This is a genomic window from Paenibacillus sp. Y5S-9 (assembly GCF_036894235.1).
Lineage (GTDB): Bacteria > Bacillota > Bacilli > Paenibacillales > Paenibacillaceae > Paenibacillus.
In genome coordinates, this window is the sequence record NZ_CP145887.1 from 5651802 (window position 1) to 5882487 (window position 230686).

The following is a 230686-nucleotide window of genomic DNA, read 5'->3' on the forward strand; positions in this document are numbered from 1 at the left end:
GGTCAAGGCCCTGATAAGAGTGCCCATTTACCCGAAGCAAGCCTTCTCCGCCTGTCTCAAATACAAGCCCATAAGGTGCTTGCTGCCATGTAGTAGGGATATCCAGACGTTTTCTGAAAAAATAAGTCGTTCCCTGTTTGCTCGGAAAACGATCAAAATCTTGCCCTTCGGGGTACTCACCCTGATCCTCATACTGTCCTGGCACGTTATAATAAGCGCGGGTAATGTCCCAGCTGCGCAGCTGTAATTGCTCCAGCCACTGATGTTCGGACAACTCGCGAATAAATCGTCTGATACGTTCCAAAATCTTACGCCTCCCTTACGGTCAGTTCGGCTATTTGCGTATCGTTTACGCTGCTGCCGATATGAATATGGAATTGTCCCGGTTCAACAACAGGCTTCAAGTCACGACCAATATACTGTAACTGCTCGGCTCCGATTTGGAATTCCACGGTCTGTGTCTCTCCAGGCTCCAGGTTCACTTTTGCAAACCCCTTCAGTTCCTTGGCTGGACGAGTCAGTGAGCTGACCACGTCAGAGATGTACATCTGTACAACTTCTGCACCTGCATATGGGCCGGTGTTGGTCACATCCACCGATACCGTAACTGAATCACCAGCTGCCATGGACACATCACTCAACTGAGGTTCACTGTACTCAAATGTGGTATAGCTTAGTCCGTATCCAAATGCATATCGTGGCTCCAGATCCTCTTCGAGGTAACGCTTGCCGCGGGAACGTTTGCCGTTATAATAGATCGGTAATTGGCCGACATGCTTCGGAATGGAGATCGTCAATTTGCCTGACGGATTCACATCACCGAATAAAATATCTGCAATGGCATGACCGCCCTCTTGACCCGGATACCACGCCTCCAGAATCGCATCGGCATGTTCATCTACCCAAGGTTCAGTGATGGGACGACCATTAATGTAAACAACGACAAGTTTCTTGCCGAGCTTGTGAATCTCCTGAATGAGTTCCAACTGTACTCCGGCAAGACCCAACGTCATCCGGTCGATCCCTTCGCCACACTCCATATCATTCCAGGAGTTATCCGACACATTGGAAGCGCCCGTTTTCAGATCAATCGTTCCTTCTCCAAAGTCACGTGCACTGGAGCCGCCAACCACCATAATGACCGTATCCGCTTGACTGGCAACTTCAAGGGCACGCTCGAATCCTTCTTTCGAATCACCCTTGATCCGGCAGCCTGGTGCATAAAGAACCTGATCTGCACTGCTGTCACCAGTCAAAGGACCAACAGAACTCTTCTCCGTTTGCCCATCCACATGATTAGCCAGCTTACTGCGAATCCCATCCAGTACCGTCGCCACTTTCGACTTCGGTTGCGGAGATGTGTAATCACCCAGTTGATTGTAGGCCTGATCCGCATTGGGACCAATGACGGCAATCCGACCCACATTTGCTATCGATAGAGGTAACATGTCAGCCTCATTTTTGAGAAGTACAACGCCTTCCGCAGCCAACTGTCGTGCCAGCTGAACATGCGCTTCACTGCCAATGACTTCTGCTGCACGATCGGCATCCACGTAAGGCTGTTCGAATAAGCCCAGTCTGAACTTCAACGCCAGCACGCGAGAGACAGCCTGATCCAGAACCTGCACATCAAGCTTGCCTTCTTCCACCGCCTGCACCAGATATTGCCCAAACATCTCACCGGACATCTCCATATCGATGCCTGCCTCAATCGCCTGTACGGAAGCTTCCATTCCATCTGCCGCGACATCATGCCCACTTGCCAGCATGTTGATCGCACCACAATCCGTAATGACCAGACCGTCAAAACCCCAATCCTTACGCAAAACATCTTCCAGCAATTCCGTATTCACGGTGCAAGGCGTGCCATCAATTTCGTTATATGCCGGCATGATCGACGCCGCGCCAGCTTCCACCGCTTTGCGGAATGGATACAGATCCACTTCCAGCAGTTCACGCCAGCCCATATGTACAGGCCCTGCATTACGTCCACCTTCGGAGCTGCCGTAACCAACAAAATGTTTCAGCGTTGCGGCTACTGTATCTCCACGGTCCAGACTTTCACCCTGAAGCCCTTCCACGGAAGCAACTGCCAGTTCTCCAATGAGATATGGATCTTCACCGAAACATTCCTCGGTACGTCCCCAGCGCGGATCACGCACAACATCCAATACCGGAGAATAGGTGACCGCACCACCTTGGGCACGTGTCTCCCTTGCTACTGCCTGGCACATCTCCCGATACAGATCCACATTCCAGGTGCTCCCCAGTAAAAGGGGGACAGGATAGACCGTTCCGTCAATGGCCATATGACCATGCGAGCACTCTTCCCCAATCAGGATGGGAATCCCCAGTCTGGAATGCTCTACCGCATAACGTTGAATCAGATTAACCGCCTCAGCGCCTTCTCTGGCGGATAGTCCATTTTCCAGCGTAACGCCAGTCCACGGATCTGCCCGAAGCGCACCGTAAAGGGAGCCGATGCCCCCATTTTCCACTTGCTGCTTAAAGGATTCATTTAACGTGATGTTCCCCTGATCATTCGTATAGGTCTGCCAGCCAAATGGCTGAGTAAGTTGGCCAACCTTTTCTTCCGTAGTCATCAGGCTAAGCAGGTGTTGTACCCGTTCCTCTACGGATTTGCTGTGGTCCTTGTAAGTCATCAATCTGCATCTCTCCAATCCTATAACGTGATCCGGTTATTCTTTGACCGCGCCCACTGTCAGACCCTGTACGAAATAACGCTGGAAGAACGGATAAGCGAATATAATCGGCAACGTAGCAAGCACAACCATCGCCATTCGGGACGTATCCTGCGGAATGGACTGCATGGCTGCCAGACTCATCGAACTGTTAGCAGAGTTCTGCTGGATAAACTGGATGCTCGACTCAATCCGCATCAGCATGGATTGCAGCGGTACCAGATTGGGATTGTCGATGTATAATAGCGCATTGAACCAATCATTCCAGTAACCGAGTGTACTGAACAACCCGATGGTTGCAAGTCCCGGCAAGGAGAGTGGAATCACGATTTTCATAAAGGTATAAAACTCACCGGCGCCATCAATTTTGGCCGATTCAATGACTGCATCCGGCACACTAGTGGAGTAGAATGTACGCAGGATCATAATATAGAAGGCATTCATCGCCAGCGGCAGAATCAGTGCCCATAACGTATCTTTCAATCCAAGCAGCTGGGATACGACCATATAGGTTGGAATCATCCCGCCGTTGAACAACATGGTCAGAATCGCAAAGATGGAGAAAAATCTCCGATATCTGAAGCTCTTACGGGAAATCGCATACGCATACAGCGACATCAAAATCAGACTGATAATGGTGCCGAGTACCGTTACCAGAATGGTAACCCCGTACGCGCGCAACAGCGTGTCCCCACTCTGCCAGACAAACTGATATGCCGCTAGACTCCATTCTGCCGGAATCAGACGATATCCATCACGGGCCAGTGCTTTCTCGTCCGTAAACGAGATGATGACTACAAATATAAAAGGAAATACACAGATCAGAGCAAATAGACCGGCGATGATGTTCATGATTACGTTCCAACCGCTGGATACGTGGTGGAAGTCGCGTTTTTTAACAATCCCTGCTTGAGCCATGGTGGTTCACTCCTTTCCCTGTCCTAGAATAGGCTGCTGTCTTTATCTACTTTGCGCACAACATAGTTAGAGATCATAACGAGTACAAAACCTACGACGGATTGATACAATCCCGCAGCTGTACTCATGCCAATCTCACCACTTGTTTTCAATCCACGATATACGTACGTATCGATAACATTGGTAACGGAATAGAGCGTACCCGAATCCCTAGGCACCTGATAGAACAGTCCAAAGTCGGCATAGAAAATGCGGCCTACGGCCAGCAAGGTCATTATCGTAATGATGGGCGACAGCAACGGGATCGTAATGTTACGAATTTGCTGCCATTTGCTTGCCCCATCGATCATGGCTGCTTCATAGAGCGATTTATCAATCCCCAGAATGGAGGCCAGATAGACAACGCTGCTATAACCAATTGTTTTCCATAACGCTACGAATACCAGAATATACGGCCAATATTTCGCCTCGGAGTACCACTGAATTGGTTCCATCCCGAACCAGCCGATAATCTGATTCAGCATCCCGCGATCCATACTCAAGAAACTGAAAGCGAAGTAACCAACGATAACCCAGGATAGAAAATACGGCAGAAACATGCCGGTTTGATACAGTTTGGCGAGTCGTTTATTCACTAGTTCCGAGAGCAGGATTGCCAATGCCACAGCAAATACCAGTCCCAAGAAGATAATGGCGATGTTATAAAAGAGGGTGTTGCGTGTAATGAGCCATGCGTCACTTGTGCTGAACAAGAATTTGAAATTGTCCCAGCCAACCCATTCACTTTTCATCAGACTTGCCCAGAACCCTTCACGGCTGAATCGATATTCTTTGAAAGCAGCCACTGTGCCCACAAGTGGCAAGTAGGAGAAGAAGAAGAACCAGATGGCGCCTGGCAGCACCATGAGCAGCATGACTCGATTTCTAATCAGGTTTTTCAAAAATGTAGTCATTGTGGAGATCCTCCTTCAGGCTTGAATGAAAAAGGACCGGACGCGATAATCAGCCGCCCGATCCTTACGATGTATCGTTACTTGTTTTCCGCTCTCCAGGCATCCAGTTGGCTTTGGGCTTCAGCCATTACTTTCTCCAGTCCGGCTTGATTGAACTTCTCAATCACTTGATCCAGATTGGCTGCCGGGTCCAGTGTACCTGTCATCAGTGCTGCCCAATATTGCTCTTTCACGTTCTGTACCGCTGTCAGTTCGGCAGATACATTGCTTGCATCAAAGTTAAAGCTGAGGATCGGGGAATTGACACCTTCAGCGTTAAACTTCTTGAACTCATCCCATTTGTTATCCGGGTCATTGCTGTTCAGATAGAGCAGCATGTTGTTCCCAAGGGAGTATGAAGGCATATCGTAGTTTTTCGATTCAGGCAGATTTTCCATATGTGTGTCATCCACTTTTTTGTAGTGTGTGCCCTCGATACCGGAATCCACCATATTACGCAGCACAGGATCTGTATTCAGCAGGTTCAGGAACTCCATCGCTTTCTCCGGATATTCCGAGTTGGCAGAGATCGCCATAATGGAGCCTTGTACAGATGTATTCGTTATAATTGCTTCACTTGCAGGTGTTGAAACAACTTGATAACCGTAACTTGCAGACCATTGATTGTCCGCGAGCGGTTGAGTCTGTGCACGATCCAGGAACCAGTTGCCCGATGTTGTCAGGTCGTTCGTGGAACCTGTTGTTGCCGCTTCTGCCGATACATAACCGGCTTTGTAGTACTTGTGCATCGTGGTTAGTGCTTCTTTCATTTCAGGTGTTTCCAGTATGTTCACGAGTTTATAGTCTGTTGTATCCAGCTTGATTGCCATTGGCAGATTCTGAATGACATAGTCATATGGCACGTAAGGAACATAGTTTTTATCCATGGCAAATGGTGTTACACTCGCCTCGTTTTCCTTAATTGTTTTGAGCAGAGGCTCCAGACTGTCTAACGTACGAACGCCAGAGATGTCCAACTTGTATTTATCAACCAGCATTTGGTTAAAGCGCCATACCTCTTGTTGTGGCAACTCTTTGTTGGCTGGAATTCCGTAATTGTGTCCATCTACCTTGGAACCGCTGAGGAATGCAGGATCAATGGTCTTGGTAAGATCCTGACCGTATTCAGCAAGCAGGTCATCCAGTTCGAGGAATGCACCTTTTCTGGCATTTTGTACATAATCGAATCCACCAGAAGAAGTGAACAGAATGTCCATTGGCTCACCGGATGCTACGTTAACCTGCATCTTCTGCGGGTAGTCACCCCAGTCAACCATCTTCATTGTTACCGTGGCATTAATTTTCTCTTTGGTATACTTGCTCACTTCTTCCATCACTTTGTTGACGTCTTTCTGAGGGGTACCGATGGTATACCAGATCAACTCTACCGCGTCATCTCCAGCTCCCCCAGATTCCGAAGCATCTTTGCTTCCTCCACAGGCACTAAGAACAAGTGTAACGGCCATTAACAATGCAAGAACGAGTGAGAAGCGTTTTCTTTGTTTACTCATTTCTTTGATCCTCCCTTTTCGTGTTCCCTTAGGCTCTACTTACTAACTGCTTTAACCTTATCGAATGAAAGCATTTACAAAAAGAAGATAAACTTAAGTTTTCGAGGTACAAATTAAAGAGAAATCATCCTTGGACAACTATTTTGTACCTGTTTAAATAAATCGCTTACATGAAAGAGACATGCCGGGTAACGTATGCCATGATTTTCATCCATGCCATTCCTGTTCCCGATATGTCTCTTGGCTCTCTGTCCGCATAGTTGGATCTACCCGTCACCGAATTAACCAAACACCTTGAAATCAGTCGGTGAAATCCCCACATATTTGCGGAACTGTTTATAGAAATACCCCGTCTCCCAATACCCCACATTTCGGGCGATCTCATGTACCTTCAGATTGGAATTGCGTAGTTGCTCCTTCGCACGTTCAATCCGGTATTTGTTGATATATTCGGCAAACGTCTCCCCGGTCTCCTTATGAAACAATTGTCCCAAATACACCGGATGCAGATGATAGTGGGCACCCAGCAGCTTCAAGGAAAGCTCTTCTGCGTAGTGTTTGTCGATATGCTGAAGCACTTGGTTCACAATCGGATTCTTCAGATCCTGCAATAGGGATTGGATCGTCTGCGACCCAACCTGCTGAAGCGCCCGCACGAGTTCATCAAAAGTACCACTGTCCAGTACAAGTTGAAGCCCTTGTTGGTATATGGCAGACTCATCCGAGTGTTTGATGCTCTCCAGTTCCATTTTGAAGCGAATCACAACTTCCAGTGCGGTATTCTGTAACTCCCCAGGCGTAAGCCCATCGCGATGCTGTTCAAAATCCATGCGAATCCGGTCGGCAAGTTGTTCTGTATTGCGGGACAGAATGAGTTTGGCGTATTCCCTCCAATCAATGAAAAAGGTCGCTGTTGAACTTCCGCACCTTTCCAGTATGCCATGGTCGATGACTTTAAGGTCGGGATAAATCATCACATACTGGAGTGCTTTTTTGGCCTCGGCATAACTGGTCGGCGCATGGTACAGCCCTTTCATCATTCTGCCTGCTCCAATGCGCACCGCCGGATGGGTTACGGTTATCTCATCAGATAATGCCTGCAGGCCATCCATCAAATTCTGTTCCTCGTCACTCGTACCCTGAATATTGGCAATAATGACGATGTCTCCATCGATATCATGAAATACGTTCAGATGGCGTCTGTCTCTCAGCATCTCTTCTACACGTTCAAACATGCCGGGTACTTGCCCTTTGTCACGTAGAATGGCCACAGCAACGTCCGGTGCATCCAACGAAAGGTTCATAAACTGGGCACGTTCTTCAAATTCAGTAGCTGCAATCTGTCCCGTAAGCCATCGATGAAGAATGTTATCTTTCAGAATCTGAATCCCATAAGCATCATCGGCTTGAGGTGACACCGTATGATCAAGCTTGGACGCGGTGTTGCTCAGCGTGGATTCCAGTTCCTCCACATTAATCGGTTTGAGCAGATAGTTTTCAATCCCCAACTGCATGCCTTCCTTCAGATATTCGAACTCATTGAAACCACTCAGTATAATGACCTTAATCTCAGGTTGTACACGCCTTGCTTCCCGAATCAGGTCAAGACCATTCATGAGTGGCATGGATATATCCGTAATCAGAATGTCCACAGGCTGAGAAGATAGCGCTTGTAACGCTGCTTGCCCATTACCTGCATGACTCACAATTTCCATACCAAATGAAGACCAATCCACAATATCGTATAAGCCTTCAATGATGAATGGCTCATCGTCCACAATAAACACCTTGTACATGTTAAACACCTGTCCCTTCTCTATGTGGATAACGCACCCTGATCCGTGTTCCTTCTCCAAGGGTGCTCTCTATGGTGATACCGAACTCTGGTCCATACAGGAAGCGCAATCGACTATGGACACTGCGCAGCCCGAACATCTGACCAGACTCTTCAGGACGTTCCAGTTCTTCAAGGATTTCCGTCAGGCGTGCTGGATCAATGCCTTTGCCATTATCTCTGACTTCCACTTGCACCACATCATCTGTTTCTTCCACAACAATCGATAATCGGTTATCCGAACGTTCTGTCTGAATGCCATGTACGACATAATTCTCAATGATGGGTTGCAGCGAAAGTTTCACCACAGGGTGTTGATAATAAGCAGCATCGATCTGGATCGTATATATGAAAATATCCTTGTAGCGGATTCGGAATAACTCCAGATACAAGCGACAAGCTTCCATCTCATCCTTCAGCGTATAATTTTTCTTCTGCTGTACCAGGCTCTTGAACAATACGGATAAACTATAGATCATCTCGCCAACATCTCTCGCCCCCTGGGATATCGCCCTCATCCGAATCACTTCAAGCGTATTGTAGAGAAAATGAGGGTTGATGCGCGCCTGTAATGCGACCAACTCGGTCTCCTTCTGTTTGATCTCGGCTTTGTAGACTCGTTCAATATACAGATTCAGCTCATCCAGCATGTCGTTGAAGCTATGGGAGATCTGCCCCAGTTCATCATCTCGCGGATCGTCGATGCGAGCCGTCAAGTTGCCGTATTTCACTTTCTGCGTAAAGCGGATAATTCGACGAGTTCGTTTGGCAAAGTTAATAATGAAAAACGCCGGAACCAGCACAGCAAATAAAATACACACAATACTGATCGAGATGATGGTATTGCGAATGCCCGCATAGGTTTCAGCCATCTCTTCTACCGGAACGGTGCCAATGACCACATAACCCTGATCCGCGGAGACAAACTTGTTCACATACATGTTCTGCTCCTTTTTCATCGAATCCATATCCGTCTGATCAAACAGGGAATCGGCCACATTCACGTAGGGATACTTCTTCCCGTAATAATGATTGTTGGAGTCAAATAACACTGTCCCTTTCGCCGATAACACCACGATTTCTCCCTTGAGATTACTCTCGTAGTTATCCAGCGCGTTACCGATTCCCTCCGAGTCAAAGAAGACAAGAAACTGGCCCAGATTTCGAAGAGTCTGTGTATTGTTAATCGGTACGCGAATGGAGTAGAGTGCAGGGTCCCATTGATTAATCTCTTTGCGAATCCAGTAATTGGGTGCACTGATATTGGGCGTTTCCATCGCCATCACGTCCGGAATATAGGAATGAGCCACATTGGCGTCCAGCTTGCGGAACTGCTTGTGTTGATTAAAGGTAGACAGATCCTGCTGCTCAGCGCTATACAACATGAGTTGGTTAATCTGCGAATTACGATCCATAATGTTCTGAAAATGTTTTAACACATCGGCAGAATAGTCATCCTGATTGGCGTAATATCCATTGGTCATGTGCTGAACATATTCAGCGTACGAATGATTCATCAGATAAGTAATGTTGGCGGACAGTGCCTCATTCTGATGCATATCCCTCACCATATTCTGTACCGATTCATACTGCTGATGAATGTATCGATCCACATGTTCCATCGCCGCTTTCTGGATCGCCAGTTCCCGGCGAATCGTGGAGTCGGACACTGACAGGAAGATGATATAAGACAATGTAATGATCGTGACAATGGATATCATCGAGAAGATCAGTAGCATTTTCATAAACATATTATTTTTGAAGAAATTATTGTAAACGCTAACAATTTTCAAGTCGCATGTTCCCTCCGATGCTGTATTCCTGACTATATAAGTAGAACTAAAGATTATTAACACTGACACTACGATGACAGAATAACCTTCCAATCGCTGTTATCCCCAGATTTCTTTGATTCTCTTCTCCCAAGGGAAAATCCGGTGATAGCGTATGCTTCCGATGCAGCTTTCTTTCAGAAAGCTTTTAGGCGAACGCTTCGCTTTTCCAGTTTTTTCTGTCCTCTCCTTTTTCGTGTAAATGATTAGTTTAACTATATAGAATTATATCATCAGGCTTCTGACATTAACTTGTCACCTGGAACTTTTCTTTAGTTTGTACTAGCGATTCTTTAATTTCACCCTATTTAAAAACGCTTTCATCCACTATCGTTAACCATAAGTTTAGCTTTGTGTAAAAGAATACCTTACATTCATTCCACTTGAAGGAGGAACAGCATGACACGCAAACTCAAAGCAAAAGGCATCATCCCCAAGGTAACCGCCATGGTCCTTACTACGGCTCTGCTTGGACAAGTTGTTGCATCATCCGTTTATGCCGGAGACACGCTCCCTTACACCGGTGAAAGTGCCAAAGGGGTGAATCAGCCCTATCAACACGGGTACACCTCGGCCCAGATTCTGAACTGGACACCGGAAAGTGATATCCATGGTGACCTGCTTCGTGCCCATGTTCCCTTGCAGCCCCGTAATGAAGCTTTCGCTGCCACACAGGCATATCCTGAGCTCAGCCCGGACACCCAACTGTTCACAATGAGTGGTGATTACGGCAATGCATTCTTCGATAGCACACCTTATACCAATGAATTCAGCCAGTACCTCTTTAATTATTGGCAATATACAGACTACTACAGCTATTGGCACGGCATGGCCTCTGCGGGAGTACCTGAGGAGCTGTATGACCCGAGTAAAGAATGGACGGAGAAATACTTCGAGTTTGGCATTTTGAACATTCCGAATCCGGCCTACACCAATGCAGCCCACAAAAATGGCGTTAAGTCCATTGCTAACATCTTTTTCTCGGACAATGACCGTGGGCCACAAACCTATAAACAAATGCTGATCCAAGATGAAAACGGTAATTTCCCTGTGGCCGAGAAACTGGCCGAGATGGCAGAATACTACAACTACGATGGATATTTCTTCAATCAGGAAGAGGTTGCCCGGGGTGTAGCCCCTGAAGATATCGCTTCCTACAAAAAATTCATGAAATATCTAAGAGATAAAGGCCTGTACGTTCAGTGGTATGATTCCACCATCAATACAACAGGCAAGATTCAATACCAGAACCAATTCAATGGGCTCAATAGCCCGTTTGTGCAGGACTCCGTTCTCGGCAGAGTCTCGGATTCCATCTTCCTGAACTATGTATGGAACCACAAGATGCTCCGCGATTCCCGTGATCATGCCCTTAGCTTGGGACTGGATCCACTGGAAACCGTATTTGCTGGTGTTGAAGGTGGTCATGACAAATTCGGCCGCTGGAAGCAGTCCTACGACCTGCGTCATAACCTGGATGAGAACGGTCAGCCTATGAATAGTATCGCAACATTGGGTGCCGATTTCACCCACAACGCCCTGGATGAAGAAATGGGCGATGGCAGCACTAATCACCGAGCTGAGGATGAGTACCAGTGGATGACCTTTGTACGTGATCGTGCGTGGTGGTCTGGTCCAAATCAAGACCCGACAGATGCACGTCGTAATGCGTCTGCCAATCTGTCCGATGTGTATGCTTCCGGCGCAAACTGGGATGGAATCGCTGCGTATCTTACCGAGAGATCCGTCATCAATGGCTCTAATTTTGCAACAAGTTTCAATACGGGCCACGGTCTGAAATATTATGAAGACGGTGCTGTCTCGAACGATAAAGAATGGTCAAATATCAACATTCAGGATATCCCTGTCACCTGGCAATGGTGGATGGATAGCGAGGGCGACAAGCTAAGTGTTGATTTTGACTACGGTCCCTCTCATGAGAAAGGCGCAAGATACAACTATGACTCCATCGGCGCGTTTAATGGCGGCAGCTCTCTCGTGGTGAACGGTACATTGAACACGGATAACTTCCTGCGCCTGTACAAAACCGACCTGTCCGTCAACGGACAATCCAAACTGGAGCTGACGTATAACAAACCGTCGACTAGTGACGCTTCCTCCCTGCATATTGGGTTGATCTTCGAAGATGATCCATCCAACGTGGTCAATGTGGAAGTGCCTCAGTCAGGCCAGCATACTACAGGTTGGAAGACAACTTCGCTGGATTTGAGTGCATATCAAGGCAAAACCATTGTCGCTATGGGATTATCCTTCGACCCGAATGGCAAGGAGATTGAGAATTACCAGATGAATATTGGTGAGATCCGTATGTTCGACGGTTCAGCGGCTGTACCGGATGCACCCACCGGATTCCATATTGCCAAAGCACTGACCAATACCGATGAACTGGTTGTTGCATGGGACATGAAAGACTATTCTGAGGTCAAACAATACAATTTATATGAAAATGGTGCCTATGTAGGCGGCGTGTATGATTCCACTTTTTATATCAAATCGCTAAAACAGCCTTCTGGTGAACTGTCTATACGTGCGGTTAATGCAGACGGTACCGAAAGTGAAGCAACCGTCCTGCCTTACGATCTGAATGCAGCCGTTCAGAATATTGATGTGAAATTCAAAAAGAATGGCGATGCTATTGTAAGCTGGAAAAACCCGAAAAAGGCAAAAGAATCAGGCAAAGACAAAGGTAAGAATACGGATAAGGACAAGGATAAAAATAAAGACAAAGGAAAAGGCAACGAGTCTATTCAGCTCACACTAGAAACAGAATATACAAAAGAACCCTTCACCAAGTCGCTTCAGGTCAAAAAAGGAAAACAATCTGCCGTCCTGACCGGACTTCCGATCAACGGTGAGCATTACGTGCTGAACATCGCTATTGGCGGGCAGAATCCGGTTACCCATACCGGACAGCTCGCAGATCTTCAGATTACACCATACGCCAAGGAAAAGGTCACAGTAAAAGATGGAAAATATACACTTGCCCTGCCCGATCTGGAAGACTGGTACAAGATCTATGTATATGAAAATGGGGTGCCACGCGAGTTCGGAGTCACTTACGTTTCGCAGAAATTCCCGTATATCATTCGGGGAAGAACAAAGCTGAGTGAACTGACCTTCACACCAGCGTCCAGCAGCAGCTCTTTGAAACTGGTCATTGAGGATTATGCGGGTAATCAGGCCACTACGATTTTGAGGTAATACTACAAAGTATTTTTGTGTGCGCCAGCATAACCGTAATGAAAACATACAGCCCTTCACTTCCAAAAGGAAGTTGAAGGGCTGTCTTGTTGATCTAACAATAAATACTCTACCAAACCGTTATTAAACAGCATTTTCCGTTAGCATAGTCCTTCGGATAAAATTGAGGATAGATGCTTGCGCAACTTCTTTTTGTCTATTTTATCCACAGCTGTTCTAGGCAAAATATCCACAATGAACAGTTGAGTCGGCCATTTGTACGAAGCAAGGTGTGGCTCACAGAACGCCCACATCCGAGTCAGATCCATACTTTCACCATCCTGTAACACTATGAAAGCGACGAGTTCCTCTCCTTCTTCAGGAAGAGAATGTCCGATTACGGCCGCCTCGCTTACCGCCTCATGAGTCACAATAACATGCTCCACTTCGGCACAGAACACATTGGAACCGCCCACAATAACCATATCCTTCAAGCGATCAAACACATAAAGGTAACCTTCGGCATCCAGACAACCGACATCTCCAGTTCGGATCCAGCCATCGGGCATGGTCTCGGCAGAAGCCTCCGACTGGCGCCAATACCCCAGCATGGTCTGTGCACCTCGAACAACAATTTCTCCAGCCTCGCCCGTAACTGTCTCACTTCCATCCGTATTTAATATCCGAACTTCGAAGGCCTGCTCACCGTGGGCAACCAGGTCGGCGGGACGACCTACAGATCGAAGGCGATGAGGATCGCCCATATGCTGAGCAGGAAAAAGGCGGCTTATGGACATTCCACATTCCGCTTGTGAGTAGTTGTTCACAATGGTAACTTCAGGAAATTGTGATACGACCTCCTGTAGTGTATCCGGGGAAATATTGGACCCTCCGCAGCCAATAAGTGATAGGCTCTTCAAGTTTCTACCTCCTATGGATGCCTCACGGGTAAAATCACGAAGTAGTTGGCCTACTGTACTGAGTTGCGTAATCTGATCACGTTCAACAGCTTCCATAATGCGGTGTACATCCGCTGGGTATTTGTCTAGAAATACAAGACAGCCTCCGGCAGCCATGGTCGCCCACAGCTGGAACTGACCCACCAGATGGGATAAGTTGAGAACTAACACACGACGCTTGAGATCATGACCGAAGCCTGCAGAAGGCGTAAGTTGATTCCAAGCAGCCATTCCACGATGCGAATGCATGACCCCTTTTGGCCGACCAGTTGTCCCCCCCGTATAAATCAGGACTGCCGTATCGTCTACACTTCGTTTGAAATGGTCTTTTGGAGAGAACGTGGATTCCTGCTGTAAAAGAGCAGCAAGCGAACTGGCATTTGGCCCTTCTTCATCTGTCGTAAACAGTTTTGGACAATACCCAAGAAGCTTTACCGTGGCAATAGCTGCGTCAGCATGTTGGTCATCATGAATAACCATATGTGGTTCTGCATCCTGAAATATCGCAGCGAGTTCAGGCACTGTTAGCAAAGGAGACGGCACGAGCGGTATAGCGCCGATCCCAACTGCTGCATAAAACGCAACAACGAGCTGGGGATCTGGATCACCTAAAAGGGCAAAGCGATCGCCTGCCCGGAGACCTTCAACATACAGGGCATGACTCAGTCTCTCAACCAGACCGTAAAGCTCCCCGTAACTCATCGTTTGCCCATGTCGCATTAACGCAGGTTCCTCAGGGTACAGAGTTGCTGCAATCGGCAATCGTTCGGATAGAAGCAAGCAATTACCCCCAACATTTAAATTTCCATTTTTTCCGTTAAGAAAACTATGGAATAAAAAGAGAGTAGCATATATCTGGAATAATAAGTAATCATTATCCCCTATTAAAACCATAAATTCTCCTGATATTACAGTTCAACCAACAGATGATCCTTGCCGTTAACCTACTTGCTAGCGTAATTAGGTAGCCCTAATTACGCTGCTTTTTAAACTGAAATACAACATTTCTGGTTATCATTACGTTTATTTAGGTAACGAGTACCCAGGAGGAGATTATCATAAAGTTAAAGAAAATGCATTTTATTCTCAGTGTTGTAGCGTTATTTTTACTATCAGCTTGCGCGCGTGGTGTTACTGGCTCTAGTCAGCAGAATGAACTAGGTGAACCTTATCGTGTGGCGTTGGAGGAGTTAATTTCAACAGATACGGCTCTTAATGAAAACATGGAGTATATCTCATTGGATTTCGATAAAGGAATTCCATTAAAGGATTCTGATAAGAAAAGCATTGGGGATTACCTTCACAGCAAATATAACGTAAAAATTTATAACCTAACCTATGAAGAATTGATTGAAGAAGGACTTTCTGAACAGTTTGAAAACACGCTTAAAGGGATTTTACTGAAAATTGAAAAGCAGGAGAAGCAATCAGATAATAACATTGCCATAGAGGTCAGTAAGTATCGTACCAATGAAGGGTCGCTCTCTGCAAAAATAACATTAACCTATGAGGAAGGTAAATGGAAAGTTGCTACTCATACTCCTACAAGGGAAAGTTAAAGGAGATAATTTCTTTTACCAACGAGAGTGCTAGGAAAAGTTTATTATGACAATTATGGAAGTAGCCCTTTAGGGCTTTTTTGTCCGTATTTTCTAGGGTATATGCCTTCCCTAAAGGTATACCAAAAGGATCGTTAGCATTTTGGCAACGATCCCTATTGTCATCCGTTAATTGTAAACCACAGTTGATTACGTTGATTCTTTGAGCATTAAGCTAACGTTTCCCGTTATTTTAATGAACCTCAATTATGCATAAGAATAATTAATCGAGACCACTCCTCGTTAACTACGGAACGAAGGATTACCCCAAGTACCCAAAGAAGAACTTCGGCTCCTGCTCCTAGTTTGTATCCTCCCATAGTTGAACGGAAAAGAAGTATCTTTATATACTAAAAGTGAGGCCTTTACATCTAAAGTAATCTTCAACTTGTTTAATTCTTTTCCAATATACTTAACAAAAAAGTTCATAACGTCTTTTTACCATTCAAATAATCTACTCATGATGTTTGTAATTATATATGTATGAGTGATTTAGTAGGACGTCCAATTTTATAAAAAATAATCCCAACCTTTATTTCTCCTGGCACACTATATTATTGTCAGGAATTACAGATGCAAATATGGAGGAAAAAATGGATTCAATCAGTAAAAACGGAAAAGAAGCCGCGGAAGCGATTCGGAGCTATGTCAAACCGATTTTCGGTTTTGCGTTAAACCGGGTCAAGCAGCGGGCCGAGGCGGAAGATCTGGCTCAGGAGATTATGCTGCAGTTGTTGAAATCCTTCTCTGGGGTGCGGGACATTAGAAGCCTGGACGCTTACGTCTGGACGGTTGCTCGATACACTTGGGTGAATTGGTTGAAAAAACGTGCGCACGCTCCCCAAGCGATCGAAATCAACGGCATGTCTGAACTGTCTGCCGCCCCTTCCCGGGAACCGCTTGACCGTCTGCTGGCAACCGAAGCTTCACGCGAGCTGCGCCGAGAAGTCGCGTTTCTGTCCGACATCCATCGCCGGATCGTGGTCATGCATTACTATGACGGGCTTAAAATCGGTGATATCGCGATTGCTCTGAACATTCCTGTAGGCACGGTGAAATGGCATTTGAGCGAGGCTAAAAAGGAGTTACGGAAAGGAATGAAACGTATGCGTACAACAGGAACTTTAAGTGTCAATCCGGTCAGCATGGGGGAAATGGGCCATTCGGGTTCGGCCGGCAGTTTGGGCGAAACCAACGATTTTCTTGGACGCGCCTTGGCGCAAAATATCGTTTACGCGGCTTATCACAAGGCGCGTACCGTACATCAAATCGCGGAGGAGCTGGGAATGCCGCCGGCTTTGTTGGAAGGCGAAGTCCGGCATCTGGCCGATTACAATTTTCTCATCCAAACCTCTCCCGGCAAATATCAAAGCAATACCATCATCTGGGACCTCTTCGAGTTGGCCGTAGCCGGTCATCAATTTTGGCAAGATTGTGCTGCCGAAGTGGCCGATGTTCATTTTGACGCGTTAATGGAAGTTTGCCGTCAAGTCGAGGATAGCGGAGTGTACGTTCCGGACAGCGACTATAACTTCCTGCTTTGGACCTTGCTGCCCAAAAACATCGAGGAGCAATCTTGGCGGAGCATGCCAGCGGGCGAAAACTTCGATGCGGTCGCACCAATACGAAAGGACGGAGGTCAATATATTGCCTATGCGGCGTTAAATCGGAGCCACTATGCCGATCCGGGTTTTGATATGAGTAGTTACGTCACCTTCGGTCCGTCGCTCCGCTATGTCGAAAACTCTCCTTTATACTTGTGGCAATTCAATACGTACTGGAGCGACCGCCAGATGGATTGGCGTTCCCTGGAATATCGGAATGTCGAGATTTGTCATGCGTTCCAACAAGGGGAACTGCCCGACAACGAAGAGAACGCCGAGCAATATTCGTTCCTGCTGGAGAAGGGGTACATCCGCAAGACGGAGGAGGGGTACAAGTTCAATGCGGTTTGGATCGACTCTCCGCAAACGTTGGATCGGTTGAACAAAGCAATGCCGGATTTGTCCGCTCTGTATGCGCCTGCTGTCGGCAAGCTCTACGATAAAATGCTCAACCTGTTCCTGCAAAATCAGCCGAAGCATTTGGAGCCGCAGCTTGCTTATATGGTGAGAGGTAACACCGGCGGAGGCCGGCTTGTCGCTTATATTTTGAAGCATTTGATCGATAACGGGAAGTTGAAACCGCCGTTGCCGCACCAGCAGAAGACGATTTCAACCTGGATGGGGCCGGTCAAGTAAGTCGGTTCGGAAATGTATACGAAGAATAGCCGTTCCCGGGTGGTGGCCATTTTCACACAAAACTTTGTCTGTCCTGTCCAACGAAGTAATTAGGACATCGCTATTTCACCACGGCCCCCTCCTGAACGTAGAAAATGATTAAAAACTCCCCATGACGCGTGTGCGCCATGGGGAGTTTTTAATCGCAATCGTATCTGCAAGATCTCCCCTTTACCTTACGATTTTTATCTTTCTTGTCCGCAACCAACCGTGAGAGGCCAGATGCTCCACATACTCAGCAGATCTATTCAGCAAAACTGCCCGTTAGTTGAGTAAAAGCAGCCAATCACAATGATCAGCTGCTTTCTTGTTGTTATTGAGCTAACGTTTCCCGTTAGCTTAATACATCAGGCGCAAAGTTTCATTTATTATTGAACAATTTCATTTACTAATTCATCATTCCAATGATTATCGGTATACCCACGGCTGTTGTTCCATTCTGCTAACATTTTTCTTTGTCTCAATTCTAAATCTCTGTAAGGGGCTGCAACAAACTCGATGTCGTGGAACAGATCATTATAAATAGGTAATTCGCTATTTAATTCCTTGAATTTTTTAAATGCACCTATATCCTTATCATTTGCAGCCCAAATCACTTTTTTAATCAAAGACAATACGATTGTACCTGTGCACATGGGACAAGGCTCACAGGTAGTATATAAGGTAAGTTCGTTCTTAGGAATAAATTTCTTGCTCTCAGGGTGAAGTATCACATTTCCAGCTTTTCTTATAGCGTCCACTTCGGCGTGAGCTGTAGAATCACAGCTTGAAAAAACTCTGTTCCTACCTCGGCTTACAACTGAACCATCTGCATCAACAATAATTGCACCGATAGGAAAGTACCCTCATCTCTTGCCTTTTCTGCTTCTTCAAAAGCTAACAGAAGGTTTTGGTAATGCTTGTCCATCTTATACACATCCCATCTCAGTAATTCCCAATAATAATATATTCCAAAAATATACTGCTACTCCTTCTCCCATAATGCTAATTTTTTCTTGTATGGCTAAGCTAATCTGCCCGCTAGCTTAATGAGGAGCTCATCATCCTAACATAATTTTCGTGTTCTCTACCGTCCCCAAAGGTATACCAATAAGGATCGTTAGCATTTGTGCAACGATCCCTATTGTCAGTCCGTTGGTTGAAATAAGCAACTGATCACTTTGATACCCTGCCTACTATAAGTCCTAGGGATATTAAATTGCATCTGTTTACAAACAGTATTCCAATCATAGAAAGGAGACCTGAGATGATTCGCCTGTTAGCCATGATTTTATACATCAAAAGGAATTAGTTATGTAATTCACAGCATCTTACCCTAATTAGAGCGTCTCAACCAATTTCTGAATCTTTGAGTGGGAAATTAAATATACAGGACCCATTATTTCTATATTGCCGTCCTTTACACGTATAGCGCTCTCCTGTTCTGCCGCATAAACATCATTCTCTTCAGACAAAGGGGACAGGTAGCCTTGAACAAACGTGGCGTAATCGCGTTGAGAATGAGATTCGTAGGCAAAATGATCAAAGCCAATACCATTATAAATAGTACTTGTTTCAACTTCATCAGTGTTATTCAAGCTTAACCATTTTGCAGCCATGTTTAACGCACCGGCGCTGGCAACCATGATAACGGCATTGCTATTCTTAATAACGTGCGATAATTCATATTCCACCAAAAAATCATTCTGCAAAACAGGATATCCACCACATAAAAAAATGACAGAAGCGTTCTGAATGAATCGCTGAGCATCTTCTTTCTGCATACGGTAATCGATGAAATGATATTTATCAAAAATAATGTTAGCCTGATTCAACCATGTCCATTCAGAAATATCATCAAAGTTAACTTGCTCATCTGTATGACCAGACGGATTAGCACTAATCATAACAAGCGATTTTCTGTCTTGTATATCCTCCTGCAAACAATGGACCAGCTTCTCAGGAAAAAAATGATTAAACCAACTGAAATAGTAGTGAGTTTTCAAACTTAATTACCTCCATATGTATTATTTACATTCATCCATTCTTAACGAAAACATATTATACTTGCTAGAAAGATGAACGGTTGTTCAGCCACGTTAACCTGCTCGTTGGCTTAACAAATCGCATCAGTTAAAGATGCTTACTTTACTTTTACTAATGCATATATGTTCGTGTCTCTTAATTCGCTTCCATCAACAGACAGGTCTTCATTCCTGATAACACCTTCCAGATCAAACCTCAACCTTTCGGGAATCATCTTGCTTTTTGTGTTTTTGGTGTCACAACGTATTTCTATTCGATTTGCATTCAAATGATTAAAAGCAAAATCAGTGATGCCTTGTACAGCTTCAGTCATATAACCTTTGCCACTATACCTAGTATCAATCCAATACCCAATTTCAAACTTTCGAACTTCCCAATCAATGTTATGTAAGCTAGAAGAGGCTACTAATTGCCCGGTATCCTTCAAAAATACAAGTAGCCTTAGGTTTTCTCTACTTAGGAATTTAATATGCGCTTCTCTTATCCTCAGTTCTGAATTATACTCCTTATGTTTTTCCTGAGCCCATTTCATCCAAGGCTTCAACTCTTCAATGGAAGCATTTACAGCTTCACATACTACCTTTCCATCACCTGGTTTAGGCATTCTAATCAGTAGACGCTCTGTAAAAAATTCACCCGGAAAATCAATCATGATAGGATTCATAGACAACCTCTTTTTATATGTATTATACAAAATAACCCAATTTATTGATAGTACATTTACCATAACTCTAACCACGTTAAAAAAAGCCCGGTTCTTCCCCCCGGGCAACATACATTTTTGTATGGGTTACTTACTTATAAATTCTACCATCTTCTGATGTATTTCCTTCTCGGAACATTGAAAGATACCATTAAAATCCTGGGGGTTACGGATCAATTTGTTTAACTGGTCTATTCCATATTGTTGAACAACAAACTCTACAAATAGGAACGAAAACTGAAAACCCTTCATCGTTTCGAAATCCCAGGTATCATTATCTAATTGTTCGAACGTTGGGATCTCTAAATTGTGAATAGACTCTTCTGTTGAACCTTCAATAAAGTCCTGAGTCATCCCCTTGGCTTCATATCCACCAATTCCTTGCCTTATCCATTTCGGAGCCTTCGGATTAATTTCACTTATTAGCCACATGGCGAACAAGTGAACCGTACCTTTAAGAATCGATTGATAGGTATGCTCCGGTCCTGGATTTAATGGAGATACAATTTTGAGAATACTCCCTTCATAGGTACCCATGAACCAATTCGGAGCATCTGCTTCTCCGACCGCTTGGTGAAACGATGGCATATCAGGATATACTTCAATCGTCACTTTTCGCGATGGATGATAATTGTACTTTAGCGAAATTCGTTCAATATGATCACTTAGTTCATTGAACAAATCATGGTGTACTTTATTGGGCTGATTGTTCAATCCCTCGTTTTCACCCTTATTAACAATTGAAATCAGATCTTGAATAGACATGATCGTAACGCCTCCCCATTCTTTCAGTTCCTTTTTAAGTTTTTCCAAAGCTCTGTAGAGTCTGTTCTTTACTGCACTTTCACGCATCCCTACGATCTTAGAAATTTCAAGCAGTGTGCAGTCCACAAAAAAGCGTAATGCAATGATTTCCTGGTCGGTTTCATTTAACTTTTTCAGCGCAACTCCGATATCAATTCGAAAATCAACATACTTCGTAAATTCAAGGGAGATCGACTGTGATTCATATCCCGCAAAATCAAACGGAGTTTCTTTTTTTCGCGATAACCTGCGATATTCGTTTTTCACTGTATTCTGAGCAATCTTGAATATCCACGTAAATAAATTTGATTTCCCTTGGAATCGGTGAAGATTCTCGACTGCTTTTAAAAACACCTGTTGAGTCAAATCATCTGCAACCATCGGATTCAATTTCAGGGAAAAGTACTTGCAAATCCTTTGACGATACAGCTCATAAGTGTTTTCAAAGTTAGTGATGCTTTCCTGTTTATCCGGATAAACAGGTTTTGTGTCATGAGCTCCTGACATGGTAAGAACCTCCTCTTGATTTACAATGAATTAGACACCAGAGAGAGTCAGAAGGCCACATAAATATAAAATAAATATGTATTCAACCTTTCAGGTTTGTTACTTACAGGACTAATCACCCTTTTTGAAATCTCATTTCATATCATCTCTATGATTTCATATCTTTACAAATTTATAACGATAAGCAAAGATTGGAATAGTTCTGGAGGGAATCACATCATGTAAATCGACTTTCCAAAATGAAGGAGAGATAATAATGAAATACACCAATGTTTTATTATCAAGCGTAATTGTCTTAGGAAGCATGGGCACGTTATCAACTGCATCATCTTCATTTCATACTTCTAATAAAATAGCACACATTGCTGCTGACTCAACATCTGTGAATTCTTCGACATACCAGAGTATATCTAAGTTTGAAAAAACAATAAGCTCAAACAAAATTGTCTGGAGAGGTGACAACATCACGATAACCGCGAACACCTTAAAGCTAGATGGTGCTGCCGATTTTGAACAAAACATCATTGACACCATTGTAGTTACTCATGGTAAAGAAAAGCACACCCTACAAACAGGAGATTTTGAGGTTAAATTATTGGATATCACTAGTGTTGTTAAATCTCCATCAAATGAATGGATTGCTATCCAAGTCGAAAAAAGTGCTGGCAGCAACCTCATTCTCATGAACCTTAAAACAGGAAAGTACACGATTATAAACGAACGTCTTGAAAAAGCAGGTAAACAAAATGTAGAAACCATTTCATCATATAATTGGTCACCAAAAGAAGACATCATTGCATTTTCTTATGGAAATACGGAGAAAAGCACGTTAGCAATATACGACACTAAGAAAGACAGTATTGTTTATCTCCCTCGGGCAACCAACTATATAAGCACCGGTTTAATTTTATGGCATAAGAACGGAGAAAATATGGATTACATTAGTGAGTATCCTTCAGATCAATGGATTCTTTTCAGATACGATACAGGAAGCAAAAAAGTTAAGCCTGTAAAAAGAATCACAAAAAAGGAATTTCTGCAGTGGTTTAAATTAGATAAATATCCTACGAAATAATAAAAAAAATGGATTAAACGTAAAATACGTTTCTTCAGTTCAACTTATATAACAAAAAGGCGAGTCTCCATTAATCGGAGGACTCGTCTTTTAGCCTTGTTATAAATATTTAAGAAGTTCCTTTTTGCTTACTCGCCTGCATCTGCTGGGCAAATCTCATCATCTCTTCGAACTCTTCCTCAGATACGGCATCCCCATCGGTGCTTATGTCTTGTACAATCGGAATTTCGGGCTTAGCTTTGGTTCCTTTGCCGTATGTACGGGTACGGGTTCCAGCTGCACCAGCAGCCTGTTTGCCTTTGACCTTGGCCTGATCACGAATATATTGCACAGCTTTCTCATATGAGTTTACCTGTTTAAGCAGCATGTTGGAGGCGATCGCCTCAACGAAGTTACGGTTAATCCGCTGCTCGCCACCGGATACAAGCAATGCCATCAAATAATGAATCAATACATTGATAACTTCACCAGGCAACTTGTAACTCAGATCAATTTTCTCAAATATATCAATGAGATTGTCCGGTACTGCACCCGGGAAGAACGTCTGCAGCAGGCGGGTATATGGCTCATTACGCAACATCATATTGTATTGATGAATATCACACTTCGTCATAAATTGTGGAGGCACTTCGACGTAGTATTCCATCTGTACTCCATGTTCAACAGGTGGTTCACCGGAGTCTTCTTTCCGCTCTGGCTCCTCCATATGCTGTCTCAGTGCTACGACCTTCGCGGCCTGTACGGTCTGTTGCTCATGACGCTTCTTCGTCTGTCTGAACTGCATACTTGCTTTATGCTGAAGATCATCCAGAATTAGCTGGCCCTGTGGACTGAAGATATCATCTTCATCCAGCAGACGGCATACATCCTGCACACTAAGGTTAAACTTGTTTACTACATAATTTACAATGCCCAGTTGTTCATGATCGAACCGCAACTGTTCTACATGACGACGATTGACCGACTCCCGCGGGAAACGCAAAATAATGTCGGCATAGTTCAAACTATTTTCTTCCGCTGCATCATTCGTGCCTGTCCGCTGGGCTGTAGTTGATACTTCCGACAAAGCCTGCTCCAACTCGTAATCAATTACATGGGTATTCAATTCAAATATATCGTAAAAGGGAACAGAAATATTCTCTTTATTGGCTGCCGGATAAGGTGCGTCCCCATTTTCCACTGCCGAGAAACCGGAACGCAGGGAAAGGACTGCGAATTTACCAATCTTGTCACGAAGCAGCAGTGTCAAATGCTGTGTCCGGAAAAACTCTGCCGGAGAGAGCGGCGGTTGCAGCTCATATTCGTAGATGTAATCATCATTTTCCGGTATATATAACCGTGAAGTCTGAAGTAGCCCCACTGCCTCAAGCTTGGATGTCTGCTCTAACATATATTTGCGCCCCTTCTCACTTGGCTCCAAGCCAAGCGTCATGAACAGCCTCCGTTGCTGTTCAAGCGGCGAATAACCGACCTGTTCACCGGGAAGATGCTGAAACAACAGCCGATACAAGCCAACCGCAAAAGCACCTACCATGGGCTGATATGCTCCTGTAAGCATACGGTCATCCAGGGCGCTAAGTCCAAACTCCCTGTATACGCAGTAGCGATGATGTTCAGTATAATGGTGCAGATTCTTCATGCGCATAGCCTGATCTCCTTCTCCCCAAAAGTATGTTTATCTATTCTATCATAAATGTCTGATCCTCAAATGCTCAAAAACAGGTAAAAAGATGGCCTGTTCTCGCTCCGTTTCGTCCTAGGTCGACATCATTCACGTTTTCGCCGAATTCAGCAATTTCTAAAATAAAAATGTCGAGAGCCGCTAGAATACTATAAAAGCTGTAGCCGCAGAATACAAGGGAATATCTGAAGAGAATGTTCTCCAGATGTATATGAAGTACAAGTGTACAATAATCCTTCTAATATAAATGATCAGCAAAAAAGCCTTCCCTTTGTACTCGTAAGCGTTTACGACAAAGACAAGACTTTCACGCGATTACAGTGGCATGTGTTACCTCTTTCCAACAATCTAAAACATTCTGTACCCACCCAAACGCAACTTCTGGATCGTCCAGCCACTGATTACCGCACCAGCCAGTCCAGCGATGCCCGTCATATAGTCTACAAGCTGGAAAGAACCCAGATGTGACATCAGAGATGACGAATGATCCCATAGAGAGTACACGACGACAGGCAAAATCACAATGATGAACAGATAGGAAGGAAACCAGGTGGTCTTCATCAGCATGTTCAGAATGAAACCGATACCAAACATCATAACGAAAAATAATACCATCAATACCAACACAGGTATAAATTGCATCGGACGACATTCACCTCTTCTTTCACACATTCAGGTTTCACTTCTGGATAGTAGTTAGTGTACCGCAAAAAATGTGGCGAAGCAACGAACTTTCTGGACAAATTTCCCTATATTTATACTCTGTTCATTTGCCCTTCTGCTTCATGTTGGGATACAATGTAAACGATAAAGCACTCACCCGTCCCTTATAGTACGTGTTCAAAAAGACTGGTTTTCAGTACCGAGAAGATGGAATGAAGCTAGAAATGGAGCAGCGGAGCGTAGGAAAGCTACGTGAGCAACTACAATGTTTCCTAAGGAAACATACTTCGTAAGCCTCCCACTTATTTCGGCTGGATGCTGATGATGCCACCAGGCATCATTCGTAATCAAAAGCGGACTTTTTGAACAACCACTTATAGGGATTTGGAAATATACCTTGCAGGAGGAACACAACCAATGAACGAAGCCGCATCAACACTGGAGGGCTGGTATGCCCTGCATGATTTTCGCTCGATTAACTGGGCCGCCTGGAAAGCAGCAGATGATGAAGAACGCGCTGTAGCACTGGACGAGCTTCAGGAATTCTGGAAAGAATGGAAAGAAGTCGAGGATTCATCCAAAGGAAGTACCGTTGTATATACGGTTGTAGGTCAAAAAGCAGACCTCGTCATGATGCACCTGCGTGAAACGCTGGAAGATCTGAAGGCTGTTGAGAACGCGTTTAACAAAACGATGTTTGCTCAATACACAACGAAGTCGTATTCCTACGTCAGTGTAGTGGAACTGAGCAACTATCTTGGCAAAGAAGGCGAAGACCCGATGCAGAATCCGGAGATTATCGCCCGTCTGAAACCTGTTCTGCCACAACGACAATACATCTGCTTCTATCCGATGAACAAAAAACGTGAGCTGAACGACAACTGGTACATGCTGTCCATGGACGAGCGTCGTACCATGATGCGCAGTCACGGCATGATTGGTCGTAGCTATGCGGGTAAAGTAAAACAGATCATTACGGGCTCTGTCGGTTTCGACGATTGGGAATGGGGCGTTACACTGTTTGCGGATGATGCACTTCAGTTCAAAAAACTTGTCTATGAGATGCGTTTCGATGAAGTTAGCGCACGGTATGGCGAATTCGGTTCGTTCTACGTGGGAAGTCTGTTGAACGAAGGAACACTGGAAGACATGCTTAAGCTGTAAAAATAACACCAAGCACAATAAAGCACCGCGACATCTCCTGTAAAGGATACTGTCTGCGGTGCTTTATTATCTATCAATATTCTACTACCTCAAGCTTGATTTAGATCTATATTGTTTGAACTATTTATTTACACAAAAACGGAAAGGACAGAAAAAACCTGAAAAAGCGAAGCGTTCGCCTAAAAGCTTTCTGGGAGAAAGCTGCATCGGAAGCATACGCTATCACCGGATTTTCCCTTTAACAAAAGGGAATCAAAAAAATCTGGGGATAACAGCGATTGGAAGGTTATGTCTCTAATCCTCGTCCTCATCATCTACCGCTTTCAGCGATTCGAGGAACTCAGCTGTGGCCCGGTCACGGTCACGACCCTTCTCTTTAAGCCGCTCAATCGCAGGCATAATGAGAATATCCACTTCTTTCTGCACAATGTAGGCCAGATCATATTGATCCTGTTCCTCCAGATAACCACCGACCTGCATCAGGGCGTTGTATCGATCCAGCTCTTCACGTGTTAATAGTCCCCGGACCTGAACACTGCAATGTCTCATCCAAAAAACCGCCCTTTCTTCAGGACTAACGGAATACCACCAATGATGAACAGATAACGCAGATCAACCAGCTTCTTCAACTGAGCCGCTTTCCAGCCCTTGTATTTCTTGCCGCCCACAACGGCAATAGCTTCACCTTTACCCAGTGATGCAACCGTGCCTTTGCTCGTAAATACAAAAGGTTGTGGCTGTTTCTTGCGAATGGATGCCACGACGTTCTTGGCGCAGTTCACACCCTGCTGCATCGCAATCTGAGCTGTTGGCGGATAAGGCCGTCCTTCAGCATTGAACACAAGTGAATTATCACCAATGACATAGACATGCTCATGCCCCGGAGCACGCAAGTAGTCATCTACTTTCACACGTCCTCGCATCACTTCAAGACCTGCCTGTTCAAGCAGTGAGTTACCGCGAATACCGCCGGTCCATACGACTGTAGCCGCATCGAGCTTTTCACCCTCACCCACAATAACCCCGTCCGGGAGACATTGCTTGATTGGAACACCAATTTTGAAAGTAACGCCCTTCTTCTTGAGCACATTCATCGCATGTTCTACCAATTCCGGGTCAAATCCAGGCAAGGCCGAAGGCGCTGCCTCTACATTATAGATGTGCACATGTTTTGGGTTCACGTCGAACTCTTTGCACAGCTGTGGAATACGATCTGCAAGTTCAGCTACAAATTCAACACCGCTGAAACCCGCTCCACCTACGACAAACCGAATACGATTTCGTTTGTTATCGTTTTTGTACATCGCAAATTGATATTCGATGTGTTCTCGAATCAGTCTGACCGAGTTAATGCTGCGGATTGTCATGGCGTGATCAAGCATACCCGGAATACCAAAGGTCTCAGGCTCACCGCCTAGTCCAATAATCAGATAATCATAGGATAACGTGCCGTCCTCCAGAATAATCTTCCGATCCTGCAGACGAATCTCCTTCACGGAAGACTTGACCAGATCAATCTTGAACTCATCAATCAGCTTGGAAATGGGCACTCTTGCATGCTCAATGGTATCCGTGCCGGCTGCCGGCATATGTAGATGTGTAGTAATATAATGATAATCATGCCGATTCACCAGTGTGACGTCGGCCTCGTTATAGTTCAATTCCTTCTGCAGCCGCTGGGCTGTCAGAATCCCGCCATAGCCCGCGCCGAGGATGACGATTTTGGGAATACTGCTCATGTCTATACCCCTTCCGGTTTCACTTGCATCAGCCCGATCTTGGGTGAGATGCAAAATGCACATACTTACAAATATTGATGAGGTCTTGCCCATTATGACGACAAATGTTAACTTCGCGAATTTATTTAAACGTTTGCATCAATTTCATGACTCACTAAAAATGGATTTTATGAAACTAGATATCGACATATCGAACTGTTTTGATCTATATCTAGACTTGATTGAAGCAACTAAAGGGTTTATGAAATTGATACGTTTGCACGCAAGTTATCGTTTCAAGTTGTGAAATTAACCACAAGATTCTATAAAACACGGGATTTGTCTTCATATTACATATTGACTCTAAATTAGACAAAAAAACACATAGTACAGGTCAAGGATATCTGTATTTCTAGTAAAGATCAAGGTTTTTTTTGTTATTTTTCATAACCTTTCATTTCCAATTTCATCCTATTCTCATCTGATCTTCATCAATTATTCTCAGTTTCGTGACGCCGCTAACTTTGCAACCCTGAATACACCGTTTATAATAGGAAAGACAGTTCAGCACCAATGCCGGTTACCATCCGTAGCCTGTACATTCTTTCTGTTAACTACCTATTAAAATATGAAAGGTGTTGTTGATTCTTGACTGCACAAAATTCCAGTCATGATATGACTGATTTACTTATTATCGGTGGAGGCCCTGCGGGTCTGTTCGCCGCGTTTTACGGTGGGATGCGTCAGGCATCCGTTACACTGGTTGAAAGTATGCCACAGCTTGGCGGACAGCTTGCCGCTCTTTACCCGGAGAAATACATCTATGATGTAGCCGGATTCCCGAAAGTAACGGCTCAGGAACTGGTGAATAACCTGGTTGAGCAAATGAGTCATTTTAACCCGAACATCCGCCTTGAAGAAAAGGTTGTATCGGTGGAGAAAAAGGATGAACAACATTTCGTCGTGAAGACGGATGAGAATGAATATCATGCCAAAGCCGTCATTATTACAGCTGGTGTAGGTGCATTCGAACCACGTCGCCTGGAGCTTGAAGGTGCTGCCAAGTTCGAGAAGAGCAACCTGCACTACTTCATCAGTGATCTGAATGCCTTCGCTGGCAAAAAAGTACTGATCAGTGGCGGCGGTGACTCCGCGGTAGACTGGGCACTCATGCTGGAGCCTATCGCTGAGCAAGTAACTCTGATCCATCGCCGGGACAAGTTCCGTGCGCATGAGCACAGTGTTGAAAACCTGATGAATTCCAAGGTGAATGTTGTTACACCGACCGAAATCACGGAACTTCATGGGGATGATACGATTACCAAGATAACCCTTTCCCATGTGAAAACCAAAGAAACTCAGGAAATCGAAGTAGATGACGTGATCGTTAACTTCGGATTTGTCTCTTCTCTCGGACCGATTGCCGAGTGGGGTATCGAAATTGACAGCAACTCCATCGTTGTTGATTCCCGCATGGAAACATCTATTCCAGGAATCTTCGCTGCCGGAGATATCACAACCTACCCAGGTAAACTGAAGCTGATCGCTGTCGGATTCGGCGAAGCTCCAACAGCCGTTAACAATGCGAAGGTATACTTCGATCCAGATGCCAAGTTGTCCCCAGGACACAGTAGTAACATGAAACGCTAGTTTTGCGGAAATAACATATATTGATACAAAAAAGGGTATCTTACTCCTGAGTGAATCCATATCAGGAGGGATACCCTTGTCTTATATATGCCCGCTGTGTAACGGTCTGGTTGTACCGGAGCAGGCTTGCCCCCACTGCCTTCAGGGACTGTTAGAATGCGGCAAATTGGATGATTACACCGGACCATACAGCCCCTACGTATTCCAACCTTCCTCTGACACGGCAGACGAAGTCGAAAACGTTTGCAATCATGTGATGTACTGTCACCATTGTCAGACGAGCACGCCATGGCCTGTCTCACTATGGGACTTGTCCGGAAACCTGTAACATTGCCTGCAATGAGGATCTCTAGTGAAGAATGGCAGATACGTCGGTACCCAGTTTGCGCTTATGGATTTCTGCCAACAGCAGTGCGATGAAATCTCGTTCGAGATTCAACTCAATCGCTTTATGGTAGGAATCCAACAACATCTCATCGGATAACATAGCCATTTCCCGCCACAACCTTTCCTTTTTTTTCCTCAAAACTATCATATCAGAGATTCATATAGAGAACAAGCGTTCTTGTTATCCACAACGTTATGTGGAAATCCTGTGCATAGTTTGTTGATAAATGGAAAAAATACAGAGTAATCAACGTGTATAGTGTGGACAATATTTATGCACAGGAAGTTTGTACTACTGTCAGAACGTTTATCAGCGTATTTTTTTTGGAATAAATTCATAGTTTCAAGACTTGTTGCGAGTAAATTACCCAGTAATGTAAAATTTCAAACGGTTTTCATACCGTTTTCTTCTATATATTATCGGTTTTTCTTGAATTTTCTTGAGTTTTCCCATTCATTTTCTATTGAGTTCTGGTATTCACTTCCAAAATCCAGATCTTGCCTGAATAATCCAGTCCGTAATCAAATCCAAGCTGACCTACACCAGGGAACTGACTTTCCATAATGTACGTACATGTCAGTGTAAGGGAGCGCATCTCCCGGCGTTTGTGCCGACCGGATATATGTGGCAGGGATAAACCAAGAGCTCGCCTTCCTGATAACATGGTGCCACCCTTGCTCAGATTCGTCACACAGAGTCCGGGACGAGCGAGTCGTCCTACTAAAGAACGGAATACCCAGCCTCGTTCGGTTTTGACAACTTTGACTCTGTAATCAACAGGTCTCCCTTGAATTGTTGCCAGATGAATACCTTGCTGGATCAAGTACTTGCGTCTAGCTTTTACACGCACCAGAGAGCGATACATCTGGCTGAAACTGGCGAAAGAACGGGTCGTTTTCATATGGGTGTATCGATAAGCCCCACCGCTGGCCGATACCCGGATAACACCGTAACCTCCGCCTCCTACAATAGGTTTGACGTACACCATTCCATAACGACTGAGCATTTGCAGCAGATTACCCGAGTTGAATGCCTTGGTCTGTGGGATATGGACAGCCGCTACCGGGTATTTCATCAGAGCCGCTGTCTTCCGCCATTTGCTTGCAAGTTGTCTCGACATGGGTTGATCTCCTTCCTTGAAACAATAGTCCTTCCTTATACATACTCAACAGAAGCCTTGCTTTCTTGGATGTCTGTCCACGGCAAAGGCCCCTTTTCCATGTAACCTGTCCCAGGGGTGATGGCGGAAACGGGAACAAGCGCCCGGTTTGCTTTTCAAACAAGTCAATCTGTCGTATGCTACTAAGGAATGGCTTGGAAGGGCTTAAATATGAGGATCTAAGGAGCGTTCAGAACAAATGGAAGCATTTTTCAAATCACTTTATGGCGTAGCCTATTTTGCAATGTCGATCGTTCTGGTAGCTGTTACGGTACTTCTTTTTGTCACAGGTATTCGACTGTTTATGCAAAAGCGTAATCGCGGCTTTGCCGTGAGTTGTCTTATATTTGCCTGTTTCATCGTCTTTATCATTGTTGTTATGTTAACTACGCCCTTCTCTGCCACACCACCGGGTTCACCGGAAGCCATGGCTGCCCTTCTTCACTTCGGGTAGTTGAACCTCTGTAGAAGGAGATGCTTATGACACGTACTAATGAAACCTTAGGAATTATTGATATCGGCTCGAACTCCATTCGTCTAGTTATATATGAACTGGATCAGGACGCAGCCTATCGCATCATTCATGAAGACAAATATGCCGCTCGTCTGAGCAGCGTTGTTGAGTCTGATGGAACCATCCTTCGCCATTCTCTGGATAAAGCGATTACCATCTTGCGTCAATTCAAAGCGACCTGTGAGGCATATCAGACCAAACTGATTCGCGCAGCAGCTACCGCAGCCATTCGTAATGCAAGCAATGTCCTGGAAATTATCGAATGGCTGGAGACAGAGACAGGGCTTACCATTGAATGTGTATCCGGAGATCGGGAGGCCTATTATGGGTTCCTTGGTGTCACTCAATCCATTGAATTGGCAGACGGTTACGTCGTTGATATTGGAGGCGGCAGCACAGAGATCACAGTCTTTCGGGATCGGAAGAGGTTACATAGTATCTCCCTCCCCATTGGTGCAGTGAATTCACATGCCCGTTATGGGGGTGAAGATCAGTGGAGCGAGGCGAATGCAAATGCATTGTGCAACGAAATCATTGAGGCTCTCCGTGGACAGGATTGGATTCGTGAGCATCCCGGCCTGCCACTCATCGGACTTGGCGGCACAATGCGTACACTTGCCAAAGTGGAACAGAAGCGTACCCAGTATTCTTTGCCTGTCACCCATCATTATGAGATCAGTGAGGAAGCGATGGAGAACATCGCTCGCTCCTTGCCTCATCTCACCTCGGCACAGCGCAAAAAGGTACCTGGGCTCGCCAAAGATCGCGCAGACATCATTGTGCCCGGTGTGCTGATCCTGCGAACCGTCTTCCAGTTAATACAGGGAGATCGTTATGTGGTTAGTGGTGCGGGTCTACGAGACGGGTTGTTGCGTGATTACATGGCTGGAGGTCAGCCGGTCGTTCCGGACGCGCTGAAGGACAGTATCCGCAACTTTATCCATTTTGGTCCGCCTATTCCAGAGAAACGTCTGCAACGGATTCATCAGGATACGGTTACCCTGTATACGGCATTACAAGGTACCCCTCCTGATCAAGCAGATGCCCGAATCCTGTATGCGTCCTCCATGCTGCATATGGCAGGTAAACAGATTAACTATTTCCGTTATACACAGCACTCGGCCTATTGGATCATGAATTCAAGCATCTATGGACTTTCTCATCGGGAGACCATTCTAAGTGCCAGTGCAGCTGATTATCATCCAAAAAAAAGAACGCCCCAGCTGCTGAATAAGCACCGGGACATTCTGAAAAACTCGGATGAGCGGCATGCTCATCGTATAGGCTCTCTGCTACGCGTAGCCGAAGCCATTAATCGATCCGAGAGCATCGCTGCGATCGAAGCAACAAAAGAAAACGACTCACTGCAGGTGCAATTCACCTGTACAGCTGAGCCGTTACTGGAACTTGATGGCCTGGAAGAGGCCGTCAAGGATCTGAAGGAAGCCTGGGGAGTTACGTTAACGCACTCCATTCAGCAGGCTTCCAAGGGATAATACCCATGGCCTCCGTCTGACTTCTCAGCGGGGGCTTTTCATTTTCTACAAATACATAATTGCCACCAGGCATAAGTTGTCTCGCTTTGACATTATCCATAAGGGACAGATTAAGGATATCAACCAGCATCTTCTTCAGCTCTGGATCAAATACGGGACACATCAGTTCAATTCTTCGATTCAGGTTACGTGTCATCCAGTCTGCACTGGAGATGAATACATCCGGGTTGCCGCTATTTTCAAAATAAAACAACCGTGAATGCTCCAGAAAACGATCTACAATGCTAATGACCCGAATATTCTCACTTAGCCCCTCTACCCCCGGACGCAGACAACATACACCACGCACAATCAGATCGATCTGCACGCCGGCTTGAGAAGCCTCGTACAATTCATCAATCATTTCCTGATGGGATAAGGAGTTGATCTTGGCAATGATTCTGGAAGGTTTACCTTTCAGCGCATGCTCTGTTTCTCTACGAATCAGTGCAAACAACTCATCCTTCATACCATCCGGAGCTACGCGGAACGCCTGCAATGCCTTCGGGCCGGAGTATCCGGTAATCTCATTGAACAATTCGGATGCATCCTCCCCAATAATCGGATTAGAGGTGAACAGTCCCACGTCCGTATACACTTTGGCTGTGCTCTCATTATAGTTACCGGTTCCTACATGGACATAACGTCTCAGCCCCTGCTGTTCCCTGCGTACGACAAGAATGATTTTGGCATGGGTCTTCAGTCCAACCAGTCCATAAACCACGTGACAACCGGCCTTCTCCAGCTTACGAGCCCAAGCAATGTTGCGCTCTTCATCAAAACGTGCTTTCAGTTCCACCACCACCGTGACCTGCTTACCACTCTCAGCGGCAAGAGCAAGTGCCGGAATAAGGCGTGAATCGCCATTGACCCGATATAAAGTCATCTTGATCGCCAGAACTCTTGGATCTTCCGAAGCCTCCAATATAAAATCAGTGACTGGTTCAAACGATTCGTATGGATGATGCACCAGTACATCGCGTTTGCGCAGCAGCTCAAAATGACTTTCTCTTGGCAGAAACTCAAGTGGGTAGACTGGCTTCACCGGACTGTATTTCAGATGTGAAAAACTTTCCAGACTGTCCACGAATCCAGCCAGAAAACTCAGATCGAGTGGTCCATCAATTTCGTATACCGGGTCCTGAATATCAAATTCATCCTGCAATTCCAATAAGGCATCCGGACGAAAATCCTTGCAGACTTCCAGTCGTACAGGAGCCCCGCGGCGTCTGCGTCGCAATTCTTTTTCAATAGCCTCAAGCAGATCTTCCGCTTCTTCTTCATTAATGAACAGATCCGCATTGCGGGTCACTCGGAATTCCTGTGCAGCAAGCGAGATATATCCACTGAAGAGCGTATGAATATGATGTTTGATAAGATCTTCAATCAGTATGAATGTTTTCTTTTTGCTATTCGCCCGAATGGGAGCCTGAACTACCCGCGGCAGATTGGAAGGTACCTGAACAATAGCCATAAATGGCTCGCCCTCTTGCTCCCCTTCCTTCTGAAGCATCACGGACAGGTAGACAGACTTGTTGTGTACCAGCGGGAACGGACGACTCTGGTCAATCGCCATTGGTGTGAGTACCGGAAAAATAATCTCATGAAAGTATTGGTCCATTGCACGCTGCTGTGTCACATTGAGATCGGTATATTCCTGAATGTTCACGCCTTTTTTGGCGAGTAGACGAATGAGTTCACGATACGTTTTATACTGTTCGGCGACCATGGTCCCGGTTCGTTTGATCAATCTGCGGTACAATCCCGAAGGCGTGTATCCTGTAAAATCTTTTTGCGTGAATCCGGCCTTGATCTTCTCTTTTGTCTCCGCCACCCTTACACTGACGAACTCGTCCAGATTACTAGCGACAATGCCGAGAAATCTCATGCGTTCCAGCAGAGGCGTTGTTGGATCCTGGGCCTCCTGAAGTACGCGCCGATTAAATTCAACCCAACTCAAATCACGATTAACGTAGTTGCCTGTTTTGACGTCTCTATGCATGTATGGCCTCCGAATGTGTTGCATATCTATTCTTGGTTAGAAGTTCTCATATAATTGTACTATTCGTAATCAACATCAAGCGTCAGCGCAGTGTAAACGCTACGTAAAATTTATGTAAATGATACCTCATGGGCGCAACTTTTTCCATCCCTTTACAAAGGTCAATAGACAGAGTAAAGTGAAGTACAGTGTGATTTGGTCCGGTTGCTTGTTCTCATTCCAAATATATTTGATTAAAGGAGTATATAATGAAATCCAACAAACCTAGAACGTTACAAAAAAATATAGAATTTTTCACGGCTGCACTATCCCAATGTATGGTAAGCGCATGGCAGGAAGACCCGGCTGGCGTCTACTGTGAAGTGGGTTGCGGCGTTGTGGAGCGGATCAGTGAAGACAGCGTGCGCATCCGAAACAATGACGGAACAAAGAGTCATTATGCACGAGATATTACGATGTTCCAGACTGAAAAATAATTTTGCATAAATACGTAAAAAAGACTAGCTTTCCGAAACAAGGTGTTGTATACTCTTGCCACAAGGAAAGGAGGTGCGTCAACATTTCTAATGTCATGTTGAACGTGTCCCTTACCCGATCCACTAGCTCAAATTAAAAGAGTCTGGTGGAGGCGCGGGATACGGATCAATGTTTCAAAAAGCGCCACGGGTAGAAAAGCCGTCTTCGGACGGCTTTTTGTTTTCTCTTTTTCTGTAGAGAGGTTGATAAAACACCCAAAATATTGGAAATGGACCCTTTAGTAGAGCAAACCAGGATGGCTATAATTAGGATGCAACTCAACTTAAATCCGAGGAGGCATCTTGTAATGTTCAAAAATGTAAGGGGTTTCAAGACATCCATCATGTTGGCTTTTGTTTTGTTATTCACCTCCATCATGTTGCCCGCAGGTCAGCATGCCAGCGCAGCACCAAGTTTCGCCAAAGGAGCTGACATCAGTTGGGTTCCCGGAATGGAAGCCCAAGGTTACAAATGGAAAGATAAAAACGGGGTACAGCGTGACATCATTGATATTTTGAAAAACGACTATCAAATCAATTCCGTTCGCATTCGGGTCTTTGTTAATCCTTCGAATGATTATGGGAACGGTTACATGAATAAGGATCGTGCGGCTACACTCGCACAACGTGCCAAGAATGCTGGCATGAGTGTAATGCTTACCCTGCACTACAGCGATTCCTGGGCAGACCCTGGTCAGCAAACCAAACCTGCTGCCTGGAAAAACTATACGTTCCAACAGCTCATGGATGCGGTATGGAACCACACTCGTGATGTGATGACGGCGATGCAAAGCAAAGGCGTTACCCCAGACTGGGTACAGATCGGTAATGAAACAAGCAACGGCATGTTATGGGAAGATGGTAAAGCATCCACCAACATGAAAAATTATGCGTGGCTGGTGAATACAGGCCATAACGCAGTGAAATCCCTGAGCAGCGGCACCAAAACCATTGTGCATCTGGCAGGTGGAGATGATAACGCCCTCTATGTATGGAATATTGGTGGTCTGATTAATAACGGAGCTAACTTTGACATGATTGCCATGTCCCTCTATCCTTCAGCTTCCGGCTGGAACACCGCTGTTACAAATACGGTAAACAACGCCAAGGATATGATCAACCGTTATGGTAAAGAGATCATCATCTCCGAAATTGGCATGGACAATAACCAGGCTGCAGCTGGAAAAAGTTTTGTTGCTGCGATGAAAAACCAAATTCGTAATCTGCCAAATGGCAAAGGTAAAGGTGTATTCTACTGGGAGCCTCAGGCTACACCAGGATACAACGGCGGTTACGGCAAAGGCGCATGGCAATCCAATATGATGCCAACGGCTGTCATGGAAGGATTTATTGACTAGGTACGATGGGTAGAAGTGCGGGCTTTGGGGGCAGCGTGGTGGGCGTTCCGGTGGCGGATCGTTCTTATGATCGCTGTTGTATCCTAATTTCTCGAACAACTTTTCATAAGTTGAAATTAGGATACAAAGGCGAACGCTTCGCTTCTTCAGAATCGATTCCGCCCCCTCCACTACGTTGCTGCTCCTTGAGACACTTCTAAAACCGTGTGTAGTCAAATGGATTAGGGTAATGAAGAGCGGAAGGCGCTATTCCTGTGGGATTAGCGCCTTTTGTGTGTTTGCGGGCAGCGTGGTGGGCGTTCCGGGGTCGGATCGTTCTTATGATCGCTGTTATCCCCAGATTTTATGAATTCCCCTGTTAAGGGGAAAATCCGGGGATAGCCTATGCTTCCGATGTAGCTTTCTTGCAGAAAGCTTTCAGGCGAACGCTCCGCTTCTTCAGAATCGATTCCGCCCCCTCCACTATGTTGCTGCTCCTTGAGACACTTCTAAAACCGTGGGTAGTCAAATGGATTAGGGTAATGAAGGGCATAAGGCGCTATTCCTGGTGGGAGTAGCGCCTTTTGTGTGTTTGCGGACAGCGTGGTGGGCGTTCCGGGGTCGGATCGTTCTTATGATCGCTGTTATCCCCAGATTTTATGAATTCCCCTGATAAGGGGAAAATCCGGGGATAGCCTATGCTTCCGATGTAGCTTTCTTGCAGAAAGCTTTCAGGCGAACGCTCCGCTTCTTCAGAATCGATTCCGCCTCTTCCACTACGTTGCTGCTTATGAGGCACTTCTAAAATCGTGTCGCGATCAATCGAGGAGGGGTACACCACTCGGGCTGGAGACTGATGTTCTTTTGGCTTACATATGAATATAATAAGTTTATTGAGATAACACATAGGATCAACTTTTTATAGGAGAGGAGGCATAAGGATGAGTTTTTTAAAAGGGCTAGGTCAGTTAGCTGGGGAAGTTACCGGGAAAGTGTTGGGTGGTAGCGTAAGGGTTGTTGGTGAAATTGCAGGAAGCCCCTTTATCAAAGAAATCGGAAACGGCGTAGAGAAAGCTACGATTAATACAGGCAAAACCGTTGGACAACTGGCTAGTGGCACATATGATCTCGCCAGTGGTGCAATTCGAAAAGATGATACCGCCATAGACGCGGGGCTTGCTGATATTGGAGGTGCTGTAACCAATACTGCAAAAGGTGTAGCGATATCAGCCAAGTATGTATATAACAGCGGTAAAGATGTTGTTGTGGGCATGCAAGAGGAAGATAAGGACAGAGTCAAGCTTGGTGCCAAGAATCTTTTAGCTGCTGCTGCGGTAACAACACTCGCTGTCGGTGTCATTGATGCAGTTGATGGGGCTGAAGGTGTTGATACGTAGGATTTGGTTTAGATCACCAATAACACAACAACTGAAAAAATACAGCTTATTAGGGCAACTAAAATATGGAGACAACTAAATGAGATTTTTTCAAGTAAAATCCGCTGTTTCTTCTGAATAAAATATGAGTAGATGAACACCGTAACCACAACGGGCAGATATAAATGAAGATCCGGACCATCCGTGCTCGGTAATAGTTTATTAATATATCCACCTATCGTCTCGTTGACCATCATGAACCCATATATACTACCGATTATTGCTGAAACTGCAAACTGAAATAGTATCTGAACTACAGCATTCTTTACAAAGAATGGTTCACGTTTGCGGTAACGGTTATTAACCATCATATATCTGTTGCCTCCTCGTTTTTTGGTTACTATTTTTGATTACTACTCCTGTATTTTACCATAATGTTGATCAGCTGCCTTTTTAGTTTTGCTGAGCTATCTTATCTTTTCTTCATAAATGTAAAATGCCCTGTCCACCTCATAGGCGGGCAGGGCATTTTTAACGATTCAAATACCTCTGTTCAGTTTACCTTAGCAAGTCTCGTAGCGCGCATCGATGAAATAGCGTATACGATGAGCGCTGTCCAGATGAGCGCGAAGCCAACGAGCAGAACTGGCGAGACCGTTTCCTTGAACACAAACACACTCAGGATCAGCATGATTGTCGGCCCAATATACTGTACGAAGCCTAGTGTGGACAACGACATTCGAGCAGCCGCCCGTGCAAAGAAGAGCAGCGGCAACGCCGTCACCACACCAGATAGAAGCAGTTCGAAGAACATGGGCGCAGGCAGCGTCCATGCCGTGGCTTTTCCAACGAAAGCCAAGTAGATCCAGTAGCCGAGTGCGACTGGCAGAACTACAGCTGTCTCCGAAAATAACCCCACTGAAGCGTCTTGTTTGATCTTCTTCTTTGCCAGACCGTACAAGCCAAATGACACGGCCAGTGAGATCGCAACCCATGGGAAACGTCCGTAGTCGATGGCAATGATAAGCACCGCGACACCAGCGATGGCAATCGCGAGCCATTGTCCACGGTTTGGCTTTTCATGAAGGAAGACAACCGCCAGCAACACATTCAGTAACGGGTTCAAATAATAGCCCAGACTTGTCTCAACGACATGACCGTTGTTAACCGCCCAGATGAAGATAAGCCAATTAATAGCAATTAGCAGCCCACTCGCGGTAAGGGACAGCAGGGTCGAACGACTGGTCAAAATGCGCTTCATGTCACTCCAACGACGTTGGACGGCAACGAAAATCCCCATAAAGACAAATGACCAGACAACCCGGTGCGATAAAATCTCGCCTGCCGGTACATTTTCAAACAACTTCCAATACAGCGGGAGAACTCCCCACATGATATACGCAATGATCGCGTTGATTAATCCACTATTCATAACTGTATCCCCTCTTATTACTCTAATATCTCAACGGATTATACGCCTCGATCCTCGTTTAAGTAAAGGGGGTAATAGGTCATACAGGAATCCATTCCTAGTTCAAACGACTTTTCTTTGAGCAAAATTCCCCGCTTAGCGCAACCAAATTATGCTTTGCGCTTTTTCTTTCTTACTCTCATAAAAAGGATAAAAATCACCGCAAATACAACTACACCTACGATATACAAATCAATATCTTGCTCAAACATAAACCACATTTTGTGTTCTAAGTTTACTTGTTGTTTTGGTGGAAACCCTTCTCCGAATAGTTCAGTTGCTTGATTAAGATTATTCATTTCGATGGTCAAACTGCACGGACTACTGCTTAATTCGCCATCCACTTCGCTAAAGTATATTAAGTATTGTTGCCTTCCTTAAAATCAAACCCCCAAGTGAAGTTAGTTGCAATAATTAATTGAGAGTCAACTTCAGTATTCCAACTCCTCTCAACTTCCACTAAAATATATCTAATTTTCTCTTTGGTCCCCGTAAATCCCTCTTGCTTCAAGTCGACCTTAACTTGCTTTACTTCACCATAAACAGCTCCATCATATATTTCTAACTGTTCTTGGGGGCTTCCCGATTCAACACATGACAAAGCGTTAACATCTTGTGCATTTGAGATAAAGAACACGCTAGATATAAAAAAAATTAACGTGATTATACGAAGCTTCAGTTTTTCCACCTTCTTCTCATAATGTTAATTGGTACATCTTTATTGACCTGTTTAACAGGAAAAATGTTGCATTTTCCCTGGCCGTTAGGTGAATGAACAAAGAAGCAACCAATCGGACACAATTGTTTGCTCCATTTGTCTTTATTAAGTTATTATTCAAGACTAATCTAGAAGAAATAAAACTAAGATATTTTTCTTACAGCAAACCATAACTCAACAAAATTCAGTCCATCTTTAACTCCAGTAATTTCAAATTCCATTCCGTCGACCTGTTCATATCCTGTAGTAGGAAGCCATTCAGAAAAGAATCGTCTATGTATGGTAGCGTCACATTTGATCCTATTTTGGTTACTTTCACTTTCCTCCAACATGAAACACACCAATTACGGTTTCACCATCCTTGTCATACAGTGGAATATCCCATCCGTCTGGTGATCTGCTGTTCTGTATCGCAATAGCTTCTTCAGGTGTTTTTGGTTGCTCGCCATCCATGTCTTTTTTCAGCAGATATCCTTCTGTACCATCCACACCAGTAGCCAATATTAAATCAGGTTCTGTTTCTGGAGAAGTCGCATATATGTTAGAACCATATGTCTGTCCATTCTTATTTTTCGGATAAAGAGAAGTGATGTGAATTTGATTCAGCGCATTTTTAACGTTTGTATATTGGGACAACCCTGAACCACTCGATTCATTCATCATAAAAACCACAAAGATCAATAGTATAACTCCATTAGAATACATCTTCACAACTGTTCACTCCCTCATACTTTTGAACTAGCAGAAATTCCAATGAAGAGAAGATGGTTTTCATATAATCACATTTCCTTACCATCTTTAGAATAATATAACATAGATTCAAAGGAGTAGTTGGAAGTTGAACTATAATCATCTAATCTGTCTAACGTTATTGCAGATCATCCCTCTTCGATAACATAAAAAAAACGGACACCGATCTGTGGAGATCAGCGTCCGTTTGTATATTACATATTATTATTTGAAAGTGTTACTTCACTTCGCCAACAACGGTAAAGCGCTCGTTTTTGTGTTGTGGATTCTCGATCTCATCAACCAAAGCAATCGCATAGTCTGCATAGCTGATGTAACTGTTACCTTCACTGTTCACGAGAATAACGTCGTTGCCTGCTTGATATTTGCCAGTGCGTACGCCTTCTGGATTAAAGAATCCAGCCGGGCTCAAGAATGTCCATTGAATACCCGAAGATGCTTGCAGATCCAGCAAGTTTTGGCCTTGGTTCGTTGCAGTTGCTTTGTAAGCATCAGGGAATCCTGGGGATTCAAAGACACGCAATGTTTTGGACTCGTCTGTGAACAGGCTTCCTGCTCCACCCACCACGATCAGACGAGTGTTTGGTGTATCCTTCAGGATGTTGATCAACGCTTGTCCTACTTCCACATGCAGGTTTTCTTTACCAGCTGGAGCACCAAATGCATTTACAACCACATCGAATGCTTTAAGATCTTCAGCTGTAAGATCGAATACATCTTTCTCCAGCGTATTCAGGCTTTTATCTTCCAATTTGGATGCATTACGAACGATTGCCGTTACTTTATGACCTCTGTCTGCTGCTTCTTTCAAAATTACACTTCCTGCTTTGCCTGTTGCACCAATGATTGCAATGTTCATCATGATCTCTCCTTTAAATTATCGATATTGTTTATGTTTAAACTTTATATTGTAACTATAGTTGTTACAACTAAGTTTGTCAACCATGCACAATCAGTACACGCAAAAAAGCCCCTGATATCATGCCCGTGCAAAACGGATACAATTCAGAGGCTATCTATTAAAGGGATTGCAAACTGCTTATTTCAAAACAGAATTGGGAAACCGCTGTACAACTCAGTTTCTTAACAATCCTTATCAGGCACACCCGCATCTTCCTTCGTACGGAAAGAAGATCCACAACCACAAGTGGCTACTGCGTTCGGATTATGGATGGTGAACCCACCCGTCATACCAGACTCTTCAAAATCAATTTCAAGTCCATTCAGATATTTCAGGTTTTCCTTCTCGACTACAACCTTCATGTTCTGAATATCCATATACAGGTCCTCATCGGACTCTTTATCGTCAAAGCCCATGGCGTACGAAAATCCGGTGCAACCGCCCGGTGCCACGCCAAGACGCAGGAACATACCAGGTGTCTCTTGCTGTGCAAGCATCTCTTTCAATCTGTCAGCAGCCGTTTCGCTGATGTTAATCATGCCAGGTCACTCTCCTTTTTCATATAAAATCATGTTCAAAAAGGGCGCTTTTCAGTACCAAGAAGATGGGATGAAGATAGAAATGGAGTAGCGGAGCGTAGGCAAAACTACGTGAGCAACTACAATGTTTCCAAAGGAAACACACATCGTAAGCCTCCCGCTTATTTCGGCTGAATCCCATATTCGACGCTAGGCATCCTTCGTAATCAAAAGCGGACTTTTTGAACTACCTTTCATTAACTCTTCTTTAAATTATACTCCACCCCGTCAAGGGTCTCAAGTCATGTTTGCCTCTTTCCGCGTTCCCCCTCTACTCCTTTTTCTTCCCAGTGTATTGAACCCCCGCGATACGAGGTTTATAATGAATAGGTGGTCGCACTGAAATGTCGATATTTTGTCATGACTTATTCAGACGATGGTCATAATTGGAGTTGTAATTTTTTTCACATTTCGAGACTGCAACGCAGTCCCCAATGCATATATGAGTCAACAGACTCCATTTTTTGAAAAAATTTAGCTTTTATATGCAGCACACGCTGCACCGGGTAAATAAGAGTTAGTCCTTATAAGAAGGCGGCAGTTGACCGCATCTTTGCTATGTAGTTCTGTATGCAGATCCTACACACAACTCAAATCCGGTTAAGAACAGGAGGAAACAGTATGTCTACATTGGTAACACCGTTCACAGACAAAAGAATGGCTGAAATCGTTGAGAAAGTGCAGAACGGCGTAAGGCTGAGCGTAGAAGACGGCGTATATCTGTATGAAACAGATGATCTGCTGACTTTGGGCCAGCTGGCCAATGAGGCCAACTTGCGGAAGAATGGCAAGAAAGTTTATTTCATCGAAAACATGAGTCTTTATTTTACAAACGTATGCGAAGCCCGCTGCGCTTTTTGTAATTTCCGTAAAGACCAGGGTGAAGAAGGCTCTTATACATTATCCGGTCAGGAAATGATCGATTATGTGGAACAGCATATTCATCCGGGCGTACGTGAGTTCCATATTGTAGGCGGACATAATAACCATGTTCCTTTTCAATATTATGTCGATTCCCTGCGTGCTTTAAACGAGAAATATCCGGATGTTACACTGAAAGCTTACACAGCAGCCGAGATTGATTTCTTCACCCGGATTAGCGGACTCAGTATCAGAGAAGTTCTGCAAGAGCTGCAAAAAGCAGGTCTGAAAACATTGACTGGTGGCGGCGCTGAGATTCTCTCGGATGAATATCGTAAAAAAATGCGTGTAGACAAAGCCAACGTGGATCGTTATCTTGAGGTGCACCGTACAGCTCATGATCTCGGCATGCGTACCCATACAACGATGCTGTATGGATCGATCGAATCCTATGAGGACCGCGTTAACCACATGGTGCAGATCCGTGAATTGCAAGACGAGACTAACGGATTCATGGTCTTTATCCCACTTTCCATGCAGCCAAAAAGTAAAAACGCGAGTATTATGCGTCGTAACTCGGCTTATGAGGATCTCAAAACAATTGCGATCAGCCGTCTGATGCTGGATAACATCGATCATATCAAAGCATACTTCATTAACATCGGTCCACAGCTAGCTCAAGTCGCTCTTGGATTCGGTGCTTCGGATGCACATGGCACGATCGTTCGCGAACGGATTAGTCATGCGGCAGGTGCACTCACACCTGAAGGCCTTACACGTAAAGAGCTCATATGGCTCATTAAAGGTGCAGGACGTATTCCGGTAGAACGTGATACGTTCTACAATGAAATTCAAGTGTACGAATAGGACATAATTCCATCCACAACTAATATTGCACCAGCACCACTCCAGAACGCAGCTTTCATTATAGGGAGACGTTTGAATTCGAGTGGTGCAAACTGCTGAATAATATCTTCAATTTTCAACGTCTACTTTTTAATTATTCAAATCCTAACAAAAGGAGCAGCTATGTCATTGCATAGCTGCTCCACAGTTTACAGCCCCATTTCAGTGGGACTGATGCAGAAAGGAAGCCGAGTCATGAAAAATTTCGTCATTCTTGGAGGCGGCTATGGCGGCCTCACCATCATCAAGGAACTTCTGGAGGGTAAAATTCCATCCGATACACAAATTATTTTGGTGGACCGCAGCCCCTTTCAGGGATTAAAGACAGAATATTACGCACTCGCAGCAGGAACCGTATCTGATTATGACCTGCGTATCCAATTTCCAGTGAGCGATAAAGTCACTTACCGTTATGGAGAAGTTACTTCGATTGACCTGGAACAGCGTCAGATTGAATTTGAAGGCCAAGACCCGCTCGTGTACGACAAGCTTGTCATTGGACTTGGTTGTACAGACCGTTTCCACAATACACCAGGCGCCGAAGACTACAGCTGTACCATTCAAAGCTTTAGTAAAACACGCGAGACCTACCTGCGTCTTAATGAAGTCAAAGCCTATGGCAATGTGCATATCGTAGGCGGCGGATTAAGTGGTGTCGAGATGGCAGCCGAACTTCGTGAGAGCAGACCCGATCTAAACATCAGCATTCTGGATCGTGGTGAACGTGTATTATCAGCCTTCCCGCAACGTCTGTCCGTGTATGTGCATGAATGGTTTAACGAACATCAGGTAGAGACACGCGGGCATATCGCCATTTCACGTGTTGAACCTAATGCCATTTATAACCGGGATGAACAGATTCTAACGGATGCTGTCGTGTGGACTGCAGGCATTCAGCCCGTAAAAGTGGTACAGGATCTGGACGTGACCAAAGACCCTCAAGGTCGTGTCGTCCTGAATGAATACTACCAAATCCCGGAATATACCGATGTGTATGTCGTTGGTGACTGTGCCAGTGTCCCTTATGCACCTAGCGGTCAAGCTGCGGAAGTACAGGGTGAGCAGATCGCCCATATTCAGCATGCCCTCTGGAAAGGCGAAAAGCCCAATCCACATCCACTAAAGCTTCGTGGCACACTCGGTGCACTCGGCAAGAAGTCTGGGTTTGGGCTGATGGGCAAAACGTCCATGATGGGACGTGTACCTCGTATTTTGAAAAGTGGTGTGCTCTGGATGTCCAAGCGCCATCTCGGTTAGTCGAGATCGAGCTCGTCCCAGACATCGGCTTCGGCAATTTTGGCCAGAATGGCATTATATAGATCTTCCACTTTGTCCGTGATGACAACTTCGCCATTCACCAGTGCAAATGGAGTCATAGAACATTGGCCGCAGTTGGTTAGGCAGCCGTATTCAATCACGTCATAGTCTGGATTTTCTTCCAGTTGATCCATGACTTCATCTGTGCCAAAATGCATATTATTGGCACAAAATTCAATAATCGGTCTCATTTAAGTTCACCTGCTTTGTTTGACCATTTTAATTTGTGGCCATTTGTAATATAATATAGGAAGGAAAGGAGTTGAACAATATGAGCGAAAACGCACAAAGCACCATGTATGATGAGGTATCTGATGTGCTTGATAAACTTCGTCCGTTCCTGCAGCGCGATGGCGGTGACGTGGAACTGGTCGACGTGGAGGACGGCATCATTAAGCTGAAACTGGTCGGTGCCTGCGGCAGTTGCCCAAGCTCCACCATTACCTTAAAAGCCGGGATTGAACGTGCCCTTCTCGAAGAAGTTGAGGGTGTACAAGAAGTCGTACAAGTATTCTAATCAATCCTTCACGAAATAAACCTCAAGAGCCTTTCGCTTCGCATGAAGCGGAGGGCTCTTTTTTTGTGTGCATATGCAGAGAGTCCATTCCATCTGTCCCTTTGACCCGTTTCCACGTACAATCCTTCAATTCACCTTTTAAGTATCCTCGCGCTGTATGGTTGGACGAATCGGATCAAGTCCTCCAGATACATCCATAATGTTACCTGTTATAAAATCGGAATGATCAAGGCACAGATACGTAATCACTCGTGCAATATCTTCACCGCTGCCTGGTCGCCCTCTTGGCGTTTCCTCGTCGGTGATGCCTGCCATTTCATCAATCGTTTTCTCTTTGTTCGCACCACGAATGTCACCTGGACATACCATGTTAACCGTAATTCCATACGGGGCTTCTTCAACCGCGAGTGTCTTTGTAAAAGATACCAGCCCCACCTTGGCAGCCGCATATACGGCGCGATGAGGCCAGGATCTCGCTTCTCCAGCGTGACTGAAGCCAAAATGGATAATGCGTCCCCATTGCTTGCGTCTCATCTCTGGCAATACACGCTGATCCAGCAACATCGGTCCCAACAGATTTCCCTGCACAAGCATCTGGACCTCAGCTTCAGAATAATCCGCAAATAATCGTCGTTCACGGACAAATGGACCCGCATTATTCACCAAAATATCAATGCTGCCCAGGTTGTCTTCCACCTGTTCAACCAATGAAGAGATATCTTCCACCTTGGATATATCAGCCTGGATGGCAATACACCGCACACCCTTGGCTATAATCTGAGCCCTTAAAGCCTCAGCTTCTGTTCTGCTGTGTACATAGTTGAGGGCAATATGACACCCCTGATCTGCCAGACTGAGGGCCGTCATTTTACCAAGACCTTTGGCACTTCCCGTTATGAGGGCAATCTTTCCCTTCACGTTCATCCCCCTCTTCAAAGAGCAGTCACTATCCAGTATAAAAGATTTATCGTCCTCCTACAACTCGCTTATCCACAAGGGATTATCCACCTTTAATTCCAAATATATCTTGATCGAAATCAGACACCTATGGTACTGTCGAGGATATAACCTGAAAGGACCTCTACATGAATATGATGAATAAAAGATGGATATCATTTCTTACACTTTTAGTGTTGAGTTTATTCACAGTCTCTAGTGCCTTACAGGTATCAGCCGCAAGTGAGAATGAGCAAGCACTTGATGAGTACGATTGGATTACTGGACCAGCATCTGTCTCTCTGGACGGTAAGGCCACCCTGGAAGTCCCTGAAAGCCATTCCTATCTGGATAAGGCCAACACTCAACGCTCGATACTTAACAGCGGGGGCAAACCTAACGGGAACGAAATCGGAAGTCTAACCAGTAATAGCGAATTCGGCTCGTGGTATGTTGTGTTTGAATACGTGAAGACGGGTCATATCCATGATGACGATCAAAATCTGAGTGCCGAAGAACTGTTAAGCAGTTATATCCGAGGCACAGAAGAAGATAACAGAGAACTTGATCCTGAATATAGAACGTACATAACGGGGTGGGAAATCGAACCGGCATATGACAGTACCAAACATCAGTTGGTCTACTCCCTCGGTTTCAAGAATGCTGATCAGCAATCCATGGTCAATTACAATGTAAAAATCCTGACACGTGAAGGGTACATCACAGCCATTCTGGTCACAGATACGACCACCTTTCAACAGAGCCGCCAAGCATTCGAGGAAACCGTCCTTAATCAACTTAACATCAATGCAGGATATACCTATGAGGAGTACAATGCTTCGACTGACAAAACATCCACCATAGGGCTCAACAGTCTTCTGATGGGCGGGATCGGGTACACTGCTTCCCAGAAATTCAGTGCTCTTCTTTTGCTTAAAAAAGGATGGGCTTTGATCCTCGTTGTCGTCCTTGGGCTGATCGGTTGGATCAGATACAGAATCAAAAGCTCACACGGAGAAGAAGAAACACTCTCTCCCTCCGAGAGGACGTACCTGCAAGAAGCGGATGAACAGCAATATGCTGATCAGAATGAATTATCTTACTACCGCCAATCTGGACATCCATCTGACGTGGATAAACCGGAAAAACTTTGACCTATGTTGATCCCCGCGTCAGCACAGATTAGGAAACATAAAATAAGCCGTATATCTCTTCTCAAGAGATATACGGCTTATTTCTTTATTTCTTACAAACTTCTCATCATATCATACATATCGTGAATTATTCAGTTGCAGGTTCAACTGCACCTTTATAACGCTCTTTGATGAATGTTTTCACTTCTTCGGAGTGCAAGGCAGCAGCCAGTTTCTGAATGGCATCTGAATCCTTATTGTCCTCACGGGAAACGAGGATGTTTGCGTACGGGTTACCTTGCAGATCTTCGATCAGCAAAGCATCATTTGCCGGATTCAGGTTTGCTTCAAGCGCATAGTTGGCGTTGATGAATACCAGATCTGCTTCATCCAATTGACGAGGCATCATAGCTGCATCCAGCTCGATGATATCCAGGTTCTTCGGATTGGCTGTGATGTCTTGAATCGTAGATGTAATATTTGTGTTGTCTTTCAGCGTAATAATACCTTCCTTCGCGAGCAGCAACAGTGCACGTCCACCATTGGATGGGTCATTCGGAATCGCTACTTTTGCGCCGTCTGCCAATTCATCCAAAGACTTAATCTTCTTGGAGTAGCCGCCAAAAGGTTCAACATGAACAGGTGTTACAGAAAAGAGGTTGAATCCACGTTCTTTATTCTCTGTGTCCAAATAAGGCTGATGCTGGAAAAAGTTTGCATCCAATTTTTTGTCAGCAAGTTGCTGGTTAGGTTGTACATAGTCATTAAACGTAACGACTTGCAAACGAATTCCTTGTGCTTCCAGTTCAGGCTTGATGCTTTCCAGAATCTCTGCGTGTGGTGTAGGTGAAGCTCCGACTTTCAATTCTACTGTACGTGGTGCACCTGCTGAATTGTCTGCACCGCTATCGGCGTCCTTGTTGTTTCCGCAAGCTGCGAGAACCGCAATCAACATAAGACTAAGTAGAGCAAAAGACCATTTTTTCATGTGTAAAACCCCTTCTCTAATCATTTTTTTCATGTGGCATCCGCGTGATTGCATGACCATCATGTTATCTATGTGTTATTTCCTGGTGAAAAATGTAACCAAGCGATCTCCAGCCATCTGGAGAATTTGCACTAGAATAATCATCGACACTACGGATATAATCATGATTTCATTTTGATAACGGAAGTATCCATAGTTAATTGCCAGTGTTCCCAGACCTCCACCACCAACCATGCCAGCCATCGCCGTATAGGAGACAAGCGTAACGATGGTAATCGTTATACCAGCAAGCAGACCAGGCAATGCCTCAGGCAACAACACCCGTCTTACAATCTGTCCGGTTGATGCACCCATCGCCTGCGCCGCCTCAATGACACCCCGATCGACTTCACGCAGCGTGTTCTCAACCAAACGAGCGAAATAAGGAGCTGCTGAAATAACCAAAGGAGGTATTACGCCGAGCACCCCCGTAGCTGTACCGACGAGTATACGAGTAAATGGAATAAGAGCAACAATTAATATGATAAATGGTACCGAGCGCAAAATATTAACAATCAGGGATAGTATAGTGTACACTGTCCGTGACTTAATCGAAGCAGATCGGGCTGTCATAAACAGCAGAACTCCGAGCGGTAAACCAAAGATAACGGTGAACAGGCCTGATACACCCAGAATTTGCAGTGTCTCTATGGAAGCTTTACCAACCTCTTCCCAACGTACGGTTGAAAAATCCATCTAACGAAGCACCTCCACATCGAGTCCCTCTGCGGTTAATTCTGATATCGTCCGATCAATCGCATTTGAATCACCCTCGAACCGAACGGTCAGCTGTCCATAAGGAACCTGTTTGATCGTAGAGATTGTCCCTTGCAGGATAGCAAAATCCACACCTGTCTTACGTACCGTCCTGGACAAAATCGCTTCATACGTTTTGTTACCCAGAAAAGATATCTTCACAAGTTTGGAAGCAGCACCTGCCTGCAATTCAACGCCTGCATTTGCCAGAGCGGTCTCTTCCAGAGCAAGTCCAGCTTCATGGTCACGCATCATGAAGTCCCGCGTAATCGCATGTTGGGGCTTCAGGAACACTTCTGTTACAGGTCCCTGTTCCACAATGCCGCCTTGATGAATGACAGCCACCTTGTCACAGATGTTCTGAATGACATGCATCTCATGTGTAATCAGTACAATCGTAAGGTTGTATTTTTCATTAATGTCGAGCAGTAACTTCAGGATTGAATTTGTCGTCTGCGGATCAAGTGCCGAAGTAGCCTCATCACAGAGAAGTACATTCGGATCACTTGCAAGTGCTCTCGCAATCCCTACACGTTGTTTCTGTCCACCTGATAATTGAGCCGGATATTTGCTGCTATGGTGCTCCAGACCAACCAGTGCGAGCATTTCCTTCACTTTGCGATCAATGGCTTCCTTGGGGGTATTCACAAGCTTTAGTGGAAAAGCTACATTGTCATATACCGTTGCCGAAGATAACAGATTAAAGTGTTGAAAAATCATCCCGATCTTGCGTCTCTGTTGCTGCAATTCGGTTTTGCTCAGTTCAGTCAGGTTGATTCCGTCGACCCATACCTCACCCTCCGTAGGCCGTTCCAGCAAATTAATACAGCGAATCAGAGTGCTTTTACCAGCTCCGGAATGGCCAATCACACCGTAGATTTCACCCTTTTGGATGCTCAAGTTCAGCTCGGATAACGCTGTTGTAGATTTTTTCCCTTTGCCGTACGTTTTCGTTAAACCTTTTAATTCAATCAATCGCACTTGCCCCTTTCCAACCACCTACATGTATCTTTACCCGATCTAAAGGAAAACTCCCCTTAAAGTACAAAAAAAGAGCCCTTTGCAGATACAAAGAGGGCTCTTCACGTGAAAGAATATACCTTCTCATCTGCCAAAATCGTGTCTTGCACCATTTTGTAGGAATTAGCACCTAACATCTATAACGAATGACACATGTATCATGTCGTTACAAATCGGTTGCCGGGCTTCATCGGGCCTGTCCCTCCGCCGCTCTCGATAAGAAATATGTTGTTGTAGGATTTTATAAGTTCATGTAGTTTATGCTTTATAATGTGAACGTAACTTCCGAAATATCAGTTATATCCATGTAACATTCGATTGAAACTCAGTATATTCCAAGTATTCCGATTTGTCAAAGGGAATTATTTCTTTTCCATATTTTGTTGATATAACTATAAGAGGCTGTTAACGTTTCACAGACCATATCGACGCCCTGACGCATTTCCTGCACATGCTGATTCAGATCCTCCAATTTCACTTTACCTTGCATGGTCTGGTGTAACTGCCACAGGTCATCGTGCATTTCTGAGTTCATGTAGTGAATTTCCATATTACGTCGTTTGCGCAGCTTGCTCATCGGCTCACGATAAGAGTCCTTGATCTGTATTAATTGCAACGCAAGATCATGATGTTCCCTCGCATAGTCGAACTGCCTTAACACAGTAAAATAAGAAAAATGCGCTTTGGTATTTGAAGTATTCAACTGGAATATTTCATTTAATACCGTGCCCACTTTATCCAGGATGGCAAAGCAGCGGATAAAGCCATCTTTGTAGAAATACACATACCGTGCATACTCGGCTTTTTCAGTCGGCGTCATATCATCCGTTGAACCTGCAACGACCTTTTTACGAAAATGAGCAGCAGCGAAACTGCTCTGCTCCAGTTCATCCAGTGAGGAGATGAGTCCCTGAGTCCACACATACAGTTTCCGATAGTCATGCGTGGGATCATGGTCCACATGCATTTGTCGTTGAAATAGCTCAAGCGTATGCGCCATTGCGTCCATCGCTGCCTTCAATTTACCCTCGTTTATACGCGGTTTTTCCCCCAACAACGTTCGCAGCATATCTAACCTCCTCTTTTCCAAATCAACAAGAATTCATCACCGTAAACGTAACACAACATCCATTCCGTGTAATTGCTGCTTGCCATAGGTTGCCCTGATCCCCCTGACATCAAACAAAGTCCACCTGTCCAATGATGTACATCACTGGATGGTGGACTTTCATATTTAGCCCAATTACCTTTGAATAAAGAATGGATATATCTCTTAGAACCGATTAACCGGTCGATACAGCTTGTACACCAGGAAACTCATATAGGTTAAAACCCCGAACAATATGGCGATATCCAGCATATGAGCAAGAGCTACGAACATGTATACTTCCGGACGGTTCATTGTCACCATCATGAAAATACCAATGACTACTTGCATCAGAATAAGAACAACGGATACCACACCCAGAGTACGCATTTCCTTGTTGTCCGGATGATTACGGTAAGCGAAGTGACCCAGGATCGCAATAACAATCACTAGCGACGCAGCAGCTGCACGGTGAGCAAAAGCAACCGCTACCCCACCCGAAAGCTCAGGAATAATCTGCCCGTTACAGAGCGGAAATCCGGAACATCCGCCGGCAGAATCCGTGTGACTCACAAATGCACCCGTGTATACCACGAGATATGTGTAAATGGTGGAAAACCAGACCAGATTCCTGAATTTTCTGCTAACCCGAGGGTATTTATTCAGGCGCTCCAATCCGCCATCTTTTGCCTCCTGCCTTATGCCCAGCGCCATCATTAGGGAACTGGCAAAAGCAATCAGTGCAAAACCAAAATGCAGTGCCATAACTGCTGAAGATTGGGAAAAGACAACGGCAAAAGCCCCCATGATTCCCTGTACGATAACAAATACCAAGGTTAAGAAAGAAAACAATTGCAGATCACGGCGTGACTTGCCAAACCGCAGAAAAGCAACAAACGAGGCAATGGACAACAATCCAGCCAGTGCGCTTACAGCGCGATGGGAATATTCAATGAGTGAAGCCACAGTATGTGCGGGAACAAGTTTTCCGTTACATAAAGGCCATTCCGTTCCGCAGCCAAGGCCAGATTCCGTTTTGGTTACGATGCCTCCACCAAAAGTGGCCAGAAACATGACAAGACAGGTTAATACGGTTAACCATTTAAACAAAGTTAAGTGTTTCAATTTTTTCTCACCCGCTGTTGGTTTAAGATGGCGAAGAATATTCTCCGCTTGTTTCGGTACTTTGACACTTATTTCACAACTAAATTCATTATACCGGATAAAATGTTCATTGACGTCGCGCTTTGTGACAAAATGTTAACGTCTGGTGAAATAATGACCCGCAGGTCATTGGGGCTATGTACAGAAACGTTTCTTACACAGAACGTGTCCAACACACAAACGCCATTTCCCTATTTCAAGAGAAATGGCGTTCTTTTAAGTATACCCTTTTAGAACATGAACCTGTCATACTTTTATATAAGCTCAATTAAACATTTACACCATAACGGAGAGGACAGAAATAGCCTGAAGAAGCGAAGTTAAAAGCTTTCTGAAGGAAAGCTGCATCGAAAGCATATGCTTCTTTACCCCCGGATTTCCCCTTTATAAAAGGGATTAAAAAAAATCTGGGGATAACAGCGATCGGAAGGTTATTCTGGCATCGTAGTGTCTGTGTAAATATTCATTCGTTGAACTTATATAACATTATTTATGGATCGTGTTGTACACCTCAACTGCGCGATCCAGGAACTGCTCAATCTCTTCTCTCGACTTGCGCAGCTTGTTCACATACCGTACGAGTTCGCGGCCATCTGTATACGCCACAAAACTCGGAATACCAAGAATATTCTGCTCTTCACTAACCGTTCCAACCTGATCCACGTCAACCTCAATCAAAGTCAGTTCACGTGCATATTTCTCTTCAACCTCAGGCATAAACGGATCGATGTATTTGCAGTCTCCACACCAGTCTGCCTTGAATACGGCAATCGTCAAACGTGGGGATTGGATGGCTACATCAAAAGCCGGTTTGGAAGTAATCTGTTCCATTCGGTTCATCTCCCTTTCTGTACCTTGTCTTACCCTAAGTGAAGCAAATTGGCGAGTGGAAGTCAAATAATCAGCGCATACTTAGAATAAACCACATGGTCTGTGAATTTAAACCCAGAACATCATGAAAGGATGTCACATCATGACTTCCACCAGAACCGATTCTTCCAGCGAACAACATCACGGGTCCCTCATGCAGATGGTCCGTTCCATTCCAGGTGCTGCCCGGGAAATCTGGCGTGGCAAACAGGCTGCATGGCAAGCTTCTGCACAGCTTCGTCACCCTTTGCGTGACATCGAGTGGGATACAGATACGGCAGCTGCCTTACAGTCAGAGGTGGAGCGTTTGTTACCTGCCAGCGGAAAGCCTTTTGCACGCACGGACCAGATTCAAAGCGCACTCGTCTGTGAAGAAGATTGCATCATTCTGGAAGAGATTAAGACACTGACTCAGGAGAATAATCGGAGTAATATCACCCGCACGGCAGCCTACTTGGAATGTTATGAGCAATATCCCGAACTGCATTGGGCACTGCTGGCCCATATGGTCTCTCGCAACGGCGGATATCACATGACAGATCTTCAGAGTGACTTAATGCATAATCTACAAAATCAAAGCGATCGCGAGCATATGTACCGACTGCTGGAGCGGTGCAATGCACTCATTTTCCAGGATGCCTATCCCCAGCTTCTGCTGTATATGAACAGTCGCCGCATCGGACGAAGCTGTTTCCATCTCTTGTCGCACTTTCACGTCTCGGCGTTTATGACGCCGTTTTGGGAACGCTTTTGGCTGGAACGGTGCAGTTCACTGCTTAGTGTGGCATTAATTATTAATGAGCAGAACTATATCGAGAGCCGGGTCGTGCAGCATCCTTATTTTCAAAAAGAAGTCCTCTCCAAACCCGCATTCCATCTGCATAATTTGGCGGGTCTGAATCATATCGTCTTCCCTCTTGGACGGAGAGCAGGACTCGCAGGACGCGTCATTGAACATTTTGGCAAGCTGGATGAGCGAATCATGTTTGGCAAAGGGCTATATGCCCTGTTGTTTGGCGTGGAGCAAGTACACACACAAGTGTTGGAGTTCGCACGTTTGGTTCCCCATCGTGGCTCGCGTGCCGAATATTGGCCTGGTCTGTTTACCAATCGTGAAGACGAGGCGGGTGATCATACATTATACGCTCAGGCGTTACTGGATGAGGAATGGCTTCCAGAAGGGCAACGATTATATAGTCCAGAACTGCTCTCCGTATGGGGGGACACGCCTTATGAACCGATCACCAGACAGGACTGGCTTCAGACTCGGGATTGTCTCGGTTATCTGACGGCACCGCGTCGGCCATGGCTGTTTGAGATGAGTCACGAACACCGGTATGGCATGCTGAAAACAGCACTGGCTCATGATGCCAAAGCCATCACACACTAATGCTAAAAATCATATAGAGCAGACAAAGACGGATGATATGATACCCCGATGTATCGCTAATCCTCGCTTGCTGGGCTAATGTCGAGTTCAGTCGCTCAGCTCGCCTTAGCTAAATCAGGACCACCCGTCCAACGGGTGGTTTGCTCTTGGGGTATAACCCCCTGTTGCCAAACTGCGCCTAAAGACGCTAGCCTGACAGCAGGGCTGTTCAGGCTCAGTGTTGTTTGTCACTTTCACTCACCAGTTAAACTGGTTTTACTTCTTTTTGCTCCGATTACTGCTGAATGGATCTTCGTATTCTTTTACACTCAGCTTATCTAACGCTTGATCATGTGCTTCTTGTTCACGAATATATTTTCTTACCGTTGCTTCATTTAGACCCACTGTACTCACATAGTACCCTTCTGCCCAAAACTTTCGATTGCCGTATTTATACTTGAGCTGGGCATGCTTCTCGAATATCATTAGCGAACTTTTCCCCTTTAGATATCCCATGAACGTTGAGACAGCTATTTTCGGTGGAATCGCTACCAACATATGAACATGATCGGGCATCATATGACCTTCTATAATTTCTACTCCCTTGTACTTACATAGACGTCTAAAAATTTCGATTAAGTCTTTTCTCACTTGATTATAGATTTCTTTCCGTCTATACTTCGGGGTGAATACAATGTGGTATTTGCACATCCACTTTGTGTGAGCTAGGCTATAGCTCTTGTTTGCCATCTAAGACCATTCCTTTCTCTGAGCCTGAACATCTCAATTTTATCGGAATGGTCTTAGTGGTCAAACCCTCGATTCCTCCACCCGCATAGCGGGTGGTTTTTTGTTTCGCACGTTACACGCACTCAACTGGCTAAAGCCATAACAAAAAGCCCTGTCCGCTTAACAGCAGACAGAGCTTGTATCCTATTTTCACAAAATATTAATGCTTGAATGATGCTCCTTGCATTTTTAACCTCTTTGCCCAGCTCCACGTTGAAGACGCATAAGTGGACGAAGAATTTTTTGCAGAATACGGGGGTAACTGCCCAGCTCGTCCTTGCGCAGTACACGCAGCACAACCATGAGAACCAGATACACCACCACAACAAGCACCCCAACCACAAGGCAGGTAAACAAGAAAGATACACGCGCTGGCAGGAAAAGCCCAAAGATCGTATTGCCAATCCAGTTCGTTGCAAATCCTACACCTGCTGCAAGCAAGACCGTAATGATAAACCCTTTCCAACGATCTCCCATAATGGAGAAATCAACGATTTTGCGAAGGACCCGCAGATTCAGGTATGTGATCACCAAGAAGCAGAGAGCTGTTGCAATAATGATGCCGTATATACCGAAGATAGGCGCCAGAATCAAACTTGCGACCAACTTGATCACAACACCTGCTGCCACACTCACCATCGTAATCCGCGGTTTACCTACCCCAAGCAAAATGGAGTTGGTGGTCATCATCGTAATCTGAAAAATGGTACCGAATGTCAACAAAGCAATGATCGGCGTTCCATCCAGATTGGTAAACAGCAATCCGTTGACGGAATACGCTGCCGCACAAAGTGCAATGACAATCGGCATACCTGTCAGAATCGAAATGCGCAACGCAAGTGTAACCTGATTCTTCAGATGGGCTTCATCCTTGCGGGCAAATGCTGCCGAAATGACAGGCACCAACGACTGACTTAAAGCGATAGCCAAAATTGGCGGAATACCTGCAATACTTTGGGCCTTGGCACCGAGAATCGCAAGTACACCTGTCGCCTCTTCAAGCCCGATCTGGCCACTAAGCAGTGGAACCACAAGGGATGAATCGATAAAGTTAATGGCTGGAACCGCAAGTGAAGACAGCACAATTGGAATAGAGAGCTTAAAGATATCACTGTAGATGCCTCGCATCGGCAATTGCTCTGCACGCTCGTAATTCAATTGAGCCGCACGATCGCTACGACGCAGCTTCAAGGTGAAGTACAGCATGACACCGAAAGCACCAACACTTCCTAATACCCCACCAAATGAAGCACCTGCAGCAATCGTTTGATCATCATAATTCCATTGCAGCATGACATAAGCCACGATAATGGCTGTACCTACACGAGCAAACTGTTCCACAATCTGTGAAATACCGCCTGCTGTCATGTTGCCGCGTCCCTGGAAATATCCACGCATCATCGCAATAGCCGGGAAGAGCAGCAAGGCTGGGGCCAAGGCGCGAATGGCGCTAACTGACTCCGGTACTTTGGAGACATAGGTGGCATAATAAGGTGCCGCGAACCACAATAAAGCAGACATAACTACCCCGGCGACAGCTGCAAAGATCAGAGCTGCACGGTAGATCTGTTGAGCTTCACCCGTGCGTCCGAGCGCATAGCGTTCCGATACCATTTTGCTCAGAGTACTCGGTATTCCCGCCGTTGCCACAGTTAACAGCATTAAATATACCGTATTGGAGATCGTAAACGATGCGTTACCGATATCGCCGAGGATATGCTCCAGCGGCACCCGCTGAACCAATCCGAGTACTCTCGCGATCAGCGCAGCGGCCGCCAGAATGAGCGTACCCTTAATGAATGTTTCTTTCTTAGACAAACCAATTCCCCTTCTTTCCTCCACACCGGACATGCATCCCGTTGAAGCTAATCCTGAACGTTTAGGCGAATCTTACCACCCAGATAATAAAGAGAACAATCATGACGATTTGCAAAATAATTTTCATCACAGTGCTCGTAAATAGTCCCACCACGGAACCAAAACCAACTTTCGAAGCTTTGGAAGGTGAAGACCCTCCGATCAGTTCCCCGATAAAAGCACCGATAAATGGTCCCAGCACCAGTCCGAATGCCGGAATGACAAATGGCCCAATGATAACACCAATGGTACTCAGCGTGGTCGATAACTTGGAGCCACCGAACTTCTTCACGCCCCAAGCGCTGACGACATAATCAGCCACGAACAACACGACAACAATCAGAATCTGGATGATCCAGAACCACACGCCGAACGGATCAAAGCTGAAGAACCAGCCGTAGACCAGAAATGCAAAGAAAATCGCTACAGCACCAGGCAGTATGGGATATACCGTTCCAGCCATTCCCACTGCAAACAGCAGTACAATCAAAATCCAGGCAACGGTTGCGAGCAAAGGTTACTCCCCCTTCAAAATATGTTCACGGATCACTTCGACGATGCCGTCTTCATTGTTACTCGCTACGATCAGATCAGCCGCCTCCTTCACCTGCTCTTGCGCATTACCCATAGCCACACCAAGACCCACGGCCTCAATGACAGCGAGATCATTCAGACTGTCTCCAACAGCAACAACTTCGGACATCTCGATGCCCAGCAACTTGCAGACTTCGGCTACACCACTTGCTTTGGATACGCCAGCAGGGTTGATCTCAATATTAACGGGTGAGGAGTTCGTCATTTGCAGACCACCCATTTGCTGCAATTCCATCATGATCTGGTGACGAACTTCATCCACTTCCGTATTGAAGCCGAATTTCAACCATTCCAGACCTTCAATATTGTCCGTCCAGCGATCACGGTTGAACAGCTCTTCCACGGAGTATGCCCAGTACCAACTGTTATATTTCTCACCGATCTCCTGCATCTGGCGAATCAATGCCGGGTCCATCAGATGTCGCATATGCAGATCATGCGGGGCTTTCCAGACCTCACTACCGTTAACGGTAACCATCGGTGTCTCCAGTCCAAGCTGGACCGCATAAGGCATCGCGTGGAATACCGCTCTTCCCGTAGAAAGGCACACATGTACACCCCGACGAATGGCAATCTGTATCCACTTGGCGGTCTCCTGTGTAATTTCATGATTATCGTTAAGCAATGTTCCATCCATATCCAATGCAAGCAATTTGTATTTCAGTTCACTCATACAGTAGTTCCTCCTAGGTTGTCTCTCTCCAAATTGAACTCATGAATATCCATTCAGACATTAAAGCGAGCCCTTTCCGTTCTACAATGGTTCTCCAGTTCAACTTAAAGGTTCTCTTTATCTATTTTAAACATTCTCTCACAACAAGATCGCCCGGCATCTGTAAAAACGGACGCTCCGGACGTCACAGCTAACGACATTTTACCACAGATCATCTGTATGCAACAAAATAACCCGTAATCGGCAGGATGACACTACTTATCATTTTATATTGCATATCTTATATCCGGTTACCCTTGTAAAAGTAATACGACCAGACACGCAAAAAACCGCCTGCGATGCAGACGGCTTCTTATAATTTTGTTTATTCACCTGTTATCTACTTAAACTTCCATTACCTTGCCGCGAATTTGCGACGAGCGTAACGGAATACGATGCCATGTTTCGGTGACAGCAGCAGTGCGAGAACAAACAAAATCCCAGCAACGGCCACCATGCAGCCCGCGATGGAAGCATCCAGAGCGTATGCCATGATGTAACCTCCAACCGAAGATGCTGCCCCGATCAGGACGGCATACAGAATCATTTTGCCCAGACGATCTGTGAGCAGGTAAGCCGTTGCCGCAGGTACAATCAGCATGCCCACCACGAGAATCGAACCAACACTTTCAAATGAAGCTACGGACGTCATCGAGACGAGTCCCATGAGCAGATAGTGGAACAATACCACTGGAATGCCGCAGGCCGCAGCCAACGCCGGATCAAAGGCACATAGCTTGAACTGTTTGTAGAACAGCCCAATGACAACGAGGATGACCAGCAAAGTGATACCCAGCATCCAGACCGCCCTCGGACCGACGTCCGTACCTCCAAGGGTTAGCGTATCCCACTGTACATAAGCGATCTCACCGAACAAGACACAGTCCAGATCCAGATCAATATGCTGGGCGTTCAGACTAATCAGAATGACCCCTACGGCGAAGAGTGCTGTAAACACAATTCCGATCGAGGCATCCGACGAGAGTCCACCCGCCTGCAAACTCTGTATGAAGAACACCGTCAGTAGTCCAAACACCGTTGCGCCGAGCAGCATCCACAATGAATCTCTGGAACCACTCCACAGGAAAGCAATCGCAATACCGGGGAGAACCGCATGGCTGATCGCATCACCGACCAGAGCCATTCGCCGCAGAATCAGAAAACAACCCAGAATGGCGCAGGCAGAAGAAACCAATACGGCCGTTAAGATAATCCAAAACGTTGCCATTACATCTCCCCCCGTTCCTGCTGATTTCGCTGTGTGGCGAGAGTCTGAAGTGTAGCCCGCTCTTCACGCATATACGCCGATTTTGCCTGAATACTGCGCAACCGTCGAGCTAATAATCCACGACGGGGAGCCAGCAAGGCTGACCCGGCAAACAACACCGTAGCCGCAAGAACGGTTACAGGTCCTGTCGGCAGATTAGGTACAAACGTACTGAAGATGGTCCCTGTTGCACCACTCAATGCACCAAATATGCCTGCCAATACCACCATCAGTGCGAGTGAGTCGGTCCAGCAACGTGCCGCTGCTGCTGGAGTTACCAGCAAGGCTGCAACAAGCACCACACCAACGGCCTGAATTCCGGCAACCACCGCGATCACCGTCAAGAGCAGGATGAGCTGCTCCAACATCGCAACTGGCAGACCCATACCACGTGCAAATCCCGGGTCAAAACTCACAAGTTTGAATTCCTTGAACCAGGCAAGACAGGCAATCAGTAATACGAGACATACACCACCCATGACATACACATCCGTCATGACCATGGATGCCGCCTGCCCAAACAAATATTTATCGAGTCCGCTTTGGCTTCCACTCGCCCCATGCTGGATGCGCGTCAGCATCACTACACCAATCCCGAAAAAGACGGTCAGCACAATTCCCATCGCCGCATCCTGCTTGATCCGGGAGTAGCGCGTAATCCAAGAGATTCCGAAGGTAGCGACAATGCCTGCCACCAGAGCACCGAACAGGAATAATCCGACCGACTTCGTTTCCGTCAACATAAATGCAATACAGATCCCAGGCAGAGCAGCATGAGCAAGGGTGTCCCCCATCAGGCTCTGTTTACGAAGAAAGGTGAAGGAGCCAATAATTCCGCTACTGAATCCTAACAACAGACAGCCAAGCAATATCCAACGTGTATTGGGGTCAGATAAGATGGCGATGATCCAGTTCCACATGCACTACACCTGGCCTTTCTCCGTCCGGCTTCCGATCATCGCAATCCGGCCTCCGTACGTCTCTTGCAGTGTATCCGGTACAAATACTTCACTTGTCGGTCCACCTGCCACCAGTCGTCCATTGAGCAGCAGCACATGGTCGAAGTATTCCTCGACTGTCGCCAGATCATGGTGAACAACCAGTACCGTCTTGCCTTGTTTCTTCAACTGTTCCAAAAGCGAAATGATCGCTTTCTCCGTGGTGGCATCGACACCTGCAAATGGCTCATCCATGAAATACAGATCTGCGTCTTGTACGAGTGCCCGCGCCAGAAAGACACGCTGCTGCTGTCCACCGGACAGCTGACTGATCTGGCGGTACATGTAATCACCCATGCCTACTTGCTCCAGGCAGTGTGCCGCCAAGTCCCGCTCCTTTTTCCCCGGACGACGGAACCAGCCCAGATGACCATACCGTCCCATCATCACCACATCAAGCGCATGCGTAGGGAAATCCCAGTCCACCGATTCCCGTTGGGGCACATAACCGATGCGGCGACGTTGTTCCCTGTACGACTGTCCGAAGATCCGAACCTCTCCATGCATCTTCGGTACCAGTCCCAGAACAGCTTTGATCAGGGTGGATTTCCCTGCACCATTTGGTCCGAGAATTCCGATGAGCTGTCCTTCCGGAATATCGAAGGATACGCTGCTAAGCACCGGCTTTTTGTGATACGCAACAGCCAGATCCCTCACACTAAGAGGAGCCGATGTTGGCTGCGTTCCCTGCAAGTGACTGTTGTTCAGATTTGTAGGAGTTTGTTTCGATAAAATTGTATCTTCCATAATCCTGTAACTCCTCTCTTCATGTGATTCATTATTTTAGGGCTTCTACAATCGTCTCAACATTGTGGCGAATCATACCGATATATGTGCCTTCTTCCGTTCCTTCAGCCCCCATGGCATCCGAGAACAGTTCTCCACCAATGTTAACTGTATGCCCTTTTTGAGCTGCTCCGGCAATAATGGCTTCCATCGCTTTTGCAGGCACACTCGATTCAACAAATACTGCTTTGATATGGTTATCTACGAGGTAATCCCGCAGTTCGCTAACATCTTTTGCACCGTATTCGGCTGCTGTACTGATGCCCTGAAGCCCCATCACTTTCATGCCATAAGCCTGACCAAAATATCCAAATGCATCATGCGCCGTAACCAATACCCTGCTTGCTTCCGGAATCTCCAGAATCTTCTCGCGCACCTCGGCATCCAGTGCTTCGAGCTTCGCCAGATACGCCTCTGCCTGAGCTTTGTATTCTTCCGCATGGTCCGGGTCCGCCTCCACGAGCGTATCGCGTACGGCTTCTGCCGCATGCATCCAGTGGCTGACGTTAAACCAGACGTGTGGATCATATTCGGTGCCACCTGTATCTTTGCCTGAATGTAACTCCTCAACTGGAATAGTCTCTGTAACAGCAGTAACCCGTTTACTTGAGGACATTTTCTCCAAAATATCTGTCATTTTGCCTTCGAGATGCAGTCCATTATAGAAAATGACTTTGGCTTGTTCCAGCTTGCGAATATCACCTTGGGATGCCTTGTACAAGTGGGGATCAACTCCCGGGCCCATTAACCCGGTAACATCAACATATGCCCCGCCTACCTCACGTGCTACGTCAGCGATCATTCCCGTTGTAGCGGTTACTTGAAGCTTGCCAGCACTGCTCGTCTCTGCATCACTGGAACATGCCGTAAGTACAACCATCAGAACCAGAGCCGCTAGCGTAATGAACCCCCTCTGAATACTCCTCATTTTCACCATTAACAAATCAACCGTCCCCTTTCCCTCTCCTAAAATACTTGTCTGCATCTAATTTTGTTGTACAAGGTATTAAGTTTTAATCAAGACTAATAATGTTTCCCTTGTGCAAATTTTATCCGAAGCCAAAAAAAAAGGCAAGGGATTATTTCCCCTGCCTGTCCAAATTCATATGTTGTTCACTTCATTAACCTGTCGGAGGTGATGTAAAAGCGCTACATCTGCGGCATTTCTTTTACATTACTCGTTGTCTTTTCCTTCGTCTTTCTTACCTTTTGGCGTTCCATCGAGACCATACACTTCATCGTATGCATCGAAGATTTTCCGTGCAATCGGCGAGGCACTGACTGACCCGAACCCACCTTCCGGTACAACAACAGCGACAGCAAGCTTCGGATTATCTCGAGGTGCAAAGGCAATAAATACACCATTCTCTTTTTTGTTCGGTCCGGTCCCCTGCTCTGATGTTCCTGTTTTCCGAGCATAATCGTAAGGGAAACCGTCAAATGAGCTTACTTTGGTAACCATACCTTTATGAACTTCATTCCAGTGCGCATCGGCAAAATCAACTTCATTAAGCACCTTAGGTTTGATCTCTTTCACCACATTGCCGTCCGCGTCACGGATTTCCTTCACCAGATGTGGTTCCATCCGTTTGCCTTTATTGGCAAGCATGGTGGTATATTGTGCGAGTTGCATCGTGGTGTACTTGGCTTGCTGCCCAAACGAGGCAAATGCCAAACGTGTTAGAGCTGATTCATATTCATCATTATTATATTCCAAAGTACCTAGGTATTCATTGGGTAAATCGATACCCGTAGACACACCCAATCCGAATTCTTTCATGTGTTCGTCCCACACTTTAACACCCTCAATCGAGCCATATTTACTCAGCAAACGTTTACCCACCATATCGATCATAAACGCATTGGACGATTTCTCGATCGCTTTTCTGGCGGTAATGGAACCATTATACGCAGAATGCGAGTTCCTCACTTGTCGTCCGTCTTTCCCCAGAATGGCATATCCCGGATCATGATAGGTCTGTCCTGCTGTAAATAATCCCTCTTTCAATCCAATAAGCACACTTAGCGGTTTGATGACCGATCCAAGAAGAACAACGGATTCCGCCCGTCTAGGCTTGGCATCATTCGGCGGGAACGACTCGGTGGTTCCATTCCGGAACACAAATTTGATTTTGTCATAATCCCAATCGTTCGGATCATAATCCGGCATACTTGCCATAGCGACAACATTTCCCGTATCCACTTCCATGGCTACTGCGTATCCGGTAATTGCCTTGGGAAGTCTGCGCAATTCGTCTGTTATCGCCTCTTGTGCGGCCAACTGAATTTCCTTGTTAATGGTGGAGACCAGACTGTAGCCTTTTTCCGGTGGAGTTTGTTTCATCGTCCCCTCTGGCAAATTACGTGAATTAATATCTATGGATTGGTAACCGCTACGTCCACGGAGCTCTTCCTGATATTGAAATTCCAGACCATCAACTCCAACCTTTTCTTGTTGGGTATAGCGCAGTCCAGGATCACGTTCTGTTGCCTCCGCCTTGCTTATTTCTATATATTTTTTCAAGTTTTCCTGTTGACCTTTGAACTCTCTTGTATATCCAATCACCTGGACGGCAACTCTATCCGAATCATATTTTCGAATGTTTTCTTCCAGTACCATGGCACCTGGATACTCCGCCTTCTTCTCCATAAAATAAGCAATTTCTTTCGTGTTTAGATCCGACTTCACTAGGCGAGGGGTATACCCATGTGCCTTCTGAGATTTGAGATCCAATCGTTTGATGATCTCTTCCGCATCCGGCTGCTCTTTGTCCCCTGGATTAAACTGCTTAAACACAGCCGCCAAATCATGAGCAAGTTCCTCTGCTTCCTGTCTACGTTCATCATTTCGATAATCCTCATACAACAACACATAGAGGGACTGCACAGGTTCCGAGTAAGCAAGCGCAATTTCTCCCGTAGCATCATAGATGGGACCACGAACAGGTGCGAGGGGAATATCCTTGGTATTGCGACTCGTTTCCATATACGTCAGTTCAGGACCCTCCACAAATTGTACAAAGGCCAATCTGAAAATTAGGATACTGAATATGACAAATGCCGCGAAAAAAAACAGATTCAGCCTTGCGGTGGAAGGCTTGTTGACGGGTGTATCTTCCTCAGTCATGGGTTTCTTCCTCAATCGGTTAAACATGTTTTAAGCCTCTCCCGTTCCTCTATAAAAATAAAAATATTTAATCCGTCTTGTGAACGCGTTCAATCCAAAATTTAATCCTTTCTCAACCAAGTCTACCAAAGGTTAGCTGTCAAGTCTTTCAATATTTGGTTACATTTTCGTAAACAGAACCGTTACACTACCCATCTACCGATTACAATGTAAACACTGACATATCAACGTTATCCCGTTTTTCGGATCGCGTTTCCCCTTCCCTTATATAAACGTGGTACATCTCATATGGTTACATATTAATGCAACTAATTAGTTCACTCTTATGATCCATTCTCCACGTAAAACAAAAAAGAGGACCCACGAAGGGTCCCCTCTGTAACCAATGCCTCACATCACTGTGTGCCTGATTCCGAATCTGAATCTTTATTTTTGTCCTTTTTCGGTACACCGTCGAGACCGAATTCCTCGTCATAGGCATCGAAGATCGCACGTGCAACCGGAGCCGCACTGCTCGATCCAAAGCCCCCTTCGGGGATAACCACAGCGACAGCAAGCTTTGGATTATTACGTGGTGCATAGGCGATAAATACACCGTTATCCACCAGTTTACCGCCTACTACCTGTGTCGATGTTCCTGTTTTTCTGGCAAAGTCATAAGGGAATCCGCTAAATGCAGATACCTCGGTTGCCATGCCTCGTTGTACTTCATTCCAGTAGGCATCGTTAAACTCCACCGTGCTGAGTACCTTCGGTTTTACTTTCTCGACCACGTTGCCTTCCGAATCCCGGAATTCTCTAACCAGTTGTGGCTCCATCCGTTTTCCTTTGTTCGCCAGCATTGTCGTGTACTGTGCTAACTGCATGGTTGTGTATTTTCCCTGCTGTCCAAAGGAACCATACACGAGACGAGTCAGCGAGCTTTCCGTGTCGTTCATGTAATCCCGTATGCCCAGAAATTCATTCGGCAGATCAACCCCTGTAGATACCCCAAGGCCGAACTGCTTCATGTATTCATCCCATTTGTCAATTCCGGTCGCACCGTATTTTGAGTACATCTTCTTCCCAATCTCATCAATCATGAATACGTTCGAGGAATGACGAATCGCATCACGAGGATACATTGCACCATACACATGCCCTGATGAGTTCTGCACTCTGCGATTGTCCCCACCAAAGGTCGTTGAACCTCTATCCGAATAAACCGTATTGGTAGTGAAGAAACCTTCTTTCAAACCGATCAAGACACTGAGCGGTTTGATGGTGGAACCGAGTAGCACGATCGATTCAGCTCGCTTTTTAGAGTCATCCGGAGGGAATGAACGAATCGTACCATTTTGATACACATATTTGATATCATCATACTGATCATTGGTGATACTGCCTGTTCTCCAGATGTTGGTATCATAATCTGGCATACTGGCAGCAGATACGATTTTCCCCGTATCCACTTCCATCGCAACCGCAAATCCGGTCTTGGCATTGGGATGCAATCGACCGGAAACCTGATTCCGATGAAGCCAACTCAACTGATCCAGAATGGCCTGTTCTGTTTTCACCTGGACGTTCTTGTTAATGCTGGAAATCAGGTCGTAACCTTTCTGCGGCGGGGTAGAACCTGCTACACCTTCAGGCAAATTACGCAAATCAACATCAACGGATGTATATCCGCTTTTTCCGCGAAGAGCATCTTGATATTGCAGTTCCAGTCCATCAAAGCCTACAAATTCATTTTCCGTATACACCAGGCCCGGGTCCGTTTGCGTTTTATTGGCCTCGTCCACCTCTTTGTATTTGTCCAAGGACTTCGAACTTCTAAACTTCTTCAGATAACCGATTGTCTGAACCGCTACCGTATCCGGATCGTAGAAACGTACACTCTCTTCGACGATCTGAATACCTTTGAACTCGTCCTTATGTTGCAGGAAATAAGCGACTTCTTCCTCGGACAGATCACTCTTGATCAGACGCGGCATAAAACCGTTCGCTTTGCGGGAGTTCAAGTCCATCTCTTCAATAATTTTCTCCACTGTAAGTGACTCTGAATCCTTCAGCTTGTACTGTTCAAATACATCATGCAACCGGGTTGCAATATCCTGTACTTCCCCTATGTTAGGACTCGGTTTCCCATCAACATCCCCATAGTTTTTATAAAGCGTCAGATAGAGAGACTGAATGGGCTTGGAATAAGCCAGCTTCACTTCACCTGTGGAATCATAGATCGTGCCTCGCACAGGAGGAAGTGGTACATCCTTGGTAATGTTACTTGCTTCTTCCTGACTGAGTTCAGGCCCTTCCACAAATTGCAAAAAGGCCAAGCGTACAATAATAACGCTAAAAATAACAAAGGAAGCGAAGAAAAATACGTTCATTCGGTAACTGAAGCGCCGTTTGTCTGTAAGTTCATCCTTCTCATTGGAATGCTTTTTCATCCATCCTACCTCTTTCATGACTTGATGCATACCACTCAAACTGATTCTTCGCGGCATGATAACCTGGCAACGTCGTCATATTCCGGACCCATGTCCGTTGTAATGTTAAGCTGACTGATCCTTTAAATGGGTGTCGGCAAAATTCGGAGGATTAAACCAGTCTCCACTGATCGCCCATGTTGGGTCAAGCGGAACCCAGCTCTCGGAATCACTCAAATACACCTCATTCCACGCATGCGGACCGTACCCTCCCTGGCCGTTATAACCCAGTCCCGTAACAACTTTGACTTCAAGTCCTTGTGAACGGGCCATCACGGCGTAGAGACGGGCATAATCAATACATACGCCTTTGCGTGTATCAAATGTATTCTGTGGATTCTGTTCATGCCATATGCCCTTTTGCTCATAGTCATCCACTTTACCATAGTCATACTGAATACGTGAACCTACCCAGTCGTACAGTGCTCTTGCTTTGGCTTCATCTGTCGATTGGCCTTTGACAATCTCACTCGCGGCTGATTCAATATCCGTCGGAATATTATGGTCGATGACTTCATATTTGCGTTGCAGGATGCCGCCCAGTTCCTTCTGCACAGCCTGCGTAAATACGGGTAGCTTGTCCTTGATGAACGTGCCAGACAACGGTTCGATAACCGATTTGGCCCCTTGCATATAGATCGGAGATGCTTCCACATATCGGCTGAACATGCTCCCAGGGTAAAGACTGACAATCATGAACAAGACCGCAATGACAATCATTCCGCGGACGGAGCCTATGATCGTGCCAATGAATGCACCGGTTAACCGACTGAACATACCTTTAGGCGCACTTTCCTCGGCTGACCCCTGCCTGCTGCTAAAAATAAATGAAGAGAGAAACCCGAGAATCAATCGGATGAGTCCATAGCTTAATACAAATAAAACAGCGAACCGCATCAGCGGAAAATCTGCAATCGCCGTAACCAACGTATAATACATCTGTTCCCACCGGTTCAACTCACGGTTAGGCATGGCTGAAGCATACTCAGACAGCCACTGCTGTACATATGGCGCAAGCCACAACGTTAAACCGATCGACAACAGAATACCAATGACCGCCATAATGCCATCCATCAGGAACCCAAAGAGTCTGCCTGCTGAACGCGAAGCCCCTCTGGACCAACCCTGCAATAATGAAGCAGCCACAATCAGCAGCAGCATAATCGTGATGCCATTCAATTCCTTTAGGCTGTCCAGCCAATTCTGCAGCACGTACCGATTCCCCCTTTACTACGATGCTGGTGCTGTTTTGTTCTCCTGTGCCTGTTCGACAAACGTACGTATCGTTTCATTGTCGAGTTTCCATTCGCCAAGTGAAATTCCGCGGAAAGTAACATCAACTTTATCCGATTGAGTTCTGCCCTTAATCTCCACATTGGGACTTGTGATGGTGAACGCTCCATCCTGTCCTTTGACGTATTTTGCTTTGGAAGCCTCCTTCAGCATCATGCTGGTTGCTTCCTTCTTCAATGTGTCCATCGTGCTGGATTGTACGTCTGTCACTGTCTGTTTGATCTGATCAATGGAGATGCCGCTGTATATCAGTAGAGCCGCAATAATGATGATGGCAATCGCCCATTTCAATACGGTTTTGACCACATTCAGAACAAAGAACAATATGATCAATGCAACCACGATCACCAGCCAGTTCTGCATCACAAACTCTTTGATTACTTCTATGTTCATGACTACACCTTCCGTATTAGAATTCATTCGTAACACTCCCGAATATTATACATGATTTCCGAAGCTGCTGTCAGCTAAGCCCTCTCCCTTAAAAATAAACGGTCTAAGTTCGTCCCGCCGGGCGTACAAGTAGTACCATAAGGTTCTGCCGGGCGAACGGGGAACACGTTCAAGACCTGTAATTGGAACATGCATCGCTTAACAAGGAGGGGCTTATGTGAAAACGGCCATCTGGCTATACCTGTTTTTGTTCCTTGCCGTATTTGATTTGCACGCTCAGTATCCCATTCTGACCCCTTTTGCCATCTCGCTGGGAGCCGCCCCTACTTTCATTGGCTGGATGATGGGCATCTATTCCTTAACACATCTTCCTGGCAATCTGATTGCTGGAACACAAATCGATAAACATGGCAGTCGCCGCTACATTGTATTTAGTCTACTCGGTGCAGGATTCATCCTGCTCCTGCAAGCCTATGTCCAGACACCATGGCAACTGCTGGCGCTGCGTTCCATCAGCGGTTTTGTACTGGCCTTCCTGTCTCCTGCATGTCTCGCCCTGCTTGCACAGTTATCCAGCGATCCGGTGAAACAGGGGAAGTATATGTCGGGTCACGGGGTAGTACATACCCTCGCATCTGTGGTATCGCCAGCAGCCGGTGCGATCATTGTGGGTTCCATGGGATTCTCTGCTACATTCTCAGGATTGGGCTATCTGCTTATTCTCACAGGTGTCATTGCTTTCATGACCATGCCTCGTGGTATCGTCAAACAGCATGAGAAAGTAACGGTACCTGCCAAACTTGACGTTTCACCAGCAGATGCCACAAGTGCATTCCTGCCGGTGTCCTGGCGATACTTTGCCTTGCCTCTGGTGATTGCCTGTGCCCAAGGGATTCTCTTCTTCGAATTACCCCTGCGGGGCGGAGGACAATCGTCCATCATGTCTACCGGACTGCTGTTCTCTATTATAAGTATTGGGGCACTCTTCACACTCAGCATGTTATTTCTCAACCGGTATTCCCCCAAACTGCGTCTGGTTGCGGGTGTGCTGTTGATGTCCTTGTGTTTTTTTGTAATGGCCGCCATTCCGCAAATCCCGTTGTCTACCGTATTATTTGTACTCGGGATGTCCAAAGGCATTATCTTTCCAGCTATGGCTACCCTATTTATCCGTCTGAGCGGAGGAAGCAGATTAGGCCGCATATTCTCGCTGCAATCCATCGCCACTTCCATCGGCTCTTTTATCGGTCCCATCACAGCCGGACAACTTCGTGTCGGGTTATCACCCTATTTCATCGCCTTTGTTTTATTAATGATTGGTATGCTGCTACTTCCATACTATACATCCAGACGCGAAGCTACCCTTTCCGATCCCAAAAGTATATTAAACTAAATTCCGATCAGTCTCTGTCTCTTTACCTTTATAAACAGCAATTAGGCCAGTATTTTCATTAGCTTTGCATCATTCCCCCATTTACAGCTAAACTATATAAAATGGACTGATGTTTTACACGTTGATAAAAGCTAACTGGGAGATCTATCTTTCACAATCACCGAAGGTTTTATCTTATTGAAGAGCATCATTAAGGTTGAACGATGAGCCAAAAGTAGTGAAGGGGACGGAATCGATTCTGAAGAAGCGATAGCGTTCGCCTTTGTCTCCAAATATTAACTTTATAAAAGTAAATCAGAAATATATGGAGACAACAGCGATCGGAAGAACGATCCGTAACCGGAACGGCCACTGCAAGCTATTACTTCCCTAATGATGCACTTATGAAATAAGACCTTAAACTTGATGGTTGTTCTATCCAGTAGCAGTCGTGTAAAGAAAGGAGTCCATTTTATATAATCAGTCGATTTTCGCTGCAACATTTCCCGGGGAATGTCGACATAAGCTCTCGAACAAGAGGTGAATATCATGCCTATTCATGTCATTGTGGAAGGTAAGAATGACCGAAGCAAACTGAAACGTTTGGTTGGACCCGAAATCAACATTCTGTGTACGTTTGGAACACTTAATTCCCTCAAGTTGGAGACCCTGCGCAAGCAAGTCGGTTATGATGAAGTCTTTTTATTTATGGATAATGACAGTTCTGGCAAAAAAATTAGAGGTGTGCTTCGGGATGCTTTCCCGGATGCAGTACAGATGTATACACGACGAGGATATGCGGGGGTGGAAGGAACACCTGATGAGTATATCATTGCCCAGCTGGAGAAGGCCGGGCTAGAGACATACATCCAATACCCTGAACACCCTTCTTTTTAAAAGAAAAATGCCAAAAGGCTGCCTTTCGGTTGATATCCAACCAGAAGGCAGCCTTTACAGTATGATGATCAGATGATTATTCGTTGATCAGATTCCGAATATCCTCGGCAATCACAGCAGGCACAACGGCCTCTGTATTAAATGCGTTATATACCTTGCGCAGCTGGTTATTCTCATCCACCAGCCCGATCATGTTCATATGGGCAAAATCGTCCTTAGTCTCTCCTTCAATCAGAATCTGGAATGAATCCTTGGCAAACTGTTTGGTTTTGTCCATATCCCCTCGCAAGAAGTACCATCCGGAATAATCCGCATGGAAACGGTCCGCAAACGTCTTAATCTTCTCTCTTGTATCGACTTTCGGGTCGAATGAAATAGATACAAATGAGACATCTTTACCAAAGGTGTCGTCCTCTTTCAACAGATCCTGCACCTGAGATAACGTAAAGGTCGTAATCGGGCAGACATCCGGACAACTGGTGAAATAAAAGTAGAACAAACGGACTTTCCCTTGCGTATCCTCCAGTGATACCGTACTGCCATCTACATTTTCCATGGAAAAGGATTGGATCTCACGAATCTCGGGTAATTTTTCCTTACTGGCAAATACGGTGCCCCACATCAGATACACAGCCATAATGAGTGCGAGCCCAAGCAGTATCCATGTCCATTTGTACTTTTTCAGCATCTTCCTCGTCCCTTCTGTAACTTCTCTTATGAATACGCATACATATGTGAACCCAAATCACGTTTGTTTCGCTTCATCCATCTACTGTGACATATGTATTCAAAGAAACCTACTTTTTATGAGATTCTATATTATTGTAACGGTTAAAAGGAACAATGCCCATAAATTATTTTAGCGTTGTATATCATTCGAATAGTATCGTACGTTCTCTTGCGATTTTTCTCACTGTATCCGATATAAAGTTTATCATAGGAACTGCCAAAATAGTTTGACAAACTGCGTACATTTATTGGGTATGTCACAGAAAATTGTCATAACTTTGAAATTAGGGATGTTTTGCATCCTGACAGAAGGATATTATACACTATATATGGGTATCACCTAGATAGAGAAGTAATATGCCTTAGAACGATACACCACACAAAGGAGACGTTTATGGATACCTCTACACATTTTGTCATGGGGATTGGTTTAGCTGGTCTGGCTTATGTCGATCCTGTTGTCGCAGCGAGTCCCATGCTTGCAGCTGCGGTAATGGTTGGCACGATCGCCGGTTCCCAGGCCCCTGACATTGATACTGCGTTACGTCTCAAAAGCAATTCGCTTTACATTCGTAATCATCGGGGCTTGTCACACTCTCTGCCATTTCTCCTGTTATGGGTTTTGCTCATCACCGGCGTCATTGCACTGATATTCCCTGGTGTCCCTATTGGTCACGTTGCCACCTGGACCGCTGTGGCCGTAGGCGTTCACGTATTCACCGATCTGTTCAACACCTATGGAACCCAAGCCGCCCGGCCTTTTACGGAACGCTGGATTGCCTGGAATATCATTCATATTTTTGATCCGTTTCTATTCACTACACATGTCATAGCTATCCTGTTATGGGCCTTTGATCTGATCGCCCCTGCACCACTCTTCGTTACGTTGTATAGTTTGACCGGTTTATATTATATATGGCGAACGATTGCTCGTGCACAAGCAGTCAGAAAAGTTAGACGTCTCGATAACAGCCCAGAGCAGGCAAAATACATCGTCATTCCAACGATATCCTGGAACCGCTGGCATGTGGTTAAACGAGTTGAGGACGGCAGTTATGTGATCGGTAAAATGGATGGTTCTAATCTGGTATGGAGTCTGCACGCCTCGTCTTCTACTCATGCGGCCGTTGCTGCTTCACGCAAATCACCGGAAGTCAGCGCCTTCCTCTATTTCACCTCCTATGCGGTGGCAGAGGTTGAAGAACTGCCTGCCGGTTACAAGGTTCGCTGGGCAGATGTACGTTATCGACACCGGAAACAATATCCATTTGTCGCTGTAATTGTGATGGATCGGAATTTTGAAACGATTGATACGTATGTAGGCTGGTTAAGCGATGAGAAAATGGATAAAAAACTTTTATCTGCACGCCCTTGACGAAGTGAGCATGGCAAGGCACAATCAGACATAGGAACTGATACGCGAGAAAGCCCGGAGCGTTTCCGCTCCGGGCTTTCTGTTTATCCTGTTTTGTTGCTGTTGGTTAAAATAAATTATTTGCCAGACCCAGCCAGAGACTGCTCAGCGATTTGTACCAGACGTTTGGTGATATATCCACCCAAAGATCCTGTTTCACGGGAAGTGTAGTTACCATAGTAACCGTCTTGTGGGATAGTTACACCCAGTTCCTGTGCAGCCTCGATTTTCAATTGTTGCAGTGCTGAATTTGCCTGAGGTACCACCAAGTTGTTAGAACGAGATCCTTGAGCCATATTTATAATCTCCCTTCAATCTGTGTCTGTAATGTAATTGCAAGCTTGCAAGATTATTATGGCTCGTAGGCTACAGGTTATACGGAGTTTTACTAAATTTGTAGATGGAGGTTTTTCCCAATGAGTAAAGGCTTATCCTTATGGTTCGCATTCTCTTCGATTATCTTGTTAACGGTTTCAGCAATTATGATCTCCTACTCCGGTTGGTTTGCTGCACTACTGTTTGTCCTGTCCATTGCCAACATTGGCTGGGGATTTGTGATTCGCGCCAAAAAAGAACGTCAGGAAGTTCGCTCGGCTGCTTCAGAGCCCACTTCTTGAGCAGGTCATTTTGATAGTTCAATAATGAACGCATAAATAAAGAGGAGTCCTTCAATAGGACTCCTCTTTATTCATGTTAACTATTCATTGCATGAAATGAATATCTTTGTTCAGGACTACTGTTTACGTCTCGGAACAAATCCCATGCGTTCTTTCACTGCATCCAACGTTTGAGCAGCAACTTCTTCTGCACGACGGGCTGACGTATCCAGAATATCCGTCAATTCGCCAGACTCACGAATCTCATTATATCGTTGTTGTAGCGGTTCAATCACAGATACAACCACTTCAGCCAGTTCCTTTTTGAACGGACCGTACATCTTGCCTTCATAACGCTCAGCTACTTCCTTAAGCGTCATACCTGCACATTCAGCGTAGATACTCATCAGATTGCTAACTTCCGGTTTGTTAGCCGGATCATATACGACTTCACGTCCCGAATCTGTAGTGGCACGGCTGATTTTTTTGCGAATCACATCCGGCGGATCCAGCAGGGCAATATAGCTACCAGCGTTAGGGTTACTTTTGCTCATTTTCGAAGAGGCATCATCAAGTGACATTACCCGTGCACCTACCTGAGGGATGTACGGATCTGGAATAGTGAAGTACTCCCCATAACGGTGGTTAAAACGTCCTGCCAGATCACGTGTCAGTTCCAGATGCTGCTTCTGATCCTCGCCTACTGGCACAAGGTCAGCATTGTATAACAAAATATCAGCCGCCATTAATGATGGATAAACGAACAGTCCGGCACCAACGGAATCTTTACCAGATGATTTATCCTTAAACTGAGTCATGCGTTCAAGCTCACCCATGGAGGTCAGCGTTGTCATCAACCAGCCCAATTCCGCATGCTGAGGTACATGGGATTGAAGAAATACGTTAGATTTCGACGGATCAATACCTGCTGCAATAAACAGCGCAGCTACCGCTTCCGACTGTTCCCGCAATGCTGCTGGCTCCTGAGCCACAGTGATGGCATGAAGATCAACCACCATGAAATGACATTGATAGTCATGCTGGAGTTTTACAAAATTTTTGATTGCACCAATATAGTTGCCCAATGTGAGCTTACCGCTTGGCTGAATACCTGAAAGTACTGTTTTCATTACACATAACGCCTCCCTGATTGTATATAAAAAAACTCCTGCCATTCTCTGCGAACGCAAAAAAACCCCACATCCGCAAGGGACGTGAGACCGCGGTGCCACCCTTATTCGCTTTTCTTCGATTGCTCCTGACCCTGAATCAAGTCAAGCCGAAGAAATGCCTTCATTGTTCCGTAACGTGGATTATACGGCAGACTCTAGTGGGGCAAGCCCATTTCTGGCTTAACCTGTTCAAACCTACACTCAAGGGTCCATTCGGTAAAGAGCTCACACCGGTTCACATCAACCACCGGCTTTCTGAAGAGGATTCTCTTGGCCTACTTATCCCTGTCATCGATTTCATGTCATTCAATTCTAATAAATGCTTTCAGAGTTCCATCTTAATGCGCACAGGCGCGAATGTCAAAATGAGTTGAACTTTTTTACCCGAGACACTGAAATCTGTTATGATGGAATTGCTTATCCTGATGACTGGTTCACACGAAGCAGCGCAGGAAATAGCTGGCATGTACACAATGACACGCCTGCAGCAGTAGCTTCATCACAACTGCTTGCAGACAGATTTCAAGTGGGAAAAGGAGCATCGATATGAAACAAGTGACCAAAGGCCAATGGAATGGTTACGACACGTATATCCTACATAGCCGTGAATTGGAAATCACCCTGCTGCCGCGTCTTGGGAATAATATTATTTCTATTCGCGATTTAGTGCAGGACAGAGATGTCGTCCGCCGTCCGGATGAAGACGATCTTGCCTTTTATCTGCAGAAGCCGTACCATTTTGGCGTTCCTCTCCTGATTCCACCAGGGCGCATTCATCGAGGACAATTCGAATATGAAGGTGTCGGTTACCAGTTCGATCAGAACACGGCGAATGACAACCATATTCACGGCCTCCATCGTACCCAATCCTGGTGTGTCAGTGACATTGAGGAAGATGAAGACGGCTGTGCAATAACGACCGAATTACTAACCGAAAATGAAGAGCATTGGATGGCTCAATTCCCGATTCCCCTGAAACTTGAGATGACGTTCAGTCTGCAAAACGCTGTATTTAGCCAGCGTCTGCGAGTCACCAATCTGAGCTCAACGCCTGCTCCTTTTGGGATGGGATATCATACATGGTTTTTGTTAGACGGCAAACCTGCCGACTGGACACTGCAATTGCCTGTTTCCGGAATATACGGACAGAATGAAGAACAACTACCGACAGGTGAACTGGAGTCCCTGGGTGAATGGTCTGCTCTGAACGAAGGCATCAATTTGCAGGGACGTAACTGGGATACCCTATTAAAAGCTACCGAAGGTGAACCGGCTACGGCTTACTTACGCAGGCAAGATGGATATACATTGAAATATTCAGCAGATGAAGCATTTTTCAAACATTGGGTTCTCTTTACCAAAGGTGAATCCGATCAGTTCTTGTGCATTGAACCGTACACTTGGCTCCCGGATGCACCTAATTTGGCTTTATCGGATGAACAAACCGGGTTGATTCGCTTGGAACCGGAACAGCCTGTTGAGTTATTCACACGTATTGAGGTTATACCTCCTACAGATTAAGCGAGCTGATCATGCTCTATTTTGCTTTTACGCATATCACCCTATATTTTGATATCCAAATACAACTTGCCGACCCGCATTGGGTCGGCTTTTTTATGTGTCCTGTGCACTGATAGTTATCCATATTTTCCCTTACGCCATATCATGTATATTTCCGTATTCTCTAACCATACTAACATCACCAACCCATAAGGAGGTGACACATATGTACGGAAGTCAAAACCAAGGTAGCGGTAGCCGCTCCAACAACCTGGTCGTTCCCCAAGCAACAGCAGCATTGCAACAATTGAAAATTGAAGCTGCTCAAGAGCTGGGTGTAACTATTCCACAAGATGGTTACTACGGTAACTATACTTCCCGTGAGACAGGTTCTCTGGGTGGATACATCACTAAACGTCTGGTACAAATCGCTGAGCAGCAATTATCGGGTCGTTCGTAAGCTCGTAATTATTGCTTGAGCCTAAGCAGAATCCAAAAGCAAAAGCGGCCTTCTTCGGAAGTGCCGCTTTCTCTTGTTTAACTAATTATGAGGTCGACTCCATATCTGAATCCTTGTATGTATTGGTTCTAGGGTAACGAATCATCAAGCTTGCCATATTGTAATTAGACTCCATCGTTGCATCTACCAAAATCATACCTTGTCTTACTGTGAAGTCGTACGATATTTCGCCATGTGTCCAATTGCGTTTAAATTTCAAAGTCTCCAGTGCCATTGCACGGAAAGAAGTTCTTTGGGTTTCGTTTAGCCCCCCTTCCTCCACATCCATCTGCCCATCTCGTCCAGCTATCGGATTATGTCGAATACCGAATTTCCCAATTACGTTGTTTCGTATTTGCACAAAAACTACCCCTGAATCTAACCCTGATAACTCATTATCAAGTTCTTTGAATACCAGATCCAACTGTCTCGCTAATGAAAGCTCATCAATTTTCATATTAACACTCTCCTTATATGCTTATAGTCCTATACATTAAGGACTTACGACTCATTATATGACATCATATGTGCTCATTCAACAAACAACGTCAAAGTTGGGTATTTCTAACTATTATTTGCACAATTAATTGCCATTCCACTCCCTTAAACTGAGCTTTTTCACTTAATTACGACAAAATCTTCGAGAATCAAAAATGAGGATTCTGTACAAAAAGAGGCTGCAATCCCGTGTCTGTTAACAGGGGATTGCAGCCTCTTTCATATTATCAACCTATTCTATTCAACCTATTTTTCGGTTGCTGTCATCTGCAGAAACTGCTCAATATCGGCAATAACCAAGTCCGCAGCATTTTGCCAGAATTCCGGTTGTGTCAGGTCCGTACCCAGATGTTTCTGAGCAAGTTCTTCGACCGTCATACGCCCTGTATCCCGCAACAAATCATCGTATTTATCTGCAAATGCCGTTCCTTCTTGCTGTGCTCTCGCATAGATTCCCGCACTGAACATATAACCGAACGTGTATGGGAAATTATAGAATGGCACACCAGTCAGATAGAAATGCAGTTTGGATGCCCAGAAATGAGGATGATCTGATGCAAGTACGCCACAGAATGCTTCCTGCTGCGCCTCCACCATTAATCTGGATAATTCATCCGCGTTGACCAGCCCTTTTTTGCGTTGTTCATAGAAGCGATTCTCAAACAGGAACCGGGCATGGATGTTCATAAAGAAAGCCACACTTCGCTGTATCTTGTCTTCCAGCAAAGCCAGCTTCTCTTGCTCATCTGTTGCTGCCTGCACAAGGGCATCTGCTACAATCAGTTCAGCAAACGTGGATGCTGTCTCAGCCACATTCATCGCATAACGTTGATTCAATGCAGGCAACTCTTCCATAATGTGTTGATGATATCCATGACCAAGTTCATGCGCAAGAGTCGACACATTAGATGGTGTCCCGGAGAAGGTCATGAAAATTCGGGTTGCTTTGCTAAGTGGCAAAGACGTACAGAATCCGCCTGGACGCTTGCCAGGACGGTCTTCTGCTTCGATCCAGCGTTTCTCAAAAGCCATCTCTGCAAACGAGGAAAGTTTAGGACTGAACTTGGCAAACTGTTCAACAATATTGATGGCTGCCTCATCGTAAGTGATTTTGCCACTCGATTTACCTACAGGTGCATCTACGTCGCTCCAGCTGAGCTTGTCTACCCCCAGCAGTTCTGCCTTGCGCTCCAGATATTGAACAAGTGCAGGTTTGGCACCATTAATCACATCCCACATCGTATCCAGTGTCTGACGTGACATCCGGTTGATGGCCAGAGGTTCTTTGAGGATATCATTCCAGCCACGTTTCTCATATAACTTCAGACGGAATCCCGCGAGGTGATTCAGCGTGTCAGCACAGAAATCTTCGACATCGGTCCAAGCTTGCTCCCAGTTTGCGAATACCGTCTCGCGTACATTCCGATCACTATCGCTCAGCTTGTTGGCAGCCTGTCCAGCGGAGAGCATCACCGTTTCCCCATCTTGCTCAAATGGAATGTTCACCTTGCTGACAATCGTGTTGTAGAATTTGCCCCAGCCATGGTAACCATCTACACCCAGATCCAGAGCAAGACCTTCCAGTTCAGGCGACAGCTTCTCACGAGCCAGCGTGCGACTCTCGTTCAGTACAAATGCCAGCGGCTGAATATCTTCCCGAGCAATCCAAGCGTCCCACACCGAATCTGATGTCTGACTGAGTGTATTATCGAACTTCGATTTACTGCCGTTCAGCATCGCACCAAGGGAACTGATGGCGCCCTGAAGCTGCGTTGCCTTTTTGTCCTTCTGGTTTTGTGATGAAAGGCAGGATACAAACGCAGAACCTTCCGATACGCGCATATAACAGCTTTGCAGCAGTTCCAAAATGGGATCAAACGCAGCCGTCTCTTCTAATGAAGTCGGTGCAGCTGTTTCGTTCAACAGATGTTGCAGTTTACGTACATCCTCTTCCAGTTCAATCAGATACGCAGTGAATGTCTCGGAGGAAGAACCTCCACTAAAAATGGACTCCAGATCCCATACGGGGTGTAATGGCGTTTTCATTTAATAAGGCACCTCTCTCTATAAATTGGATGGTTAGGATTGAATTAAAAACTGGTTTTATGCGTGCCATATCTCTATACTAGAGAAATACTTATAGCAACCTTCAGGAGGTAAACGTATGAAACCTTTACAAGTATCGGCTGATACAGCCGTCAAATTAGCAGAATCCCTTGGCGTACCTTTGGAGCACCTGATGCACATGCCCCAACATATCCTGATGCAGAAGATTGCGGAACTCGCCAAACAAGAAGCCTCCAAACCTTCCGCATCAGAAGGCGAACAAGAATGATTCCGTTTGAGAACAGCTGGCCTTACGATATTGTGATGGGCGACATCTATGTACAGCAATGTCCCTACTGTCATGCAAGCAACGTGCTGCTCCCCCTCAAACCCAAAGAGCTTGTGCTCATTCGCGAAGGCAAAAAGAAATTACTGGTCTTTCCCTGCTGTAATACAAGCATGACCGTGATCGACAACGACAGTGACTATTTGTTATCCAGCCGTCCTGTCCGTAACTAATGTAAGATCAACCTAGAGGGGGCTGCGCTTCGCAGCCTCTTTGTCTGTTTCCAGCATCTCTTCAGGGAGTTCCAACTTACTTGAAATCATCTGCTCACGCAGCACAGCCCACTGTTCCCTTGAAGCACGAATCATGGCCGCATCTGTGATCCGCTTGTCATGAATGACCTTGCTGAACCATTGCACTGCTTCATTAAACCGTCCTACCCTGCGGTTCAATTCCCCGAGCAAATACAACAGTTTGGCTTCATTGCCACCCGTTCCTTCACGTTCGAACACCTTCACATAGGCTTCAAGGCTAAATTCAAGAAAACGATGTTCCTGTGCATGGTCCTCCATATAACGATACAACCAAGCTATATGATGCAACAGACCAGCGACGACACGATCTTTCTCCTGAATAACCTGTGCGCACAGCAAGGCAAGCTTGTACGTAGCCAGCGCCTGTTCCAGTGTTCGTGCTCCGCTATAATCACGTTTTACCCAGCGATTACCGACCTGTTCCTTAAAAGCCTTGCGCTGAGCATCATTCAAATGCTCCGTTGCGTTCTCCGTCGAGGCAAACCCGCACTGCGGACAGATGCGAACCACATAAAAATCTGGATTCTCCAGCTTGTAGTACGCACAAAAATCCGAATCCGTCCGGTAGGGCCTTTTCAAACTCGGTCTTACCCGTGAGGTTTCATACTCGGTTTCGCAATAATGACAGGTCACCTTCACCTTATATAGCGGCTCTAATTCCAATCTCTTCCATCCCTCTCCCGTACGCTTATAATCATATTCGGAACTACGGTGTATTCACAAAATGATGTGCTGGCCCGGATAAACGCTGCAGGATAAACGAATGCAAGGGCTCCTCCACACCAATCTGTGTTAAGGCTTGATCCATACATGCAAGCCAAGCCTCAGCCCGTTCAACCGTCACTTCAAAATGCATATGACGGGCACGCATCATCGGATGTCCAAATGCCTCGGAAAACAGCCCTGGTCCTCCAAAAAATTGAGACAAAAACATATACTGCTTGTCGATGACCGGCTGAATATCTTCCGGGAAAAGCGGAGCCAGTTGCTCATTCTGCTGAACGATTGGATAGAAAGCCTCGACCAGTGCGCGAACACCTTTCTCACCGCCAAGATTGTCATAAATACTCAAACTGGGATTCATGCGTCTGATTCCCCTTTCTGATGTCGAATTTTGCCATATATTACACGTTCCGTGAACATTGTGAAAACAGTAACAATATCCAGGCTACAAAAGCCTTTATCTCCATTCTATCAAAAAAAACCAAAAAGTCCTATATAACATGAAATCATCAGGACATGTAACCTGCCATCTGTATATAGGACCTTCTTCAAAAAATAACAAAAAAAAGCGCCAACCGCATAGGTTGGCGCACTAGATATTCCATTAATAACTCCGCCAGTCCTCTTCCTCAGAGCGTACCAGCGAGGCACGTATCACATATACAAAAGCACAGACCAGGATTCCGGTGACAAGACTCATGATCATCACTCCATCCGAATTGAATTCCACCTTGGAGACAATTAGGTGACGTTCAGGCGTTTTTCTCATTTTAGCATACATCACTCAAAAACACAGCCACTTTTGCAAGCGCTTTCCACGTATAATTTTGTACTGTTTGTCCACTTTTTTTCATATATTGATGGCAATAGACATCACAGACTTCCGCACACCGACCATTCCAAAAATAAAGGAGAAGAATTCATGGCTGCTTCACAACGATTCACCCATGTCCTGGTCACACTCGCTCTCCTGATCCTTTGTGTGTTAATGGTCTTGTATCCAGCGGAAACCTGGCATGCAGGTGTACGCGGACTGTCCATCTGGTGGGACGTATTGTTTCCCTCCCTTTTTCCTTTTTTGGTGCTGTCCGAGCTGCTGCTCGGCTTTGGCATTGTTCATTTTCTAGGTACCTTGCTGAATCCACTGATGCGTCCATTGTTTCGTGTTCCCGGAAGCGGTGGTTTTGTATTTGCCGTGAGCTGTGCATCCGGTTATCCAACAGGGGCGAAACTGACCGCTCAGTTGTGGGAACAAAAGCTGGTTACCCGGGAAGAAGGAGAACGGCTCGTTGCCTTCACGACATCATCCGATCCGATCTTCATGATTGGAGCGGTATCGGTTGGCTTCTTCCATAATGTCGCCATCGCTCCAGTATTGGTTGCGAGCCATTACGCCGCAGCTTTTCTGGTGGGTATGCTCATGCGTTTTCACGGGGGTACAGCAAAAGGCTCACAGCCAGACATCTCTTCTACATCTCCACCGAGGGAAATACATAGAAACAGACTGGTCCGGGCCATCTATGCAATGCATGAGGCAAGAAAGGCTGACGGACGGGCATTCGGTGAACTGCTGCGCCAGGCAGTCTCCTCATCCCTTCGCCTTATTATTATCGTAGGAGGGCTGGTTGTATTCTTCTCGGTCATGATGGAGTTGCTTGTACAGACCGGTTGGCTTGGTGGATTATACGGGATAACCGAGCAATTGCTTCGACATAGCGGGCTTCCTCCATCCTTATCTCCTAGCTTGGTCGGGGGGTTATTTGAAGTAACGCTGGGGAACAAAGAGGCCGGAAGTGCCGGTGCATCAATCCCTCTCGTCTATAAAGTCGCAGCAGCAGCCTTTGTTCTCTCCTGGGGCGGATTATCCGTCCATGCACAGATTATGAGTATTTTGAGCAACACACCCATGAGATACGGTCCATTTCTATTTGCCAGAGCAATTCATGCGCTAATCGCACCTATGCTGGTTCTGATGTTGTGGACACCCATGATGGGGCGTTCCTCTTCACCCGTTCTCATGGAGCCCGGTTTCATCCCGTCTTTATCTGCGTATACACCGGACTGGGGACTGATTTTCTTATCCGGAATGATTGTTTTTGTATTCCTCATCGTATTGTTGTTATTCCTTGCGATATTAAGTTCCATTCTCAAGCCTAGACGACATGCCAAAAATAAGTGAACGATTCATCTATATTTAACTGAATATGCGCCCAAACGTTGTGTTCTTCCGCGGAATTGATTATCATCGGTAGTATAATGACCACAAAGGAGCTTTCATCTTGAGATACTATGTTCAAGACCGCGGAGACCAGTTATCGATTGATCTCAGTCAGCAGTTTCATGCGCTGGCGAAGGAAGAAGGGTTCAAGCTGGATGCAGAATCGCCGGAGATTGTTATCTCCATCGGGGGCGATGGTACGATGCTACAGGCATTTCACAATTTCATCGACCGCATTCCGGATATTGCTTTTGTTGGGGTTCATACAGGCCATCTCGGCTTTTACGCCGATTGGAAGAAGGAAGAATTACGTGAATTAGTTCGGCTGATGAGTGGTAAAGGAGATCCGGAGCGTCTCAAACCACGCATTGTACAATATCCGCTATTGGAGCTTGAGATTCGCAAAAAGTCGGGGAATTCCTCTTACATCGCCCTTAATGAATTTACGTTAAAAGGTGTGGACGGTACCGTCGTGGCCCAAGTCGATATTAACGATGTGACATTTGAAATGTTCCGTGGCGATGGCATCTGTGTATCCACGCCATCAGGCAGCACGGCATACAACAAGGCCCTTGGTGGTGCCATGGTTCATCCAACCATCGAGGCGATTCAGATTGCGGAGATTGCATCGATTAATAACCGGGTCTATCGGACACTTGGTTCACCGGTTATTTTGCCCAAGCATCATCATTGTGATATTTTCTCCCGCAAGGATCAGCGGTTACTGATGACCATTGATCATGTGAACGTGATGGTGGAGGATCTGATCTCCGTCCGTTGTCAGGTATCCAGTCACAAGGTCAGTTTCGCACGTTTCCGCCCTTATCCATTCTGGAACCGGGTTCGCACGGCATTTCTTGACTAAAATAAACACACCAAAAAAGCGGTCCTTCTCAGGAACCGCTTTTTGCTTTGGCTTGAGGCTGATCCTTGCTCTTCTGAAGCACAAAGTACGCACAGCCAAAATTACAATATTCATTGATATAATCCACCATACTGGCGATCGTGGAATCCTTCGTCGCTTTTGGATGGTTATCACGGTAAAAACCTTTTAACCTCAACTGGCTATAACCCCAGTCCCCGATAATATAATCATAACGCTCCAGCACTTCACTGTAACGATCACGGAAGACCTCTGGATTCCAGCCCTCTTTGTGGTTCTGGACGATTTCATAATTTTTGCCGCCGATCTGTACAATGACCGGTTCTTTAGGCTTTTCCTCAACTGATTCAACAACCGATTCCTGAACCGGCTCCTGGATCTGCTCCTGAAGTTGGTCCTGAATCTGTTCTGTGATTTTTTCTTCTTCCAATCCGGTTTCCTCCATCACGCGTGTGTTGCCGCCTGTTCAGCATGTTTGGTAGCCGATTTCACCTGTTCATGCGCATGGTAGGAGCTGCGAACCATCGGGCCGGACTCGACGTGGCTGAACCCACGTTTCAATCCTTCCTGTTTCAATGCAGCAAACTCCTCTGGCGGATAATACTTCTCAACATACAGATGTTTCTCCGATGGCTGCAAATATTGACCAATCGTCATAATATCACAGTTCACCGCACGAAGATCATCCATTGTTGATAAAATTTCATTATATTCCTCACCTACACCAAGCATAATGCTTGATTTCGTAGGGATGTTAGGTTGCATTTCTTTGGCACGAGCAAGCAATTCCAGTGAACGTTTATATTTCGCCTTGGCACGCACTTTGTCTGACAACCGCTCAACCGTCTCAATATTGTGATTCAGAATGTCCGGTTTGGCATCCATTACAATCTGCAAAGATTCCCGATCGCCCAGAAAGTCTGGAATGAGTACTTCAACGCTGCACAATGGCAACCGCCGCCGTACAGCCTTCACCGTCTCTGCAAAAATCGTAGCTCCCCCGTCTTTCAGATCGTCACGGGCTACACTTGTAATTACGCAGTGTTGCAGATTCATCTGCTCTGCTGCTTCCGCCACACGTTCTGGTTCCTGCAAATCAAGCTCCGTTGGCAAGCCTGTATTCACCGCGCAAAAACGGCATGCCCTTGTGCAAATGTCGCCCAAAATCATAAAAGTGGCCGTTCGATTGGCCCAGCATTCATAAATATTCGGACACCGTGCTTCCTCACATACCGTATGCAGCGTTTTGGAACGCATCATCGTTTTCATTTCCTGATAGTTATCGCCGGTTGTCAATTTGATCCGAATCCAATCCGGCTTCGGTTCTTTAACACGTTTAGCCAATGCATAAACCTTCTTTCTAACTGAAGTTAGGCTGTTGCTCGGAACATATTATACCATGAAAGCGCTGGAAAAACCCCCATTTGTCACATCTTGTGCATTCCTGCCCGATTTGGACAATTTGTAAAATTCGATTCACCCCAAGAGCTTACATGGATAAAATGAGAACTTTTGAAGAACGCTAACCTTTAGCTTGGTTCATCGGGTACCTTGTATCATTCTAATGGAAAGGGGCTGCTTCCCAGTGCAACAACGCTTGACCTTCAGGCACACGTACCGCTTTTGGATCAAAACATTACTTGCAGGTACTCTGCTTCTCCCATTCTTGCCTGTTGAAGTTTACAGTGAACCCGCCCAGGCCGCTCCCAAACCACAGGCTACCGAGTTAAAACCCGCAGAAATTTTCGCTGCACGTCGCCATTTATATGAAACCATCGGTCAGATGACCCAGATTCCCTGGTACAGGCTTGCTGCCATTGATCAGTATGAACGAACGATTACCCGTGCACACCCGAAGGATCGCAAGCATCCGGAGCGGCTTACGGGTATCTTCATGACCCCTCCGGCCTGGAGAGGATGGCTAAATCCCGATGAGACGGATCAACATCCGGAATCCATTCTTTTTTTCAAAGGATATGGACGTGATGGTTCAGGAGACGGTATAGCGGATGCCAACAATGATCAGGATGTGCTGTACAGCATGGCTTCGGTTATTCAAGGTTATGGAAACAAACAAGAGGACTTCAACATTGCCTTGTGGGAATATTATCACAACTCCCGTGCTGTGCAACGGATACAGCAATTCGCGAAGTTATATGAGCATTTTGACAATCTGGATCTATTCGGACATGCCTTTCCGGTCCCGCTCGGAACCAACTACTCCTATCGCAGTACCTGGGGGACGAAACGAAGCTGGGGCGGTTATCGCATTCATGAGGGAACGGATATCTTCGCTCCGCATGGCCTGCCTGTGCGCAGTACCTGTTACGGGGTCGTGGAAATCAAAGGCTGGAACCCGTTTGGCGGCTGGCGCATCGGAATTCGGGATTTGAACAACCATTATCACTATTACGCCCACCTCTCGGGTTTTGACAAGAGCGCACGCATTGGTGAAGTTGTGATCCCCGGTCAGGTTGTGGGTTGGGTTGGCAGTTCGGGTTACGGTAAACCGGGCACGCAGGGCAAATTTCCTCCACATCTGCACTATGGGATCTACCGGGATAGCGGACTGCACGAATGGTCTTTCGATCCTTATCCACTACTGAAACATTGGGAACAGGATGAACGCAAACAAAAGAAAAAGAAAAGCAAGTGAGACGAGGATATGCTCCGTACGTGGAAGCAATTTGCAGTACACCACATGTCTTGACCCAAACCTGTAAATTGGCGGGATTAAGTCGATTCTCTTCGGCTCAGAGTACGATAAGTATTGGAAAAAGGGACCTCTTAGATAGAGGTCCCTTTTTCGCTTTGCTTTAGATATTTGTGTGTATCATGGGTGCGCGTCCTTATTGAGCTGAAATCCCCCATTCACATCAGGCAGATCATCCGGGTCAATTTCAAGTTCATTCCCTTGCAAATGGTCTGACGGCGTCTGTTGCTGGTTCTGGCTAGGGGGATTCGTAGTTACTCCATTACCGCTTGATACCCCCGCATGACCTGATGGCAGCGCAATAGCTGGGGCATTACTACCGTTACTGCCTACCGGCTTGCCCTGATTATCGTAATAATACATTGGCACATCCCCGACAACCAAAAGGTAGGAAATCGGGATTTCCGTATCAACCGTTTCGGGTTCCATATCGAAGGGCACCACGACCGCGACCTCAGCAATGATGTGAATGTACACTTCCACCAAAATCATGTTAATACCCGCATTCTGTTGACGGGTGTTCAGATCCACTTTGACAGCGCCTTGGGGCTCAATACGAACCGGTATACTCGGGCCAAATGAAGCCAACACCGGACTGCCCAGCGCCTGCCCCAGCGGGATTTTTTCTTTTAACATGTGTACATTCTGCAGCGTGGATTGCACAATATTCATCGTACTTGCTGTGATTCGCATATGCTCATTGTAGTTCAGCATGAAACCGGACACTTTCCCTGCGGTATCCGTCTTCCAGTCAATCAGCCCTTCGTTGGTTTTCCCATCTGCAACCTGTGCTGTAATCGCCTTGTTGATCGCCTCAGTTGCAATCTGCTTCACTCTGATCTTGGCCAAATGCATGATCGGGGGCTTCATCTTTTTATCCACATAAGCAAAGCCCTGCATCAAACAAAACGCGGTGAGCAATAAAATGATCAACCACATTTTGCGTTTGCCGCTTGGCGGCTTACGGCGTCTCCGGCTTCGCCATTTTCTTCTCATCATCGAAGTGTCCCTCCCCTGCGGGATGAGCTATAGGCTATATGTTAACCTTATGCACCGTTGTCCCGAAAAAGAAGGACAGTACGTGGACACTGGACAGAAAGTAACAACAACATGAAAGGGACAAGTACTCCTCTTTGGCTAACCTAACCGGAAATCGGAAACTACATAAAATCGAGATAAAAAAGCCTTTCGCCCGCAGATTACTCTGCAAGGCGAAAGGCTTTATGTTCAGACCACCCAGAGACTCAGGCAACGTCTATCCTTTTATTTCGGAACAGATTCCCAATCTTTCAGGAAACGTTCAATGCCACTGTCCGTCAGTGGGTGTTTCCAAAGTGTTGGCAGAAGCGAACCTGGGATGGTGGCAATATGCGCACCGGAAAGGGCTGCATCCTCTACATGTTTGATATTGCGAATGCTTGCTGCGATAATCTCGGAAGGCAGATCATACATGTCCAGAATAAGACGCAGATCACGAATCAATTTCATACCATCCACCGCAATATCGTCCAAGCGACCAACGAATGGACTGATGTAGGTTGCACCGGCTTTCGCCGCCATCAGACCCTGTGCTGCGGAGAAAATCAGCGTGACATTGGTTTTAATCCCTTTTTGCGTCAACTCATGACAAGCGTACAGCCCATCTTCGGTCATCGGCAATTTAATGACTACATTCGGTGCCCATTCTGCAATTTCATAAGCTTCCTTCAACATATCCTCGGCTTTGAGACCGATTACTTCAGCACTGACCGGGCCTTTAACAACGCCACAGATCTCCTGAATGACTTCTTTAAATACGCGACCTTCTTTGGCAATCAAAGACGGGTTAGTCGTGACTCCATCCACCAGACCCAGACGTTCGATCCGTTTGATTTCTTCCACATTCCCTGTATCTAAGAAAAATTTCATGATATGTTACCTCCACTTGATGAATTCGTAAACACGATATAAGTCATTACCCGATTCTCATCATATGTTAACAGTTATATATAAAATTAATTTTTCTCTACAGCGTGACCGCCAAATTCATTACGCAATGCTGCTACCACTTTACCTGTGAATGTATCTGTTTCCAGGGAACGATAACGCATCAGCAAGGACAACGCGATAACCGGAGTAGCGGTTTGAAGGTCAAATGCCGTTTCTACCGTCCAACGTCCTTCGCCAGAAGAGTGCATTACGCCTTTAATTTCATCGAGGTTTGCATCTTTGGAGAAGGCACGTTCTGTCAGTTCCATCAACCAAGAGCGGATAACGGAACCGTTGTTCCATACGCGAGCCACTTGTTCGAAGTCGAAGTCAAATCCACTTTTCTCCAATACGTCAAAACCTTCACCGATGGATGCCATCATACCGTACTCGATACCATTGTGAACCATTTTGAGGAAGTGACCGCTGCCCGCTTTACCTGCATACAGATAGCCGTTCTCAACGGAAGTATCTTTGAATGCCGGTTCAACGATTGCCCAAGCTTCCGGGTCTCCACCGATCATATAACATGCTCCATTACGTGCACCTTCCATACCGCCAGATGTACCTGCATCCATGTAGTGAATGCCTTTAGGTTTCATCTCTTCGTAGCGACGGATGGATTCTTTGTAGTGGGAGTTACCCGCTTCAATAATGATGTCACCTTTGGACAACAATGGGCTAACTTCAGCCAGCACAGCGTCTACCACGTTGTGGGGAACCATGATCCACAATACACGTGGGGATTCGAGCGAAGCCACCATCTCTGCGTATGAAGATACGCCTTCAGCGCCGTATTCTTTCATTTCATTTACTGCTTCAGCGTTCAGGTCAAAAGCAACCACTTCGTGTTTGTGATCAATCAGGTTTCTACCCAGGTTCAATCCCATTTTTCCTAATCCGACAAGTCCAAGTTTCATTTCAAAATCCTCCTGTTATGAACAATGTTTAAATTTCACTTTTGTTGCAGAGCGCCAGACTACATTCCCATTTCGCAGCAACCGTTCCGGTTACGGCTCGTTCTTTCGATCGCTGTTGTATCCAAATTTCTTTTCATCAACCTTTAAATTGATGAAATTTGGATACAAAGGCGAACGCTTTGCTTCTACAGAATCGATTCCGTCCCCTACACTACGTCGCTACTTAGGCAAAAAATTCAGTGCGTCCGCTAATCTATATTCAAAAATTTTCACGGCCTTCCGGCTATCATAACCGGAAGGGCTTATGCAAAATTGGAACGGTATAATTAGTAATGGATACTGTGTTATATCAACAATTTACATCATTTAATCCAAACTCGCTTCCGAGTACAAGCTCTAAGGTAATAAAACATCTCGTTCTATATCCTGTTGACTTGGAAGAAGCATTTGGATTGTGCAAAATGTTCATGGGTGAGCAGAACGGATTGTACTGTTGTTTTTACTATTGTGTTCTCTTATGCTCGCTTTTTCGTTTCACTTACCACCAACGGTAGCCGTCTGCTGCTGTCAGGCGATCTGCTGACTCTGGTCCATGCGAACCTGCGCTGTACGTATCCAGTGGCACACTGCCTGCTTCGAATGCTTCCTGAATCGGTTGCACCCATTGCCATGCCAGCTCCACTTCGTTCCAATGAGCGAAGAAGGTGGAATCTCCACGCATCGCATCAAAGATCAGATTCTCGTAGGCTTCAGGGATGTTACGTTTACCTGAGTTGAAGGTCATATGCATTGGTTCCACTTCACCATGGTTCAATGGATTCTTCGCATTTAATTGAAGGGAAATACTTTCTCCCGGACCAATTTCAATCGTAAGCAGGTTAGGTTCCGTTGTATTCTCGGATTCATGCCCCGTTTTGAGTGGAGACTTGAATTCAACAACGATTCTGGTGGATTTCTCAGCCAGGCGTTTACCTGTACGGATATAAAATGGAACCTCGCTCCAGAACGGATCATCGATCCAAAGTCTTGCAGCAACATAGGTCTCGTTCTGAGATCCGGCAGGGATGCCAGGCTCGTCCAGATATCCAACAACCGAAGAACCTTGCAGCTCACCTGCTGCATATTGTGCACGAACAACTTCAGAAGCGATATTTTCTTTTGTCAACGGACGCAGTGCTTCAGCAATTTTTTGCTTTTTGAATTGAATTTCTTCCGGTGTGCAACGTTTTGGCAAATGCAAACCAATCATCATCAGCAACTGAAGCATATGGTTCTGGAACATGTCACGAAGGGCACCGCTTTGGTCGTAATACGCGGCACGTTCTTCAACACCCACCGTCTCACTTGCCGTGATTTGTACATTGGCAATATAACGGTTAGACCACAACGCCTGAATTACCGGATTTGCATAGGTGAGCGTCTCAATATTTTGAACCATCGGTTTACCGAGGAAATGGTCAATGCGATAGATCTCTTCTTCCGCAAAGGTATTGCTCAGTTTTTCGTTCAGATCACGAGCCGATTGCAGATCGTGTCCGAATGGTTTTTCAATAATCAGTTTCTTCCAGCCTTTGGTGTTACCCAGGCCACTTTCTTGAATGTTTAATGCGATTGGCTCAAAGAATTCCGGTGCCACCGACATGTAGAACATGCGGTTTTCGGGAATGTTAAGCTCTTGTTCACGCTGTTGAACCAACTCCAACAGTTTGGTGTAATCTTCAAGCTTCGTATTATTTAAAGAACAATAACGGAAAGCTCCAATGAAATCACGAACCTGAGATGCTTCTTCTGGCGTCTGACGTGAGAATTCGTGCAGTGACTTTTCAACATTGGCCTGGAAGTCCATATCCGACAATTCACGTCGTCCCAATCCGATAACGGAGAAGGATTTCGGCATTTTCTGATCCATGTACAAGTTATATAATGCAGGGTAAATCTTGCGTTTGGCTAAATCGCCTGTTGCCCCGAACAGGACAAATGTCATTGCATCCATTGGAGTGCCTCCTGTGATCTGTGCAGTATAGTATATGATGTTGCAAAATGTTCAAATCCAAGCATGACAAAAGACGGAATAAGTGGGTGTGTTCCCCGCCTTGCCTCCGTTTATATAACGCGCCTGAATTCAACCATGGAACATTCCTTCTCTCCACAACCTGTTTATAGGTTATAAATTGTAACCATTTGAATTAACGTTACCCATATTACACCTGTCGTCACAATTCGTCAACAATCGTGTCGAACCTGTGAACTCCAGTGTTTATAGGGTTTTTATTTGATGATAACGCTTTATGTGGTAACATTAAGAACAATTGGTATGTGACATTTTACACATATGGCCTGTGGACAAGTAGGTTACAATAAGTATACTAATGATATTACAAGCAATACTAAATCAAAGGAGTACAATCATGAGCGATGATGAGAATGCCAAGCAAATATGCACAAAAGTGGAACAATCTTATCAGATCATTGGCCGAAAATGGGTAGCCCTCATTATCCATGCGTTGATGGAGGAGCCCAAACGCTTCAGTGAGATTCACGCTTATATCCCTGACTTGAGCAAACGTGTGTTAAATGAGCGAATGAAGGAATTGGAGGAAGAAGGACTTGTGGTTCGCCATGTGGTCACGGAACGTCCAGTTCGAACTGAATATATGTTGTCACGAAAAGGCACGGAACTAGGGAGAGCTTTAAGCGCCGTGGAACGTTGGGCTGATAAGTGGCTGTAACATTTTGAGGAATCATTATGATTTGTTTAGCTTGAAGGTAACACGTGCAATCCCGGAGGAGGAGTAACGCATTTAGCAAATGGCTAGTGCAATCCGCATCCGGGATTTATTTACTTCAAACGGTGAATACTAATTGCATATATAGAGACGTAATAACGCTACTTTTTGCAAACCAAATGAATGCTCACTACTCTGGTCAAATTGTTACCCATGTTGTCGTAGGTTCGTCCCCGCAGATTTGCGAAATAACTGGATGAAATACGATCCACTTGAAAATCCTGCACGTCTGCCATTCTTCTCCACCGAAAGTGTTGTTGTCTCAAGGAGCGAGTAGGCATACTGTACATTCAAGCTTTGACGTATTCCGTAATGCTGCTACCTGTCTCTTGATGAAAAATGCGGGAAGCATATGATTTGGACAGATAAACATCTGCCGCCATCTGGTCCAATCTGATCTCATATTTGAAATGTTCTTCAACCCATTGCATCATCTTCTCCAAGTGTTTCAGATGACGTGAATCCGCTAACTGTGAAAGCGTTTCATGTAGGCCCTCTTTCTGTTGATCCGATACACTCAAAAGCTGAAGCAAAAACATTATCAAATCTTCCCATTTTTCTTCAACGCGACTACGAGAATGATTGCATCTCTCATTGATTCAATCCATGACTATGGAGATTATTATCTTGAAGTGATTTTCAGTTAAATGGATGGAAAAATCGAGTGTATTAATTTTTTATGGTGATGTAGGTGTAATCGACATATTACAAAAAAAGATGCCCATTCTCACTAATGTGAGGGGCATCTTTTTCACGTAAAATACTACGAATCCAACTTCCTCCCGAGTGTAATACTCGAATCCTCGAAATTCTCCACCGTCGTTTTCTTTTCATAAAAGTGTACGGCATGTTGCATAATTCCTTCTCTTGTGTAAAACGCGTCTTCCGCCCCAATTGGAAAAACAACCTTTTCTCCCGTGCTTGCCGACTTATAGATACCCACAATCAGTTCAAGCGTATTTCGACCACTTTCTCCATCTACCAGAAGGGGTGATCCTGTCTCAATAGCGTTTAACACATTCTCAACTTGCCCAGCGTGACCGACATGAACAACATCCGGTAATTCGTCAACCAGCTTCTGAATCTGCTTTTCCAGCTCTTGATTGGATTCTGGAAATCCGTTACTCCGTGCTGTAGAAGCAACCACTTTCCAAGGTGCAGATACCCGGGCTTCTTTGCACTGAAAAATTAACTGTTGCTCCTCTCCGTGATGCACGACCGAACTGGTAATCATGCCAAGCGCCCCTTCCTGGAAGCGAAGCATCGCCATGGATACATCCTCGACTTCGGCATTATCATGTGCCGTATTCGCCATCATGGCCTGCAATTCCACTGGAGGTCCCATCATCCAAAGCATGGCATCAATATGATGCACCGCATGATTGAGGGTACAACCTCCGCCTTCTTTTTCCCATGTCCCGCGCCACCACAGATCATAATAATTGTGACCCCGCCACCAGAACGAATCAACCTGCACATGTACGATGGGGCCCATCCGTTTACTGTCCAGCACACCTTTCAGTTTCATCATTGGTGTTGTAAACCGGTTCTGTGCTACTACAGATAGTAACTTGCCACTTTCTTGCGCTGCTCTCAACATCAGATCCGCTTCCTCCAGGGAAGAGGCCATCGGTTTTTCGACCAACACATGCGCACCTGCTTGCATGAAATCACACGCAATTGAAGCATGTGTATACGGCGGCGTACAGACTGATACCAGATCAATGTTTTGGGCAAGTAACTCTGTGTAATCCGTGACAGCTTGTGCACCTTCCAGACCATATTCATTAATTCGCTTCTGTGCTTTTTCCACGTAGATATCGACCACAGCAACAATCTGACATCGCTCAGGGAACGCCAAATATGCTGAGATATGTGCTCCACTAATTGCACCTGCTCCGATAATCGCTACTTTTAACATCGTTGCATACCTCCCTTATTCCCTTCACAATACACAATAATAAAGCGCTTTTATGCGTTCATCTTGTGCTAAAATATAACTATCTTGCGCATGATAAGGGAGGCGATCATGATGTCCATCATCCTGGGAGAACAATTTAAACTGGCCTGTCGTCGTACATCCAACACTACGTTTCGCGAAGTGTTCCATGCTCATTCCCAGATGGAGATAACCTATATCCACGAAGGATATGGGCAGTTGATAACCGAAGGTCAGGTTTTCTCCCTTGAACCCGGTATGCTTATGGTTTTTCGACCTTTCCAATTGCACCACGTCCAGATTCAAGTATCCAGACAGCAGCCTTTCATTCGAAATGTACTCATGGTTGAGCTTGATCTACTGAAGACACATTGGTCGCAATTTAGAGTTACTCACCACTTCATACAGGATCTGCTGGAAGAGCAATCCCCCATTCAGCCCATCCGACTTGCTGCCACTTCTCCACTCGTTCAACGAATGGAACAATATGCAGATACGTATCCAGGTCTTCTTCCCCACCAAGTAGAGGAGGATACACGCCTCTTTGTATTAGATCTGCTCGCACAACTTCGCTATCTGTGGCAAGACGGGCAGCAAAGCCGTTCCCAAGATGTACTTTCGTCCAGTGCAAACGTTCTTCACCCTCATGCCGAAGCCATCATGCAATGGATTGAGCAGCATTACCAAGAGCCTTTTCGTTTGGAGCATATCGCAGATACACTTCATCTATCCCCCTATCATCTATCTCATGTATTCAAAAAAGCGACTGGCACCACAATTGTTGCTTATGCTCAAGCCACCCGCATTCGTCATGCCTGTGTGTTGCTCACCCGTTCCTCGCTCACCGTTCCCGAAATCGGTCACCGTGTTGGTATGACCAGCCCCTCCTACTTTTGCAAAGTATTCCGTACTACCACAGGCTCTACACCGCATCAATATCGGCTGAAGGTGCAGGGGAGGAAGTAACAGTCACAACAACAAGAACGAAGCGAAAAAATTCACTTCTCCGCTTCTTCTCCACTTTCACAGTTCACCCGAATTAACGCAAATTGAGCTCTAACCGTTTCAAATAGGGGATTAGGCGTCTCTCTAGCTGGTTTAAATCATCCTTCTGCTCCGCCGACAAACGTTCCTCATGAATACTTCCATCCTTGTCCATCACCATAACTTTGTATTTCTTCATTTGTTCATAGACAGACTTGAACTCACGATATTGTTCCTTGGTAAATGTCTTCTCTGCCTGTTCCAACTGTTCCGTCCAAAATTGCTCCTCGTCCATCAGTTTTATGGAGGGCCCTACACTCACAGTTTCCAGCTTCTCAAAAAACGGTTCCAGCTCAGCTGCAAGAAGGTTATATCGTTCCTGCTCCACTGTACTCCACTGCTCTGGATGCATATTGCCCTGAGAATCGGCATACTTCACGGCCATTTGCCCTAATTGCTTCAGCAAGTCCATATATTGAACAAATTCTTCTTCGCTGAAATGGGCCTTGGCCGTCTGCAACTTTGCTTCCAACCTCATATAATCCTCAGCTGTTCCCCCCATAGCTGTGATGTTTTCCTGTGAACCATATATTCCGTCTGCGAGATAGGTGTACCCTGCGTATGCTCCGGTGGGAATAATGAGTACAGCAGCCAAGATCCCCGTGACCAGCCATTTTTTTCGATTTTTTCTGATGTGTGAATCACTTTGAATACCATCCATCATTTTATGTTTAATGCTCGCAGGGATGGACCAGTCTTTGGTCTCTTCCTGGTAGGCTGTTCGCAACTGTTCATCGAGTTTCATGCAGATCCTCCACCTTTCCCCGCAACCTTGGATTCATCTTTTCTTTTTGTCTCAACTTCGCCAGCGCCGCATGTATGCGCGATTTTACGGTTCCGAGCGGAATCGCCAATATGCCAGCAATCTCCTCTTGCGTGTATTCATTCAAATAATGAAGTGTAACCACCTGCTGCAGCTTGTAAGGCAAACGGCGGACCTGTTCCAGCAGAGGTCGATTTGCCAGTTTGTTGACCAGATCAGTGGAAAAATCATATTCTATTCCCACGTCAGATTTTTCGATCCGTTTGCCAAACCGAAACTGCATCAATCTTTTGCGTCGATAACTCTGAACCTGTCGCATCGTCACCCCCATCAACCAGGGACGAAAAGCACGCTCCGCATCATATCGCGCCAATGATCGATACGCCTGAATGTAAATCTCCTGTACCACATCCTCCGCGTCAGACTTGTCCTTGATGAGAAATCGCACAGTTTGATATATCCTCGTCACTGTTTTCTCATATAATTCTCCATATGCTTCTTCATGCCCCGCCCGTATTAACGTTACAAGTTCTATGTACTCATCTTGCTCACTCATTATCCATCCCCCTCCTCCTTACACTATATATTGGCATGCCAGCATCATATCGTTCGATTTATTTACTGAATGAGTAGGTATGGCTGAATCTGATACAAAAAGTTTCTCTGGTTTTTATTATGATATAATATACCTTATTTTGATATAATTGGAGGTTTTGTATCTGAGTTATAGAAACACCTTTGGTCTTTTAATATTATCTATTTTGATCATCGGATTTGTAATTGCCAGAAGCAACCTTGAGGCCTACGCCACGGTATACAGACTTATTGGGATCTTGGTTATCTTATCGTCTCTTTTTCTTGCGAAAGCGGATATAAGGGAGTAACTTAGCAGGGGTGGTCACTACTGTATTGAAACTTTTCAGCAAATTGTACTCAGAATATCTCCTGATTCCACGACCTCTACGTTTGTTGTTTCTATGGGGATGGATTGTTTTGTTTTTTGTTGCTGGTACCAAATTTAGATGGTTCTACTTCCTACAATAAACTGATTTCAAAGAAGTCTGATCCCCTGGGACATAAAAAAGAGCTGAGTCGTCATTATGACGTCTCGGCTCTTCTTTTATGCTCATCCTCTTCCTTGCAGATAAAGATATAGATAATCAACTCGAGCTCACTTATAAGTTCATTTCGAGACAAGCTTTATTTGATATTCAGAAATTCATATCACTTAATCACCGCTCTTGAATATGTCCACCTATTCAAGTCTTGCCATTAAGTTGGCAAGGCTTTTTCTCTTGAACGCAGTTGTTTGGCTTTGCTTATGTATTCTTTAGATTTTCTTCAGATTTATGCTCATTAATTCCTTAGTTTTTTTCATTAAGATTGCTATATCAACAAGAGAGGAGGCAAAACAATGATCAGTAATACGATCTTAGAGCTACTTCATCAGTATGGATATCTGATTTTTTATTTTGCCTTCTCATTGGGGCCTTTCGGGATTCCAATTCCAAATGAGATCACGATTATCAGCGGTGCCATTCTGAGCCACACAGGAGTTATCAATTCATGGATCACATACTTCTGTATCTTATCCGGACTATTAACAGCCATTACCTTTGTTTATTTTGCAGGGAAGTTATTTGGCCCCAAGATAAAACACAGATTTCAACATAATAAACACTTCGTTAAGGCTGAACTGATTCTGAATAAGAGTGGCAATTGGGCGATGTGCATCGGTTTGTTCATTCCAATCGTGCGATATGTTCTCCCTTTGGTCATTGGGCTGAGCGGCGTGCAGTATAGAAAATTTGCTCTCATCTCCTATTCCAGTGCTTTGTTATGGACCATAACGTATTTTACAGCGGGAATCTACTTCGGCGGTCCCATTCTTTCTACGCTCCAATTATTACATTTCTAACTGGTTTTGATAACAGACCATCACATATACGGAGGAACCACAAACATGAATTCCAATGAACCCATTTTATTTCTGAAAAGCTTTCTTCAAAGCCCTAAACATGTTGGCAGTATCATCCCCAGTTCCCGGTTTCTCGCCAGCAAAATGGTTAAGCAAGCCTCTTGGCTAGAAGCCAAAGCAGTCGCCGAGCTTGGATCGGGTACAGGTCCTATCACTCGTTATATTCATCAACAAGTACAGGATTCCACCAAAGTCCTATTGTTTGAGATGAACGAAACGATGAGAAATAATCTTCAGACGGCATACCCGGAGTTCTCCTGTTATCCAGACGCCACTCGATTAGTAGAATCCATGAATCAAGAGGGCGTTCAGCAACTGGATTACATTTTTAGCGGATTGCCCTTCTTCAACTTTGAGCCTGAATTAAGAAATACGTTGGTAGACCAGATCTATAAGGCACTCAAACCTGGAGGTTTATTCATCGCCTTTCAATATTCACTTCAAATGAAAAAAACATTATCCGAGCACTTTATCATCGAAAAAATAGAATTAGTGCCTCTGAATATCCCACTTGCGTTCGTTTATGTCTGTCGCAAAAAGGAAACAATTTAAACATCTTAGGCTATCGTTTACACTGATATTATCCTAATTTTTAAGGAGTGTTGAATTGTGAATACCGTTCTCGTGGTTGATGATGAACCCGATATCCGTGATGTCATTCATGTCTATTTACGTAACGAAGGATATCAGGTCATTGAAGCAACCAATGGTGAGGAAGCGCTAAATATTATCAAAACAACATCGGTCCAACTCGTAATACTGGATGTCATGATGCCCATCATGGACGGAATCAAAGCCTGCTTCAAAATAAGAGAAGTATCATCCACTCCGATTATAATGCTATCCGCCAAGGAAGAAGACATTGATAAAATCACTGGCCTGACTACCGGGGCTGATGATTACATGGTCAAACCGTTTAATCCGTTAGAGTTACTGGCTCGCGTTAAAGCTCAGTTACGACGTCAAACACTGATTGGAAAACCAGAATCCAATTCACTTATTTTGATCAAGGACCTTGTCATCGATACAAGTAAACATTCCGTGAAGCTCAAAGAGAATGACATTTCGCTTACACCACTAGAGTTTTCCATTCTGGTGTTGCTTGCCAGCCATCCTGGACAAGTATTTAGCTCGGAGAAGATTTACGAAACCGTATGGAAAGAACCTTACGGGTATTCCGATAATACGGTGATGGTTCATATTCGTAACCTGCGAGAAAAGCTGGAAGTGAATCCACGGGAACCTCAGTATATTAAAACGGTATGGGGAGTGGGTTATAAAATTGATTAAACGATTACCACAGTTTAAAAAAAAGATACAGATTAACATCCTATATCGAATGTTGATCAGTTTATTGATTTCGTTTGTTGGTTCTGTGGGTGTAAATAATATGTTGATCATAGGTGCCGCAAAAATTAGTGAAAAATTTAATTGGCCTTCACTTCTCTACATCTTTCCTTATGTTCTAACACCCATTTTTATCGTAATTTTCACGTTAATTTTTTTGTTTTCCACACGAAAAATTGTGAGAGATCTCATTACTTTGGAGCAAGGACTTCAATTCATCTCAGAAGGCAATCTGGACTATCGGGTACCTGTCAATCGACAAGATGAACTTGGACGCGTCGCTTCCAACATCAATCACATGACTGAACAGTTGCAGCTGCAGATCATCAAAGAACGCGAGCTGGAGAAATCCAAGATGGACTTGATTACGGGGATCTCGCATGACCTGCGCACACCGCTTACCAGCATCATCGGGTATATTGAGCTTCTAAGAACAGAATCATTTCAAGACAAAGCAGAGTATGACCGCTTCATTCAAAACGCCTATAACAAAGCAACGCATCTAAAGAAGCTGCTCGATGATTTATTTGAATACACACGTCTAACCTCAGTAGATACCCAATTGGATTTGAAAAAGGTTGACCTATATCAGCTGTTAGACCAGTTGTTGTTTGAATTTGAACCTTTAGCTCAGGAGAATGGTATTCATATCGAGAAAGAGATCGGTAATGCCCCAATTATGGCCTGCGTGGATAGTGATAAGATTGCTCGTGCTATTGATAATCTTCTCATGAACGCCCTAAAGTATTCCTTTAAACCTGGTGTGATTCACATACGAATGAGTATGCACCATGAGCACATTACCATTCAAGTCGAAAATAAAAGTGCGCCGCTCACAATGGAGCAAAAAGATAAACTGTTTGACCGTTTTTATAAGGTGGATTATTCAAGAAGCAGTGAAGGCATTCAAGCGGGGTCAGGTTTAGGTCTTTCGATAGCCAAAAATATTGCAGAGCTACATCAAGGCACCTTGACGCTTCAACATACGCATAACGTATTCACATTCGAGTTAAACTTGCCTTCCAACATCAAGTGAACCATCAATGAATTCAACCATGGAGGATACCGCGATGAAAACATCCGAACCATTTCTTTTCCTGCAAGGATTTCTGAGGAATCCCAAACGAGTAGGCAGTCTCCTGCCCAGTTCCAAATTTCTAGCCCGTAAAATCGTCCATTCTGTACGATGGGAGGAGGTTAGAACCATGGCTGAGCTGGGGCCAGGAACAGGTGCCGTCACACGTCTTATGAGATCACATTTACCAAAATCCGCAACCGTGTTTTTATTTGAAAGAGACCCCAAAATGAGAAGTAATCTGAAGAAAACATATCCTGAATTCATGTTCCATTCAAATGCCTCCTATCTGTTGAAAAGGATCAATCAAGAACATATCCATCAGTTGGATAGCATCATTTGTGGACTGCCATTTTTTAATTTTTCCAGAGAAATGAGACAAAACATCCTGTCACAGATTCATACAGCGCTCCGACCTGGAGGCACCTTAGTTTTGTACCAGTACACACTTCATATGAAGGAACAATTAGCTGAGTCATTTGAGATAGAGAAAATTCAATTTGTGCCTTTCAGCTTCCCCCCTGTTTTTGTGTATGTTTGTCGTAAAAGAAAAGAATGAAGAACAACGAGAAGCGAGCGAATTGGGCAATATCTGATTTATTCTCTATAAATGTTTAATTTCCTGTCTTGTCCTGTGAGGATCTTATCATGCGAGTCATCATCTTACGCGGCAACAACCGCGGCATAAACGCGATGAATCGGTTTCGAGCACCAGGCATAATTAACGTCTTGCCACGTAAGAAACCTCGATACCCTTCTTCGGCCACCTGTCCGGCTTCCATGATCGGGCCCTGCAACATCTTCGAGACACCCATACCCGAACGATCCACAAACCCGGTGGATGTCAGGCCTGGACACAGTGCCGTTACCGTAACGCCAGTTCCACTTACTTCATTCTCCAAAGCCTCGGTGAATGATAGCACATATGCCTTTGTTGCATAATATACCGACATCATCGGTCCTGGGAAAAAACCTACCAACGAAGCCACATTCATCACACCGCCGTGTCCACGTTGGATCATATCCGGCAAGAATAGCTTTGTCATGATGGTTAAAGCTTTGATATTCACGTCAATCATATTAACTTCTTGCTCCATATCCGTTTCCATAAACGTCCCGAACAGACCGAAACCTGCATTGTTTACAAGATAGTCAACAACAATCCCCTTTTCCTGCAGCTCATTATAAATCTCCTGTGGTACCCCAGGTGCTGCTACATCTTTGGCAATAACCGTCGCCTGAATGCCATACTTATTCTGATACTCCTGAGCTAGATCCTGTATTTTACCCTCACTTCGTGCTACCAGCACAATATGATGTCCACCTTTGGCAAACCGATCCACTAACTCTTTACCAATCCCACCCGATACCCCTGTGATTAGAACTGTCTTTCTCATATCGTTACCTGCCTCTCTTTTCTATAAATATATTTCATCTGGAACACCCATATTAGAACGAACATTCTTTTAATGTGAAAAAATAGACTACCTTCGTATGAGATCCATGGATAGCATCGCTATACGAAGCAGTTTTTCCTTGGTCATCGAGGTCTTGGACATCCCCCTTAACCCAATGCTAACGTTATGCAGATATTCCGCCAATACCTCGGCGTTGTACTCCGTTGTGAATTCACCTTCTTGCTGTCCCCACACAATAATGTCCTTGATTAGTTTCTCCGTATTTGCAAACATCTCCGTCGACCGGTGGTTCATGTCGTCATCGCGTGCCGCCAATTCTACCGTCGAATTGACAATAAAGCAGCCTGATGCTGGAGGTCCCTCTCCATGAATTAAAGAAAGAAATATAAACTGAAGTGCTTCAGTTGCCGTTTTAGAACGTTTTACGCCTGCTGCAAGAGCGGAGCTGATTTTGTGATCATACAGATCTACTGTCTTTAGAAATAAGGTGTGTTTGTCACCAAATGTGTCATACAAACTTTTACGATGAATTCCCATATGATTAACCAGATCCGTCATAGACGTCTTCTCATAGCCTTGTTCCCAAAAAAGTCTCATCGCTTTATCCAGTACAACAGACTCTTCGAACTCTTTGCTTCTCGCCATTGGCTTCCCTCCTGTTCAGAAAACAAACATTGAATAGCATGAGCATCATCTTAACGAGCCTTTAAAAGGTAACAATGACTTTGCCCTGGGAGTGACCCGTGGATACTTTAATCAATGCCTTTTCAATGTCATCAAACGTATACGTAGAATCGATCGAAGGTTTAATGTCTTCTTTTTCTACAAGAGCTGTAATCTCTTGCAATTGAATCCCACTGGAATGCACAAATAAAAAACGATATTCATTTTGATTCTTACGCGCTAAAGAATCCAGGCGTGCACCTACGAGACCAAACAATGCTCTTTTCCACAACGGGAATTGACTGTCCACTGCAAAACGATAATTGGGTCCCGCCTTCAAAGAGACTAATTTCCCCTGTGGTTTCAAAATGCTCAGTTCAGCTTTGATCTCGTCTGCACCCAAGGTATCGATCACATAATCGATATCGGACAGAATGTCAGCATAACGCTCAGTCTTATAATTAATGAATTGATCTGCTCCAATGGATAAACTACGTGCTCTGCCCCTCTCACTGCCACTTGTAATCACCGTTAATCCCATAGACTTGGCAATCGGGATAGCCATCGCACCGAATCCCCCGGTTCCGCCAGGTATAAACAACTTTTTATTCGGTTCAGCTCGGAGTACATCATGCAATGCTTGATACGCGGTCAAGGCAGTAAGGGGTACCGCAGCAGCTTCGATAAAAGACAGATTTTCAGGCATCATGGATAAGGCATCCTCATGTACAGCTGCATATTCAGCAAAAGCACCAATTTTATTCAGTGGCAACCTGGTATAAACCGAATCCCCCACTTTAAAATTCAAAACATCATCACCGACGGCTTCAATGACACCCGATAATTCATTCCCTAAAGTTAGAGGTAACTTATAGTCGGCAATCATCCGAACACTGCCATTCATATTCAAGATATCCAGCGGATTTACACCTGCAGCTTTCACTTTGACAAGGACCTCACGGCTATGAATCTGAGGTATCTCAATATTATTGATTTCCACTTGGATTTTTTTGGAGTATTTCTGTATTTGAGCTGCTCTCATCATTTATCCTCTTCCTTTGCTTGTAGACTATAAAAGTTGAACTCAAGATTATTTACACTGACACTACGATGACAGAACAACCTTCCATTCGCTGTTATCGTGTAAAATGATTAGTTCAACTTATGTTAGGAACATGGCGCGCAGTGTTCAGTTGTACGCCATGTTCCATACTTTGTGCTAGTGTAGCCCCTGTTGTGACTTTAATTCTTCCAACGTAGGATAATCCGTGTAGCCCTTACTTCCCAATCCAAAGAATGTTGTCGGATCTGCTTCATTCAGTGGCGCACTTTGTTGAAGTCGTTCCACCAAATCTGGATTAGCTAAGGACCATACACCTACAGGTACCACATCAGCGAGACCACGATCTAAATCGACACTGAGATCATCCAACGTTCTTCCAGCCCGATTGACCAGCAATGGATTTTGCCAGATCGAACGAATGTCTTGGAGCAGGTTCTCATCTCCAAGATGCATAACATGAAGGTAAGCCAAATCCAATTGAGCTAATTCTTTTACAAGGTAGCGATACAGATCAGGACCTTGTTCGCCATCTTGAATTCCACCCAGCGGTGTCCCTGGTGAGATACGGAAGCCTGTTCGTTCTGCCCCTATTTCCTCCACGATGGCTTTGGTTACTTCAATCGCAAAGCGAGCACGATTTTCAATAGATCCGCCATACTCATCTGTGCGTGTATTCGAATTTTCTCCTAAAAATTGATTGATTAAGTATCCGTTAGCCCCATGAATCTCAACGCCATCCGCCCCTGCTTCAATCGCTGCGGCGGCTGCTTTTCGGAAATCGACAATGGTCGTTTGAATATCCTCCTGACTCAATTCCCGGGGAACGGGGATATCCTGCATCCCTGTAGCCGTAAACATTTCTACACCCGGTGCGATTGCAGATGGAGCAACCGGTTGACGATGATGCGGGGTATTATCTGGATGTGATATGCGACCCGCATGCATTAATTGGATATATACATATCCGCCAGCTTCATGCACCGCATCCGTTACCTTTTTCCATCCTTCAATATGCTTATCGGTGTAGATGCCAGGTGACCACAAGTATCCCTGTCCATCATCAGATGGTTGTGTTCCTTCCGTAATCAGAAGTCCCATCGTTGCACGCTGAGCATAATAAAGTGCCGCCAACTCTCCAGGTGTACCATCTTCTTGTGCTCGACTGCGTGTCATAGGTGCCATCGCTAGTCGATGAGGCAATTCCATGTTGCCAATCTTTGTTTTACTCCATATCTTTTCCAATGGATTGTACTCTCCTCTTCTTATTTGGGATTTTGTAAATGTATCCTCTAGATTCTGCTGTATTAATTCAATTCTGAAATCACTGGGTAGATTGCACCTGTCAGTTGGAACTCATAGTTCTGGTCTACAATTCCTACGACCACTTCATTGTGATCATACAGATCAATCATGAAGCCAGCCATTTCTTTAGCTGTATGGTATTTGGGCATATTCGCTTTGTAATCAAATCCTTCAGCATCTATTGATTTTTGTACAAATTCTGTTTCCGTGATCGCTGGTGCCAGGATCTTCGCTTTTAGTTTTGCACCTTTCAGTTCCAGTTCTTTGGCAAGACCTTCTGTGAAGGCACTAACGTAGTATTTTGATGCAGAATAAGCAACACTGCCTACAGCAATCGCATATCCAAGTGCGGATGAGACGTTAATCAATTGAGTACCTTCGACATTCGCATAATCTCGCACATACAATGTAGAGAGAATGGTCAAAGATTCGATGTTAACACGCAGCATGGTCTCCACTTTATCCAAATTCTGTTCAGCAATGAACGAGCCTTCTCCAAGCCCTGCATTATTGATCCAAGTCTCAATTTCATATTCCTTCAAATCGTTATATAGCGTGTACGCCTCTGCGGTAACAGACAGGTCGCTTGTGTGAACGACAACATTTACTTTAGGGTCGATACCCTGAATAGTCGATTTAAGGTCTTCCAGCTTATCCAATCTTCTAGCTACCAAGATCAAGTTTTTACCCCGTGCTGCAAATGCCAATGCTGTTTCATATCCAATTCCTGAACTTGCTCCTGTAATCACTGTGTATTTCATCATATTCTCTCCCTCATATTCTTTAGATTAGTGTAATTTTAGTTTTGAGAACGATCGTTCTTTATTATGCAAAAAAAAACAGTTAGATCTAACTTGCTGTTAGCATATCATTTCTAGAACGAACAGTAAAGAATTATTTTATATATAAATAATATGCTTGGAACATACTTAAATGAGAATAAAAACACGCTATATAAACCATTTTTATATCATAAATTGAGAATTCCTATATCGTTTCATAAGTTCTTTCATTGAATAATCTAATGTCAGGCCGCTGGCCACAAGTATAACCATCAGGGCAATCAGCATTAGGCAAACACGCCTTACCCCGGCCTCGCTTACGAAAGTGATGACTTCACATATTTTCCTTCCATCACTAAACATCAACCTTTCCTAGCTACACTAATCTGAATTCAACATCATCCATGCCAGAAATTCTCCAAACGAATCGGATACCTTTTCAACTTCTTCAAATTCAGGCTCACATCCACGGACAATAGCTCCACTGTCGGTTGTTAAGTCAATGGCATAGAAGGAATATCCATACTCCACAGACATTACGATCGGCAAGTGATGATCCCACCAGGCCGTTATCTCTGACTCCCAAATAGAATCACCCTCTGCTGCCTCCAAACTAAGCATTTCAAATTCATTCCATTGGAATGCGCTCTCCGTGCTATTGTTGAACTCAGCCTCACAAATAAACCAGGTTTGCTCATCCGGTGCAACGCATTTTTCAACTACATTTAGAAATTCTAAATATTCATCTGGAAGTCCTTTATATCTTGAAGTAATGCCGCTGTTTAAATGTAGCTGCGAACCGGATTTACTCATTATGTCCCAGCCCTTTTCCCCAGCCCAAGTCATAAATTCCCTAAAGAGAGTGTTTCCTTTTCCATTATTCATTTCCAAAATGAACACCTGCCCATCAGCTTAAGAGATAGAAACTATATCACCTATTCGGGATTTGAATGGAAATTCCCTGCTGTGGTGCTTCAAAGAGAAAGACAAAAAGACTGGAAACATGGCCCGAGAAAAGCGGCAACCAGGTTCCAGCCTTTGGTGGTTGGGGGAAAGTTATTATTAGTTAATTAAACATCCGCTGTCTCATCGCCTCAAATAACAGAATCGTTGCCGCCATTGCAGCATTAAGTGACTCTGCCTGCCCCTGCATCGGGATCGTAATCGCATCATCTACCAAACGTGCCGTAGCATCCGAGATGCCTTTGCCTTCGTTACCAATGACAAGCCACACCGACTGCGTAAAATCATAACTATAACATGAATGCTCTGCCTGCAAAGAAGTACTTACCAGCTTCACGCCCGCGGCCTTCGCTTCGGGAAGCAAGGATTCCAACTGGCCCTCCACAATGGGCAGATGAAACAATGACCCCATCGTCGAGCGAATCGTCTTTGGGTTATATACATCAGCACAGCCAGCGCCAAGTACGACCCCAGCTGCTCCAGCTGCGTCAGCACTACGGATGATTGTCCCCACATTACCTGGGTCCTGCACCCCATCCAGCACAACAACAAGCCCACGCGCTCCTGCGATCAGGCTTTCGAGTGGCTCGCTGTCTTTACGCACAATCGCGAACACAGGCTGTGGTGTCATCGTATCCGTACATTTGGCGATAACCGCAGGAGATACACTAACCCACTCTACACGCTGTAGCGGGTTCTCAAGCCCGGCGAGTTCGCTAGGTACGCCTTGCTCTCCATCGTAGACGATGCACTCCAGATCCGCTCCGACCCGCAATGCTTCCTGTACCAGATGAATGCCCTCAATAATATATTTATGTTGACGGGTACGATGCTTTTTCTCCAGCAACTGTGCCCATTCTTTTACACGTGTATTTTGCGGTGATACAATATCCATCTTTCCATCCTTCCCATCTGCATCCATCACTTCGGATACGCAAGCTCCATTTTCGTCAAATGATCCTTGTGACCCACAATGATCAGCACATCTCCAGCTTCGATCCGGTCCTCCGCGTACGGCGAGATGTTCATCGAATTCCCACTGCGAATCGCCATCACGTTACACCCGAAACGTGCCCGGATGTTTAATTCCATCAGGTTCTTACCGATCATTTGCTCGGAAGCTCTCATCTCCAGAATGCTGTAATCCTCAGACAACTCAATATAATCGAGTATATTCGGCGAGGTCAGATGATGGGCTACACGTAGTCCCATATCCCGCTCAGGATAGATCACCTTGTCTGCCCCGATCTTCTGCAGCACCTTACCATGAAGCTCATTTTGAGCTTTTACGATCAGCACTGGTACACCCATATCTTTCAATATCAAGGTTGTCAGAATACTCGCCTGTATATCTTCACCAATTGCCACAACGACAACATCGAAATTCCGTATGCCCAGCGCTCGCAGCGCTTCTTCATCTGTTGAATCTGCCGAAACCGCATGGGTCACCACATTGGACATTTCCTGGGTCCGCTGCTCGTCCGCATCAATTGCCAGCACGTCAAATCCCATACCACTCAGTGCATTGGCAACACTTGATCCGAACCGTCCCATGCCAATTACGGCATACTGTTTCTTGGCCATTAGGGTCTTAACCTCCCGCTGCACTTCAGCATGACGCATCATTACGGATACCCATGCTAACGTAAATAATCCTTCGTAGTATACCACAAAGCCTGATAAACTTGAATGCGCTCGCGCTTCCCAGGGAACAGTATTAGAGCAGCCGAATATACGAGGAGGGAATTGCGATGCCCATTACATTAAGCCTGCGTGAAGCGATTGTTCATAAAGTTCATGACAAGAGTGATGATCAGCTCCGGGAGATGATTGAAGGTTCAGTAGATGGACCGGAAGCTGCATTACCCGGACTTGGCGCCATTTTCGAGATGATCTGGAAGAACACAGAACCTGCCAAGCAGGAAGAACTCATTCAAATCGCGCAGGAGCATCTGCACACCATTCCCGTTCAACCGCTTCGCTAATGGAAGCATTGGAGGGTAAGGTAACCATCAAACCGTTTGTTCTGTCTGCAAAAGAAAGCTTTCCCTTATTCGGCTGGATCATACCCGCCTCCAGGTAAGGTGTATAGCAATAGATCCCTCCGCCAATTGGCGGAGGGATCTTATTTTGTACAAGCTCTATCTCATCACATGAACTTGTCACGTTTAACTAACCTTTTAACAATTCCCACGAAATACTTCCGTCTTCACTTAAGGCGCAGTCTCCAGGAACTTAGCTGTAGGATTTTTATCCATAGCCGTTCTCATCGCGTACTCATTCTCGAAGAGCACGACATAATTGCCTTTTTTATCTTTTACAAGCGCAGAGTTAATCCGGAATTTGCTTGGGTCCAGATTCTCGTCCACGATCCAGCGAGCGAACTGATAAGGCATACGCTGCAATTGCACGTCTACCCCATATTCACCTTTCATCCGGTATTCAAATACCTCAAACTGTAGTTGACCAATTACGCCGAGAATTGTCTCGTCGAAACTTGCCGTCTGGAACACCTGAATGGTTCCTTCCTCCGTCAACTGGTCAATTCCTTTTTGGTACTGTTTATGTTTCAACGCATTTTTAACGGTAACTTTAGCGAAAATCTCTGGCGAGAACGTTGGCAACTCTTCAAAGATAACCTCGCTGCCTTGGCTCAGTGAATCGCCAATCCGGAAGATGCCCGGATCGAACAAACCGATAATATCGCCGGCATACGCCTCTTCCACAATATCCCGATCTTGTGCCAGGAATTGCTGTGGCTGTGACAGCTTGATCTCTTTACCCACACGAGTATGCTTCACACTCATTCCACGTTGGAACTTGCCTGATACAATACGCAGGAACGCAATACGATCCCGGTGTGCCGGGTTCATGTTCGCTTGAATCTTGAATACATAACCGCTGAATTTCTCATTCGTTGGCTGAATCTCTCCTGCCGTACTGCGGCGTGGTTCAGGCTTCGGTGCCAGTTCCAGGAAATTCTCCAAGAAGGTCTGCACGCCGAAATTGTTAATCGCACTACCGAAGAAAATAGGGGTCAATTCGCCGCGTTGAACCTTCTCCATATCAAACTGATCTCCCGCAACGTCCAAAAGCTCCAGATCCTGAATTAACTGATCATGCAGATATTCTCCTGCCATCTCACGGATAATTGGATCTGTATAACCGTTTACTTTCTGAACTTTAATTGTCGAGTGATCGTCCCCTTGGAACAACTCCACCTGATTTTTCATCCGGTCATACACACCGCACAGCTCGCGACCTGTACCAATAGGCCAGTTCATCGGAACTGAACGGATACCCAGTACATTTTCAAGTTCTTCCATCAGATCAAATGGGCTTTTACCCTCACGGTCGAGTTTGTTGATAAACGTAAAGATTGGAATGCCACGCTTCGCACATACCTGGAACAACTTGATCGTTTGTGCCTCGACACCTTTTGCCACGTCAATCAACATCACCGCGCTGTCGGCAGCCGTCAGTGTACGATACGTATCTTCACTGAAATCCTGGTGACCCGGTGTATCCAGAATGTTGACGCGATGGTTCAGGTAATCAAATTGCATTACGGAAGAGGTAACCGAGATCCCCCGTTGTTTCTCAATTTCCATCCAGTCACTGGTTGCGTGTTTGCTGGCTTTCCGAGCTTTTACCGTTCCCGCAAGGCGAATCGCGCCCCCGAACAGCAACAGTTTCTCGGTTAATGTGGTTTTACCCGCATCCGGGTGAGAGATAATGGCAAACGTCCGGCGTTTGTCCACTTCCTGTTGAAGAATATCATTTGCAGCTTTGCTCATAGGTTTAATCCCTTTCGTCCGTTCATTCACGTTAATCCGGCATCGCCGGTCCATCATTCAATCTTTATGCAATCCGGCAAAGCCGGTTGATTGTACACTGGTCATTTTGCATACGAGGTATTCATACACTAGATTAATTTTACACATTTACAATGGAGTTCATCCTCCTCAAATCTGTGCTTTCATCCATACCGTGAACTGCTTCTTAACCCAACTCTCCTATTGTACCATAATCTGTACCGAAAATAACCGATTACTACCGCAGATTCTTCTCTTTCATTTGCAAAAAAAAAAGCACCCTTCAGCCATTTTCATGGCATCCAAGCACTCCTCATTCATTTTTAGTTATCGGTTTTAGAAAATCAATGCATCCAGCGCGTATTGTCCGCCACCTGTCAAGGCCAGCGCTACACCAATCACCAGAATCGCGAGATTATATTCGAATCCGTTCTGTGTGGACCAGTATCCGTTCGCACCATGGACTTTCACAATCGCAATGACCATCGTCAATGCAATCAGAATGCCACCTACCGGTGTGAGCAGACCCAGAGCCAGCAGCAATCCGCCACCAAATTCCGCGAGTCCAGCCAGCAGCGCCACCAATGCACCGGGCTTCATGCCCATCGACTCAAACCAGCCGCCTGTACCCTTGATTCCGTAACCTCCGAACCAACCAAACAGCTTTTGAGCCCCGTGCGCCATGAACGACAATCCAATCACCAAACGAATCAACAACAACCCTACATCCAACATCATTTTCTTTTTCCTCCATTCAATATATACAAAATAGTATTCTTAGATTAAAGATATTATGCATATTTTTTTCATGATTCTCTGTGACGCAAACCCCTTCAACTGGTTTACATTTTATCTCATGAATGATAACTTATCCGAAACGTTTGCCCGGATGAAGTTTGTCATTTGCGTAACTCTTTAACTCATGTGTTGAGTATAAGTTACATACTTACTTTTTGTCAACAACTTAATTTAAATTACTTATTTCCTTATGATGGATACCTCCCTTTTACCCGCTAAAAAGCCTGGGGACACCGCAAAATTGCGAAGTCTCCAGGCTCAGTCATGTTGTTTATGTTGTTAATTCCCTTAACCTAACCGTTCACTTGCCAGATCACGCTGTCCTCGTCCTGACCATTCACCGGCCACCAGTGGAATCCGTCCTGCTCCAGCAGCTTATCTGTCGCTTCTGGTCCCCAAGTTCCAGCAGGGTACGTATGAAGCTCTCCTTGATTCTGCCCCCAGGCTGCTGCGATCCGATCCACAAAGGACCAGGCTGTTGCCACTTCATCCCAACGGGTGAAGTACGTAGAATCACCCTCTGCTGCATCGTGCAGCAGACGTTCATACGCTTCAGGCGAGTTAATTCCAATCATGCAGCTCTGACAGAAATCCATTGCAAGTGGCTGAATTTCGGAATCAGAGCCTGGTTTCTTGGCATTAATTTTGATATATATGCCTTCCATCGGATTCACCCGAATGACCAGCAAGTTCGGTTCGAGCTTATATTTTTTCCCAAGGTACACGTTGTTTGGCATCGACTTGAACTCAACTACGATCTCAGTCGTTTTCACCGGAAGACGCTTGCCTGTCCGAATGTAGAATGGAACACCCGCCCAGCGGAAATTATCCACGAATACACGTGCTGCAAAATAAGTCTCCGTATTCGACTGCGGATCAACCTTGTCTTCCTGGCGATACCCCGGAAGCTGCTTGCCACGGTACTCCCCTTCGGAATACTGTCCCCGCACAACGTTGTTGCTCACTTCCTCATCCGAAGTAAAGGCCCGCAATGAACGCAGTACCTTCACCTTCTCATCCCGAATGTCCTCCGGGAACAGGCGACTCGGTGGTTCCATCGCAATCATCGTCAGCATCTGAAGCATATGGTTTTGCCCCATATCACGCAGTGCGCCAGAGTGATCATAATAACCACCACGTTCTTCCACGCCTACCGTCTCACCCAGCGTAATCTGAACGTTGGCAATATGTTTGTTGTTCCAGAGCGGTTCAAAAAAAGCATTTCCAAATCGAATGACTTCGATATTTTGCACCATTTCCTTGCCCAGATAATGATCAATCCGATAGATTTCCTCTTCACGGAATACCTCGCGAATCTGCTCATTCAGATGTTCAGCGGATTGCAGATCATAACCAAATGGTTTTTCGATCACCAAACGGTTCCACCCCTGACTTTCCAACATACCGCCGTCCCGCAAACTGTACGAGACACTGCCAAACAGCTCAGGTGCCAATGCCAGATAGAACAGCCGATTCCCCGGCGTTTTAAACTTCGATTCCAGATGCTCCGTCTGCGCACGCAGCTCTTTGAATCCTTCCACATTATTGATATCCAGTGCTTTGTATTCAAAATGATCGACAAAAGCGTTCCACTCATCAGGTTCCCCCGCTGGATAACGGCAGAACTCTTTAATGGATTCATAGATGTCTTCCCGGAATTCTTCTGGGGACCTCGGACGACGTGCTACGCCAATAACCGCAAAGTCTTCGGCAAGCTTGCCTTCACGGTAAAGACTGTAGATGGCCGGAAACAGCTTCCGGCGGGCCAAATCACCCGTTGCTCCAAAAATGAAAAATACTGCGCCTGGTGTCTGTACTTCATCTTGCGATTGTTTTTCGACCATGGGCTCCTCTTTCTTCCGGGAAGATAACCTTCATGCTCTCCCCGAGCTATGTAATGGTGTTATATATGCACGACATACAACTGTCAATTACCAGCAAGTTCCTTCTTGGATGTGATGCCATTTTAGCATATCAACGTAATGGATGCACTATTTCAAACTCATTTTTCTGATAAAGATTCTCAATATTGGGTCCTAATTCATGAAAAATTCATCCCTTAATATTCAATCGTAATCACCGGAAACCCCACTGTAATTCGATTGTCGACCTCGTCTCCAACCTGGTGAACTGCGAGTTGCATATTCAACATGTGCGAGCCACTCTTGATCGATAGGGGCAGCTCAGCCGCCTCATAAGAGACACTTGCGCTGGCTACATCCGTATAACGTTCAACGGAGGCGATATCCACATTTTTGGACAGGTCTTTCTCGATGAGTGCTAACTGCTGACTCGCATCACGTTTAATAACATTAGCTGCAGTACCTTGCACAGACATATTCCAGTTTGCCTTCATCCCTGAGTCTACAAGCAGTTGACCGATCTGTTCATGTACTGTCATTAATGCCTTCCGATCCGTGTGTGCATCCCCTGAAAGTTGTACGATGGCGTAGTAACCGTTATCTCCAGTCTCGACGACATTGGCCAACATACCTACGCCACCATTAGCTGTACCTACAACCAGCTCACTACGGTACACATCATGGCCCGTCTGGCGTACCCGTACTGGTTGTTCCAGACCCAAGTGACTGGCCAGTAATGCTGCTTGTGCTTGTGCATCTCCCCGGCCTTCTCCTTGCCATTTAATCACCAGACGATCAACATTATCAATCACGCTGTCAGCTGTATAGATTAGTTGTTCCAGTTGGGCAGCTTTGGATTCGTTCTTCTCTGCATATACCTGTGTCACACCGATAAGAATAATGATTGCTATTGCCAAGATACCTGCTGTCATCCAACGATTTAACATTTGAATCCCCCGCTTCTTTCTTGCATTCTATGAATCTATCAACAGCATGCCCCTTTCCCGCATTAGCTATACTTCTTCTTCACACAACAAAAAAGCCCCACCCGCCACATCCATGGCAGATCGGAGCTTTCTATTCATCCTTTTCTAGATAAATTGAACTAATCAATATTTACACTCGCACTCCGCTGACAGAACAACCTTCCGATCGCTGTTATCCCCAGATTTTTTGATTCCCTTTTTCAAGGTGAAAATTCGGGCATAAAGGCGAAGTGTATGCTTCCGAAGTAGCTTTCTTTCAGAAAGCTTTTAGCTTCGCTTCTTCAGGTTCTTTCTGTCCTCTCCGTTTTGTGTAAATCTTTAATTCAATTTATATAATCATTTCTTATCTATAAATTCCGCACATTAATGCACGGTTCTTTGGCTTGATTATGATATTGCATATGATCCTGCTTACTCTGCAAGTCCGTTTTTATAAGCATAGATCGCGGCCTGTGTACGGTCGTCTACGCCCAATTTTGCCAGTAAGTTGGTAACATGGAATTTGACTGTCTTAATACCAATGATCAGATCATCAGCGATGTCCTGATTCGATTTGCCTTTAGCAAGTAACCGGAGCACATCCATTTCACGGTCCGTCAATTCATCGTGCAAAGGAGCTGCTGCCTGTGGCTGTCGGAATCGATTCATCATTTTCGAAGCGACCTGTGACTCCAGAACGGATTGCCCGCGAGCGGCTGCGCGAATCGCATCTGCCACTTCATTGGCTCTTGATGTTTTCAACAGATAACTGAATGCGCCTGCTTCAATGACAGGATACATTTTTTCATCATCCAGGTAACTGGTCAATACGATGACTTTGCACTCCGGATACATTTTAAGTACCTGACGAGTAGCCTCAATGCCATCCATGCCTTCCATAACCAGGTCCATCAGAACAACATCAGGCTTATACTCCTGTGCAAGCCGAATACCTTCCTCTCCACTACCTGCCTCACCAACAACTTCAATTCCATCTTCGGTATCCAGTACCGCTGCAAGACCAATACGTACCATCTCATGATCATCCACGAGCAATACTTTGATCGACGTTTCCGTCTCCGTTTCGACTTCCGGTTCCATTGACATGTTCTTCCTCGCTTTCATCGTCCATCAAAGGTATCGTAATCTCAATCCGCGTTCCCTTACCAGGCGCTGTTACAAATTGTATGGCCCCGCCAATCTCCGTAACACGTTCACGCATGTTAGCCAGACCGTAGGAAGCTTGTTTATTCTCATCCAGATCGAAGCCTTGCCCATCATCACGAATCAATACCCGGATCGCATCAGTACGGCGCTGGATCCGTATCTCCATTTTTTCCGCTTTTGCATGTCGTAACGTATTGGACATAGCCTCCTGAACAATCCGGAACAGATGATTCTCGATGCCTTTGATCAGATCAATGTCTTCGTCCATTTCGAGCACAATGTCCATGGGTACTTTTGTTTTCAGTTCCATCACCAGATCACGCAGACCTTGTTCGAGATGTTTACCCTCCAGATAGACTGGCCGCAGATGTAACAGTAACGCACGCATCTCGGACTGGGCTACCGAAGCCATCTCCTCAATCAAAGCCACCTGCCGCTGAGCACGTTCAAAATCCTTCTCCATCTTCCGTCCAACGGCTGTTGCTGTCATGGATATCGCGAACAATTGCTGTGATACCGCATCATGCAGTTCCCGTGCCAAACGTTGCCGCTCTTCCACAATAGCCGTAATTCTGGCTTGTTCAGCAAGCTGTGCATTATGAGTAGACAATCGCTGGAGCGAAGATATCTGATCTTCCCACTTTTTGCCGATTCGTCCGAGTTGCTCACTTAAACGGCCCACATCATCATCGCCCAGATCAGGTACAGTGCGTGATAGAGAGCCCTTCTCCCACAGTAGAAGTGTTTCCCGCAGCAGTTCGAGCCGGCGTTTAACCCGGTAACTCTGATAGAACCCAAAGACCGCACCGATTCCAATCAGAAGCAGCAATAAGGCCAGACCCGATTGAATCAGATGACGCCAACCTGTAAACGGAGCAAGATAACCATATGTATACAATACATACAAAATAACAGCGAGCACAATGAAAACCAGGAGGATCCCTTCACCCATACTTCGGGTTACCATGTCGGTATGTCGTTTTGTCTTCATCGGGGTCTCCTCCTTCTCTTCATCTATTTTACTACGGATTACTGATGTTTAGGTCGCCAACAATATAAGAAATGACAAATTTTGCTTTATGTTCACTGGATTCATATCCAGGTGTTCTCCATACTAATTTGTTCATCATGCCGCTATCTTGTTCTCCAAGAAGATTAATCCGGCCGAAAAGAACCGATGCTTCAATCTCCACACCATAATCTTCTGGTAGTGTAAGGCGAACATTACCCATAACTCCTTGCAGCAGCACAATCGTTTGTTTCTCCTCCGGAATCGAAAGAGATAGATCGGCGTTAACCTCACCTATGGCATGCCACAGACTCATACTACGTAACTTCCAGGATGATTGATCCCAGTAGTAACGAGCCATGAAATTCTGTTTCTTCATAACGCCTTCGTCCAGATGAATCTTTTTGTTTTTTGAATAAAAGTAAGCTAAAGACGCAAGTACAATCAAAAATACAATCATTAAATTATCCAGCAATAACAGTGCCGCACCAATGCCAAGATACCGATGACCTTTGCGGGTATCCCCATTGCGGACTTGAATCATTCCAACCGTTAACAGAATCAGTGCGGCAGCGGTCAGGAAGTTGATATTGTCATTCAATAACATCATTGTGCCAATAATCATAATGACAACTGCAAACCATTTACTCTTTTGATTCATCCCCGCCGCACCTCCTCTGTAAGTTAATCTCTCTTTATTCAACGGAAAAGCCATACCAGGCAATGAAGTCCTGTATGGCTTAACTTTTGTTCTACCAACCGTACATTATACACGATTTATAGAATATCATATTGTCCACTAAGCGAACAGTTATTCTTTTGAAGTTCCGTTCGCTTCATTCTTGGAACCATTGCCCATTTTATTTTTGAGGGCTTGTAATTGCTGATCCACTTTGAACTGTTTTTCCACATCTACAGGATTCGTATACGTGGATGATGTGTTGCGATAAGGTGCACGAGCTACGTCAGCTTCAGCTTCCAGCTGCATGATTTTCTCTTCCATGCGGTGGAATCCAAGTGATGCGCCGCCACTTTCGATCGAATGCAAGCTGTTGATGGAAGACATTTGTTTTTTGGCTTTTGCCATTTGGGCACGGGATACGAGTTCATTACGTTTGTTACGCATTTTGTAGAACTCATCTTTCATATCATGCAACTGTTGCAACAGATCTTTAGCTTGTGCTTCGGACTGTGCGTGCAGTTCGCTGTACTCTGTAATTTTTTGATCAAAGTAGATTTTCTCTTCCAACAATTTGCGTGCCACTTCTTCCTGACCGTTAGACAGAGCAGCTTCTGCTTGGGACTCACGTTGTACCGAAGTACGCTCCGCTTCATCCAAACGTTGTTTCATGCGACGCTCATTTGCCATTTGTTTGGCAACAGTTACCTCTGCCTCATGAATCTCAGCCTCCATATCACGCAAGTACTGGTTCAACATTACAATCGGGTCCTCTACTTTATCCAACATATCATTTACCGATGCTTTCGTCATATCCTTAATCCGTTTAAATACTCCCATTTTACTTTTCTCCCTTCTCGTAACGAGATAATTTTTGGCGAAGCTCTTCAACTTCTTTTTTCAGTGCTTTTTTCTCGATATCTTTCATCATGGAATCAAGTTCACTTTCTTGTGGTGCTCCTGCTCCGTAGGCGTTGTTGTCATAAGAACGGGGACCAGATTGAGGTCTGCCGTTGAATCCAGGGCCGGGACCGAAGTTACCAGGACCTTGCTGGTTGTGATTATTTTGAAAAGGACCTCTTGGTGGCTGGTGATCATAGTTGTTGTATCCTCTACCAGGACCAGGGCCTGGGCTCGGACCGTAGCCATATGGATCATAAGGCGGATACGGTTCTTTTGGTACCACCAGTGCTGCAATAAAGTATATTAACAACGACGTGCCGCCAGTTACGAAGATACTGATAACAAAGATGATACGCAGCAGGGTGGAATCCATTCCGATGGTTTCGGAAATTCCGCCGCACAAGCCGGTTAACATCCGGTCACGCGTTGAGCGGTATAATTTGCTCATGTGCTTGCTCCTTTCGTTTACTTGTATCCTCTTACGTTGGAATCATAAGCATATGGATCAACGTGATTGGATTCCTTTGGTACCACTAATGCAGCGATGAAGTAGATCAACAATGATGTACCTCCCGTAGCGAAAATACTGATGAAGAAAATGATACGTAGCAGCGTGGTACTCAATCCTAGATTTTCAGAAATGCCGCCGATCAAACCTGTTAGCATTCGATTACGCGCCGAGCGGTATAATTTACTCATGTGACTACTCCTTTCTGTCATTGTTCAATTTCTGTCTTAAGCGTTCCAGTTCCTTATCCAGCGTAGAGGATGACATGCTGCCAGTCACTCCTGAACCATCTTGATTCATCCGCCGGATATCGCGGAGACTTTGTGCTTCATATTCGAGATCAGAGACTTGATCATCCAGTCGGTTAAACATACGAGGTACATTCTGACCGTTGTGATTGCCTCTCTGGTTCATACGTTGTTGTAACTGAATCGTCTGCATACGAGCGTAGTAATATTGGCGTTTGCTGTATACATTTTGATATTCAACCTTCAGCTGGTCGATCTGTTCATCCAGCTCCTGTAATGCCGCATAACTTTGTGCATACAATTCATTGTACTGTTCCATTTTTTCCTCGTGGAGGATTTTCTCCTGCAAGGCCAGCTTAGCGAGATGTTCTTCCCCTGCTTTCAAAGCCATGGAAGCCTGTTCTTCCCGTTTGTTCACCATACCTGCTGCCTGATCGGCTTGTTGTTTCATTTGTCTGGTATGGCTTGCATATTGATGACGAAGTTTCTCGGCTTCACCGATGTCTTGGCGGGTCGAGACCAGGAACTGATCAATCAGTTTGACTGGATCCTGACTTTGCTCCAAATGTTCGTTCAGATTGGCTACGGTAATATCCCGCATTCGACGAAATACACTCATTATGTTCTGTCCCTCCTTTTCATAATCGTGAAAACTTAGTACCGACCACGACGACTGCGGTTATTGCTTAGCATTGAGATACCAAAGATGATTAACCCGATCGCGATGATCGGTCCGATCAACCATGCCAGTTTACCCATCAGTGAGATGATACCGATGATGAGAACAATCCAGCCAAGCATCACATTCCCTCGTTTAACTCCGTAGTATCCCAGTGCAATCATCAGGACCGGAATCAGATAACCCATTAAGTGTCCAAGAAGTGGAGTTAACTTTCCGAAGAGGAGTAGTGCACCCAGTGCAATCAATACAATCGCCCAGCCATTTCCCTTATTCAATCTCATAATTGTTGTTCACCACCCTTTCCATTCGTTCATTTTAATGTGTTGAGTCATTTGTTCGTTTGTTTCTTGTTTTTGTTTCCGTGTTTCTTGTTTAACCTTATGTCCTTATTCTAGGGGATTCCGCAACTTTTCAAAACAGACCGTGGACGGTTTTTCATCCTAGACTCAGGTCGGGGATCTAGTTGGACCTTTGACTGTCCCTGTATAAGACCAACGTTCCACCTAAGCTGAATAGCACTCCAGATACCTTCCATTACCCGTATTCAGGCTGCCCTTTAGCCGATATCGACCTGTAGAGAGAATGATGTCCATGTCTCTATTTACGTTCACACTGCAATTTCGTTTCTCATGATTCCGTTCAGGATAGTCAGTCCAAGCCGTTTCACTAGCCTTTTCTGCAAGATCATCTGTCAGCAATCCCTTATCTCTGCCCCTATACCCTCTTGTGAAATTACTTTTTTATCCAAATAAACAAATTTTAGATTGTTCTATATGTAAGCGTTTACTAAAATAGAAAGTGTTACTATTTCTAATGTCAGGGGTGGAACTGAAACTGTGCGACCAATCAACTATCTCCATAAAATGATCATCTTCGGAATCCTGTTAAGCACTCTGCCCATTTTGTTAACTGGAATTGCCGCATTTATCTATTCATCAAACCAAACTGAGCTGCATCGTACACAGGCCAACAGACAGTTACTGGAACAAATGCAATCCAACGTAGAGCACAAACTCGCCACAGTCAGTTATATGCTTGATCAGGCCGTTCGCTCTCCAGTAACCCTCCGTTCCCTGTCTGCTTCTTCTTCATTACAAGGGAAAGGACCTTTACTTGCCGAAAAGCTGCAGAGCGAATTTCAGAATATGAGGTCATGGGAACCTTTGTTAGATATTACCCTGGTGAATCAATCTCAGAATTGGCTTATTGATCATGCCGGATTATATCGTAATACGGATTTTCCACTGGCTCTTCCCATGAAGGAATTGATATCGGATACGCTAACCTCTGGATGGCAGCTCTCCCCTTCATCGGTGTTCAGTAATGATGAGCGGTCACCCGGTACAGGCTGTATCTATCATATTGCCCTTGCGAGGTCTATTCCGAATCTGAATACGTCATCCGATGCTGCCCTGATTGCGGGAATCCCTGCATGCTCTTTGCAAAATACACTAGGAGAAGCCTCCTTAGGCAATGCTGCCTCAGGACTGATCATTTTGAATCGGGAACAACGTATCTTGGTGCATCCCGATCCCGTATACATTGGACAACCGTTCTCTGCCATTGGATTACAGGATCGGGATACGGAAGCCAACATAACCAAACTATCACCCATCACATTTTCAACAGGCTTTGAAAAACGGGAAGTTAAGATCGCCGATACACATTATACTCTGACGTATAGCCCTTCTACCTTAAAAGGATGGACTTATGTTCTAATCTCACCTACCAATATTCTGACACAAGAATATATCGATATCGGATTACACACCTTGTATATCAGTATCTTCTTACTTTTACTTTCATTATTATTCGCCTGGCTCGGCTCCAAGCGAATGCATGTCCCGATTCGTAAACTTTTAACCCAACTTGGTGACAACCACCTGTCCAAAGAAGGAAACACATTAGCTCAGCAATCACCACCATTTTCTGATGAGTTCGAACAGATTAGAGCAGGAGTCTCACAATTATCTGCCTCTCGCTCCCAATTAGAGAACACACTTAATATGCATCTGTTGCAGATTCGCACTCATTTTATGATCAATCTATTCCAGGGTAAGATCCCTGTTCATACTCTTCATGACACCTTGAATGAATATGGCTACACGCATCAGGTTCGGGAATGGCAACAAATTGCTGTTATTACATTACAGGCCGATCTCGTTAATCATACAAAATATAGAGCTAGTGATCGTGACCTCTTATTATTCGCTATTCAAAATATATTGGCGGAAACGGTTGTGCATAACCAACAATTGCTTCCCATTGTGCTGGAACATACGGTAGTCACGGTGATTGGCACCGTTGAACAGGATCAGTTTATTTTTTCACAGCAACTATATGTATTAACAGACCAGTTACAACAACAGATGGATAAGATTCTAACTCTTCAAGTCAGTATAGGATTCAGCCAGCCGCACAGCTCTATATATCACATCCCTCAAGCTTACACAGAAGCCATGGAAGCATTGAGGCATCGGATGAAGCTGGGAACAGGCATTATTTTTCAATATGAGAACATAGATCATTACGCTCCCACTTGGCCCATGACCTACCCGGAATCATTGGAATATTCATTGATCCAAGCTATTCAAAGTGCGGACGAAGTCCAGGCCTCTGCTCTTCTGCAACAACTGCTTGAAGTGATCTTTGGTATGGAGGTTACACCCGAGGAGTATGAGGTGGCTCTTACGAGGCTACTCACGCATATTTTGCAAATGACTCAGGAATCCGGCATACGACTCGGACAGATCTCCCAAGGTCGGGGCTCGATGTTTCATGAACTTCATGGTTTGCAGTACGCTGCTGAAGTTGAAGATTGGTTTAACCATCAAGTCATCTTGCCCGTCATCCAGGTTTTTAAAGCAAGACAGTATGCCCAGTATCAGCATATATCTGAGAAAATGATTGCCATGATTCATCAAGATTATGATAAGGATCTGACGCTTGAGGAATGTGCTGTTAAGCTTCACTACAATGCAAACTACTTAAGTAGTGTTTTCCGCAAAGAGACAGGCTGTGCATTTAGTGAATATCTGACCAAGTACCGATTTAATATCGCTAAAAAATGGCTGGACGAAAGTGATCTAACCGTTAAAGATATCGCAGCACGACTTCGGTACAATAATCCGCAAAACTTTATCCGATCATTTCGTAAGTGGGAAGGAATCACACCCGGCCAGTACCGGGAGCGTAAGCAGAAAGTAGAAGTGTCGAACAGAAATTAGAAAAGGAGCACGATTGTAAGTCGTACTCCTTCGGCCAGCTTGGATACCTCTCCATATGGCTCCCCTAACAGGGCTCGGACCTGTGACAACTCGATTAACCGTCGAGTGCTCTACCAACTGAAATAACAGGGAATATGCTTAAGAGATCACTCTCTGAAAACGAGGTATGTGTTTTGTTTTTCGTTGTCTCGAACATCTCTAAATAAACGAGGGTCTGGTTCAAAGCGGTCGATATAAGTGCTTCAAAAAAGAGGGAGCACATAACCTGCTCCCTTCACTTACAACTTCACTTCTGCAATCTTAACCTCATATGTTTCAACCGTTCATCTTTTGGCACAGCATTGTGATGCTTGCTAGCGTCATCTTAGACGTTAGACTACATTGTCCGCCTCAATTCCCGTTTATTAGTACACGTGCCGAGCTTATCCGATTTATCGCTTATCCTTAGTACGAACTGTTTTCATATTGGGCTGTTCCAGTTGGATTAGAATTTTACCAAACCTTGCTCCGCGTGAGAAGGTCACCGTACTATCCTTGTACGTATCCCGAATATACTTCTCAGCCAGTCTGAGAGAATCTTCATCCGATGGTAACTCATACGTATTAAGCCATTCTGGCAGCTTCTCTACAACCTCTTCCACCGGTATTTCAAATGAGTTAACTTCTTTCGTAATGATCATGGTGTATGAATACCCCTTCAGATACAACAATTGTTGGATATACCCCATATCGCCGACCTTGTGTGAAGAAGTTACACCCAGTACATCCTTAAGTTCATCCATTAGTGTGTGTTCCTTCTGTCCCGCCATAGTACTTATATACACATACTTCCGGGCGCAATTAATCGCCTGCTCAATCGTTTCCCAATCCGACATTGCTGGACACATGGATGCAAATGCAAAGTCATATTTTTTCTCCCAACCCTTATCCTTAATGGAGATTTCCTCATATCGTTCGTTTACGATTTCGATATTGGATTCCAAAGATGAAGGTATCGTCTCTTTCATGAGTGAAACAAGTAACTCAGAAGGCTCAACTGCGGTCACACTTGCCCCCTTTTCCGCAAAAGGAATGGTAAATATGCCTGAGGCTGCTCCAATGTCCAAAATGGATAACCCTGCAAATTCTACACCCTGATTCTCAATCCAGCCCATAATGCGCTCAGAACGCTGCTTTCCTTCTTCAGTGAACGACTGTGCATGATAATCCCTGGCCCACCGCCCAAATGCTTCTTCTGTATTAGAGGGGACGCTTTTCTTCTTATAATTTGAACTTCTCGGACGATTCTTCCATGCCTCTTCCCATACAGAAAGATCAAATAACAGATCGGTATCCGATACATTTTTTCCATCAGTCACTCTACTTCACTCCTCTACATTAAAGACTTTACTTATCTACAATATACTTTATATAATCATACGTCAATCTTTAACTCTAGATTTTCTTACTGCACATAAATCGTTTCATATAAAATAAAAATAGCCCTACACATTGCATTAGCAACATGTAGGGCTATTCAATATACCGGCGAGAGGACTCGAACCTCCACGGTTTCCCACTCGATTTTGAGTCGAGCGCGTCTGCCATTCCGCCACGCCGGCATATGCTGGAGGCGCCACCCAGATTCGAACTGGGGATAAAGCTTTTGCAGAGCTGTGCCTTACCACTTGGCTATGGCGCCATATTTTGGAGCGGACGACGGGAATCGAACCCGCGACCCTCGCCTTGGCAAGGCGATGCTCTACCGCTGAGCCACGTCCGCATAATGGCTGGGGATATAGGATTTGAACCTATGCATGACGGAGTCAAAGTCCGTTGCCTTACCGCTTGGCTAATCCCCAATAAAAAATGAAAAAACAAAGGGGCGATCGAGGGGAATTGAACCCCCGAATGCCGGATCCACAAACCGGTGCGTTAACCACTTCGCCACGATCGCCACAAAAGGTTATTTTCTAAAAGTTAATTGGCAGGGGCAGCAGGAATTGAACCCACACCAACGGTTTTGGAGACCGTTGTTCTACCTTTAAACTATGCCCCTAAAAACTGGTGGAGGATGATGGATTCGAACCACCGAACCCGTACGGGAGCAGATTTACAGTCTGATGCGTTTGGCCACTTCGCTAATCCTCCAGGATTACATGGTGCCGGCGAGAGGACTTGAACCCCCAACCTACTGATTACAAGTCAGTTGCTCTACCAGTTGAGCTACACCGGCGTATTAAATTGTTTTAAAATGGTGGCTCGGGACGGAATCGAACCGCCGACACGAGGATTTTCAGTCCTCTGCTCTACCGACTGAGCTACCGAGCCATAATAAAGTCTAATCTTAATTCCTTACACTTTATATAGGGCATCAGTGCCATACAGCAGATGTAGTGAACAGTTTGCCTCATGTAAAGATTAAATGGCGGAACCGACGGGATTCGAACCCGCGATCTCCTGCGTGACAGGCAGGCATGTTAGGCCAACTACACCACGGTTCCAGATCACTTTCTCAAGGAAAGTATAATTGCGGGGGCAGGATTTGAACCTGCGGCCTTCGGGTTATGAGCCCGACGAGCTACCGGGCTGCTCCACCCCGCGTCGTTATAAAGTTTATATGGTGGAGGCTGAGGGGATCGAACCCCCGACCCTCTGCTTGTAAGGCAGATGCTCTCCCAGCTGAGCTAAGCCTCCGAACAACACATTTATGATCATACCATAATCTTGTTGTAAAAATCAACTTCTTTTTTTGAAGTTATTATGACCCGTAGGGGATTCGAACCCCTGTTACCTCCGTGAAAGGGAGGTGTCTTAACCCCTTGACCAACGGGCCTTAATATTATGGCGGAGAGAGAGGGATTCGAACCCTCGAGACGCTTGTGACGCCTACACGATTTCCAATCGTGCTCCTTCGGCCAGCTCGGACACCTCTCCATATGGCTCCCCGAACAGGGCTCGAACCTGTGACAACTCGATTAACAGTCGAGTGCTCTACCAACTGAGCTATCAGGGAATATGCTTCAGAGATCGTTCTCTGAAAACTAGATTCGAAACGAAACACGCGATTTACAACTTGCATATTTGGATAAGCCCTCGACCGATTAGTACTGGTCAGCTCCATGCATTGCTGCACTTCCACCCCCAGCCTATCTACCTCGTCGTCTTCAAGGGGTCTTACATACTGGGAAATCTCATCTTGAGGGGGGCTTCACGCTTAGATGCTTTCAGCGTTTATCCCGTCCGTACATAGCTACCCAGCGGTGCTCCTGGCGGAACAACTGGTACACCAGCGGTACGTCCATCCCGGTCCTCTCGTACTAAGGACAGCTCCTCTCAAATTTCCTACGCCCACGACAGATAGGGACCGAACTGTCTCACGACGTTCTGAACCCAGCTCGCGTACCGCTTTAATGGGCGAACAGCCCAACCCTTGGGACCTACTTCAGCCCCAGGATGCGATGAGCCGACATCGAGGTGCCAAACCTCCCCGTCGATGTGGACTCTTGGGGGAGATAAGCCTGTTATCCCCAGGGTAGCTTTTATCCGTTGAGCGATGGCCCTTCCATGCGGTACCACCGGATCACTAAGCCCGACTTTCGTCCCTGCTCGACTTGTAGGTCTCGCAGTCAAGCTCCCTTATGCCTTTGCACTCTTCGAATGATTTCCAACCATTCTGAGGGAACCTTTGGGCGCCTCCGTTACTCTTTAGGAGGCGACCGCCCCAGTCAAACTGCCCACCTGACACTGTCCCCGCACCGGATTACGGTACCAGGTTAGAACCTAGATACGATCAGGGTGGTATCCCAACGTTGCCTCCATGGAAGCTGGCGCTCCCACTTCAAAGGCTCCCACCTATCCTGTACAGATCGTACCCAAATTCAATATCAAGCTGCAGTAAAGCTCCATGGGGTCTTTCCGTCTTGTCGCGGGTAACCTGCATCTTCACAGGTATTAAAATTTCACCGGATCTCTCGTTGAGACAGCGCCCAAGTCGTTACGCCATTCGTGCGGGTCAGAATTTACCTGACAAGGAATTTCGCTACCTTAGGACCGTTATAGTTACGGCCGCCGTTTACTGGGGCTTCGGTTCACAGCTTCGGATTGCTCCTAACCACTCCCCTTAACCTTCCAGCACCGGGCAGGCGTCAGCCCGTATACTTCGCCTTACGGCTTCGCACAGACCTGTGTTTTTGCTAAACAGTCGCTTGGGCCTTTTCACTGCGGCCCCCTCGTGCTATTCACACTACCGGGGCACCCCTTCTCCCGAAGTTACGGGGTCATTTTGCCGAGTTCCTTAACGAGAGTTCTTCCGCGCGCCTTAGAATACTCTTCTCGCCTACCTGTGTCGGTTTGCGGTACGGGCACCTTCACCTGGCTAGAGGCTTTTCTTGGCAGTGTGAGATCATGACCTTCGCTACTATAATTTTCGCTCCCCATCACAGCTCAGCCTTACAATGTGCGGATTTGCCTACACATCAGCCTTACTGCTTAGACGGACATCCATCAGTCCGCGTCACTACCCTACTGCGTCCCCCCATTGCTCATAACGGCTTACGGTGGTACAGGAATTTCGACCTGTTGTCCTTCGACTACGCCTTTCGGCCTCGCCTTAGGTCCCGACTTACCCTGAGCGGACGAGCCTTCCTCAGGAACCCTTAGGCTTTCGGCGGATCAGATTCTCACTGATCTTTTCGTTACTCATACCGGCATTCTCACTTGTATAATGTCCAGCGCTCCTTACGGTACACCTTCAACCCTTATACAACGCTCCCCTACCCCTGATGCATAGCATCAAGCCATAGCTTCGGTGGTGTGTTTAGCCCCGTTACATTTTCGGCGCAGAGTCACTCGACCAGTGAGCTATTACGCACTCTTTCAATGGTGGCTGCTTCTAAGCCAACATCCTGGTTGTCTGTGCAACTCCACATCCTTTCCCACTTAACACACACTTGGGGACCTTAGCTGATGGTCTGGGCTGTTTCCCTTTTGACAATGGATCTTAGCACTCACTGTCTGACTCCCGGAAGTAAGTCTATGGCATTCGGAGTTTGACTGAGCTTGGTAACCCTTGCGGGCCCCGCACCCAATCAGTGCTCTACCTCCACGACTCTGTTTTCCGAGGCTAGCCCTAAAGCTATTTCGGGGAGAACCAGCTATCTCCGAGTTCGATTGGAATTTCTCCGCTACCCCCACCTCATCCCCGCATTTTTCAACATGCGTGGGTTCGGGCCTCCAGTGCGTGTTACCGCACCTTCACCCTGGACAGGGGTAGATCACCCGGTTTCGGGTCTACGTCCACGTACTACATCGCCCTATTCAGACTCGCTTTCGCTGCGGCTCCGGCTCTTCACCTTAACCTTGCACGGGAACGTAACTCGCCGGTTCATTCTACAAAAGGCACGCCATCACCCCTAAAACGGGCTCTGACTTTTTGTAAGCACACGGTTTCAGGTTCTATTTCACTCCCCTTCCGGGGTGCTTTTCACCTTTCCCTCACGGTACTGCTTCACTATCGGTCGCTAGGAAGTATTTAGCCTTGGCAGATGGTCCTGCCGGATTCATACGGGGTTTCACGTGCCCCGCACTACTCGGGATCCGTCTCGGAGGGAACAGACTTTCAACTACAGGGCTTTTACCTTCTTTGGCGGGCCTTTCCAGACCTCTTCGCTTAACCGGTTCCTTTGTAACTCCATGTGAGACGTCCCACAACCCCAAAGAGCAAGCTCTCTGGTTTGGGCTTCTCCGCGTTCGCTCGCCGCTACTGACGGAATCACTATTGTTTTCTCTTCCTCAGGGTACTTAGATGTTTCAGTTCCCCTGGTATGCCTCACACTAACCTATGTATTCAGTTAGGTGTAACTGGAAATTACCCCAGCTGGGTTTCCCCATTCGGACACCCCCGGATCAAAGCTTGCTTACAGCTCCCCGAGGCAGTTTCGTTGTTCGCCACGTCCTTCATCGGCTCCTAGCGCCTAGGCATCCTCCGTGTGCTCTTAGTAGCTTAACCATTTTGTTCCGGTTTCGGTCGCTCGCTTCCCTTGGTTTGCTTGCGCAAAGCCAAAAGTCGCTCCCATCCAATACCATCACAAAAGCAATTTAACTACCTTTATAACACTTCACTTGTTTACACAAGATCAGCTTAAAGGAATGTTCTAATTCGCGTTTGTTTCGTTTCGATATCTAGTTTTCAAAGAACAAGCTCCATGCAAAAGCAAGCTGTTTGAGAGTTTGAGCTCTCAAAACTGAGCAACGAGTGAGTGTTTTGTAGCTTAGCTACATATTTGAATGTTTCCGTTGCAGGAAACGATTCTCCATAGAAAGGAGGTGATCCAGCCGCACCTTCCGATACGGCTACCTTGTTACGACTTCACCCCAATCATCTATCCCACCTTCGGCGGCTGGCTCCTTGCGGTTACCCCACCGACTTCGGGTGTTATAAACTCTCGTGGTGTGACGGGCGGTGTGTACAAGACCCGGGAACGTATTCACCGCGGCATGCTGATCCGCGATTACTAGCAATTCCGACTTCATGCAGGCGAGTTGCAGCCTGCAATCCGAACTGAGACCGGCTTTGTTGGGATTGGCTCCATCTCGCGATTTCGCAGCCCGTTGTACCGGCCATTGTAGTACGTGTGTAGCCCAGGTCATAAGGGGCATGATGATTTGACGTCATCCCCACCTTCCTCCGGTTTGTCACCGGCAGTCTATCTAGAGTGCCCACCCGAAGTGCTGGCAACTAAATATAAGGGTTGCGCTCGTTGCGGGACTTAACCCAACATCTCACGACACGAGCTGACGACAACCATGCACCACCTGTCTTGAATGTTCCGAAGAAAAGGTACATCTCTGCACCGGTCATTCAGATGTCAAGACCTGGTAAGGTTCTTCGCGTTGCTTCGAATTAAACCACATACTCCACTGCTTGTGCGGGTCCCCGTCAATTCCTTTGAGTTTCAGTCTTGCGACCGTACTCCCCAGGCGGAGTGCTTAATGTGTTAACTTCGGCACCAAGGGTATCGAAACCCCTAACACCTAGCACTCATCGTTTACGGCGTGGACTACCAGGGTATCTAATCCTGTTTGCTCCCCACGCTTTCGCGCCTCAGCGTCAGTTACAGCCCAGAGAGTCGCCTTCGCCACTGGTGTTCCTCCACATATCTACGCATTTCACCGCTACACGTGGAATTCCACTCTCCTCTTCTGCACTCAAGTCACCCAGTTTCCAGTGCGATCCGGGGTTGAGCCCCGGGATTAAACACCAGACTTAAATGACCGCCTGCGCGCGCTTTACGCCCAATAATTCCGGACAACGCTTGCCCCCTACGTATTACCGCGGCTGCTGGCACGTAGTTAGCCGGGGCTTTCTTCTCAGGTACCGTCACCTTGAGAGCAGTTACTCTCCCAAGCGTTCTTCCCTGGCAACAGAGCTTTACGATCCGAAAACCTTCATCACTCACGCGGCATTGCTCCGTCAGGCTTTCGCCCATTGCGGAAGATTCCCTACTGCTGCCTCCCGTAGGAGTCTGGGCCGTGTCTCAGTCCCAGTGTGGCCGATCACCCTCTCAGGTCGGCTACGCATCGTCGCCTTGGTGAGCCGTTACCCCACCAACTAGCTAATGCGCCGCAGGCCCATCCCCAAGTGACAGATTGCTCCGTCTTTCCAGTTTCCTTCAGGCGAAGAAAACAACTATTCGGTATTAGCTACCGTTTCCGGTAGTTGTCCCAAACTTGAGGGCAGGTTACCTACGTGTTACTCACCCGTCCGCCGCTAAGTATCAAGGAAGCAAGCTTCCTATCAACTCCGCTCGACTTGCATGTATTAGGCATGCCGCCAGCGTTCGTCCTGAGCCAGGATCAAACTCTCCAATAAAGTATTGAAAAGAGCGATAAGCTCATTTTGAATCTGACGAGATTAAAAATCTCAATTGTGCTCCAGTCGATTCAAGCCAAGGCTTGTTTCAAACTTTCGCGTTCATTCTGCAAGCAGAATGTTTACTCACTCGTTGTTCAGTTTTCAAAGATCAAACACGATTTGTTTCACTTCTTTTTCGTCTCAACCAAGTTTCGGCGGCGACTTAAATAATGTAACACATTTCGTTTGTTTTCGTCAAGAACTTTTTTGATTTCTTTTTTTGAAGCTTTAGTTCTTCACTTTTCCTCTGAAGAATTTATCGTTTGTTGGCGATAATCTCGTTTGAGGAACGAAATATAATGTATCATATATCGTGAATGAGAGTCAACCTCTTTTTATAAATTATTAAACAAACAAAAAAGGAAGGTTTCCCCTCCCTTATGTGATCAATATAGCGTCAGGCTTCGGGAGGAGGTTATGCCTCAATCCAATACCGAATTTCCCTACCTTCTCCTTCGATCGATGGCCATCCTGCCGATTCTTTTACAATAGAACGAAAGACCAGCTTACGTATAACCAAAGGCAGATCTTCTCGAACAAATCTTAACTGCGGATGATGAACAAGTTCATTCATGCTCCACGGCTCCTTGCGACTTCTTAACACACGCAGCAGCAGTTCTGAGCATTCACTCATTTTGGACATTACGGAAAACTCACAGGCAAGCAGGACAAGCTCTACTCGCTGCTCCAGCGTTTCCGAGCTTACGGTAAGCTCTTGATATAGTTTCCATAAAGCGCGATCCAGATTCTGCACATGTGTCCAGACGGCATGATCCGGGTATATCCCCTGTTCAATCAATACAATTCTTGCCCAGTTCCCCAGAGCCTCTAATACATTGTAGTAGGCGTCTACAACATGACCTTCCTGAATATGACGTTTGGCCTCCACATACATTCTCAAGAAACTGGTGAATTCATGTAGCAGCTTCTGCTCACGCAATTCTGCCCCAAAGGTAGACAGTTCTTCTCGCAAATCACTTAGGGCGCTGTCCGCTTCCCAGATAATCTCACCTTCAATTAGACACTGGGTGAGATTATTATGATTCCCGGTAACTACACTACTCTTTAATTCATGACGGCTTGCATAGATCATCTGATAACGAAGATCACCATATCTGTAATGTCCCACCGCCGACTTCAATTGATCATCATTATGAACAACAAGTACTAATAATTCGAAATCTTGAATTAGGGAGCCGTGGAATCGCTCTCCCGGGTGGGAATAAGCGATAGCCCCAACTGCCCCTGTCTCTTCCGACTGTTCGGACAAAAAAGCAAGGTTCTTTAATTCCACGATTCCCTCCATACATTTCATGGCAGATAAGCGCCAAGTCAGTTATAATGTAATTCTACATCCAGACTGAAGTTTCCTTCTTTTCCAGGTCCAATACTACTCATACGATAGGAGCATTTTTCATGATTTTTAAATCAGCAAAAATTAATGCTTTTCGCACTTGGGGATTACTACTGACCATGCTAGGTATGGGCCTAATGATACTGGGAACAGCCGGGATAGTTTTCTGGGGACATGCAGGCAAGGTATTCGCAGCTGTAGGACTCGTCATCGGACTGATTGCCATGATGGCCAGTTTAGCCATTTATTTCTGGGCGGGTATGCTCTCCACCAGTGCAGTACAAGTCGACTGTCCGGAATGCGGGAAGTTAACCAAAATGCTTGGCAAAACAGATCGTTGTATGTTCTGTCATACCATCCTCACCCTAGACCCTAATAAGGCCAATATGACCAGTCAACAACTGAAAGCGCCTTCTACACAAGCTCCCCCCACCGATGGTTAGCACAAAATGATCTCCAACGTTAAATGTTTTACCTTAATTTCATTGAAGAACAAAAAAAGGCCCGGTATGTTTACCGGACCTTTTTGGACTTGGCTTATAAGTAAGCCCTTGTTGCTGTTATCAATAGCTAAAATATGAAGTTAAGTTATAAGTTCTACGACCAATAAAACGGTAGACTGTACGTATGATGGTATCCTAGGAGAAACTTTGAGCTTAGCGAAAACAAATTGAACCAAGCAGACACTCTGAGTTCGAGTAAATTATTTCTGGTAACCGGCCTGCTTCAATACCTCCCATGCAGAAGCATTAGCAAAACTCCGATTCCATGCTGCTACTCCGCCCAGTTTCAACGAAGCAATCAAATCCACCCGCGCCTGAAGGGACACGGCATCTTCGATCCATATTTTCTTGGTAGCTCCGTCTTCCTTATATTCCACATAGTTCTGTCCACTTGCCTGATCCAGTTCAGGTTTGAGTTTCTTCTCTTTGATCAGCTCCACGATGGTATTCATGCCCACCGCTTTGGAAGACACTTTAACCTCACCCTGATCATTCGTCTCTTCCGTCCATATCCGTGTATAGAGCGGAACCGCCATGATCAACTTGTTAGAAGGGACTTCATCCTCCTCAAGTATACGTCTCATGGAAGCCTCGGTCCAAGGCAGAGATGCAACCGAACCTGCCTTAGGACTGGCCGCCCAATGTTCATCATAAGCCATCACAATAACATAGTCTGCAAAAGAACCTAATGCACGGCGATCCAGAAAGGCAGACCACATCTCACTGTTCGATTTTGGTGTTACATCGATTGATAACATCAACCCATGTATACGAGCCATCGCCTTGATCTCGCGCACAAACTGCGTAATATTCGGCCCGTCATCGGTATACACGTTCTCAAAGTCGATGTTGATACCATCCAGTTGATACGTCTGTGCATACTCTAACATCTGCTCAATAATATGCGTGCGTGTCTCGTAAGAAGCTACAGCTTCTTTGGTAACGTCCGGATCAAAGCTGTTATCCATGAGTCCCCATACTTCCATACCCGAACGGTGAGCCCAGTTCACATAAGCTTGGTTTCCCTTGCTTTTCACAGTGCCCTGTCCATCCGTAATATGAAACCATGTGGGGCTGACCACATTCACACCGGGCATTTTACCGATAGAGCCCACATCAGGCTGACGATTGTACACAGCTTCCCAAACCAGATTTACCGGTTTATTCTGCCACTTCTTCTCTGCTGCAGTCAGCGTATACTTGGGCAAGTCCACCTTCTTTTTCTCGGTGAGGACAATATAATCATTATCTACATATCCGGCATATCCATTATCGAGTTGAACAAAACTCTGTTTATCACCCGTCTGCCATACACGTACCCTTGCATCCTTTTCCATATCGGCAATGATTGGTGAGGATTCTCCCCCACGTTTATATAACGGTACCGTCTTGTCCGCTTTGGATGATAATGTATCAATCTCTGCATACTGAATCATGTCTCCTCCACGCATCAGCAGCACGGCACCTGTTACTGAATCTTCCTGTACGGTTATGCCATATACTTCTTTCAAAGGTTTGAGCGGAATATAGGCTTCTCCGTCCTTAACCTCAGGCTTAACTGTCATAGGATAATCTTTGTGGTTAAGTTCTGCTTGTGTGCTTCCATCTTTCATATGAAGGACTCGCTGAGGAGAGGCAATGATGATATCTCCCGATTCTGATTCATAACGTATGCCTGCATCAATCGCTTCTTGCAGCACATCTACAGGCAACTTGAGTTGATCTCCTGTACCCAGAGCGTCTCCATCCATCAGTTGCCCGTCTACAAAAATAGGCTGGCTTCTTCCTACCCAGTCGGGGTCTTCATGGGTCTGGTTCAACCATACATTTGTTATAAGCCAGTAAGCCCCCCCGGCGATCAGACAAGCCCCCAGAAAACCGGGCCAAAATGAACGTCGCTTCTGACGTGTATATCTGCTTTTTCTACCCAAACGTCTACCTCCGTTAATTATGCTGATCATAAGGATGTGCGCATAAGTTGTTATAAAGATGAGCCTTTTGCATAAATGCTAAAAAAAAAAAACGTGAAGAATCCATACTGAATTCTGCACGTTAATATTGTAATTCAACTCTCTTAATCCCTGCAACTTTTGCAAACGCCGTATACTTCCAATCGGTGACCGTGTACTTCGAATCCTGTACTAGACTCCGCTTGAAGCTCTACACTTTTGAGTGAAGGATAGCTGAAGTCTTCAATCTTGCCGCATTGATCACAGATAACATGATAATGATCCGTCACATTGGCATCGAAGCGACTTGAATTATCTCCGTATGTCAATTCCCGGACCATGCCAGCTTCCAGAAACATCTTCAAATTATTATATACCGTTGCCACGCTCATACTGGGAAATTGGGGTTCAAGGGCTCGGTAAATTTCATCGGCTGTCGGATGCCCCATGGATTCCATCAGATAGTTCAATATGGCATGACGCTGGGGTGTAATACGGACACCGGTCGTTTTCAGATGCTCCAACGCATGTTGGACACGTGTTGCCATAAAACCCACCGCCTTACCTTTCATTCTCTGGTGAAGAGTAAGTTACTGTCTCCTCGCTCAGAGTTGATTCCCGGCCATTAAGAACGACAATCCATCTTTCATGCCGTGTAATCTTGCCAGTGTACATTTATTGTACGGCGATTACAAGTTTATTGTCAACGCGGCAGTCAAGGAACCTCTGTAGAATCCTCCTGGGAATTTGGTCCGTCCTCGGTAGTCTGTTCCAGATTCTCAGCCGTATCTTCAGAATCAGGTGTAACTGTTTCAGGCGTAGATACAGCCGGGTTGCTCTGAATGGTGAGATCACTGTTGCCTTCAATTTTCACCCTGTACTCGCCCTCACCGAGCTGGCCTTCTATGGTTTTATTCTGTACTTTGAACGGCAAATCCGTACTTAAATCTCCATAACTGCTGGAACCCGCAAGACTGTAGTCTCCACGATCAGGAAGTAATACGTTAATGGCTCCCACCGCACTGTACACATCCCAGTCCCCTCCGACTTTGGTAGATATGATGTTAATACTGCCATTAAGCGATTGGGCTTTGATTCCCAGATTGGCTCCATCCAGCGTAATATTGCCGTTGCGTGTCTCTGCGGTGAATTCACCAACGGAGTCCGCAATACTGATACTTCCCACTTGTGTAGTAAGATCTACATCGCCGGAAATACCGCGAGCCTTCATGTCGCCACGGTTACTGTCCAGATCCACATTACCGATGGCGTTGGCTACAATGACATCTCCGTTCAACGTTTTCCCTGAGATATCTCCAACAGCATTGGTAATCCGGATACGTCCGTTACCCGTTTCGGCCAGTATGGTACTAATGGCTTCCGGACGGTTTAATAATATGGCTCCATTGGAAGTTCGAATATCCAGATTAAAACGACGATCATCCGGGATCGTAATGGTAAGATTCATACGTGGCTGCGTTTTTTCATTGTCTCCATACGTCTTGCCTGTAGCCTTGATATAAATTACTTTTGTACCATCGGTCTCTACAAAAGAGGCTGCTGCAACGGCCTTTGCCTGTACTTCCGTCGTCTGATCTACCCAGATCACCGTCCGTACTTCAATCTCATCCGTATCTCCGCGTTGTACCGAGATATCTCCGTTGACACCTTCGACCACAAGATCCGACGTATCCATGCGAACAGGTACACGAATCGTGCCCTTATCCTCCATATATCCTGCCGCTTGACTGTAGTCCATGGATGCCGCTCCGAGATTTAGACTCACTCTATTCCATAAGTGCATGTAGTGATCCTGCTCGGTGACGATAAATACGGAAGCTGCCAAAATCAGTGAGGTTAGAATGCCTTTGGCATCGGGTCTGAAGCGTACTTTGATTTGCTCATCAGGATTGCTCGGGTTATCCGATTGCACCTTGTTTCTTCTGCGTGTCCACAGGAACAGCACAATATATTCAACACCTAAAACAACGAGCAAAAATGGCCACCAGTCCACCATCTCATATACATAGTCAGTTCCCCACCGTTTATCCAAAATCAACAGCACACCGACCGCTATGATTAAGGCGGCAGCCGTATAGCGGCCAACCCGGACTTTACGGTTCATCACGTTCCCTCCTTGTGTCGTTTCCACTACATTTTTTTCTTGTTCAACATAACCCAGAATTCACGACCAAACAGAAGCAAACCGCCTACGATCATGAGAACCGCAAATGAATATCCGCCGTACATGGCGAGAATCTCTTGAAACCAACGTGGTTTGCGGAAAAACAGAACCATCAAAGATCCTCCCACAATCAGAAGTAATCCAAACGATATGCCTCTCTCCCAGACCATCATTGCATCTCGTGTAGAACGTTCATTGGTTATCGGCTTGTCCGAAGTTGCCTGAGTTACTGCTCTACGTCTGCGCATCATGACCCAATCTGCAGATTGCAACACATCATATACATTGTAAAAGTAAATAACCGGAATACACAAAGCCAGCAAGATGAGCAATGGCACATTGATCTGTATTCCAATGGATGAGAAGTACAATACTGCTGACAGATCAAGCAAAACAAGCAGCATAAAGGTCAAACCTCTCATGTACAATCTCAGATAAATATGACCCAGGCCAGGAATAATGGCACTCAGTAATCCTGCAATAAACTTGTGAGTCCGATTTCTGACCGGTTTGGTCTGAACTGTACGGGTCTTTTGGTTCAATTGACGTCTCCGTTTCATAACATACTCCTCTCTTCTGATCTGACCTTCCGCTCTTCATGCATTTGGTTAGATAGTACCCTAAAGAGCAAGGAGAGTAACTGGAAGAAATATGGATATGACCAAAAACCCTCCGGCACTACTGGCCTCGGGAGGGTTGTAATTCATTTATTCGATCGACACCTTGGTAACGTGTTCCCATTGTCTTAACTTGGATACCAAGCCAACCGTTTGGAAATCATGCGGTACCTGAACATGTAACACAATCTCAATTTTACGTTCAACCGACACCATCTCTGCATAAGCCAGGTCTTGTTCATTCACGGTAATTTTACGAATTTTGATCTTCTCCTGCTCCATACATGAAGACAGCTGTTCCAGGAAACCAGGTTCTGACAAGGTATGAAGTGTAACAACATGCAGTTTGTTCCCTCGTAAATACCTTAGCTCTAATTTGTTAAATACCCAGAGATTAAGCAATACCAGAACGGTTGAAACGATAGAGGCAAAAAAGAATCCCGCACCTGCTGCGAGCCCAATGGCTGCAACAACCCAGATTGAAGCAGCTGTAGTCAGTCCGGTAATGGATTTTCCCGTGAAGAGAATTGTCCCTGCTCCCAGGAATCCGACACCAGTAATTACAGCAGTAGCCAGACGTGCTGGATCGATCCTTACATTTAATTCATTAGCAAAATCTTTAAAGCCATAAACAGACAACATCATAATCAGTGCAGAGCCAAGACATACCAGGATATGGGTACGCAAACCGGCAGCATGATTGGACCGTTCCCGCTCCAGGCCTACGAGCCCTCCAAGCAGCATAGCCAGCAATAATCGTAATAAAATGTGCCACTCATCAATGAACCAGGGATCGCCCAAAGTCGGTATTCCTCCTCAAGTTGTTAATATTATTAAAGTTTATTCTTGTGAAAAGTCGTTAATTCCACTCCAGGTGCAATCTGTGTGACCTCCACGGGATTAAAACCAAATTTGGTGTACAGATTCACTGCAGGTTGATTCAGCGTTCCTGTGGAGACGATATAACGTGGAAGATCCGCATGCTGTTCCAACACATACGTCATCAAAGATGCCGCAATTCCCTTGCGAAAGTGATCCGGGTGCACCATCATTCGTGTAATGGTCAGTGTATTCTCCTCTTCCTCTGCTACAGCAACAGCCCCGATAAGCTCTCCGTCATCATGGATACAACCATAAAAGCTCTCTCCACAATCCCGCAGTGTCTCCATCGTATCCATCAAAGGAGGAATCTCCTGAAATCCGATGATTTCGGCTTCCAATCGATAAGCTACATGTTGTAGTCTCCATAACTGTCCCAACATCTCCAGATCACTCAGTGACAATGGTTGAATGTTCATATCCGTTCCCCCGTCCGAAATACATTTGTATCTTTCAATACCAAAAAGAGGCTGTCACAGGGACGAGCCTCTTTCTGTCCGGCCTCACCGGAAGGATTAGCGGTTCAGTACATCTGCAAGCAGTTGGTTGGCTAGAGCAGGATTTGCCTTGCCTTTACTTTCTTTCATAACCTGACCCACAAGGAAGCCAATGGCTTTTTGTTTACCAGCCTTATAGTCTTCCACGGATTGAGGATTATTCGCTACAACCTGCTCAACGATGACAAGAATGGCGCCTTCATCACTAATCTGCACAAGACCCTTCTCTTCAACGATCTGCTGTGGGAGCTTGCCGCTCTCCAGCATTTCCTTGAATACTGTTTTGGCGATTTTGCTGTTAATGGTGCCCTTCTCCAGCAGTCCGATCATCTCACCCAAACCCTGACCTGTCAGTGGGACCTGAGTCACCTCAAGATTGCTCGTATTCAGGTAACCCAGCAAGTCGCCCATGATCCAATTGGATACGGACTTCGCATCCTGAGTGTATTTCAGACTATCTTCAAAAAGATCAGCTATAGCCTTGGATGAAGTAATAACCTCTGCATCATAACTAGGTAATCCGTAATCAGCCGTGTAACGAGCTTTACGTTCGTCTGGGAGCTCAGGTATGGTAGCTTTGATACGCTCTTTCCAAGCTGCATCAATATGCAGCTTCACGAGATCCGGGTCCGGGAAATAACGGTAGTCATGCGCCTGTTCCTTACCACGCATCGACAGTGTTTTTCCTTGAGCTTCGTCCCAGCGACGTGTCTCCTGAACCACTTCACCGCCATCATCCAGAATTTCAGCCTGACGATATTGTTCATATTCGAGACCACGCTGAACACCACGGAAGGAGTTCATGTTTTTCAGTTCGGCTCTTGTTCCCAGCTTCTCCTGTCCATGTGGACGCAAACTGATGTTGGCGTCACAACGCAGTGAACCTTCTTCCATCTTCACGTCCGATACATCACAGTACTGCATGATCGCGCGCAATTTTTCAAGATACGCACGTGCCTCTTCCGGAGAAGAAATCTCAGGTTCGGATACAATCTCCACGAGTGGAGTACCAACACGGTTAAAGTCCACCAAAGAAGCGTATCCGCCATCGATATGTGTAAGCTTACCTGCATCTTCCTCCAAGTGAAGACGTGTGATACCGATTCGTTTCGTTTCACCATTCACTTCGATATCAATCCAGCCGTTCTCACCGATTGGTTGATCAAACTGCGAGATCTGATAAGCTTTTGGTGAATCGGGGTAAAAGTAGTTTTTACGGTCAAACTTGCTGACATCAGCAATCGTACAATTCAGGGCCATCGCTGCCTTCATCGCGTAGTCTACCGCCTGACGATTCAGTACTGGCAGTACGCCCGGATGTCCGAGACAGACCGGGCAGGTATGCGTGTTCGGCGGAGCTCCAAAAGCTGTGGAGCAGCCACAGAAAATTTTGGAGTTGGTATGCAACTCCACGTGGACTTCAAGTCCAACGACCGTTTCATATTTAGATGCGGACATTTCTATATTCCTCCGTTCCGGGCAGTCTACAGCTGCGGACGCTGCTTGTGGAATTCTGTATTTTGTTCAAACGCATGCGCTACACGCAATACGGTTGTTTCATCAAAGGCTTTACCGATAATCTGCAGGCCAACAGGCAATCCATCCGAGAATCCACATGGAATACTAACGGCAGGTACACCAGCCAGATTGACTGGAATCGTTAGAATATCGTTCAAGTACATTGTAAGTGGATCATCCACCTGTGAACCCAGTTTGAACGCCGTAGTTGGCGCCGTTGGTCCAATAATCACATCATATTTGGCAAATACATTGTCGAAATCTTGTTTGATCAATGTACGTACTTTCTGTGCTTTCAGATAGTAGGCATCATAGTAACCCGAACTGAGTGCATACGTTCCAAGCATGATACGTCGTTTCACTTCGGGACCAAAGCCTTGGCTCCGAGACTGATGATACAGATCGAGCAAGTTGTCCGGGTTGTCTGCACGCACGCCATAACGTACGCCATCAAATCGAGCCAGGTTTGATGAAGCCTCTGAAGATGCCAGCAGGTAATACGTAGCCACCGCATATTCGGTATGCGGAAGGGATACTTCTTCCCATGTTGTCCCGAGTCCTTCAAGAACTTTCAATGCAGCCAGAACCGTTTCTTTCACTTGTGGATCGACGCCTTCACCGATGTATTCCTTCGGAACAGCAATACGAAGTCCTTTGACATCACCTGTCAGTCCGCTCAAATAATCCGGAATTTCTACTTTTGCAGATGTCGAATCTTTGGCGTCATAACCAGCAATAGCTTGCAATACATAAGCAGAATCTTCAACATTTTTCGTCAAAGGTCCAATCTGATCCAAGGATGATGCAAATGCAACCAATCCAAAGCGGGAAACAAGTCCGTACGTCGGCTTTAATCCAACAACACCGCAATATGAAGCAGGCTGTCTGATAGAACCACCTGTATCTGATCCAAGCGTGAAGTATGCTTCTCCCGCAGCCACAGCTGCTGCAGAACCACCACTGGAGCCTCCTGGAACACGATCAAGTGCCCATGGATTACGTACAGGGGAGAAACTTGAATTCTCATTGGAGCCGCCCATGGCAAATTCGTCCATGTTGAGTTTACCAATAGTTACGGTGTCCGCAGCTTTCAATTTCTCGACAACTGTCGCGTCATACACCGGGTCGAAATTACGAAGGAATTGGCTACCGCACGTCGTGCGCAGTCCATTCGTAACGATGTTATCCTTAATACCTACAGGCAGACCAAAGAGCAAACCTTTCTCCTCGCCGCTAACCAGACGATCATCCAGTTGACGTGCACGAGCGCGTGCTTGTTCTTCATCCAGTGCCAAATATGCCTTAACTTTATCATCATGCGCGCCAATGTTCTGATACGCCTGATCCACCAGATCGCTGACCGACAGCTCTTTGGCATGCAGCTTGTTATGTAACTCAGGCAACGATTGTTCAAATAAACTCACAGTTTTTGTCCTCCTTCCGGTTATCCGTTATTCCATTACAGCAGGCACTTTAAACTGCCCGTCTTCTTCTTCCGGTGCATTGCGCATCACCTGTTCAATCGACAGGCTTTCTTTGGTCTCATCTTCACGCATAACATTGCTTACGTGCAGAACGTGAGTGGTGGGTTCGATGTCTTCCGTATCCAGCTCATTCAGCTTTTCTGCATATTTTAAAATCGCGTTCAGCTGACCTGTCAGGGTCTGTTCTTCTTCAGCAGTCAAGTTGAGCCGGGCCAGCTTGGCCACATGCTGAACGTCATTATTCGAAATACTCATTAGCGGATGCCTCCTTCATTCGTTCTGATTCCCCAAACGACCTGAAACGAATCGCTCGTTTAACGGGCTAAAGTCTCAAGATAACTTTTTTCATTATAGGTGAGATAGTTCGACAATTCAATGCAAATGACCCGACTAGCTTCTGGGAAGCTAAAAACGAACTTATAAAATAAAAAAGAGCCGGCATCAGCCGACTCTTAAAATTCTAAATCCATGCACGCAGATTAACCTGCTTTATAAAATCCGCCTGTGACATAACATCGTTCGCGGTTTCCTCTTCCTCTTCCACAGCTTGAAAATCTCCGTTCATCAGATGATGAAACAGCTTCTCATTGTGTGTCGCAAGGGCGTAATCTATCAACGCTTCTCGCTCGACCCGCTCAGCTTCCTGCTTCAGCAGAACCTCTTCCAGATCGACGTCGCCGGATGGAACAAAAAAGTTCCGGTTTACCTGCGGCACTCGAAGCACGTAATCGAACGCATTGTCCGGATTCCGGTCATAAGCGATGATGAAACCATATTCCCCCACAGGAAGATTCTGCTCAAACGCATCCGCGACGATGACAACCTTCTCTCCTAATCGCAGCATCGTCTAACCTCCTGGTAGTCTATCATTAATATTTATTTGTATAGTCTACTAGAAAAGAATAACGATGTCTAGGAATACTAGAATTAAACAACATATTTGTGCAAAATCTTTTTTTCCATTTTTAAAATGATGTTATTTCAGATTACGTGCACCTGGCTTGTGCTGTGATCGAATCACGACAAACCAGTAAATAATGAGCGGCGTGGGAAATCCGGTGATTCCCCATAATCCCCATAACCAAGGGAAACGTCCACGTCTGCGTGCGTCCTGAAAAATCCATGTGCCCTGAACCAGAAGAAAAATGCCAAGCAATGTAAGCCACAGTGGAGAAATTTCATCCAATGAATAATGCATTTTATTCATGACGAACCTCCTTACGGCGCCGTCCGGCCCAAATCACAGCCAAAATCACCGCGACAGCTGTACCAAGCGCCTGGATTCCCAGATATAGAGCTGGAGCAGATACAAAAAATAATGCCCCGAAGGTAATGGCAAACAATCCAACCAACCAAAAACATATCATCTCGATCATATTGGCTCGCCGTCTAATCTGTCTCCGTTCCCTGACTTGGGCTTCAAGTGCACCCAAAGAAGGAATACTTGTCGGCTCAAATGCATCATCCAGCACTTTCATGTGTTGCTGTAATCGTTCTACAACTTCTTGTTCTTGTGCATCATCTGATCTGCTCATCCTTATTCCAGCTCCTTTCTTAACTGACGGAGACCATAAGCTGTGCGTGACTTCGCCGTTCCCGCAGGAATACCCAGCATTTCCCCGATCTCGTCATACCCGTATCCATAATAATGCTTCAGTAACACTGCAACACGATGTTCGGGTGTCAGTCTTGTCATCGCATCCATGACATCTGTCCATTCTTCATTCCGAGTCTCAAGCTGCCAGCGGAATCGACGTACGGCCTGATCCCGGATGAGATCAAGCCAGTTCTGTTCTCTCTTCTTACGTCTTGTCTTATCGATATAGATGCGGGTCGCAATGGTGATCATCCATGATGAAAAGGCAGACGTGCCGTCATATCGATGGATATTTTCCATACAACGAATCATCGTATCCTGCACCGTCTCTTCTGCGAGGTTAGCATCCATCGTAACTTTGACAAGATACTTATATACAAACGTGTAGTGACGTTGCAACAACGCTGCGAGCGCGCTATCGTCTCCCGATACTGCTCTCCGTACTTCTTCGAGTTCAGCTGCCTTTATCATGAAATCACCTGCTTCCCGTTCAATCTGGAGTTAATACGACAGGCTCTGCAGAAACGTTCAATGGGATCAAAAAAAATTAAAACCCGACAATTTCCCGGGCAATCAGACTTGATTCCGGTAATCTTGCAGCTTGTCGAACCACGGTTGGTTACGGGCCCCGTTTCTTAAAACACGGCTTGTCCATATATTCTGCTGAGACTTCACCACTTCATTGGTCACGCTAGGGTTATGTATTAAAGCTTGCTCAGTACCTGTTTCTCTTTTCCCACTTTCCAATATACGACGGTTTTCTTCAATGATCGGATACTCGACACGCTGTCCCAACGGAATAACTCTTGGTTTCTCCACTTTGATATTCCCCACTCTCATGATCTATATAAGTTGAACTAAAGATTATTTACACTGACACTACGATGACAGAATAACCTTCCAATCGCTGTTATCCCCAGATTTTTTGATTCCCTTTTCCGAAGGGGAAAATCCGGGGATAGCTTATGCTTCCGATGCAGCTTTCTTGCAGAAAGCTTTTAGCTTCGCTTTTTCAGGTTCTTTCTGTCCTCTCCGTTATCGTGTAAATGATTAGTTCAACTTATATACTATTTTCTTAATCTCATCATTTCTAAACAATCTGTTCTTGTTGCTAACTTATTATTGGTCCCAAGCTGTCTTCTGATGAAGCGCATCTTACATCTCTATGTAGCGTAAAAAAGGCTAATTCTACGATAAAAAGGGGCTGAAAACAAAAAAAGAACGCAAACCGGGTATAGACCACAGTCTGCGTGCTTCGCGAGGTTGGGTGTTTCTTGGTAATGCTTCAGTTAGATGATGCCTTAACGCTTGTAACAACTAATTGCTATTCTAATGAAAAAGTTGTCACTTGTCCAGACTTTCTTCACATATCATGTCGGATTATCTTGCGGACACGTAAGGATTGTTCTGTTTCTCATAACCAATGGTCGTTTTGGGACCATGACCTGGATATACTTTAACCTCATCAGCAAAGGTGTAAAGCTTGTTCTGGATTGAATCAATCAGATCCCGTTCACGCCCTCCTGTCAGGTCCGTTCTGCCCACACCCATGCGGAACAGCACATCACCGGCAAACAGGTCATTATCACAAAGCAAACTTACACTGCCTGGGGAATGTCCAGGTGTATGGAACACTTTAAACGTATGACCAATCAGATTCAACTTCTGCCCTTCGTCCATGGCATATTCAGCAGGATCTGTCGAAAGCGGTGGTGTCGCCTGCGGCCAATTCAAAGATCCATTTAATTTCGGGGTGGTAAGCCAGTCACTCTCCAAATCATGAAGATAAACGGGACATCCCTTCAATTTACGGATCTCATCTACCCCGCCCATATGATCAAAGTGAGCATGAGTCAGGAGTATGGCTTCGATCTCCAAGTCTTGGATCGCCTTAAGCAGCGGCCCTGGATTCATGCCCGGATCAATAATGACGGCTTTACCTGGATCATCTCCTTGTAAGAGATACGCATTGGTTTGAAGCGGGCCTAGTGTAAACGTACGAATGTTAAGCATATCGGCTTAGTAACCCGAAATCAGTTCACGCAGCTCACGGATAATGGCCGCATGTGACTCCGTTCCTTCCCCATAACGTTTACCAATCTCTTGACGCGCTACAGCCAAATTTTCTTGATAATCTGCTGCTTCACGATCCGGGTTAAGGCGTTTGAATTCAATCATAACTTCCTGTACATGCTGCGGACGAGGTCCCCACTGACCTAACACATGACCACCTGTATCTGCAAAAATAACGACTGGCACGGAACGGCCACCCATCGTCAGGAACTCATCCATCACTTCCGGATGGTTCTCCATGATCAGAACTTCAGTTGGAATTCCTGAGATTTCAAGCGCCTGGAACACAACCGGAATATTACGGACAACATCCCCGCACCAGTCAGCAGCCAGAATTAACACACGCAGATCATCGCGATGGTTCAGACTCTCAAAGAACTCACGATCCTCTTCGTTCGACCAAGTAAAGCTATCATAATTGGCCTGGAATTCACTTTGGTTCTTGGTCATACTCTCGATAAAATCTTTCGGTGGCAGACCTTTACCGAATTTGTGAGACAAGTTGGGTTTACCCATGACTAGACACTTCCTTTCTTTTTACGAACATTCATCCATTTAATAAGTACATAAACGATCATAAGGGCGAGAGCGACAAGCAAAATAGGCATTACATATGGCGCCGCTTTCTCATCAATATGCTTCCATTGATCTCCAAGAATCATCCCTAAATATATAAACAATGCAGTCCAAGGTATAACAGCGAGTGTAGTAAGCAAGATGAATTTGCCTGTGTGCATTTTCGTGATGCCAGCCGGGATGGAGATTGCATGTCTTACTACCGGAACAAAACGCGCCGTGAAAATGACACCTGTACCATACTTGCGGAACCACTCCTCGGAATGGTCGATGTGTTTTTTCTGGATGAGTATGTATTTACCGTAGCGTTCAAGTACAGGTCTGCCGCCATAACGGCCAATCCAGTAAATAAATAACTGGGCAATCACACCGCCCACCGTACCAAAAATCATAGCACCGAAGAAGTTGATATTACCTTGTGAAACGAGAAAACCTCCATACGCCAGCACAATTTCGCTTGGGATAACTTCCACCATTAATCCAAGCATGATTCCAAAGTACCCAAGACTTTGAATCCAATCGAACAATTGGCCAACAAGGTTATGAATAAAGTCCATCTCAACCCTCTTTCTCCATCCTGATTGGCGGTGCCCCTCCGCACCATGGATGTTCGTCCCTATTTTATCACAGGGCTGTGGACGTTGCTACTTCACGAGGTTGGGATAGTGTCCCGTTCGCAGCAGTCCGCATATGGTATGGGGAGAGGAGCGTGAGAAGATGTCACACAAGTCAATACCCGGTTCTCCGCCGGTCAAACATACGCAATCTGGTCAAAACCTTCCTTCTGCTAGAGGAATTCGCCGGGCATGCAGCAAGGAATTGTACCGGACAGCCAAAAGGCTAAAAGTATATGTCTCTCCCGAACGGATGAAGCAGGCAGAAGAATATTATTACGGTAAGGTGATTGCTAATCTGCTCTGGATTGGGGAGAATCGCGACAACCGTAAAAAATTATGTGAGTGGTGGAACACGGATGTCAGTGCAGAGATCGCGGCGATGTGGGAAGTAGATGTTGAACCATTAAAAGATGCGTTTCAGCACGCATTTGGCGGTTATCGTCTGTAGATATGGAGGAATGAGGCAGGTAGCTGTGTTTTCAAACCTACTGAAAGAGGCAGCAAAGCTGAAGCGAATCTGAACATGTTAGGAACAGGCGCGGGCACTTTGTCCTTAACGTGTGATGTTAATGCCACCTTCACGTACGAGTAAGCGTTAGAGACAACATAAATGCGAATTTCTCTTTCCGATGTATAGCTTCGCTCCAGGTGAAATTCGGGGGCGACCTCTGGCTTGCGGTTGGAGCAGAGCATGGAGCCGACCTCCAGGTGGAGCATGAATATAAACTGTGAGTATGAACATAAGCTGGAATTATATTTTCATGCTCATGCTCATACTCATACTCAAGGCCACGAGCGCTAACGAATCTGAGGCGTCTTATTCAAGGGTTTGAAGCACTCTTAGAAATCTAAGGAATCTGAGACACGTTATATCGGAATTTTTGGCTTTTTATAGAGTTTTTGTTAGGGGATTTCGGAAAATAACGTGTCTGATGTTCCTTACAATTTACAAAGAGAAGCTAGAGGCGATATAAGACGTCCTGTGTTCCTTAGAAAATCGCATACCCCCCCGCAAAGAGCAGCCAGCTTGGACTCCCAGAATTTTGAGACGCTGACATCCATCATCATATAGCTTGGGTAAACGACAAGATCCAGTAGTGATTCAAGGGCTCCGCTTGGTCAACTCTGGAGTAAACGGAGGGTAAAAAGCCGAGGCAAGCCTGCGCAGGTTCTCTCCATAGCCTGGAGCATGTTCCTCCAATACAAAACGGCGATCATTGCGAACGTTTCCTGCTTCCACTTCCTCAGCCAACAGTTGATACCGTTCATACATCTGGACACCAGCGGCAGCAGTCTGTCGGGCTCGCTCTCTATATCCTGCCTCCCATTCCCGCCGCGCTGCCTGCTCCATCCAATACAAAGCCGCGGATTGGCTAATGCTATCATACCGATTCAATGCAATCGCTTGTTTAAAATATACTCCAGCCTGCTGTCCTTCGCCGAATTGTGCTGCCAATCGTCCCAGTTCGATGTAAATCTGAGGGTGCATCGGGGAATGGGACAGGTTGTTTAAAAGGAGTGATTCTGCTTCTCGTCCTGGGAGCGTTCGCGCAAGAGATATCACGATATCCGATCGATTCGGGTTAGACCGAAGGGCAGCCATAAGATGCACCTTCTGTGCTGGAGTGCCATAAGGTTCAGACATCGCCTGACGGTACTGCACTTCTGCTACGGCATATCGGGAGGTCAGCCAGACTGTTCCACCAAGCCAGAAAAAGATGATCATCACTGTGGATACCCTTATTAGCCGAGCAGTTACTCGCTGAAGAAGATGACAGAAGGTACGCATCGGGATAGTTGATCGGCGGAATTGAGTTGATAAAGATCGGAAGAAACGAGTTCTGGCTCTGAATGTGGATGTGGATGTGGATCTGGATGTGGACCTGAATGTAAATTTGGACCTGGAGGTTGTGTATTTCGCAGTTACACCCAGTTGCTTGCCTTCCAAAGCTTCCGTCTTCAATGCTGATGCCCAAGCACCGAGCCAGATGAAGAACATCCAGAATAAGGTGAAGCTCCAGTCAAAGTCCATCGCCCCATGCAGACCAAAAACAAGCACGGATGGCATGAGCTGCGGTGCAAAACGAAAGATGCTCCGCAGGGTGAGGAGAAACCACCCTGCGACAAGCACGATGCCGATCAAGCCCGTGTCCAGGGCAAGATCGAGCAAGCCGTTGTGGACCTCGCCTCCAACATAAGGCGAGGATTGAATGGCGCGAAACATGTTGCGCCATGTGTCTCCCCCGTGGCCGAGCCATGCGGCCTCGGTCCACAGCTGGAGGGCGTCCCGCCACATCTGTAGGCGGGACACCCCAGTGCCGACACCCGCCGCGAGGCGATCGGCGGTGGAGGCCACGGCCATGAGTGCGGCGGCGGCTCCCGCCAGCACGATGGCCGTCAGGGCAGCGGCGCGCGGAGCCTTGGCGGCGCCGCTGTGCCATAGGCGGCACAGCAGCAGCGTGCCGAGCAGCGCAGCTGCCCATGCCCCGGCCAGTGCCAGCAGGCCTGGCACGGGTGCAGGCGCCAGCTGGGCAGTAGCCAGCTGGCGGTACAGCCAGGCCGCGCACGCCAGTGGCGCGGCCATGGCCAGCAGCAGCGGCAGGCGGGCACCGCGCCGCTGCAAAACAAAGGCGGCGACCGCGGCGCAGCCGGTCGCCAGCCAAGCGCCGCGCGACTCGCTCAGCAGGAGCGCGGCTTGCGCGGGCATGAGCGGCAGCACTGCCGCGATGAGTCGCCCGGCCGGCACAGGCCGGGCTATGACTCGCGCGGCGGCTGTTAGCCGCTCCAATGCGTACATGCCAGCAATGGCACCGTACGCATTAGGGTACTGCAATAATCCGCCGAGCCTTGCTCCGGCGGAGCTGATCTCGGGGTCAGCAGTCCGCATCACCCCGAAGGGCAGCGGCAATATCCCGCACACGGCAAGGATGCCGCTTAGCACAAGCAAGCCGCCTGCCATCTGCCAACCGCAGGCTAACCAACGCGCACCATCCGTGCGCGCAGCCAGTATTGCAGTGAGCAGAGTAAACATCGCAAGCAGGCTCCATCGCAGCATCTCATCCATGCTGCCCTGTTTACTCACCGAGCCTGCCAACGCATGTACCCCAAAACATGTCATCATCCCCAGCGGCCACAATACCCGCCACATTCCCGGAAATCGAAATATGTTCTCAACGATTCGTTCGATGTTCCCCTGATCCTGTACCAATGACATGGGTATTCGTTCACTCGCCTTCTGTGGACGAGTACCTACAAGGAAAAGAAATAATAGGATCAATATGCTTCCTGCTGCGATCAGAATGACAGGATACAGATCCGCCGAATAATATAGTCCCCGACTCAGACACCCTGCAAGTAGCAAGATAATTGAGAGTATGCCCAGCCCAACAGTCCCTCCCGACCCTGAATAATGTTCACTTCTCAAGATCCAAGGAAAACGACCTGACCCATCAATTTGGATAACTCCATTTGATTGATATGTATCATCTTTTTCATACATATCATCTTTGTTGTATGTATTTTCCCTATGATATGCACTGTCTCTACTGCCCTTACTGTCTCTACCGTCCCTCTTGCCCCCATTACATAAGTCCCTGTTATCTATATATTCTGTACCATTTGCATGGTGAGACCCTTCAAACACCTGTTCCAACATTTCCTCATTCGCCGCATACGCTCGTCTATACCTTACAACTCCCTTATGCATTGTCCTATTCTTCATCCTTATACCCCCTCCTTCCTTCCACCGCTCCATATGCATAACAAAAAGACAGAAGATCCCGATAACGGGTCCTTCTGCCTGATATACATCTGACAGTTATGATGTTGATTGCTACGAAGTATGTGCATTGAATATCATTTTACATTCAGAGACCCTAATTGCAGTATGTCCCTGTATTGTCATTGGCACACTCAGCAAAGGTCGCAATTTGCGGAATCTTGAACGATTTCTTTGCTCGAATTTGATTTCCCGTTGGCCTGCTTGCCATTGCCAGGAAGCAAATCGGCACAAGCCCGCTCTAAATATGGATCGGCATGAATGAAATCACGGAAAGCCGTATATTCATTCCACATTTCTGTCACTTCGCCCGCCTGACCGCGAACAGCACGAATCAATATGTTTTTAGGCGTATTCTCCATATCGATGAATTCAAGCAATTGTGTCTTGTATCCCATCAGATCAAGCAACTTCGCACGAATCCCATCCGTAGCCAGTGCGGAAAAACGTTCCTTGAGGATGCCATGGGACAACAACGGATTCATCACGGAAGCCTCTACTTGATCAAACAGTTCATGCTGACAGCAAGGAACAGACAGAATAACAGAAGCCCCCCAACGAACTGCCTTCTCCAAAGCAGCATCGGTAGCTGTGTCACAGGCATGAAGCGTGACAACCATATCCACTTCATTCAATTCATCGTAGTCCGCGATGTCTCCAACCAGAAACTTCAGATCGCCATAATGCAATCGATTAGCCAGATCATTACAGTGTTCAATTACATCTGCCTTCAAGTCCAACCCAATAATTTTGAGTGAACGCCGTTGTTGTACAGACAGATAATGATATAACGCAAATGTCAGATAAGACTTCCCGCAACCAAAATCAACGATGGTAAGTGGACGTCCCTCTGGCAGATGCGGAATGACATCCTGCACCATTTCGAGGAAACGGTTGATCTGTCTGAACTTGTCATACTTGCGGGCCAGCACACGACCTTCTTCGTTCATAATACCAAGTTCAACGAGGAACGAGACGGGTACTCCCTCCTCCAATACATATTGCTTCTTGCGATTATGCGACAGATCCACTGCAGTTTTGGAAGCAGATTTGGTCAGAATGGATACTTTATATTTTTTGCTGATCAAAATTTGATAGTCTGCCTCGGTCGTACAGAGCAGCCCTTGACGAAACGTCTCTTCACATAACAAAGTCATGCGCTCAGCCGCTTCAGCCGGAGTCAAATTCTCATGCAGCACTTTGTTGTTATAATGGAATGCAAATTGATAATGCAGCTGATTCTTCAGTGTCACCGGCTTGACTTGCACTTTGGTATACGAGACATTGTCCCGTCTGCGCAGCTGGCTCCAGGTCGCTGTAATCAGCGAATTCTGTTCAAAGATGTCTTGTATAAGCTTTCGCAATGAATCCACGGGGTACATCTCACTTTCGGTTTGGTTTGGTCAACCGTTACCATACCACAATTACGTTCCCTCTCCAAGTAAGGGCATGTAACAGGACTTAATCCTATCCATATTTAGGAGCTCATCTCTTGACGACTTAGTTCGGCTAACCCCTCTTCAATTTCGTTCCGTGGCAGACCGCCCTGCTCCAGCTGTTCATCCGTGAGTTGGCTCAATCTTTCGTAGAACGCCTGTACATCATCTCGGTAGCTCACCGGGAACTCATCACCAAGCTGGAGCAGTCTGTACCAACTGTTCTCTGCCTGGTCGTAACGTCCTTGTTGTTCACGATAGAGGGCAAGCTGTCTTTCAGTTCGAGCAGGAAGTTCATATACTTTGGTAAGCCCCAATACACCCTCCACCCGTTCCGGTGCATTCAATAACTGGGGATTAGCACCATGATTCAATGCATATAGGTAAAAATGAAGTGATCTCATCAATCGAATGACAGCCTCATCCTCTGCGTCCATTCTCTCCTGATCATCGATGCCTTCCACTTTGGCCTTCTCTTGATAAATATAAGCCTCTTCTTCAATCAGCCTCGCGGCTTGCTGCAGATTGTCTACCTCAATCATTCCGCGAAAACGGAACATTTCAATAACATCCTCTGCAGGCAACGAGTTCAGTAGCGATAAGTTCATCCCAAACTGCCTGCGCATCAACTCATCCAGTTCAGACAATGCCTCGGTGTGCTTACGTTGTTGTTTGAGCGTGAACACTTTGCCAATTGCCTCTGTCATTTCCTCCATCATGCGGAGCAGATAATCTTTTCTGAACATGCTGTATGCCCCCTCATCATTCGACCCTATATATCCCAATCGCCCTAATATCGTTCCTTTATATTTATTTTAATTCATGCCATGACAAAAAGCCAAAAACAAGACGCACAAGTCTTTGCTCTGGCCATGAACACACCGAGCCCCCGCCTATCCCAAAAGGACATGGCAGGGGCTCGGTTGAAATGGAACTGGTTACTCCTCCTCCACAAGAGGTTGAATCATCCAGAAACCAAACTATATTCTAATATCTAATGAAATCAACATAAATTACTTCATCAATTACTTCGATAATCCAGCCATAAATTGTTTAATGACCTGAATTAACTCTTCAGGAGCTTCATACATGCTCATATGACCCGCACCCGCAATCACGGCCTGCACGATATGTGGCTTGTCACTTGTAAATGTACGTTCTGGCGGGATAATAGCATCCTTCTCTCCCGCAACCAGCAATACAGGTAAAGGTGTAGCCGATAACACATCGCGGCGATCCGGGCGTTCTCGCATAGCAAGTGCAGCACCAACCGCACCTTGAGGAGCAGTCTGGTAACCAATTTCCTTCACACGTGTGACATGCTTAGATAGCGATTCCACATGTTCCGGTGCAAACAGTCCGGGAACCAGTCCATCTACAAAATTTACGATACCTTCAGTTTGAATGGTGGATACAGCGCGAAGGCGTTTCTCCTTGGCTTCTTCACTGTCCGGATAGGCTGTCGAATGAATCAGACCAAATGCATTCAATCGTTCCGGGTGACGTTGTGCAATTGAGAGCGCAATATATCCCCCCATCGAGTGTCCCAGAAGGACAGCCTTTTCCACATTTAACTCATCCATCAACTGTAATACATCGTTGCCCATCTGTTCGATGGTATAACTTCCTACAGGTGCATCTGTTTTTCCGTGTCCACGCAGATCAGGTACGATACAGCGATAGCTGCGTGCCAGTTCAGGTACGACCTCATCCCAATACGATGAACTGCCACAGTATCCGTGGAGCAAAATGAGTGCTTCTCCCTTACCTTGTTCGGCATAACAAATCGTCGTTCCATCACACATCACTTTTTCCATATGAATCCCTCTCTCTGCGCGAATTAAATAATTCAGGTTGTATATTATTAAGCCTACATATCATGAATGAAACGTTTGTCTCCATTTCCATGCTTCAATTGCGGCGTCTGCAATCGTCCGGGACATCCCCATGACCAAGTGGAGCGAGGTCATCTGCAAAATGGAATAGGGCCTTGGTCCATTCGCATTAACCACAGCTGCTACACTGTATTGTCCAACAGGGGGTAGCTTGCCTCCGACCGATTGGGCCGGAATGAGTGGGTTATTCGAGAGATAGTATGTACCTACCGCATTTTTTGGACCCAGACATGCATCAATCGCTATGATGGCATGGTGTGCAGGAATAAGTGTCAATTTCTTTTCCAGCGTATCTGCATCACAAGGGGAAGACAGCGTGCCAATCACGTTCTCCATTCCACTCTCTTGCAGTAAACTTCCTGTCAGTGGACCCAGAGCATCCCCGGTGGAACGATCAGTACCGATGCAGACAAACGTGATTTCAGCTGGAGAATGAAGTTGAACGATGTTTTTGAAAAATAAGACCAGATTCTCTGCAGGCACACCTTTGCGGACTTCCCTTCCTTGATGGCGAACCATTTCTCGCTTATACGCTGCCAAGCTGTATTCCCTCCAGTACACTCAGGTTCCCGTTAAATCCTGTTGTTGTATCCATCATTGTAACCGATGCTTGGTTTCCCCGCAAAAGCATTAGCCTGAGCGCTTCCAATCATGATACAATAACAAGAGTTTCCGATACGGAAGGGATGAACTTAACGATGGATTTAACACAAGCAACAGCAGCCAATATGGAATATATGATTGAAGCGATCAAAACCAAACTTCGTATGGCAAGCGGTGCCGCCATGCAAGCTTCTTCATTCCCACTTGAGAAATATGAAGATCTGTTTGACCTGTATGAAATGATTTTGAGCAAGGAACATCTCAGTATCTCTGAAGTGGAAGCTGTCGCTTCGGAACTGGGTAATCTTCGTAAATCTTAAGCCAAAAAAGGACCTGTTTCCACATCACCGTGGGAACAGGTCCTTTTTCACATGTTTATATTTCCAGACTATCTTTTAAGGAATACATCCCATCCTTAAGGCAGGTCAACCAAAACAAATTCGGCAGGTTCACTGGCTGTGCTCGTGATTTGCAGATCACAACTTTTGCGAATTCGTGCAGCATCTCCCGGCTTCAGGTTGAAGTTACCATCCGAACAATGAATCTCCACATGCCCACTGATCAGGAAAAGATGTGTCCGTCGATCTTCGTGTTGTGGGTACATCAACTTCTTCCCGGACTCCAAATGGGACAGGTAACAGGTTACATCCTGGGAAATAGGCAATGCGCCTTCGGTTCCCTCTCCCCCTTGCCCGGATACAATCGGACATAGACGATTTAAATGCTCCTGCGGCTCTATTCTCCGATTCGTATAGGATGGTTTCAGCATACGCTCCGATGGCAAAAACCACATCTGGAGGAAACGTACCTGTTCATCCGCTGACGGATTGGTCTCAGAATGTTCCACTCCCGTACCCGCACTCATCACCTGGACCGTACCCGGTTCAAGCAATTGCTCTGTTCCCATACTATCCGTATGTTTGAGTGTACCTGATATGACATAACTGACAAGTTCAAGATCATGATGTGGATGTTTCTTAAAGCCTTCTTGCGGCATCAGCGTGTTTTCATTATGAGCCAACAGACAGCCAAAATGGGCATTGCTTGGATCATCATAATCCGCAAAGGAAAAGCTGAATTCACTGTGTATCCAACCTCGATCCGACGTGTGCCTTTCTTCCGATGTCACCACTTTAATCATGTTCATCCACCTCCAAGGGTTTAGAGCTGCCACATTACCGCGGCAGTCCGTGCGTGTATATGAATTGTATAGATGAATACCAGTTGGTATGTCATCTTTACCCGGGGTCCGGCAACTCTAATCACGCCCCTTCTTAAGGTTATACGCTATCTTCAAGTGAGTGGAGAATGAACTCACTATCTGCATGACCTACAAGGGTACCCGCATCATTTCGGATGTCCGAAGGGAATACTTCAGCCAATCGCGCAATGGTTCTCTCATTGGAGTAACCAATCTGTTTCAGGATGGATTGGGTAATAAAGGCCCACTCTTCCTCAGAACCATCAAGGACCTTGAAGGTGATTCCCAATCGTTCTTTTTTCAGACCAAAACCGAATACCCCTTTGAATCCACCTTTCGCTACAATGTTATCATCTTCCAGCAGCACTGAATCTACACGCTCCGTGCCACCTACCATCAACGGATGTTCATTCATAGCTGATGTTATGGTCTCTACAGCTGTTCTTGTGGAAGGATCAGCGATAAGATCCGGACAGGCGAGCTTCAGATAAGCGTTCGACAATGCCGACAACGGCAAAGAAAATACCGGAAAGCCGCAGCCATCCGTCCCAAGCTCAATCTCTTTTTCCTCAATACCTGCCAGGTCGGCAAAGGTTTCAAGAATTTCACGTTGTACCGGATGATCCGGTTCAGCGTAACTGCCCAGATCCACCTGCTTCATCTGACTGTACCCCAGAATTCCCAGATGTTTTCCGGAGCAATTGTGCAAGATGCGCCGTTTCTCCCCTTGACCACGTAACCATTGATTACGGCTTTCTTCATTAAGCGGATAGCTTGGTGCACAGATCAGGCATTCTTCTCCCAATCCGATCTTACCGGATAACTGCTCCAGCACCCGAATGTGTTCCGGTTCCGAACGATGCGAAGAGGACATAATGGCGATCTCCTGTGATGATAGGCCATAGTGACTGGCAATTCCTGCCCGAATACCTGGAATGGCTTGAAAAGGTTTGGCAGATGAACGAGTGAACGCTCTAAAATGAGGGTCACCAGCCGAGTATACGATTCGGCCATACTCATCCGTAATACTTATGTGTCCGTAATGGGCGCATTCCATGACGCCTGCACGGTATTCTTTAATTAACAAGGCACTCTCCATGCGAGTTCTCTCCTTTGTGCTCCCGATTTCATCTCTGCTTTGCGTCACGACGCCGCATGGGATATCTTAAATAGTATAGTATAAAAGCGACGTTTTTACAGTTTTTTCGACAGGCATTTCGGGTATAGCTTTATCATCTATGTTCATCTACTACAATAACTGAAGGAGAAACTCATTATGCAGCGCAAAACGTATTCATCAGCCTCATTCAGTTCAACTCCCGGCACGTTGTTACGTCCACTCCTCAACTGGGGTTTGGCTGGTCTGGCCCTCAGCGCATCGGTTGTATTCATCCTGGCAGGTCTGGGTGCCTGGTTGGGGGCTGATGTTATTATTCGTCTGGATGATCAAATTCAGCAATTATTTTATCTGAATTCAGATTCACGTCTTCATCTATTCCCTTACACTGCATTCATAACCGCACTGGGCTCATTCAAAATCTCTGCTGTGGCTGTAGGAGGTTTTGCTCTTCTTTTCTTCATACAACGTAGTCCAAGGTTTGTTATATATGGATATGCGCTCACGGGAAGTTTTGCCATGATCTGGATTCTGAACACGTTATTGAAGGAATTTTTCAGACGAAGCAGACCTGAACTGGATCATCTGTTGGTCGTTCACGGGTACAGCTTTCCCAGCGGACATGCCATGATCTCCATGGGCTTCTACGGCATGCTCTTTGTAATCTGGGCCATTGAACGACAGCGACATAACTCTTTCGGTGTGTGGCTTCCTGTTCTATGTGGTATCAGTTTTATTTTCTTGATTGGCCTCAGCCGAATCATGTTGGGCGTTCATTATCCTACGGATGTATTTACTGGATTTACTGCTGGATTGGCATGGATCTTCTGTATGGTTAAGGGGATTAAACAAAGCCGCTAAAAAATAAATTCCTCTGATTTCCAGTTCATTCTTCCTCATCTTTATTGTTTCATAGGGTTGCACGGGGTTTATATACGAAGTAAGCAAACGCGAACAGACAACATCCTACATCAAGTTTAAAGGAGGCGGTTGTTATGTGGGGCATCATTATCAGCATTGTGATGGCTGTCATCATCGGTTTGATCGGAGATGCACTTGCCGGTCACAACATGCCTGGAGGCATAATCGGTGCAATGATTGCCGGATTTGCCGGAGCTTGGCTAGGAGCACTTTTGCTTGGTAACTGGGGACCAGTTATCGGTAACTTTGCCATCATCCCTGCCATCATTGGTACAGCGCTCTTTGTTTTCTTGCTGGGGCTTGTGTCCAGACTGCTAAGACAGGCTGCCTGATTCGGGCAACAAGGTGTTCGTTGTTTCGTATTTGTTTCTTAATTTGAAGAAGGAGTGATTAGACATGAATAAAGCAGAAGAGCAATATCCTGTACAGACGGGTTCGACTTTCGCAAAAGGTATTTTCATCGGGGGTTTACTTGGAGCTGCAGCAGCACTACTCTTTGCGCCTAAACCGGGACGTGAATTGCGTGGTGACCTTTCCGAGAAAGTGGGCATCGTTACTGACCGCACCAAAGAAGTGGCAACTGTTGTAGGTGACAAAGCCTCTGAACTGGCTAAAACGGTCTCTTCCAAAACTTCCGACATTGCAAAAACGGTAAATCAAGGCCGCAATGATGTAATGGACTCTGTGAGAAAAGCGTCCGCTGATGTGGCTAACGAAGCATCCCGTGCATCTGATGAAGTGGCTGCCGCTTCCATTGAAGCGAAGGAAGATGCACGCAAAGAACTTAACTCGACTAGCCTGTAAGGCGATACAGATCGAGTGACCAATAGCCAGCTGCACTCCAGCTGGCTATTTTTTATCCAATGCGAGTTGAGGAGGACGAATAACATGAGTAAAGTTACAATTAACGGTAATACTCCAATTACGGGAGGAACACCGGCACAGCAGTATGATACAAGCGAGCATCCGTTTGAATTGCGTCATGAGGTAAAGCGATTGAACACCCGTCTGGACCAGATTGCAGACAGTCTGGAGAGAGCACAGATTAAGGATATTATTGAGAATTACAGCAGTCCTAAAAAGCGGATTATTACCAACTTTACAGCAGGCATGGCACGAGGTCTCGGTCTGACTGTGGGTACCTTTGTTGTTCTCGGTTTGCTGGCATTCATTCTCAGCCAATTCGTGAATATGCCGATTGTGGGCCAATATATCGCTGACTTGCTTGGTTATATTGAAGATTACAAAAACTAAGAAACAAAGAAACTAAGAGGACTAACCAACAGTAGGCTTACCCTTACGTTTTTCCGCTGCTCCTTTTTTCTCTGTCTCTTCAGCTGAAGGCTGTGAGGATTTCACTTTGAGCAGATCTCCTGTCCAGCCTTTCATCATCAGCCATACATACATGCTGATCATGCTTAAGATAATAACAACAAGGACCAGTACAACTCCCCATGATTTATCAATAAAGGGCAGGTTCTCAAAGTTCATCCCCCATATCGCGCCAGCTGCTGTAGCGGGTATGAACACAGCGGTAACAATGGTCAGTGTTTTCATGATCTCATTGCCACGTACACCGGAGATTGCATTATCAATGGAGATTAATGTATCGATCTCTTTCTCGTAATGACTAAACAATCGTTCCATTCGCTCTACTCGATGTTGGAGCTGTTGGAAGTATCGATTCTCATTTATTTCATCAAGGTAAGCCTCATGTGAAGCGGCCATCAGTTCCGAATAAGGGATGAACAGATTACTCCAATACAATAATTCAAATCGAGCAGCGAGAATCTGGTCCATCAAGGTGCGAGCATTGCGGGATTCCATCTTCCGTTCCAGATCACGCAGGTTCATCTCAAAATGATCCATTCCCACGTGGTAGTAATGCAGTATAGCTCGAAAAAGTACAAACATCCCGTCCCTGGCCTCACTACATTGCTGTAACATATACGCGCGTTCATCCGTCTTCATAATCCCTCGGGTATTGTCATCCATATTCAAGGTAACCAGGTTATTGCGATCGACATAAAAAAACATCTGATTATCTTGGCGTTGGTCATCTCTCTCATTCTTGATCGCATACAACAATGAACCAAATATAACTGGTTCTGTACCATTCACAAAACGCACGGACAGATAATTCGATTCAACTTCCGGAATTTTATGAAGCCAATACTGCATATCCGGAAATGCCTCTGTCAGCTCCTTCACAGCATCCTTCATGCTATCGGTGTCAGGTGCAACCCAATCCCACCATTGCCAATGGTCCGAGCAATTTAACTTGTCACGGCGGGCTTCCAACTTGATTTGGTTCACAATCACTTTATCCACTCCTGCACTTATGTTCGTTCATTGCATACCCATCTTTTTTTGATCCCAAAAAGGACACGTATGCATTTCAGTGCAATGACGTGTCCTTCTTTATGCCGTACTCAACAACATTAGGGTTCCATTTTTCATAACATTGAAGCATTCGACATGATCTGTTTCAATTTCTCTGTAGCACGTTTCTGAATCCGAGATACACTCATCTGTGAAACACCAAGCTTCTGGGCAATTGCCCGCTGAGATTGGCCATCCTGGAATGCTAGAATAAGTACCTGTTGTTCTTGTTCCTTCAATTGTCCCAATGCCTGTTGCAAGTCCATCCGTTTTTCGACCGAATCATAGTCGTTAACATCTGCACTGATCAGTTCACCCAATGTAGCTGCACTGTCATCCTGAGATAAAGGAGAATCCAGTGATACATAGTGATAACATTCCCGACCAGCCAGAACTTCAATCGTTTCTTCTGCAGTCAAATCAAGGTATTCAGCGATTTCATTCACACCGGGTGAGCGCTCCAATTTCACGGTTAACTCATCAATGGCATGTTGCACAAGTGCTCCCTTTTCCTTAATCCTCCGGGGCACCTGAATATACCAGGATTTGTCTCGCAAGTAGTTCTTCATATGACCAATCATGCTCTTCATGGCATAAGGTTCAAACGGAATACCCAGGTTGATATCGTATTGCTTAAGCAAACGAATCAAGGCCATCTGCCCGGTCTGATACAAATCTTCGTATAGATCGGGGCGATTCCGAGCGATTTTACCTGCTGCCATCTTGACCATCGGTTCATATTTACGGATGAGAACTGTTGCAATTTCATTATCTTGGGTCTGCTGGTATTCCCAGATCAAACCTATAGCTTCAGACATGGACTCTGGGGGAGTCACTTTTTCATTCATACTTTCTCCTCACTTCTTGCAAGACGTTTTACGAGTACTACTTTCGTACCTTTGCCCGTCTCACTTTCCACACTGACATCGTCCATCAAGGCTTGCATCAGGTAGAACCCAAGTCCGCCAATCTGTGCTTCTGTCAGTTCTTTGTCGTGAAGACCAGCGCGTGACACAGCAGGGTTCATGTTCTCGAAGCTGGCACCTTCGTCCTTGACAGTAATGGACAATGTTTCGCCATCCACTTCGAATACAACTTCAACCATGCCGCCTTCGTGTGAGTAGGCATACAGTACAGAGTTGTTACAGGCCTCGGATACAGCAACTTTCATATCCTCAATGTCTTCATAAGAAAATCCCATTTTGGATGCAACTCCATAGAGATTAAGTCTTACAATATCAACGTAATCAGCTGTCGCCGGTAAATTAAGGGTGACTCTTTGAACTTCTGCATTCATTACTTTTTCGATCCTTTCCTATTGGGAATTCTTCTGTGTGACAAAGAATTTGGCGATGCCCGTCATGTCAAAAAGTTTCTGGATTTGCGCAGGAACTTCCTGTACTTCAAAGCGAGCTTCCATTCCATGTCTTGCCTTCAGAACAGATAACAGGATACCAATCCCTGTACTATCGATGTACTTCAATTCTTTCATGTTGATTACAAGATCCTGTTCCTTGTTATCCACGAGCGGCTCCATCACCAAGCGGAAGTCAGGAGCAACCGACAAATCCAGTTCGCCAGTCAGATACACCGTGCATACGCCGTCCTGAGTTTCAGTTCTTGCATTGAATTTTTCATTTTTATTTGTATTCATTAGACATCTCTCTCCTGATCAATGGTTTCCTTACCTAATAACCCAACTTCAGCACGAGTGAAACAAAAAGAAGTTTGGCAAATGTTTCAATTGGCCTGATTCATGGCTGAAGGGCCTGGGTCTAGCATTTGTCGTTGTTTCTGAAACTGGGCTATTTTCTGTTTTACATTGCCCATTTTCACCGGTTTACTAATATAATCATCCATACCGGCAGCAATACAGCGCTGCTGAATACCTTCCATCACGTTAGCAGTCATGGCTATAATGATTGGCTGATCAGACTGGGACAGACTCTCTCGAATCCGCCGTGTACATTCCAAACCGTCCATAACAGGCATCTGCAGATCCATAAACACATAGTCATAGGGATAACGGCTGCCGTTTACCATATCGAGTGCGCTCTGCCCATCTTCAGCAATGTCAGAGAGCAACCCAAGCTTACCGAGCATAATCGCCATCAACTTTTGGTTAATAGGATGATCATCCACTATTAATACCGTAGGATATTTATTCTCATTTTTCACATCCGTTGGCTTCTCTTCCCCGTTCCTCTGGACCAGTTCAGTTTCTACATAACGTTTCGCCTGAATTGTAAATACAAACGTCGCTCCCCGTTGCTCTGTTGTATCCAGATAGATCTGTCCACCCATCATTTCAACCAGAGTCTTGCATATTGCCAGTCCTAAGCCAGTTCCACCGTATTTACGTGTCATGGATGTATCCAGCTGGGAAAACGGCTGGAACAGGCGATCAACTTTGTCTGAAGCGATACCTATCCCGGTATCTTTAACAGCAAACTCCAATGCTATTTGTCCGTCTTTTTCTTCATTCACTGACACGATCAGATATACTCCACCCTGGTCAGTAAATTTGATTGCATTGGCAATAAGATTCAAGAGAACCTGACGTAGCCTTGCCATATCTCCATAGATTAATTCAGGGACAGAATCTTCCAGAAAATAATCCAGTTCCAGATTCTTTTTGCCTGCTTCTGCAGCAAACAATCCCAACACTTCCCGAATACAGGAGACAAGTTCAAAAGGATGCTCTTCAAGTTCCATTTTGCCGGATTCCATCTTGGTAAAATCAAGAATGTCGTTGATAACCGTAACGAGTGCATCTGCACTGCGACGAACAATGTCTGCATATTCCTTCTGATCTTCCCTCAGTTCCGTCTCCATCAGCAGATCAACCATGCCGATAACTCCGTTCATCGGTGTACGAATCTCATGGCTCATCATTGCCAGGAACTCGGTCTTTGCATTGGCTGCAATTTCTGCTTCTTCTTTAGCCTGAATGAGTTGTTGGTTCATCTTCTCCAGTTCCTGTGTCTTCTGGTGAAGAAGCATGGTCTGTGTCTTCAAACGTTTATTGGTGATAAACATCTCCACAAAGCCCTCGATTTTGGATTTCAAAATCTGAGGAATAAATGGCTTAACCATGTAATCAATGGCCCCGGCTGAATATCCGGCAAACAAGTGCTCCGCTTCTCTGCTGTTCGCAGAGATGAATATAATCGGCACATCCTTGGACTTGTCCCGTGCCTTAATTAACTTTGCTGTCTCAATTCCGTCCATTCCAGGCATCTGCACATCGAGAACGATAACCGCAAATTCGTCTTTTAGCAGACAGCGGAGTGCCTCTTCTCCGGAAGTTGCCTTAACGAGTTTATATTGTTCCGATTCCAGAACTGCTTCAAGAGCAAGCAAGTTCTCAGGGCGGTCATCTACCAATAATATGTGGATTGGTTCATTGAGCCCCATGGCTAACCCTAACCCCCTATTTGATCTTCCGGTATATTTTTTCGGTCCGGTCTAACGGCTCATAGGTATCACTGAACTCTGTAAAATGTATCGATTCTTTCGACCCCAGAACCAGAATACCAAAGTGGCTCAAGCTCTCATGAAACAGCCCATGCACATGATTCCGCAGTTCATCATTAAAATAAATCATAACATTACGGCAAAAGATAACATTAAACTCGTTAAATGACCGGTCTGTTGCCAGGTTGTGCTCGGCGAAAATGATGTTCTTCCTTAGGAAAGGATGAAATATCACCGAATTGTATTTCGCTGTATAGTACTCGGAGAAGGCTCTGGTACCCCCTGCCTCCAAATAATTTGTAGTAAATAGTTTCATTTTCTCAATACCGTATACGCCTTCTTTGGCCTGTTGCAAAGAACGATCATTCATATCCGTTGCGTAGATTCTTGCCTTGTCATACAGTCCTTCCTCATGCAACATGATTGCCATGGAATAAACTTCCTCTCCCGTAGAGCATCCCGCATGCCATATTCGGATATACGGGTAGGTTCTCAGGATAGGAATAATCTGTTCCCGAAACATTCGGAAAAGCGAAGGATCTCGAAACATTTCCGTTACAGGGATGGATAAGTTCTGTACAAAACGGTCAAACGCGGAACGGTCATGAAGAACACGTTCCTGCAAGCCGGATATGCTTTTAACACCTTCAGCATGTGCATGATGCCAGATTCTTCGTTTCAGGGATGGCAGTGCATAGTTTCTAAAATCATATCCATATAAACGGTGCATGCCTTCCAACAGCAACTCAATCTCGATCAGCTCGCGTTCTTCATCTTGCGGCATACGGACCAAATCTGCCCCCGTCTCGGTAGGTTCCCACGGTGTCATAAGTTCTCTCCACTTCTTCATTTGTTACTTGCGTATTCGTCGTATTGTCTTTCATTACCCAAACAATGACCATACGAATAATGAACTTACGAATACAGCCATACGCGCATTAAGGATAACAATTGATCGGTCTGGATCGGTTTTTTCACATAATCAGATGCTCCGGCCTCAATACATTTACCGCGATCCTCTTTCATCGCTTTGGCCGTGAGCGCAATAATCGGCAACTTTTCAAACTGCGGGATCTGTCTGATTCGTGTCATTGCTTCATAACCGTCCATTTCTGGCATCATCATATCCATCAGTACCAGATCAAATTCAGGATTTTTGTCCAAAATTTCCAAAGCCTCTCGGCCGTTCTCCGCAAACGTCACATCCATCCGATAGCCTTCAAGGACACTTGAAAGGGCAAATACGTTACGAATATCGTCATCTACAAGCAATATTTTCTTGCCTTCAAACAACGTTTCTTTGTTGTGTAGTTTCTGTAAGATTCGACGCTTGTCTTCCGGCAAATTGGCTTCTACCCGATGCAGGAACAAAGTGGTCTCATCCAGCAGACGTTCCGGTGACTTCACATCCTTGATAATGATGGATTCCGCATATTTGCGCAGCTTCATTTCTTCTTTGGAATCCAGTTCTTTGCCTGTATAAATTATAATCGGCAGATCGTTCAGATATTCATCATCGCGAATCTGGTCGAGCAACTCAAACCCGGTCATATCCGTTAACATCAGATCCAGTACCATACAGTCATAACGCTGGCTGTGTAATTCATTCAAAGCCTCACTACCTGTCGATACAGCGGTGATTGCAACATCATCATGACCAATCAATTCAATAATGGCTTTACGCTGAATCTCATCATCTTCGACGATCAACAGTCGTTTCAATTGATTCTCGGTATATGATTTGATATGCGAGAATGCTTTATCCAGCGAATCCTTGCTCGAAGGTTTTTTCAGATATGCAATGGCACCCATCATCAGCCCTTGCTTCATATCATCAATGACTGAAATCACATGTACCGGAATGTGACGTGTTGCCGAACTGCTCTTCAGCTCGCCCAGAATGGTCCAACCATCCATCACCGGCAGTTGAATATCCAGGATAACGGCATCCGGCAGATATTGACGTGCCATTTCAAGTCCTTTATCACCTTGAAGAGCAACAAGTGCTTTGAATCCTCTTCCCCTCGCCATATCCATCAAAATATGTGCAAAGTTCACATCATCCTCAATGATGAGGAGAATTTTGTCGCCTTCCATGATATTCTCCCGATCATCTTCGATCTGCGTGACATCTGGAGTATGGGAAGGAGACAGATCTTTACCCACGGTACGCTCCGGATCAGGAGAGAGAATGGACTGATGACTTGAAAGCATGGTCCGTGTTTCGATGGACTGTTCATAAAGATCCTCTGAGGATACAGCCGCTTCTCTTGAAGCACCTTCCTCCGCCAGCGCTTCCTCTTCATGATTATCCGGCAGGTACAAGGTAAAGCAGCTACCTTCCCCTTCGGATGATTCCACCTGTATTGCGCCACCAAGCAAACGTGCCAGCTCCCTGCTAATGGACAATCCCAGGCCAGTTCCACCGTATTTCCGGCTTGTAGTCCCGTCTACTTGCTGGAACGCTTCAAAGATCAGATCCGTCTTATCCGATGGAATACCAATGCCGGTGTCTTTTACACTAAACCCGAGATATTCCTGATTGGTGTTCATATAACCCGGCAGTTCTTCCGGGCTCATCCGTCGTCCAATCAGACTAACCGAACCCCGATTGGTAAACTTAAAGGCGTTCGACAACAAATTCCGTAAAATCTGTTTGACGCGATGACTGTCGGTGTATACCCATTCCGGCAGATTGCTGTCGAAATCGATATTCAAGCTAAGTTCCTTTTTATTCGCCATCGGTCCAAAGTTCTGCTGAACAAAGCTGGTCAGCTCTTCCATTCGAACTGTCTCATAATTGATATCCATCTTACCTGCGTCCACCTTGGACAGATCCAGAATCTCATCAATCATCTTCAGCAGATCCGCGCCCGACATGTAGATGGTTTGCGCATATTCCTGCTGTTTGTCAGTCAGATTTCCACCTTTGTTCTCCGACAATAACTGGGACAAAATGAGCAGACTGTTCAATGGTGTACGGAGTTCATGTGACATATTCGCTAAAAATTCGGACTTGTACTTGCTTGTCATCGACAGCTGTGTAGCTTGCTGTTCCAACTGTGTCTTTGTTTTCTCAATCTCGTCATTCTTCTCTTCGACTTCACGCACTTGCTCTTCAAGCGCACGCGTCTTGGCAATGAGCTCCGTATTGAAATGCTCCAGTTCTTCCTGCTGACGCTGCAGCAATTCCTCGGAACGTTTAAGCGCCTCTGTCTGCTCCTCCAGATTCTCATTGGAACGACGGAGTTCTTCTTGCTGTGTCTGCAATTCTTCTGATTGAACCTGCAGTTCCTCAGTTAATGCCTGGGATTCACGCAGCAGCTCCTCCACACGCAGACGACGTCGAACGTTGTTCAAAATTACGCCCAGGTTCATAATCAGTTGTGTGAACAACTGCTTGTGAAGTTCGTTGAACCCTTCAAAGGAAGCCACTTCAACTACACCAATCAGTTCATCTTCAAACACGACAGGATAGATCATGATACCTGCAGCACGTGTTGAGCCTGAAGCTGAACCAATATGCACGTAATCTTCAGGCGTATTTTCCAGAATAATCGGTGTCATATCCAGCGCGGCTTGACCAATCAGGCCTTCACCGATGCGATACATTTCTTTACCAACATCTTCGTTCTCTTCAAATGCGTATGCACCGTAGCGTCTCAGTTCGTCGGGATGTTTCTCCTCATCGATCAGATAGACGACACCCAACTGAGCGCCAAGCACAGGTGTGAATTCACTGATAAACATCTGTGATATTTGGCGAATGGAGCCAATCCCCCGAAGCAGCTCCGGGACTCTTGCAATATTCGAACTCATCCAGTTTTGATCCTGCTGAGCCTGTACATAAGCCCTCTCGATCTCCAGTTTTTCTTCCAGATCACTGGATACATCTTGGAACACACTGGCAATCTGACCAATCTCATCCGTTGATTTGACCTGTATGCGCCGAATGGTTCGGTAACGCCCTTTACCAAAGCTGGTAATCATCATAGATACAGTGTTCAGACCCCGTGTAATACTCGGCAGCACCCACATAATGACACCCAATGCAAGCAACAACCCCGCAATCATGATACTTATCGTGATCTGTACAGCTCTCGTATACGCTGCGTTAGCGTTCTTGATCTCAGCATCAATCTCTTGGTCCTGATAACGGGAGAGAGCATTCAAACTATCCACAGCTTCTTTTTGCACCGCGAGTCCTGTTGAATTGCGGTAGTTATTCGCATCTTCTACCCTGCTTTGGGACATCAGGTTGATCTGTCTCGTTGCATAAGAAGTATAAGCGGTCCACGCCGTATTCACACGATCCACCAGTTGATGTTCAGGTGCACTGTCTGCTCGGTTTCTTACTTCTGCGAGGTAACCGTCCCCCCGATCCTTCATCTCCTTCAAGTCACCTTCAGCAGCACTGATCGAATTATTCGGATTTAATAACAAGTTAGCCAGCACTTTGGCAATATCGTTAACTTCTCCGCGCGCAGCAGAAGTGAACCTTACTTTGAGATAACGTTCCTGATACATCTGATCAATCTGTTGATTACTGCTGTTTAGCCGTTCATAACTCACAAATGTGAGCACGATCAGAATAGCCATCAGAGCGGTAAAACCAATCAGCAATTTATTCCTGATCTTCATTCATCCCCCGCCCCTTTATCCAGAGTAATCCAGACCAGACATTTATCATCATCCCGCTCCTGAGGAATTTCGTCGTCAAAAAACATGGCCTGCATGGCAGCTTCATTCCACTGATGTGAGCCGGTCAGTTTTTCAATCAGGAATTCATGTTGTTCCTCCTGCCCGCCCTGAACAGCTTCCAATAATCCATCCGTATAGAGTGCAATATGCCCGTCACCCTCATAATGGATCGTTTGTGGTTCAATATCCATCTTGTCAAATAAACCGACAGGACAGCAGACGCTGTCAAATGTGGTCACACTGCCGTCGTTTCGGAAAAATAAAGCAGGTGGATGCCCTGCGTTAACATAATCAATGCGCTTCATCCGTGTATCAACGACCAGATAAATTGCCGTGAAATAATACTGCACCAATTGTTTCTCCAGATGGAGCTGGTTAAAACGACGGTTCAACTCCTGAATGACCTTCTCTGGATCCACATAAGTGGTCACCGTATCTTTCAACACGGAAGCGATAAACATCGTAAACAGGGATGAAGATATCCCATGTCCCATCATGTCGAGCAGCAGTACTCCGTAACGGCCTTCCCCAAGGGGGTACCAAGAATACAGATCACCCGCAAGCTCAAAGGATGGTTTATAGATGGCATGCACTTGGAACAATGGGTCCCTAATTGCCGGACTTAAAACAGCATTTTGGACCATTGCTGCCAACTTGAGCTCATCCTGAATACGTTGATCACGCTCTTTATGCCAATCCTTCTCCTGTTTCAAACGAAGTGCGAGTCGAATTCTGGCCATCAGTTCGACTTTATTAATCGGTTTGGTCACATAGTCAGATGCACCAGCATCCAATGCTTCGGCAAGTTTCTTGGAATCTCCGATGGCAGTCACCATAATAATCGGTATATCCTTCAGGTTCTCAAATTTCTGCACAATACTGCAGGCTTCGATACCGTCCATCTCGGGCATCATCATATCTAGCAAAATCAGGTCAATATCCGACGGTTTTGGACGAAGTTCGTTGCTTTCCTCCCCAATTCCCAACACTTCAAACATTTCCATGGCGGAACTCGCCGTTACAATGTCACGATAGTTCTCTTTTTTCAGAATTTCTCGAATGATAATGACATTCGTCGGATTGTCGTCAACAATAAGTATTCTCATTGATATCTCCTTATCTGTGGCGTCCGGGTTTGTCGATTCTTATTAAGGTAAAACGAACGTTGATTATACAAATTTTGCATACAAAACGGCAGTAGACATAATAATTCCTAGTATAACTATAATCGTAAAAACAAAAAAACTCTATCAGTAAATGGCACCATCGCAGGGGAAATAGCCCGCTTGTTACCCTGTTTTTGCAGCGTTCTGATCCCGCTTCCAAACTTGCAAAAACATAGATAAGGAATGGGGAAAGCCCCATTCCTTATCTATGTTTTTGATTAAGCATTTTACTTAAGTGATACAGAAGCTTGTCTTGTTCAGCAAACTTCCATTTGCACTGTTATATGGATCAATCTTTCTTTTTGGCAATTACGAGTACTTTACCTTTGTCTAACTCACTCTCGTAGAAGTCAGCTTCGGCTTCGGTAAAGCCCATCGAAACAATTTTGGCCCGGAGCTCATCACCACGTGAGCGGAACAAATTCGCCAAGGAATCAAATACGCCTTCTTCCTTTATGCCAATTTCTTTGGCATCTGCTGTATCAGCAATGCGATCTGTACGATCCTTCTCATGGGCGAGAACAAAGATTTGATCAGCAAGGTATCCGGTAATCTGCAATTCTTTCACCGCTTCTACCGCCTGGACTCCGTTTTCTACCACTTTTGCATAAGCTTGCTCATTGGTTGAATTCATCGTTTCCACTCTCCTCTGATTTAATCTTCTGTATCGAGCTACTTAATATATAACCATACTATATGGGGTTGAAACGATTCGGTAATAACCAATCCTAGGAAACTGTGTCATCAAAAAGATCAATACCTTCAATCTGATGAGAACCTGACTTCATATATACCTTTAGAGCCTGGTCTCCACGGAGAAACACTTCTCCGTCCTCTGCCACATAATACGGTTTCCCTAGAGCATGATGGATCGCTTCAATATTCATCTCAATCTTCTTTCCGTTTAACATGATGTGATTCTCAGATGCATCGATATGCACATATTGAATGACATCCGTATCTTCACACAATCCAACCTTCACATCATGAAAGTGATATTCAGGACACCCCAGATAAGGATCTTCCTGTTTATGCCCCGGCTGGCCCTTCTTGGCCAACATATTATCCATGGTGTCATCCAGAGAAATGCCATTCAGAGTCCGAAAATGCTGGAAAGTCTCGGATCGATCAACAGCCAGAGTTACCTCTGACGCCTTCTCTTCCATTGCCGTCCATTGCATATCGTGAGCAGCGGGTACCGCTGCCGGTTGAACGGAAAAGGGAGAAATTACGCTAAACATCACAAGCAGTAGTTTCATCATGATTCTCACCCTTTCATCAGGTTCATCACCGCTCTGAAGGCTTCTTCATGGGTTACAAAGCGGTCATGTTACTTGCGCATCCGTTGCCATACATTCGCTGCAACATCAACATACTTCATCCAGTTTTTCCCGCCCTTAGCTTCACCATTATATGTAGCTTCATAGGATTGTAGGGTACGATCCGTTGATGTAGCAGGCGGTGCAGTTACATGAACCGCTTCAGCATGCTTCGTCTGTTCAGCGTTGTTACGTTTGGTCTGAAATTTCGCCATCAGCGTTGTGGAGACTTGTTTGGCTGCTGCCGTCACTTCATTCAACACTTCTCCCAGATTCTCAACAGATTCCATAACAGGATCAATTTTTTTCATTTTGTGCTGTACATCCACCGTAATATCATTGGCATGCCTTACCGTCTGCTTCACTTCATAACTAAGTTCATCAATGGTTTTCTGTACCTCCTGCAATGTCTGTGAGACATTGTCCAAAGAACCCTGAGCGGATTTCAAGGTACGAATTAAAAAGAAAACCAGTACTGCAAATGCCACTGCAATCAGGGCCACGCTAATTTGATAGATCATAGAAGAACCTCACTTTCCATATGTGCATCAGTTTGTTATTGCTATAGTTACCCGGCGATTTCCCGGACGAAACAAAATTATATATCCCTTCATATATGCCTTCGCTTGGAAAAAAAACCAATGTTTCAACAGGATAGCCCCCGGTTAAAGTTAGACTACACAAGGCGGTGAGGTGAACACAACTCACTCCACATTAAGAAAACGAAAGGATGAATACTTATGTTGAAATGGTCTGTATTATTTCTAATTATTGCACTGGTAGCAGGTATTTTTGGATTCTTCGGTATTGTTGAAGCAGCTGCTTCAATCGCGAAAGTACTCTTCTTCATCTTTGTTGTACTGTTCGTAATCTCCCTGATTACGGGACGCAGCCGAATGCGATAACCTCAGCTCTGATATGACAGAGCAATATTAACGAATACATACAAAAGCCGATCGTGCTACCCAGCCGATTGGCTTTTGTGTGTTTAGGCATAGGTCAACTTTTCTATATTATGTATTGCACTCCTTCCTGCTTTATTCCAAGCTGCTCTCCCATGAATTTCAAAAAACAGGACCTTTTTGAGATAGCCAACCCGGTTTTATCCCACCGAAGTATGATATTTACAGGCTTGCTATATACCCACATATGATCCAGTTGACACTGGAGAATGCAAGAAAATATTGTTATAATTTGTGATTCATAAGGTAGCTTGCTTGGTTACTTTTAACACAGGACAACAAATTACATAACAAACCGAGGAGGAAAAAAAATGAAAAAAATCGTAAGTTTCGCCGCTGCTTTAACGTTGATGGGTTCGATGGCTGCTGCTGCAGGTGCTGAGGAAGCGGTTACCGGAACGGTGACTCCGGAAAAAGGAACAGAAGCTACGACGACAACGACAACAACAACTCCGGCTGTTGAAGTGAACAAACCTGCTGTAGACACAGTAGAAGGTACTGCTGAGACAGTAACCGGTACAACAACAGACACTACAGGCACAGAAGGTACTTCAACAACAACTGAAACGCCAGCTACGACTACAGATGACAAAATGTTTGAAGAACCCCTTGTAAAACCAGGTGATGAAGTACTGGCACCTACAATGTTGCTGAACCTTCTGGAGCGCACTTGGTTCTATGATGCACCTAACGGTAAACCAATCGGTGCACTAGGCTCCCAAGTCATCGATACAACAGGTGAAGTGGTTGACGGATTCGACGGTGGCGAGTGGGTGCAAGTGTACACTTGGAAAGGCAAAGCGTGGATCCACGTTGCCATTCAGTAACATCGTATAATCGTTCTAACGATAAGTAAAGAGGACAGCACGCACAATCGCGGCTGTCCTCTTTTGATTTTCCAAGATGTTCACGCCCTGTTCAAGTGTTCCCTATGACTTCTTCTGTCTTCGGTTCCACATGTACATGTACATGCATGATATTATGCGATCGCTTCAAACGCTCTTCCACTCGGTCACAGATCTGATGGCCTTCAATCAAGCTTAAACTTCCATCCACTTCAATGACCACATCCACAAGTACATGACTGCCATGCACACGTGCCTTCACATCCTTGATCATCTCGACACCGGGAACACGTGCTACTGAGGATCTGAGATCCGTCAGTTCCTTCTGGTCAAATCCATCGGTAAGACGATGTGTAGAATCCCGAAAAATCTCCCAAGCCGTCTTGCAGATCAACAGACCTACAGCAATGGCAGCTACTTTATCCAACCATGGAAGTCCAAACTGCGCACCTATAATTCCAACTGCAGCGCCTATGCTGACCCAGGCATCCGAACGGTTATCTTTCGCCGCTGCCATCAGAGCCTGACTATTAATTTGTTTAGCCAGACGGTGATTGTAACGATATACGCCTAACATCACCACAGCACAGACTACAGCCACCGCTGCCGCCCACAGGTTGGGAGCCACAAAGGCTCCTTCATACCAGGAGCGAACGGCTTCAACCAATACTTGCAGCCCAACCATAGCCATAATAAATGAAGCCACTAAGGCAGCAACCGTCTCCGCTCTAAAATGACCATAGGCATGATCCGAATCAGGTGGTTTCTGGGAGATTCGAAGCCCAATCAATACAGCAACGGATGCCACAATATCCGTAAGGTTATTGAAACCATCAGCCAGCAAGGCGCTGGAAGCAAATAAATATCCACAGATCAGCTTAAAGGCGGATAAGACGAGATAAGCTACGATACTAACCCAAGCCCCTCGCTCCCCTTTTCGAATTTCTTCATAAGCGTTCAAACCGGGCGACACCCCTTTAACGTTTCGTATTACGGTTTTTCCATGTTACCAAATGCGGAGCGTGTGGGTCTACAGAAACAGTGTTGCCAGGCTGCATTGCTGTAGGCAAGCCGAAACAAAGTTGCCAGACGGCAGGGCTGTAGTTAATGAGAAAAAATGTTGGCCTGGGTAAAACCAAAGGTTTTGAGCATTTTATCAGGTTGCCCTTGTGGGGCTTTTATAAAACGTATAAAATAGGTACATCCCGTCCAATCTGGACGGCTCACTGTAAGACCGGGAGGGAAATAACGATGAGCGAAAATAACGAACCGAAAAAGGTCAGTTTGCAGGATGCTATACGCCAAAAGCTGGCGCAAAAGAAAGAACAAGCAAATTCCGGTAACCAATCCAGCGCCTACTTTGAAGGCGGACCTAAAGCGATGAAGAGTCAAAACAACAAGAAGCCTAACAACCAACGTCGCCGTACTGGTGGATCTTAGGTCTTAAAGCCGCAGAGAAACCAATTGAATTACAAAAAGAACCGCAAGCCCTCTTCACAGAGGCTTGCGGTTCTTTGGTGTTCCTATAATAATGTGCAGTAGATGATGCTTGGTTTAAGCTTCTACCGGATACATTTTATTGCGCAGTTCTTTGATTTCATCACTTTCCAGATATTCGTCATAGCTCATTTGGCGATCAATGATGCCATTCGGCGTAATTTCGATAATCCGGTTAGCAATGGTTTGAATGAACTGATGGTCATGGGATGTGAACAGCATGGTGCCGTCAAAATCAATCATACCATTGTTCAGCGCTGTAATGGATTCGAGATCCAAGTGGTTCGTAGGCTCATCCAGAATCAATGCGTTAGCACCAGTCTGCATCATTTTCGCCAGCATACAGCGAACTTTTTCGCCCCCGGAGAGTACACTTGCCTTTTTCAAGGATTCCTCGCCTGAGAACAACATACGTCCCAAGAATCCACGCAGATACGTTTCATCCTGATCTTTGGAATATTGACGGAGCCAATCCACAAGAGTCATGTCTACACCGTCAAAATATTTGGAGTTGTCTTTCGGGAAATAAGCTTGAGTTGTAGTTACACCCCAAGTGTATTCGCCGCTATCCAATTCCGTTTCACCCATAAGAATATCAAACAACAGTGACTTGGCATTCCCGTTCGGGCCAACAAATGCAATTTTATCCCCTTTGTTCACGACAAAGCTGATATCATTCAGCATTTTCACACCATCAATGGATTTGCTGATGCGATCTACGGTCAACAATTGTTTACCGGCTTCACGCTCAGGTTTGAAGTTGATAAACGGATATTTACGGTTCGATGGACGAAGGTCATCCAGCGTGATTTTGTCGAGTTGTTTCTTCCGGGAAGTCGCCTGTTTCGATTTCGAGGCATTCGCCGAGAAACGTTGAATAAAGGCTTGAAGCTCTTTAATCTTCTCTTCTTTTTTCTTGTTGGCATCACGTTGTAACGCAAGTGCCAATTGGCTGGACTCGTACCAGAAGTCATAGTTACCTACGTACAACTGGATTTTACCAAAGTCGATATCCGCAATGTGCGTACATACTTTGTTCAGGAAGTGACGGTCATGGGATACCACAATAACAGTACCTTCATAGTCCATCAAGAAGTTCTCAAGCCATTGAATGGATTCGAGATCCAAGTGGTTGGTAGGCTCATCGAGCAACAGGTTGTTTGGACGACCAAACAATGCTTGTGCAAGCAGGACACGAACTTTTTCGTTACCACTTAGTTCATTCATTTTCTTATCGTGCATGTCACGGTCGATACCCAGACCGATCAGGAGTGCCGCTGCATCCGGCTCAGCATCCCAGCCATTCAACTCGGCAAATTCACCTTCAAGCTCACCTGCACGCAGGCCGTCTTCTTCAGTGAAGTCCGCTTTGGCATACAGCGTATCTTTTTCTTTCATAATGGCATAGAGACGACTATGACCCATAATTACCGTTTCGAGAACCGGATACTCATCATATTCAAAGTGGTTTTGCTTCAAAACGGCCATACGTTCGCCCGGGGTGATGTGCACCTCTCCCGAGTTTGATTCAATTTCACCGGACAAAATTTTCAAGAATGTTGATTTACCGGCTCCATTGGCGCCGATGAGGCCGTAACAGTTTCCTGGTGTGAATTTGATATTTACATCTTCAAAAAGTGCACGTTTTCCGTAGCGGAGCGTGATGCCGCTTGTACTGATCATTAAGCATACCATCCTTTATTGGTTAATCTGCATACTGCATGAATAGCAAGTTGCGTAAATCATGGATTCAATATCCCGATGCCTATTCTGGCACCATATTATAACACAAAAAAGCGGCAAATTCGAAAATTGGCCGCTTTTTACTTATTAAAGATTTGGTAAATGTACTGTTCATGCAGGCATATCCCTACATTAACATATTTGGCTCGCTTTTGTTAGTCCTGTTTGCTTTTCTCGTGGTGAATGCGGAGCGTCTCGCCATGACCAAGCACCCTAATCCGCTCTTTACCAATGCCTAGTCGTTCACGTTCAACTTCCAGCCGATCCAGTGCTTCCTTGGGCGTATCATCCGCCAGCTTGAATGTGCCGTAATGCATTGGCACCATGAGCTGTGAACCAGATTCAACGAACCCCTGCAGCGCTTCTTCAGGTGTCACATGCTGAGAAGTCATGAACCACTCCGGATCGTAGGCACCGATAGGCATCAGGGTAACACCAATGTCAAAGCGTTCTCCAATCGTTTTGAATCCCTGGAAGTAACCTGTATCACCCACAAAATACAACACAGGCGGACCGCCTGATGTTTTGGATGTTTCGTTCTTCCCTGATTCCGTGGATGACTCATCCTGATTGCTCGTTGTTGCAGCACTCTCCGCTGCTGAAGTCGTTGCAGGATGGATTGATTCCAATACATAACCGCCCCAATGGGACGTGTTGGTATCAAACAACGTTCGGCGCGTCCAGTGCTGTGCAGGGACAAAAGTTATTTTGACTCCGCCAAGTGTCATATGATCCCACCATTTCATCTCCTGGCATCGATGGAACCCTTTGCGAATCATCTTGCGCTTCAGACCATCGGGTACGATCAGCAACGTCTTGGCTGTAATCAGCTTGCGCAAGGAAGCCAGATGCAGATGATCATAGTGGGAATGGGATATCAGAATGACATCCAACGGTGGAATGTCCTGAATCGGAATGCCGGGGGCACCGAGCCTTCGTTGAAATCCCATTTTTTCGGCCCACACCGGGTCAGTCACGATGTTCAATCCATAATATTGAATGAAAAACGTGGAGTGACCAATCCAGGTAATACTTGTGTCATCCCGGTTGGCATGCAGATAATCCAGTTCAGGCGGGTGTTTGGGCACGGTGTAGGAGTAGTCCTTCACTTTATTGCGCCGCTGCTCCCTCCATTGCTTGAATTCCTTCAGCGTTTTGTCCGTACTTACATTATCGATATTGTTATAACGGATTTTCGGCATGAAAGGGCCCTCCTCCCTTCCTCATTTCTTAACAACAGATTACCCCAAATGGGAATGGACGTACCAACCAATCAATCCTTTGGGTTCTTACATACCGCCAGATATACAAACAGAAAGACAATAGCAACCGCAATGATCAGTGGAGGGGCGTACATAATGGTGAATGTCTCAAAAAAGCTCAATCCGGTTATACCGGGTATCCCCGTGACTCCCTCAGTAGATAGTGGATCCAGCAAGGGAGTCATGAGTAAGGACATGTTTGGGTGCATGAACAGACTCATCCTTTCTTTTTACCAGAATTACCGCGCACATAATTGGCATCAAACAGGAACAGCTTCATAATCAGCACAAGCGAAGGAATGAGCACAAGTAGCCCCAGACTAAACGCTGTAATGAGCGCAATCCCCATCGTCCGATTCGTAAAGCTGTCGTAAATATTAATGTAAGGATACAGAATGTACGGAAGGTGGGATCGCCCGTAACCATACCAGGCAAAGGCAAACTGAAGCATGACAGCGACAAAACACCAACCTAGATATTTACTTTTCCACACCAGCGACACGGCAATGACAAAACAAATAAACGAAGCGATGAACATCCACGAAATATTCACCATCTGCTCAAAGTGTTCGGGATTCTGTTTGTTAATCTGCAGAAAAGCCAGAAAGCTCGCAAAAATGGTAGGTAAACTCCAGAGCAGCGCGTACTCTCGAAGCACCTCATATGCCGGCTCATCCCCTGCCCGTTTTGCATAATAGGATAGAAACATCGCCGAGATGTAGAGCACACTAACCAGTGCAAGCAAAACAACCGACCAGGTATAGGGATTCGTCAAAAATTCACGCCAGCGAAAAAATACCTGATCGCCCACCTGCTCAATAATCCCACCTTCGGATATCGCCAAAATGGTTGAAAATACGGCCGGAATCAGCAACCCCGTCGCTCCGTACAATGCCATGTAGATCCGGCTGTTCTGCCCATGGTTGCCATAGGTATTGTAGGCGTAATATACGCCCCGGATCGCAAGCAGTACAATGGCCAGGGAACCCGGTACCAGCAAGGCTGTCCCGTAATAAAAGGCGCTGTCCGGATAAAATCCGACCAGTCCAACCACAAAAAAGATCAAAAACACATTCGTCACTTCCCACACGGGAGACAGGTAGCGCTGAATGATGTTATGAATTTTGTTCTCGTGCCCGGTCAAGATGCTGTAAAAGCTGAAGAACCCGGCGCCAAAATCAATCGAAGCAACGATCAGGTAACCGAACAAAAACGTCCACAATATTGCGATGCCTGCAATTTCGAAACTCAATGCACGATCCCTCCTTCAAGCCCCAGCGTTTCCAGTTCCTTCTCTGCTTCCTTGTTACGGAACAGCTTGCTGAGTACCCGAATGCACGAGAAACACAGGATCAGATACAGCAAGATGAACAACACTAACATCCATCCTACCGAAGTTGACGTCGTGGCTGCTTCCGCCACCTTCATATATCCGCGTAAGATCCAAGGCTGCCTGCCAACTTCAGCGAACATCCACCCCAGCTCGATCGCAATCATGGCCAGAGGCCCCAGCAAAACAATGCCGAGCAACAGCCATTTGGGATATGGTTTGCGCCCGGGCAACCAGCGCCGCAGAACATATAACACAGGAATCATCAGGATGATTACTCCCGTTGTGACCTTCAGGTCGAACATATAATGAATGGACAGCGGTGGTCTTAAATCCGCCGGAAATTCTTCGAGACCTTTCACTTCGGTATCGGGACGATTCCCCGCCAGAATGCTAAGTGCATAAGGAATCTCAATCGCATATTTCACTTCATTGTTCTCATCCAGAATGCCGCCATAAACAAGCGGTGCCTCTTTCATCGTCTTGAAATGCCATTCTGCGGCAGCCAGCTTCTCTGGCTGATATTTCGCCAGGAATTTACCAGAGGAATCGCCGATCATGACGGTACTGATGGCAAATACAAGCGCAGATACCGTCGTGAGTTTCAGTGCTTTTTTGTAATACACATGATCCCGTCCCCGAAGCAAACTGAATGCTGCAATCCCTGCCAGAATACCTGCACTCAAGGTGTAGGATGAGGCGAGTACATGGGACACTTTGGTTGGCGTTGCCGGATTCAACATGGCAGCAATCGGATGAATGTCCTTCATGATGCCATTAATCAGGGTGAATCCCTGAGGCTGGTTCATGAAGGAGTTGACCGTCGTAATGAAAATCGCAGATGCAGATGAGCCGAGAGCTACCGGAATCAACAGCAGCATATGCGTATATTTCTTTTTGAAACGATCCCACGTATAGAGGTAAATCCCAAGAAAGATCGCCTCTATAAAAAAGGCAAACGTCTCCATGAACAGCGGCAGGGCGATTGCCTGGCCCGCTACCCGCATAAACATCGGCCACAGCAGACTGAGCTGTAATCCGATCGAGGTGCCTGTAACGACGCCAACCGCAACGGTGATGACAAAACCTCGCGCCCACCGGCGTGCCAGCAAGGTGTAATGCATATCATTGGTTCGGAGTCCTCGCCACTCGGCCAAGGCAATCATAAGTGGAACACCTACACCAATAGAGGCAAAAATAATGTGCACAAACAAGGTAAGGCCGGTTAGTATCCGGCTGAGCAAAACAGGGTCCAGGGATGACATGGTTACACTCCTCTTTCACATAATCGTTATGTACCACAGCAGTTACTCTGCTTGAACGTGTATCTCAATAACTCATGATTCGGATGATGCTCTTCACAACGGCATACAGCACAACCACAGCTGCAACCAGACAGACGATGATGAGTGTTTTCTCTTGTTTACGGAACATATACCTGCCGTCCTCCTTTTGCATGGGATGCAAATTATGGCTCTATAGACAGTTTGCAAAAGAAGTTGTTTTTTTATCCGGGGAAATTGAAAAACAAAAAAAGCCTTTCCCCTTATCACGCTCACACGCTGAAGGGCAAAGGCTCTATCCGTAGGTCTCATACATAATTATTATTCATAAAAAAGTGAAACACATTTCTTCATCCATCCTTAAATCTACACCAATACGTCCTGCTTGGGCAGTCGAACCTTGAACGTACTTCCTTTGCCCGGTGCAGATATAAAGGTCAACGTACCCTTGTGATCCTCTACAATTTTACGGGAAATGTACAACCCGATTCCTGTTCCACCAATCTGCCGATGATCCGAATTATCGACTCGATAGAATTTGTTGAACAGCATGTCCTTCTCTTGCTCCGCAATACCTATTCCGTAGTCACGCACATCAAGACATAACCATTCCTCTTCTTCCCATAACGTAACATCGATACGATCGGCTCCCGGCGAATACTTGACTGCATTGCCCACCAGATTATGCAGAACCTGAACCATCCTGTTCTGGTCAGCATAAGCAAAAAAGTCTCCATTAAACGTATGCACGTAGATACGTTGGGCAGACTTCATATTCCACTGTTCCGCAACCCCTTCTACCAACTCAATCAGCGGCACATACGTCATGTGGTAAGTCATACCTTCGTTGTCGAGGCGCTGAATATCGAGTACATCATCGAGCAAACTGCTCAGCCGCTTGCCCTCCGAAGAGATGGTCTGCATGAATTCCCGCTGCTGAGCTGCTGGAAGATCATACATCATCATTAATTCCACATATCCCATAATGGTGGCTACAGGCGTTCGAAGCTCATGAGATACCACACTGATCAGCTCATTTTTCATCCGATCCAGCCGTTCTTCTCCTGTCCGGTCACGGAACACCAGCAGAAACCCATGGTTTTTACCCGGGACATCCATCTGCTTCATGTATAAGGAAAACACACTTTTATCCACATTATTAAATATAAATTCGGTCTCGATAAACGCCGTTTCTCCATTCAGGAATGCTCTAGTCTGTTCCATCAGATTGAAGTTGTCCGTTAATACCATCGTATCAATCGCCTGCGCCAAATCTTCAATGGATCTGCCCATAAAATCACCCAAACCAAACATCTCTTCTATCCTTCGGTTGACGATGGTTATGGTCCCTGATCGATCAGACATCACGAGCCCTTCTCTTACGGATTCAATAAATTGCTCACTGATATCTCGCTGTTCCTGAATGGCAATCTTCTCATTGAACAACTCCGAGTTCAGCTTCTCCAGCGCAAGAGCATGACGTACACGATCTTCTTCTGCTCTGGTCCGCTCCGTAATATCCTTAATAAACAGGTTATATAATGTCTCATTTTTGCCCAACTGGATCTCAACAATTTTGTACTCAATCGGAAATACGGAACCATCCCGTCGGATACCTGAAATTTCTTCAACGATGGTGTATCTTTTACCTTCAACATATTCAAATCGCTCCAGCAAATTTTTGATCTCCTTGCAGCTGGCCCCTTGAAAAAGAGTCGGCGCTTCCTTGTGCAGAATCACTTCTTCCCGACGCAATCCAAACATTCTTTCAGCCTCCGGATTAAACTCAACGATCAGCCCACTGGAGTCCACAGCGATAATCGCATCAATAGAGGATTCAATAATGGCACGTTTGACCTCTTCACTGTTCTTGAGTTCCTTGGTACGCTCAATTACCCTGTCCTCCAGCGTTAACTTGTCGTGACGAATCTGTTCAAATTGTTCCAGCAGCACATCGGCCATTTTGCGCAAATTACCAATCAGAATCTGTACTTCGGTTACATGGCTAGTTGGCCACTCCATCTTCCCATTTCGAAACAGCAGTCTCGGAAGAGAGCCTGTCATCCTGGTCAGTCTTAACAATGGGCTAACAACTTTACTGCTGAGGGGAGCCGCTACGATCATGGAAGCCACGATGATGATGAACAGGGATTGCAGCGTGGTCAGATAAATGGATTCGATTCGGGGGTAATAATTGGACGAGTCGGTCACAATGAATACCCGATAAGGTGTTATATTTGTCATTTCTGCTTCATAGATAAAAGAGGCTTGTTTCCAGTGATTCAATACATCGCTGTAATGGATATTTGCGGAACTTAACAGAAAAAGGTTATCCCTTGATTTCAGAAGACGGAATCTGTCCATGTCCAGGTAATCGCCGGCCTGAAGTGTGTTCAATCCAGAAGCAACGACTGTATCATCCCGATTCAGCAGAATCACATTCACACCCAGTAGATGATGATAACGCGCCATATTCTGATCCATGTTCTCGGAGGTAACATACTCTTCATCAATATCCTGAACAACCGCAGTCGCTGCATATTTCATATCACGTAATATGGCATCATTCATTTGACCCAATTGTCTACGGCTATCTGCGGATAACAGTACGAGAGAAACAAATACCACAAAGGCGACTACGTATTTAAACGCAATTCTTGTGAGTGGGATGGTTCCCGTCCGCTTTGATTTGTGTTCACCCGTGGTGATCCAGAAATCGACTACAATTCCCGCGATCAGCGCATTCACCATACCAATGACAGCAATATACATATACTCATACTTCAAATCGTCTATATTTAAACCCAACATAAAATGCCCGGCATAGATAACTGGAAGTAACATGACTACCCAAAAGACTGCATTAGCCTTGATTAGGCTGCCATTCTTCCAACGGATCTGCCAAACGAGCATCCAGATTAATTCCAAGAAGTGGGCAAGCATGACAGTTAAATTGTGCGGCACAAAGCCGACAAAGACGGTATTTAGCAGATGGATGACTGTAAGGGTGACAAATCCATAGATGGCCCCATGCAAACGAAGAGCAACGAGTGCTGCCGCGCTACCAATCATAAACTGTACACCATAGAATAAAGTAAACGGAAAAATAGTACTTAGTGAGCCCAGAATGATTAGAAGACTGGTCCCAATCCAGGGTATTCTCAGCTTCAACACGACCCAATCCAGCATTTGTCTTGCCTTTATACGATCCATAAGCAATTGCCCTCATGGATCATTGTTTCTTCTGTTTTCAACAACAACGTTGGTTCCCCCTATAAACTTAAGCGGATACAATCTTACTTTTTTCCCCTTAACTCGTTCTGATCCATTATACTGTAATTAGTACTTGGTGTAGCTTTGGGAAATTCTGATTGATCGGCAACCAAACTACATTCATGCTAGAATATTGAAGTTCATCAAAAAAGCTTATTCTTTCTCTACATATACATCCTATATTTTGGGATAGAAACATTAAAAATTTTGCAGCATTTATTCGCAATTCACCTTGTTTTTTTAGCATTTTCTTAACATATTATTTTCACCAGGAGTGTGACCCTATGACTATCAAAGTACTTCTTATAGAAGATGAGAAAAATCTGGCCGACATGATTGCTTTCTTTCTTGAGGAGGAAGGATATATCACTGAACGGGTTCATCATGCCCGCGAGGCACTTCAACTGTTTCCACAATTCCAGCCGGATATTGTTGTAACGGATCTCATGCTTCCTGAAATGGATGGAAATGATCTCGTAGAAGCCTTTCGCCAGCACTCCACTGTGCCCATTCTGATGATCTCGGCAAGTACCATGCTGAACGATCGACTTCGCGCATTGCATAATGGTGCGGATGACTTTCTGTGCAAACCGTTTAGTTTGAAAGAGTTGGATGCCCGGATTAAAGCACTGCTGCGAAGATCCATCATTTCCTATAAGGATAAACCGGTAAAAGAAGACAAGCAGGCAGAGGTTACGGGACATGTGAATGTGAATGAATACAGAAGAACTCTGTTTGTGGATGGCGTTGAAATCGAGGTCACTCATATTGAGTTTGAGATTATGAAGGAATTGTACCGAAATCCGGGTAAAGTGTTCACCCGCAATGAACTGATGGATCGGATCAAAGGCTCCGAACGCGCCTATCTGGATCGTACCATTGATGTTCATATCTCAAGTCTGCGAAAAAAAATTGAGCCTGACCCCAAAAACCCACGTTATATTAAGACGGTTTGGGGAACAGGCTATAAATATGTGATCTAATACGATCGTAACGATTGAAGTTAAACACTTTTGGCCATATCTCTCTTTTATCTCATGGATAAGATGGGCGGTATGGCTATTTCTGATTTATGGATAGACGACGAATGCAACCAGCTTTCCATATCCTTGATGAGTTGATCAGGGTCATGCTCGTTCCAGAGAATCATCTTCATCTCACCTGTACCTGTAATCTGTTGCAGGTGACGCTTCCGAATAAGGGATTTGAAATCCGTAATGACCAGTAACGGAAGTTGTGGCATAAAAGCCCGAATGGCATTTGCTGCTGACACCGCTTCTTCGGCAACCTGATAATCAACAATACAATAACGGGCATTTTCCCAACTTCCCCGATGTGTTTCTATGGCAGAACCAGATGTTGAGTCCTCAATCCAGTTCCTGAACAATTGAATAATAATCTCATATGCAATACGACGTTTTCCATCCGAGAGCACGGTAATGGGTTCCATAGGTATAACCTCCAGTTGATTCTTATCTTTATTGTGCCAATTTTCGTTTAAAAATGTTTGTGCGTGAACATGAAAGAAGTGTTAACAAATTTCGTACTTCTTCACATTAAGTGTTAGACACGTCCACTTCGCTTCTGGATGATTTCGCAGATTCCACACATTGATGTAAAATAGAGAAATACCCGTGTGATTTAATTTACGGGAAGTGAAAGATGAATCTGGTACTATAGGAGGTTACATTGATGAATATTGTTTCCATTGAACCAACACCGAGCCCAAATACGATGATGTTACATCTCGATGAACGTCTGGAGGACGGAATTCGCAAAACATATACACTGGACAACGAACGATCTGCTCCGGCGTTCATTCGCCAGATGCTTCATATTCCCGGTGTAAAGAGTGTGTTCCACACAACAGACTTTGTCGCACTTGATCGAAAAGGGAATGCCGACTGGTCCGTTATCTTGGGCGAAGTCCAAAATCGCCTTGGACAGCAAGGCATTGATCTGGACTGGATTGAATCCGAAGATGGTTCAGGCGAGCACTTCGGAGAAGCACAGGTATTTGTACAATTCTTCCGTGGCGTACCGATGCAGATTAGGGTCAAAGCCGGGGTCAAGGAAGAACGAATCTCGTTGTCAGATCGTTTTGTCAAAGCCGTGACAGAAGTCGCCAGTGCAACGATGATCAAAGAACGAAAATTGAGTGATTACGGTGTTCGATATGGTGAATTGCCTGATATTGCACGTGAAGTCGAGCAGGAATTGGAAGCCGCTTACCCCCCGGAACGGCTGGAGCAAGTCATCAAACAGGCCATTGAACATGGCACCAAATCCGAAGAGTTCGTCGAGCGCCGCCGTGAACTGGATGGAGCCGAACTGGAAGAGGCTCTGCGAAACGAGGACTGGAATGTTCGCTATGCGGCATTTGACGGCATGGAGCCTACGGCAGAAAGACTGCCTCTCGTAGCCCATGCCTTGCATGACAACAAAATGCAGATTCGCCGCTTAGCCGTGGTATACCTGGGTGACATTCGTACACCGGAAGCGATGGAATTGCTGTATGAAGCCCTTCAGGACAGTTCTCCTGCGGTACGACGGACTGCCGGGGATACCTTGTCGGATATCGGTGACCCTGCCGGAACCCCAGCTATGACAGCCACGTTATCCGATAAAAGTAAACTTGTACGCTGGCGTGCAGCACGTTTTCTCTATGAGGTCGGAACTGAAGAAGCAGAGCAAGCCTTGCGAGTTGCAGCCGATGATCCTGAATTTGAAGTCAGCCTACAGGCCAAGATGGCTCTGGAGCGAATCGAATCCGGCGAACAAGCTGCTGGAACGGTATGGCAGCAGATGGCTGGGCGTAACAAAAAGGAATAGTCATCTCTCAGACCTCACATCCAACAATTGTTATTGCACTGGAAAACCATGCGCGTTATACTGATTGTCTGTTTACTAAACAGGACACACGGTGTTAAGTTGTGTTGTTCATAATTTCATAGACAATAGATACACCTCATCCATTGATGGTGAGGTAGAGGTCGCGGGTGCGATCAGTACGCTGATGGAGGCGCTAAGGAGCCGCTTATGAGATCAGCCGAAAGGTGTACCCGCCGAAGCTCGTTGGACGTTCCTTATACGGTCCGGTGAGCTGGGGCTGCTGTCGAAAGGCGCAGAACTGTCACGGAAGTACATTTCCTTTATATAAAGGTATGAATTCTTCTGTGTTGAGCTATCTTAATCATCTGGGACATGGTGCGGACATTGAAATATTAAAGACCGCAGGCTGATGCCTGTGGTCTTTTTGTTTATGAATTCAAGTATCGCAAACATCAGTATATCGAATGAAGGAGTGTTTCCATGCAAGACCGCAGTAACCCAACAACAACTGGACCTTCCCTGAAAAAAGGATTACGCGCACGCCATATGACGATGATCGCCCTCGGTGGCTCGATTGGTACCGGGCTGTTTCTCGCAAGTGGTACCGCCATCTCAACCGCAGGCCCTGGTGGAGCATTAATTGCCTATGCGGCCGTTGGCATCATGGTTTATTTCCTAATGACCAGCCTTGGAGAGCTTGCGACCTTTATGCCGGACTCCGGTTCATTTAATACGTATGCCGCACGTTTTGTCGATCCTGCTCTCGGATTCGCCATGGGCTGGAACTTCTGGTACAACTGGGCGGTAACCATTGCAGCAGAGCTTGCTGCCGCTACAGTACTCATTAAATACTGGTTCCCCGACAGTTCGTCCATGTTATGGAGCTTATTGTTCCTCGTGCTGATCTTTGCCTTGAACGTGTTGTCCGTTAAAGGTTATGGAGAGTCCGAGTACTGGTTCGCTATTATTAAAGTCGCTACCGTTATCATCTTCCTGGCCGTTGGTGTGCTCATGATCTTTGGTATTATGGGCGGAGAAGCGGTTGGTTTCAGCAACTTCACCATCGGTGATGCGCCCATCCATGGCGGATTCTTCGCTGTGCTTGGTGTGTTCATGGCTGCGGGATTCTCATTCCAAGGTACCGAGCTTATCGGGGTAGCCGCTGGTGAAAGTGAAAACCCGCGCGAAAATGTACCTCGTGCAATTCGTCAGGTATTTTGGCGCATTCTGATTTTTTACATTTTGGCGATTACCGTGATCAGTCTGATCATCCCGTATACGCATCCGAACCTGCTCAAAGGTGACCTGGAGAATATCGGTGTCAGCCCGTTCACACTGGTGTTTGAGAAAGCAGGACTTGCTATTGCGGCATCCGTCATGAATGCCGTTATTCTGACTTCTGTACTCTCTGCCGGTAACTCAGGCATGTATGCTTCAAGTCGGGTTCTCTATGCCCTTGCCCGTGACGGTAAAGCCCCTCGTTTCCTCGGTAAGTTGAACAAAAAAGGTATTCCAATGAATGCCCTGTTGCTCACGACAGCGGTTGGTATGTTGGCATTCCTTGCCTCCCTGTTCGGCGATGGCATTGTGTACACCTGGTTACTGAATGCATCCGGTATGTGCGGATTTATCACTTGGCTGGGTATCGCTATCAGTCATTATCGCTTCCGCCGTGCATACGTTGCACAAGGCAGGGACCTAAGCGATCTGCCTTACCGTGCACGTTGGTTCCCGTTTGGGCCGATCTTTGCGTTTGTCCTGTGTATCATCGTAATCATCGGACAGAACTACCAGGCATTCACGGGTGATCAGATCGACTGGAGTGGAGCCATCGTTGCCTACTTGAGCGTACCCCTGTTCCTGGTGTTGTGGCTCGGTTACAAATGGATCAAAAAGACCAAAGTGGTGCCGCTGCAGGAATGTGATTTCACACCTACCGATTCACCAAGTGACAAGCACTAACGAAGCAATATTTACACTCGCCACTTCGATGACAGAATAACCTTCCGATCGCTGTTATCAACTTATACAGCTGATACGATTTAACTTCATATTTAAAAAACCTCCCCGTGGCGTTGCAGTTTTCCTACTGTGGCGAAACGGGGAGGTTTTGTTTTATGTCGGCTTCCCCCTTCGAACATTTCTGTACGTCCTTTTGTCCCTGTCCATATTTTGTATAGGTCGGTAAGTAAAATAGAGAAAGGTATACTATTTTTCTTGGACAACGGGAGTTGATGCATAATGAAAAAATTCTCTATTCTGCTCGTTCTATTGGGCATCCTGATCATCAGCTTTCCTTTCCTGCGGGAAACGTATTATGACTGGAAGCAAACCCGTGTCATGGACGATCTGGAGCAATTGCAAAACGGCTTGTCTAAGCTTAATCACTCCTTCGAACAGGGCATACAAGATGCAGCTTCTGCCGAGCCGACTACGGATAGTACAGATACAGTGCAAGACGCCTCTTCGGATACGTTGGGGATACTATCGATTGACAAGATTGATGTCCGCTTACCGATTCTGGAGGGTTCAACGGAAGCTAACATGAAGGTAGCTGCAACCCATCTTGTCGAAACCACTAGGATCGGTAACAAGGGTAATGCCGCCATAGCCGCTCATCGCGCCCACAAAAAAGGACGGCTGTTCAATCGTCTGGGAGAACTCCAGATTGGTGATTCGATGCAAGTCACCTTGGCAGATCGAACGATTATCCAGTACAAGGTAGATCAGATATCCGTTGTGGAGCCAAATGACTTGTCTGTGCTGGAAGACCCCGGACTTGGCCAGGTCCTTACCTTAATTACCTGTGATCCACTCGTCAATCCAACACATCGCCTAATTGTAAGAGCTATTGAAGTGAATCCGGAGGTTGCCGGATATTGATCTTCCCTAAGGTGCAGCTGAAATAAAATAAAACACCCTCTAGTAATTCACATGATGACGCTGAGTCACTTGTGAAAGTTAGAGGGTGTTTTTTTATCCAAATATGATCTGTTCCTGCATTACGTGCTGCGATCTAGCGCTGAAGCAATTGTCTGCGGCGGAAGTACATGAATCCCGCGCTACCTAGCGCCATCAGCATCATGCCCACAGCAGTGTAAGCCATTGTGCTCTCTTCACCTGTTTGTGGCAGCATTCCCTGAGATCCAGGACTTCCGTTTGGCTGTGATGCAGAATTTCCATTGCCCTGTGATCCATCTGTATCCGTTCCAGCAGGAGGTGCCAGTGCACCATCCCCATCCGGTGCATCTGTATCCCCAACAGGAGGTGCAGTGTCTTCACCGTTGGATACGCCTGGTGTCGGTGGCGCTACCCCGCCATCTTCATCTGTCGGGCTTTCGGTTCCTCCCCCAGACTCTGTAGGTTCAGTAACAACCGTGCCTGGAACCGACGGATTTGATGTTCCTGGTTCCGGATTTACTGGTTTCTCCGGATCTGGTGTTCCCCCCGTAGTAGGGGTTCCCGGATTATAAGGTCCACTCGATCCACCACCCGATACCGGGATAGCCTGATTCGTTTTTTCCACAACTACAGCTTCCGTTTGTATGTTCGTAATTTCAAATGGTACTGGTGTTGTGTCCAAGATATATCCGTTAGGCGCTTTTATTTCAACCAACTGATATTTATTGATATCCAGGTCTTTAAGTACAATTTCACCTTGTTGATTGGTTGTCAATGTAGCTTCATCCAGACCTGTTACCTTGTGGAACTCCCAATTCCCATTGGCATCCATCAATGCAGTTTGAGCCCGTAATTCAAATACTGCTCCCTGAAGGTGCTGAGTTCGACCCGCATTGGTTTTAATCAATTTCACGGAACGATCATTTTCTTTATTTTCAATCGTCAATTGAGTTTCCGGCTTGATAATAGATACAAGCGTCTCTGGCTGTTCAATAACATAGCCTTCTGCCTTGGTCTCTACCAATGTATATGGACCATACGGCAAGTTATCAAATTCAATGACCCCATTGATATTCGTAACCTGTGTGTCAACCACCGCATTTGTACCATTACGCAGTTCGAATTCAATTCCAGCTAACACGGATTGATCCTTGGCGTTCACTTTGGTCACCACCAGCTTGGCATTTGTGCCCTGCGTATTGGTATGTGTGAGCGTAACAATCTGAGTTTGATTGGTTACAATGGTAAGAGGTATGGGTGTTGAATCCAATTGATAGAATTCAGGTGCCTCGACCTCAATCAACTCATAATCCCCTGGCTCCAGATCTGTTGCTCCGATCTTTCCATCCTCACCCGAAGTTATCGTATCGATCAACTGGCTGGTTTGACCATTTTTCAGGTACAGTTCGAATGTTGCACCTTTTAGCGTTTTCGTGCTGTCAGCAGCATCTACCTTGGTTAATTCGAAGCCTTGACGAATCTTTTTATTTTCAATTTCAAAAGCGATATCCGCATCTTTGAATTCAATCGTTTTACCTGAGGCAGAGCCATATTCAGGATCAACCAAGTATCCTGCAGGTGCAGATAATTCTTTTAACTTATAAGGTACACCATTGGTCAGATTGTTTAATCGATAGTTTCTGGAGCTTTCAACTACTCCATTCTCGTCCGTTGGTTTCAATGTTTCCAGAAGCGTAGTTCCAGACGCATTATAGATTGCGAAGATCGCTCCTTCCAGCGGAACTCCGGTATCACTGACTTTGTGAATTCTGATTTTGCCTAAACCAGTGGAGGCTCCTCCACCTGCTCCAGCTAATGAAACTTTAATCCCCGCCTGATTGCCTTCCCCTACCACCGAAGAAGATTGGCCTGCAAATTCAACCTTATTCTCAATTCGGGCGCCATGATCGGCATTAATATAGGACTGATACTCCAAAATGAATGCAGTATGGATATCTTTCTTGAAGGTGAAGGTAAATGTATTGCCCTCCACAATCAATTCATAATCAGCCGGATCAACCAGTCCAGCTTTGTTGGATACATTGCCTGAATTGTTGGCAGGCAGGTTCGTTGCATATAATTTCAATGAATCAGCCAATAAAATTTGGTTCTCCGACAAGGTATCTGTTAATTGAGAACCCGCTGGAATATAAGATTGACTTGGATTGATATTTAACGTCCATGATGCTTTATCCGTTGTACCGATCTGTTGACCTGTTTTTTGTACATACACACCACCGTGAACTGGCGTGACGCTCGCTGATCGATTAAAGCGTACCTCACCATCCTCACCGTCGGTTAGAACAGCCTGGTTAGCATACGTGCCTTCGACGGAATAAGGTCCATCCAGGCTCGTTTGATACTGAATGCGATAAGCTGTTTTGCCGATGTTACCCAGATCCAATGTAAAACCTTTACCGTCCGGGTTCAGCTGGAATTGACCAGGTATGAGCGGAACCTCGCTACCTACAGCAGTAACGTTATTGGCTCCCTGTAACTCTAACTCATGAACTTTTAATGAACCGTCTACAAAAGATTGGTTACCCGTGTAGGCATCCTTGAGGATGGCTTCGTGAATATCAAACAAGTTGTAGTTTACATCAATTGTCCATGTGATCTTTTTGTCTTTGGCGCTGTATTCGCCCTTTTTGTTACCATTTTGAATGGTGTACTCTTGAGGTTTCACAACAGCAGATTTGGTAATCGCAGTCTGTGCTACATTGGATTCTTCCCAATCGATCTTGGCAGAGTTGCGATATTCATTATCCGTTGGCATACCTGCCGTCGGGTCAAAGCTTGTTGTATAGGTAATGACATGTTCCGTGTTAATTGTAACGCCGTCCTTCAGGCGAACGGAGAATCCTTTTTCATAGGTTGGATCAGCCGGGTCTGGAGTCAGTTCGAAGTCTTCTTTGTTAACCCCACTCACTTGAAGACTACCCGGAATCAGCTTCATGTGCCTGCCTTCGTAATTATCCGTGATGATGATATCCGTCATGTCCTGCAAATCACGGTTCAAAACAATCTGCCATTCGATTTCTTTTGTGTTGAAGTTTTCACTTTTCACGCTTTTTGCAAAAATGACTTCCTGAATGTCTCTCCGGCCTGTTTTTGCAGTACCATCATACATGTTCACTGTGTTTGTAATGGTGTCGTTTGTATAAACACGATGAATGGATTGTGTATCATATTCGATCTCATAGGCCTTGGTAATATCGTTCTTAAAATGTAATCTGAAGCCATCATCGAACCCTGTACCCATCGCTTCGAGTGTGTATTCATTCGGATTGATCAGTATTCTGTTCGAAGCCGCTCCGCTTGCATTAATGTCCACTTGATACACTTTGACGGAATTGTTGATCAGTTGCTGTTTTGCCGTATCAAAGCGGTCTTCAATCCATGCATTCGTTTGCATGATTTCTTGCTGATTGTAGTTATATTGCACTTTCCATGTGATCGTCTGTGTCACCGGATCATACGCACTATCTTGCCCTGACTTGTTCAAAGGCTCATTAAAACTCACACGAACTCGGCCAATATCTGTTTCGTTGTGCTCACTCTGATCCGTTGTAAGCGCAACCTGGTTTTGATACTCCACGTTGGTGAACGGAGCAGTGGTTGGTGCTTTAACACTTGTCGTGTAGGTCACACGATAGGCCTTATCTGTATCCCCCAATTGGATTGGAAACTGTGGTTCCGTTTGAACTACTGGACCTGCTTTTACAGATCCATTCAATTGCACTTCCAATTCGCGAATTTCGATATTGCCCTTGAGTTCAAGGTTTGTTGGCAACGTATCTGTAAGAACCGCATTTTTCATCGCCTTTTCGCCTTGGTTAAAATCTACGGTCCATTCAATTTCGTCGGAGTTGAAGTTGTTTTTGTTTGCGCTTCCCGATTTCTTCAACTTATCTACGGCTGTGTTGGCAAAATGTACATCAATGATGCCCTGCCCTACGGAACTAAAGTCTATCTGTTGTTTCAAGCCATCTTCCATCTTGCTCTCATCAAACTTAATCCACACGTAGAAGTTACCTTCCAGCTGCGCATGCTCGATCAGTTCATTAAAGGTAAAGATGATTGTGCCATCTGGATTCACCACATACTCCCCAACACCGCCATCCAGATTACCCTTAAGCTGCGATCCGATGATGAATTTATCGGGCAAGTTAAAGGTGAACGTAGAGCCATCGCTGTAGTTGTGGTTGTCATCTGCAAGTCCCCATGTAAAGACTACAGCCACCTCATCCTGAATGCGTGGTCGAATATCTTTGATCATATCTCCTTTGACTTCAATCGTGCCATTCCCGTTGTCTTCTGGTACCTGATTGTACATCTGCACACTGGTAATCAATTGATCTGTAATTACCGGACCTGCAGCTGCCATTGCTAAACTGCCCTGGTTGAGGTTTCCCTCCCCCTCTTCTTCCGGACTGGCTGCAACGTCAACGTTGTTCACCTCTTCCGAAACTGCCAAACCTTCTTCTGACGCTGTATCGCTGATTGCACTGGCTGGCAAATTAGTTAATTCATCCTGAGCGTGCATGGTTGGTGTAAATATCCAACCCTGCATCATTTGCGTGACCAGTAACAGAGCAATGATCACTATGCTCACTTTTTTCCTCATTTTTTGCATATCCTCCTCGTACGTAGTGTTGGCATACGCCGAAGATTAGAATAGCAAAGCGACATATACAAAAAATAGACAACACTAAAATCCTCGTTTTTGAACACAAAATTAAACGCAAAAAAGGATACCCCTCAAGCGGAGCATCCTGTTCAAACGATTGTTATAGTGTCCAGTTAATTTTGACGCGCAGATCCGTAGTACCTTCCATTTTGGATACATAATAAGATATCGATTTCATGCCAAGCTGGTACAAATCTTGCAAATCTTCAATCAGTCCAGCCTCCGTACCCTTGTACCTGAACGTGAGCGAAGTTCCGCCTTCCTTCAGTGTACTTTGAACCTTGGTCTTCAGCGCAGCATGGCCTTTGACGGCATCCTGTTCATCATACAGGGAATAGTCCAGAGCATGGTACAGCTTCTGATAAGCAGCTTTTTTGCTATCTCCGGCCTTCACCAGCTTTAATAAAGCTTCTCGATATGGGGCTGGCGCAGCGGGGTACTTGCTTTTGCCTGTCCAGATATGGTCACGTGCCATCTCATCATCACTCAGCAAATAATAGCTGTGGCTCACCTTACCTTTGCGGTCAGGGGTAGGATCATCCCAGGTGGTGTCCATGTGGTACCACTTGCCGTCCAGGTTCACGATATTCCAGGCATGAAGCTGCCCGCCTGCTGTACCTTCCACAATCCGGTTATCGATACCTACTCGCTCCAGCATCCGATACGCCAACAGTGAATATCCCTGACAGACCGTACTGCCTGTTACAAGCCCGTCGTAGGCCGTATATTTCTTCAACGAAGTATCGTAGGAAAGGTTAAGCACAATCCAATCATGGATGACCTTGACCTTCTCATGATCCGTCATGCCTGGTTTGATGATTTCTTTCAACACGTTTGTCACTTTACGATTCACATAATCGGTCTGTTCCTTGGTCTCCCGGTAGGAGAGAGTCACATGTACTTCGGCCGATACATTGGAGCCTTTATAATTAAATGCATAACTTTTAACGGTATATTGGATATAGGGGTCACTCTTCATTGCCTCATCGATGGAGGTTTGTAATTGTTTTTTGAGGCCTTTCACATTGCCTTTGTATGTAAAAACAAGTTCCTCCGTTCGCTGTGACATTGCGGTAAGCAAGGTCTGGCGCAAATCTGTTGCCGTGGATATATCTGATGTCCCTGATGCAGCATACAGCTGATCCAGATCAACCGTACGTGGTAATGCTACAGCAATCAGACAGCCTGCCAGCAGTATGGTGATAATTCGTTTCCCGTTCTTACCCATGAAAGGAACCCACCCTTCTTTGCAAAGTTCTCACGCCCTATTGTATCACAAAAGGCTCTGTCGTCATTCTTCTATATCATTTCAACTAAAGAATATTTACAAGAACACTCCGATGTCAGAACAACTTTCCGATCGCTGTTATCCCCAGATTTTTTTGATCCTTTATTCAAAAGGAAAAATCCGGTGATAGCGTATGCTTCCGACGTAGCTTTCTTTCAGAAAGCTTTTAGGCGCACGCTTCACTTCCTCAAGTTATTTCTGACCTCTCCGTTATCGTGTAAATGTTAGTTGAAATGATTTAATTTTTGTAAAAATTAAATCAAAAGAGACCTTCTATGGAAGGTCCCTTTGATCTTCAGTTCAATGAATCACGATTACCCGTTATCTTCATCCTATGATTCGTTTGGTCACGATATGATTGATTCCTCGTCTAATAAAGGCGATTACCACTCATAAACGTATCTGTCTTACCTTGAAGCTTCGCCAGCCGTTCCAATACTTGTGAAGCTTCAGCTACTGTCACTTTGCGTGCAGGCATGAATCGTCCTTCAATCGAAGGAAGTAATCCCAGCTTCAAACTCAGGGAAACAGCCCCTTTACTTGAAATGGCACTGGCATCCGCGATGTTCGGAAGATCCGATGGCAACGTGTAGAATCCGGCCAGCTTCTCATAGCGCAGTATACGTACAAGCAACACTGCCAATTCTTCACGTGTCATCTCTTCCTGCGGATTCAAATTCTGTTCAGGGTCCGATCCGGCAAGCCAGCGTTGATCGATTAATGCCCGAACTGCCTTATAATACGGGCTATCAGGCGTCACATCAGCGTATAACTTGTCTTCTCCGTCCCCACTGTAGTACAGATCCATATTTGGATTAATCGCTCTTGCCAGATAGTTAAACCAATCTCCTCGGGTGATCACACGATCCGGGAATACACGTCCCTGCTCATCAGCAAGCAATACGCCATGCTGTGTCATATTGCGAAGAGCTGCTTCGGCCACATGCCCCAAGATATCCGTAGGTTCAGCCTTGGTTGCAGAGCTTGTGTCCCCGTATAAAAGCTTCCACTCTCCTGTGTTCGCATCCAGCACTTCATAATTGCCGTAGATTGAATGATCATCTCGTGTAGGCATATAAGCTAGGTTAACTCCCACCGGAATGACTTCACCGCTGTTCGTACCCCATCCACCGTAACGAGAATACGCCAGAACCAACTTGAACTCCTTCAGATAGATTGCCTTGGCCTCTTCGTAACTGATGGCTGGCTTAAGATCTGCCGGCAGTTGTTCAGACGTAGCCGCAATACGCGTATAGAACTCGTTAATCGTACCGTTGTTCAACACCTGTACTTGTGCCGTATCATCCTTAACCGGAATTCCGTTCAGATAACGCTGGAACAAAAATGTGCGAGCATCGTCCACCTCAATCACGTTAGCCAGCCGGAATTGCTCCGTTGCATCTGGAACTAGCGCAATGACCGTGTTCATCGCCAGTTTCTCAGCCTGCTTCCGCGTTACCAATTGGCCTGCCTTCTCTTCAGCAGGCTTCTCCTGTTCCATCTCCGGTCCCATTCGTTGCATCATCGTATAGCTGTAGATCTGCCCGGTTACTGCATCTACCTGTGCTGAGATATCCCGCATGAACATATAGGACATATTGGCACTTCGATCGCTCCAGCTCAGACTCCATACCTGATTGTTCGGACTTGAGTAATGTCCCTTGCTCAACTGGCTATGTTCCAGCTTATAACCCTTGGGAATATCAAAGTTCGTTGCGACACGATTGGCGGCCTGCTGAACATTTAATCTCGTTCCATTGGCCGGGACAAAAGGAGTCACATCACCTTTTAACTTCGTATCCTGCTGTAAAGAGTTCTCATCTACAGCTTTACCTGTTAATGTATTAATCCGTTCCAACGTATTGGCTTCGATCGGAACGATACTGATATTTTTCGGTGTATATGCGAGGTAATACTGCTGACCCTGCTTGGAAGACAGACGATCTTTGGCTATATAAGCCAGTTCCACATCGAACTGTTCTTCAAACTGCTGTCTGGCCTTCTCTTCTGAAGCTGCCGGTTTTGATGAGGGATACTTGGCTTCGGTCGTACCTCGTGAGTAACCTGTCACCAAACCACTTTCGTCCACATTGATGTAGACTGTCTCTGCGTCAGATAACAATCCGTCATGTTTTAACTGGTAAGCATATCGATACTCTGTTCTGCCAAACAATGACTGTTGTTCAATCGAAGAATACATATCTCCAAACGGAGCATACTCATTGTCCTTAAGACCTGGAATCGCTTGGTACAATAACGCCACGGCCTTTTCTTCAGCTTCAGCTTTGGTTAGTTTCACATCCGATTCCGAGACATGTTTATCCAGGATATCCGACGGCAAATGTACACTTAACACTTCCCCTGTGCCTGCATGTACAGTTCCACTGAATCCCGACGTATGATTGCCTTGTGTAATCTGGAACCCGATCTCCCACGCCTTGTAGTCTGGCGGTGGATAGGAATTAGGTGAATCGAATCGTGCAGATGAGATTGTTGCTTTTTTTAACAATGGAAATAATTTCAGTATATTTTCACTGGCTTGCCTGGATGAGATTTTTGCTCCCTCAGGCACGTCATTGCTCGTTGCGTCTAGTTGTTCATTTTCCCCCGTTGTCGCTTCGGTCAACTGCTCTGCTTGCGCGGCTGATGCACTGCCTGCAAAACCTGGTGTTTGCGAAGCAAGCAGCAGTGTTGCCATCGCTGCGGTTGTTGCTTTGGTTGCGAACATTTTCAAACGTAGATTAAACTTCCAATTCAAACTCAAATCTGGACCTCTCCCTTCAATTTCATACAAAGAAGCATAACAAATAACCTCGCATGAATATTGCCAGTCTATTCTATGATACCATAAGCTTCCTTTTTAATCGTCGTTTTCGGGGCAATTTTACAAATGTGAATTTCTGCATATTGCTAGTAACAGCAAAAAAAACGCCAACCACGTTGGCGTTTTCTCTGTTAGCCTGCACTCTTATGTAGGCTGAATCTACCTTGTCAACTACTCGCTATAGACGAATCGTTCGACTTCTCCTGACCTTGGACATGGGTTTTCAAAAAGGGAATAACGGTATCCCAGAAGGCGGGATCTTCCTCGGAACAACTGTGTCCTCCGCTGTTGACCCATAAATGTTCAACAGGCGGATCGGCTTTGGACATAAAATATTCAAGCTCACTCGGGGGAATGAAATTATCTCCCTTGGAGTGCACCATAAGCATCGGCAGTTGCATCCCCCTGCGCCGTTCATTCAGCATCATCACCGGATCACGCTGACGATAGGATTTCAGAGATTCACCCAGTCGCCAGAACCAGATTCTTGGAATTAACTGGGCCAGTGGAAACAAGGGCAGACGCCGGCGTCTCAGCTCTGAACTGACGATCACCTCAAATTGCGAAGGCATCGAGTCCGTAATCACTGCTGATACAGGAATTCCCTCCGTCACTGCAAGAATCGTACCCAGTCCACCCAAAGAATGTCCAAGCACTCCGATGGCATCGGCATCAATCTCTGGTCGTGCAGTCGTATACTGCAATGCCGCGAGCAGATCATCCCGGAACAGGTAGGCAGATGCAGCACGAACCGGATCACTGGCCCCATGACTACGCACATCATACATAAATAAGGCATATCCTGCTTCCCAGATCGGACGTGCGTAACGAAGAACACGGGAGCGATTGGAGCCCCAGCCATGTGCAATAATAACGAGCGGCCATGGTTTTGGAATGTCGGCTCTGGCCGGGATGAACCAGCCATGCACCCGACCTCCCCCACTGTCAAAGGTCACATCCTCAAATGGCATTGGGGGTGTCAGTGTGATTGGAATCTTCTTGGGTGTCTGGCTCTTTACCGCTGCCTTCCATAATCCACCTGCCGTTACTGCGGCCACGGCGAGCATGCCGCCTATCATTGTTTTAGCTTTCACAGGGCATCTCTCCTCTCCGAATTCTGGCATACATCCATCATAAAACAATAGAATGAACGGTACGTTAAAGGACATCGGTTTTTATGATAAAGATTGATCCAACAATTAATTTAAAGGTGCCTTCATATATATACCCAAATATACATATCCCTCATATGACACTGGAGCCTAGGCTTCGGCTGCTTCCACAAATCTCCGTGCACAAGCTGCAATCTGCTCATGATCTCCTGCTACAAGAGCTTCTCGTGGTAAAAGTGCACTTCCCAGACCCACTGCAGCAGCGCCTGCTGCGTAATAATCGGCAATATTCTCCAGTGTGGCACCACCTGTTGCCAGCAGTGGAATATGATTCAGCGGAGCTTTGATCTCCCGCAGATACGGTATGCCCAGACTCGCCATCGGAAACAGCTTCACAACTCGTGCTCCCGCTTCATGGGCAGCGACAATCTCCGTAGGTGTCATGGCTCCAGGCCAGATCTCGACACCATGTTCTACAGCATATTCAATGACAGACAGATCGACATTGGGAGACACCAGAAATTGTGCTCCTGCTGCGACCGCTTCCTTCGCCATCTGCACATTCAGTACCGTACCCGCTCCAACATAAGCCTTTCCTTCATGCCGCTCACGCCAGTCTGCAATAATATCATGTGCTCCAGGTGTGTTCAGTGTGACTTCCATCAGTCGGATTCCACCACCTGTCATACCTTGTCCAGCTGTTACTGCCGCTTCGCGGCTTATACCGCGCACAATCGCTACCAGCCTTGACTCCAATAGTACTTCCGTCAGATTCATATCCAGTTCCCCTTGCTTCATCAATTCGGCAGCCGAAGACAGGCAATCATGGTCACCGCTTTTCCGTTATTCATTATTGTAAAGCATATCCTCCCCTGGATGAAATACATTAATCCATTTTGAAGTGAATGAGTGTTCCACGGACACTATGAAGTATTTTTATCATAACGCAAAAAAACCTCTTCATGGAAAACGGGATTAATTCACCCATTAAACTCCACAAAAGAGGCAGCATTTCAACCGAAAATACTAAGCGTTTTCCAACACGTTATCCTTCTCCAAATCTTTAAAGTATCGATCGTTATATAACATGCTTGGATGTGTTGGATGATAGGCGAGTGCGATATCATTATGTTCTCGGGCCTTGGCACGGTTACCCATCCGGTCATAACACACACATAGTTGCAGATGCGGCATCCAGGTCCAGGCTGCTTCATTCAGCACCACCATAGGATCGTCAGGACGTACAGCACGAGTCGCCTGTTCGTACCAGAACAGCGCCTTGCGATAATCTTCACGGTCGGCAAAATAACCACCCAATCGACAGCAAATCTCGGCTCTTGGCAAATCATAGGCAAATGATCGGAACAACGCGGTGACTTCCTGTTCCGGATGTTCAAGTGCAGCTTCACAATCCGCAATTTTCTGGCAAGCAGCGATCTGATCTTCCACCCAGCCGAGCCCGGTATCCAGAAACTTTTCATAGTACTTCACCGCATCCTCATGCTGTCCATGGTCCTTCAGTTCATTACCGAAATAGTACAAGTCACGCGGCCCGAATTCTTCTCCGGCCTGTTCCCTTTTGCGATAGATCCGCAGATTCCGATCCGTATACTCCTTATCTTTCTTGTGGGTAACCGCTATATCACTATGCAGCAGATTACCCGCTACAGCCAGATATTCATGCACCGCGCCAATCCAGCGAAATTGCCGATCACGACGTACCAGGCGATTCCGGCGCAGACTATAGGATACTTTGCCATCTGCCGTGAATGACAGATTGTAATCCATCGTGACACTATCCACATCCGGGTCCAGCGAACGTTTCAAGGCGATCAGTTTCGCACGATCTTCCGGTTCGAACACATCGTCAGCATCAAGCCACAGAATATATTCACTCTTCGCCTGATCGAAAGCATAGTTGCGTGCTGCTGCAAAGTCATCCACCCATTCAAAATCAACGATACGATCCGTATATCTGGAAGCAATCTGACGGGTACGATCCGTTGATCCGGTATCCACGATTACAATCTCATCGGCAATACCGTTGACCGAGTCCAGACATCTGGCGAGGGAAGCTTCTTCATTTTTCACAATCATACACAGGGTAATACTGATCGTCTCCTCACCTCGTCTCGCCCTACGATTAAAGGCAGATACCCCCGGCAGTTCGGACAATCGATAGATGTGGTACGCAGGGAAATGAGTATCGACGAACAAACGAAAACCCAGTGCCTGAGCACGGATGCAGAAATGACGATCTTCGCCCCAGAAGGATACATTGGGAATCTGATCATACGAAACTCCTGCTGCCAGAACATTTTTGCGAATAAGGGTACATGCCCCTAGCCCTCCAACTTCATAACAACCCGGGATCCGCAGCTGATTTAGAAAAGCAGTCGTTTGCGTGCCTTCGTCTTCCGCCTCGGTTCCGTCTACTGTTTTGCCACCGCGGCGATACAGAGCATACTCATCCTGCAGCCATACCTGCGGCATTTCCCTGGCATCCGGCTGCCAGCGGGTCCAAAAGATATTGGATACAATGTCTTTGCCACTCGATACAAGTTGCTCCAGCGTCCGCGGATGCAGCACCAAGTCAGAATCAATCAGGAAAACCGCATCGTAGTGATTGTCGCGTGCATATTCCAATATGCGATTTTTCAAACCGGCTACACGCCAAATCTGCTCATCCTGCCAATAGTGTCCTCCCTCATCCTTGGTGTACACCCCTTTGTTGTCAGAACTACCGCTGCCATGTTCATCTGCTTGAATAACCGTCCCTTCATGCTGAAGCACAAATTCATGCAATATATTCGATGCGGCTTCTTCCACGTTATCGTCAACAAACAGATAATCCGTCTTCACTGTTGTTCGTTCCAGTGCATGCAGAGAATCCAGAAATTCACGGAGCACCGGAGTTGTCTGGCGAACCGGGCTGGCGATCAGTATTCTTTCCTGGCAAAGTTCTTCAAGCTTTTCCGATTGGCGGGTTTCCAGCGATTTATCAGAACGACTGGACGGTCGATGATTAATCTGGCTCTCTTTCTGATTCTCATTTGCGCTCTCATGTTGCTTCTCATTCTGATTCTCTTTCTCTTGGGAATTCGGCTCTGCTTGAGGTTTGAATTCTTCTTGCGATTTACGTAACGGGTCTTTCTTCAACGTGCTCACTCCCCCTCTCCTTATTCGAACCATGCCAACAGTCGTGGCTCTTGATCCAATATCGATTCATACTGTTCCTTCCAACCGTATCTTGCTTCAGGGTCCAGTGCTTGATAGCGTTCATATTTGCGGATGCGATCTTCTTCCCGCGCCCAACCATAGTGCTTCACCCGGGGAGCATGACATCCATAGGACCAATGCTGGATCGTTAACGGAAAACGACCACAATGCTGGGGTGTCTCCTTCCATTCATAGTTCATCCCCGGGTGATAACGAATCAGAAATGGCCGATAATAGGCATGTGCCTGCCAGAACTCATCTTCCCGGTAATGCGTTTCACTCCACATATCAAACAATCTGAAATAGATCGCATCTTCATTGCCACTGAGCAGCAGATCCCGTACCACCCCAAAGTCACTGGTTAGAATCTCATCCGCATCCAGATTCAAAATCCACTCCGGATTGGTCGCCACCGTCTCTTCCCATTGTTGTTTTCTCAGGCTTACCTCGTCTGCAAAACGTGAAGCAGCGTTCTCCACTAATACGAGTGGAATACCGTCCAGAAGTTCCCTGCACAGCGCGACCGTTCCATCCGTGCTTCCGTCATCAATGATTACCGCCCGATCAATCCAGGAACGATGTCTCTCCAGTGCCTGCCTGAGATAACGATTCTCTTCATTACGAACGATCATCGACAAGGTAATATGTGGTCTTCCATGTTCCTCATGTCCATCCAAAGCTTCACCCCCATGCTCAAGCTTCTACCTATTAAAATGTCCGACACACGATGCCTGGACGGATCACAATCCTCTATTCTCAATCTATGCAGAGCCGGAATGCAGATATGCAGGACAAGGAAACCTTTCATGGGGTTAATCTTGATGAACGACAAAAAAAGCACCCGCCTTCGCGGATGCTTTTAAATGTAATCATAAGATTAATGTAGTGAAATAAATGAATTAACGGTATTCAGCCAAACGATCATTGAGACTACGTGTCTGTCCATAAACTTCCTGATACAGTGCGAACAGTCCATCATAGACGGCAACCGTTTCCGGGTTTGGCTCATAGGACTTCGCTGGGCGAATAAACGCTGTTGCGCATTCCTGCAAGGACGAGAACCAGCCACAGCCATAGGCAGCCAGCATGGCTGCACCCATCGCAGGACCCTGTTCGCTCTCCAGCTTCACAATCGTAGCGTTAAAGACATCCGCCTGCATTTGCAACCAGGCTTCGTTCTTGGCACCGCCACCAATGGAGATGACTTCATTGACGGTTTTGCCTGCACCACGCAGAATATCAATGGACTCGCGCAGCGAGAAGGTAATGCCCTCCATCACCGCACGTCCAAAGTGCTCCAGCTTGTGTCCTGCATCCATACCGATGAAGCTGCCACGGATATTCGCATCCGGATGAGGTGTACGCTCCCCAACGATATATGGTGTGAACAACAATCCGTTGCTGCCCGCCGGAACCTGATCGATGCCCTGCAAGAGCACATCAAACGATTTGTCCGCTGCAAACGTATCCTTAAACCAGGACAGGCTGTATCCTGCGGCAAGCGTTACACCCATAATATAGAAGGCATCTTTCTCTCCATGGTTAAAAAAGTGTACTTTGCCTTCGAAGTCGAGATCCTTACGCTCTTCGTAGGAAAGCACAACCCCGGATGTTCCGATGCTGCACATCGTCTGTCCTTCACTCAGAATGCCTGCGCCAATGGCACCACACGCATTATCCGCACCACCTGCATATACTTTCGTCGCAGCCGCCAGACCCGTTTGATCCGCAATCTCAGGCAGCAACGTGCCCACTTCCTCAAACGATTCCACAAGACGTGGACAAAGGGAGATTGGCAGCTCGAATGCTTCTGCAATCTCTTTACTCCACTGTTTGCCTGCAACGTCCAGCAGCAAGGTACCCGCTGCATCCGAATAATCCATAGCGTAATCCCCGGTCAGGCGATAACGCACATAGTCTTTTGGCAACAAGAACAAAGATGCTTGCTGTAACAATTCAGGCTCGTTCTCCTGAACCCACAGAATTTTCGGCAAGGTGAATCCTTCCAGTGCACGGTTCCGGGCAATACTTAACAGCTTGCCATCCAGTACTTTTTCGATACGGCGGCACTGAGCCGTTGTGCGTGTATCGTTCCACAGGATTGCGTTACGCAGCGGTTTACCTTCAGCATCCACCAAAACCAGTCCATGCATTTGACCGGAGAAGCTCAATCCCTCGATTTCCGAAGGCTGCACGCCAGACACTTCGAGCAATTTACGCAAGGAAACAATGGTTTGCTCTACCCAATCTTCGGGATTTTGTTCACTGTATCCAGCCTTGGGCTGGTACAACGGGTATGCCTCGGATGCTTCAAATGCCACTTTCCCTTCACGATTGACCAACACGGTTTTAACCGCGCTGGTTCCCAGATCGACACCAATTACGTAACTCATAGGTTAACTCCTCTCGTTTGTAACAGGATTGTATCCACGAAAGATCCAAGTACGCATGAAAGTCACTCCGTGATCAGAAAACCCTCGGATCGCCGTTACCCCCGGATTTCCTTTATACCCTTTAGCAAGGGTGAAATCCGGGGATAAATGCGCACGCTCCGCTTCCTCGGGTCCTTTCTGCTCACTCCGTTTTGCATGCATGATCCTGGACACACATGGATATGAAACGAGTAAAACGTACTCGTTCTTATAACAGAAAGATTGATCCAATGACCTTGATTCGTCATTGATTATAAATGAAACCTTGATGCTCATGTGGTCACTCCGTGATCAGAAAACCCTTGGATCGCCGTTACCCCCAGATTGCCTTTATACCCTTTGCAAGGGTGAAATCCGGGGATAAATGCGCACGCTCCGCTTCCTCGGGGCCTTTCTGCTCACTCCGTTTTGCATGCATGATCCTGGACACACATGGATATGAAACGAGTAAAACGTACTCGTTCTTATAACAGAAAGATTGATCCAATGACCTTGATTCGTCATTGGTTATAAATGAAACCTTGATGCTCATGTGGTCACTCCGTGATCAGAAAACCCTCAGATCGCCGTTACCCCCGGATTTCCTTTATACCCTTTAGCAAGGGTGAAATCCGGGGATAAGCCTATGCTTCCGAAGCCAGCTTTCTTTCAGAAAGCTCTTAGCGAACGCTTTGCTTCCTCGGGTCCTTTCTGCTCACTTCGTTCTGCATGTACCATCTTAGACAAACATTTATATCAAAAATTTAAAAAACGCGTTATTTGTTTAATCAAAAAACCGCCCCCGTCTTCCCAAGGGAAAGTCGGGGACGGTCCGAATGTCATGCTTGTTCAGGCGTTCCATGGTACAAGCTAATCTTGTGCATAGGCTAGTTTCGACACTAATGTCCAACAAATATGAGTTGAGTAACCATCGGTGGTCGACGTACACGAACCCTGCCTAATCCGCTATGCTATTAGTCAGCCAGGATGTACTGGTTGAGTTGTGCTCTCAGCAATTCCTGACGTCCGGATTGGTTCTTGCGTGGGCTTTCGTTGTTGAGTGCATACTCAGCAAGGGAAGCCAGTGTTGCTTTACCTGCAACCACATCTGCACCAATACCTTCGCTGAAGCTGCTGTAACGTTTTTCGATGAAGTCATCGAATACGCGATCTTCGATCAATTTTGCTGCTACTTTCAGACCTTTTGCATACGTGTCCATACCTGCGATGTGTGCCAAGAACAGATCGTCAGCTTCGAAGGAACCACGACGTACTTTCGCGTCAAAGTTCACACCGCCACGGCCGATACCGCCGTTTTTCAATACTTCATACATCGTCAATGTAGCATCGTACATATCAACCGGGAACTCATCTGTATCCCAACCGATCAACATATCGCCTTGGTTCGCATCGAGGGAACCGAGCATGCCGTTTGTACGAGCAACACGGATTTCGTGATCAAATGTGTGACCAGCCAGTGTAGCATGGTTTGCTTCCAGGTTGAGTTTGAAGTGTTTGTCCAGACCGTATTTTTGCAAGAAAGCAATGGAAGTTGCTGCATCATAATCATATTGATGTTTCGTTGGCTCTTTTGGTTTAGGCTCGATCAGGAATTGTGCGTCAAAACCAATTTCCTTCGCGTAGTCTACAGCCATGTGGAACATGCGAGCAATGTTGTCTTGCTCCAGTTGCATGTCTGTGTTCAGCAATGTGTCGTAACCTTCACGACCGCCCCAGAATACATAGTTTTCAGCGCCCAGGCGTTTACCCACTTCCAGACCTTTCTTGATCTGTGCTGCAGCGTGAGCATACACGTCTGCGTTGCAAGTGGAAGCTGCACCAAACATGAAGCGTGGGTTCGAGAACATGTTCGCCGTGTTCCAGAGCAGTTTTTTGCCGCTGGATTTCATATGATCTTCAATCAGATCAACGATTGTATCAATGTTGCTGTAGAACTCGCGCAGGTTGTTGCCTTCTGGTGCAATGTCCACATCGTGGAAACAGAAGAACGGCAGATTCATTTTTTCCAAAAATTCAAATGCCGCTTCCACGCGTACTTTCGCGAGGTCCAGACCTGAGTATTTATCCCACGAACGAACAGCTGTCTCCGCACCAAACGGGTCACTGCCGCCTGCAGTTAATGTATGCCAGTAAGCCATGCCGAAACGGAAATGTTCTTCCATCGATTTGCCGGCTACCACTTCTTCCGGATTATAATGTTTAAAAGCAAAAGGATTCTTGGAATCTTTACCTTCAAATGCAATTTTATTAACGGATTCAAAATAGGCCATGTGTAAAATGCCTCCTCAATAGTTTTAAGAAATCGTTTACACCGTTATCCTATCACATCGAATTTACTTTGTCTATTGGTTAAACAAAGTAAAATAAAATTGTTTTTTACATGTTTGTTTACGCTATAATAGTCGAATAACTTGTTTCGGATGTGGGTCAGAACCCTTTTATCAGAAGAATAGGAGTGCCTTAACCATATGAAAATTACCGGAGACCAGATGCTGGTCAAAAAAATAAACAAGTCGATCGTTCTGGATACGATTCGGCGCCATGCCCCTCTTTCTCGCGCACGAGTGTCCGAGGTTACGGGGCTGAACAAAGCAACGGTATCCAACCTGGTTGCTGATCTGATCAGTGATGACCTGGTGCAGGAGATTGGCCCTGGAGAATCCAGCGGCGGACGTAAACCACTCATGCTGCTGTTTCGAGGGACATCCGGCTATGCTGTCGGGCTGGAACTCAGTGTGACCCATTTGAAAGGCGTGCTTACTGATCTGGAAGGACACATCATTACAGAGTACGCAGTGGCCTTGGAACATCATGACGTGTCCTCTGTACTGGAGCAATTGAAATTGGCAGCCAAACAGCTCATTGAAGCAGCGCCTGCTTCCCCACATGGTGTCATTGGCATCGGTATCGGAGTGCCCGGCATGGTGGATGAGGCAGGAACGGTCCTGTTTGCACCCAACCTGGGGTGGGAGAAGGTAGCTCTGCGCTCCATGCTTGAAGAAGAATTTGAACTGCCTGTCACCATCGATAATGAAGCCAATGCTGGCGCTCATGGAGAGTTAAATTTTGGGGCAGGTATCGGTGTCCGTCACATGATCTATATCAGTGCAGGCATGGGGATTGGTTCAGGCATCATGGTGGATGGTGAATTATACAAAGGGGCATGGGGCTATGCTGGAGAAACAGGTCACATGTCCATTGAAGCGGAAGGACTGCCCTGCTCCTGCGGAAATCGTGGTTGTTGGGAGTTATACGCATCGGAGAAAGCCTACGAGCACCCGGAGCATCAGCTGAAATTACCTGCTCATACCACACGAGAGCTTATTCATCATGCGGAGCAAGGCCACGATGCTGTTCAAGAATTATACAACACGATTGGACGCAAATTGGGGATTGGCATAACCAATATCGTTAACAGTTTCAACCCGGAACGTATTATCATTGGTGGCCCTCTTTCTGAAGCAGGTCCTTGGATTGAAACGGCGTTAAAACAGGTTGTCGAGGAACGTACGTTACCTTATCACCGCCGCAGTTTGCAGATTGAGTGGGCAGCTCTGGGCAGCCGTTCCACCCGTGTTGGTGCCGCTTACTCTGCAATTTCCCAGTTTCTAGGAAAAATAAGGGTATCTGTCTAATAACAGACGAAAATTGACATCATTTTGCCCCATTTCCTCCCTTTTTGTTAAAGAAATCCAGATGTATAATGGGGTTATGTGATTTTTGTCATGGCTGTGTGAATACAGCTGTGTTAATTCCGATAATGAAACGGAGTGAAAAAAAGCGTGACCTACGTGGATACTTCAGATATCTCGGCGCAAATGTTTGTCACCGTCCTCCTGTTCCTGATTGTGCTTGCGCCCCTGTTCAGCCTTGGCATACTCCGATTGTTTCAGAGCAAAAAGAAGGCTGGTTTCATGTACATGCTGTCAGGATTGCTGGTGTATGTTGTATTTCAGACTTTCATGAGTATTTTTTTCTAGATCATATTCTGTGTTTGCACAAAAAACCGTACCCTTCCGGGTACGGTTCTTTCTATATCCTAACGGCTCGCGAAAACCGGAATTGCATATGAATCGAAAATTTCTTTCAACACATGATAATTCAGATAATAAGCCTGATTTAAGCGTCCAATGCTTTGGCAAATTGAGTTTTGTTCATACCCAGAATGCGGTGTTCACCAATGACAGTCAATGGCACGGCACGTACACCCATGTCCCATACTTGTTGTGCATACTCATCGCTAGTTTCGATGTTGCGCTCTTCATAAGAGATACCTTTGTCAGCCAGGAACGTTTTTACGGATTTGCAGTTCGGGCAGTTCGTTGATGTATATACAATTACGTTTTCCATGTTTAATTCACCTCATATGGTTTTATATTAATCTATAGTTTGGTTGAAATCAGCTCATTCTATTACAGAACAACTGCGCTGTGCTCCAAGCTCTCAATGTATTTCTCTGTGTCCATGGCAGCCATACATCCGCTACCTGCAGCTGTAATCGCTTGTTTGTAACGTGTATCCTGTACGTCACCACATGCAAATACGCCTGGGATGTTTGTCTCGGATGTACCTGGTGTAGTCAGGATATAACCGTGTTCGTCCGTAGTGATCTGTCCGCCAAGGAAACCAGTGTTTGGTGTGTGACCGATCGCTACGAATACGCCGCTTGCCGGAATCACTTCTTCTTCACCTGTTTCGTTGTTCAACACTTTCAAACCGGTTACGCCGTTGTCGCCAGCAAGTACTTCGAGTGGTGTACGGTTCAAAGCCATTTCTACTTTTTCGTTGCTACGTGCACGATCCTGCATGATTTTGGAGCCACGCAGTTCTTCACGACGGTGTACCAGTGTTACTTTGGAACCAAAACGGGACAGGAAGCTTGCTTCCTCAAGAGCAGAGTCACCACCGCCGATGACGATGATTTCTTTGTTACGGAAGAAGAATCCATCACATGTTGCACATGTGCTGACACCACGGCCCACATTCGTTTCTTCTCCAGGAATACCGAGGTATTTAGCAGATGCACCTGTAGACAGGATCAATGTTTCAGATACGAGTTCACCCATACCTTCAACTTGAATCTTGAATGGACGCTCGCTCATATCGATGTTGTTCACCCAGCCTGTGCGGAATTCAGCACCGAAGCGCTCAGCTTGTTTACGCATGTTATCCATTAGTTCAGGACCCATAATACCATCAGGGAAACCTGGGAAGTTCTCCACTTCAGTCGTTGTTGTCAGTTGGCCACCAGGTTGTGGTCCTTCAATAACGAGTGGGTTCAAGTTGGCACGTGCCAGATAGATTGCTGCTGTCAGCCCTGCAGGGCCTGTTCCAATAATAATTGATTTATACATGTATAGTTCCTCCCCCGGGTTCTGCAAAAAGGTTAGACCCTCCGGCATCAAAAGCTTAGGCTTTTGCATACACTAGAACGAAAAGCCCACATCATGTCCACAAGACCTGCCTGTGATATGACAATGGCCCTATGCAGAAACGGAATTCTAATTTATAATCATTCTAATCTGTTGTTCATTATGATCTCTTTTATGTACGGTGTCAATGCTCGGCAGCGATTATGAAGAAGTCTTCATCAGGAGGGAAAATGGAAGCATGAACGATGCACTCATTGGCAGTTTTATATCAGCCATGTCTACCGGCCTAGGGGCCGTACCGATTCTATTTATGCGCAAAATATCGCACCGTCTGCGTGATATCTTGCTGGCATACGCCGCTGGTATTATGACCTCGGCCTCGGTGTATAATCTCATTCCGGAAGCGCTTGGCCAATCAAATCTCTTTGTACTTGCATTTGGTATTATGCTTGGTAGCCTGGTTCTACTGGTGCTGGAGATGAAGATTCCACACGTCGATCTGGAGAATCCCGAGAAAATGCCTTTTAAAATTGAAACCAAAGCCTTCATGATTATTGCAGCCATCACCATGCACAACCTGCCGGAAGGGTTATCCGTTGGCGTCAGCTATGCAAGCTCGGATGAGAACCTGGGCAATCTCATTGCCTTTTCCATCGGATTGCAGAATGCGCCGGAAGGATTCCTGGTAGCCCTCTTTCTTGTGAACCAGAACATTGGCCGCTTCAAAGCACTGGGTATTGCCACCCTGACCGGAGCGGTAGAGATTATTACAGCTATGATTGGTTACACCTTGAGCAGTCTCGTAGCTGGTCTTGTGCCTTATGGTCTGGCCTTTGCAGCCGGTGCGATGATGTTCATTGTTTACAAGGAACTTATTCCCGAGAGTCACGGCGATGGCAATGCACGTGTGGCGACGATGTCCTTTTTGCTCGGACTCATCACGATGATTGGTCTGACTGAATTGTTTTAATTGAAGACTAAAGAACCCGGCGATCAGTCCAAGACTGTCGACCGGGTTCTTTGTTTAGCCACAAATGAAGATTCCATGAAATTACTGGGATCGCCTGTCAGAGGCATTATGCCCTCTCCTGATCAGGATTGGATGAAACGAATCAGTTCCGAATTGAATTTCTCCAATTCATCATAAAATGCACCATGACCGCTCTCTTCAAAAGCAATCAGTTGAGACGAAGCGATGCCTTGGTGCATCTGCTCGGCGAATTCAAACGGACAGATCTCATCTTTTTTCCCGTGCAAAATGGCTGTTGGCACCTGAATGGAACTCAGTTCACCTCGTAAGTCCTCATCCCGCAACGCAATTGCACTGCGAATGGTACCATAAGATGAAGCTTCAATGCCGAGGGCGTGGAACCAATCCATGAAGGGCTGGCTGTGTTTCTTCGCAAAGAACATGCCGCCAAACGTCTCCAGTAACTTCGGACGATCTGCAAAGATCGGCTCAATAATCTGCTCGTTCAGCTGCTCAGGAGTCAATCCATACGGATATCCTTCACGCTGAGTGAACACAGGTGCTGCCGCAGATAACAAGGCCAGCTTGGAGACACCATGTCCCTTATGGCGAGCCATGTAATGTACTGCGATCGCTCCACCCATGGAGAACCCTGCAAGTACCGCGTCTTTCAGCTCCAGATCATCGATAACAGCACGAACATCGTCTGCCATGCGATCATAATCATACCCTGTGGATGGCTTATCCGATAAGCCATATCCTCTAAAATCTATCGCAATGGCACGAATGCCATGGTTCGGCAGTACGTTCAACTGGTATTCAAACATTTTATAATTAACAGGCCAGCCGTGCAAAAAGACAACCGGGGTGCCTTCGCCAATATCTTCAACATATACTTTTACATTTGGTTCCACTTGTACATAACGTCCCATATTTCACAGCTCCCTTATTATCGAATCGTCTCTTCGAATCATTACCCGCTGACCCAAGGTTCAAACGTAAGCTGTTCAACCAGCCGCATGCTACCAGTGATACCAATTAACCATTTTCCTCTCCAAATCTGATTACCGTAGCAATCTAAGTCCATTCAGAATAACCAGAATTGTACTTCCTTCATGTCCTACCACACCTAGAGGCAGTGCGACATCCTGGAGGAAGTTACCAGCAATTAAGGCCAGAATAACGGTGATGGCAAAAAACATATTCTGTTTCACCGTACGCTGTGCTCGACGAGCCTGCCCAATCACCCAAGCGATCTCTTCAATGTTATCGTTCATCAGTACCGCATCCGCGACCTCCAATGCAGTCCCGCTACCCGACAATCCCATCCCCATACCCACAGTAGCTGCTGCAAGTGCTGGTGCATCATTGACACCATCCCCTACCATTAACACAGGACCATACTTTTTGCGGAGCGCTTGGACCTGCTTCACTTTATCTTCAGGCAGCAAATCTGCATAGACCATACTTACTCCTGTTTCACGGGCAATTACAGAAGCTGATCTGGCTCGGTCTCCTGTTAACATGACAACTTTTACACCCATCACTTCAAGCTTTTTCACTGCAGCTGCTGCCTGTGGCCGTACCGTGTCCCGCATCGCGATCAGCCCGACTAATTCACCATCAGCCATAACAACGGATACGGTTTTTCCCTCCCCCTCAAGACGAGAGCGTACATCGTCCCACTCAGAAGACACCTTCACAGGGGTAACACCCTGTTTATCTGGATCATCAACGTTGCTGTCTTTCATCTCCTCTGACTGCATCGATTCCATTACATTTGTTTTGCCAATGCTCCAGACCACATCGTTCACCGTTCCTTCGATGCCCCAGCCCGTTAGAGCCTGTACGTGCTCCGCTTCCTGAAGTGTGATATTCTCCTTATTCGCCTGATCTACGATGGCACGAGCCAAAGGATGCATGGAGATGTTCTCAATCGCTGCCACCGCAGCTAACAGCTGGGTACGATCTACATGTTCAGCCGTAATAATATCGGTGACTTGAGGGGTGCCCATGGTCAATGTACCTGTTTTGTCAAAAGCCACGACCCGCGTGCGAGCCATATTCTCCATATGGGCACCTGCCTTGAAAAGAATGCCCCGGCGGGCGCTGCTGGACATCGCGGACAGCATAACAGGCATGATGGAAGACACCAATGCACAAGGAGAAGCAACCACTAGAAATACCATCGCTTTGTAAAATGCCTCATTCCATGTCCAGCCAAGCAGCAGCGGAGTTCCTGCAATGACAAGTAAGGTCACCCCCACAACAATACGTGCGTAAATCCCTTCGAACCGCTCCATGAAACGCTGAGAATCCGGTACTTCCGCCTGCGCTTCTTCCACCATTTTAATGATTTTGCCGAACAGTGACCCTTCCGCCGATTTTGTGACCTCTACGTATAAGGCGCCCTCCCCGTTTACCGTACCTGCATAGACTTCATCCCCCGCAACTTTGTCCACAGGCAGGGATTCTCCGGTAATTGACGACTGATTGATAAAAGAACTCCCCCGGTACACCACGCCATCCGCAGGAATCAGTTCTCCCGGTTTGACCAACAGCAGATCACCCAGCTGCAGATCATCAATAGTCACGAGGTTCATCTGTCCATCTTCAATACGCAGTGCAGTCTCCGGCTTAAGTGCGAGCAACGATGAGATATCCTTATGACTGCGCTCTGTCGCATAACTTTCCAACGCACCACTGAGTGCAAAAATAAAGATAAGCATCGCGCCTTCATTCCAGTAACCGATGGCTGCTGCCCCAAGGGATGCGGCAATCATCAGCAGATTTACATCCAGATCACGGTCCTTAACCAATGTCTCGATACCTACCTTCGCTTTGGTCCAACCGCCCACAGCATACGCCACAATGTAGAGCATGATGGATAAGGTACCAAAATACGGTGCAGTTCCCCAGGCAATCAGCATCAACAGCCCGCTGCCCAATGCAGATTGCATCTCTTTATTCTGCATCATGGCTCGAAAATCAGGCTTCTTGCCCCGATTGGGGCCGGGTGTTTGAGATGAGCGTTGTTCTGCTTGTTGCTGTCTGTGTAGAGGTTGATGTATCGCTTGCATATAAATCACGTTCCTTTCAAATGGTAGGTTTGCGGATAGTGAATGTGCTCAAGTTCCGCTTCCAGAAATGAAGTTGTATTGAGAATGAGAGCCATTGTTAATGCCCTAAAAATGACACATGCTGCTGCGGGAATCCCGCAGCAGCATGGTTTTGTGAATGATTTTACAATAATCTCGAATGAGAATGATAATCATTTTTGTACTTATGCAATTATTTTTACTCAATACAACTTTTAATCAGTATATGCCTGTGATCCACATTTGTAAATGGGCTTTTTTCGATGGATACTCATATATGCGTGTTAAAAAAAGACAAAAAGCCGCTGTCCCAGAGGACAACGGCTTTAACCATGTATTGATATTCAATATGACCTGTTTATGGCATATCGCTTAAGTGATTGTTTACACATCCACCCAATGCCATTTACGCGCCTACACTTGCTCCCTGACTTGCTTTGATGGCTTGCTCCAGATCATAGATAATGTCTTGAATGTTCTCCGTACCCACAGACAGACGAATCAACTCCGGATTAACCCCTGCTGCGGTCTGTTCATCTTCAGTCAACTGTGCGTGAGTTGTACTTGCCGGGTGAATAATCAGTGACTTGGAATCGCCAACGTTCGCAAGGTGAGAGAACAGTTTGACACTTTCAATCAATTTGCGACCTGCGTCCGCACCACCTTTGATTCCAAAGGTCAGAATGGCACCCTGCCCTCTTGGCAGATATTTCTGTGCAAGCTCGTAAGAACCGTGGCTCGGCAGACCTGCATAACTAACCCAAGACACGTCCTCATGTTTCTCAAGGAATTCCGCAACCGCAAGGGCATTGCTACTATGACGCTCTACGCGCAGATGTAATGTCTCCAGTCCTTGCAGCAGCAACCAGGAGTTGAATGGAGAGATTGTTGCACCCAGGTCACGCAATAGCTGTACACGAGCTTTGATAATATAAGCAATCGGTCCAACCGCTTCCGTATATACAACACCGTTATAACTGGAGTCCGGCTCCGTCAATCCAGGGAACTTGCCACTTGCTTTCCAGTCAAATTTTCCGCTATCCACGATAACGCCACCAATGGATGTACCATGACCCCCAATAAATTTCGTTGCAGAGTGAACGACAATATCTGCTCCATGTTCGATTGGACGAAGCAGGTACGGACTTGGGAACGTATTATCCACGATCAAAGGAATTCCATGTTCATGAGCAATCGCTGCCACCGCTTCAATATCCAGAACATTCCCCTTTGGATTACCGATCGTTTCGGCATACAGTGCTTTCGTTTTCTCCGTAATCGCTGCCCGGAAATTCTCAGGATCACTGGAATCCACAAATTTCACGTCTATACCCAATTTCGGCAAAGTCGTCGAGAACAGATTGTATGTACCTCCATACAAACTCGCCGAAGACACGATCTCATCACCTGCACCAGCAATATTCAGAAGTGAAAACGTAATGGCTGCTTGACCAGAAGCTGTAGCCAGCGCGCCAGCTCCGCCTTCCAACGCTGCAATCCGTTGCTCAAACACGTCGGTTGTTGGATTCATCAGACGGGTATAGATGTTGCCAAACTCTTTCAAACCAAACAGGTTAGCTGCATGCTCGGTGTCCTTGAATCCATAGGATGTTGTCTGATACAAGGGTACAGCTCGTGCGTTGGTGGTTGGATCAATCTCCTGGCCTGCATGAATTGCCAATGTTTCAAATGAAAGCTCACGTTCGTTTGACATAAATCTGAATCCTCCCTCGATATATACGTTCTTTACGTTCCTGATGTCTTCACATGGTGGCGTATGTTTTCCATATTCTCTCACAAGATGTCGCATTTGAAAAGACTTATTTCCGATTGTTCCGATAAGAAATATTAAATATGTACATTATCGATTTCTGTACCAAAAAAACCTTTGCCCTCGCAAAGGTTTTTCAACTACTTTGGCTTCGGTATGCAATACCTCATCCAGGGTTTTATTAGACCCGAACTGCACTCCATACTTCACGCAAATGTTTGGCCGCAGGTACAGCTTCCTCTGCAGTTACGCCTTCAAGTGAAATATCGATATGTGGCTTATACGTTTTTAGCAATTCAAAAAATAACGGGTAATCCAGTATGCCTGCCCCAGGTATTGGGTTGAACTTCTCTCCCTGTGCATCAAAGGCTACATCTTTGGCATGGATTACAATCATGCGCTGATACAGCGATTCCATCACCTCGCGCAAGAAAGCCCCTTGATCTGCAGCATGTGGTTGCTTGATCAGATTACACGGGTCGAACAGCATCCCCAGATTAGATGAAGGAATCTCTTCAAACAAACGTGTCATATGTTCATGGGTATGAAGGGTATGTGTGGACACAGGCTCAATCGCCGCATGCACGCCCCATTTCTCCGCTTCCTCAGCCAACTCCTCAACCGTTTCTTTCAGCATACTCCACGCCTTCTCTTCATATCCATCCAGATGTGTATCCTGATAGGTGTCCAAGCCCCCGGTCTCCGTTGCTACCATGCTGCAACCAAAATCCCGGGCATAACGCAGATGCTCCTTGAATCGATCAATATCCGCACGTCGTCTTATCGGATCAGGGTCTATCGGATTAATATAACAGCCCAGTACTGCAATCTTCACCCCGCGCTGAGCAAATTGATCTCCGATCTCATTCGCTAGCCCTGGGCTCAGCTTGCCATTCGATGAGTCCACATCTGATAATGCTTTGGCAAGCGCCAGCTGTACGGAATTAAATCCGTTATCCGCAATCGTCTGCGCAAGCTGTGCTGTAGGCTGTTTGCCAAATGTATGCGCCAGAATACCAAGTTTCATCTCACTGCCTCCTTATGCTAATCCGATTATCAAACGATTAACGTGCCATCCAGCCGCCATCGACATTCAGCACATGACCATTCAGATAATCCGAAGCGGCAGATGCCAGGAAAACAACCGGGCCTTTCAGATCTTCAGGTGTTCCCCAACGCCCCGCAGGAATACGGGCTGTAATATCCCGGTAACGATTCTCGTCCGCACGGATCTGAGTAGTATTATCGGTTTCCATATAACCAGGTGCGATACCGTTAATCTGAATTCCTTTACCTGCCCATTCATTGGCGAGTGCTTTGGTTAAACCGGCAACGCCATGTTTACTGGCTGTATATCCTGGCACGTTGATCCCACCTTGATAGGACAACATGGAAGCAATATTAATGATTTTGCCGCTTCCGCGTTCAATCATATGTCTGCCAGCCAATTGGCTCAGGAAAAATACAGTGTTCAGGTTCAGACCAATTACATCGTGCCAGTCCTGCCCTGCATGATCAGCCGCAGGTGTGCGACGAATGATTCCGGCATTGTTGACGAGAATGTCAATTCTGCCCTGGAACGCAAGCGCCTTTTCGAACACAGCTGACAACTCATCTTCACGACTTAAATCTGCTTCAATCACATAAGCTTTGCGCCCAAGGGCTTCAATGGCACTTGCCGTTTCTGCAGGTTTGGAATAAGAGACCAGCACCACATCAGCACCTGCTTCTGCCAAACCAATGGCCATCCCTTGTCCAAGTCCTCCCGAGGTACCTGTCACCAGTGCAACTTGTCCGCTTAAATCAAATGGGTTCATGAATGATTCCTCCGCATGGTTTTGATATGCAATCCTTAGAGCCGTCCGTTCTTTAATCCCATGAATAATGAATGAGGTTAACTTTGATAATCCACTGTGACACCACTCTGCTCGTATAAGGAAGCCGTCTCTTCATCCAAACGACTATCGCTGATAATGTAGTCCAGTTCCGAACACTGGGCGAAAGTTCGCAGTGCAAATTGTCCGAATTTATAATGATCCACAACGCCGTATACTTGCTGCGAGGCAGATATCATTGCTTTTTTCAAAGGAACCAGATCTCCCGTGTATATGGATAATCCAAATTCCGGATGAAGGGCTGTCGTGGATATAAAGGCTTTGTGAATGTTAAGACTGGATATAAATGCAGCCGTATCATCCCCAACCAACATATTCCGTACACGCGCCCCGCCAGGCACAACCAGTCGCACTTGCTCCTTTTTGGTCAACTCCGCAATAATGAACAGGTCATTGGTCACCACCGTCAGCGGTTGATTATCGAGACGTTTGGCCATCTCCAGCGTGGTGCTGCCACCATCGAGAGCAACGATATCTCCTGGTCGGATGTAAGCAAGGGCACGTTCAGCAATCTCCGTTTTCTCCGGATGATGTTTCTCGGTAACTCCACGGCTATTCAAGATGCCATACTGGTCATTCTGAGCCAGCATAGCACCACCATGGACACGTACGAGCAACCCCATACTCTCCAACTTGTCGAGATCCTCTCGCACAGTCTTCCCAGTCACCTGCAGCAACTCACTCAGATCACTGACGGTTACTTCCTGGCGCTCCAGCAGAGCCTCCATAATTTTTTCATGTCTTTTCAATGGATTCATCATAATCAACTTCCTATACTACCTGAGTCAAATGAATGAGTTATAGTTTCTACCCTGTCCATTTAACTCAGACATCTGTAATTTATTATTTCAGGTCTTTCATGGCTACGCCGTCCATATCTTCGAACGTCTGGTTCTCACCAGCCATTGCCCAACAGAAGGTGTAATTGCTTGTACCCACACCACTGTGAATGGACCAGCTTGGGGAAATGATCGCCTGGCGATCACGTACAACCAGATGGCGTGTTTCGTTTGGCTCACCCATCATATGAAATACAACACCGTCTTCAGGCAAGTTCCAGTACAAGTATACTTCGGAACGGCGGTTATGGGTATGTGCAGGCATCGTGTTCCACATGTTACCCTTGTCGAGTTCGGTAATGCCCATCACCAACTGACAACTCTGAATTCCACCTTCTCCTTGGTGAATGTAACGATAGATCGTACGCTCATTGGACGTTTCAATGCTGCCCAGATGATTTGGCTGAGCTTGTTCTTGTGTTGCTTTTACTGTTGGATAGGTGTGATGAGCCGGTGTGGATACAAAATAGAATTGGGCAGGTTGAGCCTTGTCACTGCTCGTGAACACAACTTCCTTCACACCTCTACCGATGTAGAGACATTCCTTCGCTCCAATCTCATAACCTTGTCCGTCCGCTGTCACTGTTCCGTGACCACCGACGTTAATGATACCGATTTCACGACGCTCCAGGAAAAAGTTCGTTCCGATATCTTTCAGGTTCACTTCAAGGGTAATGTCCTTGCTCTCAGGTACAGCCGTTCCCACAATATAACGATCCACATGAGAATAAACCGTAACCAATTCATCGGTTGCAAACAGTTGCTCCATCAAAAATTCCTCACGCAGGCGAGATGTATCATACGTTTTTACTTCATTGGGATGTGCAGCATAACGATTTTCCATTATTAATCCATTCCTTTCGTCATTTGAATTAGTTGGGATTGAGTTTGATAATGTTCATATAAGTTCATTTTAGTTCATTATGTATCTTTTGTGTACCTTTATTTTTAAAATAATTCATATCATTAATCACTAACGATGTTTATTTCTTAAATAAAAGCAAAAAAAGATCTCCGCAGTCTGTAAAACAGACCGGGAGATCTTCTTTGCTTCACATATTAATGTGCAACAGCATTGTTAAGCATGATCCAGATCGAACCAATTACGATGGTCATCATAATCAGTAATCCGAAAATAAGGGCCATGACATTCCAGCGTGGTTTCTCTGTTTCACGGATATGCATGAAGAAGAAGAGTTGAACCACAAACTGAAGTGCTGCTGTACCAAGAATCACAATGAGTGTACCTGTTTTGCCCATCATGTCGTTCAAAACCACCACAAGTGGAATGATTGTCAGTACGACGGACAGAATGAAGCCGATGACATAAGACTTCAGTGAGCCATGTTGTTCATGGCCGTGGGAATCATGTGAGTTGTGCTCTGCCATCTACATCACCCCCATGAGATAGACGATCGACAGGAGGAAGATCCATACGACGTCCAAGAAGTGCCAGTACAAGCTGATGACGTTGATCTTACCGCGAGTAACGTCGGTAATCCCACGTTTTTTCAGTTGGAACATGAGTCCGATCATCCAGATCAGACCGAGCGATACGTGAAGTCCGTGAGTACCCACGAGGGTGAAGAATGCACCAGAAGCTGCACTCGTTGTGTAACTAAAACCTTCGTGAACCATCTCAACAAACTCGTAAACCTCCAGGGCGATAAAGCTTGCACCCAGAACAGCTGTAACAATCAGCCAGTTAATCAATTGTTTCACTTTACCCTGGTTCATTGCCAGAACGGCAAGTCCGCTTGTAAATGAACTCGTGAGCAAGATAAATGTCTCGGCGATAACGCCAGGCATTTTGATCAGTTCGGACAAAATCGGTCCGCCCGCCGAATTGTCACGCAACACAATGAAGGTTGCGAACAATACGGAGAACAAGATAACGTCGGAAATCAGGAAGAACCAGAATCCGAGAATTTTCATTTCCTGTGGATCATGGTGGCCATGGTCATGACCATGCGCATGATTCTCACCGTGCTTAGCGGCTGCTTGAGCCATCTATACCGACCCCCTTAACGACGCTTCGGTACGCTTAATTTCGTCGACCGGAATGTAATAATCCGTATCGTAAGAGAATGAACGGGCGATCATACAGATGCCTACGCCAGCAAGTCCGAGAATCGCCATCCACAGCCAACCGAATACGAAGCCGAAACCAGCAACGAACCAGAAGACAGACATGATGAACGGAATCGAGGAATTCTTCGGCATGTGAATCGGCTCAAGCGGTTGCTCAGGCGGATAGATGCCTTTGGCACGACGTTCTTTCTCTTCCCACCACTCATCGATATCATCTCCGCGCGGTGTAACAGCGAAGTTATATTCAGGAGCTGGTGAAGGAATCGACCACTCGAGCGTACGACCATCCCATGGATCGCCGGAAGCTTTAAGTGTTTTGTATTTGCGAATACCGTCTGCAATTTGTGCAACTTGGAACAAGAATCCGACACCCATCAGGAATGCCCCGATTGTGGATACGAAGTTCAGTTCCCACCAGCCAGTATCCCAGCCGTATGTGCTCAGACGACGTGTCATACCCATCAGACCGACAGCGTACTGCGGCATGAAGCAGACATAGAAACCAATATTCCAAGTCCAGAATGCCCATTTGCCCAGTTTCTCTTCGAGTTGGAAACCGAACATTTTAGGCCACCAGTAATACAGACCAGCGAAGTATCCGAAGACAACGCCACCGATCAATACTTGGTGGAAGTGGGCAATCAGGAAGTAACTGTTGTGGAACTGGAAGTCAGCAGGAGCAACGGATAACAGAACGCCTGTCATACCCCCGACAATAAAGCACGGGATAAAGGCAAGTGTCCACATCATCGGAGTCGCCATGCGAATCCTTCCTCGATACATGGTAAACAACCAGTTAAATATTTTAACCCCTGTTGGAATAGCAATCAACATCGTAGTTACGGCGAAGAAGGCATTCACGTCCGCTCCTGAACCCATCGTGAAGAAGTGATGCGCCCATGTGAAGAAGGACAGGAAGCTGATAATTAACATTGCAAATACCATTGACTTGTAACCAAACAGTTTTTTCCGAGAGAAGGTACTTACAATCTCGGAGAACACACCGAATGCCGGCAAGACGACAATGTATACCTCAGGGTGACCCCACATCCAGATCAAGTTGATATACATCATTGGGTTACCGCCCAGATCAAGTGTGAAGAAATGCGCCCCGGCAAACCTGTCGAGGAATAACAATGCAAGTGTCACGGTCAAGATCGGGAAAGCAAACAAGATAATGATACAAGTGGAGAATACCGACCATGTGAACATCGGCATTTTCATCCATCTCATGCCTGGCGCACGCATTTTAATGATGGTAACCAGGAAGTTGATACCGGTAGCCAGGGAACCGATACCCGATATCTGTATACCCCATATATAGAAGTTCTGTCCGACCCCCGGACTGTGTGACAGCTCCGATAGAGGTGGATAACTCAGCCATCCCGCATCCGGTGAACCACCGATAACGAAGGACAGGTTAAACAACATTGCTCCCAGGAAGAATAACCAGAAGCTCAATGCATTCAGAAACGGGAAGGCAACGTCCCTTGCTCCGATCTGTAATGGCACGATAACGTTAAATAAACCAAACATAAATGGCATCGCCATGAACAAGATCATGATCGTGCCGTGAGTTGTAAAGACCTGATTATAATGTTCAGGATGTAAGAAATCCATGTTAGGCATAGCCAGCTGCAGACGCATCATCAATGCATCCACACCACCACGGAACAACATGATAATGGAAGCAATGATATACATAATACCGATCTTTTTATGATCGACGGTAGTTAACCAGTTACGCCAGAGCCAGCCCCATTTTTTGAAATAAGTCAGCACCGTTACGATAGTAATCATCGTAATACCGATGGCCACGTCTGCTCCATAGATCAGCGGGTCGCCAGTTACGAAAAACTCCGATGCAAACTCTTTAAGTCTCTCTAACATTGGGGGCCTCCTTTCGAATCTTTAGTTAGCACTCTTGTCCTCGTCTTGATTGGACTTGTCAGTTGCACTTTGAATGGCTCCAGAAGCTTCACTTGAACTTCCATGCTTACTGTGAGCACTTTGACCATCTACAACATACTTGGTCACAATATTTTGGAACAATCCTTCTGGGAAGGCAGAATAATAAGCAACATTGCTTGTTCCTGGTTCAGCCAGTGCTTTGTAACCTTCTGTAGTCAACGCCTGAGAACTCTGTTTCACTTCAGCTACCCAATTGTCGAAATCTTCGTCTGATGTAGCATTCACATCAAAACGCATTTCTCCAAAATGCTCACCTGTGAAGTTAGCGCCTGAACCCCAGTACTTGCCTTCATGATCTGCCTGCAGATACAAGGTCATCGCCATACCCGACATCGTATAAATCTGTCCTCCAAGTTGCGGAATCCAGAATGAGTTCATCGGTGAATCCGCAGTGAGTTCAAATTTCACGGGCCGGTCTGCCGGAATATTCAGCGTGTTGACCGTTGCAATCCCTTGCTCAGGATACATAAACAGCCATTTCCAGTCCAGTGAAGACACTTGGATGGTAATTGGTTCTTTCTCATGAGCCAACGGCTTCGAAGGCTCCAGATCATACGTGTAACGAATCGTTACAATTGCAAGTATTCCAATAATAATAATTGGAACCGTCCACCAGATTGCCTCCGCCTTCGTACTATGAGACCAGTTAGGCTCATAAGCAGCTTTGTTATCCGGCTTGTCGCGGTAACGCCATACGATTACGGCAGACAAAATGAGTACTGGCACAATGATGACAGCACACAAAATTGTCGAGATGACAATCAAATCTCTCTGCGAAGCGCCAATTGGCCCCTTCGGATCCAGAACAACGTACTGCCCGCCTGCCAGCATTGGCCAGACAATCAATGCAATTGTAACCAACGTCAGGACAACCGGAATGATAATCCGGATTAGCGACCTAGGTTTCTTGTTCATTTTGATCCCCTCTCCTTAAATTCGCTCATACTGAAAAATCAGTATACTACTCTCTTCCTACTAAAGATATCAGAAATGAACAACTTTTTTGTTCTTGTTAACAAATTTGTCGATTTTACACCTTAAATGTGTGAATTTTTTCTCACAAATCGCTTGCATGCTTGATATTTGTACTTCGTAATCTTTACACTTCAAGTCACAAAATAAAACCCTTTGCAGTCCCGTTGAACAGTGTCAACGAATCCGCAAAGGGCTTTATTGACTGGATTCCGGGAACTTATCCAGTCTTATTATGAACGAATTAACGCAGGATTATAATCAATCGGCGCCTTCGTCTTCCCGGCGTGTATGAACAAGGCCAATCGCTTTGGCAATAACGTAAATAAACACACTACCTACAAGGAATCCAATACCAACCATCAAGCCAAGATTACGATCATTAAAGTCGTTCAGATTGATCAGACACATGATCACTCCCGTAATGAGTGCGACCCATGCCAGAACTGTCATCGTCAAGACGGCGCGCCGCATATTTTTGTCTTTGCGCTCCAATTGGCTAACCATTGCTGTCTTCGATGCCATAGTAAACACTTCCTTTTCCCTTTTTGTAAGTGCTTTCCTTATACCAATATACCACATCAGTATGATTTTTAGTCAACAAATGTTCAAATTTTATTCGCAATTTGGACACTTTATTTTGATTTCGACCGTTGACAAAACATTTTTAAATTCATTCATACTTCTTATAACCCAAAAAACGTCTCTTCATAACAGGAACTGCACTTGACCTTATGAAACCTTTATGAACTACTCATTTCCAACGGTAAAAATACAAAAAAGACGGCATATTGGAATACTCCAATGTTACCGTCTTTTTCAACTTCAATAAGGGAACCATATATAATGAGGACCTGCTTTTCCCTTAAACCTGCCACCTAAACTATTGGGGATTATGTTCGTTCCGTGTCTCCAACCAATTATTCTTGATGACGTTCTGATACCAGTAATAACTCTCCTTCGGCGTTCTCACGAGTGAACGATAGTCCACATGAACAAGACCAAAACGCATGCGGTAGCCTTCTGCCCACTCGAAATTATCCATCAGTGACCACGCCATGTACCCTTTCAGGTTAATACCGTCGTTAATGATGCGGTGAATCTGAGCCAAGTGCTGTTCATAATATGCAATTCGGCGATCATCATTAATTTTGCCATTCTCCAGATCATCATTGATGCAGGCACCGTTCTCCGTGATATACACATCCACATTGCCGTACTTTTGCAAGTAATGCATAAATTCATACAAACCACGTGATTCCACGGGCCAGCCAATATCGGTTTTGGTGAGGCCCATATCAACTTCTTCTGATTGTAGAGCACCTGCCTCCGGATTGAAGCGATTGATCCCCATCGTGTAATAGTTAATACCTAGTAGGTCGATCGGTTGCGAGATGATCTCCATATCGCCTTCTTGGATTGGCACCGTAGCTCCCGCTTCTGCGAACCAGTCCACCATAAATTGCGGGTACGAGCCTTTGTAGATCGGGTCAAGGAACCAGTCCGTATTGAGCGCGATTGATCTATCACACGCAGCTTGGTCCTCAGGAGATTTGCTGTACGGCTCAGCCCAGCATACGTTCGGAGCAATACCGATCTGTCCGGTTGTACCCAAACGACGGAAGGATTGAACGGCTTTGCCGTGAGCGACCAGCAATCCATGAGCAACATTAATTGACGTCTGCAGGTCTTTGTTTCCTGGCGCATGAATCCCGAGAAGGTTCGACAGGAACGCGATGCACCATGGTTCGTTGAATGTCAGCCAGAAGTTGATTTTGCCAGAGAATTCTTTGAAAATCACTTCGGCATATTTCACAAAAGCATCCACAGTTCTGCGGTTGCCCCAGCCTCCGTCATCCTCCAGCGTTTGCGGAAGATCCCAGTGATACAGGGTGAGGAACGGTTCAATTCCAGCCTCGATCAATGCATCCACGAAGCGGTGGTAGAAGTCCAGACCTTCCCGATTGATCTCACCATCTCCGTCAGGAATAATACGCGGCCACGCAATGGAGAACCGGTACGTATTAATCCCAAGTTTCTTCATCAATTCAATATCTTCCTCATACCGGTGGTAACTGTCACACGCGACATCACCATTGTCTCCGTTATATACTTTGCCAGGCGTGCGCGCAAACGTATCCCAGATGGATACCCCGCGTCCACCTTCCTGTGCCGCTCCTTCTATCTGATAGGAAGCTGTTGCTGTACCCCAGCGAAAATCTTGCGGAAATTTGAAAATGGTCATGGTTGGCTCCTCCGTCTCATGATGACACGCGGATCGTCTGTCCTGCGGTCATGGTTAAAATAATTACATAATCGCCCTGAGGCGTAAGCTCCGCCTTGGCTTGTTCGTTTCCTTCCACACGCAGTGGATGAACACTGCGAAGGGTCAGCGACTCATTTCGATCTGCCTTAATAACCGCTGACGCAAGCTTGTTGTCCGTCCACGTTATCGCTACCGTATAACCACCTCTTGCACGAAGGCCTTCAACACGACCTTGAGTCCAGAGTTCAGGCAGTGCAGGCAATAAATGTAACTCGTTCAAGTGGCTCTGCAATAACATCTCCGCGATTCCAGCCGTGCCTCCAAAATTACCATCGATCTGGAATGGTGGATGGTCATCAAACAGATTCGGATGTGTGGATCGGGCCAGCAACGTGCGCACAAACTGATGTGCCTGGCTGCTATCCAACAGTCGTGCATACAGATTGATCAACCATGCACAGCTCCATCCTGTATGCCCGCCACCTTGTGAGATACGACGTTCAAGCGATACCCGTGCTGCTTCTACCAATTCCGGTGTGTGCACTCGATTGATCTGCTCCCCCGGATACAACCCATATAGATGGGAAACGTGACGATGCCCTGGTTCAGATTCGGCAAAATCTTTAAACCACTCCAGCAATTGTCCTTCGCTTCCAATTCGGAATGGATAGAGTTTCTCCAGAGCCTCACCCCACTCGCTCACCAATGACTCATCTAGATTCAATTGCTTCGCGGCTTCAATACAGCGGCTGAACAGTTCACGAATTAACGTCATATCCATCGTTGAAGCCATGGATATACTGCGTGCCTCCCCAGCATCTGTGAGAAACTTGTTCTCTGGTGAAGTGGATGGAATCGTAACCAGATAACCATCAGGCCCTTCCACCAGCCAGTCGAGACAGAATAGCCCCGCCTCTTTCATGATGGGATACGCACGTTCCTCAAGAAAACGCTGATCCCCGGTAAATTGATAATGCTCCCATAGATGCGAGGTCAACCATACGCCGCCCATCGGCCAGAAAGCCCAGCTGGCATCTCCACCTGTCGGTGTAGAGGTTCTCCAGATGTCCACGTTATGATGAGCAGTCCATCCACGGGCTCCATACAGAATCCGCGCCGTTCTACGTCCCGTATCACTGAGATCGGTCAGCATATCAAACAGCGGCTCATGACATTCACTGAGATTGCAGACTTCAGCCGGCCAATAATTCATCTCCGTGTTGATGTTGATGGTGTAGTCACTATGCCATGGCGGTTCTACCTGATGGTTCCAGATTCCCTGCAGATTGGCAGGCTGGCTGCCCGGACGCGAACTAGCCATTAACAGATATCTTCCATATTGAAAATAAAGTGCCTCCAGTCCAGGGTCTTGTTGCCCTGCCTGATAAGCCTGCAGCCGCTCATCTGTAGGTAATTCGGCGTTAGCCGACACCCCCAGATTAATAGAGACTCTGTTAAACAACGCGCTATGATCCTGAATATGTCGGTCACGAAGGACTTCCACGCCATGTGTGGTCGCTTTGGAGATCATCTCCTTGCATTCCTCTTCCAATACAAGATGATCCTTCACAGGCAAAACATCATAACTTTCAAAGGACGTAGCTGCTGCCAGATAGAAAACAACCTGATCAGCCCCCTGAATATGTAACCTGCCTTCCAGATTGGAGACCTTCACCTGATCGCCAGATGCCGTAAACGCTACACGGACAGCATAAGCCGTCCCCCGATCCTCTTCATAGAGGACGGATTCCGGGTGATCCCTGAAGTAATTGGACTCCACATGACTTGGGCACCGACTGAACATGGTTAGAGCATCTCCCGAAGTCTCAACGCGATAAGGATGGGGACTGTCTAGCGTAACACTTACACTCACAGCGCCCTTCTGATCAGCAGTCAATGTGCAGACCATTAGATCATCCGAAGCGCTGGAAAACACTTCACGTACGTATTGAGTTCCTTCCAATGAGTAGGTTGTGGTTGCAATACCCGATTCCAGATCAAGCTCCCGTTCAAATGCATCATATGAAAGATCATCCAGACCCTCATGGTGCAATAGAAAATGACCCATCGGCTGGTAGGCCTCTACATCACGACCAAGCATTTCACGGTTCAACAAATCCTCAGCTTCACCATACTGCCCAGACATGATCAACTCTCGCGTCTGTTTCAAATACCGCTGACTGCTGTATTGAATCGTATCCCGTGGAAACCCTGACCATAATGTATCTTCATTGAGCTGAATTCGTTCATCTGCTGCTCCACCGTACACCATGCCTCCAAGACGGCCGTTTCCGATGGGCAATGCTTCTTCCCAGCGCTTTGCCGGGTTTCGATACCATAGACGATTGATTTTAATTTGTTTATTGTGTTGGGACATGATTAGCTCCTGTTCCTAAATCAACTGTATATTTCTTTATGATATAAAACGTTTTCGGTAAGTGCTTACAATAATAAAATTATATGTGATTTCAAAATTTGCGTCAATGCAAATCATCACATCATTCCACAAAAAAAAGGGCCCTATATAGGGCCCTTTCCTTGCGTAACCATGGATCACAGACAATCCATATTATTTTACGTCTTTTCCTGTCCAAAGAGAGACACGTTCTTTAACCCAAACCGTAAATTGTTTCTCCATTTCAACTGCACCCGCTTTGTCCAAATCAGCCAATAAAGCATCATAGGTTGCATCAAAGTTGGCTGGTGTAGTCAGAACAGCTTCCGGAATCCGTTTACGAATGATATCCTGCGTTTTCTGGAACGTTACCTCATAGTCTGTACCGGAAGGTACGGACATGTTATACGCTGCGCCCCAATCCTTAACTGGCAGATCTTCTTCAGCCGGATAGAACTCTTTCCAAGTCGTGATACCGTATGCTTTCAGCGTTTCTTTCTCTGCAGCTGTGTAACCAGCTACAATCTGCTCAGGGAAGTTTGTTGTGTAGTAGTTATCCGTAGAATCTTTTACACCATCACCGTATCTTGCACTAAATACGTTATACATCCCAATTCCTGTTTCCTTACTGAAATTGGAGTTGTCATTCGTTTTGCGGTCCTGAACGTCATCTGGAATCACGCGTTTACCATCTTCTACGTTGTAATGTTCACCTTCGATACCCCAGTTTCTCAGAACTTGTCCTTCATCGGAAGCAAGCCAATCCATGAATTTGATGATACGCACTGGATCTTTGGCCGAAGTTGTAATCCCAATGCCATAACCGTCAAAGCCGGCTGGTTGGAACGTGTGATCCACAATTTCATCGTTAAGTGACACAGAGAAGTGAGCGTATGTGGCATCATCCTTACCCGATGATTTGAGCGCGTTCTCCGCTTCTTGATAGTTCCACTCTTGGTCAATCAGACCGAGGACACGGCCACTCGCAATTTTGGACTTGTATTGATCATCCTTTTGAACAAAGGCATCTTTGTCCAGTAGGCCTTCATTGTACATTTTATTCAACCAGCGGAAATATTCTCTTTCCTCTGGACGTTTGTAGTGCAATGTTGCTTCATACGTTTCAGGATCAATGTAATATTCACCATCATCCGGTGCGCCTGTTGCCTGGAAGGCCGGGTTCGTTACCGTGATCATGATCTTCCAGTCATCTGCATTCAATGTTAATGGAATGGTTGGCTGACCATCAATGGTTGGATGTTTTTCATAATAGGCTCTGAGTACATTCTCGTAATCCTCAAGTGTCTTCACTTCAGGATATCCGAGCTCTTTCAATACTCTTTGCTGAATTTCAAATCCACCTGTAGCGTCAAACGTAACATTATCAACACCCATATTGGTTGGAATAGTATATATCGCTTGATCTTCCAAACTGTATTTCAAACGGTTCATCTGTTCTCCATAGATTTTTTTCAGATTGGGAGCATGCTCCTCAATCAGATCCGTGAGATCCAGCATCGCGCCTGCATCCACAAGCTTAGATAAGTTACCTTTAGGGTAGATCATATCAGGAAAGTCACCACTGGCAGCCATAAGGGCAATCTTCTGGTTACCACCATCGTTTACATCATATTCAGCTTCAATTGTAACACCTGTTTGCTCCGTAATCTTTTTACCAACAGCATCTTGCATCTTGTTCCAGGTTGGACTAGCATCCGCCCCGAAGAATGTAACTGTGATCGGTTCGGTTCCGCTGGACTCCGAAGTCTC

209 protein-coding genes, 16 tRNA genes, 2 rRNA genes, 2 riboswitches and 1 other annotated feature (2 of these 230 only partly in view) are annotated in these 230686 nt (G+C 45.9%); of the genes, 54 read left to right on the forward strand and 173 right to left on the reverse strand.

What is annotated here, in order from left to right:
* From V6669_RS24860 to V6669_RS24890, 7 genes are all read right to left on the reverse strand, one after another.
* Positions 1 to 304, reverse strand: partial view of a glycoside hydrolase family 38 C-terminal domain-containing protein gene (locus tag V6669_RS24860; protein ID WP_338588463.1) — the 5' portion only. The gene continues 2921 nt to the left of window position 1, outside the view; 304 of the gene's 3225 nt are visible here — the first part of the coding sequence; it begins with the start codon at positions 302 to 304; the stop codon falls past the left edge of the window.
* 4 nt (positions 305 to 308) lie between these two features.
* Entirely contained in the window at positions 309 to 2663 is a 2355-nt protein-coding gene (locus tag V6669_RS24865; RefSeq protein WP_338595035.1) for a glycoside hydrolase family 3 N-terminal domain-containing protein, read from the reverse strand.
* A 36-nt stretch (positions 2664 to 2699) separates the two neighbouring features.
* Positions 2700 to 3620, reverse strand: a complete 921-nt coding sequence (locus V6669_RS24870; RefSeq protein WP_338588464.1) for a carbohydrate ABC transporter permease — start codon at positions 3618 to 3620, stop codon at positions 2700 to 2702.
* Between the two features lie 23 nt (positions 3621 to 3643).
* Entirely contained in the window at positions 3644 to 4573 is a 930-nt protein-coding gene (locus tag V6669_RS24875; protein ID WP_215075695.1) for an ABC transporter permease subunit, read from the reverse strand.
* Positions 4574 to 4650: 77 nt separating this feature from the next.
* The gene (locus tag V6669_RS24880; RefSeq protein ID WP_036673370.1) at positions 4651 to 6123 is read right to left on the reverse strand and encodes an ABC transporter substrate-binding protein; all 1473 of its coding nucleotides are present in this window, start codon (positions 6121 to 6123) and stop codon (positions 4651 to 4653) included.
* Between the two features lie 281 nt (positions 6124 to 6404).
* Positions 6405 to 7919, reverse strand: a complete 1515-nt coding sequence (locus V6669_RS24885) for a response regulator transcription factor (protein WP_338588465.1) — start codon at positions 7917 to 7919, stop codon at positions 6405 to 6407.
* A 1-nt stretch (position 7920) separates the two neighbouring features.
* Complete coding sequence (locus V6669_RS24890; protein WP_338595037.1) at positions 7921 to 9708, reverse strand: sensor histidine kinase; 1788 nt, start codon at positions 9706 to 9708, stop codon at positions 7921 to 7923.
* Between the two features lie 480 nt (positions 9709 to 10188).
* On the opposite strand from V6669_RS24890, the gene V6669_RS24895 reads away from it, so the two are divergent.
* Complete coding sequence (locus V6669_RS24895; protein ID WP_338588466.1) at positions 10189 to 13011, forward strand: endo-beta-N-acetylglucosaminidase; 2823 nt, start codon at positions 10189 to 10191, stop codon at positions 13009 to 13011.
* Positions 13012 to 13151: 140 nt separating this feature from the next.
* On the opposite strand, the gene V6669_RS24900 is transcribed toward V6669_RS24895, so the two are convergent.
* A complete protein-coding gene (locus tag V6669_RS24900; protein WP_338588467.1) occupies positions 13152 to 14729 on the reverse strand; it encodes a class I adenylate-forming enzyme family protein in 1578 nt (525 codons plus the stop codon).
* Between the two features lie 293 nt (positions 14730 to 15022).
* Between V6669_RS24900 and V6669_RS24905 the strand changes: the two genes are divergently transcribed.
* The gene (locus V6669_RS24905; RefSeq protein ID WP_338588468.1) at positions 15023 to 15508 is read left to right on the forward strand and encodes a hypothetical protein; all 486 of its coding nucleotides are present in this window, start codon (positions 15023 to 15025) and stop codon (positions 15506 to 15508) included.
* Between the two features lie 632 nt (positions 15509 to 16140).
* Positions 16141 to 17787 carry an RNA polymerase sigma factor gene (locus V6669_RS24910; RefSeq protein WP_338588469.1) on the forward strand — a complete coding sequence of 549 codons (1647 nt, stop codon included), beginning with the start codon at positions 16141 to 16143 and terminating at the stop codon, positions 17785 to 17787.
* Between the two features lie 407 nt (positions 17788 to 18194).
* Here V6669_RS24910 and V6669_RS24915 read toward each other — a convergent pair whose 3' ends face one another.
* The 4 genes from V6669_RS24915 to V6669_RS24930 all read right to left on the reverse strand — a co-directional run bounded on the left by V6669_RS24915 (position 18195) and on the right by V6669_RS24930 (position 21865).
* Positions 18195 to 18659 (reverse strand): nucleoside deaminase, encoded by a 465-nt coding sequence (locus V6669_RS24915; protein ID WP_338595039.1) that lies wholly within the window; start codon positions 18657 to 18659, stop codon positions 18195 to 18197.
* A 486-nt stretch (positions 18660 to 19145) separates the two neighbouring features.
* Positions 19146 to 19811, reverse strand: coding sequence for a cyanophycinase (locus V6669_RS24920; RefSeq protein ID WP_338588470.1), 666 nt, complete (start codon positions 19809 to 19811; stop codon positions 19146 to 19148).
* 137 nt (positions 19812 to 19948) lie between these two features.
* On the reverse strand, positions 19949 to 20515 hold the full coding sequence (locus V6669_RS24925) for a GNAT family N-acetyltransferase (RefSeq protein ID WP_338588471.1): 567 nt from the start codon (positions 20513 to 20515) through the stop codon (positions 19949 to 19951).
* A gap of 126 nt (positions 20516 to 20641) precedes the next feature.
* Positions 20642 to 21865 carry a sigma-70 family RNA polymerase sigma factor gene (locus V6669_RS24930; protein WP_338588472.1) on the reverse strand — a complete coding sequence of 408 codons (1224 nt, stop codon included), beginning with the start codon at positions 21863 to 21865 and terminating at the stop codon, positions 20642 to 20644.
* A 256-nt stretch (positions 21866 to 22121) separates the two neighbouring features.
* Between V6669_RS24930 and V6669_RS24935 the strand changes: the two genes are divergently transcribed.
* Positions 22122 to 22940 (forward strand): hypothetical protein, encoded by an 819-nt coding sequence (locus V6669_RS24935; protein WP_338588473.1) that lies wholly within the window; start codon positions 22122 to 22124, stop codon positions 22938 to 22940.
* 109 nt (positions 22941 to 23049) lie between these two features.
* On the opposite strand, the gene V6669_RS24940 is transcribed toward V6669_RS24935, so the two are convergent.
* The gene (locus V6669_RS24940) at positions 23050 to 24585 is read right to left on the reverse strand and encodes a helicase DnaB (protein ID WP_074096359.1); all 1536 of its coding nucleotides are present in this window, start codon (positions 24583 to 24585) and stop codon (positions 23050 to 23052) included.
* A gap of 384 nt (positions 24586 to 24969) precedes the next feature.
* Complete coding sequence (locus tag V6669_RS24945) at positions 24970 to 25263, reverse strand: YuiB family protein (protein ID WP_017692435.1); 294 nt, start codon at positions 25261 to 25263, stop codon at positions 24970 to 24972.
* 438 nt (positions 25264 to 25701) lie between these two features.
* Here V6669_RS24945 and hemQ point away from each other — a divergent pair, with 438 nt between their 5' ends.
* The gene (gene hemQ / locus V6669_RS24950; protein ID WP_062837936.1) at positions 25702 to 26448 is read left to right on the forward strand and encodes a hydrogen peroxide-dependent heme synthase; all 747 of its coding nucleotides are present in this window, start codon (positions 25702 to 25704) and stop codon (positions 26446 to 26448) included.
* Between the two features lie 294 nt (positions 26449 to 26742).
* On the opposite strand, the gene V6669_RS24955 is transcribed toward hemQ, so the two are convergent.
* Positions 26743 to 26997: a hypothetical protein gene (locus tag V6669_RS24955; RefSeq protein ID WP_036605767.1), complete on the reverse strand. Its 255-nt coding sequence runs from the start codon at positions 26995 to 26997 to the stop codon at positions 26743 to 26745.
* Complete coding sequence (locus V6669_RS24960) at positions 26994 to 28187, reverse strand: NAD(P)/FAD-dependent oxidoreductase (RefSeq protein ID WP_036605766.1); 1194 nt, start codon at positions 28185 to 28187, stop codon at positions 26994 to 26996. Before V6669_RS24960 ends, V6669_RS24955 begins: the two co-directional genes overlap by 4 nt.
* A gap of 627 nt (positions 28188 to 28814) precedes the next feature.
* Here V6669_RS24960 and V6669_RS24965 point away from each other — a divergent pair.
* Positions 28815 to 29816 carry an NAD(P)/FAD-dependent oxidoreductase gene (locus V6669_RS24965; protein ID WP_338588474.1) on the forward strand — a complete coding sequence of 334 codons (1002 nt, stop codon included), beginning with the start codon at positions 28815 to 28817 and terminating at the stop codon, positions 29814 to 29816.
* Between the two features lie 76 nt (positions 29817 to 29892).
* Positions 29893 to 30144, forward strand: a complete 252-nt coding sequence (locus V6669_RS24970; RefSeq protein ID WP_074096361.1) for a hypothetical protein — start codon at positions 29893 to 29895, stop codon at positions 30142 to 30144.
* A gap of 21 nt (positions 30145 to 30165) precedes the next feature.
* Here V6669_RS24970 and V6669_RS24975 read toward each other — a convergent pair whose 3' ends face one another.
* Entirely contained in the window at positions 30166 to 30309 is a 144-nt protein-coding gene (locus V6669_RS24975; protein WP_017692430.1) for a sporulation histidine kinase inhibitor Sda, read from the reverse strand.
* 355 nt (positions 30310 to 30664) lie between these two features.
* On the reverse strand, positions 30665 to 31324 hold the full coding sequence (locus V6669_RS24980; RefSeq protein ID WP_338588475.1) for a YheC/YheD family protein: 660 nt from the start codon (positions 31322 to 31324) through the stop codon (positions 30665 to 30667).
* Positions 31325 to 31562: 238 nt separating this feature from the next.
* On the opposite strand from V6669_RS24980, the gene V6669_RS24985 reads away from it, so the two are divergent.
* Positions 31563 to 31817: a hypothetical protein gene (locus V6669_RS24985; protein ID WP_017692428.1), complete on the forward strand. Its 255-nt coding sequence runs from the start codon at positions 31563 to 31565 to the stop codon at positions 31815 to 31817.
* Between the two features lie 26 nt (positions 31818 to 31843).
* Positions 31844 to 33373: a Ppx/GppA phosphatase family protein gene (locus tag V6669_RS24990; RefSeq protein WP_338588476.1), complete on the forward strand. Its 1530-nt coding sequence runs from the start codon at positions 31844 to 31846 to the stop codon at positions 33371 to 33373.
* Here V6669_RS24990 and ppk1 read toward each other — a convergent pair.
* On the reverse strand, positions 33333 to 35414 hold the full coding sequence (ppk1, locus tag V6669_RS24995) for a polyphosphate kinase 1 (protein ID WP_036605760.1): 2082 nt from the start codon (positions 35412 to 35414) through the stop codon (positions 33333 to 33335). The two genes, V6669_RS24990 and ppk1, sit on opposite strands and share 41 nt — an antisense overlap.
* A 248-nt stretch (positions 35415 to 35662) precedes the next feature.
* On the opposite strand from ppk1, the gene V6669_RS25000 reads away from it, so the two are divergent.
* The 3 genes from V6669_RS25000 (at position 35663) to V6669_RS25010 (ending at position 38663) form a co-directional block, all read left to right on the forward strand.
* Positions 35663 to 35890, forward strand: coding sequence for a hypothetical protein (locus V6669_RS25000; RefSeq protein WP_338588477.1), 228 nt, complete (start codon positions 35663 to 35665; stop codon positions 35888 to 35890).
* A gap of 383 nt (positions 35891 to 36273) precedes the next feature.
* Entirely contained in the window at positions 36274 to 37287 is a 1014-nt protein-coding gene (locus tag V6669_RS25005) for a glycosyl hydrolase 53 family protein (RefSeq protein WP_338595040.1), read from the forward strand.
* Between the two features lie 920 nt (positions 37288 to 38207).
* Positions 38208 to 38663: a hypothetical protein gene (locus V6669_RS25010; protein ID WP_310339808.1), complete on the forward strand. Its 456-nt coding sequence runs from the start codon at positions 38208 to 38210 to the stop codon at positions 38661 to 38663.
* Between the two features lie 8 nt (positions 38664 to 38671).
* Here V6669_RS25010 and V6669_RS25015 read toward each other — a convergent pair whose 3' ends face one another.
* The 7 genes from V6669_RS25015 to V6669_RS25045 form a co-directional block, all read right to left on the reverse strand.
* Positions 38672 to 39013 carry a hypothetical protein gene (locus tag V6669_RS25015; protein ID WP_338588478.1) on the reverse strand — a complete coding sequence of 114 codons (342 nt, stop codon included), beginning with the start codon at positions 39011 to 39013 and terminating at the stop codon, positions 38672 to 38674.
* Positions 39014 to 39195: 182 nt separating this feature from the next.
* Positions 39196 to 40074, reverse strand: a complete 879-nt coding sequence (rarD, locus tag V6669_RS25020; protein ID WP_338588479.1) for an EamA family transporter RarD — start codon at positions 40072 to 40074, stop codon at positions 39196 to 39198.
* Between the two features lie 149 nt (positions 40075 to 40223).
* A complete protein-coding gene (locus tag V6669_RS25025; protein ID WP_338588480.1) occupies positions 40224 to 40424 on the reverse strand; it encodes a hypothetical protein in 201 nt (66 codons plus the stop codon).
* Between the two features lie 47 nt (positions 40425 to 40471).
* Complete coding sequence (locus V6669_RS25030; RefSeq protein ID WP_338588481.1) at positions 40472 to 40801, reverse strand: hypothetical protein; 330 nt, start codon at positions 40799 to 40801, stop codon at positions 40472 to 40474.
* Between the two features lie 345 nt (positions 40802 to 41146).
* Complete coding sequence (locus V6669_RS25035; protein ID WP_338588482.1) at positions 41147 to 41542, reverse strand: hypothetical protein; 396 nt, start codon at positions 41540 to 41542, stop codon at positions 41147 to 41149.
* Between the two features lie 256 nt (positions 41543 to 41798).
* On the reverse strand, positions 41799 to 42440 hold the full coding sequence (locus V6669_RS25040; protein WP_338595042.1) for an NAD(P)-dependent oxidoreductase: 642 nt from the start codon (positions 42438 to 42440) through the stop codon (positions 41799 to 41801).
* 224 nt (positions 42441 to 42664) lie between these two features.
* Positions 42665 to 43021, reverse strand: coding sequence for an iron-sulfur cluster assembly accessory protein (locus V6669_RS25045; protein WP_062837974.1), 357 nt, complete (start codon positions 43019 to 43021; stop codon positions 42665 to 42667).
* A gap of 660 nt (positions 43022 to 43681) precedes the next feature.
* Between V6669_RS25045 and mqnE the strand changes: the two genes are divergently transcribed.
* Positions 43682 to 44788, forward strand: a complete 1107-nt coding sequence (gene mqnE / locus V6669_RS25050) for an aminofutalosine synthase MqnE (RefSeq protein ID WP_091037892.1) — start codon at positions 43682 to 43684, stop codon at positions 44786 to 44788.
* A gap of 234 nt (positions 44789 to 45022) precedes the next feature.
* Positions 45023 to 46084, forward strand: coding sequence for an NAD(P)/FAD-dependent oxidoreductase (locus V6669_RS25055; protein WP_036673332.1), 1062 nt, complete (start codon positions 45023 to 45025; stop codon positions 46082 to 46084).
* Here the strand turns inward: V6669_RS25055 and V6669_RS25060 are convergent.
* Positions 46081 to 46335 carry a YuzB family protein gene (locus V6669_RS25060; protein WP_036605750.1) on the reverse strand — a complete coding sequence of 85 codons (255 nt, stop codon included), beginning with the start codon at positions 46333 to 46335 and terminating at the stop codon, positions 46081 to 46083. The genes V6669_RS25055 and V6669_RS25060 overlap by 4 nt on opposite strands.
* 80 nt (positions 46336 to 46415) lie before the next feature.
* Here V6669_RS25060 and V6669_RS25065 point away from each other — a divergent pair, with 80 nt between their 5' ends.
* Complete coding sequence (locus V6669_RS25065) at positions 46416 to 46661, forward strand: NifU family protein (RefSeq protein WP_053783253.1); 246 nt, start codon at positions 46416 to 46418, stop codon at positions 46659 to 46661.
* 138 nt (positions 46662 to 46799) lie between these two features.
* Here V6669_RS25065 and V6669_RS25070 read toward each other — a convergent pair whose 3' ends face one another.
* Complete coding sequence (locus V6669_RS25070; protein WP_338588483.1) at positions 46800 to 47579, reverse strand: SDR family oxidoreductase; 780 nt, start codon at positions 47577 to 47579, stop codon at positions 46800 to 46802.
* 167 nt (positions 47580 to 47746) lie between these two features.
* Here V6669_RS25070 and V6669_RS25075 point away from each other — a divergent pair, with 167 nt between their 5' ends.
* Positions 47747 to 48751: a DUF2167 domain-containing protein gene (locus tag V6669_RS25075; protein WP_338588484.1), complete on the forward strand. Its 1005-nt coding sequence runs from the start codon at positions 47747 to 47749 to the stop codon at positions 48749 to 48751.
* A 127-nt stretch (positions 48752 to 48878) separates the two neighbouring features.
* On the opposite strand, the gene V6669_RS25080 is transcribed toward V6669_RS25075, so the two are convergent.
* The 6 genes from V6669_RS25080 to V6669_RS25105 form a co-directional block, all read right to left on the reverse strand.
* On the reverse strand, positions 48879 to 49718 hold the full coding sequence (locus tag V6669_RS25080; protein ID WP_338588485.1) for a MetQ/NlpA family ABC transporter substrate-binding protein: 840 nt from the start codon (positions 49716 to 49718) through the stop codon (positions 48879 to 48881).
* 75 nt (positions 49719 to 49793) lie between these two features.
* Entirely contained in the window at positions 49794 to 50453 is a 660-nt protein-coding gene (locus V6669_RS25085; protein ID WP_338588486.1) for a methionine ABC transporter permease, read from the reverse strand.
* Complete coding sequence (locus tag V6669_RS25090) at positions 50454 to 51488, reverse strand: methionine ABC transporter ATP-binding protein (protein WP_338588487.1); 1035 nt, start codon at positions 51486 to 51488, stop codon at positions 50454 to 50456.
* Between the two features lie 126 nt (positions 51489 to 51614).
* Positions 51615 to 51756, reverse strand: a riboswitch (SAM riboswitch).
* Between the two features lie 129 nt (positions 51757 to 51885).
* Positions 51886 to 52602: a Cthe_2314 family HEPN domain-containing protein gene (locus V6669_RS25095; RefSeq protein ID WP_338588488.1), complete on the reverse strand. Its 717-nt coding sequence runs from the start codon at positions 52600 to 52602 to the stop codon at positions 51886 to 51888.
* A 204-nt stretch (positions 52603 to 52806) separates the two neighbouring features.
* Positions 52807 to 53745 carry a heme A synthase gene (locus V6669_RS25100; RefSeq protein ID WP_338588489.1) on the reverse strand — a complete coding sequence of 313 codons (939 nt, stop codon included), beginning with the start codon at positions 53743 to 53745 and terminating at the stop codon, positions 52807 to 52809.
* A 525-nt stretch (positions 53746 to 54270) separates the two neighbouring features.
* Positions 54271 to 54615, reverse strand: coding sequence for a thioredoxin family protein (locus V6669_RS25105; RefSeq protein ID WP_017692403.1), 345 nt, complete (start codon positions 54613 to 54615; stop codon positions 54271 to 54273).
* A gap of 142 nt (positions 54616 to 54757) precedes the next feature.
* On the opposite strand from V6669_RS25105, the gene V6669_RS25110 reads away from it, so the two are divergent.
* Complete coding sequence (locus V6669_RS25110) at positions 54758 to 56044, forward strand: DUF2515 family protein (protein ID WP_338588490.1); 1287 nt, start codon at positions 54758 to 54760, stop codon at positions 56042 to 56044.
* 255 nt (positions 56045 to 56299) lie between these two features.
* On the opposite strand, the gene tnpA is transcribed toward V6669_RS25110, so the two are convergent.
* From tnpA to V6669_RS25170, 12 genes are all read right to left on the reverse strand, one after another.
* A complete protein-coding gene (gene tnpA / locus V6669_RS25115; protein ID WP_307536646.1) occupies positions 56300 to 56773 on the reverse strand; it encodes an IS200/IS605 family transposase in 474 nt (157 codons plus the stop codon).
* A 228-nt stretch (positions 56774 to 57001) separates the two neighbouring features.
* Positions 57002 to 58630, reverse strand: a complete 1629-nt coding sequence (locus V6669_RS25120) for a polysaccharide biosynthesis protein (RefSeq protein WP_338588491.1) — start codon at positions 58628 to 58630, stop codon at positions 57002 to 57004.
* A 61-nt stretch (positions 58631 to 58691) separates the two neighbouring features.
* Complete coding sequence (locus V6669_RS25125) at positions 58692 to 59132, reverse strand: DUF456 domain-containing protein (protein ID WP_047841365.1); 441 nt, start codon at positions 59130 to 59132, stop codon at positions 58692 to 58694.
* A gap of 54 nt (positions 59133 to 59186) precedes the next feature.
* Entirely contained in the window at positions 59187 to 59936 is a 750-nt protein-coding gene (locus tag V6669_RS25130) for a Cof-type HAD-IIB family hydrolase (protein ID WP_076253219.1), read from the reverse strand.
* Between the two features lie 394 nt (positions 59937 to 60330).
* Positions 60331 to 61203 carry a metal ABC transporter permease gene (locus tag V6669_RS25135; protein WP_047841304.1) on the reverse strand — a complete coding sequence of 291 codons (873 nt, stop codon included), beginning with the start codon at positions 61201 to 61203 and terminating at the stop codon, positions 60331 to 60333.
* Positions 61203 to 62162, reverse strand: coding sequence for a metal ABC transporter permease (locus V6669_RS25140; protein ID WP_338588492.1), 960 nt, complete (start codon positions 62160 to 62162; stop codon positions 61203 to 61205). The genes V6669_RS25135 and V6669_RS25140 overlap by 1 nt, the downstream gene beginning before the upstream one ends.
* A 3-nt stretch (positions 62163 to 62165) precedes the next feature.
* Positions 62166 to 62987, reverse strand: a complete 822-nt coding sequence (locus V6669_RS25145) for a metal ABC transporter ATP-binding protein (protein WP_338588493.1) — start codon at positions 62985 to 62987, stop codon at positions 62166 to 62168.
* A gap of 31 nt (positions 62988 to 63018) precedes the next feature.
* A complete protein-coding gene (locus tag V6669_RS25150; protein WP_338595045.1) occupies positions 63019 to 63963 on the reverse strand; it encodes a zinc ABC transporter substrate-binding protein in 945 nt (314 codons plus the stop codon).
* Between the two features lie 237 nt (positions 63964 to 64200).
* A complete protein-coding gene (locus V6669_RS25155) occupies positions 64201 to 66153 on the reverse strand; it encodes a penicillin-binding protein 2 (RefSeq protein ID WP_338588494.1) in 1953 nt (650 codons plus the stop codon).
* A 395-nt stretch (positions 66154 to 66548) separates the two neighbouring features.
* A complete protein-coding gene (locus tag V6669_RS25160) occupies positions 66549 to 68585 on the reverse strand; it encodes a penicillin-binding transpeptidase domain-containing protein (protein ID WP_338588495.1) in 2037 nt (678 codons plus the stop codon).
* A gap of 105 nt (positions 68586 to 68690) precedes the next feature.
* The gene (locus V6669_RS25165; protein ID WP_124117457.1) at positions 68691 to 69836 is read right to left on the reverse strand and encodes a transglutaminase domain-containing protein; all 1146 of its coding nucleotides are present in this window, start codon (positions 69834 to 69836) and stop codon (positions 68691 to 68693) included.
* An 18-nt stretch (positions 69837 to 69854) separates the two neighbouring features.
* Positions 69855 to 70337 (reverse strand): ATPase, encoded by a 483-nt coding sequence (locus tag V6669_RS25170; RefSeq protein WP_174806458.1) that lies wholly within the window; start codon positions 70335 to 70337, stop codon positions 69855 to 69857.
* 190 nt (positions 70338 to 70527) lie between these two features.
* Between V6669_RS25170 and V6669_RS25175 the strand changes: the two genes are divergently transcribed.
* The gene (locus tag V6669_RS25175; protein WP_338588496.1) at positions 70528 to 71703 is read left to right on the forward strand and encodes an MFS transporter; all 1176 of its coding nucleotides are present in this window, start codon (positions 70528 to 70530) and stop codon (positions 71701 to 71703) included.
* Positions 71704 to 72231: 528 nt separating this feature from the next.
* Positions 72232 to 72579, forward strand: coding sequence for a toprim domain-containing protein (locus tag V6669_RS25180; protein ID WP_062837991.1), 348 nt, complete (start codon positions 72232 to 72234; stop codon positions 72577 to 72579).
* A 76-nt stretch (positions 72580 to 72655) separates the two neighbouring features.
* On the opposite strand, the gene V6669_RS25185 is transcribed toward V6669_RS25180, so the two are convergent.
* Entirely contained in the window at positions 72656 to 73267 is a 612-nt protein-coding gene (locus V6669_RS25185) for an SCO family protein (RefSeq protein WP_338588497.1), read from the reverse strand.
* A gap of 435 nt (positions 73268 to 73702) precedes the next feature.
* On the opposite strand from V6669_RS25185, the gene V6669_RS25190 reads away from it, so the two are divergent.
* A complete protein-coding gene (locus tag V6669_RS25190) occupies positions 73703 to 74683 on the forward strand; it encodes a metal-dependent hydrolase (protein ID WP_338588498.1) in 981 nt (326 codons plus the stop codon).
* Between the two features lie 116 nt (positions 74684 to 74799).
* On the opposite strand, the gene V6669_RS25195 is transcribed toward V6669_RS25190, so the two are convergent.
* On the reverse strand, positions 74800 to 75018 hold the full coding sequence (locus tag V6669_RS25195) for an alpha/beta-type small acid-soluble spore protein (RefSeq protein ID WP_017692386.1): 219 nt from the start codon (positions 75016 to 75018) through the stop codon (positions 74800 to 74802).
* Between the two features lie 120 nt (positions 75019 to 75138).
* Between V6669_RS25195 and V6669_RS25200 the strand changes: the two genes are divergently transcribed.
* Entirely contained in the window at positions 75139 to 75339 is a 201-nt protein-coding gene (locus tag V6669_RS25200) for a hypothetical protein (RefSeq protein WP_017692385.1), read from the forward strand.
* 116 nt (positions 75340 to 75455) lie between these two features.
* Here V6669_RS25200 and trpS read toward each other — a convergent pair whose 3' ends face one another.
* Complete coding sequence (gene trpS, locus V6669_RS25205) at positions 75456 to 76448, reverse strand: tryptophan--tRNA ligase (RefSeq protein WP_338588499.1); 993 nt, start codon at positions 76446 to 76448, stop codon at positions 75456 to 75458.
* A gap of 75 nt (positions 76449 to 76523) precedes the next feature.
* Positions 76524 to 76791 (reverse strand) — a binding site (T-box leader).
* Between the two features lie 245 nt (positions 76792 to 77036).
* On the opposite strand from trpS, the gene V6669_RS25210 reads away from it, so the two are divergent.
* Complete coding sequence (locus V6669_RS25210; protein WP_133387432.1) at positions 77037 to 78011, forward strand: aldose 1-epimerase; 975 nt, start codon at positions 77037 to 77039, stop codon at positions 78009 to 78011.
* 205 nt (positions 78012 to 78216) lie between these two features.
* Positions 78217 to 78450, forward strand: coding sequence for an alpha/beta-type small acid-soluble spore protein (locus tag V6669_RS25215; protein WP_047841310.1), 234 nt, complete (start codon positions 78217 to 78219; stop codon positions 78448 to 78450).
* A gap of 85 nt (positions 78451 to 78535) precedes the next feature.
* Here V6669_RS25215 and V6669_RS25220 read toward each other — a convergent pair whose 3' ends face one another.
* Positions 78536 to 78946, reverse strand: coding sequence for a hypothetical protein (locus V6669_RS25220; protein WP_017692381.1), 411 nt, complete (start codon positions 78944 to 78946; stop codon positions 78536 to 78538).
* Positions 78947 to 79233: 287 nt separating this feature from the next.
* Positions 79234 to 81033 (reverse strand): M3 family oligoendopeptidase, encoded by a 1800-nt coding sequence (locus V6669_RS25225; protein WP_338588500.1) that lies wholly within the window; start codon positions 81031 to 81033, stop codon positions 79234 to 79236.
* Between the two features lie 118 nt (positions 81034 to 81151).
* Here V6669_RS25225 and V6669_RS25230 point away from each other — a divergent pair, with 118 nt between their 5' ends.
* The gene (locus V6669_RS25230; protein ID WP_338588501.1) at positions 81152 to 81322 is read left to right on the forward strand and encodes a YycC family protein; all 171 of its coding nucleotides are present in this window, start codon (positions 81152 to 81154) and stop codon (positions 81320 to 81322) included.
* Positions 81319 to 81552: a hypothetical protein gene (locus V6669_RS25235; protein ID WP_017692378.1), complete on the forward strand. Its 234-nt coding sequence runs from the start codon at positions 81319 to 81321 to the stop codon at positions 81550 to 81552. Before V6669_RS25230 ends, V6669_RS25235 begins: the two co-directional genes overlap by 4 nt.
* Positions 81553 to 81564: 12 nt before the next feature.
* Here V6669_RS25235 and V6669_RS25240 read toward each other — a convergent pair whose 3' ends face one another.
* The 3 genes from V6669_RS25240 to V6669_RS25250 all read right to left on the reverse strand — a co-directional run bounded on the left by V6669_RS25240 (position 81565) and on the right by V6669_RS25250 (position 83125).
* Positions 81565 to 82296 (reverse strand): DUF2225 domain-containing protein, encoded by a 732-nt coding sequence (locus V6669_RS25240; protein ID WP_338588502.1) that lies wholly within the window; start codon positions 82294 to 82296, stop codon positions 81565 to 81567.
* 43 nt (positions 82297 to 82339) lie between these two features.
* Positions 82340 to 82717, reverse strand: a complete 378-nt coding sequence (locus V6669_RS25245; RefSeq protein WP_036605723.1) for a globin — start codon at positions 82715 to 82717, stop codon at positions 82340 to 82342.
* 243 nt (positions 82718 to 82960) lie between these two features.
* Entirely contained in the window at positions 82961 to 83125 is a 165-nt protein-coding gene (locus tag V6669_RS25250) for a hypothetical protein (protein ID WP_155984997.1), read from the reverse strand.
* Positions 83126 to 83278: 153 nt separating this feature from the next.
* Between V6669_RS25250 and ylbJ the strand changes: the two genes are divergently transcribed.
* Both ylbJ and V6669_RS25260 read left to right on the forward strand, forming a co-directional pair.
* Entirely contained in the window at positions 83279 to 84535 is a 1257-nt protein-coding gene (gene ylbJ / locus V6669_RS25255) for a sporulation integral membrane protein YlbJ (protein WP_338588503.1), read from the forward strand.
* A gap of 100 nt (positions 84536 to 84635) precedes the next feature.
* Positions 84636 to 85439 (forward strand): NAD kinase, encoded by an 804-nt coding sequence (locus V6669_RS25260; RefSeq protein ID WP_036673293.1) that lies wholly within the window; start codon positions 84636 to 84638, stop codon positions 85437 to 85439.
* Between the two features lie 28 nt (positions 85440 to 85467).
* Here V6669_RS25260 and V6669_RS25265 read toward each other — a convergent pair whose 3' ends face one another.
* Together V6669_RS25265 and lipA are read right to left on the reverse strand one after the other, a co-directional pair.
* Complete coding sequence (locus V6669_RS25265; RefSeq protein ID WP_235200693.1) at positions 85468 to 85887, reverse strand: YutD-like domain-containing protein; 420 nt, start codon at positions 85885 to 85887, stop codon at positions 85468 to 85470.
* A 14-nt stretch (positions 85888 to 85901) separates the two neighbouring features.
* Positions 85902 to 86801, reverse strand: a complete 900-nt coding sequence (gene lipA, locus V6669_RS25270) for a lipoyl synthase (protein WP_017692371.1) — start codon at positions 86799 to 86801, stop codon at positions 85902 to 85904.
* 241 nt (positions 86802 to 87042) lie between these two features.
* Between lipA and V6669_RS25275 the strand changes: the two genes are divergently transcribed.
* Positions 87043 to 88113 carry a M23 family metallopeptidase gene (locus V6669_RS25275; protein ID WP_338588504.1) on the forward strand — a complete coding sequence of 357 codons (1071 nt, stop codon included), beginning with the start codon at positions 87043 to 87045 and terminating at the stop codon, positions 88111 to 88113.
* A 177-nt stretch (positions 88114 to 88290) separates the two neighbouring features.
* Here V6669_RS25275 and yunB read toward each other — a convergent pair whose 3' ends face one another.
* The 4 genes from yunB to zwf (V6669_RS25295) all read right to left on the reverse strand — a co-directional run bounded on the left by yunB (position 88291) and on the right by zwf (V6669_RS25295) (position 93051).
* Complete coding sequence (yunB, locus tag V6669_RS25280; protein ID WP_338588505.1) at positions 88291 to 89169, reverse strand: sporulation protein YunB; 879 nt, start codon at positions 89167 to 89169, stop codon at positions 88291 to 88293.
* A 264-nt stretch (positions 89170 to 89433) separates the two neighbouring features.
* Positions 89434 to 90078 (reverse strand): fructose-6-phosphate aldolase, encoded by a 645-nt coding sequence (gene fsa, locus V6669_RS25285; RefSeq protein WP_036605718.1) that lies wholly within the window; start codon positions 90076 to 90078, stop codon positions 89434 to 89436.
* Positions 90079 to 90164: 86 nt separating this feature from the next.
* On the reverse strand, positions 90165 to 91058 hold the full coding sequence (gene gnd, locus V6669_RS25290) for a phosphogluconate dehydrogenase (NAD(+)-dependent, decarboxylating) (RefSeq protein ID WP_017692367.1): 894 nt from the start codon (positions 91056 to 91058) through the stop codon (positions 90165 to 90167).
* A gap of 538 nt (positions 91059 to 91596) precedes the next feature.
* Positions 91597 to 93051, reverse strand: a complete 1455-nt coding sequence (gene zwf / locus V6669_RS25295; RefSeq protein ID WP_133387427.1) for a glucose-6-phosphate dehydrogenase — start codon at positions 93049 to 93051, stop codon at positions 91597 to 91599.
* Between the two features lie 415 nt (positions 93052 to 93466).
* Between zwf (V6669_RS25295) and V6669_RS25300 the strand changes: the two genes are divergently transcribed.
* Entirely contained in the window at positions 93467 to 93787 is a 321-nt protein-coding gene (locus V6669_RS25300) for a helix-turn-helix domain-containing protein (RefSeq protein WP_036605715.1), read from the forward strand.
* A 347-nt stretch (positions 93788 to 94134) separates the two neighbouring features.
* Here V6669_RS25300 and V6669_RS25305 read toward each other — a convergent pair whose 3' ends face one another.
* Both V6669_RS25305 and V6669_RS25310 read right to left on the reverse strand, forming a co-directional pair.
* Positions 94135 to 94383, reverse strand: a complete 249-nt coding sequence (locus V6669_RS25305) for an AraC family transcriptional regulator (protein ID WP_338588506.1) — start codon at positions 94381 to 94383, stop codon at positions 94135 to 94137.
* 224 nt (positions 94384 to 94607) lie between these two features.
* Positions 94608 to 95765 carry a Gfo/Idh/MocA family oxidoreductase gene (locus V6669_RS25310; protein ID WP_338588507.1) on the reverse strand — a complete coding sequence of 386 codons (1158 nt, stop codon included), beginning with the start codon at positions 95763 to 95765 and terminating at the stop codon, positions 94608 to 94610.
* A gap of 108 nt (positions 95766 to 95873) precedes the next feature.
* Here V6669_RS25310 and V6669_RS25315 point away from each other — a divergent pair, with 108 nt between their 5' ends.
* Positions 95874 to 96749 carry an AraC family transcriptional regulator gene (locus V6669_RS25315; protein ID WP_338588508.1) on the forward strand — a complete coding sequence of 292 codons (876 nt, stop codon included), beginning with the start codon at positions 95874 to 95876 and terminating at the stop codon, positions 96747 to 96749.
* A 73-nt stretch (positions 96750 to 96822) separates the two neighbouring features.
* Here V6669_RS25315 and V6669_RS25320 read toward each other — a convergent pair whose 3' ends face one another.
* Both V6669_RS25320 and V6669_RS25325 read right to left on the reverse strand, forming a co-directional pair.
* Positions 96823 to 97572, reverse strand: coding sequence for a DUF3600 domain-containing protein (locus V6669_RS25320; RefSeq protein WP_338588509.1), 750 nt, complete (start codon positions 97570 to 97572; stop codon positions 96823 to 96825).
* Complete coding sequence (locus tag V6669_RS25325) at positions 97559 to 98146, reverse strand: sigma-70 family RNA polymerase sigma factor (protein ID WP_338588510.1); 588 nt, start codon at positions 98144 to 98146, stop codon at positions 97559 to 97561. The genes V6669_RS25320 and V6669_RS25325 overlap by 14 nt, the downstream gene beginning before the upstream one ends.
* Positions 98147 to 99004: 858 nt before the next feature.
* Between V6669_RS25325 and V6669_RS25330 the strand changes: the two genes are divergently transcribed.
* Genes V6669_RS25330 through V6669_RS25350 form a run of 5 tightly spaced genes read left to right on the forward strand, consistent with a single transcriptional unit; the run spans position 99005 to position 102549 of the window.
* A complete protein-coding gene (locus tag V6669_RS25330) occupies positions 99005 to 99508 on the forward strand; it encodes a DedA family protein (protein WP_338588511.1) in 504 nt (167 codons plus the stop codon).
* A 45-nt stretch (positions 99509 to 99553) separates the two neighbouring features.
* Complete coding sequence (locus V6669_RS25335) at positions 99554 to 100120, forward strand: methyltransferase domain-containing protein (RefSeq protein WP_338588512.1); 567 nt, start codon at positions 99554 to 99556, stop codon at positions 100118 to 100120.
* Positions 100121 to 100177: 57 nt separating this feature from the next.
* Positions 100178 to 100858 carry a response regulator transcription factor gene (locus V6669_RS25340; RefSeq protein ID WP_338588513.1) on the forward strand — a complete coding sequence of 227 codons (681 nt, stop codon included), beginning with the start codon at positions 100178 to 100180 and terminating at the stop codon, positions 100856 to 100858.
* Between the two features lie 49 nt (positions 100859 to 100907).
* Positions 100908 to 101951 carry a HAMP domain-containing sensor histidine kinase gene (locus V6669_RS25345; protein WP_338595047.1) on the forward strand — a complete coding sequence of 348 codons (1044 nt, stop codon included), beginning with the start codon at positions 100908 to 100910 and terminating at the stop codon, positions 101949 to 101951.
* Positions 101952 to 101985: 34 nt separating this feature from the next.
* Complete coding sequence (locus tag V6669_RS25350) at positions 101986 to 102549, forward strand: methyltransferase domain-containing protein (protein ID WP_338588514.1); 564 nt, start codon at positions 101986 to 101988, stop codon at positions 102547 to 102549.
* A gap of 55 nt (positions 102550 to 102604) precedes the next feature.
* On the opposite strand, the gene V6669_RS25355 is transcribed toward V6669_RS25350, so the two are convergent.
* The 8 genes from V6669_RS25355 to V6669_RS25390 all read right to left on the reverse strand — a co-directional run bounded on the left by V6669_RS25355 (position 102605) and on the right by V6669_RS25390 (position 109804).
* Positions 102605 to 103387, reverse strand: a complete 783-nt coding sequence (locus V6669_RS25355; RefSeq protein ID WP_338588515.1) for an SDR family oxidoreductase — start codon at positions 103385 to 103387, stop codon at positions 102605 to 102607.
* An 87-nt stretch (positions 103388 to 103474) separates the two neighbouring features.
* Positions 103475 to 104053 carry a TetR/AcrR family transcriptional regulator gene (locus V6669_RS25360; RefSeq protein ID WP_338588516.1) on the reverse strand — a complete coding sequence of 193 codons (579 nt, stop codon included), beginning with the start codon at positions 104051 to 104053 and terminating at the stop codon, positions 103475 to 103477.
* 61 nt (positions 104054 to 104114) lie between these two features.
* Positions 104115 to 105113: an NADP-dependent oxidoreductase gene (locus V6669_RS25365; protein ID WP_338595048.1), complete on the reverse strand. Its 999-nt coding sequence runs from the start codon at positions 105111 to 105113 to the stop codon at positions 104115 to 104117.
* A 177-nt stretch (positions 105114 to 105290) separates the two neighbouring features.
* Positions 105291 to 106376 (reverse strand): alkene reductase, encoded by a 1086-nt coding sequence (locus V6669_RS25370; protein ID WP_338588517.1) that lies wholly within the window; start codon positions 106374 to 106376, stop codon positions 105291 to 105293.
* A gap of 62 nt (positions 106377 to 106438) precedes the next feature.
* Complete coding sequence (locus tag V6669_RS25375; RefSeq protein WP_338595049.1) at positions 106439 to 107197, reverse strand: SDR family NAD(P)-dependent oxidoreductase; 759 nt, start codon at positions 107195 to 107197, stop codon at positions 106439 to 106441.
* 402 nt (positions 107198 to 107599) lie between these two features.
* Complete coding sequence (locus tag V6669_RS25380) at positions 107600 to 108103, reverse strand: SMI1/KNR4 family protein (RefSeq protein WP_338588518.1); 504 nt, start codon at positions 108101 to 108103, stop codon at positions 107600 to 107602.
* Between the two features lie 181 nt (positions 108104 to 108284).
* Entirely contained in the window at positions 108285 to 109076 is a 792-nt protein-coding gene (locus tag V6669_RS25385) for an RNA methyltransferase (protein WP_338588519.1), read from the reverse strand.
* A 26-nt stretch (positions 109077 to 109102) separates the two neighbouring features.
* Complete coding sequence (locus V6669_RS25390) at positions 109103 to 109804, reverse strand: TrkA family potassium uptake protein (RefSeq protein WP_076211287.1); 702 nt, start codon at positions 109802 to 109804, stop codon at positions 109103 to 109105.
* 128 nt (positions 109805 to 109932) lie between these two features.
* On the opposite strand from V6669_RS25390, the gene sspI reads away from it, so the two are divergent.
* Positions 109933 to 110166, forward strand: a complete 234-nt coding sequence (gene sspI, locus V6669_RS25395; RefSeq protein ID WP_036673259.1) for a small acid-soluble spore protein SspI — start codon at positions 109933 to 109935, stop codon at positions 110164 to 110166.
* A 228-nt stretch (positions 110167 to 110394) separates the two neighbouring features.
* Here sspI and V6669_RS25400 read toward each other — a convergent pair whose 3' ends face one another.
* The 12 genes from V6669_RS25400 to V6669_RS25455 all read right to left on the reverse strand — a co-directional run bounded on the left by V6669_RS25400 (position 110395) and on the right by V6669_RS25455 (position 121098).
* Positions 110395 to 111978, reverse strand: coding sequence for a peptide chain release factor 3 (locus V6669_RS25400; RefSeq protein WP_338588520.1), 1584 nt, complete (start codon positions 111976 to 111978; stop codon positions 110395 to 110397).
* A gap of 354 nt (positions 111979 to 112332) precedes the next feature.
* Positions 112333 to 112731, reverse strand: coding sequence for a DoxX family protein (locus V6669_RS25405; protein ID WP_024634146.1), 399 nt, complete (start codon positions 112729 to 112731; stop codon positions 112333 to 112335).
* 356 nt (positions 112732 to 113087) lie between these two features.
* Entirely contained in the window at positions 113088 to 114638 is a 1551-nt protein-coding gene (gene zwf, locus V6669_RS25410) for a glucose-6-phosphate dehydrogenase (protein WP_249912796.1), read from the reverse strand.
* 215 nt (positions 114639 to 114853) lie between these two features.
* Positions 114854 to 115603, reverse strand: coding sequence for a YwmB family TATA-box binding protein (locus V6669_RS25415; RefSeq protein WP_338588521.1), 750 nt, complete (start codon positions 115601 to 115603; stop codon positions 114854 to 114856).
* A 450-nt stretch (positions 115604 to 116053) separates the two neighbouring features.
* Positions 116054 to 116722 carry a response regulator transcription factor gene (locus tag V6669_RS25420; protein WP_091020933.1) on the reverse strand — a complete coding sequence of 223 codons (669 nt, stop codon included), beginning with the start codon at positions 116720 to 116722 and terminating at the stop codon, positions 116054 to 116056.
* Complete coding sequence (locus V6669_RS25425; RefSeq protein WP_338588522.1) at positions 116664 to 117779, reverse strand: sensor histidine kinase; 1116 nt, start codon at positions 117777 to 117779, stop codon at positions 116664 to 116666. The genes V6669_RS25420 and V6669_RS25425 overlap by 59 nt, the downstream gene beginning before the upstream one ends.
* Before the next feature lie 31 nt (positions 117780 to 117810).
* Positions 117811 to 118458, reverse strand: coding sequence for a cell wall-active antibiotics response protein LiaF (liaF, locus tag V6669_RS25430; protein WP_338588523.1), 648 nt, complete (start codon positions 118456 to 118458; stop codon positions 117811 to 117813).
* 150 nt (positions 118459 to 118608) lie between these two features.
* Entirely contained in the window at positions 118609 to 119316 is a 708-nt protein-coding gene (locus V6669_RS25435; protein WP_017692315.1) for a PspA/IM30 family protein, read from the reverse strand.
* A 1-nt stretch (position 119317) separates the two neighbouring features.
* Positions 119318 to 119827, reverse strand: a complete 510-nt coding sequence (locus V6669_RS25440) for a PspC domain-containing protein (protein ID WP_338588524.1) — start codon at positions 119825 to 119827, stop codon at positions 119318 to 119320.
* Positions 119828 to 119844: 17 nt separating this feature from the next.
* Positions 119845 to 120078 carry a PspC domain-containing protein gene (locus V6669_RS25445; RefSeq protein WP_017692313.1) on the reverse strand — a complete coding sequence of 78 codons (234 nt, stop codon included), beginning with the start codon at positions 120076 to 120078 and terminating at the stop codon, positions 119845 to 119847.
* 4 nt (positions 120079 to 120082) lie between these two features.
* Positions 120083 to 120754: a PspA/IM30 family protein gene (locus tag V6669_RS25450; RefSeq protein WP_017692312.1), complete on the reverse strand. Its 672-nt coding sequence runs from the start codon at positions 120752 to 120754 to the stop codon at positions 120083 to 120085.
* 35 nt (positions 120755 to 120789) lie between these two features.
* Complete coding sequence (locus V6669_RS25455; protein ID WP_017692311.1) at positions 120790 to 121098, reverse strand: hypothetical protein; 309 nt, start codon at positions 121096 to 121098, stop codon at positions 120790 to 120792.
* Between the two features lie 555 nt (positions 121099 to 121653).
* On the opposite strand from V6669_RS25455, the gene V6669_RS25460 reads away from it, so the two are divergent.
* The gene (locus V6669_RS25460; RefSeq protein ID WP_338588525.1) at positions 121654 to 124044 is read left to right on the forward strand and encodes a helix-turn-helix domain-containing protein; all 2391 of its coding nucleotides are present in this window, start codon (positions 121654 to 121656) and stop codon (positions 124042 to 124044) included.
* A 56-nt stretch (positions 124045 to 124100) separates the two neighbouring features.
* Here V6669_RS25460 and V6669_RS25465 read toward each other — a convergent pair.
* From V6669_RS25465 to V6669_RS25560, 20 genes are all read right to left on the reverse strand, one after another.
* A tRNA-Asn gene (locus V6669_RS25465) sits at positions 124101 to 124177 on the reverse strand.
* Between the two features lie 298 nt (positions 124178 to 124475).
* Positions 124476 to 125402, reverse strand: coding sequence for a methyltransferase domain-containing protein (locus tag V6669_RS25470; RefSeq protein WP_338588526.1), 927 nt, complete (start codon positions 125400 to 125402; stop codon positions 124476 to 124478).
* A 164-nt stretch (positions 125403 to 125566) separates the two neighbouring features.
* Positions 125567 to 125645 (reverse strand) — tRNA-Leu (locus tag V6669_RS25475).
* Positions 125646 to 125651: 6 nt separating this feature from the next.
* Positions 125652 to 125725, reverse strand: a tRNA-Cys gene (locus V6669_RS25480).
* Between the two features lie 6 nt (positions 125726 to 125731).
* Positions 125732 to 125806 (reverse strand) — tRNA-Gly (locus V6669_RS25485).
* 4 nt (positions 125807 to 125810) lie between these two features.
* Positions 125811 to 125885, reverse strand: a tRNA-Gln gene (locus V6669_RS25490).
* Between the two features lie 22 nt (positions 125886 to 125907).
* A tRNA-His gene (locus V6669_RS25495) sits at positions 125908 to 125980 on the reverse strand.
* 28 nt (positions 125981 to 126008) lie between these two features.
* Positions 126009 to 126082, reverse strand: a tRNA-Trp gene (locus V6669_RS25500).
* A gap of 6 nt (positions 126083 to 126088) precedes the next feature.
* Positions 126089 to 126174, reverse strand: a tRNA-Tyr gene (locus V6669_RS25505).
* Between the two features lie 9 nt (positions 126175 to 126183).
* Positions 126184 to 126259, reverse strand: a tRNA-Thr gene (locus V6669_RS25510).
* 19 nt (positions 126260 to 126278) lie between these two features.
* Positions 126279 to 126354, reverse strand: a tRNA-Phe gene (locus V6669_RS25515).
* A gap of 95 nt (positions 126355 to 126449) precedes the next feature.
* Positions 126450 to 126527: transfer RNA gene (locus V6669_RS25520), tRNA-Asp, on the reverse strand.
* 26 nt (positions 126528 to 126553) lie between these two features.
* Positions 126554 to 126627, reverse strand: a tRNA-Met gene (locus V6669_RS25525).
* Positions 126628 to 126644: 17 nt separating this feature from the next.
* A tRNA-Val gene (locus V6669_RS25530) sits at positions 126645 to 126720 on the reverse strand.
* A 67-nt stretch (positions 126721 to 126787) separates the two neighbouring features.
* Positions 126788 to 126859, reverse strand: a tRNA-Glu gene (locus V6669_RS25535).
* A 9-nt stretch (positions 126860 to 126868) separates the two neighbouring features.
* Positions 126869 to 126960 (reverse strand) — tRNA-Ser (locus V6669_RS25540).
* 3 nt (positions 126961 to 126963) lie between these two features.
* A tRNA-Asn gene (locus V6669_RS25545) sits at positions 126964 to 127039 on the reverse strand.
* Positions 127040 to 127107: 68 nt separating this feature from the next.
* Positions 127108 to 130033: ribosomal RNA gene (locus V6669_RS25550) — 23S ribosomal RNA — on the reverse strand.
* A 310-nt stretch (positions 130034 to 130343) separates the two neighbouring features.
* Positions 130344 to 131896 (reverse strand): 16S ribosomal RNA (locus tag V6669_RS25555).
* The 16S and 23S rRNA genes sit together here with 15 tRNA genes alongside, the layout of an rRNA operon.
* A gap of 457 nt (positions 131897 to 132353) precedes the next feature.
* Positions 132354 to 133232, reverse strand: coding sequence for a nucleotidyltransferase-like protein (locus V6669_RS25560; RefSeq protein ID WP_240768309.1), 879 nt, complete (start codon positions 133230 to 133232; stop codon positions 132354 to 132356).
* Between the two features lie 122 nt (positions 133233 to 133354).
* On the opposite strand from V6669_RS25560, the gene V6669_RS25565 reads away from it, so the two are divergent.
* Positions 133355 to 133735, forward strand: a complete 381-nt coding sequence (locus V6669_RS25565; RefSeq protein WP_017692307.1) for a DUF2614 family zinc ribbon-containing protein — start codon at positions 133355 to 133357, stop codon at positions 133733 to 133735.
* 260 nt (positions 133736 to 133995) lie between these two features.
* Here the strand turns inward: V6669_RS25565 and V6669_RS25570 are convergent, their stop codons facing one another.
* The 17 genes from V6669_RS25570 to V6669_RS25650 all read right to left on the reverse strand — a co-directional run bounded on the left by V6669_RS25570 (position 133996) and on the right by V6669_RS25650 (position 147727).
* A complete protein-coding gene (locus V6669_RS25570) occupies positions 133996 to 135726 on the reverse strand; it encodes a glycosyl hydrolase family 18 protein (RefSeq protein WP_249913167.1) in 1731 nt (576 codons plus the stop codon).
* Positions 135727 to 135869: 143 nt separating this feature from the next.
* Complete coding sequence (perR, locus tag V6669_RS25575) at positions 135870 to 136292, reverse strand: peroxide-responsive transcriptional repressor PerR (RefSeq protein ID WP_026081471.1); 423 nt, start codon at positions 136290 to 136292, stop codon at positions 135870 to 135872.
* A 167-nt stretch (positions 136293 to 136459) separates the two neighbouring features.
* Complete coding sequence (locus tag V6669_RS25580) at positions 136460 to 137869, reverse strand: DUF4097 family beta strand repeat-containing protein (RefSeq protein ID WP_133387134.1); 1410 nt, start codon at positions 137867 to 137869, stop codon at positions 136460 to 136462.
* A 26-nt stretch (positions 137870 to 137895) separates the two neighbouring features.
* Positions 137896 to 138489, reverse strand: coding sequence for a hypothetical protein (locus V6669_RS25585; RefSeq protein WP_338588527.1), 594 nt, complete (start codon positions 138487 to 138489; stop codon positions 137896 to 137898).
* 147 nt (positions 138490 to 138636) lie between these two features.
* A complete protein-coding gene (locus tag V6669_RS25590; protein ID WP_017692302.1) occupies positions 138637 to 139347 on the reverse strand; it encodes an MgtC/SapB family protein in 711 nt (236 codons plus the stop codon).
* Between the two features lie 32 nt (positions 139348 to 139379).
* Positions 139380 to 139844 (reverse strand): GNAT family N-acetyltransferase, encoded by a 465-nt coding sequence (locus tag V6669_RS25595; RefSeq protein ID WP_210110131.1) that lies wholly within the window; start codon positions 139842 to 139844, stop codon positions 139380 to 139382.
* Between the two features lie 96 nt (positions 139845 to 139940).
* Positions 139941 to 141380, reverse strand: coding sequence for an Asp-tRNA(Asn)/Glu-tRNA(Gln) amidotransferase subunit GatB (gene gatB / locus V6669_RS25600; protein ID WP_338588528.1), 1440 nt, complete (start codon positions 141378 to 141380; stop codon positions 139941 to 139943).
* Positions 141381 to 141406: 26 nt separating this feature from the next.
* Positions 141407 to 142864 carry an Asp-tRNA(Asn)/Glu-tRNA(Gln) amidotransferase subunit GatA gene (gatA, locus tag V6669_RS25605; protein ID WP_338588529.1) on the reverse strand — a complete coding sequence of 486 codons (1458 nt, stop codon included), beginning with the start codon at positions 142862 to 142864 and terminating at the stop codon, positions 141407 to 141409.
* Between the two features lie 27 nt (positions 142865 to 142891).
* Positions 142892 to 143179: an Asp-tRNA(Asn)/Glu-tRNA(Gln) amidotransferase subunit GatC gene (gene gatC, locus V6669_RS25610; RefSeq protein WP_036607033.1), complete on the reverse strand. Its 288-nt coding sequence runs from the start codon at positions 143177 to 143179 to the stop codon at positions 142892 to 142894.
* A gap of 205 nt (positions 143180 to 143384) precedes the next feature.
* Positions 143385 to 143768, reverse strand: coding sequence for a hypothetical protein (locus tag V6669_RS25615; protein WP_024631336.1), 384 nt, complete (start codon positions 143766 to 143768; stop codon positions 143385 to 143387).
* Positions 143769 to 143900: 132 nt separating this feature from the next.
* Positions 143901 to 144131: a sigmaY antisigma factor component gene (locus tag V6669_RS25620; RefSeq protein WP_338588530.1), complete on the reverse strand. Its 231-nt coding sequence runs from the start codon at positions 144129 to 144131 to the stop codon at positions 143901 to 143903.
* Complete coding sequence (locus tag V6669_RS25625; protein WP_338588531.1) at positions 144124 to 144459, reverse strand: YxlC family protein; 336 nt, start codon at positions 144457 to 144459, stop codon at positions 144124 to 144126. Before V6669_RS25625 ends, V6669_RS25620 begins: the two co-directional genes overlap by 8 nt.
* A gap of 2 nt (positions 144460 to 144461) precedes the next feature.
* A complete protein-coding gene (gene sigY / locus V6669_RS25630) occupies positions 144462 to 144992 on the reverse strand; it encodes an RNA polymerase sigma factor SigY (RefSeq protein ID WP_338588532.1) in 531 nt (176 codons plus the stop codon).
* 102 nt (positions 144993 to 145094) lie between these two features.
* Positions 145095 to 145340 (reverse strand): hypothetical protein, encoded by a 246-nt coding sequence (locus tag V6669_RS25635; RefSeq protein WP_338588533.1) that lies wholly within the window; start codon positions 145338 to 145340, stop codon positions 145095 to 145097.
* Positions 145341 to 145901: 561 nt separating this feature from the next.
* Complete coding sequence (locus V6669_RS25640) at positions 145902 to 146534, reverse strand: MBL fold metallo-hydrolase (RefSeq protein ID WP_036607016.1); 633 nt, start codon at positions 146532 to 146534, stop codon at positions 145902 to 145904.
* A gap of 6 nt (positions 146535 to 146540) precedes the next feature.
* The gene (locus tag V6669_RS25645; RefSeq protein WP_017692292.1) at positions 146541 to 147110 is read right to left on the reverse strand and encodes a thioredoxin family protein; all 570 of its coding nucleotides are present in this window, start codon (positions 147108 to 147110) and stop codon (positions 146541 to 146543) included.
* 2 nt (positions 147111 to 147112) lie between these two features.
* Positions 147113 to 147727, reverse strand: coding sequence for a DedA family protein (locus V6669_RS25650; RefSeq protein WP_338588534.1), 615 nt, complete (start codon positions 147725 to 147727; stop codon positions 147113 to 147115).
* A gap of 160 nt (positions 147728 to 147887) precedes the next feature.
* Here V6669_RS25650 and V6669_RS25655 point away from each other — a divergent pair, with 160 nt between their 5' ends.
* A complete protein-coding gene (locus V6669_RS25655; protein ID WP_091019351.1) occupies positions 147888 to 148235 on the forward strand; it encodes a dehydrogenase in 348 nt (115 codons plus the stop codon).
* A 654-nt stretch (positions 148236 to 148889) separates the two neighbouring features.
* On the opposite strand, the gene V6669_RS25660 is transcribed toward V6669_RS25655, so the two are convergent.
* The 5 genes from V6669_RS25660 to yyaC form a co-directional block, all read right to left on the reverse strand.
* Positions 148890 to 151508: an O-antigen ligase family protein gene (locus V6669_RS25660; protein WP_338588535.1), complete on the reverse strand. Its 2619-nt coding sequence runs from the start codon at positions 151506 to 151508 to the stop codon at positions 148890 to 148892.
* Positions 151509 to 151699: 191 nt separating this feature from the next.
* A complete protein-coding gene (locus tag V6669_RS25665) occupies positions 151700 to 152947 on the reverse strand; it encodes an SAM-dependent methyltransferase (protein ID WP_338588536.1) in 1248 nt (415 codons plus the stop codon).
* A 95-nt stretch (positions 152948 to 153042) separates the two neighbouring features.
* A complete protein-coding gene (locus V6669_RS25670) occupies positions 153043 to 153747 on the reverse strand; it encodes a DUF6483 family protein (RefSeq protein ID WP_338588537.1) in 705 nt (234 codons plus the stop codon).
* 279 nt (positions 153748 to 154026) lie between these two features.
* The gene (locus V6669_RS25675) at positions 154027 to 154818 is read right to left on the reverse strand and encodes an alpha/beta hydrolase (protein ID WP_338588538.1); all 792 of its coding nucleotides are present in this window, start codon (positions 154816 to 154818) and stop codon (positions 154027 to 154029) included.
* Between the two features lie 60 nt (positions 154819 to 154878).
* Positions 154879 to 155436: a spore protease YyaC gene (gene yyaC / locus V6669_RS25680; RefSeq protein WP_338588539.1), complete on the reverse strand. Its 558-nt coding sequence runs from the start codon at positions 155434 to 155436 to the stop codon at positions 154879 to 154881.
* 158 nt (positions 155437 to 155594) lie between these two features.
* Here yyaC and V6669_RS25685 point away from each other — a divergent pair, with 158 nt between their 5' ends.
* Positions 155595 to 155819: a DUF1128 domain-containing protein gene (locus tag V6669_RS25685; RefSeq protein WP_017692283.1), complete on the forward strand. Its 225-nt coding sequence runs from the start codon at positions 155595 to 155597 to the stop codon at positions 155817 to 155819.
* Positions 155820 to 155914: 95 nt separating this feature from the next.
* Here V6669_RS25685 and V6669_RS25690 read toward each other — a convergent pair whose 3' ends face one another.
* A complete protein-coding gene (locus tag V6669_RS25690) occupies positions 155915 to 156640 on the reverse strand; it encodes a pirin family protein (protein ID WP_338588540.1) in 726 nt (241 codons plus the stop codon).
* Between the two features lie 139 nt (positions 156641 to 156779).
* Entirely contained in the window at positions 156780 to 157799 is a 1020-nt protein-coding gene (locus tag V6669_RS25695; protein WP_338588541.1) for an asparaginase, read from the reverse strand.
* Positions 157800 to 157976: 177 nt separating this feature from the next.
* Between V6669_RS25695 and V6669_RS25700 the strand changes: the two genes are divergently transcribed.
* From V6669_RS25700 to V6669_RS25715, 4 genes are all read left to right on the forward strand, one after another.
* Positions 157977 to 158678: a phosphatase PAP2 family protein gene (locus tag V6669_RS25700; protein WP_338588542.1), complete on the forward strand. Its 702-nt coding sequence runs from the start codon at positions 157977 to 157979 to the stop codon at positions 158676 to 158678.
* Positions 158679 to 158812: 134 nt separating this feature from the next.
* The gene (locus V6669_RS25705) at positions 158813 to 159070 is read left to right on the forward strand and encodes a GlsB/YeaQ/YmgE family stress response membrane protein (protein ID WP_017692278.1); all 258 of its coding nucleotides are present in this window, start codon (positions 158813 to 158815) and stop codon (positions 159068 to 159070) included.
* A 64-nt stretch (positions 159071 to 159134) separates the two neighbouring features.
* Positions 159135 to 159542, forward strand: coding sequence for a YtxH domain-containing protein (locus tag V6669_RS25710; RefSeq protein WP_289390383.1), 408 nt, complete (start codon positions 159135 to 159137; stop codon positions 159540 to 159542).
* A gap of 84 nt (positions 159543 to 159626) precedes the next feature.
* Positions 159627 to 159992 carry a DUF5665 domain-containing protein gene (locus V6669_RS25715; RefSeq protein ID WP_017692276.1) on the forward strand — a complete coding sequence of 122 codons (366 nt, stop codon included), beginning with the start codon at positions 159627 to 159629 and terminating at the stop codon, positions 159990 to 159992.
* A 21-nt stretch (positions 159993 to 160013) separates the two neighbouring features.
* On the opposite strand, the gene V6669_RS25720 is transcribed toward V6669_RS25715, so the two are convergent.
* The 11 genes from V6669_RS25720 to V6669_RS25770 form a co-directional block, all read right to left on the reverse strand.
* Positions 160014 to 161060, reverse strand: coding sequence for a magnesium transporter CorA family protein (locus V6669_RS25720; protein WP_338588543.1), 1047 nt, complete (start codon positions 161058 to 161060; stop codon positions 160014 to 160016).
* 134 nt (positions 161061 to 161194) lie between these two features.
* The gene (locus tag V6669_RS25725) at positions 161195 to 161968 is read right to left on the reverse strand and encodes a sigma-70 family RNA polymerase sigma factor (protein ID WP_047841571.1); all 774 of its coding nucleotides are present in this window, start codon (positions 161966 to 161968) and stop codon (positions 161195 to 161197) included.
* Positions 161965 to 162417 carry an anti-sigma B factor RsbW gene (gene rsbW, locus V6669_RS25730; RefSeq protein WP_062836469.1) on the reverse strand — a complete coding sequence of 151 codons (453 nt, stop codon included), beginning with the start codon at positions 162415 to 162417 and terminating at the stop codon, positions 161965 to 161967. The genes V6669_RS25725 and rsbW overlap by 4 nt, the downstream gene beginning before the upstream one ends.
* Before the next feature lie 18 nt (positions 162418 to 162435).
* Positions 162436 to 162774 carry an STAS domain-containing protein gene (locus V6669_RS25735; protein ID WP_036606989.1) on the reverse strand — a complete coding sequence of 113 codons (339 nt, stop codon included), beginning with the start codon at positions 162772 to 162774 and terminating at the stop codon, positions 162436 to 162438.
* Positions 162775 to 162860: 86 nt separating this feature from the next.
* Positions 162861 to 164537, reverse strand: coding sequence for a response regulator (locus V6669_RS25740; RefSeq protein WP_338588544.1), 1677 nt, complete (start codon positions 164535 to 164537; stop codon positions 162861 to 162863).
* A gap of 16 nt (positions 164538 to 164553) precedes the next feature.
* Complete coding sequence (locus V6669_RS25745; RefSeq protein WP_074096446.1) at positions 164554 to 165426, reverse strand: protein-glutamate O-methyltransferase CheR; 873 nt, start codon at positions 165424 to 165426, stop codon at positions 164554 to 164556.
* An 86-nt stretch (positions 165427 to 165512) separates the two neighbouring features.
* A complete protein-coding gene (locus V6669_RS25750; RefSeq protein ID WP_338588545.1) occupies positions 165513 to 169238 on the reverse strand; it encodes a response regulator in 3726 nt (1241 codons plus the stop codon).
* Positions 169235 to 170404, reverse strand: coding sequence for a fused response regulator/phosphatase (locus V6669_RS25755; protein ID WP_338588546.1), 1170 nt, complete (start codon positions 170402 to 170404; stop codon positions 169235 to 169237). The genes V6669_RS25750 and V6669_RS25755 overlap by 4 nt, the downstream gene beginning before the upstream one ends.
* Positions 170405 to 170753: 349 nt before the next feature.
* Complete coding sequence (locus V6669_RS25760; protein ID WP_017692267.1) at positions 170754 to 171098, reverse strand: general stress protein; 345 nt, start codon at positions 171096 to 171098, stop codon at positions 170754 to 170756.
* Between the two features lie 94 nt (positions 171099 to 171192).
* Positions 171193 to 171726 (reverse strand): hypothetical protein, encoded by a 534-nt coding sequence (locus tag V6669_RS25765; RefSeq protein WP_338588547.1) that lies wholly within the window; start codon positions 171724 to 171726, stop codon positions 171193 to 171195.
* Positions 171727 to 171794: 68 nt separating this feature from the next.
* The gene (locus V6669_RS25770; RefSeq protein ID WP_036606976.1) at positions 171795 to 172304 is read right to left on the reverse strand and encodes a DUF948 domain-containing protein; all 510 of its coding nucleotides are present in this window, start codon (positions 172302 to 172304) and stop codon (positions 171795 to 171797) included.
* A gap of 219 nt (positions 172305 to 172523) precedes the next feature.
* Between V6669_RS25770 and V6669_RS25775 the strand changes: the two genes are divergently transcribed.
* Together V6669_RS25775 and V6669_RS25780 are read left to right on the forward strand one after the other, a co-directional pair.
* Positions 172524 to 172688, forward strand: coding sequence for a DUF1328 domain-containing protein (locus V6669_RS25775; protein WP_017692264.1), 165 nt, complete (start codon positions 172524 to 172526; stop codon positions 172686 to 172688).
* Positions 172689 to 173056: 368 nt separating this feature from the next.
* Complete coding sequence (locus V6669_RS25780; protein WP_338588548.1) at positions 173057 to 173572, forward strand: hypothetical protein; 516 nt, start codon at positions 173057 to 173059, stop codon at positions 173570 to 173572.
* Positions 173573 to 173663: 91 nt separating this feature from the next.
* Here V6669_RS25780 and V6669_RS25785 read toward each other — a convergent pair whose 3' ends face one another.
* The gene (locus V6669_RS25785; RefSeq protein WP_338588549.1) at positions 173664 to 174551 is read right to left on the reverse strand and encodes a cation diffusion facilitator family transporter; all 888 of its coding nucleotides are present in this window, start codon (positions 174549 to 174551) and stop codon (positions 173664 to 173666) included.
* Positions 174552 to 174841: 290 nt separating this feature from the next.
* Here V6669_RS25785 and V6669_RS25790 point away from each other — a divergent pair, with 290 nt between their 5' ends.
* Positions 174842 to 175030 (forward strand): hypothetical protein, encoded by a 189-nt coding sequence (locus tag V6669_RS25790; RefSeq protein ID WP_017692261.1) that lies wholly within the window; start codon positions 174842 to 174844, stop codon positions 175028 to 175030.
* Positions 175031 to 175144: 114 nt separating this feature from the next.
* On the opposite strand, the gene V6669_RS25795 is transcribed toward V6669_RS25790, so the two are convergent.
* From V6669_RS25795 to V6669_RS25820, 6 genes are all read right to left on the reverse strand, one after another.
* The gene (locus V6669_RS25795) at positions 175145 to 176770 is read right to left on the reverse strand and encodes an ATP-binding cassette domain-containing protein (protein ID WP_091038559.1); all 1626 of its coding nucleotides are present in this window, start codon (positions 176768 to 176770) and stop codon (positions 175145 to 175147) included.
* Positions 176771 to 176985: 215 nt separating this feature from the next.
* Positions 176986 to 178032: an MBL fold metallo-hydrolase gene (locus tag V6669_RS25800; protein ID WP_338588550.1), complete on the reverse strand. Its 1047-nt coding sequence runs from the start codon at positions 178030 to 178032 to the stop codon at positions 176986 to 176988.
* Between the two features lie 71 nt (positions 178033 to 178103).
* Positions 178104 to 178301, reverse strand: coding sequence for a hypothetical protein (locus V6669_RS25805; RefSeq protein WP_338588551.1), 198 nt, complete (start codon positions 178299 to 178301; stop codon positions 178104 to 178106).
* A gap of 8 nt (positions 178302 to 178309) precedes the next feature.
* A complete protein-coding gene (locus V6669_RS25810) occupies positions 178310 to 179344 on the reverse strand; it encodes a cytochrome d ubiquinol oxidase subunit II (RefSeq protein WP_307416099.1) in 1035 nt (344 codons plus the stop codon).
* A complete protein-coding gene (locus V6669_RS25815) occupies positions 179341 to 180687 on the reverse strand; it encodes a cytochrome ubiquinol oxidase subunit I (RefSeq protein WP_338588552.1) in 1347 nt (448 codons plus the stop codon). The genes V6669_RS25810 and V6669_RS25815 overlap by 4 nt, the downstream gene beginning before the upstream one ends.
* A 384-nt stretch (positions 180688 to 181071) precedes the next feature.
* Positions 181072 to 183918, reverse strand: a complete 2847-nt coding sequence (locus V6669_RS25820; protein ID WP_338588553.1) for an ATP-binding protein — start codon at positions 183916 to 183918, stop codon at positions 181072 to 181074.
* 344 nt (positions 183919 to 184262) lie between these two features.
* On the opposite strand from V6669_RS25820, the gene V6669_RS25825 reads away from it, so the two are divergent.
* A complete protein-coding gene (locus tag V6669_RS25825) occupies positions 184263 to 184961 on the forward strand; it encodes a response regulator transcription factor (RefSeq protein ID WP_036668013.1) in 699 nt (232 codons plus the stop codon).
* Between the two features lie 47 nt (positions 184962 to 185008).
* Here V6669_RS25825 and V6669_RS25830 read toward each other — a convergent pair whose 3' ends face one another.
* Positions 185009 to 185428, reverse strand: a complete 420-nt coding sequence (locus tag V6669_RS25830) for a hypothetical protein (protein ID WP_338588554.1) — start codon at positions 185426 to 185428, stop codon at positions 185009 to 185011.
* A 242-nt stretch (positions 185429 to 185670) separates the two neighbouring features.
* Between V6669_RS25830 and V6669_RS25835 the strand changes: the two genes are divergently transcribed.
* The 3 genes from V6669_RS25835 (at position 185671) to V6669_RS25845 (ending at position 189693) form a co-directional block, all read left to right on the forward strand.
* A complete protein-coding gene (locus tag V6669_RS25835) occupies positions 185671 to 186810 on the forward strand; it encodes a virulence factor (RefSeq protein ID WP_338588555.1) in 1140 nt (379 codons plus the stop codon).
* A 147-nt stretch (positions 186811 to 186957) separates the two neighbouring features.
* Positions 186958 to 187173: riboswitch (Lysine riboswitch) on the forward strand.
* A 117-nt stretch (positions 187174 to 187290) separates the two neighbouring features.
* Positions 187291 to 188772, forward strand: a complete 1482-nt coding sequence (locus V6669_RS25840; protein WP_192135801.1) for an amino acid permease — start codon at positions 187291 to 187293, stop codon at positions 188770 to 188772.
* Between the two features lie 279 nt (positions 188773 to 189051).
* Positions 189052 to 189693 carry a class D sortase gene (locus V6669_RS25845; protein ID WP_338588556.1) on the forward strand — a complete coding sequence of 214 codons (642 nt, stop codon included), beginning with the start codon at positions 189052 to 189054 and terminating at the stop codon, positions 189691 to 189693.
* Between the two features lie 133 nt (positions 189694 to 189826).
* Here the strand turns inward: V6669_RS25845 and V6669_RS25850 are convergent, their stop codons facing one another.
* The 9 genes from V6669_RS25850 to xylA form a co-directional block, all read right to left on the reverse strand.
* Complete coding sequence (locus V6669_RS25850) at positions 189827 to 194338, reverse strand: collagen binding domain-containing protein (RefSeq protein WP_338588557.1); 4512 nt, start codon at positions 194336 to 194338, stop codon at positions 189827 to 189829.
* Positions 194339 to 194501: 163 nt separating this feature from the next.
* Positions 194502 to 195629, reverse strand: a complete 1128-nt coding sequence (locus tag V6669_RS25855; RefSeq protein WP_062836448.1) for a transglutaminase domain-containing protein — start codon at positions 195627 to 195629, stop codon at positions 194502 to 194504.
* A gap of 430 nt (positions 195630 to 196059) precedes the next feature.
* On the reverse strand, positions 196060 to 198453 hold the full coding sequence (locus V6669_RS25860; RefSeq protein WP_338588558.1) for a YcdB/YcdC domain-containing protein: 2394 nt from the start codon (positions 198451 to 198453) through the stop codon (positions 196060 to 196062).
* Positions 198454 to 198680: 227 nt separating this feature from the next.
* Positions 198681 to 199607: an alpha/beta fold hydrolase gene (locus V6669_RS25865; protein WP_338588559.1), complete on the reverse strand. Its 927-nt coding sequence runs from the start codon at positions 199605 to 199607 to the stop codon at positions 198681 to 198683.
* A 168-nt stretch (positions 199608 to 199775) separates the two neighbouring features.
* Positions 199776 to 200402 (reverse strand): bifunctional 4-hydroxy-2-oxoglutarate aldolase/2-dehydro-3-deoxy-phosphogluconate aldolase, encoded by a 627-nt coding sequence (locus V6669_RS25870; RefSeq protein ID WP_047841586.1) that lies wholly within the window; start codon positions 200400 to 200402, stop codon positions 199776 to 199778.
* Positions 200403 to 200651: 249 nt separating this feature from the next.
* Positions 200652 to 202793, reverse strand: coding sequence for a glycosyltransferase (locus V6669_RS25875; protein ID WP_338588560.1), 2142 nt, complete (start codon positions 202791 to 202793; stop codon positions 200652 to 200654).
* A gap of 11 nt (positions 202794 to 202804) precedes the next feature.
* On the reverse strand, positions 202805 to 203521 hold the full coding sequence (locus V6669_RS25880; protein ID WP_338588561.1) for a glycosyltransferase family 2 protein: 717 nt from the start codon (positions 203519 to 203521) through the stop codon (positions 202805 to 202807).
* 222 nt (positions 203522 to 203743) lie between these two features.
* Positions 203744 to 205237, reverse strand: a complete 1494-nt coding sequence (gene xylB / locus V6669_RS25885) for a xylulokinase (RefSeq protein ID WP_338588562.1) — start codon at positions 205235 to 205237, stop codon at positions 203744 to 203746.
* A 992-nt stretch (positions 205238 to 206229) separates the two neighbouring features.
* Positions 206230 to 207546, reverse strand: a complete 1317-nt coding sequence (xylA, locus tag V6669_RS25890; protein ID WP_036606941.1) for a xylose isomerase — start codon at positions 207544 to 207546, stop codon at positions 206230 to 206232.
* A 198-nt stretch (positions 207547 to 207744) separates the two neighbouring features.
* Here xylA and V6669_RS25895 point away from each other — a divergent pair, with 198 nt between their 5' ends.
* On the forward strand, positions 207745 to 208911 hold the full coding sequence (locus V6669_RS25895) for an ROK family protein (protein ID WP_338588563.1): 1167 nt from the start codon (positions 207745 to 207747) through the stop codon (positions 208909 to 208911).
* 147 nt (positions 208912 to 209058) lie between these two features.
* Entirely contained in the window at positions 209059 to 209256 is a 198-nt protein-coding gene (locus tag V6669_RS25900) for a hypothetical protein (RefSeq protein WP_017692236.1), read from the forward strand.
* A 139-nt stretch (positions 209257 to 209395) separates the two neighbouring features.
* Here V6669_RS25900 and V6669_RS25905 read toward each other — a convergent pair whose 3' ends face one another.
* Both V6669_RS25905 and trxB read right to left on the reverse strand, forming a co-directional pair.
* Complete coding sequence (locus V6669_RS25905) at positions 209396 to 209626, reverse strand: glutaredoxin family protein (RefSeq protein ID WP_076212704.1); 231 nt, start codon at positions 209624 to 209626, stop codon at positions 209396 to 209398.
* Positions 209627 to 209688: 62 nt separating this feature from the next.
* Positions 209689 to 210630, reverse strand: coding sequence for a thioredoxin-disulfide reductase (gene trxB, locus V6669_RS25910; RefSeq protein ID WP_036668032.1), 942 nt, complete (start codon positions 210628 to 210630; stop codon positions 209689 to 209691).
* A 256-nt stretch (positions 210631 to 210886) separates the two neighbouring features.
* Here trxB and V6669_RS25915 point away from each other — a divergent pair, with 256 nt between their 5' ends.
* Positions 210887 to 211618 (forward strand): ZIP family metal transporter, encoded by a 732-nt coding sequence (locus V6669_RS25915; RefSeq protein WP_036606933.1) that lies wholly within the window; start codon positions 210887 to 210889, stop codon positions 211616 to 211618.
* 122 nt (positions 211619 to 211740) lie between these two features.
* Here V6669_RS25915 and V6669_RS25920 read toward each other — a convergent pair whose 3' ends face one another.
* The 15 genes from V6669_RS25920 to V6669_RS25990 form a co-directional block, all read right to left on the reverse strand.
* Positions 211741 to 212550, reverse strand: a complete 810-nt coding sequence (locus tag V6669_RS25920; protein ID WP_338588564.1) for an alpha/beta hydrolase — start codon at positions 212548 to 212550, stop codon at positions 211741 to 211743.
* 132 nt (positions 212551 to 212682) lie between these two features.
* On the reverse strand, positions 212683 to 214698 hold the full coding sequence (locus tag V6669_RS25925; protein WP_338588565.1) for a heavy metal translocating P-type ATPase: 2016 nt from the start codon (positions 214696 to 214698) through the stop codon (positions 212683 to 212685).
* Positions 214699 to 215122: 424 nt separating this feature from the next.
* On the reverse strand, positions 215123 to 216430 hold the full coding sequence (locus tag V6669_RS25930; protein WP_036668035.1) for a homocysteine synthase: 1308 nt from the start codon (positions 216428 to 216430) through the stop codon (positions 215123 to 215125).
* Positions 216431 to 216668: 238 nt separating this feature from the next.
* Entirely contained in the window at positions 216669 to 217514 is an 846-nt protein-coding gene (locus tag V6669_RS25935; protein WP_338588566.1) for a sugar phosphate isomerase/epimerase, read from the reverse strand.
* Between the two features lie 37 nt (positions 217515 to 217551).
* Positions 217552 to 218304: a 2-dehydro-3-deoxy-D-gluconate 5-dehydrogenase KduD gene (kduD, locus tag V6669_RS25940; RefSeq protein WP_036668040.1), complete on the reverse strand. Its 753-nt coding sequence runs from the start codon at positions 218302 to 218304 to the stop codon at positions 217552 to 217554.
* Positions 218305 to 218381: 77 nt separating this feature from the next.
* Positions 218382 to 219140, reverse strand: coding sequence for a DeoR/GlpR family DNA-binding transcription regulator (locus V6669_RS25945; protein ID WP_338595051.1), 759 nt, complete (start codon positions 219138 to 219140; stop codon positions 218382 to 218384).
* An 85-nt stretch (positions 219141 to 219225) separates the two neighbouring features.
* Positions 219226 to 220065: a 5-dehydro-4-deoxy-D-glucuronate isomerase gene (gene kduI / locus V6669_RS25950; protein WP_036606918.1), complete on the reverse strand. Its 840-nt coding sequence runs from the start codon at positions 220063 to 220065 to the stop codon at positions 219226 to 219228.
* A gap of 215 nt (positions 220066 to 220280) precedes the next feature.
* On the reverse strand, positions 220281 to 220610 hold the full coding sequence (cyoD, locus tag V6669_RS25955) for a cytochrome o ubiquinol oxidase subunit IV (protein ID WP_091019256.1): 330 nt from the start codon (positions 220608 to 220610) through the stop codon (positions 220281 to 220283).
* Positions 220611 to 221231 carry a cytochrome o ubiquinol oxidase subunit III gene (gene cyoC / locus V6669_RS25960; protein WP_091038523.1) on the reverse strand — a complete coding sequence of 207 codons (621 nt, stop codon included), beginning with the start codon at positions 221229 to 221231 and terminating at the stop codon, positions 220611 to 220613.
* Positions 221232 to 223202 carry a cbb3-type cytochrome c oxidase subunit I gene (locus V6669_RS25965; protein WP_091038522.1) on the reverse strand — a complete coding sequence of 657 codons (1971 nt, stop codon included), beginning with the start codon at positions 223200 to 223202 and terminating at the stop codon, positions 221232 to 221234.
* A gap of 21 nt (positions 223203 to 223223) precedes the next feature.
* Positions 223224 to 224198, reverse strand: coding sequence for a ubiquinol oxidase subunit II (gene cyoA / locus V6669_RS25970; protein WP_091038520.1), 975 nt, complete (start codon positions 224196 to 224198; stop codon positions 223224 to 223226).
* Between the two features lie 318 nt (positions 224199 to 224516).
* The gene (locus V6669_RS25975) at positions 224517 to 224780 is read right to left on the reverse strand and encodes a hypothetical protein (RefSeq protein ID WP_076333587.1); all 264 of its coding nucleotides are present in this window, start codon (positions 224778 to 224780) and stop codon (positions 224517 to 224519) included.
* 358 nt (positions 224781 to 225138) lie between these two features.
* Positions 225139 to 226500 carry a GH1 family beta-glucosidase gene (locus V6669_RS25980; protein WP_133387168.1) on the reverse strand — a complete coding sequence of 454 codons (1362 nt, stop codon included), beginning with the start codon at positions 226498 to 226500 and terminating at the stop codon, positions 225139 to 225141.
* 16 nt (positions 226501 to 226516) lie between these two features.
* Positions 226517 to 228898, reverse strand: coding sequence for a glycoside hydrolase N-terminal domain-containing protein (locus V6669_RS25985; protein WP_338588567.1), 2382 nt, complete (start codon positions 228896 to 228898; stop codon positions 226517 to 226519).
* 192 nt (positions 228899 to 229090) lie between these two features.
* Positions 229091 to 230686, reverse strand: partial view of an ABC transporter substrate-binding protein gene (locus V6669_RS25990; RefSeq protein WP_249913253.1) — the 3' portion only. Its footprint extends 90 nt past the window's final position; the window shows 1596 of its 1686 coding nt (coding positions 91-1686); the start codon falls outside the window, past its right edge — the gene reads right to left on this strand; the stop codon is at positions 229091 to 229093.

What these genes read in the sequence shown, in the direction of transcription:
- V6669_RS25920 (WP_338588564.1), bottom strand. Translation starts at nt 212,550, where the DNA reads ATGGGACGTTATGTACAAGTGGAACCAAATGTAAAAGTATATGTTGAA.
- V6669_RS24865 (WP_338595035.1), bottom strand. Translation starts at nt 2,663, where the DNA reads ATGACTTACAAGGACCACAGCAAATCCGTAGAGGAACGGGTACAACAC.
- V6669_RS25300 (WP_036605715.1), top strand. Translation starts at nt 93,467, where the DNA reads ATGAGCGATGATGAGAATGCCAAGCAAATATGCACAAAAGTGGAACAA.
- xylB (WP_338588562.1), bottom strand. Translation starts at nt 205,237, where the DNA reads ATGAGTTACGTAATTGGTGTCGATCTGGGAACCAGCGCGGTTAAAACC.
- V6669_RS25110 (WP_338588490.1), top strand. Translation starts at nt 54,758, where the DNA reads ATGACTTCCACCAGAACCGATTCTTCCAGCGAACAACATCACGGGTCC.
- V6669_RS25655 (WP_091019351.1), top strand. Translation starts at nt 147,888, where the DNA reads ATGTCACACAAGTCAATACCCGGTTCTCCGCCGGTCAAACATACGCAA.
- zwf (WP_249912796.1), bottom strand. Translation starts at nt 114,638, where the DNA reads ATGGTCGAAAAACAATCGCAAGATGAAGTACAGACACCAGGCGCAGTA.
- V6669_RS25305 (WP_338588506.1), bottom strand. Translation starts at nt 94,383, where the DNA reads ATGTTTTTGCTTCAGCTTTTGAGTGTATCGGATCAACAGAAAGAGGGC.
- V6669_RS25145 (WP_338588493.1), bottom strand. Translation starts at nt 62,987, where the DNA reads ATGGAAGATACAATTTTATCGAAACAAACTCCTACAAATCTGAACAAC.
- V6669_RS24975 (WP_017692430.1), bottom strand. Translation starts at nt 30,309, where the DNA reads ATGGCTATGTTATCCGATGAGATGTTGTTGGATTCCTACCATAAAGCG.
- V6669_RS25795 (WP_091038559.1), bottom strand. Translation starts at nt 176,770, where the DNA reads ATGATCAGTACAAGCGGCATCACGCTCCGCTACGGAAAACGTGCACTT.
- V6669_RS25125 (WP_047841365.1), bottom strand. Translation starts at nt 59,132, where the DNA reads ATGGCTGGAACGGTATATCCCATACTGCCTGGTGCTGTAGCGATTTTC.
- V6669_RS24985 (WP_017692428.1), top strand. Translation starts at nt 31,563, where the DNA reads ATGGAAGCATTTTTCAAATCACTTTATGGCGTAGCCTATTTTGCAATG.
- xylA (WP_036606941.1), bottom strand. Translation starts at nt 207,546, where the DNA reads ATGGCCTATTTTGAATCCGTTAATAAAATTGCATTTGAAGGTAAAGAT.
- V6669_RS25215 (WP_047841310.1), top strand. Translation starts at nt 78,217, where the DNA reads ATGTACGGAAGTCAAAACCAAGGTAGCGGTAGCCGCTCCAACAACCTG.
- V6669_RS24890 (WP_338595037.1), bottom strand. Translation starts at nt 9,708, where the DNA reads ATGTTTATGAAAATGCTACTGATCTTCTCGATGATATCCATTGTCACG.
- V6669_RS25825 (WP_036668013.1), top strand. Translation starts at nt 184,263, where the DNA reads ATGACTATCAAAGTACTTCTTATAGAAGATGAGAAAAATCTGGCCGAC.
- cyoD (WP_091019256.1), bottom strand. Translation starts at nt 220,610, where the DNA reads ATGGCAGAGCACAACTCACATGATTCCCACGGCCATGAACAACATGGC.
- V6669_RS25155 (WP_338588494.1), bottom strand. Translation starts at nt 66,153, where the DNA reads ATGACTGAGGAAGATACACCCGTCAACAAGCCTTCCACCGCAAGGCTG.
- V6669_RS25905 (WP_076212704.1), bottom strand. Translation starts at nt 209,626, where the DNA reads ATGGAAAACGTAATTGTATATACATCAACGAACTGCCCGAACTGCAAA.
- V6669_RS25345 (WP_338595047.1), top strand. Translation starts at nt 100,908, where the DNA reads ATGTTGATCAGTTTATTGATTTCGTTTGTTGGTTCTGTGGGTGTAAAT.
- V6669_RS25085 (WP_338588486.1), bottom strand. Translation starts at nt 50,453, where the DNA reads ATGGATTTTTCAACCGTACGTTGGGAAGAGGTTGGTAAAGCTTCCATA.
- V6669_RS25040 (WP_338595042.1), bottom strand. Translation starts at nt 42,440, where the DNA reads ATGAACATTGCAATCATTGGTGCAACAGGCAAAGCAGGAAGTGTAATT.
- V6669_RS25420 (WP_091020933.1), bottom strand. Translation starts at nt 116,722, where the DNA reads ATGGAACCGGAAGTCGAAACGGAGACGGAAACGTCGATCAAAGTATTG.
- V6669_RS25805 (WP_338588551.1), bottom strand. Translation starts at nt 178,301, where the DNA reads ATGCACCCAAACATGTCCTTACTCATGACTCCCTTGCTGGATCCACTA.
- V6669_RS25010 (WP_310339808.1), top strand. Translation starts at nt 38,208, where the DNA reads ATGAGTTTTTTAAAAGGGCTAGGTCAGTTAGCTGGGGAAGTTACCGGG.
- V6669_RS25800 (WP_338588550.1), bottom strand. Translation starts at nt 178,032, where the DNA reads ATGCCGAAAATCCGTTATAACAATATCGATAATGTAAGTACGGACAAA.
- kduD (WP_036668040.1), bottom strand. Translation starts at nt 218,304, where the DNA reads ATGAACCCATTTGATTTAAGCGGACAAGTTGCACTGGTGACAGGTACC.
- V6669_RS25760 (WP_017692267.1), bottom strand. Translation starts at nt 171,098, where the DNA reads ATGAATTCAACCAATGAGCAAGCTTATGCAAAAGTGGTAGAAAACGGA.
- hemQ (WP_062837936.1), top strand. Translation starts at nt 25,702, where the DNA reads ATGAACGAAGCCGCATCAACACTGGAGGGCTGGTATGCCCTGCATGAT.
- V6669_RS24905 (WP_338588468.1), top strand. Translation starts at nt 15,023, where the DNA reads ATGCATTTTATTCTCAGTGTTGTAGCGTTATTTTTACTATCAGCTTGC.
- V6669_RS24990 (WP_338588476.1), top strand. Translation starts at nt 31,844, where the DNA reads ATGACACGTACTAATGAAACCTTAGGAATTATTGATATCGGCTCGAAC.
- V6669_RS25400 (WP_338588520.1), bottom strand. Translation starts at nt 111,978, where the DNA reads ATGAGCAAAGCTGCAAATGATATTCTTCAACAGGAAGTGGACAAACGC.
- V6669_RS25245 (WP_036605723.1), bottom strand. Translation starts at nt 82,717, where the DNA reads ATGAATCCCAGTTTGAGTATTTATGACAATCTTGGCGGTGAGAAAGGT.
- V6669_RS25755 (WP_338588546.1), bottom strand. Translation starts at nt 170,404, where the DNA reads ATGAGAATACTTATTGTTGACGACAATCCGACGAATGTCATTATCATT.
- V6669_RS25815 (WP_338588552.1), bottom strand. Translation starts at nt 180,687, where the DNA reads ATGTCATCCCTGGACCCTGTTTTGCTCAGCCGGATACTAACCGGCCTT.
- V6669_RS25325 (WP_338588510.1), bottom strand. Translation starts at nt 98,146, where the DNA reads ATGAGTGAGCAAGATGAGTACATAGAACTTGTAACGTTAATACGGGCG.
- rsbW (WP_062836469.1), bottom strand. Translation starts at nt 162,417, where the DNA reads ATGAATGCAGAAGTTCAAAGAGTCACCCTTAATTTACCGGCGACAGCT.
- V6669_RS25705 (WP_017692278.1), top strand. Translation starts at nt 158,813, where the DNA reads ATGTGGGGCATCATTATCAGCATTGTGATGGCTGTCATCATCGGTTTG.
- V6669_RS25745 (WP_074096446.1), bottom strand. Translation starts at nt 165,426, where the DNA reads ATGACACCGTGGGAACCTACCGAGACGGGGGCAGATTTGGTCCGTATG.
- V6669_RS24930 (WP_338588472.1), bottom strand. Translation starts at nt 21,865, where the DNA reads ATGTCAGGAGCTCATGACACAAAACCTGTTTATCCGGATAAACAGGAA.
- V6669_RS25160 (WP_338588495.1), bottom strand. Translation starts at nt 68,585, where the DNA reads ATGAAAAAGCATTCCAATGAGAAGGATGAACTTACAGACAAACGGCGC.
- V6669_RS25005 (WP_338595040.1), top strand. Translation starts at nt 36,274, where the DNA reads ATGTTGGCTTTTGTTTTGTTATTCACCTCCATCATGTTGCCCGCAGGT.
- V6669_RS24945 (WP_017692435.1), bottom strand. Translation starts at nt 25,263, where the DNA reads ATGCAATTTATACCTGTGTTGGTATTGATGGTATTATTTTTCGTTATG.
- cyoA (WP_091038520.1), bottom strand. Translation starts at nt 224,198, where the DNA reads ATGAACAAGAAACCTAGGTCGCTAATCCGGATTATCATTCCGGTTGTC.
- V6669_RS25015 (WP_338588478.1), bottom strand. Translation starts at nt 39,013, where the DNA reads ATGATGGTTAATAACCGTTACCGCAAACGTGAACCATTCTTTGTAAAG.
- tnpA (WP_307536646.1), bottom strand. Translation starts at nt 56,773, where the DNA reads ATGGCAAACAAGAGCTATAGCCTAGCTCACACAAAGTGGATGTGCAAA.
- V6669_RS25060 (WP_036605750.1), bottom strand. Translation starts at nt 46,335, where the DNA reads ATGAGACCGATTATTGAATTTTGTGCCAATAATATGCATTTTGGCACA.
- trpS (WP_338588499.1), bottom strand. Translation starts at nt 76,448, where the DNA reads ATGAAAACAGTACTTTCAGGTATTCAGCCAAGCGGTAAGCTCACATTG.
- V6669_RS25350 (WP_338588514.1), top strand. Translation starts at nt 101,986, where the DNA reads ATGAAAACATCCGAACCATTTCTTTTCCTGCAAGGATTTCTGAGGAAT.
- V6669_RS24875 (WP_215075695.1), bottom strand. Translation starts at nt 4,573, where the DNA reads ATGACTACATTTTTGAAAAACCTGATTAGAAATCGAGTCATGCTGCTC.
- V6669_RS25780 (WP_338588548.1), top strand. Translation starts at nt 173,057, where the DNA reads ATGAAAAAAATCGTAAGTTTCGCCGCTGCTTTAACGTTGATGGGTTCG.
- V6669_RS25945 (WP_338595051.1), bottom strand. Translation starts at nt 219,140, where the DNA reads ATGAATCCATTGAAAAGACATGAAAAAATTATGGAGGCTCTGCTGGAG.
- V6669_RS25385 (WP_338588519.1), bottom strand. Translation starts at nt 109,076, where the DNA reads ATGGATATTGTATCACCGCAAAATACACGTGTAAAAGAATGGGCACAG.
- V6669_RS25000 (WP_338588477.1), top strand. Translation starts at nt 35,663, where the DNA reads ATGAAATCCAACAAACCTAGAACGTTACAAAAAAATATAGAATTTTTC.
- V6669_RS25740 (WP_338588544.1), bottom strand. Translation starts at nt 164,537, where the DNA reads ATGGGGCTCAATGAACCAATCCACATATTATTGGTAGATGACCGCCCT.
- V6669_RS25455 (WP_017692311.1), bottom strand. Translation starts at nt 121,098, where the DNA reads ATGAGATTGAATAAGGGAAATGGCTGGGCGATTGTATTGATTGCACTG.
- V6669_RS25310 (WP_338588507.1), bottom strand. Translation starts at nt 95,765, where the DNA reads ATGTTAAAAGTAGCGATTATCGGAGCAGGTGCAATTAGTGGAGCACAT.
- V6669_RS24925 (WP_338588471.1), bottom strand. Translation starts at nt 20,515, where the DNA reads ATGAATCCTATCATGATTGATTTTCCGGGTGAATTTTTTACAGAGCGT.
- V6669_RS25750 (WP_338588545.1), bottom strand. Translation starts at nt 169,238, where the DNA reads ATGAAGATCAGGAATAAATTGCTGATTGGTTTTACCGCTCTGATGGCT.
- V6669_RS25135 (WP_047841304.1), bottom strand. Translation starts at nt 61,203, where the DNA reads ATGGCAACGTTTTGGATTATCTTAACGGCCGTATTGGTTTCTTCTGCC.
- V6669_RS25595 (WP_210110131.1), bottom strand. Translation starts at nt 139,844, where the DNA reads ATGAACATTCAACCATTGTCACTGAGTGATCTGGAGATGTTGGGACAG.
- V6669_RS25650 (WP_338588534.1), bottom strand. Translation starts at nt 147,727, where the DNA reads ATGGACTTTATTCATAACCTTGTTGGCCAATTGTTCGATTGGATTCAA.
- V6669_RS25615 (WP_024631336.1), bottom strand. Translation starts at nt 143,768, where the DNA reads ATGCTGCGATTAGGAGAGAAGGTTGTCATCGTCGCGGATGCGTTTGAG.
- V6669_RS24955 (WP_036605767.1), bottom strand. Translation starts at nt 26,997, where the DNA reads ATGAGACATTGCAGTGTTCAGGTCCGGGGACTATTAACACGTGAAGAG.
- V6669_RS25835 (WP_338588555.1), top strand. Translation starts at nt 185,671, where the DNA reads ATGAATATTGTTTCCATTGAACCAACACCGAGCCCAAATACGATGATG.
- V6669_RS25320 (WP_338588509.1), bottom strand. Translation starts at nt 97,572, where the DNA reads ATGAAACTCGATGAACAGTTGCGAACAGCCTACCAGGAAGAGACCAAA.
- V6669_RS25930 (WP_036668035.1), bottom strand. Translation starts at nt 216,430, where the DNA reads ATGTCAAACGAACGTGAGCTTTCATTTGAAACATTGGCAATTCATGCA.
- zwf (WP_133387427.1), bottom strand. Translation starts at nt 93,051, where the DNA reads ATGGATGCAATGACATTTGTCCTGTTCGGGGCAACAGGCGATTTAGCC.
- V6669_RS25855 (WP_062836448.1), bottom strand. Translation starts at nt 195,629, where the DNA reads ATGGGTAAGAACGGGAAACGAATTATCACCATACTGCTGGCAGGCTGT.
- V6669_RS25830 (WP_338588554.1), bottom strand. Translation starts at nt 185,428, where the DNA reads ATGGAACCCATTACCGTGCTCTCGGATGGAAAACGTCGTATTGCATAT.
- V6669_RS25450 (WP_017692312.1), bottom strand. Translation starts at nt 120,754, where the DNA reads ATGAGTGTATTTCGTCGAATGCGGGATATTACCGTAGCCAATCTGAAC.
- trxB (WP_036668032.1), bottom strand. Translation starts at nt 210,630, where the DNA reads ATGTATAAATCAATTATTATTGGAACAGGCCCTGCAGGGCTGACAGCA.
- V6669_RS25195 (WP_017692386.1), bottom strand. Translation starts at nt 75,018, where the DNA reads ATGGCTCAAGGATCTCGTTCTAACAACTTGGTGGTACCTCAGGCAAAT.
- V6669_RS25700 (WP_338588542.1), top strand. Translation starts at nt 157,977, where the DNA reads ATGCAGCGCAAAACGTATTCATCAGCCTCATTCAGTTCAACTCCCGGC.
- V6669_RS25675 (WP_338588538.1), bottom strand. Translation starts at nt 154,818, where the DNA reads ATGGAAAAAGTGATGTGTGATGGAACGACGATTTGTTATGCCGAACAA.
- V6669_RS25695 (WP_338588541.1), bottom strand. Translation starts at nt 157,799, where the DNA reads ATGGAGAGTGCCTTGTTAATTAAAGAATACCGTGCAGGCGTCATGGAA.
- V6669_RS25585 (WP_338588527.1), bottom strand. Translation starts at nt 138,489, where the DNA reads ATGAAACGGAGACGTCAATTGAACCAAAAGACCCGTACAGTTCAGACC.
- V6669_RS25250 (WP_155984997.1), bottom strand. Translation starts at nt 83,125, where the DNA reads ATGAGAAAAACGCCTGAACGTCACCTAATTGTCTCCAAGGTGGAATTC.
- V6669_RS25820 (WP_338588553.1), bottom strand. Translation starts at nt 183,918, where the DNA reads ATGGATCGTATAAAGGCAAGACAAATGCTGGATTGGGTCGTGTTGAAG.
- V6669_RS25220 (WP_017692381.1), bottom strand. Translation starts at nt 78,946, where the DNA reads ATGAAAATTGATGAGCTTTCATTAGCGAGACAGTTGGATCTGGTATTC.
- V6669_RS25230 (WP_338588501.1), top strand. Translation starts at nt 81,152, where the DNA reads ATGAAACCTTTACAAGTATCGGCTGATACAGCCGTCAAATTAGCAGAA.
- V6669_RS24940 (WP_074096359.1), bottom strand. Translation starts at nt 24,585, where the DNA reads ATGCGCATGAAGAATCTGCACCATTATACTGAACATCATCGCTACTGC.
- ylbJ (WP_338588503.1), top strand. Translation starts at nt 83,279, where the DNA reads ATGGCTGCTTCACAACGATTCACCCATGTCCTGGTCACACTCGCTCTC.
- V6669_RS25935 (WP_338588566.1), bottom strand. Translation starts at nt 217,514, where the DNA reads ATGAAACTTGGTATTCTGGCGCATACATTTGGCAAACAGCCTACAGCA.
- V6669_RS25405 (WP_024634146.1), bottom strand. Translation starts at nt 112,731, where the DNA reads ATGTTGGATGTAGGGTTGTTGTTGATTCGTTTGGTGATTGGATTGTCG.
- V6669_RS25625 (WP_338588531.1), bottom strand. Translation starts at nt 144,459, where the DNA reads ATGAGCAGATCAGATGATGCACAAGAACAAGAAGTTGTAGAACGATTA.
- V6669_RS25170 (WP_174806458.1), bottom strand. Translation starts at nt 70,337, where the DNA reads ATGAATTCTAATACGGAAGGTGTAGTCATGAACATAGAAGTAATCAAA.
- V6669_RS25445 (WP_017692313.1), bottom strand. Translation starts at nt 120,078, where the DNA reads ATGAGTAAATTATACCGCTCGGCGCGTAATCGAATGCTAACAGGTTTG.
- V6669_RS25415 (WP_338588521.1), bottom strand. Translation starts at nt 115,603, where the DNA reads ATGTTAAATCGTTGGATGACAGCAGGTATCTTGGCAATAGCAATCATT.
- V6669_RS25365 (WP_338595048.1), bottom strand. Translation starts at nt 105,113, where the DNA reads ATGAGAGCAGCTCAAATACAGAAATACTCCAAAAAAATCCAAGTGGAA.
- V6669_RS25645 (WP_017692292.1), bottom strand. Translation starts at nt 147,110, where the DNA reads ATGGGTAAACCCAACTTGTCTCACAAATTCGGTAAAGGTCTGCCACCG.
- V6669_RS25765 (WP_338588547.1), bottom strand. Translation starts at nt 171,726, where the DNA reads ATGATGAAACTACTGCTTGTGATGTTTAGCGTAATTTCTCCCTTTTCC.
- V6669_RS25965 (WP_091038522.1), bottom strand. Translation starts at nt 223,202, where the DNA reads ATGTTAGAGAGACTTAAAGAGTTTGCATCGGAGTTTTTCGTAACTGGC.
- V6669_RS25770 (WP_036606976.1), bottom strand. Translation starts at nt 172,304, where the DNA reads ATGATCTATCAAATTAGCGTGGCCCTGATTGCAGTGGCATTTGCAGTA.
- V6669_RS24895 (WP_338588466.1), top strand. Translation starts at nt 10,189, where the DNA reads ATGACACGCAAACTCAAAGCAAAAGGCATCATCCCCAAGGTAACCGCC.
- V6669_RS25075 (WP_338588484.1), top strand. Translation starts at nt 47,747, where the DNA reads ATGAATATGATGAATAAAAGATGGATATCATTTCTTACACTTTTAGTG.
- V6669_RS25670 (WP_338588537.1), bottom strand. Translation starts at nt 153,747, where the DNA reads ATGTTCAGAAAAGATTATCTGCTCCGCATGATGGAGGAAATGACAGAG.
- V6669_RS25640 (WP_036607016.1), bottom strand. Translation starts at nt 146,534, where the DNA reads ATGCTTAACATTCGTACGTTTACACTAGGCCCGCTTCAAACCAATGCG.
- V6669_RS25440 (WP_338588524.1), bottom strand. Translation starts at nt 119,827, where the DNA reads ATGAGCAAATTATACCGCTCAACGCGTGACCGGATGTTAACCGGCTTG.
- V6669_RS24870 (WP_338588464.1), bottom strand. Translation starts at nt 3,620, where the DNA reads ATGGCTCAAGCAGGGATTGTTAAAAAACGCGACTTCCACCACGTATCC.
- sigY (WP_338588532.1), bottom strand. Translation starts at nt 144,992, where the DNA reads ATGATAAAGGCAGCTGAACTCGAAGAAGTACGGAGAGCAGTATCGGGA.
- V6669_RS25685 (WP_017692283.1), top strand. Translation starts at nt 155,595, where the DNA reads ATGGATTTAACACAAGCAACAGCAGCCAATATGGAATATATGATTGAA.
- V6669_RS25130 (WP_076253219.1), bottom strand. Translation starts at nt 59,936, where the DNA reads ATGAGTGAACTGAAATACAAATTGCTTGCATTGGATATGGATGGAACA.
- V6669_RS25975 (WP_076333587.1), bottom strand. Translation starts at nt 224,780, where the DNA reads ATGGCATCGAAGACAGCAATGGTTAGCCAATTGGAGCGCAAAGACAAA.
- V6669_RS25850 (WP_338588557.1), bottom strand. Translation starts at nt 194,338, where the DNA reads ATGAGGAAAAAAGTGAGCATAGTGATCATTGCTCTGTTACTGGTCACG.
- V6669_RS25150 (WP_338595045.1), bottom strand. Translation starts at nt 63,963, where the DNA reads ATGGTGAAAATGAGGAGTATTCAGAGGGGGTTCATTACGCTAGCGGCT.
- gnd (WP_017692367.1), bottom strand. Translation starts at nt 91,058, where the DNA reads ATGAAACTTGGACTTGTCGGATTAGGAAAAATGGGATTGAACCTGGGT.
- V6669_RS25725 (WP_047841571.1), bottom strand. Translation starts at nt 161,968, where the DNA reads ATGAATGAAAAAGTGACTCCCCCAGAGTCCATGTCTGAAGCTATAGGT.
- V6669_RS25895 (WP_338588563.1), top strand. Translation starts at nt 207,745, where the DNA reads ATGAAAATTACCGGAGACCAGATGCTGGTCAAAAAAATAAACAAGTCG.
- V6669_RS25665 (WP_338588536.1), bottom strand. Translation starts at nt 152,947, where the DNA reads ATGTACCCCGTGGATTCATTGCGAAAGCTTATACAAGACATCTTTGAA.
- V6669_RS25580 (WP_133387134.1), bottom strand. Translation starts at nt 137,869, where the DNA reads ATGAACCGTAAAGTCCGGGTTGGCCGCTATACGGCTGCCGCCTTAATC.
- mqnE (WP_091037892.1), top strand. Translation starts at nt 43,682, where the DNA reads ATGTCTACATTGGTAACACCGTTCACAGACAAAAGAATGGCTGAAATC.
- V6669_RS24885 (WP_338588465.1), bottom strand. Translation starts at nt 7,919, where the DNA reads ATGTACAAGGTGTTTATTGTGGACGATGAGCCATTCATCATTGAAGGC.
- gatC (WP_036607033.1), bottom strand. Translation starts at nt 143,179, where the DNA reads ATGAGTATTTCGAATAATGACGTTCAGCATGTGGCCAAGCTGGCCCGG.
- V6669_RS24960 (WP_036605766.1), bottom strand. Translation starts at nt 28,187, where the DNA reads ATGAGCAGTATTCCCAAAATCGTCATCCTCGGCGCGGGCTATGGCGGG.
- V6669_RS25330 (WP_338588511.1), top strand. Translation starts at nt 99,005, where the DNA reads ATGATCAGTAATACGATCTTAGAGCTACTTCATCAGTATGGATATCTG.
- V6669_RS25925 (WP_338588565.1), bottom strand. Translation starts at nt 214,698, where the DNA reads ATGCAAGCGATACATCAACCTCTACACAGACAGCAACAAGCAGAACAA.
- V6669_RS25565 (WP_017692307.1), top strand. Translation starts at nt 133,355, where the DNA reads ATGATTTTTAAATCAGCAAAAATTAATGCTTTTCGCACTTGGGGATTA.
- perR (WP_026081471.1), bottom strand. Translation starts at nt 136,292, where the DNA reads ATGGCAACACGTGTCCAACATGCGTTGGAGCATCTGAAAACGACCGGT.
- V6669_RS25210 (WP_133387432.1), top strand. Translation starts at nt 77,037, where the DNA reads ATGAAACAAGTGACCAAAGGCCAATGGAATGGTTACGACACGTATATC.
- kduI (WP_036606918.1), bottom strand. Translation starts at nt 220,065, where the DNA reads ATGGAAAATCGTTATGCTGCACATCCCAATGAAGTAAAAACGTATGAT.
- V6669_RS25065 (WP_053783253.1), top strand. Translation starts at nt 46,416, where the DNA reads ATGAGCGAAAACGCACAAAGCACCATGTATGATGAGGTATCTGATGTG.
- V6669_RS25360 (WP_338588516.1), bottom strand. Translation starts at nt 104,053, where the DNA reads ATGGCGAGAAGCAAAGAGTTCGAAGAGTCTGTTGTACTGGATAAAGCG.
- V6669_RS25735 (WP_036606989.1), bottom strand. Translation starts at nt 162,774, where the DNA reads ATGAATACAAATAAAAATGAAAAATTCAATGCAAGAACTGAAACTCAG.
- V6669_RS25190 (WP_338588498.1), top strand. Translation starts at nt 73,703, where the DNA reads ATGGATACCTCTACACATTTTGTCATGGGGATTGGTTTAGCTGGTCTG.
- V6669_RS25790 (WP_017692261.1), top strand. Translation starts at nt 174,842, where the DNA reads ATGAGCGAAAATAACGAACCGAAAAAGGTCAGTTTGCAGGATGCTATA.
- V6669_RS25375 (WP_338595049.1), bottom strand. Translation starts at nt 107,197, where the DNA reads ATGAAATACACAGTGATTACAGGAGCAAGTTCAGGAATTGGATATGAA.
- V6669_RS24935 (WP_338588473.1), top strand. Translation starts at nt 22,122, where the DNA reads ATGAAATACACCAATGTTTTATTATCAAGCGTAATTGTCTTAGGAAGC.
- V6669_RS25710 (WP_289390383.1), top strand. Translation starts at nt 159,135, where the DNA reads ATGAATAAAGCAGAAGAGCAATATCCTGTACAGACGGGTTCGACTTTC.
- liaF (WP_338588523.1), bottom strand. Translation starts at nt 118,458, where the DNA reads ATGAATCAAAAGAGTAAATGGTTTGCAGTTGTCATTATGATTATTGGC.
- V6669_RS25435 (WP_017692315.1), bottom strand. Translation starts at nt 119,316, where the DNA reads ATGGGAGTATTTAAACGGATTAAGGATATGACGAAAGCATCGGTAAAT.
- V6669_RS25845 (WP_338588556.1), top strand. Translation starts at nt 189,052, where the DNA reads ATGAAAAAATTCTCTATTCTGCTCGTTCTATTGGGCATCCTGATCATC.
- cyoC (WP_091038523.1), bottom strand. Translation starts at nt 221,231, where the DNA reads ATGGCTCAAGCAGCCGCTAAGCACGGTGAGAATCATGCGCATGGTCAT.
- V6669_RS25185 (WP_338588497.1), bottom strand. Translation starts at nt 73,267, where the DNA reads ATGCTGAAAAAGTACAAATGGACATGGATACTGCTTGGGCTCGCACTC.
- yunB (WP_338588505.1), bottom strand. Translation starts at nt 89,169, where the DNA reads ATGATGAGAAGAAAATGGCGAAGCCGGAGACGCCGTAAGCCGCCAAGC.
- gatB (WP_338588528.1), bottom strand. Translation starts at nt 141,380, where the DNA reads ATGTCCGCATCTAAATATGAAACGGTCGTTGGACTTGAAGTCCACGTG.
- V6669_RS25235 (WP_017692378.1), top strand. Translation starts at nt 81,319, where the DNA reads ATGATTCCGTTTGAGAACAGCTGGCCTTACGATATTGTGATGGGCGAC.
- fsa (WP_036605718.1), bottom strand. Translation starts at nt 90,078, where the DNA reads ATGAAATTTTTCTTAGATACAGGGAATGTGGAAGAAATCAAACGGATC.
- V6669_RS25870 (WP_047841586.1), bottom strand. Translation starts at nt 200,402, where the DNA reads ATGAATCTGACGGAAGTACTATTGGAGTCAAGGCTGGTAGCGATTGTG.
- V6669_RS25095 (WP_338588488.1), bottom strand. Translation starts at nt 52,602, where the DNA reads ATGCTGCGAACGTTGTTGGGGGAAAAACCGCGTATAAACGAGGGTAAA.
- V6669_RS25715 (WP_017692276.1), top strand. Translation starts at nt 159,627, where the DNA reads ATGAGTAAAGTTACAATTAACGGTAATACTCCAATTACGGGAGGAACA.
- ppk1 (WP_036605760.1), bottom strand. Translation starts at nt 35,414, where the DNA reads ATGCATAGAGACGTCAAAACAGGCAACTACGTTAATCGTGATTTGAGT.
- V6669_RS25045 (WP_062837974.1), bottom strand. Translation starts at nt 43,021, where the DNA reads ATGATTAACATCAGCGAAACGGCTGCTGACAGATTGAAAGAGATGCTT.
- V6669_RS24980 (WP_338588475.1), bottom strand. Translation starts at nt 31,324, where the DNA reads ATGTCGAGACAACTTGCAAGCAAATGGCGGAAGACAGCGGCTCTGATG.
- V6669_RS25055 (WP_036673332.1), top strand. Translation starts at nt 45,023, where the DNA reads ATGAAAAATTTCGTCATTCTTGGAGGCGGCTATGGCGGCCTCACCATC.
- V6669_RS25335 (WP_338588512.1), top strand. Translation starts at nt 99,554, where the DNA reads ATGAATTCCAATGAACCCATTTTATTTCTGAAAAGCTTTCTTCAAAGC.
- V6669_RS25620 (WP_338588530.1), bottom strand. Translation starts at nt 144,131, where the DNA reads ATGAATAAAATGCATTATTCATTGGATGAAATTTCTCCACTGTGGCTT.
- V6669_RS25105 (WP_017692403.1), bottom strand. Translation starts at nt 54,615, where the DNA reads ATGGAACAGATTACTTCCAAACCGGCTTTTGATGTAGCCATCCAATCC.
- V6669_RS25080 (WP_338588485.1), bottom strand. Translation starts at nt 49,718, where the DNA reads ATGAAAAAATGGTCTTTTGCTCTACTTAGTCTTATGTTGATTGCGGTT.
- V6669_RS25380 (WP_338588518.1), bottom strand. Translation starts at nt 108,103, where the DNA reads ATGAATAATGGAAAAGGAAACACTCTCTTTAGGGAATTTATGACTTGG.
- V6669_RS25660 (WP_338588535.1), bottom strand. Translation starts at nt 151,508, where the DNA reads ATGAAGAATAGGACAATGCATAAGGGAGTTGTAAGGTATAGACGAGCG.
- V6669_RS24880 (WP_036673370.1), bottom strand. Translation starts at nt 6,123, where the DNA reads ATGAGTAAACAAAGAAAACGCTTCTCACTCGTTCTTGCATTGTTAATG.
- V6669_RS25390 (WP_076211287.1), bottom strand. Translation starts at nt 109,804, where the DNA reads ATGCGTCATGCTGAAGTGCAGCGGGAGGTTAAGACCCTAATGGCCAAG.
- V6669_RS25775 (WP_017692264.1), top strand. Translation starts at nt 172,524, where the DNA reads ATGTTGAAATGGTCTGTATTATTTCTAATTATTGCACTGGTAGCAGGT.
- V6669_RS25225 (WP_338588500.1), bottom strand. Translation starts at nt 81,033, where the DNA reads ATGAAAACGCCATTACACCCCGTATGGGATCTGGAGTCCATTTTTAGT.
- V6669_RS25690 (WP_338588540.1), bottom strand. Translation starts at nt 156,640, where the DNA reads ATGATTAAAGTGGTGACATCGGAAGAAAGGCACACGTCGGATCGAGGT.
- V6669_RS25980 (WP_133387168.1), bottom strand. Translation starts at nt 226,500, where the DNA reads ATGACCATTTTCAAATTTCCGCAAGATTTTCGCTGGGGTACAGCAACA.
- V6669_RS25915 (WP_036606933.1), top strand. Translation starts at nt 210,887, where the DNA reads ATGAACGATGCACTCATTGGCAGTTTTATATCAGCCATGTCTACCGGC.
- V6669_RS25840 (WP_192135801.1), top strand. Translation starts at nt 187,291, where the DNA reads ATGCAAGACCGCAGTAACCCAACAACAACTGGACCTTCCCTGAAAAAA.
- V6669_RS24910 (WP_338588469.1), top strand. Translation starts at nt 16,141, where the DNA reads ATGGATTCAATCAGTAAAAACGGAAAAGAAGCCGCGGAAGCGATTCGG.
- rarD (WP_338588479.1), bottom strand. Translation starts at nt 40,074, where the DNA reads ATGAATAGTGGATTAATCAACGCGATCATTGCGTATATCATGTGGGGA.
- V6669_RS25180 (WP_062837991.1), top strand. Translation starts at nt 72,232, where the DNA reads ATGCCTATTCATGTCATTGTGGAAGGTAAGAATGACCGAAGCAAACTG.
- V6669_RS25140 (WP_338588492.1), bottom strand. Translation starts at nt 62,162, where the DNA reads ATGTGGAACTGGATCATCGCCATCTTATCTGACCCCAATACACGTTGG.
- V6669_RS25315 (WP_338588508.1), top strand. Translation starts at nt 95,874, where the DNA reads ATGATGTCCATCATCCTGGGAGAACAATTTAAACTGGCCTGTCGTCGT.
- V6669_RS25200 (WP_017692385.1), top strand. Translation starts at nt 75,139, where the DNA reads ATGAGTAAAGGCTTATCCTTATGGTTCGCATTCTCTTCGATTATCTTG.
- V6669_RS25355 (WP_338588515.1), bottom strand. Translation starts at nt 103,387, where the DNA reads ATGAGAAAGACAGTTCTAATCACAGGGGTATCGGGTGGGATTGGTAAA.
- V6669_RS25985 (WP_338588567.1), bottom strand. Translation starts at nt 228,898, where the DNA reads ATGTCCCAACACAATAAACAAATTAAAATCAATCGTCTATGGTATCGA.
- sspI (WP_036673259.1), top strand. Translation starts at nt 109,933, where the DNA reads ATGCCCATTACATTAAGCCTGCGTGAAGCGATTGTTCATAAAGTTCAT.
- V6669_RS25425 (WP_338588522.1), bottom strand. Translation starts at nt 117,779, where the DNA reads ATGAAGACAAAACGACATACCGACATGGTAACCCGAAGTATGGGTGAA.